192 protein-coding genes and 9 pseudogenes (2 of these 201 cut by a window edge) are annotated in these 230,686 nt (G+C 70.8%); 84 read left to right on the plus strand and 117 right to left on the minus strand.

What is annotated here, in order from left to right; all coding sequences use genetic code 11:
• Positions 1 to 1,570, minus strand: partial view of an ATP-dependent DNA helicase gene (locus KQY30_RS11700; protein WP_217306769.1) — the start only. The gene continues 2,084 nt to the left of window position 1, outside the view; the window shows 1,570 of its 3,654 coding nt (coding positions 1-1,570); its start codon is at positions 1,568 to 1,570; the stop codon falls past the left edge of the window.
• A 470-nt stretch (positions 1,571 to 2,040) separates the two neighbouring features.
• Complete coding sequence (locus tag KQY30_RS11705; protein ID WP_302185311.1) at positions 2,041 to 2,499, minus strand: MGMT family protein; 459 nt, start codon at positions 2,497 to 2,499, stop codon at positions 2,041 to 2,043.
• Positions 2,500 to 2,729: 230 nt separating this feature from the next.
• On the opposite strand from KQY30_RS11705, the gene KQY30_RS11710 reads away from it, so the two are divergent.
• The 3 genes from KQY30_RS11710 to KQY30_RS11720 all read left to right on the plus strand — a co-directional run bounded on the left by KQY30_RS11710 (position 2,730) and on the right by KQY30_RS11720 (position 9,094).
• A complete protein-coding gene (locus KQY30_RS11710; protein WP_254407081.1) occupies positions 2,730 to 5,672 on the plus strand; it encodes a YbhN family protein in 2,943 nt (980 codons plus the stop codon).
• Positions 5,673 to 5,807: 135 nt separating this feature from the next.
• Entirely contained in the window at positions 5,808 to 7,403 is a 1,596-nt protein-coding gene (locus KQY30_RS11715; protein WP_217306771.1) for an alpha/beta hydrolase, read from the plus strand.
• Between the two features lie 86 nt (positions 7,404 to 7,489).
• Positions 7,490 to 9,094 carry an alpha/beta hydrolase gene (locus KQY30_RS11720; RefSeq protein ID WP_217306772.1) on the plus strand — a complete coding sequence of 535 codons (1,605 nt, stop codon included), beginning with the start codon at positions 7,490 to 7,492 and terminating at the stop codon, positions 9,092 to 9,094.
• 121 nt (positions 9,095 to 9,215) lie between these two features.
• Here KQY30_RS11720 and moeZ read toward each other — a convergent pair whose 3' ends face one another.
• The 11 genes and pseudogenes from moeZ to KQY30_RS11775 form a co-directional block, all read right to left on the minus strand.
• Complete coding sequence (gene moeZ / locus KQY30_RS11725) at positions 9,216 to 10,394, minus strand: adenylyltransferase/sulfurtransferase MoeZ (RefSeq protein ID WP_046497174.1); 1,179 nt, start codon at positions 10,392 to 10,394, stop codon at positions 9,216 to 9,218.
• A gap of 144 nt (positions 10,395 to 10,538) precedes the next feature.
• Entirely contained in the window at positions 10,539 to 11,513 is a 975-nt protein-coding gene (locus KQY30_RS11730) for an NAD(P)-dependent oxidoreductase (protein ID WP_217306773.1), read from the minus strand.
• A gap of 265 nt (positions 11,514 to 11,778) precedes the next feature.
• Positions 11,779 to 12,912: a hypothetical protein gene (locus KQY30_RS11735; protein WP_217306774.1), complete on the minus strand. Its 1,134-nt coding sequence runs from the start codon at positions 12,910 to 12,912 to the stop codon at positions 11,779 to 11,781.
• Complete coding sequence (locus KQY30_RS36350) at positions 12,905 to 14,791, minus strand: glycosyltransferase (RefSeq protein WP_254407573.1); 1,887 nt, start codon at positions 14,789 to 14,791, stop codon at positions 12,905 to 12,907. Before KQY30_RS36350 ends, KQY30_RS11735 begins: the two co-directional genes overlap by 8 nt.
• Before the next feature lie 189 nt (positions 14,792 to 14,980).
• Entirely contained in the window at positions 14,981 to 16,675 is a 1,695-nt protein-coding gene (locus tag KQY30_RS11750) for an ABC transporter ATP-binding protein (protein ID WP_217306775.1), read from the minus strand.
• 92 nt (positions 16,676 to 16,767) lie between these two features.
• Positions 16,768 to 17,757, minus strand: a complete 990-nt coding sequence (locus KQY30_RS11755; RefSeq protein ID WP_217306776.1) for an ABC transporter permease — start codon at positions 17,755 to 17,757, stop codon at positions 16,768 to 16,770.
• On the minus strand, positions 17,754 to 18,773 hold the full coding sequence (locus KQY30_RS11760) for an ABC transporter permease (RefSeq protein WP_254407574.1): 1,020 nt from the start codon (positions 18,771 to 18,773) through the stop codon (positions 17,754 to 17,756). The genes KQY30_RS11755 and KQY30_RS11760 overlap by 4 nt, the downstream gene beginning before the upstream one ends.
• Positions 18,774 to 18,823: 50 nt before the next feature.
• Positions 18,824 to 20,548: an ABC transporter substrate-binding protein gene (locus KQY30_RS11765; protein WP_217306777.1), complete on the minus strand. Its 1,725-nt coding sequence runs from the start codon at positions 20,546 to 20,548 to the stop codon at positions 18,824 to 18,826.
• A 218-nt stretch (positions 20,549 to 20,766) separates the two neighbouring features.
• Positions 20,767 to 20,868, minus strand: a complete 102-nt coding sequence (locus tag KQY30_RS37410; protein WP_367997414.1) for an Ms4533A family Cys-rich leader peptide — start codon at positions 20,866 to 20,868, stop codon at positions 20,767 to 20,769.
• Between the two features lie 56 nt (positions 20,869 to 20,924).
• Positions 20,925 to 22,283 carry a DUF3152 domain-containing protein gene (locus KQY30_RS11770; RefSeq protein ID WP_254407575.1) on the minus strand — a complete coding sequence of 453 codons (1,359 nt, stop codon included), beginning with the start codon at positions 22,281 to 22,283 and terminating at the stop codon, positions 20,925 to 20,927.
• Positions 22,284 to 22,468: 185 nt separating this feature from the next.
• Positions 22,469 to 23,472: pseudogene (locus KQY30_RS11775) on the minus strand (alpha/beta fold hydrolase).
• Positions 23,473 to 23,603: 131 nt separating this feature from the next.
• Here KQY30_RS11775 and KQY30_RS11780 point away from each other — a divergent pair.
• From KQY30_RS11780 to KQY30_RS11795, 4 genes are all read left to right on the plus strand, one after another.
• Positions 23,604 to 23,834 (plus strand): hypothetical protein, encoded by a 231-nt coding sequence (locus KQY30_RS11780; protein ID WP_217306779.1) that lies wholly within the window; start codon positions 23,604 to 23,606, stop codon positions 23,832 to 23,834.
• A 160-nt stretch (positions 23,835 to 23,994) separates the two neighbouring features.
• A complete protein-coding gene (locus KQY30_RS11785) occupies positions 23,995 to 24,636 on the plus strand; it encodes a TetR/AcrR family transcriptional regulator (protein WP_046500386.1) in 642 nt (213 codons plus the stop codon).
• Positions 24,637 to 24,793: 157 nt separating this feature from the next.
• Entirely contained in the window at positions 24,794 to 25,021 is a 228-nt protein-coding gene (locus tag KQY30_RS11790; RefSeq protein ID WP_046500385.1) for a DUF3107 domain-containing protein, read from the plus strand.
• A 240-nt stretch (positions 25,022 to 25,261) separates the two neighbouring features.
• A complete protein-coding gene (locus tag KQY30_RS11795) occupies positions 25,262 to 25,531 on the plus strand; it encodes a hypothetical protein (protein ID WP_217306780.1) in 270 nt (89 codons plus the stop codon).
• 33 nt (positions 25,532 to 25,564) lie between these two features.
• On the opposite strand, the gene KQY30_RS11800 is transcribed toward KQY30_RS11795, so the two are convergent.
• Positions 25,565 to 26,293 carry a ferritin-like fold-containing protein gene (locus tag KQY30_RS11800; RefSeq protein WP_046500383.1) on the minus strand — a complete coding sequence of 243 codons (729 nt, stop codon included), beginning with the start codon at positions 26,291 to 26,293 and terminating at the stop codon, positions 25,565 to 25,567.
• A 651-nt stretch (positions 26,294 to 26,944) separates the two neighbouring features.
• Here KQY30_RS11800 and KQY30_RS11805 point away from each other — a divergent pair.
• Complete coding sequence (locus tag KQY30_RS11805) at positions 26,945 to 28,858, plus strand: DEAD/DEAH box helicase (RefSeq protein WP_254407082.1); 1,914 nt, start codon at positions 26,945 to 26,947, stop codon at positions 28,856 to 28,858.
• 194 nt (positions 28,859 to 29,052) lie between these two features.
• Positions 29,053 to 29,904 (plus strand): alpha/beta fold hydrolase, encoded by an 852-nt coding sequence (locus KQY30_RS11810; protein WP_217306782.1) that lies wholly within the window; start codon positions 29,053 to 29,055, stop codon positions 29,902 to 29,904.
• Between the two features lie 45 nt (positions 29,905 to 29,949).
• On the opposite strand, the gene KQY30_RS11815 is transcribed toward KQY30_RS11810, so the two are convergent.
• The gene (locus KQY30_RS11815; RefSeq protein WP_217306783.1) at positions 29,950 to 30,885 is read right to left on the minus strand and encodes an NYN domain-containing protein; all 936 of its coding nucleotides are present in this window, start codon (positions 30,883 to 30,885) and stop codon (positions 29,950 to 29,952) included.
• Between the two features lie 191 nt (positions 30,886 to 31,076).
• Here KQY30_RS11815 and KQY30_RS11820 point away from each other — a divergent pair, with 191 nt between their 5' ends.
• Positions 31,077 to 31,229: a hypothetical protein gene (locus KQY30_RS11820; RefSeq protein ID WP_198533811.1), complete on the plus strand. Its 153-nt coding sequence runs from the start codon at positions 31,077 to 31,079 to the stop codon at positions 31,227 to 31,229.
• A 133-nt stretch (positions 31,230 to 31,362) separates the two neighbouring features.
• Here the strand turns inward: KQY30_RS11820 and KQY30_RS11825 are convergent, their stop codons facing one another.
• The 3 genes and pseudogenes from KQY30_RS11825 to KQY30_RS11835 all read right to left on the minus strand — a co-directional run bounded on the left by KQY30_RS11825 (position 31,363) and on the right by KQY30_RS11835 (position 33,882).
• Positions 31,363 to 32,232, minus strand: a complete 870-nt coding sequence (locus KQY30_RS11825; RefSeq protein ID WP_217306784.1) for a PHP domain-containing protein — start codon at positions 32,230 to 32,232, stop codon at positions 31,363 to 31,365.
• A gap of 255 nt (positions 32,233 to 32,487) precedes the next feature.
• Positions 32,488 to 33,125, minus strand: a pseudogene (locus tag KQY30_RS11830) (DUF6758 family protein).
• Between the two features lie 142 nt (positions 33,126 to 33,267).
• Entirely contained in the window at positions 33,268 to 33,882 is a 615-nt protein-coding gene (locus KQY30_RS11835; RefSeq protein WP_217306785.1) for a suppressor of fused domain protein, read from the minus strand.
• 451 nt (positions 33,883 to 34,333) lie between these two features.
• On the opposite strand from KQY30_RS11835, the gene KQY30_RS11840 reads away from it, so the two are divergent.
• Both KQY30_RS11840 and KQY30_RS11845 read left to right on the plus strand, forming a co-directional pair.
• Positions 34,334 to 35,458 carry a magnesium and cobalt transport protein CorA gene (locus tag KQY30_RS11840; RefSeq protein WP_217306786.1) on the plus strand — a complete coding sequence of 375 codons (1,125 nt, stop codon included), beginning with the start codon at positions 34,334 to 34,336 and terminating at the stop codon, positions 35,456 to 35,458.
• Between the two features lie 72 nt (positions 35,459 to 35,530).
• Entirely contained in the window at positions 35,531 to 36,034 is a 504-nt protein-coding gene (locus tag KQY30_RS11845) for a hypothetical protein (RefSeq protein WP_217306787.1), read from the plus strand.
• A 50-nt stretch (positions 36,035 to 36,084) separates the two neighbouring features.
• Here KQY30_RS11845 and KQY30_RS11850 read toward each other — a convergent pair whose 3' ends face one another.
• Positions 36,085 to 36,870: a hypothetical protein gene (locus KQY30_RS11850; protein ID WP_254407083.1), complete on the minus strand. Its 786-nt coding sequence runs from the start codon at positions 36,868 to 36,870 to the stop codon at positions 36,085 to 36,087.
• Between the two features lie 203 nt (positions 36,871 to 37,073).
• On the opposite strand from KQY30_RS11850, the gene KQY30_RS11855 reads away from it, so the two are divergent.
• The 3 genes from KQY30_RS11855 (at position 37,074) to KQY30_RS11865 (ending at position 40,198) form a co-directional block, all read left to right on the plus strand.
• A complete protein-coding gene (locus KQY30_RS11855; RefSeq protein ID WP_217306789.1) occupies positions 37,074 to 38,354 on the plus strand; it encodes a CBS domain-containing protein in 1,281 nt (426 codons plus the stop codon).
• Positions 38,344 to 38,937 carry a DUF1003 domain-containing protein gene (locus KQY30_RS11860; protein WP_217306790.1) on the plus strand — a complete coding sequence of 198 codons (594 nt, stop codon included), beginning with the start codon at positions 38,344 to 38,346 and terminating at the stop codon, positions 38,935 to 38,937. Before KQY30_RS11855 ends, KQY30_RS11860 begins: the two co-directional genes overlap by 11 nt.
• 100 nt (positions 38,938 to 39,037) lie before the next feature.
• Entirely contained in the window at positions 39,038 to 40,198 is a 1,161-nt protein-coding gene (locus tag KQY30_RS11865; protein WP_217306791.1) for an Mrp/NBP35 family ATP-binding protein, read from the plus strand.
• Positions 40,199 to 40,309: 111 nt separating this feature from the next.
• Here the strand turns inward: KQY30_RS11865 and KQY30_RS11870 are convergent, their stop codons facing one another.
• From KQY30_RS11870 to sigE, 5 genes are all read right to left on the minus strand, one after another.
• Positions 40,310 to 40,969, minus strand: coding sequence for a hypothetical protein (locus KQY30_RS11870; protein WP_217306792.1), 660 nt, complete (start codon positions 40,967 to 40,969; stop codon positions 40,310 to 40,312).
• 116 nt (positions 40,970 to 41,085) lie between these two features.
• Complete coding sequence (locus tag KQY30_RS11875; protein WP_217306793.1) at positions 41,086 to 41,547, minus strand: sec-independent translocase; 462 nt, start codon at positions 41,545 to 41,547, stop codon at positions 41,086 to 41,088.
• 168 nt (positions 41,548 to 41,715) lie between these two features.
• Positions 41,716 to 43,485 carry a S1C family serine protease gene (locus KQY30_RS11880; protein ID WP_217306794.1) on the minus strand — a complete coding sequence of 590 codons (1,770 nt, stop codon included), beginning with the start codon at positions 43,483 to 43,485 and terminating at the stop codon, positions 41,716 to 41,718.
• An 89-nt stretch (positions 43,486 to 43,574) separates the two neighbouring features.
• On the minus strand, positions 43,575 to 44,435 hold the full coding sequence (locus KQY30_RS11885) for a zf-HC2 domain-containing protein (protein ID WP_217306795.1): 861 nt from the start codon (positions 44,433 to 44,435) through the stop codon (positions 43,575 to 43,577).
• Entirely contained in the window at positions 44,432 to 45,190 is a 759-nt protein-coding gene (sigE, locus tag KQY30_RS11890; RefSeq protein ID WP_217306796.1) for an RNA polymerase sigma factor SigE, read from the minus strand. The genes KQY30_RS11885 and sigE overlap by 4 nt, the downstream gene beginning before the upstream one ends.
• A gap of 117 nt (positions 45,191 to 45,307) precedes the next feature.
• On the opposite strand from sigE, the gene KQY30_RS11895 reads away from it, so the two are divergent.
• Complete coding sequence (locus KQY30_RS11895; protein ID WP_079023303.1) at positions 45,308 to 46,009, plus strand: O-methyltransferase; 702 nt, start codon at positions 45,308 to 45,310, stop codon at positions 46,007 to 46,009.
• A gap of 156 nt (positions 46,010 to 46,165) precedes the next feature.
• On the opposite strand, the gene KQY30_RS11900 is transcribed toward KQY30_RS11895, so the two are convergent.
• Complete coding sequence (locus KQY30_RS11900) at positions 46,166 to 46,333, minus strand: DUF3117 domain-containing protein (protein ID WP_003966491.1); 168 nt, start codon at positions 46,331 to 46,333, stop codon at positions 46,166 to 46,168.
• 312 nt (positions 46,334 to 46,645) lie between these two features.
• On the opposite strand from KQY30_RS11900, the gene KQY30_RS11905 reads away from it, so the two are divergent.
• A complete protein-coding gene (locus KQY30_RS11905; protein WP_217306797.1) occupies positions 46,646 to 47,449 on the plus strand; it encodes an enoyl-CoA hydratase/isomerase family protein in 804 nt (267 codons plus the stop codon).
• 108 nt (positions 47,450 to 47,557) lie between these two features.
• Here KQY30_RS11905 and KQY30_RS11910 read toward each other — a convergent pair whose 3' ends face one another.
• Together KQY30_RS11910 and KQY30_RS11915 are read right to left on the minus strand one after the other, a co-directional pair.
• The gene (locus KQY30_RS11910; protein WP_217306798.1) at positions 47,558 to 48,136 is read right to left on the minus strand and encodes a DNA-3-methyladenine glycosylase I; all 579 of its coding nucleotides are present in this window, start codon (positions 48,134 to 48,136) and stop codon (positions 47,558 to 47,560) included.
• Positions 48,133 to 48,486, minus strand: coding sequence for a hypothetical protein (locus KQY30_RS11915; protein WP_046500846.1), 354 nt, complete (start codon positions 48,484 to 48,486; stop codon positions 48,133 to 48,135). Before KQY30_RS11915 ends, KQY30_RS11910 begins: the two co-directional genes overlap by 4 nt.
• Positions 48,487 to 48,653: 167 nt before the next feature.
• On the opposite strand from KQY30_RS11915, the gene folP reads away from it, so the two are divergent.
• Positions 48,654 to 49,526, plus strand: a complete 873-nt coding sequence (gene folP, locus KQY30_RS11920) for a dihydropteroate synthase (RefSeq protein ID WP_217306799.1) — start codon at positions 48,654 to 48,656, stop codon at positions 49,524 to 49,526.
• A gap of 38 nt (positions 49,527 to 49,564) precedes the next feature.
• Here folP and KQY30_RS11925 read toward each other — a convergent pair whose 3' ends face one another.
• Positions 49,565 to 50,314 (minus strand): TIGR00730 family Rossman fold protein, encoded by a 750-nt coding sequence (locus KQY30_RS11925; RefSeq protein ID WP_217306800.1) that lies wholly within the window; start codon positions 50,312 to 50,314, stop codon positions 49,565 to 49,567.
• 108 nt (positions 50,315 to 50,422) lie between these two features.
• The gene (gene dapE / locus KQY30_RS11930) at positions 50,423 to 51,502 is read right to left on the minus strand and encodes a succinyl-diaminopimelate desuccinylase (protein ID WP_217306801.1); all 1,080 of its coding nucleotides are present in this window, start codon (positions 51,500 to 51,502) and stop codon (positions 50,423 to 50,425) included.
• A 180-nt stretch (positions 51,503 to 51,682) separates the two neighbouring features.
• Between dapE and KQY30_RS11935 the strand changes: the two genes are divergently transcribed.
• Positions 51,683 to 52,642, plus strand: a complete 960-nt coding sequence (locus KQY30_RS11935; protein ID WP_217306802.1) for a hypothetical protein — start codon at positions 51,683 to 51,685, stop codon at positions 52,640 to 52,642.
• A gap of 362 nt (positions 52,643 to 53,004) precedes the next feature.
• Positions 53,005 to 53,445: an ATP-binding protein gene (locus KQY30_RS11940; protein WP_217306803.1), complete on the plus strand. Its 441-nt coding sequence runs from the start codon at positions 53,005 to 53,007 to the stop codon at positions 53,443 to 53,445.
• A gap of 105 nt (positions 53,446 to 53,550) precedes the next feature.
• On the opposite strand, the gene dapC is transcribed toward KQY30_RS11940, so the two are convergent.
• Both dapC and fdxA read right to left on the minus strand, forming a co-directional pair.
• Positions 53,551 to 54,663, minus strand: coding sequence for a succinyldiaminopimelate transaminase (gene dapC, locus KQY30_RS11945; RefSeq protein ID WP_217306804.1), 1,113 nt, complete (start codon positions 54,661 to 54,663; stop codon positions 53,551 to 53,553).
• A gap of 162 nt (positions 54,664 to 54,825) precedes the next feature.
• Positions 54,826 to 55,146: a ferredoxin gene (gene fdxA, locus KQY30_RS11950; RefSeq protein ID WP_003985062.1), complete on the minus strand. Its 321-nt coding sequence runs from the start codon at positions 55,144 to 55,146 to the stop codon at positions 54,826 to 54,828.
• Positions 55,147 to 55,286: 140 nt separating this feature from the next.
• Between fdxA and KQY30_RS36360 the strand changes: the two genes are divergently transcribed.
• Together KQY30_RS36360 and KQY30_RS11965 are read left to right on the plus strand one after the other, a co-directional pair.
• Positions 55,287 to 56,447 (plus strand): GNAT family N-acetyltransferase, encoded by a 1,161-nt coding sequence (locus KQY30_RS36360; protein ID WP_254407084.1) that lies wholly within the window; start codon positions 55,287 to 55,289, stop codon positions 56,445 to 56,447.
• 17 nt (positions 56,448 to 56,464) lie between these two features.
• Complete coding sequence (locus tag KQY30_RS11965) at positions 56,465 to 57,295, plus strand: transglutaminase-like domain-containing protein (RefSeq protein WP_217306805.1); 831 nt, start codon at positions 56,465 to 56,467, stop codon at positions 57,293 to 57,295.
• Positions 57,296 to 57,355: 60 nt separating this feature from the next.
• Here KQY30_RS11965 and KQY30_RS11970 read toward each other — a convergent pair whose 3' ends face one another.
• From KQY30_RS11970 to KQY30_RS11985, 4 genes are all read right to left on the minus strand, one after another.
• A complete protein-coding gene (locus tag KQY30_RS11970; RefSeq protein ID WP_217306806.1) occupies positions 57,356 to 59,473 on the minus strand; it encodes a hypothetical protein in 2,118 nt (705 codons plus the stop codon).
• A 196-nt stretch (positions 59,474 to 59,669) separates the two neighbouring features.
• Entirely contained in the window at positions 59,670 to 60,095 is a 426-nt protein-coding gene (locus KQY30_RS11975) for a DUF6113 family protein (protein WP_254407085.1), read from the minus strand.
• Positions 60,092 to 61,033 carry an N-acetyl-1-D-myo-inositol-2-amino-2-deoxy-alpha-D-glucopyranoside deacetylase gene (gene mshB / locus KQY30_RS11980; protein ID WP_217306807.1) on the minus strand — a complete coding sequence of 314 codons (942 nt, stop codon included), beginning with the start codon at positions 61,031 to 61,033 and terminating at the stop codon, positions 60,092 to 60,094. Before mshB ends, KQY30_RS11975 begins: the two co-directional genes overlap by 4 nt.
• 227 nt (positions 61,034 to 61,260) lie before the next feature.
• Positions 61,261 to 61,455 carry a hypothetical protein gene (locus KQY30_RS11985; RefSeq protein ID WP_046497980.1) on the minus strand — a complete coding sequence of 65 codons (195 nt, stop codon included), beginning with the start codon at positions 61,453 to 61,455 and terminating at the stop codon, positions 61,261 to 61,263.
• A 157-nt stretch (positions 61,456 to 61,612) separates the two neighbouring features.
• On the opposite strand from KQY30_RS11985, the gene KQY30_RS11990 reads away from it, so the two are divergent.
• Positions 61,613 to 63,793, plus strand: coding sequence for a prolyl oligopeptidase family serine peptidase (locus KQY30_RS11990; protein WP_217306808.1), 2,181 nt, complete (start codon positions 61,613 to 61,615; stop codon positions 63,791 to 63,793).
• Between the two features lie 156 nt (positions 63,794 to 63,949).
• Here the strand turns inward: KQY30_RS11990 and KQY30_RS11995 are convergent, their stop codons facing one another.
• The 6 genes from KQY30_RS11995 to KQY30_RS12020 all read right to left on the minus strand — a co-directional run bounded on the left by KQY30_RS11995 (position 63,950) and on the right by KQY30_RS12020 (position 70,568).
• Positions 63,950 to 64,996: an ABC transporter ATP-binding protein gene (locus tag KQY30_RS11995; protein WP_217306809.1), complete on the minus strand. Its 1,047-nt coding sequence runs from the start codon at positions 64,994 to 64,996 to the stop codon at positions 63,950 to 63,952.
• Positions 64,989 to 65,963: an ABC transporter ATP-binding protein gene (locus tag KQY30_RS12000; RefSeq protein WP_217306810.1), complete on the minus strand. Its 975-nt coding sequence runs from the start codon at positions 65,961 to 65,963 to the stop codon at positions 64,989 to 64,991. Before KQY30_RS12000 ends, KQY30_RS11995 begins: the two co-directional genes overlap by 8 nt.
• A gap of 66 nt (positions 65,964 to 66,029) precedes the next feature.
• Entirely contained in the window at positions 66,030 to 66,971 is a 942-nt protein-coding gene (locus KQY30_RS12005) for an ABC transporter permease (protein WP_217306811.1), read from the minus strand.
• On the minus strand, positions 66,964 to 67,887 hold the full coding sequence (locus KQY30_RS12010; RefSeq protein WP_217306812.1) for an ABC transporter permease: 924 nt from the start codon (positions 67,885 to 67,887) through the stop codon (positions 66,964 to 66,966). The genes KQY30_RS12005 and KQY30_RS12010 overlap by 8 nt, the downstream gene beginning before the upstream one ends.
• Before the next feature lie 4 nt (positions 67,888 to 67,891).
• Positions 67,892 to 69,541, minus strand: a complete 1,650-nt coding sequence (locus tag KQY30_RS12015) for an ABC transporter substrate-binding protein (protein ID WP_217306813.1) — start codon at positions 69,539 to 69,541, stop codon at positions 67,892 to 67,894.
• A 97-nt stretch (positions 69,542 to 69,638) separates the two neighbouring features.
• Positions 69,639 to 70,568 (minus strand): GNAT family N-acetyltransferase, encoded by a 930-nt coding sequence (locus KQY30_RS12020; protein WP_217306814.1) that lies wholly within the window; start codon positions 70,566 to 70,568, stop codon positions 69,639 to 69,641.
• A gap of 136 nt (positions 70,569 to 70,704) precedes the next feature.
• On the opposite strand from KQY30_RS12020, the gene KQY30_RS12025 reads away from it, so the two are divergent.
• The gene (locus KQY30_RS12025; protein WP_217306815.1) at positions 70,705 to 71,463 is read left to right on the plus strand and encodes a nucleotidyltransferase domain-containing protein; all 759 of its coding nucleotides are present in this window, start codon (positions 70,705 to 70,707) and stop codon (positions 71,461 to 71,463) included.
• A gap of 86 nt (positions 71,464 to 71,549) precedes the next feature.
• On the opposite strand, the gene KQY30_RS12030 is transcribed toward KQY30_RS12025, so the two are convergent.
• From KQY30_RS12030 to KQY30_RS12060, 7 genes are all read right to left on the minus strand, one after another.
• The gene (locus tag KQY30_RS12030; RefSeq protein WP_217306816.1) at positions 71,550 to 72,683 is read right to left on the minus strand and encodes an ABC transporter ATP-binding protein; all 1,134 of its coding nucleotides are present in this window, start codon (positions 72,681 to 72,683) and stop codon (positions 71,550 to 71,552) included.
• A 25-nt stretch (positions 72,684 to 72,708) separates the two neighbouring features.
• Positions 72,709 to 73,770, minus strand: a complete 1,062-nt coding sequence (locus KQY30_RS12035; protein WP_217306817.1) for an ABC transporter ATP-binding protein — start codon at positions 73,768 to 73,770, stop codon at positions 72,709 to 72,711.
• A gap of 10 nt (positions 73,771 to 73,780) precedes the next feature.
• Entirely contained in the window at positions 73,781 to 74,758 is a 978-nt protein-coding gene (locus KQY30_RS12040) for an ABC transporter permease (protein WP_217306818.1), read from the minus strand.
• Between the two features lie 113 nt (positions 74,759 to 74,871).
• The gene (locus KQY30_RS12045) at positions 74,872 to 76,671 is read right to left on the minus strand and encodes an ABC transporter substrate-binding protein (protein ID WP_217306819.1); all 1,800 of its coding nucleotides are present in this window, start codon (positions 76,669 to 76,671) and stop codon (positions 74,872 to 74,874) included.
• 98 nt (positions 76,672 to 76,769) lie between these two features.
• Positions 76,770 to 77,801: an ABC transporter permease gene (locus tag KQY30_RS12050; protein ID WP_217306820.1), complete on the minus strand. Its 1,032-nt coding sequence runs from the start codon at positions 77,799 to 77,801 to the stop codon at positions 76,770 to 76,772.
• Between the two features lie 583 nt (positions 77,802 to 78,384).
• Positions 78,385 to 80,259, minus strand: coding sequence for a translational GTPase TypA (gene typA / locus KQY30_RS12055; RefSeq protein WP_217306821.1), 1,875 nt, complete (start codon positions 80,257 to 80,259; stop codon positions 78,385 to 78,387).
• A gap of 307 nt (positions 80,260 to 80,566) precedes the next feature.
• Positions 80,567 to 83,095, minus strand: coding sequence for an ABC transporter family substrate-binding protein (locus KQY30_RS12060; protein WP_217306822.1), 2,529 nt, complete (start codon positions 83,093 to 83,095; stop codon positions 80,567 to 80,569).
• A 283-nt stretch (positions 83,096 to 83,378) separates the two neighbouring features.
• Here KQY30_RS12060 and KQY30_RS12065 point away from each other — a divergent pair, with 283 nt between their 5' ends.
• The 10 genes from KQY30_RS12065 to KQY30_RS12110 all read left to right on the plus strand — a co-directional run bounded on the left by KQY30_RS12065 (position 83,379) and on the right by KQY30_RS12110 (position 95,645).
• Positions 83,379 to 83,609 carry a hypothetical protein gene (locus KQY30_RS12065; RefSeq protein WP_217306823.1) on the plus strand — a complete coding sequence of 77 codons (231 nt, stop codon included), beginning with the start codon at positions 83,379 to 83,381 and terminating at the stop codon, positions 83,607 to 83,609.
• A gap of 34 nt (positions 83,610 to 83,643) precedes the next feature.
• Positions 83,644 to 84,465 carry a hypothetical protein gene (locus tag KQY30_RS12070; protein ID WP_217306824.1) on the plus strand — a complete coding sequence of 274 codons (822 nt, stop codon included), beginning with the start codon at positions 83,644 to 83,646 and terminating at the stop codon, positions 84,463 to 84,465.
• Positions 84,466 to 84,486: 21 nt separating this feature from the next.
• Complete coding sequence (locus KQY30_RS12075; protein ID WP_217306825.1) at positions 84,487 to 86,445, plus strand: fumarate reductase/succinate dehydrogenase flavoprotein subunit; 1,959 nt, start codon at positions 84,487 to 84,489, stop codon at positions 86,443 to 86,445.
• Complete coding sequence (locus KQY30_RS12080) at positions 86,442 to 87,305, plus strand: succinate dehydrogenase/fumarate reductase iron-sulfur subunit (RefSeq protein WP_217306826.1); 864 nt, start codon at positions 86,442 to 86,444, stop codon at positions 87,303 to 87,305. Before KQY30_RS12075 ends, KQY30_RS12080 begins: the two co-directional genes overlap by 4 nt.
• Positions 87,306 to 87,530: 225 nt before the next feature.
• Positions 87,531 to 88,595, plus strand: a complete 1,065-nt coding sequence (locus tag KQY30_RS12085) for a LacI family DNA-binding transcriptional regulator (RefSeq protein WP_217306827.1) — start codon at positions 87,531 to 87,533, stop codon at positions 88,593 to 88,595.
• A 282-nt stretch (positions 88,596 to 88,877) separates the two neighbouring features.
• Positions 88,878 to 90,131 carry a sugar ABC transporter substrate-binding protein gene (locus KQY30_RS12090; RefSeq protein ID WP_217306828.1) on the plus strand — a complete coding sequence of 418 codons (1,254 nt, stop codon included), beginning with the start codon at positions 88,878 to 88,880 and terminating at the stop codon, positions 90,129 to 90,131.
• Positions 90,128 to 91,117, plus strand: coding sequence for a carbohydrate ABC transporter permease (locus tag KQY30_RS12095; RefSeq protein ID WP_217306829.1), 990 nt, complete (start codon positions 90,128 to 90,130; stop codon positions 91,115 to 91,117). The genes KQY30_RS12090 and KQY30_RS12095 overlap by 4 nt, the downstream gene beginning before the upstream one ends.
• The gene (locus KQY30_RS12100) at positions 91,114 to 92,055 is read left to right on the plus strand and encodes a carbohydrate ABC transporter permease (RefSeq protein WP_217306830.1); all 942 of its coding nucleotides are present in this window, start codon (positions 91,114 to 91,116) and stop codon (positions 92,053 to 92,055) included. Before KQY30_RS12095 ends, KQY30_RS12100 begins: the two co-directional genes overlap by 4 nt.
• Positions 92,056 to 92,166: 111 nt before the next feature.
• Complete coding sequence (locus KQY30_RS12105; protein ID WP_217306831.1) at positions 92,167 to 94,014, plus strand: glycoside hydrolase; 1,848 nt, start codon at positions 92,167 to 92,169, stop codon at positions 94,012 to 94,014.
• Between the two features lie 131 nt (positions 94,015 to 94,145).
• Positions 94,146 to 95,645: a glucoamylase family protein gene (locus KQY30_RS12110; protein WP_217306832.1), complete on the plus strand. Its 1,500-nt coding sequence runs from the start codon at positions 94,146 to 94,148 to the stop codon at positions 95,643 to 95,645.
• Here the strand turns inward: KQY30_RS12110 and KQY30_RS12115 are convergent.
• The gene (locus tag KQY30_RS12115) at positions 95,629 to 96,669 is read right to left on the minus strand and encodes a glycosyl hydrolase family 18 protein (protein WP_254407086.1); all 1,041 of its coding nucleotides are present in this window, start codon (positions 96,667 to 96,669) and stop codon (positions 95,629 to 95,631) included. The genes KQY30_RS12110 and KQY30_RS12115 overlap by 17 nt on opposite strands.
• Before the next feature lie 295 nt (positions 96,670 to 96,964).
• Between KQY30_RS12115 and KQY30_RS12120 the strand changes: the two genes are divergently transcribed.
• Complete coding sequence (locus KQY30_RS12120; RefSeq protein WP_217310998.1) at positions 96,965 to 99,010, plus strand: TPM domain-containing protein; 2,046 nt, start codon at positions 96,965 to 96,967, stop codon at positions 99,008 to 99,010.
• Between the two features lie 103 nt (positions 99,011 to 99,113).
• Complete coding sequence (locus tag KQY30_RS12125; RefSeq protein ID WP_217306833.1) at positions 99,114 to 99,824, plus strand: PspA/IM30 family protein; 711 nt, start codon at positions 99,114 to 99,116, stop codon at positions 99,822 to 99,824.
• 267 nt (positions 99,825 to 100,091) lie between these two features.
• On the opposite strand, the gene KQY30_RS12130 is transcribed toward KQY30_RS12125, so the two are convergent.
• From KQY30_RS12130 to KQY30_RS12150, 5 genes are all read right to left on the minus strand, one after another.
• Positions 100,092 to 102,650 carry a SpoIIE family protein phosphatase gene (locus KQY30_RS12130; RefSeq protein ID WP_217306834.1) on the minus strand — a complete coding sequence of 853 codons (2,559 nt, stop codon included), beginning with the start codon at positions 102,648 to 102,650 and terminating at the stop codon, positions 100,092 to 100,094.
• 146 nt (positions 102,651 to 102,796) lie between these two features.
• Entirely contained in the window at positions 102,797 to 103,318 is a 522-nt protein-coding gene (locus KQY30_RS12135; RefSeq protein ID WP_217306835.1) for an ATP-binding protein, read from the minus strand.
• Positions 103,319 to 103,442: 124 nt separating this feature from the next.
• The gene (locus KQY30_RS12140) at positions 103,443 to 103,856 is read right to left on the minus strand and encodes a (deoxy)nucleoside triphosphate pyrophosphohydrolase (protein WP_217306836.1); all 414 of its coding nucleotides are present in this window, start codon (positions 103,854 to 103,856) and stop codon (positions 103,443 to 103,445) included.
• Between the two features lie 174 nt (positions 103,857 to 104,030).
• A complete protein-coding gene (locus KQY30_RS12145) occupies positions 104,031 to 104,222 on the minus strand; it encodes an SPOR domain-containing protein (RefSeq protein WP_217306837.1) in 192 nt (63 codons plus the stop codon).
• A 371-nt stretch (positions 104,223 to 104,593) separates the two neighbouring features.
• Positions 104,594 to 105,346, minus strand: coding sequence for a GntR family transcriptional regulator (locus tag KQY30_RS12150; protein ID WP_217310999.1), 753 nt, complete (start codon positions 105,344 to 105,346; stop codon positions 104,594 to 104,596).
• A 153-nt stretch (positions 105,347 to 105,499) separates the two neighbouring features.
• Here KQY30_RS12150 and KQY30_RS12155 point away from each other — a divergent pair, with 153 nt between their 5' ends.
• Positions 105,500 to 106,603, plus strand: a complete 1,104-nt coding sequence (locus KQY30_RS12155; RefSeq protein ID WP_367997415.1) for a threonine synthase — start codon at positions 105,500 to 105,502, stop codon at positions 106,601 to 106,603.
• Positions 106,604 to 106,614: 11 nt separating this feature from the next.
• Here the strand turns inward: KQY30_RS12155 and KQY30_RS12160 are convergent, their stop codons facing one another.
• Positions 106,615 to 109,596 carry an ABC transporter substrate-binding protein gene (locus KQY30_RS12160; RefSeq protein WP_217306838.1) on the minus strand — a complete coding sequence of 994 codons (2,982 nt, stop codon included), beginning with the start codon at positions 109,594 to 109,596 and terminating at the stop codon, positions 106,615 to 106,617.
• Between the two features lie 296 nt (positions 109,597 to 109,892).
• On the opposite strand from KQY30_RS12160, the gene KQY30_RS12165 reads away from it, so the two are divergent.
• Together KQY30_RS12165 and KQY30_RS12170 are read left to right on the plus strand one after the other, a co-directional pair.
• Positions 109,893 to 110,474, plus strand: a complete 582-nt coding sequence (locus KQY30_RS12165) for a Uma2 family endonuclease (RefSeq protein ID WP_217306839.1) — start codon at positions 109,893 to 109,895, stop codon at positions 110,472 to 110,474.
• A 70-nt stretch (positions 110,475 to 110,544) separates the two neighbouring features.
• Entirely contained in the window at positions 110,545 to 111,714 is a 1,170-nt protein-coding gene (locus KQY30_RS12170; RefSeq protein WP_217306840.1) for a hypothetical protein, read from the plus strand.
• A gap of 167 nt (positions 111,715 to 111,881) precedes the next feature.
• Here the strand turns inward: KQY30_RS12170 and KQY30_RS12175 are convergent, their stop codons facing one another.
• Complete coding sequence (locus KQY30_RS12175; protein WP_217306841.1) at positions 111,882 to 112,298, minus strand: PIN domain nuclease; 417 nt, start codon at positions 112,296 to 112,298, stop codon at positions 111,882 to 111,884.
• The gene (locus tag KQY30_RS12180) at positions 112,295 to 112,546 is read right to left on the minus strand and encodes a type II toxin-antitoxin system VapB family antitoxin (protein WP_217306842.1); all 252 of its coding nucleotides are present in this window, start codon (positions 112,544 to 112,546) and stop codon (positions 112,295 to 112,297) included. The genes KQY30_RS12175 and KQY30_RS12180 overlap by 4 nt, the downstream gene beginning before the upstream one ends.
• 368 nt (positions 112,547 to 112,914) lie before the next feature.
• On the opposite strand from KQY30_RS12180, the gene KQY30_RS12185 reads away from it, so the two are divergent.
• The 6 genes and pseudogenes from KQY30_RS12185 (at position 112,915) to KQY30_RS36375 (ending at position 116,309) form a co-directional block, all read left to right on the plus strand.
• Entirely contained in the window at positions 112,915 to 113,301 is a 387-nt protein-coding gene (locus tag KQY30_RS12185) for a CPCC family cysteine-rich protein (protein WP_217306843.1), read from the plus strand.
• Positions 113,302 to 113,539: 238 nt separating this feature from the next.
• Complete coding sequence (locus KQY30_RS12190) at positions 113,540 to 114,028, plus strand: hypothetical protein (RefSeq protein ID WP_254407087.1); 489 nt, start codon at positions 113,540 to 113,542, stop codon at positions 114,026 to 114,028.
• 3 nt (positions 114,029 to 114,031) lie between these two features.
• Positions 114,032 to 114,364, plus strand: a pseudogene (locus KQY30_RS36365) (DUF6000 family protein); the annotation flags it as partial.
• A complete protein-coding gene (locus KQY30_RS36370) occupies positions 114,361 to 114,681 on the plus strand; it encodes a DUF6000 family protein (RefSeq protein WP_254407578.1) in 321 nt (106 codons plus the stop codon). The pseudogene KQY30_RS36365 and the gene KQY30_RS36370, both read left to right, overlap by 4 nt.
• Positions 114,682 to 114,909: 228 nt before the next feature.
• Positions 114,910 to 115,125, plus strand: a pseudogene (locus tag KQY30_RS12195) (hypothetical protein); the annotation flags it as partial.
• A gap of 179 nt (positions 115,126 to 115,304) precedes the next feature.
• Positions 115,305 to 116,309, plus strand: coding sequence for a hypothetical protein (locus KQY30_RS36375; RefSeq protein ID WP_254407088.1), 1,005 nt, complete (start codon positions 115,305 to 115,307; stop codon positions 116,307 to 116,309).
• 408 nt (positions 116,310 to 116,717) lie between these two features.
• Here the strand turns inward: KQY30_RS36375 and ychF are convergent, their stop codons facing one another.
• Positions 116,718 to 117,806 carry a redox-regulated ATPase YchF gene (gene ychF / locus KQY30_RS12205; protein ID WP_046503869.1) on the minus strand — a complete coding sequence of 363 codons (1,089 nt, stop codon included), beginning with the start codon at positions 117,804 to 117,806 and terminating at the stop codon, positions 116,718 to 116,720.
• Between the two features lie 551 nt (positions 117,807 to 118,357).
• Here ychF and KQY30_RS12210 point away from each other — a divergent pair.
• Entirely contained in the window at positions 118,358 to 118,930 is a 573-nt protein-coding gene (locus KQY30_RS12210; protein WP_254407089.1) for a DUF6542 domain-containing protein, read from the plus strand.
• 95 nt (positions 118,931 to 119,025) lie between these two features.
• Here KQY30_RS12210 and ppgK read toward each other — a convergent pair whose 3' ends face one another.
• On the minus strand, positions 119,026 to 119,763 hold the full coding sequence (ppgK, locus tag KQY30_RS12215) for a polyphosphate--glucose phosphotransferase (protein ID WP_302185312.1): 738 nt from the start codon (positions 119,761 to 119,763) through the stop codon (positions 119,026 to 119,028).
• A 120-nt stretch (positions 119,764 to 119,883) separates the two neighbouring features.
• Positions 119,884 to 120,930 carry a 4-hydroxy-3-methylbut-2-enyl diphosphate reductase gene (locus tag KQY30_RS12220; RefSeq protein WP_217306845.1) on the minus strand — a complete coding sequence of 349 codons (1,047 nt, stop codon included), beginning with the start codon at positions 120,928 to 120,930 and terminating at the stop codon, positions 119,884 to 119,886.
• A gap of 271 nt (positions 120,931 to 121,201) precedes the next feature.
• Between KQY30_RS12220 and xseA the strand changes: the two are divergent.
• Positions 121,202 to 122,411: pseudogene (xseA, locus tag KQY30_RS12225) on the plus strand (exodeoxyribonuclease VII large subunit).
• 75 nt (positions 122,412 to 122,486) lie between these two features.
• Entirely contained in the window at positions 122,487 to 122,729 is a 243-nt protein-coding gene (locus KQY30_RS12230; RefSeq protein WP_217306846.1) for an exodeoxyribonuclease VII small subunit, read from the plus strand.
• A gap of 491 nt (positions 122,730 to 123,220) precedes the next feature.
• On the opposite strand, the gene KQY30_RS12235 is transcribed toward KQY30_RS12230, so the two are convergent.
• Positions 123,221 to 123,805, minus strand: coding sequence for a DUF4245 domain-containing protein (locus tag KQY30_RS12235; protein ID WP_254407090.1), 585 nt, complete (start codon positions 123,803 to 123,805; stop codon positions 123,221 to 123,223).
• 123 nt (positions 123,806 to 123,928) lie between these two features.
• On the opposite strand from KQY30_RS12235, the gene glpX reads away from it, so the two are divergent.
• Positions 123,929 to 124,960: a class II fructose-bisphosphatase gene (gene glpX, locus KQY30_RS12240; protein ID WP_217306847.1), complete on the plus strand. Its 1,032-nt coding sequence runs from the start codon at positions 123,929 to 123,931 to the stop codon at positions 124,958 to 124,960.
• Between the two features lie 294 nt (positions 124,961 to 125,254).
• On the opposite strand, the gene KQY30_RS12245 is transcribed toward glpX, so the two are convergent.
• Positions 125,255 to 125,623: a WhiB family transcriptional regulator gene (locus KQY30_RS12245; RefSeq protein ID WP_046507567.1), complete on the minus strand. Its 369-nt coding sequence runs from the start codon at positions 125,621 to 125,623 to the stop codon at positions 125,255 to 125,257.
• 185 nt (positions 125,624 to 125,808) lie between these two features.
• Positions 125,809 to 126,492 carry a DUF1707 domain-containing protein gene (locus KQY30_RS12250; protein WP_217306848.1) on the minus strand — a complete coding sequence of 228 codons (684 nt, stop codon included), beginning with the start codon at positions 126,490 to 126,492 and terminating at the stop codon, positions 125,809 to 125,811.
• 226 nt (positions 126,493 to 126,718) lie between these two features.
• Here KQY30_RS12250 and KQY30_RS12255 point away from each other — a divergent pair, with 226 nt between their 5' ends.
• The 5 genes from KQY30_RS12255 to KQY30_RS12275 all read left to right on the plus strand — a co-directional run bounded on the left by KQY30_RS12255 (position 126,719) and on the right by KQY30_RS12275 (position 134,852).
• The gene (locus KQY30_RS12255) at positions 126,719 to 128,413 is read left to right on the plus strand and encodes a fumarate hydratase (protein ID WP_217306849.1); all 1,695 of its coding nucleotides are present in this window, start codon (positions 126,719 to 126,721) and stop codon (positions 128,411 to 128,413) included.
• A 144-nt stretch (positions 128,414 to 128,557) separates the two neighbouring features.
• A complete protein-coding gene (locus tag KQY30_RS12260) occupies positions 128,558 to 129,961 on the plus strand; it encodes an aspartate ammonia-lyase (protein WP_217306850.1) in 1,404 nt (467 codons plus the stop codon).
• A 72-nt stretch (positions 129,962 to 130,033) separates the two neighbouring features.
• Positions 130,034 to 130,708, plus strand: coding sequence for a DUF402 domain-containing protein (locus KQY30_RS12265; RefSeq protein ID WP_217306851.1), 675 nt, complete (start codon positions 130,034 to 130,036; stop codon positions 130,706 to 130,708).
• A 547-nt stretch (positions 130,709 to 131,255) separates the two neighbouring features.
• Positions 131,256 to 133,130, plus strand: coding sequence for an ATP-binding SpoIIE family protein phosphatase (locus KQY30_RS12270; RefSeq protein ID WP_217306852.1), 1,875 nt, complete (start codon positions 131,256 to 131,258; stop codon positions 133,128 to 133,130).
• 258 nt (positions 133,131 to 133,388) lie between these two features.
• Positions 133,389 to 134,852 (plus strand): catalase, encoded by a 1,464-nt coding sequence (locus KQY30_RS12275; protein WP_254407091.1) that lies wholly within the window; start codon positions 133,389 to 133,391, stop codon positions 134,850 to 134,852.
• Between the two features lie 48 nt (positions 134,853 to 134,900).
• Here KQY30_RS12275 and KQY30_RS12280 read toward each other — a convergent pair whose 3' ends face one another.
• On the minus strand, positions 134,901 to 137,144 hold the full coding sequence (locus KQY30_RS12280) for a transglycosylase domain-containing protein (protein WP_217306854.1): 2,244 nt from the start codon (positions 137,142 to 137,144) through the stop codon (positions 134,901 to 134,903).
• A 273-nt stretch (positions 137,145 to 137,417) separates the two neighbouring features.
• On the opposite strand from KQY30_RS12280, the gene KQY30_RS12285 reads away from it, so the two are divergent.
• Positions 137,418 to 137,951, plus strand: a complete 534-nt coding sequence (locus KQY30_RS12285) for an alkyl hydroperoxide reductase (RefSeq protein WP_217306855.1) — start codon at positions 137,418 to 137,420, stop codon at positions 137,949 to 137,951.
• 26 nt (positions 137,952 to 137,977) lie between these two features.
• On the opposite strand, the gene KQY30_RS12290 is transcribed toward KQY30_RS12285, so the two are convergent.
• The 5 genes from KQY30_RS12290 to KQY30_RS12310 all read right to left on the minus strand — a co-directional run bounded on the left by KQY30_RS12290 (position 137,978) and on the right by KQY30_RS12310 (position 144,079).
• Positions 137,978 to 138,934: a hypothetical protein gene (locus KQY30_RS12290; RefSeq protein ID WP_217306856.1), complete on the minus strand. Its 957-nt coding sequence runs from the start codon at positions 138,932 to 138,934 to the stop codon at positions 137,978 to 137,980.
• Entirely contained in the window at positions 138,931 to 140,331 is a 1,401-nt protein-coding gene (locus tag KQY30_RS12295; protein WP_217306857.1) for an AI-2E family transporter, read from the minus strand. Before KQY30_RS12295 ends, KQY30_RS12290 begins: the two co-directional genes overlap by 4 nt.
• Positions 140,332 to 140,511: 180 nt before the next feature.
• Positions 140,512 to 141,210 carry a transglycosylase SLT domain-containing protein gene (locus tag KQY30_RS12300; protein WP_217306858.1) on the minus strand — a complete coding sequence of 233 codons (699 nt, stop codon included), beginning with the start codon at positions 141,208 to 141,210 and terminating at the stop codon, positions 140,512 to 140,514.
• 384 nt (positions 141,211 to 141,594) lie between these two features.
• The gene (locus tag KQY30_RS12305) at positions 141,595 to 142,920 is read right to left on the minus strand and encodes a PhoH family protein (RefSeq protein WP_079023754.1); all 1,326 of its coding nucleotides are present in this window, start codon (positions 142,918 to 142,920) and stop codon (positions 141,595 to 141,597) included.
• A gap of 397 nt (positions 142,921 to 143,317) precedes the next feature.
• The gene (locus tag KQY30_RS12310; protein ID WP_046508289.1) at positions 143,318 to 144,079 is read right to left on the minus strand and encodes an isoprenyl transferase; all 762 of its coding nucleotides are present in this window, start codon (positions 144,077 to 144,079) and stop codon (positions 143,318 to 143,320) included.
• A 185-nt stretch (positions 144,080 to 144,264) separates the two neighbouring features.
• On the opposite strand from KQY30_RS12310, the gene mgrA reads away from it, so the two are divergent.
• The gene (gene mgrA / locus KQY30_RS12315) at positions 144,265 to 145,302 is read left to right on the plus strand and encodes an L-glyceraldehyde 3-phosphate reductase (protein WP_217306859.1); all 1,038 of its coding nucleotides are present in this window, start codon (positions 144,265 to 144,267) and stop codon (positions 145,300 to 145,302) included.
• A gap of 422 nt (positions 145,303 to 145,724) precedes the next feature.
• Here mgrA and KQY30_RS12320 read toward each other — a convergent pair whose 3' ends face one another.
• Positions 145,725 to 146,621, minus strand: a complete 897-nt coding sequence (locus KQY30_RS12320) for an A24 family peptidase (RefSeq protein WP_217306860.1) — start codon at positions 146,619 to 146,621, stop codon at positions 145,725 to 145,727.
• Between the two features lie 147 nt (positions 146,622 to 146,768).
• On the opposite strand from KQY30_RS12320, the gene KQY30_RS12325 reads away from it, so the two are divergent.
• Positions 146,769 to 147,197, plus strand: a complete 429-nt coding sequence (locus KQY30_RS12325; protein WP_217306861.1) for a DUF192 domain-containing protein — start codon at positions 146,769 to 146,771, stop codon at positions 147,195 to 147,197.
• On the opposite strand, the gene KQY30_RS12330 is transcribed toward KQY30_RS12325, so the two are convergent.
• From KQY30_RS12330 to KQY30_RS12420, 19 genes are all read right to left on the minus strand, one after another.
• Positions 147,190 to 147,612 (minus strand): hypothetical protein, encoded by a 423-nt coding sequence (locus KQY30_RS12330; RefSeq protein ID WP_217306862.1) that lies wholly within the window; start codon positions 147,610 to 147,612, stop codon positions 147,190 to 147,192. The genes KQY30_RS12325 and KQY30_RS12330 overlap by 8 nt on opposite strands.
• Entirely contained in the window at positions 147,609 to 147,992 is a 384-nt protein-coding gene (locus KQY30_RS12335; RefSeq protein ID WP_217306863.1) for a hypothetical protein, read from the minus strand. The genes KQY30_RS12330 and KQY30_RS12335 overlap by 4 nt, the downstream gene beginning before the upstream one ends.
• 24 nt (positions 147,993 to 148,016) lie before the next feature.
• Positions 148,017 to 148,454, minus strand: coding sequence for a hypothetical protein (locus KQY30_RS12340; protein ID WP_217306864.1), 438 nt, complete (start codon positions 148,452 to 148,454; stop codon positions 148,017 to 148,019).
• Between the two features lie 249 nt (positions 148,455 to 148,703).
• On the minus strand, positions 148,704 to 149,312 hold the full coding sequence (locus tag KQY30_RS12345) for a hypothetical protein (protein WP_217306865.1): 609 nt from the start codon (positions 149,310 to 149,312) through the stop codon (positions 148,704 to 148,706).
• A 43-nt stretch (positions 149,313 to 149,355) separates the two neighbouring features.
• Positions 149,356 to 150,963 (minus strand): Hint domain-containing protein, encoded by a 1,608-nt coding sequence (locus KQY30_RS12350; RefSeq protein WP_217306866.1) that lies wholly within the window; start codon positions 150,961 to 150,963, stop codon positions 149,356 to 149,358.
• A 210-nt stretch (positions 150,964 to 151,173) separates the two neighbouring features.
• Complete coding sequence (locus tag KQY30_RS12355) at positions 151,174 to 151,740, minus strand: OmpA family protein (protein ID WP_254407579.1); 567 nt, start codon at positions 151,738 to 151,740, stop codon at positions 151,174 to 151,176.
• A 95-nt stretch (positions 151,741 to 151,835) separates the two neighbouring features.
• Positions 151,836 to 152,426, minus strand: coding sequence for a hypothetical protein (locus tag KQY30_RS12360; RefSeq protein ID WP_217306868.1), 591 nt, complete (start codon positions 152,424 to 152,426; stop codon positions 151,836 to 151,838).
• Positions 152,427 to 152,456: 30 nt separating this feature from the next.
• On the minus strand, positions 152,457 to 153,134 hold the full coding sequence (locus KQY30_RS12365) for a pilus assembly protein TadG-related protein (protein WP_217306869.1): 678 nt from the start codon (positions 153,132 to 153,134) through the stop codon (positions 152,457 to 152,459).
• A 2-nt stretch (positions 153,135 to 153,136) separates the two neighbouring features.
• Positions 153,137 to 153,373, minus strand: a complete 237-nt coding sequence (locus KQY30_RS12370) for a hypothetical protein (protein ID WP_217306870.1) — start codon at positions 153,371 to 153,373, stop codon at positions 153,137 to 153,139.
• A 194-nt stretch (positions 153,374 to 153,567) separates the two neighbouring features.
• Complete coding sequence (locus KQY30_RS12375) at positions 153,568 to 154,668, minus strand: response regulator transcription factor (RefSeq protein WP_217306871.1); 1,101 nt, start codon at positions 154,666 to 154,668, stop codon at positions 153,568 to 153,570.
• Between the two features lie 101 nt (positions 154,669 to 154,769).
• Positions 154,770 to 156,110: a sensor histidine kinase gene (locus tag KQY30_RS12380; RefSeq protein WP_217306872.1), complete on the minus strand. Its 1,341-nt coding sequence runs from the start codon at positions 156,108 to 156,110 to the stop codon at positions 154,770 to 154,772.
• Between the two features lie 71 nt (positions 156,111 to 156,181).
• On the minus strand, positions 156,182 to 157,069 hold the full coding sequence (locus KQY30_RS12385) for a DUF5936 domain-containing protein (RefSeq protein ID WP_217306873.1): 888 nt from the start codon (positions 157,067 to 157,069) through the stop codon (positions 156,182 to 156,184).
• Positions 157,070 to 157,084: 15 nt separating this feature from the next.
• A complete protein-coding gene (locus KQY30_RS12390; RefSeq protein WP_217306874.1) occupies positions 157,085 to 158,026 on the minus strand; it encodes a type II secretion system F family protein in 942 nt (313 codons plus the stop codon).
• An 81-nt stretch (positions 158,027 to 158,107) separates the two neighbouring features.
• Positions 158,108 to 159,448 carry a CpaF family protein gene (locus KQY30_RS12395; RefSeq protein ID WP_217306875.1) on the minus strand — a complete coding sequence of 447 codons (1,341 nt, stop codon included), beginning with the start codon at positions 159,446 to 159,448 and terminating at the stop codon, positions 158,108 to 158,110.
• Positions 159,449 to 159,536: 88 nt separating this feature from the next.
• Positions 159,537 to 159,965, minus strand: coding sequence for a TadE family protein (locus KQY30_RS12400; RefSeq protein ID WP_254407092.1), 429 nt, complete (start codon positions 159,963 to 159,965; stop codon positions 159,537 to 159,539).
• 2 nt (positions 159,966 to 159,967) lie between these two features.
• Positions 159,968 to 160,351 carry a TadE/TadG family type IV pilus assembly protein gene (locus tag KQY30_RS12405; protein ID WP_217306876.1) on the minus strand — a complete coding sequence of 128 codons (384 nt, stop codon included), beginning with the start codon at positions 160,349 to 160,351 and terminating at the stop codon, positions 159,968 to 159,970.
• A gap of 74 nt (positions 160,352 to 160,425) precedes the next feature.
• Entirely contained in the window at positions 160,426 to 161,682 is a 1,257-nt protein-coding gene (locus tag KQY30_RS12410; RefSeq protein ID WP_217306877.1) for an AAA family ATPase, read from the minus strand.
• A 38-nt stretch (positions 161,683 to 161,720) separates the two neighbouring features.
• Positions 161,721 to 162,431 carry a Flp pilus assembly protein CpaB gene (cpaB, locus tag KQY30_RS12415; RefSeq protein WP_217306878.1) on the minus strand — a complete coding sequence of 237 codons (711 nt, stop codon included), beginning with the start codon at positions 162,429 to 162,431 and terminating at the stop codon, positions 161,721 to 161,723.
• Positions 162,432 to 162,623: 192 nt separating this feature from the next.
• Positions 162,624 to 163,502: a hypothetical protein gene (locus tag KQY30_RS12420; protein ID WP_217306879.1), complete on the minus strand. Its 879-nt coding sequence runs from the start codon at positions 163,500 to 163,502 to the stop codon at positions 162,624 to 162,626.
• A 347-nt stretch (positions 163,503 to 163,849) separates the two neighbouring features.
• On the opposite strand from KQY30_RS12420, the gene KQY30_RS12425 reads away from it, so the two are divergent.
• The 5 genes from KQY30_RS12425 to KQY30_RS12445 all read left to right on the plus strand — a co-directional run bounded on the left by KQY30_RS12425 (position 163,850) and on the right by KQY30_RS12445 (position 168,927).
• The gene (locus KQY30_RS12425; protein WP_254407093.1) at positions 163,850 to 165,448 is read left to right on the plus strand and encodes a hypothetical protein; all 1,599 of its coding nucleotides are present in this window, start codon (positions 163,850 to 163,852) and stop codon (positions 165,446 to 165,448) included.
• 28 nt (positions 165,449 to 165,476) lie between these two features.
• Positions 165,477 to 166,019, plus strand: coding sequence for a hypothetical protein (locus tag KQY30_RS12430; protein ID WP_217306880.1), 543 nt, complete (start codon positions 165,477 to 165,479; stop codon positions 166,017 to 166,019).
• A gap of 13 nt (positions 166,020 to 166,032) precedes the next feature.
• Entirely contained in the window at positions 166,033 to 166,455 is a 423-nt protein-coding gene (locus KQY30_RS12435; protein WP_217306881.1) for a DUF3592 domain-containing protein, read from the plus strand.
• A gap of 118 nt (positions 166,456 to 166,573) precedes the next feature.
• Positions 166,574 to 167,017 carry a hypothetical protein gene (locus KQY30_RS12440; RefSeq protein ID WP_217306882.1) on the plus strand — a complete coding sequence of 148 codons (444 nt, stop codon included), beginning with the start codon at positions 166,574 to 166,576 and terminating at the stop codon, positions 167,015 to 167,017.
• Positions 167,018 to 167,211: 194 nt separating this feature from the next.
• Entirely contained in the window at positions 167,212 to 168,927 is a 1,716-nt protein-coding gene (locus KQY30_RS12445; RefSeq protein ID WP_367997416.1) for a chitinase, read from the plus strand.
• Between the two features lie 124 nt (positions 168,928 to 169,051).
• Here the strand turns inward: KQY30_RS12445 and KQY30_RS12450 are convergent, their stop codons facing one another.
• Entirely contained in the window at positions 169,052 to 170,440 is a 1,389-nt protein-coding gene (locus tag KQY30_RS12450; RefSeq protein ID WP_217306883.1) for an Nramp family divalent metal transporter, read from the minus strand.
• A 267-nt stretch (positions 170,441 to 170,707) separates the two neighbouring features.
• On the opposite strand from KQY30_RS12450, the gene KQY30_RS12455 reads away from it, so the two are divergent.
• Positions 170,708 to 172,807: a serine/threonine-protein kinase gene (locus tag KQY30_RS12455; protein ID WP_217306884.1), complete on the plus strand. Its 2,100-nt coding sequence runs from the start codon at positions 170,708 to 170,710 to the stop codon at positions 172,805 to 172,807.
• A 57-nt stretch (positions 172,808 to 172,864) separates the two neighbouring features.
• On the opposite strand, the gene KQY30_RS12460 is transcribed toward KQY30_RS12455, so the two are convergent.
• From KQY30_RS12460 to KQY30_RS12475, 4 genes are all read right to left on the minus strand, one after another.
• A complete protein-coding gene (locus tag KQY30_RS12460) occupies positions 172,865 to 174,376 on the minus strand; it encodes a GntP family permease (RefSeq protein ID WP_217306885.1) in 1,512 nt (503 codons plus the stop codon).
• A gap of 220 nt (positions 174,377 to 174,596) precedes the next feature.
• Positions 174,597 to 175,022, minus strand: coding sequence for a RidA family protein (locus KQY30_RS12465; protein WP_217306886.1), 426 nt, complete (start codon positions 175,020 to 175,022; stop codon positions 174,597 to 174,599).
• A gap of 7 nt (positions 175,023 to 175,029) precedes the next feature.
• Positions 175,030 to 175,839: an IclR family transcriptional regulator gene (locus KQY30_RS12470; RefSeq protein WP_254407094.1), complete on the minus strand. Its 810-nt coding sequence runs from the start codon at positions 175,837 to 175,839 to the stop codon at positions 175,030 to 175,032.
• Positions 175,836 to 176,909 carry a sugar kinase gene (locus KQY30_RS12475; RefSeq protein ID WP_302185313.1) on the minus strand — a complete coding sequence of 358 codons (1,074 nt, stop codon included), beginning with the start codon at positions 176,907 to 176,909 and terminating at the stop codon, positions 175,836 to 175,838. Before KQY30_RS12475 ends, KQY30_RS12470 begins: the two co-directional genes overlap by 4 nt.
• 376 nt (positions 176,910 to 177,285) lie before the next feature.
• Between KQY30_RS12475 and KQY30_RS12480 the strand changes: the two are divergent.
• A pseudogene (locus KQY30_RS12480) lies at positions 177,286 to 178,607 on the plus strand (alanine racemase).
• Positions 178,608 to 178,617: 10 nt separating this feature from the next.
• Positions 178,618 to 180,245, plus strand: a pseudogene (locus KQY30_RS12485) (amidohydrolase family protein).
• Between the two features lie 103 nt (positions 180,246 to 180,348).
• Here the strand turns inward: KQY30_RS12485 and KQY30_RS12490 are convergent.
• From KQY30_RS12490 to KQY30_RS12500, 3 genes are all read right to left on the minus strand, one after another.
• Entirely contained in the window at positions 180,349 to 180,774 is a 426-nt protein-coding gene (locus tag KQY30_RS12490) for a PIN domain-containing protein (protein ID WP_217306887.1), read from the minus strand.
• Entirely contained in the window at positions 180,762 to 181,013 is a 252-nt protein-coding gene (locus KQY30_RS12495; protein WP_217306888.1) for a type II toxin-antitoxin system Phd/YefM family antitoxin, read from the minus strand. Before KQY30_RS12495 ends, KQY30_RS12490 begins: the two co-directional genes overlap by 13 nt.
• Positions 181,014 to 181,110: 97 nt before the next feature.
• The gene (locus KQY30_RS12500; RefSeq protein ID WP_217306889.1) at positions 181,111 to 181,458 is read right to left on the minus strand and encodes a DoxX family protein; all 348 of its coding nucleotides are present in this window, start codon (positions 181,456 to 181,458) and stop codon (positions 181,111 to 181,113) included.
• Positions 181,459 to 181,652: 194 nt separating this feature from the next.
• On the opposite strand from KQY30_RS12500, the gene KQY30_RS12505 reads away from it, so the two are divergent.
• The 8 genes and pseudogenes from KQY30_RS12505 to KQY30_RS12540 all read left to right on the plus strand — a co-directional run bounded on the left by KQY30_RS12505 (position 181,653) and on the right by KQY30_RS12540 (position 191,187).
• Positions 181,653 to 182,510 (plus strand): helix-turn-helix domain-containing protein, encoded by an 858-nt coding sequence (locus KQY30_RS12505; RefSeq protein WP_217306890.1) that lies wholly within the window; start codon positions 181,653 to 181,655, stop codon positions 182,508 to 182,510.
• 152 nt (positions 182,511 to 182,662) lie between these two features.
• A complete protein-coding gene (locus KQY30_RS12510; protein ID WP_217306891.1) occupies positions 182,663 to 183,874 on the plus strand; it encodes a pyridoxal phosphate-dependent aminotransferase in 1,212 nt (403 codons plus the stop codon).
• A 147-nt stretch (positions 183,875 to 184,021) separates the two neighbouring features.
• Positions 184,022 to 184,447 (plus strand): hypothetical protein, encoded by a 426-nt coding sequence (locus KQY30_RS12515; RefSeq protein WP_217306892.1) that lies wholly within the window; start codon positions 184,022 to 184,024, stop codon positions 184,445 to 184,447.
• 172 nt (positions 184,448 to 184,619) lie between these two features.
• A complete protein-coding gene (locus tag KQY30_RS12520) occupies positions 184,620 to 185,699 on the plus strand; it encodes a hypothetical protein (RefSeq protein ID WP_254407095.1) in 1,080 nt (359 codons plus the stop codon).
• Between the two features lie 88 nt (positions 185,700 to 185,787).
• Positions 185,788 to 186,981 carry a toxic anion resistance protein gene (locus tag KQY30_RS12525; RefSeq protein ID WP_217306893.1) on the plus strand — a complete coding sequence of 398 codons (1,194 nt, stop codon included), beginning with the start codon at positions 185,788 to 185,790 and terminating at the stop codon, positions 186,979 to 186,981.
• On the plus strand, positions 186,978 to 188,591 hold the full coding sequence (locus tag KQY30_RS12530) for a VWA domain-containing protein (protein ID WP_254407096.1): 1,614 nt from the start codon (positions 186,978 to 186,980) through the stop codon (positions 188,589 to 188,591). The genes KQY30_RS12525 and KQY30_RS12530 overlap by 4 nt, the downstream gene beginning before the upstream one ends.
• Positions 188,578 to 189,217 (plus strand): annotated as a pseudogene (locus KQY30_RS12535) (hypothetical protein). Before KQY30_RS12530 ends, KQY30_RS12535 begins: the two are co-directional and overlap by 14 nt.
• 392 nt (positions 189,218 to 189,609) lie before the next feature.
• Positions 189,610 to 191,187, plus strand: coding sequence for a hypothetical protein (locus KQY30_RS12540; protein WP_217306894.1), 1,578 nt, complete (start codon positions 189,610 to 189,612; stop codon positions 191,185 to 191,187).
• Positions 191,188 to 191,242: 55 nt separating this feature from the next.
• Here KQY30_RS12540 and KQY30_RS12545 read toward each other — a convergent pair whose 3' ends face one another.
• Entirely contained in the window at positions 191,243 to 191,815 is a 573-nt protein-coding gene (locus KQY30_RS12545; RefSeq protein ID WP_217306895.1) for a TetR/AcrR family transcriptional regulator, read from the minus strand.
• A gap of 61 nt (positions 191,816 to 191,876) precedes the next feature.
• Between KQY30_RS12545 and KQY30_RS12550 the strand changes: the two genes are divergently transcribed.
• The 3 genes from KQY30_RS12550 (at position 191,877) to KQY30_RS12560 (ending at position 195,681) form a co-directional block, all read left to right on the plus strand.
• The gene (locus KQY30_RS12550) at positions 191,877 to 192,380 is read left to right on the plus strand and encodes an FBP domain-containing protein (RefSeq protein WP_217306896.1); all 504 of its coding nucleotides are present in this window, start codon (positions 191,877 to 191,879) and stop codon (positions 192,378 to 192,380) included.
• Between the two features lie 116 nt (positions 192,381 to 192,496).
• Positions 192,497 to 195,358, plus strand: coding sequence for an exo-alpha-sialidase (locus tag KQY30_RS12555; protein WP_217306897.1), 2,862 nt, complete (start codon positions 192,497 to 192,499; stop codon positions 195,356 to 195,358).
• 29 nt (positions 195,359 to 195,387) lie between these two features.
• Entirely contained in the window at positions 195,388 to 195,681 is a 294-nt protein-coding gene (locus KQY30_RS12560) for a hypothetical protein (protein ID WP_217306898.1), read from the plus strand.
• A gap of 31 nt (positions 195,682 to 195,712) precedes the next feature.
• Here the strand turns inward: KQY30_RS12560 and KQY30_RS12565 are convergent, their stop codons facing one another.
• Both KQY30_RS12565 and KQY30_RS12570 read right to left on the minus strand, forming a co-directional pair.
• Positions 195,713 to 195,970, minus strand: a complete 258-nt coding sequence (locus KQY30_RS12565; RefSeq protein WP_217306899.1) for a hypothetical protein — start codon at positions 195,968 to 195,970, stop codon at positions 195,713 to 195,715.
• 142 nt (positions 195,971 to 196,112) lie between these two features.
• Entirely contained in the window at positions 196,113 to 197,975 is a 1,863-nt protein-coding gene (locus KQY30_RS12570; RefSeq protein WP_217306900.1) for a phosphoenolpyruvate carboxykinase (GTP), read from the minus strand.
• Positions 197,976 to 198,258: 283 nt separating this feature from the next.
• Here KQY30_RS12570 and KQY30_RS12575 point away from each other — a divergent pair, with 283 nt between their 5' ends.
• The 3 genes from KQY30_RS12575 (at position 198,259) to KQY30_RS12585 (ending at position 201,351) form a co-directional block, all read left to right on the plus strand.
• Positions 198,259 to 199,053, plus strand: coding sequence for a hemolysin III family protein (locus KQY30_RS12575; protein WP_217306901.1), 795 nt, complete (start codon positions 198,259 to 198,261; stop codon positions 199,051 to 199,053).
• A gap of 107 nt (positions 199,054 to 199,160) precedes the next feature.
• Positions 199,161 to 200,723 carry a DHA2 family efflux MFS transporter permease subunit gene (locus tag KQY30_RS12580; RefSeq protein ID WP_217306902.1) on the plus strand — a complete coding sequence of 521 codons (1,563 nt, stop codon included), beginning with the start codon at positions 199,161 to 199,163 and terminating at the stop codon, positions 200,721 to 200,723.
• Positions 200,710 to 201,351, plus strand: a complete 642-nt coding sequence (locus KQY30_RS12585; protein ID WP_217306903.1) for a TetR/AcrR family transcriptional regulator — start codon at positions 200,710 to 200,712, stop codon at positions 201,349 to 201,351. Before KQY30_RS12580 ends, KQY30_RS12585 begins: the two co-directional genes overlap by 14 nt.
• Positions 201,352 to 201,429: 78 nt before the next feature.
• Here KQY30_RS12585 and KQY30_RS12590 read toward each other — a convergent pair.
• The 8 genes and pseudogenes from KQY30_RS12590 to KQY30_RS12625 form a co-directional block, all read right to left on the minus strand.
• Positions 201,430 to 202,808: pseudogene (locus KQY30_RS12590) on the minus strand (aldehyde dehydrogenase family protein).
• Positions 202,809 to 202,818: 10 nt separating this feature from the next.
• Positions 202,819 to 204,588 (minus strand): asparagine synthetase B, encoded by a 1,770-nt coding sequence (locus KQY30_RS12595; RefSeq protein ID WP_217306904.1) that lies wholly within the window; start codon positions 204,586 to 204,588, stop codon positions 202,819 to 202,821.
• 122 nt (positions 204,589 to 204,710) lie between these two features.
• Complete coding sequence (locus tag KQY30_RS12600) at positions 204,711 to 205,259, minus strand: hypothetical protein (RefSeq protein ID WP_217306905.1); 549 nt, start codon at positions 205,257 to 205,259, stop codon at positions 204,711 to 204,713.
• Positions 205,256 to 206,200, minus strand: coding sequence for a hypothetical protein (locus tag KQY30_RS12605; protein ID WP_254407099.1), 945 nt, complete (start codon positions 206,198 to 206,200; stop codon positions 205,256 to 205,258). The genes KQY30_RS12600 and KQY30_RS12605 overlap by 4 nt, the downstream gene beginning before the upstream one ends.
• Complete coding sequence (locus KQY30_RS12610) at positions 206,197 to 207,225, minus strand: hypothetical protein (RefSeq protein ID WP_217306906.1); 1,029 nt, start codon at positions 207,223 to 207,225, stop codon at positions 206,197 to 206,199. Before KQY30_RS12610 ends, KQY30_RS12605 begins: the two co-directional genes overlap by 4 nt.
• Complete coding sequence (locus KQY30_RS12615; protein WP_232788892.1) at positions 207,222 to 207,959, minus strand: cupin domain-containing protein; 738 nt, start codon at positions 207,957 to 207,959, stop codon at positions 207,222 to 207,224. Before KQY30_RS12615 ends, KQY30_RS12610 begins: the two co-directional genes overlap by 4 nt.
• A 90-nt stretch (positions 207,960 to 208,049) precedes the next feature.
• A complete protein-coding gene (locus KQY30_RS12620; protein WP_254407100.1) occupies positions 208,050 to 208,892 on the minus strand; it encodes a hypothetical protein in 843 nt (280 codons plus the stop codon).
• Positions 208,893 to 209,172: 280 nt separating this feature from the next.
• The gene (locus KQY30_RS12625) at positions 209,173 to 212,214 is read right to left on the minus strand and encodes an ADP-ribosyltransferase (protein ID WP_217306907.1); all 3,042 of its coding nucleotides are present in this window, start codon (positions 212,212 to 212,214) and stop codon (positions 209,173 to 209,175) included.
• Between the two features lie 167 nt (positions 212,215 to 212,381).
• On the opposite strand from KQY30_RS12625, the gene KQY30_RS12630 reads away from it, so the two are divergent.
• A complete protein-coding gene (locus KQY30_RS12630; RefSeq protein WP_217306908.1) occupies positions 212,382 to 212,696 on the plus strand; it encodes a hypothetical protein in 315 nt (104 codons plus the stop codon).
• A 98-nt stretch (positions 212,697 to 212,794) separates the two neighbouring features.
• Here KQY30_RS12630 and KQY30_RS12635 read toward each other — a convergent pair whose 3' ends face one another.
• From KQY30_RS12635 to KQY30_RS12655, 5 genes are all read right to left on the minus strand, one after another.
• Positions 212,795 to 215,296: a galactose oxidase early set domain-containing protein gene (locus KQY30_RS12635; protein ID WP_217306909.1), complete on the minus strand. Its 2,502-nt coding sequence runs from the start codon at positions 215,294 to 215,296 to the stop codon at positions 212,795 to 212,797.
• 283 nt (positions 215,297 to 215,579) lie between these two features.
• A complete protein-coding gene (locus tag KQY30_RS12640; protein WP_217306910.1) occupies positions 215,580 to 216,890 on the minus strand; it encodes a glycosyltransferase family 2 protein in 1,311 nt (436 codons plus the stop codon).
• Positions 216,887 to 218,557, minus strand: coding sequence for a glycosyltransferase family 39 protein (locus KQY30_RS12645; RefSeq protein WP_217311012.1), 1,671 nt, complete (start codon positions 218,555 to 218,557; stop codon positions 216,887 to 216,889). Before KQY30_RS12645 ends, KQY30_RS12640 begins: the two co-directional genes overlap by 4 nt.
• Before the next feature lie 83 nt (positions 218,558 to 218,640).
• Positions 218,641 to 220,014, minus strand: coding sequence for a glycosyltransferase (locus KQY30_RS12650; protein WP_217311013.1), 1,374 nt, complete (start codon positions 220,012 to 220,014; stop codon positions 218,641 to 218,643).
• Positions 220,015 to 220,218: 204 nt separating this feature from the next.
• Positions 220,219 to 222,249 (minus strand): thioredoxin domain-containing protein, encoded by a 2,031-nt coding sequence (locus KQY30_RS12655; protein WP_217306911.1) that lies wholly within the window; start codon positions 222,247 to 222,249, stop codon positions 220,219 to 220,221.
• 210 nt (positions 222,250 to 222,459) lie between these two features.
• Between KQY30_RS12655 and KQY30_RS12660 the strand changes: the two genes are divergently transcribed.
• Complete coding sequence (locus tag KQY30_RS12660; RefSeq protein WP_217306912.1) at positions 222,460 to 223,026, plus strand: Uma2 family endonuclease; 567 nt, start codon at positions 222,460 to 222,462, stop codon at positions 223,024 to 223,026.
• Between the two features lie 58 nt (positions 223,027 to 223,084).
• Here KQY30_RS12660 and KQY30_RS12665 read toward each other — a convergent pair whose 3' ends face one another.
• Positions 223,085 to 223,504: a CoA-binding protein gene (locus KQY30_RS12665; protein ID WP_217306913.1), complete on the minus strand. Its 420-nt coding sequence runs from the start codon at positions 223,502 to 223,504 to the stop codon at positions 223,085 to 223,087.
• Between the two features lie 257 nt (positions 223,505 to 223,761).
• On the opposite strand from KQY30_RS12665, the gene KQY30_RS12670 reads away from it, so the two are divergent.
• Complete coding sequence (locus KQY30_RS12670) at positions 223,762 to 226,989, plus strand: tetratricopeptide repeat protein (protein WP_217306914.1); 3,228 nt, start codon at positions 223,762 to 223,764, stop codon at positions 226,987 to 226,989.
• A gap of 407 nt (positions 226,990 to 227,396) precedes the next feature.
• Here the strand turns inward: KQY30_RS12670 and KQY30_RS12675 are convergent, their stop codons facing one another.
• Positions 227,397 to 227,669, minus strand: a complete 273-nt coding sequence (locus tag KQY30_RS12675) for a hypothetical protein (RefSeq protein WP_217306915.1) — start codon at positions 227,667 to 227,669, stop codon at positions 227,397 to 227,399.
• 1 nt (position 227,670) lies between these two features.
• Positions 227,671 to 228,552: a mycothiol conjugate amidase Mca gene (mca, locus tag KQY30_RS12680; protein WP_217306916.1), complete on the minus strand. Its 882-nt coding sequence runs from the start codon at positions 228,550 to 228,552 to the stop codon at positions 227,671 to 227,673.
• A 107-nt stretch (positions 228,553 to 228,659) separates the two neighbouring features.
• Between mca and KQY30_RS12685 the strand changes: the two genes are divergently transcribed.
• Together KQY30_RS12685 and greA are read left to right on the plus strand one after the other, a co-directional pair.
• Positions 228,660 to 229,058, plus strand: coding sequence for a DUF4307 domain-containing protein (locus tag KQY30_RS12685; RefSeq protein ID WP_046499805.1), 399 nt, complete (start codon positions 228,660 to 228,662; stop codon positions 229,056 to 229,058).
• A 289-nt stretch (positions 229,059 to 229,347) separates the two neighbouring features.
• Positions 229,348 to 229,845, plus strand: a complete 498-nt coding sequence (gene greA / locus KQY30_RS12690) for a transcription elongation factor GreA (protein WP_046499808.1) — start codon at positions 229,348 to 229,350, stop codon at positions 229,843 to 229,845.
• Between the two features lie 57 nt (positions 229,846 to 229,902).
• Here greA and KQY30_RS12695 read toward each other — a convergent pair whose 3' ends face one another.
• Positions 229,903 to 230,686, minus strand: the 3' portion of a protein-coding gene (locus KQY30_RS12695; RefSeq protein WP_217306917.1) for an ABC transporter permease. Its footprint extends 68 nt past the window's final position; 784 of the gene's 852 nt are visible here — the last part of the coding sequence; its start codon lies beyond the right edge, outside the window; its stop codon occupies positions 229,903 to 229,905.

The raw sequence follows: 230,686 nt of genomic DNA on the forward strand, positions 1-230,686 counted from the left end.
CGCCGACCGCCGTGTCCCGGGGGACATCGGGTGCCGAAGCCGGGTCGCTCTGGACCCCGTCCGCCGAGCCGGCCACCACGGCGCCAGCCACCGCCCCGTCGGGCGCCGCGCCGTCCGGCAGCTCCCCCGGGACGTCTGCCCCCGGCGCTGATTCGTCCGGGCCCGGTGACCTGTCCAGGGCCGCGACTGCCACTGCCCTCAGTGCCGTCAGTAGTGGGGACACCGCTGGTTCGTGGCGGAGGGGGGCCGCGTCGCCCGTCACTTCCAGGGGGACGCCGGCCGAGGTGAGGGCTCGGCGGATGGCGGGGATGGTGCGGCCGCCGGCGCGGACCAGAACTGCCATGTCGGTCCAGGGGACGCCGTCCTCCAAGTGGGCGCGGCGGAGGATGTCGGCGATGTTGTCCAGTTCCGTGGACGGGGTCGGGAAGGTGTACGTCTCGACCCGGCCGCCCTCCCGTACCGGCGACGGCTCCCGGTGCACCCGTACCTTCTCCGCGGGCAGCCTGGTGAGCGGCATACGGCGCGTCAGCAGCCGGGTCGCCGCCAGCAGCGCCGCGCCCGAGCGGCGGGACGTGGTGAGGACCGCCACCGGCGCCGGGCGGCCGTCAGCGCGTGGGAAGGCGGACGGGAAGTCCAGGATGCCGTTCACATCCGCGCCCCGGAACGCGTAGATCGACTGGTCCGGGTCGCCGAACGCGACCAGCGTGCGCCCCCCGCCCGCCAGCGCGCGCAGCAGCCGTACCTGCGCCGGGTCGGTGTCCTGGTACTCGTCCACGAACACCGCGTCGTACTGGGCGGTCAGCCGTTCCGCGACCTCGGGCCGCCGGGCCAGCAGCACCGCCCGGTGGACCAGCTCCGCGTAGTCGAGCACGCCCTGCATGTCCAGGACGTCCAGATACTCCGCCAGGAACGACGCCGCGGCCGACCAGTCGGGACGCCCGGTGCGCCGCGCGAACGCCGCCAGCGCGTCCGGGCCCAGGCCCAGCTCACGGCTGCGTGCCAGCACCGCCCGCACCTCGTCGGCGAACCCGCGCGTCGTCAGACAGGCGCGCAGCTCGTCCGGCCACCCCGCCCGCCCCAGCCCCTCGCGCTCCAGGTCGATCTGGCCCGCGAGCAGGTCCCGTACCGCGACGTCCTGCTCGGGGCCGGAGAGCAGCCGCAGCGGTTCGGTGAAGAGATCCGCGTCCTGGTGCGCGCGGATCAGGGCGTAGCAGAACGAGTGGAACGTCGTCGCCTGCGGGCCGCGTCTGCCGCCGAGCCGGACCGCCATCCGGTCGCGCAGTTCCACCGCCGCCTTGCGGCTGAAGGTGAGCACCAGGATCCGTTCCGGATCCGCGCCCCGCCCGACCCGCGCCGCGACCGACTCGACGAGCGTGGTGGTCTTGCCCGTACCGGGGCCCGCGAGCACCAGCAGCGGCCCCGCCTCGTGGTCAACCACCCCGCGCTGGGCTGCGTCCAGCTCAGGGGGATCCACCGGGACCGGCGGCGTGCGCACCAGCCGGTACGCGCCCGGGGTCCGCTGCCGTACCCGACGGTGCGGGGTACGCCCGGTGGAGGAGGAGGAACTCACGTGGATCGCCGGTCCTGGAGAGGGTGCTGGTGGTGACGGGGGTGCCTGGGGCACGCGTGACGCGCGCCGACGACGCTACGCCGTCGGGCGGCCGGAACGCAGGGAGTCCCGCTTCCGCCGGAACCGCCGGGGGGACGGCGCGGAGCACGCGCGGAACGGCCCCGGACGCCTGTACAGCCGATACGACGGGCCGTCGGCGGCTCCGCACGCTTCAGGAACCCCGTACGCTTCACCAACCCCGCACACTTCACGAACCCCGCACGCTTCACGAACCCGCCACGCGTCGCGAACCGGCCCGCCGGGTCCGCCGTACGCCCCGTACCGCCGCCGCACGCCGTACACCCGGCCGTCCGGTCCGTACGATCCCGCGTGCGCCCGTCCGCGCGCCCCGGCGTACGCCTTCGTCCGGGACGTACGGCCTTCCGCGCCCGCTCCGGGCTCCCCGGTCCGCCGTCGTATGGCTGAAGCTGTCATATGTGAGCCGAACCGTCCGCGCCCGGGTCCGCGCCGTCCCAGCGTGCCCTTTTCATGTCAAGCCGCGGCAGATGCCCCTCCGCGCTCCGCGCCGCCTCGCGCAGCGGGGTGCCCTCCTCGCGATAGTGGGCCAGGGCCGACAGCTCGTGTCCCGGGAGCAGCATGCCGTCCGAGCGGACGACCCGCCACCAGGGCACGGCACCGCCGTACAGGGCCATGGCCCGGCCGACCTGGCGCGGGCCGCCCTCGCCGAGCCACTCCGCGACATCGCCGTACGTCATCACACGCCCGGCCGGGATCAGCTCCGCGACATCCAGCACCCGCTCCGCGTAGTCGGGCAGCTCGGACGGCTCTCCGGACCCTTCACCCGGCGGCTCCTCCGACAGCTCCCCGAGCCCCTCCCCCGGTGGCTCCCGGGTCGGTTCGGCCCTCGGCCCACGCTTCTCGTTCCTCATCCGGCCCATCCTGCCGCACCCCACCGACAGCCCCTCCAGTTGTCCACATCGGAGTGCATCCGACCGGTCACCCTGTGTACGTACAGTCGCAAAGGGGCGCATCTCACCCGCCCCGAGCCCCCGCAATGCACCCTGATGCCCCCGTCTGTCGTCGGCTCGTGCCACCATCGTCCCGGCGGTGACTGGTGATACGAGATCAAGAAGAGACGGATTCGGCGGAGGAGCGTGCCGTGCAGCCATCTGCGACGGCGGACACCTCCGGCGCTGAACCGCGCCCGGAAGCGGTCCGGGAGGCAGTCCGGAAGCCGGTGAGGAGAGCCCGGGCCGGTGCGGTCGAGCCCTCCGCCGACCCCGGCGCCGGCCCTGCCGTCGGCCCCCCGGCCGACCCGGCGGACCCGCGCCCCACCGGTCCCACGGGCCCCTCCGGCAACGGCGTCGGCACGGGCATCACCGGCAACGGCGTCGGCACCGACACCGACACCGCGAACCCCCCGCCGGGCGCACCCCCGCCCGCACCCGCCCAAGACGCCCAGCACGCCCAGGGAGCCCCAGCGGCCCGGAACACCTGCGACGAGACCGGCGCCACCCCCGCCGACCGGCTCTCCGGTGACGAGCCCCTGCTCGCCGCCCGCGTCCACCGCCCCTCCGACCTCCTGCGCCTGCTCGTCGGCATCCTCGCCATCGTCCTCCTCCTCGGTCTCTCCGCCTTCGCCCACGGCACCACCACCGGGCTGGAGCAGGACATCTCCAAGGGCACAGGACAGGCCCCCGACCTGCTGGCCAAGGTCGCGGGACTGGTCTCCAGCATCGCCGTGCTGCTCGTCCCCGTCGCCTTCGCGATCGAGCGGCTGATCAAGCGCGACGGGCTGCGGATCGCGGACGGCGTCCTCGCCGCCGTACTGGCCCACGGCGTGACCCTCGCCACCGACCTCTGGGTCGCCAGATCCGCCCCCGACTCGATCCAGGACGCGCTGACCCGCCCCCAGCTCGGCGCCGGGCTCACCGATCCCGTACACGGCTATCTCGCCCCCGTCATCGCCTATATGACGGCCGTGGGAATGGCCCGCAGGCCGCGGTGGCGGGTCGTGCTCTGGGTGGTGCTGCTGCTGGACGCCTTCGCGATGCTGGTCGCGGGGTACACCACACCGTTCTCGATCATCCTGACCGTGCTGATCGGCTGGACCGTCGCGTACGGCACGCTCTACACGGTCGGCTCCCCGAACGTACGGCCCACCGGACAGACCCTGATGGCGGGTCTGCGCCATGTCGGTTTCCGCCCGGTCAACGCGATGCGCGCCGAGGACATCGCCGACTCCGCCGACCAGGGCGACCGGGGCCGCCGCTATCTGGTCTCCCTGGAGGACGGCCCGCCGCTCGATGTGACCGTCGTCGACCGGGAGCAGCAGGCGCAGGGCTTCTTCTACCGGGTCTGGCGGCGCATGGCGCTGCGTTCCATCACCACCGGCAGCTCCATCCCCTCCCTGCGCCAGGCGCTCGAACAGGAGGCGCTCCTCGCGTACGCGGCGATCGCCGCCGGGGCCAACGCCCCGAAGCTGATCGCCACCTCCGAGCTGGGTCCCGACGCCGTCATGCTGGTGTACGAGCACCTCGGCGCCCGGTCCCTGGACTCGCTGCCGGACTCGGAGGTCACCGACGAGCTGGTGCGGAACGCCTGGCACCAGGTGAAGGCGCTCCAGTCACGCCGTATCGCGCACCGCAGGCTGACCGGCGACGCGCTGGTCGTGGACCGCTCGGGGAAGGTGATCCTCACCGAGCTGCGCGGCGGCGAGATCGCGGCGGGCGATCTGGTGCTGCGGATGGACACCGCCCAGCTCCTGACCACCATGGGGCTGCGGGTGGGCGCGGAGCGCTCCGTCGCCGCCGCGGTGGAGGTGATCGGCCCGGACGCCGTCGCCGACTGTCTGCCGCTGCTCCAGCCGATCGCGCTGAGCCGCTCCACACGCGCGACCCTGCGCCGTCTCGCCCGCGAGCGGTCGCAGCGCGAGCGTGAGGCGGTCCTCGCGGCGTCCGAGATGAACAAGCGCGCCAGAGCGGCGGAGAGCGCGGCCGAGGACGGTGACCGCAAGGCCGTACGGAAGTCCCTGCGCGCCGAGAAACAGGCCGAGAAGCGGGCGATAGACGACGCGCTCGACGAGGCACGCGAGGAGGACCTGCTCTCCCAGATGCGGCAGCAGGTGCTGCTCATCAGGCCGCAGGCGCCCGTCGAACCGGTCAGGCTCGAACGGATCAAGCCCCGGACGCTGATCAGTTTCATCGCCGGGGCGATCGCCGGGTACTTCCTGCTCACGCAGTTGACGCAGCTCGACTTCAACACGGTCGTCAGCCAGGCGCACTGGGGCTGGGTGGCCGCCGCGGCGGCCTTCTCGACACTCAGCTACATCGCCGCGTCGATGAGCCTGCTGGGCTTTGTGCCGGAGCGGGTGCCGTTCCGCAAGACGGTCGCCGCGCAGGTCGCGGGCTCCTTCGTCAAGATCGTCGCACCGGCGGCGGTGGGCGGGGTGGCGCTGAACACCCGGTTCCTCCAGCGCTCGGGCGTACGCCCGGGGCTCGCGGTGGCAAGTGTCGGCGCGTCGCAGCTCTTCGGGCTCGGGTCGCACATCCTGCTGCTGCTGTCCTTCGGTTATCTGACCGGTACGGAGAAGTCGGCCTCCCTCACCCCTTCGAGGACGGTGATCGCGGGGCTGTTGACGGTCGCGGTGCTGGTACTGGTGGTGACCGCCATCCCGTTCCTGCGGAAGTTCGTGGTGACCCGGCTGCGGTCGCTGTTCGCCGGGGTGGTGCCGCGCATGCTGGATGTGCTCCAGCGGCCGGTGAAGCTGGTCACGGGCATCGGCGGGATGCTGCTGCTGACCTGTGTGTTCGTGATGTGTCTGGACGCGTCGATCCGGGCGTTCGACAACGGCAACCAGCAGCTCAGCTACGCGAGCATCGCGGTGGTCTTCCTGGCGGGCAGCGCGCTCGGCTCGGCGGCGCCGACCCCGGGCGGAGTGGGCGCGATCGAGGGCGCGCTGACGCTGGGGCTGATCGCGGTGGGCCTGCCGAAGGAGATCGCCGCGCCCGCGGTGCTGCTGTACCGGCTGCTGACGCTGTGGCTGCCGGTGCTGCCCGGCTGGGTCTGCTTCAACCACCTGACGCGCAGGGGGGCGCTGTAGGCCCTGTCCGGCGGAGGCCGGTGCGAAGGCCGGTGCGGAGGCCGGGGGCGCTGTAGGACCTCTCGTCCCTGTCCGAGGCCACTCGCATGGCCGTCGCCCCGCGCGGCCCACGCCCCCGCGGCGCACGATGGGACCATGCCGACCCATTGCACCCGGCGCGGTACGGCGACGCTCGCCGCCCTGACCGCCGTCGCCCTGCTGGCCGCCTCGGGATGCTCCGACAGCGCCGGCCGCGCCGAGGGCGCGAGTTCCAACGGTCGAGCGAACGCCCTGGCCACGCCGCAGGACCTGGCGGCCCAGCGGCTGTCCTGGAAGGCATGCCCGGCCCCCTCGGCCACCGAGGGCGGCGGTACGGCACCGTCCCCGCTGCCCGGCGGCATCCCGTGGGAGTGCGCCTCGATGAAGGTCCCGCTCGACTACGGCAAGCCGGCCGGCGAGAAGATCGAACTGGCCCTCATCCGCGGCAGGGCCGGCGACCGGGCCCACCGGATCGGCTCGCTCCTCTTCAACTTCGGCGGCCCCGGCGGCTCCGGCGTCACCGCGCTGCCGTCCTTCGCGCCGGACTACGAGAAGCTGCGTTCCCGGTACGACCTGGTCAGCTTCGACCCGCGCGGGGTGGGCCGCAGCGACCCGGTGAAGTGCAAGACCGACCAGCAGCTCGACGCGTACTACGCCCAGGACGCGACGCCCGACACCGCCGCCGAGGAGAAGACCTTCACCGAGGGCCTCGCCTCCTACGCGGCGGCCTGCGAAAAGCGCTCCGGCCCGTCGCTCCCGTACGTCGGTACGGTCAACGCGGCCCGCGACATGGACCTGATGCGGCAGGTCCTCGGCGACAAGAAGCTGCACTACTTCGGGATCTCGTACGGTACGGAACTGGGCGGCGTCTACGCCCACTTGTATCCGAAGTCCGTGGGCCGCGCGGTGCTGGACGCCGTCGTCGACCCCAAGCAGAACGCGGAACAGGGCTCCCTCGGCCAGACCAAGGGCTTCCAGCTCGCCCTCACCAACTTCGAGAAGGACTGCATCGCCCGCGGCCCCGCCTGCAAACTGCCCGGCACCACCCCGAAGCAGATCGAGGGGTTCATCACCGGACTGCTCGCCCGGCTCGACAAAAAGCCGATCGCGGGCCTCGGCACCCGGAAACTGACCCAGACCCAGGCGACCAACGGCATTGCGCAGTCGCTCTATTCGAAGGAGTTCTGGCCGTATCTGGAACAGGGGCTCGACGAGGCCGACGGCGGCAACGGCGCACTGCTGCTCGCGCTGTCCGACGCGATGAACGGGCGCGACGAGAACGGCAACTACAGCAATCTCCAGGCGGCCAACACGGCCATCAACTGTGTGGACTCCAAGGAGCGTTACACCGTGGCGCAGACCAGGGCGAAGCTCCCCGAGTTCCGCAAGGCCTCGCCCGTCTTCGGGGACTTCCTGGGCTGGGGGCTGATGAGCTGCTCCAAGTGGCCGGTGCCGGGGCAGTGGACGCACCCGGACGTCAGCGCGCCCGGCGCGCCCCCGATCCTGGTCATCGGCAACACCGGTGACCCCGCCACACCGTACGCGGGTGCCAGGGCGATGGCGGACGCGCTGGGCAAGGGCGTGGGGGTGGAGATCACGTACCACGGCCAGGGCCATGGCTCGTACGACAGCGGAAACCCCTGTGTGCAGGGGGCCGTCAACGGCTATCTGCTGAACGGCAAGGTGCCTGCGGCGGGCACGGTCTGCCGCTGAGGCCACCGCGGCTCCGGGGCGAAGGGCGAAGGGCCAAGTGCCCGACCTCAGTTGTTCTCACCTCACGGACGGGCTTGAATTGACGGATGCCCAGACGTACCCGAATAGCCGCCCTGACCATGGCGTCGCTGCTTCTCACCGGCGCCCTCGCCGCATGCGGCGGCGGTACGGACGACCCCCCGCCGGACCCCGGAGCGGCCACCCCCGTCGCCGCCACCACCGCTCCCGCGACAGCGGATCAGAAAGCGGGCCCGGGACCGGCACTGCCCCCGCTCCCCGCCGCGCTCACCGGGCAGAAGCTCGACTGGTACCGCTGCCCGGCCCCCGAGAAGGCCCGCGGCAGCGACGCGAAGCCCCCCGGCTCCGGCTGGCAGTGCGCCACCCTGCGGGCGCCCCTCGACTACACCGCACCGGCCGGCGAGACCATCGGGATCGCCCTCATCCGCTCGAAAGCCGAAGGACCGGCCGACCGGATCGGCTCGCTCCTCTTCAACTTCGGCGGCCCCGGCGGCTCCGGCGTCGCCACCCTGCCCGGCGCCGCCGATCTGTTCGAAGCGCTCCACGAGCGGTACGACCTGGTCGGCTTCGACCCGCGCGGAGTCGCCGAGAGCGCCGGTGTGGTCTGCCGGGACAGCAAGCAGACGGAACAGTCCCTCCGTATCGACTCCACCCCGGACACCCCGGCCGAGGAGAAGATCTTCCTCGACGACTCCCGGGCCTTCGGGGCGGGCTGCCTCAAACGCTCGGGCCGGGTGCTGCCGTACGTCGGGACCACCAGCGCCGCCCGGGACCTGGATCTGATGCGCCAGGTCCTCGGCGACCGCGAACTGCACTACTTCGGCTTCTCGTACGGCACCGAACTGGGCGGTGTGTACGCCCACTTGTTCCCGTCGAAGGTGGGGCGGCTCGTCCTGGACGCGGTGGTCGACCCGACGGCCGGCTACACCGCCCACTCCCGCAACCAGGCGCTCGGCTTCCAGCGCGCCCTCGACAACTACTTCAAGAGCCGTGGCATCGGCGCGCGGAGCGGCACCGCGCGGGTGGTGAAGCTGCTCGACCGGCTGGACCAGGAACCGCTGCCGACCTCCATGGGCCGCACCCTCACCCAGGGCCTCGCGCTCACCGGCATCATCGCCCCGCTGTACGGCGAGGACACCTGGCCGCTGCTGACGGACGCCCTGGAGGCCGCCGAGAACGGGGACGGCAGCGCGCTGCTGCGGCTGGCCGACTCGTACAACGACCGTGACGGGCAGGGCAGTTACAGCACCGCGCACCATGCCCAACGGGCCATATCCTGTGCCGACGCCAAGGGCCGGGTCGGCGCGGACGAGGTACGGTCCCGGCTGCTGGCGGACTTCCGGAAGGTGTCGCCGGTCTTCGGTCCCTACCTGGCCTGGGACCTGGCGGGCTGGTGCGCGGACTGGCCGGTCCCGGGCGCGTACGAGACACCGGAGGTGGCGGCGCCGGGAGCGGCCCCGGTCCTGGTGGTCGGCGGCAAGGGCGACCCGGCGACACCGTACGAGGGTGCCGAGCGGATGGTCGGGGAGCTGGGCGAGGGGGTCGGCGTGCTGCTCACCTTCGAGGGCGAGGGCCATGGCGCGTACACCACCGGGAACCGCTGCATCACACGGGTGGTGGACGCCTACTTCCTGCGGGGAACGGTGCCGGAGTCCGGGAAGAGCTGCTCCTGAGCGGCCGTACGTACCCGTACACACCGCATCCAGGCATCCGGTACGTACCGCACGCATACGAAGGGGCCGGTCCACATCGCGTGGACCGGCCCCTTCACATGACCCGCGGGATCTGCGAGGTCTAGTAGATCGGCTTCTCCGGCTCGATCTGGTTGACCCAGCCGATCACTCCGCCGCCGACATGCACAGCGTCCGCGAACCCGGCGGACTTCAGCACCGCGAGCACCTCCGCGCTGCGGACACCCGTCTTGCAGTGCAGGACGATCTTCTTGTCCTGCGGCAGGGTCTCCAGGGCGGTGCCCATCAGGAACTCGTTCTTCGGGATCAGCCGGGCGCCGGGGATCGAGACGATCTCGTACTCGTTCGGCTCACGGACATCGATGATCTCGATGTTCTCGCCGTCGTCGATCCACTCCTTGAGCTGCTTGGGAGTGATCGTCGAACCGGCCGCCGCCTCCTGCGCCTCCTCGGACACGACACCGCAGAAGGCTTCGTAGTCGATGAGTTCCGTGACGGTGGGGTTCTCGCCGCAGACCGCGCACTCGGGGTCCTTGCGGACCTTGACCTGGCGGTACTGCATCTCCAGGGCGTCGTAGATCATCAGCCGGCCGACCAGCGGCTCGCCGACGCCCGTGAGCACCTTGATCGCCTCGGTCACCTGGATCGAGCCGATGGACGCGCAGAGCACGCCCAGCACGCCGCCCTCGGCGCAGGAGGGCACCATGCCCGGCGGCGGGGGCTCCGGGTACAGGCAGCGGTAGCACGGGCCGTGCTCGGACCAGAAGACGCTGGCCTGCCCGTCGAAGCGGTAGATCGAGCCCCAGACGTACGGCTTGTTCAGCAGCACGCAGGCGTCGTTGACCAGATAGCGGGTGGCGAAGTTGTCCGTGCCGTCCACAATCAGGTCGTACTGCGAGAAGATCTCCATCACGTTCTCGGCTTCGAGCCGCTCCTCGTGAAGGATCACGTTCACATAGGGGTTGATGCCGAGAACGGAATCCCGCGCGGACGCGGCCTTCGACCGGCCGATGTCGGCCTGGCTGTGGATGATCTGGCGCTGCAGGTTCGACTCGTCGACCTCGTCGAACTCCACGATGCCGAGCGTGCCGACACCGGCCGCGGCCAGGTACATCAGAGCCGGGGAACCGAGACCTCCGGCACCCACACACAGCACCTTCGCGTTCTTCAGCCGCTTCTGTCCGTCCATCCCGACGTCCGGGATGATGAGATGGCGGGAGTACCTGCGGACCTCGTCGACGGTCAGCTCGGCGGCGGGCTCGACCAGGGGTGGCAGCGACACAGGGACCTCAACAGGGGGTTGGCCGATGGTTCGAATGGAGTTGCTCTTCGTGCAACACTGCCACGGCCCTTCTCATTCCGAGACACCCGGTCCGGCCCGCGAGACGCTTTCGTCCCACTAACCGGTCAGCCGGTAACCGGCCGGTCAGATACGGCATGCCGCCTCCATCCAGATGTCGGCGAGGGACTCCTCCAGATTGATCCGGGGACGCCAGCCGAGCCGGTCGCGGGCGGTACGTACGTCCGCCTGCTGCCAGGCGCCGCAGCCGTCGGGGTACGGGAAGGGGCCCGCGCCGATGTGCTCGGGCGCCGGCTCGCTGCGGGGGGCGCCGATGGTGGCGTGGCCGGGGCGCACCGGGCCAGGGGGCAGGTCCAGTTCGTGCAGGGCTCCGGCATAGCCCGCGACTCTCGCCAGGACGGCGGCGGCGTCCCGGAGCTTGACCGCCCGGCCGGTGCCGATGTTGACGATGCCCTGGGCGGCGGAGAGCGAGGCGGCGTGCACGGCGCGCGCCACGTCCCGTACGTCGACGAAGTCGCGCTGCACGCCCAGCCCGCCGAGCTTCAGCTCGCCGTCGCCTGCCTGCATGGCTCGGCGCATGGCCTCCGCGAGCCGGCCGAGCGGGGAGCCCGCGGGGGTGCCGGGGCCGACGGGCGAGAAGACCCGGAGCACGATGGCGTCGAGCCCGGCGCCGAGGACCAGCTCGGACGCGGCGAGCTTGCTCACACCGTACGGGCCGCCGGGGCGCGGTACGGCGTCCTCGGCGGTGGACGAGCCGTGCGGGGAGGGGCCGTACTCGGAGGCGCAGCCGAGCTGGACGAGTCTGGCGCCGCAGCCGCTGCGGCGCAGGGCCTCGCAGACGGTGGCGACGGCGACGGTGTTGTGCCGGGTGAGTTCGCGGGCGCCGCCGCGGGTGGCTCCGGCGCAGTTGATCACGACTCCGGGGTGCACGGCGTCCAGGAAGCGGGTGAGGGCTCCCGGGCTGCCGCCCGCGAGATCGAACCGTACGTCGGCGTCGTCGCCGCGGCCGAGCGCGGTGAGGTGCACGGCGGGGTCGGCGAGCAGCCGGTCGGCCACGAAGCGGCCGAGGAAACCGTTGGCACCGAGCAGCAGGACCCTCATCGCGCCGCCCTTCCGTGCCGACGGGCCGTGGTGTGGGCCTGCGCTGGGGATTGCGGGGTCATGTCTGGTGTCTCCTTCGTGGTGGTGCCGGGGGTGATGCCGGGTGGGTCTTGGGGTGCGGGGGTGTCTCGGGGTGCCGGGGTCTTCTCCGCGGGCTTTCTTCGGGCGTTCTCTGGGTGCGATCTCTGAGTGTTGGTGCGATCTCTGAGTGCGATCTCTCAGTCGTTCCGTCAGTGCTTGCCGCGTGCTTTCTTCGGGTGCCGGGTCAGGTGTGCGCCGAGGCCCGGGAGAGGGCGACGGCGGCGTGTACGAGCAGGCCGAGCGCGGCGGCTCCGCAGGCCAGGGCCGGTACGGACGCCGGACCCCAGGCCTGGACCGCGTGGGTGACCGGGACGGCGAGCTGATCGCAGCCGGGGAAGCGGCCCGCGAGCACGGACGCGCAGGCGAGCACCTCCACGGCGGAGGCGGCGGCGAGTCCGGTGGCCGCGGCGTGCGGGAAACCGTGGACCGTGAGCAGCCGGGCCAGCAGGAAGAGCGTGCCGAGGGCGACGATGGCCGCGGGCGCGCCGTCCTCGTCGAAGACCAGGTTGGCGGCCGTAGCGAGCGCGGTGAGCGCGCCCGCGTACAGCGCCACCAGAGCGAGCAGCAGGGGCCGCGCCCCGGCCGTGAAGTCGGCCAGCCCGTGGCTCTCGGCGAGCCGGCGCCGGGACCGTACGGAGAAGAGGTGGGCGCACCAGGCGGCGGGCGCGACAGCGCACGCCAGCGCGGTCAGCGGGGTGGTGGTGGCCGGCCAGGGGCCGTCGGGGCCACCGGTGACCAGGGCGTCCAGCAGTCCGTCGCCGCAGACGAGATAGGCCAGCAGCCAGTGGACCCAGAGGCCCGCGGCGGGGACGGTACGGCCTTCCGCGCGCAGCGGCCCGCGGCGGAGGCAGGCGGCGAGGGTCCCGGTGAGGGCGAGGGATCCCGCGAGGCCCACGGCGAGATGGCCCTGGCCGGCGGTGTGCTCAAGTCCGGCGAGGGTGAGGGAGGCCACGGCTCCGGGCAGCAGAGTGAGGACCATCCAGTCGGCCAGGCGGCGCGTTCCGGTTCTGTGCGCCGGGCGCGCGGATTGCGCCGGGCTCGCGGATTCCGGAGCGAACGCCTCGCCCGCTGCTCCTGCCGCCGCTTCCCCGCCGTGCGGGACGCGTGCGTACAGCTCTTCGGCGAGCGAGAAGACATCGCGGTGCCGGAAGCGGGCGGCCGTACGGTCGGTGATCCCGTGGGCCTCCAGCCCGGCCGCGATCTCCAGCGGGTCGACGGCCCGCTCGCACAGCGTCCTGTGCCGGTGCAGCAGCCCCTTGACGGGGTCGGCGGTACCGCGTGTCCCGGGCCGGACGGCGGGCTTCGCCTCCTCAAACATCGCCCCGCCCCGCCTTCACTCCCGCACCGGCGCGCGCGCCGGTGCGCGCGCGCCTCGGCGGCACCGGACGGCCGGCGGTCCAGCGGACCGGGGCGTACATCTCGGCCGGGTGCGCGAAGGGCGCCCCGTCCGCCGCGCGCCGTACGGGATCGTGCGAGATCAACCTCAGATAGATCTCATGGAACGCCGCGAGGTTCTGCTCGACGGTGAACAGTTCCAGGGCGCGGGCGCGCGCCGCCGCCCCCAGCCGGGCACGGCGCTCGGGGTCGCGCAGCAGCGCGACGCAGGCGTCCGCGAGCGCCCGTGGATTGCGCGGGGGCACGACCAGCCCCGTACCGCCGATGACTTCGACGACCGCGCCGACATCCGTGGAGACCGTCGCGCGCCCGCAGAACATCGCCTCGACCAGGCTGATCGGGAAGCCCTCGACCACGCTGGAGAGCACGACCACCTCGCCCGCCGCATAGGCGTCGGGCAGTTCGGGCGCCTCCGGTCCGCCGATCTCCTCGAAGGAGACGGGGTTGTCACCGACCGAGTGGGCGTCGGCGGCCTCGTCGGGGAAGAGCTGCGCGGCGAGGGCCCGGCAGTGCGCCAGATACGCGGCGGCTCCCGGCCCCTGCGCGGGGCCGCCCACGATCCTGAGCCGCGCGCCCGGCTCGGCCGCGCGGACCGTGGCGAAGGCATGGAGCAGGGAGACCAGATCCTTGGCGGGCTCGATCCTGCCGACCCAGACAAGAGTCCCCGGATCCCCGCTGATCCCCCCGCCGGTCGGCTCCGTGCCGGTCGGCTCCGTGCCGCCCAGCTTCCCGCCTGTCACCGGGCCGGCACCGGCACCGGTCCCGCCCCGACCCGCCGCGCGGCCACCGGCCGCGCCGCCACCCGTCGTGCCGCCACCCGCCGCACCCTCGCCCACCGCAGAGAAACGCTCCGCCTCCATACCGGGGTAGACCGTGCGCAGCGTGGCCCGGTCGGCGCCGCAGCGCTCCTGCCACCGCCTCGCATGCGTGTTGCCGGGGGTGATGACACCCGCCTGCCGGTACACCTCGGCGGCCAGCAGCCGCTGGAAGGCCGCGAGCAGCGCGCGCACCGGCGCACTCAGCAGGGCCGTGTCCGCGGGAGCGCCGCCCAGGCCCGCGCTCGCGAGATAGTGCGCCCGGAGCTGTACGCCGTACTCCGTGACCAGCAGCGGCACCCCGAAGAAGCGTTTGGCCAACAGCCCGGGGAGGGCCGCGGAGCCGCCCGATGTGGCATGGCAGAGATCGGCCGCGCCCAGCGTCTCGTCGTCGTACCAGTCCAGCGAGAGGGGGCGCAGGGCGCGCTCCAGCCGCTCGGTGAAGGCGAGGAAGTCGGGCACGGTCGCGGACTGCACACTCCGGCGTGCGCCGGGTGCGCGGCAGGCGGACTCCAGCAGCCGGGCCGCGCCTTCCGAACGCAGCGCGCCGCAGAGCCCGCCCCGCTCCCTCGCCAGATCGGCCAGCCCGTACAGCCCCGCCGCGAACCCCCCGGCACCCGCCGCGAACGCCGGTCCGCCCGGCACGCCGCCCCCGCCGCCCGCGTCCCCAACCGTTTCGGCACCCGTACGCCCCGGCTCCGAGCAGACAGCCGTGACCAGCCGGCCGAAGTGGTCCGCGAAGCGCCGCCGGTCGCGCCGCCCGTACCCCCGCCCGACGTCCGCCGGCGCCCAGAGCGGCGCCGTGCGCACCCGCTGGATCCGGCGTGGCAGCTCTATCCAGCCGCGTGCCTCCTGGCGCGCGCTGCGGCTCAGCGCGTAGATGTCGAACTCGTGCTGTACGAGCCCGCGCACAAGCCGGTCGCACCAGAGCCTGGATTCACCCGTCGCATACGGATACCCACCGTCCGTAAGCAGTCCGATCCGCACGAGCACACCCCCGATCTCCCTTGTGGGCAGCCGCCGTTGGCCGGCGACTCGCAGCGGGACGACCGTAAGCGGATATGCCGGTGGCGCGACGGACGGTTGTCCGTCGCGCCACCGGAAGGGGTGAATGCACGTAACTTTCCCGGACCGGTAGCGTTTTGTTGCGCTATGGAGCGGTCCGGCTACACAGGGTCAGACGGCGGTGACCTTCTCAGCCACCGGAGGCAGCGTCTTCCTCGCCGCACGGCGCTCGGCGGCGAGCACCGGATCGAGTGCGGGCACGGCGGCGAGCAGTTGCCGTGTGTACGGGTCGGAGGGCGCCCCGTACACCTCCTCGACCGTCCCCTGCTCCACGATCCTGCCGTGCCGCATCACCGCGACCCGGTCGCTGACCTGCCGTACGACCGCGAGGTCATGGGCGATGAAGACCAGCGCCAGGCCGAGTTCCCGCTGGAGTTCCGCGAGGAGCGCGGTGACCTGCGCCTGGGTGGTGACATCCAGTGCCGACACGGGTTCGTCGCAGACGATCAGCCGGGGCTCGGCGGCCAGCGCCCGGGCGATACCGACCCGCTGGCGCTGTCCCCCGCTGAACTCGTGCGGATAGCGGTCGTACCGGTCGGGATCGAGCCCGACCCGTTCCAGCAGCTCCCGTACGCGCCCGACGATGCGGTCCTCGTCCAGCACGCCGGCGGCCCGCAGCGGATCGGCCACCGACTCCCCCACCGACCGGCGGGGATTGAGCGAGGAGACCGGGTCCTGGAAGATCATCTGCAACTCGCGGCGGAAGGGCCGCAGTTGCTTCTCCGGCGCCGCCCCGATCTCCGTACCCCGGTAGCGCAGCCGCCCCTCGGTCGGATCGAGGAGCCGTACGAGCATCCGGCCCAGGGTGGTCTTGCCGCTGCCGCTCTCGCCGACGATGCCGAGGGTCTCGCCGGCGCCGACGGTGAGCGAGACCCCGTCGACGGCGTTGACGTTCCGCCGCCCCCGCCGGAACTCCCGCCGCAGATCCACCGCTTCGATCAGCACATCCCCCACGGCGGACGCCCCGCCCGAGGCCCGGCCCGGAGCCCCGGACGCCTCGGCCGTCCCGCCGGAGCCCCGCACCACCGGCCCGTCCACCCGTGGCACCGCCGACAGCAGCGCCCGCGTGTACGTCTCCCGCGGCGCGCCCAGCACCTCCGCGACCGGACCGCGCTCCACCTCGCGCCCGTGCCGCATCACCAGCACCTCGTCCACGCTCTCCGCCGCGACCCCCACGTCATGGGTGACCAGCAGCAGCCCCATCCCGGTCTCGTGCCGCAGATCGTGCAGCAGATCGAGGATCTGGGCCTGGACGGTCACGTCCAGGGCCGTGGTCGGCTCGTCGGCGATCAGCAGGCGCGGCTCGCAGGCCAGCGCCATCGCGATGAGCGCGCGCTGGCGCATACCGCCGCTGAACTCGTGCGGTCTGGCGTCCGCCCGGCGCGCCGCGTCGGGGATGCCCACACGGTCCAGCACCTCGACGGCCCGCGCGCGGGCGGCCCGCCGGGTGGCGGCGGTATGGACCCGGTAGACCTCGGCGATCTGGTCGCCGACGGCGTAGTACGGGTCGAGGGAGGAGAGCGGGTCCTGGAAGACCATCGCGGCCACCGCCCCGCGCAGGGCGCGCAGTTCACGGTCGGACGCGGTGCCCACGTCCGTACCGTTCACGCGCACCGTCCCGCCGACGCGCGCGCCGGTGCCGCGGTGCAGTCCGAGGAGCGCGCCCGCGACGGTGCTCTTGCCGCTGCCGGACTCGCCGACCAGGCCGATCGCCCGTCCCGCGGCCAGCGAGAAGGACAGCCCGTCGACGGCCCGTACGGTCTCCTCCCCCGGCGCGAAGTCCACCGTGAGGCCGTCGACCTCCACCAGGCTCGCCGTCGCGGGAGCCCCGGAAGCCGCAGGAGTCCCAGAAGCCGCGGGAGTCTCCGGAGTCCCGGAAGCCGCGGGAGTTACGCGAGTCAATGCAGCACCACCCTCCGGTCGGCGGCCGCGTACAGCAGATCGGCCACCACGTTCGCCAGCACGACGGCCGCGCCGATCACCAGCACCACCCCGACCACCACCGGCAGATCGATCTCGCGCACGCCGTCGATCAGTGTCTTGCCGATCCCGGGAATGTTGAAGAGGGACTCGGTGAGCACCGCCCCGCCCATCACCGTGCCGAAGTCCAGCGCGCTGAGCGCGATGACCGGCGGTACGGCCCCGCGCAGCGCGTGCCGCCCGACGACCGCCCGCTCCCCCACGCCATAGGCGCGGAAGGTGCGGATATGGTCCTCGGCCAGCGTCTCCAGCGTCGAACTGCGGGTGAGCCTGGCGTATTTGGCGCTCTCGAAGAAGCCCAGGGTGAGCCAGGGCAGCAGCATGTTCCACGCCCACTGCTCGGGGTCCTCGGTGAGCGGTACGTACGTCGGGAACGGCAGCCACTGCAAGTACGCGCAGACCACCATCAGGAGCAGCAGCCCGAGGATGAACACCGGCGTGCCCGTGCCCGCCAGCGTGAGCAGCGTCAGCGCACGCTCGGTGATCCCGCCGCGCCGCAGCGCGGACAGCAGTCCCGTGCCGACTCCGACGGCCAGCCAGATCACCATCGCGCCCACCGCGAGGGAGGCGGTCGCGGGCAGCCGGTCCAGGATCAGCGCGGTGACCTGCTGGTCGGTCTGGTACGAGAAGCCGAGGCAGGGTGCGTCGCAGTGCAGCACGGCCGTGCCGGTGGAGTAGTCGCGCCCGGCGACGATGCCCTGGAGGAAGTGCGCGTACTGCGCGTAGACCGACTCGTCGAGACCGAGCTGCTGACGCACCTGCTCGACCTGCTGGGTGCTGCACCGGTCGCCGCAGGCGAGCCGCGCGGGGTCGCCCGGCGCCAGGTAGAAGAGCGCGTAGATCGCGACGGAGAGCACGAGCAGGACCAGCACCGCGCCGCCGAGCCGTTTGAGCAGATAGCGCGTCATGAGGAGGCGTCCTTGCGGAGATCGGCTGCCGTGGCGGCCCCGGGGGCCGCGGCGCGTGCGGTACGAGTGGTCCGGCCACGGGACGACGCCCGCGTCCCGACCCGCAGCCGCGCCGCCTCACGCGGGTCGAGTGCCGCCCGTACCGCGTCACCCAGGGCGGTGAAGGCGAGCACGGTCACGAACAGCATCCCGGCCGGCAGCAGTACGTACATCGGATCCGCGCGGAACCAGGTCTGCGCGCTCGACAGCATCTGTCCCCACGACGGCGTCGGCGGTTTGACGCCGACGCCCAGGAAGGACAGGGACGCCTCGATCACCATGTTGATGGGCAGCAGGATCGCCGCGTAGGTGATGACGGGCGCGGCCAGCGAGGGCAGCAGCTCGCGCCGCGCCACCCGCCAGCGCCCGGATCCCGCGAGCCGGGCCGCGGCGACGAAGTCGAGCTGTTTCAGGGTGAGCGTCTGCGCCCGTACGATCCGGGACGTAGCGCCCCAGTTGAGCAGTCCGATCACCAGGATCAGCAGCAGCGGGCGCGGGAAGTCGGCCGGTACGACGGCGGTCAGGGCGATGGCGAGCACCAGCATGGGCAGCGCGACCATCACATCCGTGAACCGGCTGAGCACGGTGTCGAGGAGCCGGTTGCCCAGCCCCGCGGCGAGACCGACCGTGATCCCGATCAGCACCTGCACGACGGTGGCGCCCACGGCGACCAGCAGCGAGACCCGGGCCCCGTACAGCAGCCGTACGAACAGATCGCGCCCGGTGCCCGGTTCGACCCCGAGCCAGTGGTCGCCGCTCACCCCGCCGAACGAGCCGATCGGCACCCCGCCGCGCGCCGAGTCCACCAGCGCGTCGTGGTAGGTGTTCGCGTCCTGGCCCTCGGCGGCGGCGAGCAGCGGCGCCGCGACCGCCAGCACCACGAGCAGTCCGAGGACGCTCGCGGCGATGACGGCCGAGGGGCGCCGGCGCAGCCGCCGCCAGGCCTGACGGGCGTCCGAGGCGGCGGCGGGCACCACCGTGGCGGCACCCGCCTTCGCCCCGGACGCCGGCAGATCGGGAACCGTACTCACTTGACCGCGACCTGCGAGACGTCGAGGACACCGGTCCAGTCGCTGATCACGATGTTCTTGACGTCCTTGCCGTACAGCCGCTTGTAGACCGGGTGGAACAGCGGTACGTCGAGGGCCTGCTCGCCGATCTTCTTGTCCAGCGCGCCCCACCGCTTGGCGGCGGCGGCCAGGTCCGTCAGCTTGTTGATCTCGTCGATCTCCTTGTTGACGGCGGGGTCGTCGAGCTGGGCGTGGTTGAAGTTGGAGCCGTCCTTGACGATCTGCCGGCCGTCGAAGATCGGCGCCAGGAAGGGGCCGCCGGACGGCCAGTCGGCGCCCCAGCGGGAGAGGAAGAAGCCGGGCGACTTGGTGACGCTCCAGCGCGCCTCGTTGAAGGCGTTGGCTTCGAGGCCGACCAGCTTGACCGTGATCCCGGCCTGCTTGAGCGACTCCTGCACGGCAGTGGCGACTTCGGGGCTGGTCTCCCGGTTCTGCACGGTGGAGTGGGTGAGGGAGATGGTCAGCCCGTTCGGGTAACCGGCCTCCTTCAGCAGCTCCTTGGCCTTGGCCGGGTTCCCCGTCTTGCCCGCCGGGAAGTGGTCGTACGGCGTGTAGCCGAAGGCGGCCTGGTCGGGCAGGAAGGTCGTCGCGGGCTCGGCGAGGGCGGAGCCGCCGGCCGCGTTGATCACACTGGTGCGGTTGATGGCGTACGAAATCGCCTGGCGCACCTTGGGGTTGTCGAACGGCTTCACCTTCGGGTTGAAGGCGAGGTAGTTGGTGTAGCCGAAGTGGCCGGTGCCGACGCGCGCGGCGAGGGCCTTGTCACTGCCGATCTGGGCGAGTTCGGCCGGGCCCAGGTTGGTGTCGGTGGTGATGGCGGCGGCGTCGGGGCCCGAACTGGTGGACAGCCGCTGGTTGATGACGGCCGAGTCGAGACCGGACTGCACATCGATGGTGTCCGGGTAGGCGTGCCGCTGGTCGTCGGTCTTCTCCGACCAGTTGGGGTTGCGCTCCAGGAGGAGGCGCCGCCCGTCGTCCTCGTTCTTGACGACCTTGTACGGGCCGGACGAGACCGGGTGCTCCTCGTACTTGGCCCCGTCGTCCTTGGCCTTCGGCACCGGAGCGAACTGGGTGGCGGTGGCCAGGAAGGGGAAGTCGCCCTCGGGCTTGCGGAGTTTGAAGACGATGGTCTTGTCGTCGGGCGTCTCGATCGAGGCGAGGCCCTTGGGGTCCTTGTACGGGCCCTGGTAGTCGGCGCCGCCCACCAGCCAGTCGCGCAGATAGGGCGCGCCGCCGGAGAGTTCGGCGGCGAAGGAACGCTCGACGCCGTATTTGATGTCGGCGCTGGTGATCGGCGTGCCGTCCTCGTACTTCAGCCCCTCCTTGAGGGTGTACGTCCACTCTGTGGCGTCCGCGTTGGGGCGCCCGGTGTCGGTGGCGAGGTCGGGGACGACCTTGGTGCCCGCGGCGCCGTTCGCGCGGTTGCGGGTGGTGAGCGTACGGAAGACCAGCGAGGGGACGTTGCCGCCGCCGGAGGTGTAGAGGCGCGCCGGGTCGAAGTCGGACTGCGGCTCGGTGTTCAGCACCGTGAGCTTGCCGCCCTTCTGGGGCGTGCCCTTGCTCGCGCCGTCGGCCTTGGCATCGTTGTCCTGGGGGCCCGAGCAGGCGGCGGCGCCCATGGCCAGGGCCAGGCTGATGGCTGCCGCTGCCAGGCGGCGGGATCTTGCGGACGGTTGACGCATGGGAAGAAAGCCTCTCGATTGCTGCGCGGGCGGAATCGTGCGGGGACGTGCGGGACGGGTACGGGGGCGGGAATCGCCCGGTGTCCGCGCAGGCGGCAGCGGTGGAGAGCGGAAAAGGTGGAGCCGGTTCATGCCGCGCCTGGGTACGGACGGAGTGGTACGCCCAGGCGCGGACTCGCACGGCCTTCAGGAACGGCCGGCGCGCGCTCGGGCAGGCGTCAGCGACAGTGGATGTCTGCCACGCACAGCGCGGTCACGCCGATGAGCGTCAGCTCTATCGCGGCGTGCCCGACGGCGGTGGCGTGGTGGTGGGGGGACATGCCGAGAAATATGAACGACCCCGCCCGTGATGTCAACGCACTTTGAGACGCGCGTCTCAAGTGTTGGGAAACACCCAGGGGTTGGGCCTGCACTTTATGCCGTCGATGTCCAGGGACTTGGTCTGCTGCTGCATCACCGGGGCGAGTGAACCGGGCGTGCGGCAGATCACATGGTTGTGCCCGAGCCGGTGGCCGACCTCATGGTTGATCAGCATCTGGCGGTAGGCGAGCATCGCCTTCGCGCCGAAGGTCTTCGAGCCCTGCGCCCACCGGAAGGCGTTGATCATGACGCGGTCGGTGGAGGCGGAGTCGCACGACACATTGTCAACCGTGGTGTCCAGACCGGACTTTGCGCACCAGACGCCGGTGGTGCCGGGGCTCGCCAGGGTGATCACGAAGTCGGGCTTGCCGCTGGAGATCCGTTCGAAGGTCATGGCGCCGTCGTGCGCCCAGCTCCGCTCGTCGTTGAGGGTCTTCTGCACGGCGTCGGCGAAGAGCGCGCCGTCCAGCCCGAGGCCGTTCTCGATGTCCACGCGGTAGCGGAACTTCTGGCCCTTGCCGGGCGCCCGGTCGAGGCCGGGTACGGCGGTGAAGCGGCCGGAGGCGGTGAGCTGGGGGTCGAGCGGGAACTGACGGGTCATCAACTCCGCGTAGGTGGGCGGCGGGGCGGGTACGTCCGGCCGCACGGCGGAGGGGGTGGCCCGGCCGTCGGAGCGGGAGGCGATGTCGTCCTCGGCGCGGTCGAGTCCGTCGGCGGCCCGGGCGCCGGACGGCTCGCCGCCGGTGACCTGCCCGGCGACGACGACCGCGAGCACGGTGGTGACCGCGGCGGCGGCGATCCCGGTGAGCGCCCGCCCCTTGCTCCCCTTCGCGGGCTGCTCGGCCTCGGGCTGCTCCGGGGTGTCCGGACCCGCATCGGGCCCGTCACCGTCCCGCCCGGGCGGAGCCGCTTCCCGTACGCCGGTCCGCGCACCCGGAGCGTCGAAGGCGTCGGCGTCGAACGCGTCGATGAACTCCCGCCGGGGCCCGGGAATCAACGGCGTCCCGGCGGCGGGCGTGGCGTCCAGGGAGACCCGGGCCCCGGGGCGCGCGCCCTTGAGGGTCCCGGCTCCGGGCCCTCCGGATCCGGGTCCTCGCGCGCCCGGCACGCCGCCTCCCGGCATACCGCCCGCGGGGGCTCCCGGTCCCGGCGCCCCGGCCTCACGGACCGTGCCGCCGGGCGTGCCCGCACCGGGCGTCCGGGGCCCGGGCGCCGTGCCCGGCGTGCCGGTTCCGTGCGGGCCGGGCCGGCGCGGAGCCGTGCCCTGCCAGTCGCCGTAGCGCTGGCCGGTGCCCCAGCCGCCGCCCGCTTCGCGCTGTTCGGGGTGGCCGCCCCGTACCCTCGGCACGCCGTGCGCGGGGGTGCCGCCGTACACCGGGGTGCCGTGCGCCGGAGTGCCGTACGCGGCCTCGTCCCCGGCTGCCGCCGCGCGCCTGCGCCTGCCTCTGCCGGGGCCCTCCGGATCAGGGTCCGGGCCGGCCTCTGTAGGCACGACACCGGCCGGGCTCGGCGAGCCCTGAGGTGCGGGGCCTCTGCGGCTGTGTCGTCCCACGCCCCGGATCAGCTCCTGTCGGTCTTGTCGGCGTTGCCGGCGTTCTTGGCGTTGTCAGCGATGTCGGCGTTGTCGATCAGTTCCCGGGCGGCCTGCGCGACCTCCCGCGGGTACTCCATCATGGCGACATGCCCGGCGTCAGGGAGCGTAAGGAGCCGTGAATCACGGAAAGCGAGGGACGCCTTCCGTGCCATACGGTACGAAACGAGCTGATCCCGCCCGCCGTAGACGAGCAGCGTCGGGGCCAGCACCCGCTCGGCCTGCCGCCACAGTGCGTGCTGACCGCCCAAGGTGTACGCGTTGACGATACCGCGCGCGGAACGGGTCATCGCGTCCCAGAAATACGGCAGTTGAAGCCGGCGCTCCATCTCCCGCACCGCGTCCCGCAGTTCCTGGTCGGTGATCGACGAGGGATTTCCGTAACAGAGCGCGAGCACCCCCGGGTCCGCTGCTCCGCCGACCACTCGCGCGTCATCCTGCCGAACAGCGCGGCGGCCCCGGGCAGCGCCAGCAGCGCGGTGGGCACCGCGGAGCGCTGGACGCGGATCTCCGGCAGCGCCGGCGAGACCAGCGTCAGGGTCCGCACCAGATCCGGCCGGGCCGCCGCGACCACGGTGGCGACCGAGCCGCCCATCGAGTTCCCGAAGAGATGCACGGGCCCGCGCCGCTCCGCGTCCAGCATCCGGATCACCGCGCGGGCATGCCCGGTGACCGAGTAGTTGCCGTCGTCCGGCGGCGGCGAGTCCCCGAAGCCGGGCAGATCGACCGCCTCGCCGTCGAGCAGGTCCGCCAGCAGGGGCATGATCCCCGACCAGTTCTGCGAGGAGCCGCCCAGCCCGTGCACATACAGCGCGGGCGGCGCTCCCGGCCGGGTCGCGGGCCGGGCCCGTAGCGTCAGGGTGAGTCCGGGCAGCGCCACGGTACGGAGCGTCTCCCCCTCCGCGACCCGTACGGGGCTCACCTTCGGAGCCACGGCGGCGGCAATGGATTCCGGCAGCTCGGTCGAAGACATGCGGCAATGTTACGAGACGATCACGCCCGCCATTGTGTGTTCGCCGTCACAGGCCGCATGGCGTCCGGCATCCCGGGCTTCTAGGCTGCATGAAGAGGGTTGTACTAAGAAAGGTCAGCGAAAGGTCACTCATGCCGGTCGACCCCACGGATCCCGACACCTTCGAGACCGACGACCAGGACGAGAACGCCGAACTGCCCGAGGAGACCCCCGAGGCCGACGCCGCGGAGCAGCACGCCGACGTGCGCCGCCACGGCGACGAACCGCTGACACATGTCGATCCGGACACGGTGAGTGAGGGCGACGCCGCCGAGCAGGCCCGGGCGGTCGACCTGGACGAGGACGAGGAGGGCTACCGCTGACCCCGGCCAGGTGCTCTGAAGTGCGTCGGCTCGGCCGCCCCGCTACCGCGGCCGTCCCGGTCCGTGAAATTCTGCGTTCCGCCCGCGCACAGCCCCGTTACCCAAAAGTACGATGGCGGGGCGGCGCACAGCGCGTTCGGCACGATTTCTGGGAGGCGGCGTGACAGCCATAGAGCAGACCGAGGCGGCGCGCCCGCGAGGGACGCGCCTGCCCCGCCGCGCCCGACGCAATCAGCTTCTGGGCGCGGCACAGGAAGTCTTCGTCGCGCAGGGGTACCACGCCGCGGCGATGGACGACATCGCCGAGCGGGCCGGAGTCAGCAAGCCCGTCCTGTACCAGCACTTCCCCGGCAAGCTGGAGCTGTATCTCGCGCTGCTCGACCAGCACTGCGAAGCCCTTCTCCAGGCGGTCCGTACCGCGCTCGCCTCGACCACCGACAACAAGCTGCGCGTCGAGGCGACCATGGACGCGTACTTCGCCTATGTCGAGGACGAGGGCGGCGCGTTCCGGCTGGTCTTCGAGTCGGACCTGACGAACGAACCGGCGGTGCGCGAGCGCGTCGACCGGGTCGCCCTCCAGTGCGCCGAGGCCATCTCCGAGGTGATCGCCGAGGACACCGGGCTCTCCAAGGAGGAGTCCATGCTGCTGGCCGTGGGCCTCGGCGGGGTCTCCCAAGTGGTCGCCCGCTACTGGCTCTCCAGCGAATCCGCCATCCCCCGCGACCAGGCGGTCCGGCTGCTCACGTCGCTGGCCTGGCGGGGCATCGCGGGCTTCCCGCTGCACGGCGGTGAACAGCACTGAGCGCCCGGTGTCGAGCAGCACTGAGCGCCCCGTGTTCGCTGCGGGCGTTCATCACGGTGTCTTCCCAGTGGATTCCCGGTGGTTTTCGCGGGCTAGTGTGTGCTGAGTACAGCGCGGCTGGCCGCGCAACGCACTGACCGTTCGGAGGGACATAGCCGTGGAGGTCAAGATCGGCGTGCAGCACGCGCCCCGGGAGATCGTTCTGGAGAGCGGGCAGTCCGCCGAGGAGGTCGAGCGCGCCGTGGCCGACGCGCTGGCCGGCAAGGCACAGTTGCTCAGCCTCACCGACGACAAGGGGCGCAAGGTGCTCGTACCGGCCGAGCGGGTCGCGTACGTGGAGATCGGTGAGCCGACGACCCGGCGGGTCGGATTCGGCGCGCTGTAGCGCTCCGTGCATCGCTTCGTGATGGCCCGGCGGGAGTGTCCCGCCGGGCCATCACGCTGTGCGGACCGTACGGGCCGGGCTTTGCGCTGTACGGACGGCCGCTCCGCACCCGACTGACCGTCCCGTTGATCGTGTCCGGGGGATCTCAGGAGGGTTGCGTTCCGCGCACCACGGGTAGTGACGTGCTGGGCCAACAGGTCCGGACCACCATGTGCTTCTGGTGTCGTGAGGTGATCAGCAGTGCTCTGGGTAGCTCTCGTGTCGGCCCTGCTCGGACTCGGTCTCTCCTGGGTCGCGTCCCACCTGCTGTCGGACCGCCTCCCCGCATACCGGACGGTGTTCACCACCGGTCCGCTCGGTGCCCTCTTCGGTGCCTATCTGACGCACATGGCGCTCGGCCCCGGCCACACCCTGCTGACACTCGGCGGCGCGCTGCTGGTGGGGGCGGTGCTGCTGTCGCTGCTGATCCGCCCCGCGGGCCGCCCGCTGCACCGGGCCATGCCGTCCTGACGCACGGCCCGGGGAGTCCGGTCGGTCCAGGACTCAGGCGGCCAGTCCCAGCGCGGCCATCCGCTTGGTGTGCGCCTCGGTGATCCGGGAGAACATCCGGCCGACCTCCGCGAGATCGAATCCGTCGGCCACCCCGCCGACCAGCATCGTGGAGAGCGCGTCCCGGTCGGCCACCACCCGCTGCGCCTGCGACAGCGCCTCGCCCATCAGCCGCCGCGCCCACAGCGCCAGCCGCCCGCCGACCCGGGGCTCGGCCTCGATCGCGGCCCGTACCTTCTCCACGGCGAAGTTGCCGTGCCCGGTGTCGTCCAGCACCGCGAGCACCAGCGAGCGGGTGTCGATGTCGAGCCGCGCGGCCACCTCGCGGTAGAAGTCGCTGGCGATCGAGTCCCCCACGTACGCCTTGACCAGGCCCTCCAGCCAGTCCGACGGCGCGGTCTGGCGGTGGAAGTCGTCCAGGGCCTTGGCGAACGGCTCCATCGCGTCGGTCGGCTCAGCGTCGATGGCCTTCAGCCGGTCGCTGAGCCGCTCGAAGTGGTGGAACTCGGCCGAGGCCATCTTCGCCAGCGCGGCCTTGTCGGCGAGGGTGGGCGCCAGCTTGGCGTCCTCGGCGAGCCGCTCGAAGGCCGCCAGCTCGCCATAGGCGAGCGCCCCGAGGAGATCCACGACCGCGGCGCGGTACTGCGGCTCCGTGGAGGCCGTGTCCCAGTTCTGGGCGGCGATCCCCGTGTTCGCGCTGTCTCGGTTCTCGCTGTCTGCCACGGCAACCTTCCAGTTCGTCTGTCTTACATCACATGTGGCGATAGACTAACCACTGCGCGTCACTGCGCCGGGCAGGGCTCGTCCGTCATCAGACCGCTGTGCGGCCAGGTGAGAAGCCCCTGTGGGGGAGGAGTCACGGACGGCACAATAGTCCGCCGTGCGCATGGAGGAAGGGCCTGTCCAGCGCCGGTGGACGGGCCCTCCATGAACTTTCCCCGACACACATGCGCGATTCCGGGGTACAGTGATAAAGAGCCTGCTGATCGTTCGGCAGGCCCTTGCAGTGTGGAAGTGTTTTGACCGAGGGTCCATTCCTCGGACAGGCCCCATGAGGATGCCCGGTCGGTGGCCCGATCGGCTCCGACCCGACCGCCCTCCGCGCGGATCGTACGCGTCAGAAGCGTATGACCGCAGATGAGGGGCCCCCTCAGCGGCACGAGCGCTCGAGCGACGGCAGTGGTCCCGCGCCACCGGCCAACCCACGGCCGGCCGAGTACCCAGGTGCGGTACGACCCCCAGCGTTCGCCTCGCGCCGCGTCTCACAGAAGAGGCAGCACCCTGACTACGACTTTCCGAGAACTCGGAATCCTCCCCGAGACGGCCGAGGCGCTTGAAGCCGTCGGCATTCTGTCTCCGTTCCCCATCCAAGAGATGACGCTCCCCGTCGCACTGTCCGGCAAGGATGTCATCGGACAGGCCAAGACCGGCACGGGCAAGACGCTCGGCTTCGGTCTGCCGCTGCTGGAGCGCGTCACCGTCCCCGCGGACGTCGAGTCCGGCCGGGCCGTGCCGGAACTGCTCACCAACGCGCCCCAGGCGCTTGTCGTCGTCCCCACCCGCGAGCTGTGCACGCAGGTCACCAATGACCTCCTCACGGCCGGCAAGGTGCGGAACGTACGCGTGCTGGCCATCTACGGCGGCCGGGCGTACGAACCTCAGGTCGAGGCCCTCAAGAAGGGCGTCGATGTGATTGTCGGCACTCCGGGCCGGCTCCTCGATCTGGCGGGCCAGAAGAAGCTCGACCTCTCGCATGTGCGCGCGCTCGTCCTGGACGAGGCCGACGAGATGCTCGACCTGGGCTTCCTGCCCGATGTCGAGAAGATCATCCAGCTTCTGCCGCCCAAGCGCCAAACCATGCTCTTCTCGGCGACCATGCCGGGCGCGGTCATCGGGCTCGCCCGGCGGTACATGTCGCAGCCCACGCACATCAGCGCCACCTCGCCCGACGACGAGGGCGCGACGGTCGCCAACACGACCCAGCGGGTCTACCGCGCACACTCCATGGACAAGCCGGAGATGGTGGCGCGCATCCTCCAGGCCGAGGGCCGCGGACTCGCGATGATCTTCTGCCGCACCAAGCGTACGGCAGCCGACATCGCCGATCAGCTCGCCCAGCGCGGCTTCGCCTCCGGCGCGGTCCACGGCGACCTCGGCCAGGGCGCCCGCGAGCAGGCGCTGCGCGCGTTCCGCAACGGCAAGGTGGATGTCCTGGTCTGTACGGACGTCGCCGCGCGCGGAATCGATGTCGAGGGTGTGACACATGTCATCAACTACCAGTCGCCGGAGGAGGAGAAGACCTACCTCCACCGCATCGGCCGCACGGGCCGCGCGGGCGCGTCCGGTACGGCGGTGACGCTGGTCGACTGGGACGACATCCCGCGCTGGCAGCTCATCAACAAGGCGCTCGACCTCGGTTTCCCGGACCCGCCGGAGACGTACTCGACGTCGCCGCACCTGTTCGAGGAGCTGAACATCCCGGCCGGGACCAAGGGCGTGCTGCCGCGCGCCGAGCGCACCCGCGCCGGTCTCTCGGCCGAGCGGGTCGAGGACCTGGGCGAGACGGGCGGCCGGGGCCGCAAGCCGGCGGCCTCTTCGGCGGTACGGGAAGAGCGCCCGGCCCGTACGCGCACGCCGCGCCAGCGGCGGCGTACCCGGGGCGGGGCCGCGCTGGACGGAGCCGTCACGGAACCGCAGTTCCAGACGGCGGAGCCGCAGTTCCAGACAGCCGTGCCGATGGACGTGCCGCAGGGTGTGACCGCGGAGCAGCCGGCCGAGCCGCGCACTCCGCGCCGCCGCCGTCGCACCCGGGGCGGCGCCCTGACGGCGACCGAGGCCGTGGCACCGGTCCTGGAGGCTCCGGTCCTGGAGACCGTCCCGGCGGGCCCGGACGCGGGCGTTCTCGCCCCGGCGGAGCCGGAGGCCGAGGCGGCGCCCAAGCCGCGCCGCCGCCGCACCCGGGCCGCGAAGCCGGTGGCGGAAGCGGGCGAGGCGGCCGAGGCGGCTGTGGCCGTGGTGACCGCCGAGGCGCCCGTGGCCGAGGCCAAGCCGCGCAGACGCACCCGGGCCGCCAAGCCCGTGGCCGAGACGGTGGAGACGGTGGAGACGGCGGAGACGGTGGCCGACCCCGCCGAGGCTCCCGTGGCGGAGGCCAGGCCCCGTCGCCGTACCCGCGCCGCCAAGGCCGTCGAGCCCGCCGCCGAGGGGCCCGAGGCACCGGAGGCGGAGGCGGTGCCCAAGCCGCGCCGCCGCCGTACGCGTACGACCGCGGCCAAGACCGAAAGCTGATCCGGCCGCAGCGGTCATCCGATGGCCCGGCGTCCCCCACCAGGGGCGCCGGGCCATCGGCGTACGGCCCGCGCCGCCGCCGTCGTTCTCCCGTCGGCCATGGACCTGATCGGCGACGGACCTGATCGGCCACGGAATTGATCGGTCACGGACCTGATCGCACCCGGCTTGCGCCGCGCGGTTAGCCTCGTCGCATGAGTCGGCCGTCCAGCTTTGTCCCGCCCTCCTGCGCCCGAGCCCGCACCCTGTCGACCCGGCGTGGCCGGTTCGCCGTGCTCGACAGCCGCCCGGCCGGAGAGCCACAAGGAACCGTGCTCCTGCTGCCCGGGTACACCGGCAGCAAGGAGGACTTCAACGCGATGCTCGAACCGTTCGCCGAGGCCGGTTACCGCGCCCTCGCCGTCGATGGCCGCGGACAGTACGAGACCGAGGGCCCGGACACCCAAGAGGCGTACACCCAGGGCGAGTTGGCAGCCGATGTGCTGGCACAGGCGGAGGCCGTCGGCACCCCGGTCCATCTGCTCGGGCACTCGCTCGGCGGCCAGATCGCCCGCGCCGCGGTGCTGCTGGACCGGAGCCCGTTCCGCACCCTGACGCTGATGTCCTCCGGGCCCGCGCAGGTCGCCCCGGCCCAGCGGGAGCGGGTGAAGCTGCTCAGCGACGCGCTTGCCACGATGTCCATGGCGCAGGTCTGGGAGGCGATGCGCGCGATGGATCCGCTCGCCGACAACGGCGTGACCCCCGTCGACGGCGAGGATCTGCGCAGGCGCTGGCTGCGGACCAGTCCGGCGCAGCTCATCGCCACCGGCCGCCAGCTCTCGGTGGAGCCCGACCGGGTGGCCGAACTCGCCGCTGTACAGCCGCTGCCCAAGCATGTGCTGTCCGGCGAGCGCGACGACACCTGGCCACTGCCGCTGCTCGACGCGATGGCGGAGCGGCTCAAGGCCCGCAGGACGGTGATCGCGGGGGCGCAGCACTCCCCCAACACCGACCGGCCGCTGGAGACCGCCGCCGCGCTGACGGACTTCTGGGACGGCCACTACTGACCCGGCCGGGCACCTAAGTCGGCTGGAAATTCAGTACCACGCCCGTCAGTACTGCGACTGGAGGTGCTGCCAGAAGCCGTCCCGCAGCGCCCGGCGCAGCATCGCGTGCCCCCTCAGCGACCGCTGGAGCAGTCTCTCCGCCTCGATCAGCAGGTCCTGGTCCACCGGCCCCGGCAGATACGGATGGCCCGGCAGCAGTTCGACCATCGACTCCCGGCCGCGCTCCGCCAGCCAGGTCGCCGCGATCTGCGCGCCGATGAAGCGGACCTGGTCGCGGGAGGGCGGCGGCTCGCCCTCGTGCTCGTACGTGGTGACCGGGCGCCGGGTGACATACGGCTTGCAGAACTCCAGGTCGAAGGTGCGCTGGCTGTCGACCTCCCAGAGCAGCGGCTCGGCCTGGTTGCGCCCCTCGCCGGCCTCCATGCCCCAGAGATGGACCCGTGCCCCGTACCCCTGCGCCGCCTCGACCGCGGACACCAGGTCCTCGTCCCCGCCGACCAGGGCCGCGTCACTGATGGCGCGGTGCCGGGCGAGCGATTCGAGATCCGTGCGGATCAGTGAATCGACGCCCTTCTGCTGGTTGTTGGCGTTGAGATTGCCGAGCCTGACCTTGACATCGGGCAGCTCCGCGATCGACTGCTGCTCGGGGGTGTGGATCCGCCGCCTGGCGCCGTCGTACCAGTAGACCCGCAGCAGCCTGCTGTCCGCGAAGATGATCCTGGCCTTGTCGATGAAGGCCTCGATGAGCCCCTCGGCGTCGAGATCAAAGGCGCGCCGGTCTTCCGTGCCCGCTACAAGCAACCCGGCCGCAGCATAGACGTAACCGGCGTCGACGAAGATGGCATGTGTGGACGGGGTCTTGGCGACCTCCACGAGCATGCGCTGGAGCAGCTCGTTCGTCCGCTCCAGACGGGCGGCGATCTCGGTGATCCCGGGGCCGGTATCCGGGTTGCTCTCTGGGTTGGCCTCTGCCTGGTTCATACGCGCTTCATTCTCTGTGGACGACACCGTACCCGCCAGTAGTTAGCCTCCCAAAGAATTTCCTTAGCCTAGGGAATATTTGCAGTGGGCAACCCGTTGAAGCTACACGTAACCGTTCACGTACGACCGATCGACGGACATCACGTCACCCACAGTTCTCCAGCCGGAGGATCAGACGAAGGGAGAAGCCCGTGCGCTTCGAAGTCATGCGCCTCGACGATGTCGACGGCACCGCTGTCGACAGCACTGTCGTGGACGCCGCCTCCGTCAACCGCATCGTGCAGCAGGCCGCCGCCGAGGGCCAGCGCATCTATATCCGCCCCGCCGAATCCACGGCCTCGTAATCCCCCGCACCTACTCACTTCAGTGCCGGTCACAGCACCGCACACCGCCGGTACCGCCGCCCCTGTACGGATCACCCGTACGGGGGCGCCGGCCGTTGTACGGGCACGCTTACGGAGGCCTGTGCGCGGCCTCTTACGCCCGGCCGTCGGCGGCCCGGACCGGGCGGGCGCCGGACGCGCGCCGGGTGAGTTCGGCGTAGACCTCCGGAGCGGTGGTGTACGCCCCGAGCGGTACGGGCTTCCTGCTGCCGTGGTAGTCGCTGGAGCCGGTGACCAGCAGCCCGAGATCGGCGGCCTGGGCACGCAGCCGGGCCCGGGTCGGGGCGTCGTGGTCCACGTGATCGGCCTCGATGCCGTCGAGACCGGCGGCGGCGAACCGCTCGACGGCCGCATCGGGCACGACCTCACCGCGCTTGACCGCCTGCGGATGCGCGAAGACCGTGACCCCGCCCGCGGCCTTGACCAGCCGGATCGCCTCGAACGGGTCCAGCTCGTGCTTCTCGGCGTACGCGCGCCCGCCGTTGGCGAGCCACTCGGGGGTGAAGGCGTCGGAGACGGTCTCGACCACACCGAGCTGGACGAGCGCGGTGGCGATGTGCGGGCGGCCGAGCGAGGCGTCGCCCGCGATCCCGGCGACCTGTTCCCAGGTGATCGGGACGCCCAGCTCCTGGAGCTTGCCGACCATGGTGCGCGCCCGGGGTATGCGGTCGTCCCGTACCAGCTCGCGTTCGCGCAGCAGCTCGGGCTCGTACGGGTCGAAGAGATACGCGAGCAGGTGCAGGCTGATGCCGTCGAGCCGACAGGACAGCTCGGCGCCGGTCACCAGAGTGAGGTCCCGGTCGAGGTCCGCGAGCGCGGCGATCGCCTCGGCATGGCCCCGGGTGGAGTCGTGGTCGGTGAGCGCGACGACATCGAGCCCCGCGCCGGCCGCGTTACGGACCAGCTCGGCCGGGGTGTCCGTGCCGTCCGAGGCGGTGGAGTGGGTGTGCAGATCGATGCGCACGGGACGCGACTCCGGAGGCTCGGACGGACATTCCCGGGCGGGCGCTCACAACGGGCACTCACATCGGGCGTTCAAGGACCTCAAGGATAACGGGGGGCTCGGACATCCCCGGTCGGCGCCGGTCGCGCTGCCGCCCGCGGCACACAGGCGGTACGGGCGGTACGGGCGGTACAGGCGGTACGGGCGGTACGGCGGGTACGGCGGCACGAAGGGCTGGAGGTACGGGACGTACCGGGGAACCGGAGGACGCGGCGGTCAGGACAGCAGCCGGGGCGACAGCGCCCCGCACGGCAGCAGTTCCACTTCGGCGCCCGCGTCCCGCAGGTCGGTCAGCACCAGTTCGTCGTAGAGCAGCAGCCCCGACTGCTCCGGCCAGACGATCGCCCACAGCCACAGCCCGAGCGCCTCGCCCGCGAACACCGCCCGGTCGTCGGGGGCCTGGGCGACATGCCAGAGGGGGTGGGCCGGCCCGCGGCGAGCAGCTTGGCCTGCGGGGGTTTGTCGACTCCGATGTGCGGTCCGGGATCGGGGCCGTCCATCCCGGCGTACCGCGCCCCCAGCCCCACCCCCAGTTCCTCCGCGACGAGCAGCAGCTCCCCCATGCCGCCGAGCGGGGCAGGACCCGAGCAGGCGACGGCGGTGGCCCGGCCCCCGCTGCGGTCGTCCCCCGCGTACGCCACTCCGGTGAAGAGCCAGCCGACGGGCAGCGGCCAGGGCATCCACACCGGGACCCGCGCACGGTGCACCACCACACCGAGGGCCTCGACGCTGGGCGGTATCACGGGCTGGAGCGGATGCACGGTGCCGTGCACATCACACTGCCAGGAGTCGGCGAAAAGACCGGGCGCCCTGACCCGGCCACCGCACTTCGGGCAACTGGGTTCGCCCCTCATAGCGCCCCACGGTCCTCCCCGGCCGACGTCGCGTCAAGGACGATCACCCGTCCGGACCGAGTCCGTCCCGGTGGAACGATTCAAAGCCCGCCGCGCGCCATGAACCGGGCCATCGGTCGCACGATCGGTCCTCGAACCGCCCTCAGTCCAACGGTACGGAACGGCGCAGCGGATCGCGGAGGTCCGTACCGTGCGCCAGCCAGCGCTCCTGAAGCTCCCGCGCGCCCCGTGCCCGCTTGTACGCCGCCTCGTTGGGTGTCATCGGCAGCAGCGGCAGAAACCGTACCGGCTCCCGGGGCGCGTCCAGCTCCAGATCCGGCACCAGTCCGCCGGACTCACCGATCAGTACGGAGTGGAAGGGCGCCCCCGGCCAGAGCGGGCCGCCGAGGTCCAAGGAGCCGCCCGAGGCCATGACCACGCCCTCGACCTGCGGTGACGCGGCGAGTACGGCGAGCGGGCGCAGCACCTGATCGGTGTCGGCGAGCCCGGTCCGCACGGTCAGGAGCAGCTCGGCCCGCGGGCCCTTCACCTGGTCGGCCAGCACGGCGGAGGGGTCGGTCATGGGCTGCGCCGACATCCCGAGTGTGACGTACCGCGTCACTCCGGCACCGTCGCCGTCCTGGGAGCCGCTCCCGGAGTCCTGGAAGCGGAGCACCTCGATACGGTCAGTTCCCAGGAAGGTGACCGCGGCCCGTGCGTCCGGTTCGCCCAGCGCTGTACGCAGCCTGGCCTCGACCAGAGCGAGAATTTCTGCCATACGCGGAGCATAGATCGCTACGGAATCGGGCAGAGGAAGAGATTGACGTCTGTCGGCTGATAGTCTTGGCCGCTGGTCGGGACAGTGTGCGCCGAGCGCCGCTCTCCGAGTCCCGATGACACGTCGTCCCCCACGGGGGACCGGCCGGAGGAGGTGGGGCTGCGGTGGATCGAAGTCACCCGGCCAGTACCAACCGCTCTTCCGCCCCGCTCTCGTCCCGGTGATCCGGGTCACGGGGATCTGAGGCCCCGGCAGTCCAGGCACGGCCTCCCGCACGACGGAAGAGCGCTCTTTTCTCACGCTCTCGCCCTCTTGCCTGTGTTTTCAGCCTGTCTGTAGCGAACGCCGTCACCGCGACCCCGCAGTGCCGCCCGCTTTGCGGACGTATGCACCACGTCCCCATTCCGGGCTGTGCCACCTCGCCGACGGCCTCTCCGTGAAGGAGCCCGCCATGTCGATGATCCGAGACCTGCGCGCAGCGGTCCGTCCGGCCCTGCGCCGCACCGCCGCCGCCTACACCAAGTACGACTCGTACGACCCCACCCGCGACCCGTCCGCCTCCAGCGCCGTCGTCGACTGCGCGGTGTACCGCAAGGGCCGCCGGGTGGTGGAGGACCCGTGTGTCACCCCGCACGAGGCGATGCTGCGGGTACGGGAGGGCGGCGGCTTCGCCTGGATCGGCCTGCATGAGCCGACCGAGGAGGAATTCGCCGGTATCGCGGCCGAGTTCGGGCTGCACCCGCTCGCGGTGGAGGACGCGGTGCAGGCGCATCAGCGGCCCAAGCTGGAGCGGTACGACGACACCCTGTTCACCGTCTTCAAGACCATCCACTATGTCGAGCACACCGAACTGACCGCGACCAGCGAGGTCGTGGACACCGGTGAGGTGATGTGCTTCACGGGACGGGACTTCGTGATCACCGTCCGGCACGGCGGCAAGGGCTCGCTGCGCGCCCTGCGCCACCGGCTGGAGGAGGACACCGAACTGCTGGCCAAAGGGCCCTCGGCGGTGCTGCACTCCATCGCGGACCATGTCGTCGACGGGTACATCGCGGTCGCGGCGGCCGTCCAGGACGATATCGACGAGGTCGAGATCGATGTGTTCTCGGCGCCCGCGAAGGGCAGTCCGCGCGGCTCCGACGCCGGGCGGATCTACCAGCTCAAGCGTGAGGTGCTGGAGTTCAAGCGGGCCGTGTCACCGCTGCTGCGGCCGATGCAGCTCCTGAGCGAGCGGCCGATGCGGCTGGTCGACCCCGACATCCAGAAGTACTTCCGCGATGTCGCCGACCATCTCGCGCAGGTGCACGAGCAGGTGATCGGCTTCGACGAACTGCTGAACTCGATCCTCCAGGCCAATCTCGCGCAGGCGACCGTCGCGCAGAACGAGGACATGCGCAAGATCACATCCTGGGCGGCCATCATCGCCGTACCGACGGCCATCTGCGGGGTGTACGGCATGAACTTCGATCACATGCCGGAGCTGCACTGGAAGTTCGGCTACCCGATGGTGCTGGGCGCGATCGCGGTCGTCTGTGTGACGATCCATCGCACCCTCAAGCGCAACGGCTGGCTGTAGACAGCGGCGGTGGGCCGCGGCTGTGGACGGCGGCTGTGGAGCGGGTTCCCCGCGCCTGGCTAAGCTGCGGGCATGACAGATCCGCGGCTCGGCCAGGCGCTTGTCGAGGAGGCCACCAAGAAGTCCGGCCTCATCTGGGTACGGGGTCCGGGTCCCGGCCGCGCGCTCTGGCACATCTGGTACGAGGGCGCCGCCTATCTGGTCGGGGACGGCCCCGGCGAGCAGCCGCTGCCCGGCCTCGCCGACGGCTCCACGGCCGAGGTGACCGTACGCAGCAAGGACAAGGGCGGCCGGCTGGTGGCCTGGACGGCGGACATCACGGAGCTGGCGCCGCGCTCGGAGGCCTGGGAGGCGGCCGTCGCCGAACTCAAGGGCAAGCGGCTCAATGCCCCGGACGCCGAGGACATGCCGGAGCGGTGGGCGCGTGAGTGCCGGGTGCTGCGGCTGACACCCCGCGAGGTGATCACCGAGCTGCCGTCGGGGTCGCTGGCCGCGGTGCCCCTGCCGACAATGGCGACCACTCGCCAATCCGCTCCCGCCGGAAACCGGTCCGCCCGGCGCTCGAAGACGGTCTAGCAGCCGGGCGGGCGCCTGTCCTAGCGCTGCCCGATCCGGTCCCGCCCGATCTAGTCCTGCTGGTCCTGCTCGTCGTCGGTCTTCGGCAGGCGGCTGCCGTAGTCGACGGTCTCCTCCTTCGGGGGCGCCTCCAGTACGAAGTCCTTGCCCCAGTCGGACAGCGTGACCGTACCGGCGCCGCCCGCGCGTACCAGTTGCAGCGGGTACGGCACGCCCTCCAGCGAGACGTCCAGCGTCCCGCCGTCGCCCTCGCCGCCATTGACCTTGATCGTCCGCTGGCCGCCGATCCTGGCGCGGTCGCCCTTGGTCAGCTTGCCGTGCAGCGCGAGTATCCCGTCGAGCAGCACCCGCTTGTCCGTGAAGCCGCTGAGCTGCTCGTACGAGGAGTCGCCCTCCGGGACCTTCACATACTTGTCGCTCAGCTTCTCGGCCGCCGAGACGTCATCCTTGGTCGGCTCCTCGCCCTCGGCGCCGCCGTCCGCGTGGCTCCAGAAGCCGGCGTCGGCCTTCAGATACAGCTCGTCGTCGATGCGCAGGAGCTGGAAGGTGCTGTCCTTCGAGGTGACGGTCCCGATCCCGCCGCTCTTCTTGAGCTGCATATTGAGCTTGTAGGTCTCACCGCCGGTCACCAGTGAGCCGGAGAGCCGGACCGCGGTCGCGGTGGCCGCCGCGGACTGGGCCTTTCTCTCGATCTCGGTGGCGGAGAGCTTCCCCAGGCCGTTGGTTCCCTTGTCCGGATCCTCACCGCACGCCGTGAGTACCGCGGCCAGCCCGACGCAGAGCGCGACGGGTAGAGCGGCCCGGCGCGAACGGCCGGACGACAGGAGAAGGGACACAGACGCACTGCCTCTCATGCGCGGTGGCGGGTGGCAGACCGCAGCGTACCCGGGCGGTCCCGGCCGCTCGACAGAGAGCCGTACGCACGCCGGACGGACTGTTCCGCCAAGGCGCGGCGCACTGGTACGGGCTAGCCTGAACCCGTAATCGCGCTGGATAGAAGGACATTCAGGGACCGTTCAGGAACAAGGAGGCGCGTGCGATGGCGCCCGGCGCCCCTCGGATCTTCGTCTCGCATCTCGCCGGTGTGCCGGTCTTCGACCCCAACGGCGACCAGGTGGGGCGCGTCCGCGATCTGGTGGCGATGCTGCGGGTCGGCCGCCGGCCGCCGCGGCTGCTCGGTCTGGTCGTCGAGGTGCTCAGCCGGCGCCGGATCTTCCTGCCCATGACCCGGGTCACCGGGATCGAGTCGGGCCAGGTGATCACCACGGGCGTGCTGAACGTACGGCGCTTCGAGCAGCGCCCCACCGAGCGCCTGGTCCTCGGGGAGCTGCTCGACCGGCGGGTGCGGCTCGCGGACAGCGGCGAGGAGGTGACGGTCCTCGATGTCGCGATCCGGCAGCTCCCGGCCCGCCGCGACTGGGAGATCGACAAGGTCTATGTACGGCGGGGCAGGAAGGGCGGCGCGCTGCGGCGGCGCGGGGAGGCGCTGACCGTCGAGTGGTCGGCGGTCACCGGTTTCTCGCTGGAGGAGGAGGGGCAGGGCGCGGAGAGCCTGGTCGCCACCTTCGAGCGGCTGCGCCCCGCGGACCTCGCCAACGCGCTGCACCATCTCACCCCGAAGCGGCGGGTGGAGGTGGCCGCGGCCCTCGACGACGACCGGCTCGCGGATGTCATGGAGGAGCTGCCCGGGGACGACCAGGTGGAGATCCTCGGCAAGCTGGAGGAGGAGCGCGCGGCCGATGTCCTGGAGGCGATGGACCCGGACGATGCGGCGGATCTGCTCTCCGAGCTGCCGGAAGGCGACAAGGAGCGGCTGCTGACACTGATGCGGCCGGACGACGCGGCGGACGTACGGCGGCTGATGGCGTACGAGGAGCGGACCGCGGGCGGGCTGATGACGACCGACCCGATCGTGCTGCGCCCGGACGCGACGGTCGCGGACGCGCTGGCCCGGGTGCGGCAGCAGGACCTTTCCCCCTCGCTCGCCGCGCAGGTCTATGTGTGCCGCCCGCCGGACGAGACGCCGACGGGCCGGTATCTGGGGACGGTCCACTTCCAGCGGCTGCTGCGGGATCCGCCGTACACCCTGGTCAGCTCGATCGTGGACAGCGATCTGCCGCCGCTCGACCCGGAGACCCCGCTCTCGGCGATCACCAGCTTCCTCGCCGCGTACAACATGGTCTCGGCGCCGGTGGTGGACGACAGCGGGTCGCTGCTGGGCGCGGTGACCGTCGACGACGTGCTCGATCACCTGCTGCCGGAGGACTGGCGCGAGACGGACTACCGCGGGACGGAAGAGGCGGTGGCCGGTGGCGAGTGAGCGTACGGAGAAGGAGGGCGTCCGGGAGCGGGCGAGGACCGTCGGCGGCTCGACGGCGCTGTCGCGGGGCGGCCGGAGCCGGCTCGACCAGCCGCTGGCGCCCCGGCGCAGACTGCTGCCCGAGTACGATCCCGAGGCCTTCGGGGTGCTGTCGGAGCGGATCGCGCGGTTCCTGGGGACGGGCCGTTTCATCGTCTGGATGACCCTGGTCATCGCCGTCTGGCTGGTCTGGAACATCACCGCGCCGAGCTGGCTGCGCTGGGACCCGTACCCGTTCATCTTCCTGACCCTGATGCTGTCGCTCCAGGCCTCGTACGCCGCGCCGCTGATCCTGCTGGCGCAGAACCGCCAGGGCGACCGGGACCGGGTCACCCAGGAGCAGGAACGCAAGCAGAACGAGCGCTCGATCGCGGACACGGAGTATCTGACCCGGGAGATCGCGGCGCTGCGGATGGGCCTGGGCGAGGTCGCCACCCGGGACTGGATCCGCTCCGAACTCCAGGATCTGGTACGGGACATGGTGGAGCACCGGGTGGTGTTCCCGCCCGAGACGGTGCGCGGCCGCGAGGACTCCGATCACTGACGCAGGCGACCGGCGTCCATGACGGCCTTCCCTGCGTGCCCGGCGCGGGCCGCACGGGCGGCCTTTCCCGTGGCCGCGCCCAGCGCCGTACCATCTCGGTATGGCTACCGACACGTACGGAACCTCCGTCCCCGCCGAAGAGGCGGTGCTCGCGGCGCTCGCGACGGTGAACGACCCCGAGATCCACCGGCCGATCACCGATCTCGGCATGGTCAAATCGGTGGAGATCGGCGAGGACGGCACGGTGGCCGTCACGGTCTATCTGACGGTGGCCGGCTGCCCGATGCGGGACACCATCACCCGGAGCGTGACCGAGGCGGTCGCCCGGGTCGAGGGCGTCACCCGGGTCGCCGTGACGCTGGACGTGATGAGCGACGAGCAGCGGCGCGAGCTGACGTCGTCGCTGCGCGGGGGCACCGCGGAGCGCGAGGTGCCCTTCGCGAAGCCGGGCTCGCTGACCCGGGTGTACGCGGTGGCGTCGGGCAAGGGCGGGGTCGGCAAGTCCTCGGTGACGGTCAATCTGGCCGCGGCGATGGCGGCCGACGGGCTGAAGGTCGGTGTCGTCGACGCGGACATCTACGGCCACAGCGTGCCCAGGATGCTCGGCGCGGACGGCCGGCCCACCCAGGTCGAGAACATGATCATGCCGCCGTCGGCGAACGGTGTGAAGGTGATCTCGATCGGGATGTTCACCCCGGGCAACTCGCCGGTGGTGTGGCGCGGGCCGATGCTGCACCGCGCGCTCCAGCAGTTCCTCTCGGACGTGTTCTGGGGCGATCTGGATGTCCTGCTGCTCGATCTGCCGCCGGGGACGGGCGATATCGCGATCTCGGTGGCGCAGCTCGTGCCGAACGCGGAGATCCTGGTGGTCACGACCCCGCAGCAGGCCGCGGCCGAGGTGGCGGAGCGGGCCGGGTCCATCGCCGTGCAGACCCATCAGAAGATCGTCGGCGTGGTCGAGAACATGTCGGGTCTGCCCTGTCCGCACTGTGACGAGATCATCGATGTCTTCGGCACGGGCGGCGGCCGGCTGGTCGCCGAGGGGCTGACGAAGACGACGGGTGCGACAGTGCCGGTGCTGGGCGCCATCCCCATCGACGTACGGCTGCGGGAGGGCGGCGACGAGGGCAAGCCGATCGTGCTCTCGGATCCGGACTCGCCCGCGGCGGCGGCGCTGCGGGAGGTCGCGGCGACGCTGGGCGGGCGGCAGCGCGGGCTCGCGGGCATGTCGCTGGGGATCACCCCGCGCAACAAGTTCTGAGGCTCCACACGCGTACGCGTGACACAGGTAAGGGGCGGCCCGCCATCGCGGCCGCCCCTTACACCTGCGCGTATGCGTGACACATGCGCGTGTGCGTGCTCGTGCGCGGTGCTACTCGTCGTACGCGCGGATGTCCTCGATCACCGAGAAGCCGAGGCCGTACGCGCTCATCCCGCGACCGTAGGCCCCCAGATACACCTGGCTGTCCGTCGCCCCCGCCAGCACCCAGCCGAACTCGGACTCGCGGTAGTGGAAGGGCGTCGGCACCCCGTCGACCGGCAGCGCCAGCGACGACCAGGCGGGCCCTTCCAGATCGTCGGCCAGCTCGAAAGCGATCTCCGTCTGCTGGTTCAGCCAGTCGTCGCGCAGGGCGTGGTCGAGCTGCGGGGGCCAGGTCGAGGACAGCAGCCCCGAGCCGGCCAGCCAGGCGGCCGAGGAGGTCGTGGTGGCTTCCAGATGGCCGCCGTCACCGCTGCGGCGCTCGGGGCTGGTGGCGACCGTGATCACCACCGCGAAGCGGTCCGTGTCCACCGCGGGGTCCGGCCTTATCGACGGCTCCTCCCCATGGCCGGTGGCGCCGTGGCGAACCGTTCCGTCGGCCGTGGCTCCGACCTGCATCAGCCAGCGGGGCCCGGTGAACGCCTCATCCAGTCCGTACCACGGGAACGGCGCGCGCAGATACTCCGCGACCGTGCGGCGGGCGACCGCCGCCACTCCCCCGACGGTGGATGAGCTGGCGCTCCACGCCCCAGCCCGGCTCGTCGTCTCCATCTGGCCGGCGCCTCCTCGATCTCGTGCGTCCGGAGCGGCCCGCCCCCTACGGGCGCCTCACTGCCGGACAGATGGAGGATAGCCACCCCATGGCGGCACGCTGGGATTGAAGGCGCTCAGGTGGCGTCTGCGTCGAAGGGCGGACGGTCGTCGCGTACGGGCGTCTCGCGCTTCTTGAGCAGGTCGGGAGTGCCGGAGGAACCATTCGCCGACCCGACGGGGGCCACCGGGGCGTCCTTCACCGCGCCACTCTCATGGCCGTTCACCGCGTCGGCCACATCCGTCATCTCCTTGCGGAGGTCGAAGCTGCTGCGGATCTCCTTCAGCCCGAGATCGTCGTTGTCCATGAGCTGCTTGCGGACGAACGTCTTGGGGTTGAGGTCCTCGAAGTCGAAGTCCTTGAACTCCGGGCCCAGCTCGGAGCGGATGTCCTCCTTGGCGCTCTCGGAGAACTCGCGGATCTTCCGGATGAAGCGGGAGGCGTCCTGGATGACCTTGGGCAGCTTCTCAGGACCGAACACGAGCACGGCGAGGACCACGATCGTGACCAGCTCAAGTGCGCCGATGTCATTGAACACCTTGCTGCTCCTTGTTGTTCTCCATGTCCGCGGACGGAAGCGGGGGCCGTCCTGGCCTGAAGTGGTCGAGGTCCGGGCCGCTCCACGGTACCTGGCGCACCTGTCCGGGCGGTACCTTCGGGTGACCGGCAGGTGCCAACCGCACGTCACCCCTCGGCCGCACCACCGTCAGCTCCCGTCCGCCGAGCCAAGAGCCACCGTCAGGGTCCGCTCCCTGCCGCCGCGCAGCAGGGTCAGCTCCAGCCGGTCGCCGGGGCGGTGCGCGCGGATCTTGACGATCAGCTCCTCGCCGCTGTGCACCCGCTGGCCGTCGACCTGGGTGATCACATCGCCCGGCTTGATACCGGCCTTGGCGCCGGGGCCGCCGGCGGTCACCGCGGGGCCGCCGTCGGCGGCCTCGGTGCCGACCCGGGCGCCGTCGCCCGCGTACTCCATGTCCAGGCTGACCCCGATCACGGGGTGGGTGGCCCTGCCGGTGTTGATCAGCTCCTCGGCGACGCGTTTGCCCTGGTTGATGGGTATCGCGAAGCCGAGGCCGATGGATCCCGACTGGCCGCCGCCGAGGCCGGTGCCGCTGTCGGCCGCACGGATGGCGCTGTTGATACCGATGACCCGGGCCCTGGCGTCGACCAGCGGTCCGCCCGAATTGCCCGGGTTGATGGGAGCGTCGGTCTGGAGGGCGTCGACATAGCTCACATCGCTGCCGTCGCCGCTCTCGCCGCCCGCGGTGATCGGACGCTCCTTGGCACTGATGATCCCGGAGGTCACGGTGTTGGACAGATCGAACGGGGCGCCGATGGCCACGACCGGATCGCCGACCCGGACATTGTCGGAGTTGCCCAGCGGGAGCGGCTTGAGCCCGGAGACTCCGGTGACCTTGACGACGGCCAGGTCGTAACCGCTGTCCTTGCCGACCAGTTCGGCCCTGGCGGTCTGGCCGCCGCTGAACGTGACCGATATCTCGCCGGAGGATCCCGCGGGCTGGACGACATGGTTGTTCGTCAGGATGTGGCCCTGCCGGTCGAGGACAAAGCCGGTGCCGGTGCCCTGTTCGTCGCTGCCGCTGACATGCAGGGTGACGACGCTGGGCAGGGCGCTGGCGGCGATGCCCGCGACACTGTCGGGGGCGCGGCCGCCGGACTCCTGGTCCGCCTGCGGGAGTTCGACGGTGGTGAAGCCGCCGTTGCGCTCGATGTACGCGCCGACCGCGCCGCCCAGGACACAGCCGCAGAGCAGAAGCAGCACCGCGCCTGCGGCACCGGCCCGGCGGCGGCGGGTCCTGCGCGGCTCGCCGGAGTAGGTGGTGAGGGGCTGGACGGGGCCGGCCGAGTTCCACGGGTCGTACTGGAGCCACTGCGTTGAATGAGCGGACTGAGCGGGCTGCCCGGGCTGAGGGAGCGGCTGGGCGGGGGCAGGGTGCTGCCCCTGGTGCGGCGGCTGCGGCGGCGGGTAGTTGAGCCCGTTCCGCGCGCTCTGCCGGCCCTGGTGGCTCTGCTGGCCCTGCTGGCTTGCGTACGGGGGTGGCAGCGGGGTGCCGTGCGCCGGGGTCGGAAGCTGTACGGGCGGCGCGGGCGCCCAGGGGCCGGGCCCGCCGTAGGGCGGTGTGCTGTACTCGTCGGGCTCGTGCAGCGGCTGCGGGCGCTCCTGCCCCTGCGGTTCGGAAGCCGGAGCCGCGTCGGCGGGTGCCGGGGTCTGCTCGGCGGGCATCGGCGGGTGGTCTGCGGGCGTCGGCGCGCGCTCGGCCGGGAGCGGGGCGTGCCCGCCGGACGCTGACGCCTCATCGGTTACGGGAGGCAACTGGGCCGTGACCTCGCCGACCCCGGCCGCCGCCTCGCCGCTCCGGGCCGGTGGCACCTCCGCCCCCTGCGGCACCGCGCGCCCCGCTGGGGGACGGCTCCACCACTTCGCCTTGGGTCCGGTGGGCTTCCCGTCGTCCATGCTCTCCCCGCAACTGCCGTTCCGCGCCCCGCGAGAGGCACCCCTGCATGGATTCAACCAGGTTTACGAAGGTCCGCGCAGGGGGCCGCTCAGCGCCGGGCCGACAGCGCGCTCGCGGGCAGTGTGGGTGCCGCGAGCTGGGTGGGGTTGGGGGTGGCCGTGGGGCTGATCCCGGAGGCCGCGTCGATCTGGACGGCCGGGTCCGCGGGCCGTATCAGTGGTGACTGCGCGCCGCCTCCCAGAAAGCCCGTCGGGAAGGCGTGCTCGGCGAGGGTCTGGGTCTGGAAGACGCCGGGAGGAGCCGCTCCGGTCGGGCGGTCCAGCGAATACGGCAGGACTCCGCCGCCCTGGCGCCGGCCGGGCTCATTGCCCACCGGGGTGGAGCCGGGGGCCCGCATCGGCGTCACACTGTTCCCCGTACCCCTGGGCAGGGCGTCGGCAGCCGTACCGAGCGGCATCGTGCCGCCGAGGGCCATCGCCGCGAAGGACACCGCGCTGGCGGCTGCGAAGGCGAAGCGCCGTCCGCGCCAGGGCGAGCGCTCGGCCTCCTGACGGGCGACCTCATGGATACGGAAACCGGAGCCGCCGGACAGCGCGCCCGCGTGGGCACCCGCCGGGACATAACCGAAGCCGTCCGTCCGCACACCGAAGACGCCCTCACCAAAGCGCCCCCCGTCGAACAGCCCCTTTCCGCTGTCATCATCTCCCGGAGCCCCGCCGGGCAGTCCTTGAAGGCGGGCGAGAAGTCCCGCGGAAGGAGCGGGCGGTGCGGTCTCGGCGAAAACACTCTTGAGCCGTCGCTGCGCGTCGGCCTCCGTCTTGCACTTGGCACAGGTCGCGAGATGGGCCAGCACCCGCTCGCGGGCGTCATGGTCCAGCTCTCCGTCCACCAGGGCGGCGAGCCGGTCGCCCAGGTGCTGTTCGGCGGGGGTCGGACTTGTGCCACTCACGCCGCTCCGCCCTCCCCGGCCACGCCCACAAAGGCGCGCTGGTCGGCTCGGGCCTCGGGCGAACGGTGCTGGAGCGCCTTGCGCAGATGCGAGCGGCCCCGGTGGATCCTGCTCCGTACCGTGCCGAGCTTCACACCGAGCGTGGCCGCGATCTCCTCGTACGACAGGCCCTCGATGTCGCAGAGCACCACGGCGGCGCGGAACTCGGGCGCGAGGGTGTCCAGCGCCTGCTGCACATCCGCGTCGAAGTGGGTGTCGTGGAAGGCCTGCTGGGGCGAGGGCTCACGGCTGGGCAGCCGCTCCGCGGCATCGTCCCCGAGTGCGTCGAACCTGATCCGCTGCTTGCGGCGGACCATGTCGAGAAAGAGATTGGTGGTGATCCGGTGCAGCCAGCCCTCGAATGTGCCGGGGGTGTACGTCGACAGCGAGCGGAATACCCGGACGAAGACTTCCTGGGTCAGGTCCTCGGCATCGTGCTGATTGCCCGTGAGGCGATAGGCGAGGCGATAGACGCGTCCGCTGTGCGTGCTGACGATCTCCTCCCAGGTGGGAGGCGTCCACGCCAGCGATTCCGCATCCGATGCGAAGGTCGCGGTAACTGCGGAGTCGGTAGAGCGAGAACGGTCAGCGATGTTGGTCACGGATTTCGGCTTGCCGGCCGACCTGAGACAGCGCGTGAGCACTCCTCCCCGATCCACAGGCTCAGCCGCACCTCCCCTATCGGCTCTGGTGGTGTCCAGTGGAGCCCCTACCATAGCCACTCCGCCCGTTAGCTCCGGATAAGAATCTTTACGCGAAATTCCGACCCGCTCCCCCTGCGGAACCGCGCTGATCACGAGGGGGCCACACCCCTGCATAACGCCCGGTCCCATCTGCGGGTTCCCGGGCGCAGCGGATACAGTCACCGTTGCGCCGCCAACGGGGACAAGGAGAGGGACATTACCGCCAACCGGCAGACGAGCTGGGCGTTCGCCGACGCCTTTGTCGCCGAGGACGAAGCATTGCGCTGGGCCCGTGACCGGGCCCGCGAGACAGGGCTTCGCTCGGTGTCACCAGGCACCGGAGCCGCGCTGCGTCTGCTGGCCGCCACTCTGGACGCGAAGGCGGTGGCGGAGATCGGCACCGGCACCGGGGTCTCGGGGACGTATCTGCTGCTGGGCATGCGTCCCGACGGAGTCCTCACCACGGTCGACACGGAGCCCGAGCGGCAGCAGTTCGCCCGGCAGACCTTCCGGGCGGCCGGTTTCGCCGGGAATCGCGCGCGGTTCATCCCCGGCCGGGCCCTGGACGTACTGCCGAGGCTGGCCGACGGCGGATACGACCTGGTCTTCTGCGACGGCGACCGGCTGGAGTGCCTCGACTATCTCGCTGAATCGTTGCGGCTGCTCCGGCCCGGCGGGCTCGTCTGTTTCGAGGGGGTCTTCGCGGACGGCAGGACGGTCGACTCGGCGGCCCAGCCGGCGGAGGTGCTGCGGCTGCGGGAGCTGCTGAGGACGGTACGGGAGAGCCAGGAACTGCTGCCCTCGCTGCTGCCGGTGGGCGACGGGCTGCTGTGCGCGGTACGGCGGGGCTGATCCGGGTCGCCGTACGGAACCCGGGTCACCGTACAGATTGAGACACCGGTACACCGGGACATGACGCTGCCCCGGTACGGAGTCCCTTCCGTGCCGGGGCAGAGCCGGTGCCGGTCCGCGGGTGGCCGTGCACCCCGAAGACTGTGAGCGTCTCGCTCAGCCGACGACCTTCTTCAGCGCGTCGCCCAGCGCATCCGCCTCGTCCGGAGTCAGCTCGACGACAAGCCGACCGCCGCCTTCGAGCGGAACGCGCATGACGATGCCCCGCCCCTCCTTGGTCACCTCGAGCGGGCCGTCGCCCGTTCGCGGCTTCATGGCCGCCATGCTCGTTCCCCTTCCTGAAACCAGCTCATCGCAGCCGGCGGCCCCATCACAGGCGCTGTGTCACCGGCATCGAACACATTGCTTCCAGCCCATTATCCCGCATGGCGGGACCCGATGACCAACATCGGGCGGCATCGCTTGTGCAACGCGCTCCCGCAAAACGGCTCAATTCGGCGATCCGCCTGCGATACTTCGCCACCGTCCGCCCGGCGGCGGCCCGGCATTCTTAGACGCAGGTCACATGCCCGGCGCCGACGATCTCCGCCATGCTGGGCCGGACAGGACTGCCGGAGCCGCGAAGGGAACCCGATCATGGCCGACACCGTGCTGCACGATGTGACCGACGGACTCGCAACGATCACGCTCAACCGGCCCGAGGCCATGAACGCGCTGAACATCGAGGCCAAGGCCGCTCTCCGGGACGCGCTGGCGGCCGCCGCCGACGACACCTCCGTACGGGCCGTGCTGCTGACCGCCGCGGGCGACCGGGCGTTCTGTGTGGGGCAGGACCTGAAGGAGCACACCGCCCTGCTCGAAGCGGACCGGGCCGCGGGCACCGGCACCACGATGACGACCGTACGGGAGCACTACAACCCGATCCTGCGGGCGATCACCGGGATGCCCAAGCCGGTGGTGGCGGGGGTCAACGGGGTCGCGGCGGGCGCGGGACTGGGCTTCGTCCTGGCGGCGGACTACCGGGTGGTGGCGGACACGGCCTCGTTCAACACCGCCTTCGCCGGGGTCGCGCTGACCGCGGACTCGGGCGTCTCGTGGACCCTGCCGCGGCTGGTCGGGCGGAGCCGGGCGACGGATCTGCTGCTGTTCCCGCGCTCGGTCGCGGCGGCGGAGGCGTACGAGTGGGGCATGGTCAACAAGCTGGTCCCGGCGGCCGATCTGGCGGCCGAGGCCGCCGCCGTCGCCCGCGCGCTCGCCTCGGGCCCGACCTTCGCGTACGCGGCGCTCAAGGAGTCGCTGGCGTACGGGGCGGCGCACTCGCTGGCCGAGACGCTGGAGAAGGAGGACGAGCTCCAGTCGCGGGCGGGTGCCTCGGACGACCACGCGACCGCGGTGCGGGCGTTCCTGGCGAAGCAGAAGCCGGTGTACGTGGGCCACTGACGGCTCCGGCCCTGTTCGGTTCGCCGGGTCCGTCCGGCCGCGTCGGTTCGTGGGGTCCGTCCGGCTGCCGGTTCGTCCTCAATCGCCGGACGGGCTCGAACCCTGGCCTCAGCGCTTACGGAACGCGCAGTCGGCCAGGTGGTCGTTGACCAGGCCGCAGGCCTGCATCAGGGCATAGGCCGTGGTGGGGCCGACAAAGCGGATGCCCCGCTTCTTGAGGTCCTTCGCCAGCGCCACCGACTCGTCCGTGACCGCCGGGACGTCGGCCGACGTCCTGGGTGCCGGGCGCGGCGGGTCGGGGGCGTGGGACCAGATCAGGGTGGTCAGCTCACCGGCCGGCCAGTCGGCCAGCGCCCGGGCGTTGGCGAGGGTCGCGTCGATCTTGGCGCGGTTGCGGATGATGCCCGGGTCGGCGAGCAGCCGCTCGCGGTCCGCGTCGGTGAACTCCGCCACGGACGCGATCTTGAACGAGGCGAACGCGGCGCGGAAGCCCTCGCGCCGCCGCAGGATCGTGATCCAGGACAGCCCCGACTGGAAGGCCTCCAGGCTCAGCCGCTCGAACAGCGCGTCGTCGCCGCGGACCGGCCGGCCCCACTCGGAGTCGTGGTACGCGACGTAGTCCTCCGTGGACATGCCCCAGGGACAGCGCCGACGCCCGTCGGGTCCCTCCACGGCACCGCCGGTCATCGGCCGCTGTCCTCTCCCGGCTTCTTGAAGAGGTCGGGGGAGGAGACCGCGGTCGCCTGGGCCCCGGCCAGCGCCGCTTCCAGCTCCGCGATCCGGGCGTCCCGTTCGGCCAGTTCCGCGCCGAGCCGGCCGAGGACGTCGTCCACGTCCGCCATCCGGTAGCCGCGCAGGCCGAGGGGGAGCCGGAGTGCCTCGACATCGGCGCGGCCGACCGGACGGGTCACGGGCAGCGGGTCCACCAGCCGCTCGGGAGCGGCCTCCGGCAGGACCGCGTGCTCGCCGCCGCCGATGACCGCGAGGGTGACCGCGGCGACGACCACGACCATCGCGATGAGCAAGAACAAGAACACGAGCTTCTCCCCGGGCAGAAAACGTCCGGTGCCGATCGTGCCATGCCGGGCCGGTCGGGTCAGGTCCGGGCGGCAGGACCTCGTCAGGGCCTGAGCCCCGTCCGACCCGGACAGGGCCGGACAGGGCCTAAGGTCGCAGACGGGCGAGTGCGAGGAGGAGACAGCGGATGAGCGGCGGGACTCTGCGGCTGGGGCGGCGTGAATTCGGACCGTACGAGCCGGTGATCATGGCGATCGTCAACCGGACCCCGGATTCCTTCTACGACCGGGGCGCGACCTTCGACGACGCGCCCGCCCTCGACCGCGTCGAACGGGCGGTGTCCGAGGGTGCCGCCATCATCGACATCGGCGGGGTGAAGGCGGGGCCCGGGGCGGAGGTCACGGCCGAGGAGGAGGCGCGTCGTACGGTCGGCTTCGTGGCCGAGGTGCGCCGCCGCTGCCCGGACGTGGTGATCAGCGTGGACACCTGGCGGCACGAGGTGGGCGAGGCGGTCTGCGAGGCGGGCGCGGATCTGCTCAACGACGCGTGGGGCGGGGTGGACCCGAAGCTGGCCGAGGTGGCGGCACGGTACGGAGTGGGGCTGGTCTGTACGCACGCGGGCGGGGCGGAGCCGAGGACCCGGCCGCACCGGATCGCGTACGACGACGTGATGGCGGACATCCTGCGGACGACGCTGGGGCTGGCCGAGCGCGCCCTGGAGCTGGGGGTGCGCGGGGACGGGATCGTCATCGACCCGGGGCACGACTTCGGCAAGAACACCCGGCACTCGCTGGAGGCGACCCGGCGGCTGGGCGAGATGACGGAGACCGGCTGGCCGGTGCTGGTCTCGCTGTCGAACAAGGACTTCGTCGGCGAGACGCTCGACCGGCCGGTCAAGGAGCGGCTGATCGGCACGCTGGCGACGACGGCGGTCTCGGCATGGCTGGGGGCACGGATCTACCGCGTCCACGAGGTCGCGGAGACCCGGCAGGTGCTGGACATGGTGGCGTCCATCGCGGGCCACCGGCCCCCGGCGGTGGCCCGCCGGGGCCTGGCCTGACCGGCCGCCGGGGACCGCGCGCGGTCCGCGTCCGCCGGCTACTTTCCCGTTTCCTTGGTGACCAGCGCGACCGCCTCGTCCACGTCGTCCGTGACATGGAACAGCAGCAGGTCCTTCTCGGAGGCCTTGCCCTGTGCGACGACCGTGGTCCGCAGCCACTCGATGAGACCGCCCCAGTAGGCGGTGCCGAAGAGGACGATCGGGAAGCGGGTGACCTTGCGGGTCTGGACCAGGGTGAGCGCCTCGAACAGCTCGTCGAGCGTGCCGAGCCCGCCCGGCAGGACCACGAAGCCCTGCGCGTACTTCACGAACATCGTCTTGCGGACGAAGAAGTAACGGAAGTTGACGCCGATGTCGACATGCGGGTTGAGGCCCTGCTCGAAGGGCAGCTCGATGCCCAGGCCCACCGAGATCCCCTCGGCCTCCCGCGCCCCCCTGTTGGCGGCCTCCATGGCGCCGGGCCCACCGCCCGTGATCACCGCGAACCCGGCGTCGACGAGCGCCGCTCCGATCCGGACACCCGCGTCGTACTCCGGCGAGCCCACCGGGGTCCGTGCCGAGCCGAACACGCTGATGGCGCTGGGCAGTTCGGCGAGGGCGCCGAAGCCCTCGACGAACTCCGACTGGATGCGCATCACCCGCCAGGGATCGGTGTGCACCCACTCCGAGTCGCCCTCGGTGTCCAGCAGCCGCTGGTCGGTCGTCCCGGGCTGCACCTGCTCCCGGCGGCGGATCACCGGTCCGAGCCGCTGTTCCTCAGGCCTGCGCGCTCCGTCAGGCATGCCCATGACCCGCTCCCTCCGCTACTGTGCGTTGTTCTGCGCCAGGGTAGGTCCCCGCGCGTGACAATCGGCGAAATTCCGGCAGACGATCAGACCGTCACTTGGTGAGACGGTTCATTTGGTCAGCCAGTTGCGAAGGCGCTCCTCGCAGTGGGGGATCCGCTCGACGGCCACTCGCTCGTCGCGCTTGTGCGCGAGCAGCGCGTCACCGGGGCCGTAATTGACCGCGGGCACCCCGAGCCCGCCGAACCGCGACACATCCGTCCAGCCGAACTTGGGCTGTGCCGTGCCGCCGACGGCCGTCATGAAAGCGGCAGCGGCAGGGTGCGAGAGTCCCGGCAGGGCCGCGCCGGAGTGGTCGTCCACGACGAACTCCTCGATCCCGCAGTCCGCGAAGACCTCGTGGACATGGGCGAGGGCCTCGTCAGGACCGCGGTCGGGGGCGTAGCGGTAATTGACGGTGACGGTGCACGCGTCGGGGATGACGTTGTCGGCGACACCGCCCTCGATCCGTACGGCGTTGAGGCCCTCGCGGTACTCCAGCCCGTCGATCACCGGGCGCCTCGGCTCGTACGCGGCGAGGCGGGCCAGGATCGGTGCCGCGGAGTGAATGGCGTTGGACCCCATCCAGCTCCGCGCGGAGTGTGCGCGCTCCCCACTGGTACGGAGCAGCACCCGGAGCGTGCCCTGGCAGCCGCCCTCGACCTGCCCGTCGGACGGCTCCAGCAGGACGGCGAAATCGCCTTCGAGCCAGTCGGGGTGGGCGTCCGCCACATGTCCCAGCCCATTGAGATGTGCGGAGACCTCTTCGTTGTCGTAGAAGACGAAGGTCAGATCGCGATTGGGCGCGGGGACCGTGGCCGCGATCCTGAGCTGTACGGCGACCCCGGACTTCATGTCGCTGGTGCCACAGCCCCACAGCACTCCGTCACCGTCCAGCCGGGAGGGCACATTGCCGGCGATCGGCACGGTGTCGATATGGCCGGCCAGGATGATCCGCTCGTCGCGCCCCAGGTGCGTTCTGGCCACGACATTGTTGCCGTGCCGGTCGACGGTGAGATGGGGCAGGGTACGGAGCGCCTCTTCAATGGCGTCGGCGAGCGGCTTCTCTTCGCCGCTGACCGACGGGAAGTCGACCAGCCGGGCGGTGAGCGCCGGGCCGTCCAGGGTGAGGTCGAGCACATTCTCGGACATGGTCCGACCCTAGGCCCTGTCCGGCGGATCTTCGCCGGACAGGACCTAGTCCCCCTCCCGGGAACGCCCGCCCCGTCGCGGCACCGGCACTCGGTCCCCGGCGCCCCGGTCTCCGGTGTCCCGTGCCCGGCGGTCCGCCCCTGGTACCTCGTACCGTCCGCGCATGAGTACGGTGGGCGCGTGTCCGAGACCGCTTCCCCGTCCCGTCGCGGCCGCCTACTGCGTATCGCCGCCGCCCTTGTCGTCCTGCTCGCTCTGGCCGGGTATGTGGTGGCGCAATACCTGTCCGGCGGCGGTGGCGCTCCGCGGTGTGTGGTGCGGGCACAGGACGCGAGCGGCGACAGTGGTTCCGGGGACAGTCCCTCGTACGAGATGAGCCCGGAGCAGGCCGCGAACGCCGCGACGATCTCCGCGGTCGGCACCTCGCGCGGGCTGCCCGAGCGCGCGGTCACCATCGCGCTCGCCACGGCTCTCCAGGAGTCCGCGCTGCGCAATCTCAACCACGGCGACCGGGACTCGCTCGGGCTCTTCCAGCAGCGCCCCTCGAAGGGATGGGGCACGGCGGCCCAGATCCAGGACCCGGTCTACTCGGCGGGGCAGTTCTACGACCATCTCGCCCAGGTCCCCGGCTACTCCCGGCTGCCGCTCACCGAGGCCGCGCAGCGCGTCCAGCGCAGCGGCTTCCCGCAGGCGTACGCGAAGCACGAGCCGGACGCGGCGCTGCTGGCCGCCGCGCTCACCGGCCGGTCGGCCGCCTCGCTGACCTGCTCGTCGCCGAACAGCGCCCGGCCGGGCGATCCGGCGAAGGTACGGGCGGCCCTGGAGCGCTCCTTCGGCCCCGGGCTGCGGGCCGCCGGCTCGGGCGCCGAGGTGTCCGTACCCGTGTCCGCCACCACGGGCGCGGAGGCGGAGGCCGGCTCGCCCGGAGACCCGGCACCCGGCGAGGACGGCGAGGACTCGGCGTCCCGGCGCGGCTGGGAGCTGGCGCACTGGGCGGTGGCCCAGGCCGCGGTCCTGCGGATCGAGGAGGTCTCGTACGGGGACCGGGTGTGGAGCGCGGAGGAGGCGGACAAGGGCTGGCGTCACGCCGAACCCTCCAAAGCGGCCACGGAGGAAGTCCGCCTGCGCACCGCACGCTAGTGTCCGGCGGCTCATCACGGTCGGCCCAGCCGTCCATAACGGCCCATAGCAGGCACCGCTCAGCCGTGCGGCCCATCACCCGTACGGGCGAGTCCCCTGCTCGTCCGACCGCCATTCCTTTCGATGGCCCGGAAGTCCCTTCCCGGTCCGCCCGATGGGCCAAATCCGCTGGCCGGCAAGGGAAGTGACGGTTCGCCGGCCATTTCGGAACGCTGGCGTTTGCCCGTTTTCGTTCCCCGGCGACAATACGACGCATTGCCAACTCTTTACCCTTGCCCGCCGCAACTTCCGCCGCCCTCAAAGCGGTTGTCACACCGTCCGACCGACGGACAAGCACGTTTCCCTCCCGCCAAAGGAGCATCATGTCCCTCCCCGTGACCCGCCGGATCGCCCGTGCCGCGCTGCTCGTCGCCGTCGGCGCGGCCCCCGTGGTCGGCGCGGCCGGTTCCGCGAGCGCGGCGGCGCTGCCGCAGCCCACCGGCCTGGGCTCGCTGAGCACGCTCGACGGCGCCGCCGTGGGCAGCACCCTGGACAGCGGGGCGCGGCAGACCACCGAGGTGGCGGGCGACCTCGGCGGCAAGGCCGTCAAGAAGGGCGTCCCCGCCGCGGGCAAGACCGCCGGCACGGTCGGCAGGACGGCGACCCCCGCCGTCCAGAAGCTGGCCGGTGACGCCGCGGGAACCGCCGGTGAGGTGGTGGGCGACACCACCTCCACCGCCACGAAGACCGCCGGTTCCGCTCCGGCCGGTTCCGCCGGGTCGCTCGTGGGCGGTCTGCCCGTCGGAATGCCGATCGGCGCCTGATCCGCGCCCACATAGGCGCGCACCACAGAGACACGCAGAGGTGTATGTGGGGAGGGCCCGGGGAGCAGCAGCTCCCCGGGCCCTCCCCACATCGGTCGGCGTCCGTCAGCCCAGCCGCTTGACCGCCGACTCGATCCGCTCGTCCGTGGCCGTCAGCGCCACCCGTACATGCCGGTCCCCCGTGGGGCCGTAGAAGTCGCCGGGCGCCACCAGAATGCCCAGCTCCGCGAGGTGCGCCACGGTGTCCCAGCACGGCTCGTCGCGCGTCGACCAGAGGTAGAGGCTCGCCTCGCTGTGGTCGATACGGAAGCCGTGCGCCTCCAGCGCGGCACGCAGGGCCGCCCGCCGGGCCGCGTACCGCCCGCGCTGCTCCCGTACATGCGCGTCGTCACCGAGCGCCGCGACCGTCGCCGCCTGTACCGGCGCCGGGGTCATCATCCCGCCGTGCTTGCGGACCCGGAGCAGCTCGCCGAGGACGGCCGCGTCGCCCGCCAGGAACGCCGCGCGGTATCCGGCGAGGTTGGAGCGCTTGGAGAGCGAGTGGACGGCGACGATCCCGTCGTACGTACCGCCGCTCACCTCCGGGTGCAGTACGGACACGGGCTCGGCCTCCCAGCCCAGCTCCAGATAGCACTCGTCGCTGAAGACCAGCACACCGTGCTCCCGCGCCCAGGCCACGATCCGGGTCAGCGCGTCCTTCGGCAGGACCGCCCCGGTCGGGTTCGACGGCGAGTTCAGCCAGAGGAGCTTCACCCCGTCGAGGCCCGCGGCCGCGGGGTCGGCGGCGAAGGTCTCCGCGTCGTACGGCACGGGCTCGGTGCCCGCCAGCCGCGCCCCCACCTCGTACGTCGGGTACGCGAGCCGCGGGTACGCGACCCGGTCGCCCGCACCCAGGCCGAGCTGGGTGGGCAGCCAGGCCACCAGTTCCTTGGAGCCAAGCACCGGCAGTACGTTCTCGTGCTCGGCCCCGCGCGCGCCGAGCCGCCGCTCCACCCAGCCGGTCAGCGCGTCGCGCAGCGCGGCCGTGCCCCACACCGTCGGATACCCGGGCGAGTCCGCCGCCGCGATCAGCGCCCGCCGGATCACTTCGGGGACCGGGTCGACGGGCGTGCCGATGGACAGGTCCACGATCCCGTCCGGATGGGCCTTGGCCTGCGCCTTGAAGGGGTCCAGCCGGTCCCAGGGGAAGACGGGGAGGCTCGAAGAGACAGCGGACACGTGCTCACTCTTTCTCGTACGCGCCCGCACCGGGCGCGCACTCCACTCGTACCTGCGAAAACACCGTCGTACCTGCGAAAACACCCGCCGCCCGCGAATGCCGCCCGCGAAACACCTCGGTCCCGTACGGCGGCGGGCCGTACGGGACCGGGGGGCGCGCTGTCAGCCGTTCTGGGGCGGCAGCGCGGCGATGAAGGGGTGGTCCCGCTCGATCAGACCGAGCTTGGAAGCACCACCGGGCGAGCCCAGCTCGTCGAAGAACTCGACATTCGCCTTGTAGTAGTCCTTCCACTCCTCCGGGGTGTCGTCCTCGTAGAAGATGGCCTCGACCGGGCAGACCGGCTCACAGGCTCCACAGTCGACGCATTCGTCCGGATGGATGTACAAGGACCTGGAGCCCTCGTAGATGCAGTCGACCGGGCACTCCTCGATGCACGCCTTGTCCTTGACGTCGACACAAGGCTGCGCGATGACGTAGGTCACGCTGTCGTTCCTCCTCGATAGGGCGCGGCGGGCCGATCTGCGGCTCCGTCCACGGGCGCGCGGGAGCGCGGCGTCGTCGATGCCCGCATCTAGTATCTCCGTTCTTGAGCACGATCCGAACAGGAGGGGCGGACTGAGCTGTGGAATTCACTGCGGGCGGACGGCTCCGGGTCCGGGTGACCCCGGCTGACGTGGGCAAACGTGTATCAGTCAGACAGTTGACAGGGAGCGGAGCAGGGACGGAGAAGTTCACCGACACGGTTGGCGTTCTCACATCGTGGGACAATGGTGTGCTGCTCATCACACGCCGTACCGGGGAGAGCGTCCGGGTGCCCGAGGCGGCCCTGGTGGCGGGAAAGGTCGTACCGGCCGCCCCGGCCAGGCGCCGGGGTCCCGCGGCGGACTTCGAGGAGCTTGCGCGGGCCGGTGCCCGGGCCTGGCAGCCGGTGGAGAGCGAGCCGCTGGGCGGGTGGCTGCTGCGGGCCTCGTCCGGTTTCACCCGGCGGGCCAACTCCGCACTGCCGCTCGGCGACCCCGGGATCCCGCTGGACGAGGCGCTGGCGCGGGTACGGGAGTGGTACGGGGAGCGGGGGCTGCCCGCGTACATCCAGGCCGCGACCGGCGCCGAGGGCACGCAGGAGCGGCTCTGCGCGGAGCTGGAGGGGCACGGCTGGCGTCCGGAGGTGGCGGCGGAGGTACGGATCGCCGCGCTGGCGCCGGTCGCGGTCCAGGACGCCGACGTCTCCGGGGTACGGCTGGAGCGAACGGCGAGCGCGGGCTGGATCCGGCGCTACCAGCGATTCGGTGTGGCGGGCCCCGATGTGCCGGGCCCCCATGGGTCCGACACACATGTGCCGGAACCCCACGTGCCGGAAGCACATGGACCGGAACCCGACGTGGCGGAAGCACATGTGGCGGAAGCACATGGGCCTGAGCCCCGTGTGGCGGGTCCCCATGTGCCGGGGCACCATGTGGCCGGGCCCCATGTGCTTCACGTACTGGGCAGCGGGCCTTCTGTGTGGTTCGCCTCCGTGGCCGGGGCCGGGGAAGTCCCCGCCGCCATCGGACGGTGTGTGGTCGACGGACGGTGGGCCGGGTTCATGGCGGTGGAGGTCGGTCCGGAGCACCGCCGTCAGGGGCTGGCCACGGCCGTGATGACCGCGCTCGCCCGGCGCGCGCTGGAGGAGGGCGCGTCCGCCGCCTGGCTCCAGGTCGAGACGGACAACGAGGCGGCGCGGGCGCTGTACGAGGGCATGGGCTTCGCCGTGCACCACCGCTATCACCACTTCCGAGCCCCCTGAGCGGGTACGAGGCCGATATGCGACCGGATTCCCACGACCTGCGCCGGCGCTTCGCCGAGGAGGCCCGCGCTCCCCGCCCCGACCTGGCGACGCTCTGCCTGCTGGTGGGCGCGGAGGCCGACCCCGAGCTGGGCGAGACCGCGCTCGACGCGGCCCAGGCCGAGCTGGACCGGCTGGCGGGGCTGCTGCCCTTCGGGGTGCTGGGGGCGCGTGCCTGGGCGGTCGCGCTCGCGGAACTGCTGGGCGAGCGGTGCGGTTTCGAGGGCTCCCCCGCCGAGTACCAGCGGCTCGACGCCTCACTGCTGCCGGTGGTGCTGCGCCGGCGGCGCGGGCTGCCCATCCTGCTCTCGGTGGTGTGGATGGAGGTCGCGCGACGGGCCGGGGCGCCGGTGTACGGAGTGGCCCTGCCCGGCCATTTCGTGGTCGGCTTCGGCGATCCCCGCGACCGGATCCTGGCCGACCCCTTCGCCGGTGGACGTCTGCTGACCAGCGCCGACACCGCGCGGCTGGTGGGCGGCGCGACGGGCGGGCCACCGGACGACGCGCTGTTCGTACCGGCCGATCCGCTCGACATCGTGCTGCGCGTCCTGAACAACATCCGTGTCTGGGCGGCGACCCGCCCCGAGCGCACCGATGTGGCGCTGTGGGCGGTCGAACTCTCCCTGCTGCTCCCCGCGCACCCGGCCCGGCTGCGCTACGAGCACGCCCAACTCCTCGTACAGCGCGGGGAGTTCCTCCAGGGCGCGACGGAGATGGAGGAGTACGCGCGGGTCGTGGCCACGGTCGAGCCGTCCACGGCGGAGGCGATCCGCCGCAGGGCCCGCGCGGCACGGGCGATGCTCAACTGAAACCCGGAGCGCCGGACGGGCTTTCCAGCCCGTCCGGCGCTTGAGGACAACACACAGCGACTAGCTCGGGTTGAGCTCGATCACCTGGGTGCGCTCCGCGGGCGTCTTGCCCAGCAGCGCCTTCTGCATCGCCTGCGCGACATCGTCCGCGGAGACCGGGTGCTCCTTCCCGTCCCCCTTGGTGATCGTGATGCCGTCGAAGACGCCGTCCAGCAGCTCTTCGATCGCCTTCTTGTCGTAGACCTCCACCAGCCGCCCGTCGATCGCCTTCATCGAGAGGATCTTCGGCAGCGACTTGGCCGGACCGAACTGGATCTCCTTGCCCCCGGCCTTGATCGTGATCAGATCGGACATCGCGGGCTTGGCGAACTCGTTCATCGCCCGGTCCAGCTCCGCCTGGCTGATCGTGGGGTCGCGGGGCGCGATGGGCAGCTCGACGGTGTTCGTGCTGCCCGTCTGGACCTGGGCGCGGTAGGCGTCCCGTACCGAGATGATCGAGTGGCTGACGTCCAGGGACTCGCCGGACTTGCCCGGTACGGCGACGGCGCGGCCCGGCTCGAACCGGATCGTTCCCTCGGTGGCCGAGCCCGAGACACCCGCCAGATCGGTCAGCGCCGAGCTGAGCTTCTCCTCGTCGACCGGGATGACCGGCTGCGCGATCCGCTGGCCGCCGAAGAGCGAGCCGATCACCGAGACCGGGTTGTAGTCGCTGCCGGCCGCGGCGCGGACGGTCGCCTGGCTGTCCAGGCTGAGGCCCGCCTTGTCCGGCGCCAGCTCCTCGGTCTTGCCGCCGACGCTGAGCCGCAACGGCTGGGAGGCCCGCTCGCCGAGGGCGGTGTCGAGCTTGATGACCGCCGCGTCGCGGGTGCCGCCGCCGATGTCCACACCGAGGACGGTGGTGCCCTTCGGTACGTCGGAGTGGTTCATGAGCAGGCCCGCGCCGTAGACACCGCCCGCGCCCACCAGCAGGACGCCGACCAGCAGCGTCAGCTTGGAGCGGCCCTTCTTGCGCGCGGGTGCGGCGGCGGGGGCGGCGGCAGCCGGGGGCGCGGTACGTGCGGGAGCGGGGCCACCGCCCTGGGAGGAGCCGACCGCGCCCGGGAAGTCCGGCGCGGAGAAGCCCTGGTCCTGGCCGTGGGTGGCCGGTCCGCCCGGCCGCTGCATCTGGTCGGTCCCCGGACCGGAGCCCGGGAACGGCGACCGGGACTCCGCCGGAACCACCGGGATTCCGCTGGTCAGGGTGTCGCCGGAGACATGCCCGCCGGGTCCGGGACCAGGCGCGTGCTGCTGCGGGGTCAGCTCCGCGGTGTCGTCGGACATCCGCGGCGGACCGCCCTGGCCGGCTCCGGACGGGGCGCCGAGGGCCGGGGGCTGGGTGCCCAGCGGGGTGCTGCCGGTGACGGGTCCCGCGGTCGGGCCGCTGGGCCCGCCGGCCGGTCCCGGCGGCCGGATGCCGAGCGCCGGGGTGGTGGGACCGCCGCCGGGGGCGAACGCGCCGGCGCCCTGGCCGGACGGCAGACCGGCTCCGGCGGCGAGTTCGCTGAGCGAGCCGCCTCCGGTGGGCGGGTGCTGGCGCGGGGCCTCGGAGTAGTCGCCGTAGTACGGGCTGTCCGTGCGCCGGTCGGCTCCCGGGCCGGTCTGGGCCGGTACGGAGCTACCCGCGACGGCGGCCGCCCCGGCACCCATGCCCGCGGCCATGCCCGCACCGCCCGTACCCGTACCGCTTCCCGGTCCGCCGGGCGTGCCCGCGGCGGGCTTGCGTGGCGCGAACCAGTCGCTCGCGGGCTTGTCCCCGGACGGCTTCTCGTCCGCGGCCTCGGGCACCGGGGCGTCGACGACGTCCTTGCCCTCGTCCTGCGCGGGAACTCCGCCGGTCTGTTCCGAGGCCTTGACGCCCCGGCCGCCCGCGGTGTCGGCGTCGCCCACGGGCGTACGCATCACCACCGGCGGGATCGGCCGCGAGCCCGGGATATTGATCCGGATGCGGGTGGTCAGAGTGGTTTCGGTCTTGGGCTCGTCCGGCTGAGCGGCGGCCGCTATGCCGGTCTCCTCCGGAGGGTCCTGCTGGGGATGCAGCGACGGATACTGGCGGGATCCGTACGGCGGTGTCCCCGAGGGGTACGCGGCTCCGCCGCGCCCCTGGGGCCCGGAGGACGAACTGTCAGTTTCACGACTCAAAGCAGGTTCTCCCGGTTGGCTCCGCCGCCCGTTCTTACTGGTACTCAACTGTTCAGGTCCCCCATGCCGAAGGCGAGGGGAAGGCCCGGAGCGCGCACCACCATACTGGCCTCCGCCGACGGACACCCGGCGACCGTGTGAAGCTATGGTTCGCGGGCGGTGCGGACGGGGGGCATTTCAGTGGATGGCGGGCGCGTCACTTCCCAAGTCGGCCGGACTTCGTGCCCGGTTGCGGCAACCGCGACATGGTGGCACACATCACAGCCAGCGCCATCCCGCCCAGCAGATAGATGAGCGGACCGACGCCCGCGGAGAAGGCCGCGTCGCCCTCCGGGCGGCCCGTGCTCAGCAGAACGGCCGCGATCAGCCAGCCCGCGGCGGGTGCCCCGACGCCCATCTGCGTACCGGTGGCGCGCAGTCCACCGAGGAAGACCGCGACGGTGGCGAGCAGCGCCAGCACCAAACCGCCGGGGAACCAGCCGCCTTGGACGAGCGAGCCCGCGAGCGCGACCAGCGCGCCGAGCACGGCAAGGCCGACATATGCGGCGATCCTGCCAGGCCCCGGCAGGGTCATGTGCGGGCCCAGGGGCGGCTGCTGAGGCTCCTTGCCGCCGCCGCTCATGCGCCGGCCCCCGCTTCGGCCCCGGTTTCCGCGACTCCCCCGGCCCCGGCGGCCGCACCGGTCCCCGCGAAGAGGTCGCTCTCGCGTTCGCCGACGGAGACTCCGGGCACGCCCTGCACCAACTGGTAGTACTCGGCGGCGAAGATCGGCTGGCCGAGGTCGTTGGAGAGTGCGAAGAAGGGCCCGTCCACGGCGATCTGGCTGGCGTGGGCGCGCATCGCGGCGGCCTTGCGCTCCCGGTGGGACGCGCCGTCGATCGCCGCGGTGATCTCCGAGTCGTCCACCACGCCCGGGATGTCGCCGACCTCGGCGATGCCGGGAAAGTCCGTACCGTTCGCGCGCAGTCGGGCGAAGCCCGCCTCGGCCACCGAGCGCGGCACCCGGTTCCAGTAGATCTTGCCGACCGTGTGCGGGGCGCCGAGATCCGGGCGGTACGAGGGGTCGGCAGCCAGGGCGGCGCCGCGCATGGCGACGCGGTGGGCCTGGATGTGGTCGGGATGGCCGTAGCCGCCGTTGGGGTCGTACGTCACCAGCACCTGGGGACGGACCTCGCGGATCACCTCGACGAGATGCGGGGCGGCCTCGTCGACCTCGGTGTGCCAGAAGGCGTCCTCACGGTCGTTCTGCGGCAGGCCCATCATCCCGGAGTCGCGGAATCTGCCGGGGCCGCCCAGGAAGCGATGGTCGGAGACACCCAACTCCCGCATGGCCGCCGCGAGTTCACCGATACGGTGCTCGCCGAGGCGGTCCTCGCGGTCGGCCGCGAGATGGGCCAGCTCCGGCGGGATGATCTCGCCTTCCTCGCCGAGGGTGCAGGTCACCAGGGTGACCAGGGCGCCCTCGGCCGCGTACTTGGCCATGGTGGCGCCGTTGTTGATCGACTCGTCGTCGGGGTGGGCGTGCACCAGCAGCAGACGGCGGGCGGGTAGATCGGTCATGGGCACAGCCTACGAGGCCGACCGACGAAACCTCCCGGCCTGTGGACAACGGCCGGGAGGCGGCGGTCGAGCGGCCCGCGGGGCCGTCGGTTGCCGGTGGTCAGCGGTCGGTGATCAGAAGACGGAGGCGGCAGTCGTGGGGCGGCGGCCGCAGGGGCCGGCCGCGGCAGGCGAGCGACACCCTCAGGGGAGCCTCAGAGGAGCGCCGGAGAGCCTTCAGAGGGCCGTCAGAACTTGATCCCGCCGATCATCCCCGCCACATTCGTGGTGAGTTCGCTGATGGTGGGCGCGATGGACGAACTGGCGATGTAGAAGCCGAGCAGCATGCAGACCACCGCGTGACCGGCCTTGAGCCCGGATTTCCGGACCAGCAGGAAGACGATGATCGCCAGCAGCACCACCGCCGAAATCGAGAGTGCCACGGCGGTTCACCTCCATAAATATTCAGTCGGGAAATCGCAGCATGCATGTGCCAGCGGATTCCTACCCACCTTGCGCTACGGATCATAACTATCCGTGCGTACGCATCGATCGGTGCACGGCAGCACAGGGGGGCGCACAAGCACTAGTTTCGGTCGTATGACCTTGAGCCAAGAGCACTCGTTCCCACGCCAGTACGCCAGGACCCAGCGGTTCACGCTCGGCGCTCCCCGGGCCTTCACGGTCTCCCCCGACGGCGCCCGGGTCGTCTTCCTGCGGTCCGCCTCGGGGGCGGACCGCGCCAACGCCCTCTGGGTGCTCGATCTCGAAGGCCCCGGCCCCACGGGCCACGAGCGGGTCGCCGCGGACCCCACGGCCCTCCTGGCGGGCGCGGAGGAGCAACTCTCCGCGGAGGAAAGGGCCCGGCGCGAGCGGAGCCGCGAAGGGGCGGGCGGAATCGTCGGTTACGCGGTGGACAGCGCGGTCGAACTGGCCGCGTTCGCGCTCTCCGGGCGGCTGTACGCGGCCGAGCTGCGGGCCGGTACGGCGCGCCAACTGCCCGTACGGGGACCGGTGATCGACCCGCGGCCCTCGCCCGACGGGCGGCACATCGCCTATGCGGCCCGGGGAGCGCTGCGGGTGACCGGAGCGGACGGGGAGGGCGACCGCGAACTCGCCGGGCCCGGGCCCGGCGAGGGCGAGGATGTCACGTACGGGCTCGCCGAGTTCATCGCCGCCGAGGAGATGAGCCGTACGCGCGGCTTCTGGTGGTCGCCCGAGTCGGACCGGCTGCTGGTCGCCCGGGTGGACACCTCTCCGGTGCAGCGGTGGTGGATCTCGGATCCGGCGCACCCCGACCGGGAGCCGGCCCGGGTCGCCTATCCCGCCACGGGCACGCCCAATGCCGACGTACGGCTCTTCCTGATCGACCTGGAAGCGGCGGACGGCCCCGACGGCGCCGACGGCACGGACACGGAGCGTACGGAGGTGGTCTGGGACCGCGCGCGCTATCCGTATCTGGCCCGGGTCCACTGGTCGTCCGCGGGCGCTCCGCTGCTGCTGGTGCAGAGCCGTGACCAGCGCGGACAGCTCCATCTCGCGGTGGACACGGAGACCGGCGCGACCAGGACCGTACACCAGGACGAGGACCCGGCGTGGCTCGAACTGTCACCCGGAGTGCCGGCCTGGGCGCCGGACGGGCGGCTGGTGCGGCTCGCCGACGAGGGGGGCGCGCGGGTCCTGGTGGTGGGTGACCGGGCCCTGACCGGTCCACAACTCCATCCGCGTGCCGTTCTGGACATCGGTGAGCATGATGTCCTGGTTTCGGCGTCCTCCGGGGAGGAGGCGGGTGATCCAGAAATTGGCCAGATTCATGTGTACCGGGTCAACGAGCTGGGCGTCGAACGCGTCTCTTCGGAAACGGGCGTGCACTCGGCCGTGCGCGCCGGCGGGGTGACCGTGCTGGTCTCGTCCGTCCCGGACACGGCGGGCTCGTCCGTACAGGTCCTCCGGGAGGGCAGGCCGCCCGTCGCCGTCGCCTCGTACGCCGAGAAGCCGGTGCTGACGGCCCGGGCGCGGCTCACCGAGGCGGGGACGCACCGGATTCCGAGCGCGGTGCTGCTGCCCACCGGGTACGAGGAGTCGGCGGGGAAGCTGCCGGTTCTGCTGGATCCCTACGGCGGCCCGCACGGTCAGCGGGTGGTCGCCTCGCAGAACGCGTATCTCACCTCGCAGTGGTTCGCGGACCAGGGGTTCGCGGTGATCGTCGCGGACGGCCGCGGCACCCCGGGCCGTTCCCCGGCCTGGGAGAAGTCGGTCAGCCGGAATCTGCTGCTGAGCCTGGACGACCAGGTCGAGGCGCTGCATGCCCTCGCGGAGCGGTTCCCGCTGGATCTGGGGCGGGTGGCGATCCGCGGCTGGTCCTTCGGCGGCTATCTCGCCGCGCTCGGGGTGCTGCGCCGCCCGGATGTGTTCCACGCGGCGGTCGCGGGCGCTCCGGTCTCCGATCTACGGCTCTACGACACCCACTACCAGGAGAGGTATCTCGGGACCCCACAGGAGGAGCCCGAGGTGTATGCCCGGCACTCACTGGTGACGGACGAGGGGCTGTCGGCGCCGGAGGAGCCGGCCCGGCCCATGATGATCATCCATGGGCTGGCGGACGACAATGTGGTGGTGGCACATACGCTCAAGCTCTCCGCGGCCCTGCTCGCCGCCGGCCGGCCCCATGAGGTGCTGCCGCTCACGGGTGTGACGCATATGACACCGCAGGAGCAGATCGCGGAGAACCTGCTGCTGCTCCAGGTCGACTTCCTGAAGCGGTCGCTCGGGATGAACTGACCGGCCGGGCACGGAATACGGCGACCGGCCGGGGCTCCCGGAGTCCCGGCCGGTCTACGGCACCCGCACGGCCGTACGCTGTTCAGCCTGACGCGTTCGTATATCGGTGCCGGGTCCGTCAAGTTGCCTGCGTGTTAACGAAATTGATGCGCTTTATTACCTTTCGCTCCCCATCGCCGGTACGGTCCGCCGCTCCTCCGCGAAGTGACAGGCCGACGGATGCGCGGCGGGCCCCCGCGTGGCCAGCGCCACCGGAACCGCCAGCACCGGTTCCTCCACCGCGCACCGCTCCCGCGCCTTCCAGCAGCGCGTACGGAACCGGCAGCCGGACGGCGGAGCCGCCGGGGACGGCACCTCGCCCGCCAGGATGATCCGCTCCCGCCGCTCGCGCGCCCCCGGATCGGGCACCGGTACGGCGGACAGCAGCGCCTGGGTGTAGGGGTGCGTGGGGTGGTCGTAGATCTCGGTGTCGGTACCGGTCTCGGCCAACCGCCCCAGATACATCACCCCGACCCGGTCCGAGATGTGCCGTACGACCGACAGGTCATGGGCGATGAACACATAGGACAGCCCGAACTCGCTCTGCAGCCGCTCCAGCAGATTGACGACCTGCGCCTGCACCGAGACATCGAGGGCGGAGACCGGTTCGTCGGCGACGATCACCTCCGGCCGCAGGGCGAGCCCCCGGGCGATCCCGATGCGCTGGCGCTGCCCGCCGGAGAACTGGTGCGGATAGCGGTTGATGTGCTCGGGACTGAGCCCGACCACGTCGAGCAGTTCCCGCACCCGGCGGCGCCGGTCTCCTCTCGGCGCCGCCTCGGGATGGATCTCGTACGGTTCCCCGACGATGTCGCCGACGGTCATCCGCGGGTCGAGCGAGGTGTACGGGTCCTGGAACACCATCTGGATGTTCCGGCGCACCGCCTTCAGCGCGCGCCCGGACAGCCGGGTGATGTCCTCGCCCCGGTAGCGGATCCGGCCCGCGGTGGGCCGCTCCAGGCCGACCAGCAGTTTCGCCACGGTCGACTTGCCGCAGCCGGACTCCCCCACGATGCCGAGGGTCTCGCCGCGGGCCAGCGAGAAGGAGACACCGTCGACGGCCCGTACCGCCCCGGTCCGCTTTCTGAAGACGATCCCCCGGGTCAGCGGATAGTGCTTCACCAGGCCGGTGACCTCCAGCACGGGTTCGGCGGACTCAGCCATCGAGGGTCTCCCTCCAGAAGTGGCAGGCACTCCGCCGCCCCTCTCCCGCGTCAAGGAGGGGCGGCTCGTCCGTACGGCAGATGTCCCGGGCGACCGGGCAGCGGGGATGGAAGGCGCAGCCGGACGGGACACGGAGCAGATTCGGCGGCAGGCCCTTGATCGCGTACAGCTCCCGGCCCTTGCGGTCCAGCCGCGGGACCGAGTCGAGCAGACCGCGGGTGTACGGGTGGGCCGGCGCCTTGTACAGGGCGTGCACCGGCGCGGTCTCCACGATCCGGCCCGCGTACATCACCGCGATCCGGTCGGCCGCGTCCGCGACCACGCCCAGATCGTGGGTGATCAGGATCAGGGCGGTGTCCAGCTCGCGGCGCAGCTCGGCGAGCAGATCCATGATCTGGGCCTGGACGGTCACATCGAGCGCGGTCGTCGGCTCGTCGGCGATGATCAGCGCGGGTTCCAGGGCGAGGGCCATCGCGATCATGACGCGCTGGCGCATACCGCCGGAGAACTGATGTGGAAAGTCGCCCGCCCGGTCCTTTGCCGCCGGGATCCCGACCCGGTCCATCAGCTCGACCGCCTTGGCGCGCGCCCGCTTGCGGGACATGCCCCGGTGCACGATGAACATCTCGCCGAGCTGGGCACCCACGCTGAGCACCGGGTTGAGCGCGGACAGCGCGTCCTGGAAGATCATCGCCATCTCGGCGCCCCGGATCCCGCGCCGCCGCTCCTCGGGGAGCGTGAGCAGATCGCGGCCCCGGAAGAGGACTTCGCCGGCGGAGATCCGGGCGGGCGGGGTGTCCAGGATGCCCATGACCGCCTGGGCGGTGACGGACTTGCCCGAGCCGGACTCGCCGAGCACGGCGAGCGTCTCACCGGCGTCCACTCCGAAGCCGACGCCGTTGACGGCCCGGGCGATCCCGTCGCGGGTGCGGAACTCCACGGACAGATCGCGTACTTCGAGCAGCACGGCGGTAACTCCCTTGCTTCGAGGCGTGCGTCGGGGCGTGTGTGGGGGGCGTGCGTCGGGCCGGATCTAGCGCAGCTTGGGGTCGAGGGCGTCGCGCACCGCGTCGCCGAGCATGATGAACGCGAGCACGGTGACCGCCAGCGCACCGGCCGGCCAGAGCAGCATGTGCGGGGAGTTGCGGATGTACGGCGAGGCGTCCGAGATGTCGATCCCCCAGGACACGGTCGGCGGTTTCAGCCCCACGCCGAGATACGAGAGGGTCGCCTCCAGCGCGATGAACGTACCCAGCGCGATGGTCGCCACGACGATCACCGGCGCGACGGCGTTGGGCAGGATGTGCCGGAGAAGGATGCGGGCGGGGGACGCGCCGAGCGCCCGCGCCGCCTGGACGTAGTCGTTCTGTCCGACGGTGATGACGGAGCCGCGGGCGATCCGGGAGATCTGCGGCCAGCCCAGCAGCACCATGAAGCCGATCACCGGCCAGACGGTCGAACTGCTCACCACGGACAGCAGCACCAGACCGCCGAGCACCACCGGGATCCCGAAGAACACATCGGTGATCCGGGAGAGCACCGCGTCCCAGGCCCCGCCGAAGAAGCCCGCCAGGGCGCCCAGCACGGAACCGGTGACCGCGACCCCGAGGGTGGCGAGCACGCCGACGACGACCGAGGTCCTGGCGCCGTGGACGGTACGCGTATAGACGTCGCAGCCCTGCCCGTTGAAGCCGAAGGGATGGCCGGGCCTGGCCCCCTCCTGGGCCAGCGCGAGATCGCAGGAGAGCGGGTTGCGGCTCGCGATCAGGGACGGCCAGACGGCGATGGCCACCAGGAAGAGGATCACCAGCGCCGAGACGACGAAGACGGGGTTCCGGCGCAGATCGTGCCAGGCGTCGGACCAGAGGCCGCGCGGCTTCCGGACGGTGGAGGCACCGCCGCCGGGGTGCGGCAGTGGTGCCTCCAGGGTGGCGACTACGGCTCCGGCCGGGCAGGCGCGCTGGGGCTCAGGCATACCGGATCCTCGGGTCGAGTACGGCGTACAGGAGGTCGACCAGCAGATTCGCCAGCAGGAAGACAATGATCAGGACGGTGACGAAGCCGACGACGGTCTGGGTGTTCTGCCGGAGAATGCCTTGGTAGAGCTGGAATCCGACCCCGTGGATATTGAAGATCCGCTCGGTGACGATGGCGCCGCCCATCAGCGCGCCGATGTCCGTACCGATGAAGGTGACCACCGGGATCAGCGAGTTGCGCAGCAGATGCCGGGTGATCACGCGGTGCCGGGGCAGGCCCTTGGCGACGGCCGTACGGACATAGTCGGCGCGGGCGTTCTCGGCGATCGAGGTCCGGGTCAGCCGGGTGACGTAGGCCAGCGAGACCGAGGCCAGCACCAGCCCCGGCAGCAGCAGTTCGTCCAGTGGCGCTGTGAAGGAGACCGACGGCTGGACGAGCTTCCACGTCACACCGAACACGAGCTGCGCCAGCAGACCGGTCACAAAGGTCGGTACGGCGATGACGACCAGGGTCAGCAGCAGTACGGAGGTGTCGACCGGGCGGCCCCTGCGCAGCCCCATGACCACACCGAGCGCGACCCCGATGACGACTTCGAAGACGACGGCCACGAGGGTGAGCCGAATGGTGACCGGGAAGGCCGACGCCATCAGGTCGATGACCTTCTGCCCGTTGAAGGCGGTCCCGAAGTCCCCCGTGAACACATGCGCCATGTACGTCGCGTACTGCTGCCACACCGGCTTGTCGAGGCCGAACTCCTGGCGCAGCCGGCCCTCGGTCGCCGGGTCGCACTGCCGCTCGCCGCACAGCCCCGCGACCGGGTCGCCCATCACATGGACCATCAGGAAGACCAGCAGGGTGGCACCGGCGAAGACCGGGATCATCTGGAGCAGGCGGCGGACCGCGTAACGTCCCATGGGGTCAGGCGACCTCGATCCGGTCGTAGACCGGGACGCTGAAGGGGTTCAGCTCCACGTGCGAGAGCCGGGCCGTGTATCCCGCGCTGCCGTTCTGGTACCAGAGCGGGATGGCCGCCATCTGGTCCCGTACGACCGCTTCGGCCCGCTGGAACGTACGGACCGCCGTCGCCATGTCCGTATCGGCGTTGGCCTCGTTGACCAGCCGATCGAACCGGGCGTCGCTCCATTTGCCGTCGTTGGACGAGGCGTTGGTGTAGTAGAGCGGCTGGAGGAAGTTCTGGATCAGCGGATAGTCCATCTGCCAGCCCGCCCGGAAGGGGCCGGTCAGCTTCTTCCTGCCGATCCGGTCGCGGAAGTCGGCGAAGGTGCCGACCGGGCTGCCGGCACACGACTTGTCGTTGCCCAGGGTGTTGTTGACGCTGTTGCAGACCGCGTCGACCCACTGCTTGTGGGAGCCGGTGTCGGCGTTGTACGTGATGGTGAGCCGGCCGCCGGGGATGCCGCCGCCCTCCGCGACCAGCTTCTTCGCCGCGGCCGGGTCGAAGTGGCAGGCTTTGCCGCAGAGTCCGGCCTTGTGGCCGCCGTCCGTGCCGAGGACCGGGGAGGTCCAGTCGGTGGCGGGGGTGCGGGTGCCGCGGAAGATCGTCTCGGTGATCTGACGGCGGTTGATGGCCATGGAGAGTCCGGTGCGGACCTTGACGGCGCCCGGGGTGTTCCAGGCCGGGTCGTAGTAGGGGAAGGCGAGGGTCTGGAGGATGCCGGCGGGGCTGTTGATGTAGCGGCCTTCGAGGTCGGCCTTCGCGTTCTTGAGCTGCGCGGCGGGGACGTCGTCGAGGAGGTCGAGATTGCCGGAGACCAGATCGGTGTAGGCGGTGTTGTTGTCCGTGTAGACCCGGAGGTCCACACCGCCGTTGCGGGCCTTGTCGCTGCCCGGATAGCCCTTCCAGGTGCGCAGCGACATCTGGGCGCCACGGGTGTAGTCCAGGACGGCGTACGGGCCGTTGCCGACCGGCTTGGCGAGCCAGTCGGCGTGGTGGTCGAAGAAGGCCCGGGGCAGGGGTGCGAAGGCGGCGTAGCCGAGGGTGTCGGGCCAGGTGGAGAAGCGCTGGGAGAGGGTGACGGTGAAGGTGCGCGGTCCGGTGACCCGGAGACCGGACAGGGTGTCGGCGGTGGGGCTGCCCGAGACGGGGTGGACCTGGTCGTACCCCTCGATGTACTCGAAGAAGTAGGCGTTCTTCTGGTTGTTCTTGAGGTGCGCGCCGTAGTTCCAGGCGTCCACGAACGACTTCGCGGTGACCTTCTCGCCGTTGCTGAAGGTCCAGCCGTCCCGGACGGTGACGGTGAAGTGCGTCGAGTCGGTGGTGTCGATGCGCTCGGCGAGGACATCGCGCGCCTCGCCGGTCTTCGGGTCGTACCGCTTGAGGCCCCGGAAGATCATGTCGAGGACCTTGCCGCCCTGGACCTCATTGGTGTTGGCCGGTTCGAGGGGGTTCTGCGGGTCGCCCCAGGAGGAGGAGAGGACTCCGTCGGGGCCGCCGGCGGGGACGGCGCCTCCGCCGCAGGCCGTCGCGGTGGGGACGACGGCGAGGGCGACGGCGAGGGGGACGGTCACCGCGCGGGCGGTGCGCTTGGCGTGTGCGGCGGGGCGCATCCCAGGGTGCCTCCTCGTCGGGCGGGTCCTCCGTGCCCCCCAATACACCCCAGGTGTTGATCTTCCGCACGCCGTGACGGCTGTACGGGCGTGCCCGTCAGACCGGGAGTGTGACCTCCCAGGTGTCGACCGAGTAATGCAGGGTCATGCCATGGGCCTCGTACAGCCGCAGCGCGCCCGTGGCGTTCCGGGTGTCCACCCCGAGACCGACCTCGTCGCGGCCGAGACCGGCGAAGACCGCGAAGGCGTGGCGGAGCAGATACCCCCCGAGCCCCCGGCCACGGGCCTCCTTGACCACCCCGACATTGCCGATCCAGCCCTGTGCCTCGCGGTCGTTGCGGCTGACCAGCAGACCGGCGTCGCCCAGCCCCTCGACGGCGGCGATCCAGACCAGCGACCAGTCGAACCGCTCGGGGTCCAGATCGGCCAGCCACTTCTCGTACGTCCGCGGCTGGTGGTCGAAGTGCTCGGCGAAGGTGCGCTCCATCAGCTCGTGCGCCCGCCTGCGGTCGTCCTCGGCGGTGCACGCCCGCAGGGTCACGCCCTGTGGCGGTACGGGCGGCGGGCAGGTGGCCTCGGAGACCTCGCGGGCCATCACCTGGTAGCGGCGTACGCGCTGCCAGCCGCGGTCCAGGATGACCGCGGTGTCCAGGGTGGGGTCGATATTGAGATGGAGATGCACGACGGCCCGCCCGGCGCCGTTGCCGCGGGCGCGCTCGGCGGCACGCGCCTCCATCAGCTCGAACATCCGGACCGCGGCGGTGTCCCGGCCCGGCAGCACATAGTGGTCGATGTCGACGCGCTCGGCGCCGGAGTCGTCCCAGAGCAGTCCGTACCCCACCAGTTCGCCGTCCTCGTGGGCGAGCCAGGAGTCACGCGCGAGGTCCGCCTCGGGGTGCCTGAGGTCGGCCGTCACCTGGTGCAGTTCGGTCTCGGGCCGGCCGATCTCGATGGTGTCGATGACATTGAGGAGATCGCGGATGGCGGGGGCGTCGTCGAGGGCGGCGGGGCGTATGGAAAGGGGCATACGGCCACTGTCGGCCGGGCCCGGACCGCCGTGCAACGGCTTTTCCGCGGTGCCGGTACGGCGCCGGACCGGAGGCGGTACGGAATCGGGGGCGTACGGGGACGGCGGTACGGGGCGGTGTGCGAGGGTGAGCGGCATGGAGGACACCGAGGTGACGCGCCTGCTGACCCGCTTCGCCGACGGAATGAGCGCCGTGGCGCCCCCGGCGGCGCTCTGGGCGCATGGCTCACTGGCGCTGGGGGATTTCCGGCCCGGCAGGAGCGATCTGGATCTGGTGGCGCTGACGGACGCCCCGCTCACTCCCGTACAGGAGGAGCGGCTGCGCGATCTGCACCGGCGGATCGTCGCCGAGGAGCCGTTGGGCGGCTCGCTGCACTGCACCTATCTGCCGCTGCCCGCGGTGGCGGACACCACGCGGCCGCATCCGACCTGGGCGCTGGGCGAGTGGTTCGAACGGCCGGTGACTCCGGTGGCCCGGCGCGAACTGGAGCTGGGAGCCCGCGTGTTGAGCGGTCCGCCGCCGGCCGGGCTGGTCCCGCCGGTGAGCGACACGGAGCTGGTGGAGTTCATCCGGGACGAGCTGCGCGGTTACTGGCTTCCCGTCACCGCCAAGCGCGAGCTGTGGGGCCGTGACATCTGGGTCGACGCGGGCATGCTGACCTTCGCGCGGGCGTCGGTGACCCTGCGGGAGGGGCGGCTCGTCACCAAGCGCGAGGCCCTCGACGAGCTGCGCGCGCAGGGCGCGCCGGCCGGGGTCACCGAGGACATCCACCGCCGCAGATACGGTCCGCCGCGGGAAATGCCCATCGCCGACGACTGGCTCGTGCAACGCGGCGAACTGGCACGGGAGTTCGTCAGGCAGGGCATCGAAAGAGCGCTCGGCCCGGCCGGCTGAGCCGACCGATCCGAAAGGCAGAGGCCCGCGCCGAGGAAGTCCTCGTACGCGGGCCTCACACCGTCTCAGCGAGATGCCGCGGAAGCTCACGCCTCGTCGGACAGCTCCTTCTCCATCGCCACCAGCGCCGGGTCCAGTACGACGTCCTCGTCCCGCGCCTCGGTCGTCGGCTCCTCCGGGAAGTGGCACGCCGTCAGATGTCCCTCGCGGTTGCCGGCGATCTGGAGCAGCGGCGGCTCCTCCGTCGCGCACTTGTCCTGCGCCTTCCAGCAGCGCGTACGGAACCGGCAGCCGGACGGCGGCATGATCGGCGAGGGCACGTCACCGGCGAGCCGGATCCGCTCCTTGCGGTCCACGTCGAGATCCGCCTCGGGCACCGCCGAGAGCAGGGCGTGGGTGTACGGGTGGCGGGGCCGCTCGTACAGCGAGTCGCGGTCCGCGACCTCCACCACCTTGCCCAGGTACATCACCGCGACCCGCTGCGAGAAGTGCCGCACGATCGCCAGGTCGTGGGCGATGAAGACAAAGGCGATACCGAGATCGCGCTGGAGGTCCTGGAGCAGATTGACGACCTGCGCCTGGATGGAGACGTCCAGCGCGGAGACCGGCTCGTCCGCGATGATCAGCTTGGGCTGCAGCGCGAGCGCGCGCGCCACACCGATGCGCTGGCGCTGGCCGCCGGAGAACTCGTGCGGGAAGCGGTTGAAGTGCTCCGGGTTGAGACCGACGGTCTCCAGCAGCTCCCGCACCCGGGCCTCACGGCCGCCGGGCGGGTTGATGCCGTTGATCTCCATCGGGCTGGAGATGATCGTGCCGACCGTCTGCCGCGGGTTGAGCGAGGCGTACGGGTCCTGGAAGATCATCTGGATCTCGGACCTGATCGGCGCGAGCTGCTTGCGGTTGGCGCGGGTGATGTCCCGGCCGTTGTACGTGATGGTGCCGCCGGTCGGCTCCATCAGCCGGGTGAGCAGCCGGCCCGTGGTCGACTTGCCGCAGCCCGACTCGCCGACGAGGCCGAGGCTCTCGCCGGGGTAGACGCTCAGGTCCACACCGTCGACGGCCTGGACCGCGCCGACCTTCCGCTTGATGGGGAAGCCGCCGTAGATCGGGAAGTGTTTGGTCAGGCCCTTCGCTTCGAGCAGCGGCTCGCCCGACGGGACGGGGTCACGGCGCGGGGTCGCCGCGTCCGTGACGGGGGTGGTCGTGTTGTTCTCACTCATGGTCATAGCCCCAGTTGCCGGTACATCAGCCCAGCCGGGGCTGAATCTTCTCGATGAAAACCTGCTGCTTGCGGTCCGCCGGAAGGTGGCAGGCCGCGCCGCGCCCGTCCGGGAGCAGCGGGCGCTCGTGGGTGCACAGGCCGCCGTCCACCAGCTCGGCGTAGGCACAGCGCGGGTGGAACGCACAGCCGGACGGCGGGTTCAGCAGGCTGGGCGGGCTGCCGGGAATCGGCTGGAGCTGCTCGCCCACATTGGACGAGAGACGCGGCATCGAGCTGAGCAGGCCCCAGGTGTAGGGGTGCTGCGGCTGCTTGAGCACCTCGCGCACGGAGCCGCGCTCGACGGCGCGCCCCGCGTACATCACCAGCAGATCGTCCACGAAATTGGCGACGACGCCCAGGTCATGGGTGATCAGGATGATCGCGGAGCCGAACTCCTGCTGGAGGTCCTTGAGCAGATCGAGGATCTGCGCCTGGACGGTGACGTCCAGGGCGGTGGTCGGCTCGTCGGCGATCAGCAGTTCCGGGTTGCACACCAGCGACATGGCGATCATCGCGCGCTGGCGCATACCGCCGGAGAACTGGTGGGGGTAGTCGTCCACGCGGTTCTTCGGGTCCGGGATGCCGACCTTGCCCAGCATCTCGATCGCCCGTGCGCGGGCCTCCTTCTTGGAGGCGCCGGTGTGCTTCATGTACGGCTCGGAGATCTGCCGGCCGACGGTGTAGTACGGCGAGAGGGCGGTCAGCGCGTCCTGGAAGATCATCGCCATCTTGTTGCCGCGGAGCGCTTCGAGCTGCCTGCCCGAGACATCCGTGAGGTCCTGCCCGTCCAGCAGGATCTCGCCCGAGACGGTCGTCGACTGCGGGTTGTGCAGCCCCAGGATGGACAGGTTGGTCACCGACTTGCCGGAGCCCGACTCGCCGACGATACCGAGCGTCTTGCCGCGCTCCAGGTCGAAGGAGAGTCCGTTCACGGCCTTGACGACGCCGTCCTCGGTGGAGAAGTGGACACGCAGATCGCGCACCGAAAGGAACGGGTCCGCCGCGTTCGGGGCCGGGGTTTCCTCGGTCTTGGTGAGTGTGGTCACGGTCGTTCTCCTAGGACAGGCGTACGCGCGGGTCGATAAGGGCGTACATGGCGTCCACGATGACATTGAACAGAAGGATGAAGGCGGCGCTGAAGACCATGACGCCCATGGTCAGCGGCAGGTCCTTGTCCCGTACGGAGTCGACGGCGAGCCTGCCGATACCGGGCAGTCCGAAGGTGAACTCGGTGACGATGGCGCCTCCGAAGAGGGCGCCGAGGTCCATGCCGAGGATGGTGACGATGGGGATGAGCGAACCGCGCCAGGCGTAGCGGAAGAAGACATAGCTGCGGCTCATGCCCTTGGCACGGGCCGCTCTGACATGTTCTTCCTGAAGCTGTTCGATCATGGTCGACCGGGACATACGCGTGTAGTTGGCCGTGAAGATCACCGAGATCACCAGCCAGGGGATCAGCAGCCCCATGAACCAGCCGGTGACGCTCTCGCTGATCGGGACCCACTTGGGCTTGTCCAGCCAGCCGGTGCTGTAGACGAACAGGCCGAGCACGACCGGGCCGAGGAAGTAGATCTGGAGGGAGCTGAGCACCAGTGAGGCCGAGCTGAACACCTTGTCGGTCGCGGTGCCCTTCTTCGCCGCGGCGATCATGCCCGCGCCCAGGCCCACGATCAGGAAGACGATGAGTCCGCCGACCGAGAGGGAGAGCGTCAGCGGGAACCGGTCGAGGATGGTGTCCCACACGTTCTGCTGGTTGGCGAACGAGATACCGAAGCAGGGAGCCGGGCAGTGGCCGACGGCGAAGTCCCGGCCGGCGAAGATGCCGACCATGAAGTCCCAGAACTGTACGGGCACCGGCTTGTCGAGGCCGAGGTTCTGATGGATGACCGCCAGGGCGTCCGGAGTGCAGTTCTTGCCACACGCGAGCAGGGCGGGGTCCTGCGGGATCGCGAAGAACATGAAGAACGTGACGGCACTGATCAGGAAAAGGGTCAGGACTGCGCCGAACGCCCGGCGAATGAGGAATTGAAGCATGGCAGGTCGCTGCTCTCAGGACGGCGGCTGTGAGGGGGCCGAGAGATGGAATCGGCGGACCGGAGGTGCGCACTCCGCCGGGTGCGCACCTCCGGGTCCGGCCTTCACACTGATTACTTCTTCAGGAAGATGCGCGTCACGTCGACGTAGCTGGAGTCCGTGGAGTACCGGATACCGCCGACGTTGGAGCCGAAGATCTGGAACACCTTGGTGAAGTAGATCGGCGCCGCGGGGTTGATCCGCTCCACGATGTCGTGGTGCAGCGCGGTCCACGCCTTCTGGGCCTCGGCCGGGTCCGAGATCTTCAGGATGCGCTGGATCTCGGAGTTGACCTTGGGGTCGTTGATGTGCGAGTAGACCGAGGAGCCGTCCTGGATCTGCTTGCCGTCGTAGAGCGGCGGGATGACCGTGGAGGCGGACGGCCAGTCCTGGCCCCAGCCGGTCATGTAGAGGTCCAGGCCGTTGTCGACCTTGCCGACCTGCTCGTACCAGGTGGCGGAGTCGATCTCCTTCTTGACGACGTCAAGACCGATCGCCTTCAGACGGTCGGCGATGACGACGGCCTGCTGCTGGCGGACGGGGGTGTTGCCGTACGCGTAGACGACCTTCTGGCCCTCGGCGCCGGCTTCCTTGATGAGCGCCTTGGCCTTCTCGACGTCACCGTTCGGCTTCTTGAGCTTGCCGAAGGGGTCGTAGTTCTTCTCGTAGCCCGGGGTGGTCGGGGAGATCAGACCGGTCGCGGTCTCACCGCCGTACGCACCGCCGTCGAGCTTGTATATCTGGGCGCTCGGCAGGGCGTAGGTGATGGCGTCCCGGACCTTCTTGTCCTTCATCCGGTCCAGGTTGAAGTTGAGCTGCCACACGTACGGGGCGTAGCCCTGGATCGTGCGCTTCATCGCCTCGGCGTCGTTGACGACGTTGCGGACCTGGTTGGTGGAGACCTGGCCGGTGAACATCACGGCGTTCTTGGCCTCGCCGCGGTCGGCCAGGATGGTCTTGGTCTGGTCGTCGTCGTCGTGGTTGTACTGGATGTTGAAGCCGTCGACGTACTGGTGACGGACCGAGTCGGTCTTCGGGTCCCAGTTCTCGTTCTTGACGAGCGTCATCGACTTGCCCGGCTTGAAGTCCGCGATCTTGTACGGGCCGGTCGCGACCGGAGCCGTGTCGTACTTCTCCTTGGTGTCCGTCTTGGCGGGCACCAGGGAGTAGCCGGGCATCGCGAGCGCCTGCGGCAGGTCGGGGTGGGCTTCCTTGAACTTGAAGACGACCGTCTTGGCGTCCGGGGTCGCCAGGACCGAGTCGGGCAGGTGCTTGCCCTTGTACGGTCCGTCCGGCAGCGCCTTGCGGTAGGTGGTGCCCGCGCCGGAGAGCCACGCCTGAACGTAGGTCGGGCCGTCCGTGATGAACGGGGCGTAGAGACGCTCGATGCTGTGGCGGACGTCGGCCGAGGTGATGGCGTTGCCGTTCTGGTCCTTCAGCCCGTCCTTGAGGGTGAAGGTCCAGCTCTTGCCGCCGTCGGTCGTCTTGCCGGAGTCGGTGGCCAGGTCGCCGACGAGGGTCAGCCGGCCGTTGTCGTCCTCCGCGTACTGCGTCAGACCGCGCTGGATCAGACGGTCCAGCAGCTTCCCGTCCGAGACATAGGTCTGACCCGGGTCCAGGTGGGAGAAGTCGGAGTCCTGGTAGACCGTCGCCGTGCCGCCGGCCCTGGCACCGGGGACCTCGGGCGCCGGGCCCGTGGAGGCCGCCGCGTCACCGAAGATGACCGCCTGCGACTGCTTGGCGGCATCCTCCTGGGTCTTGCTCTTGTCCTTGGTCCCGCTGTCGCTGTTGCCGCCGCAGGCGGTCAGCGCCAGTGAGCCGGCCGCCAGGGCGACGACGACAGCGCGTGTCTTGCGCGTGCCAAAGATGCTCATGGTGATGAGTACCTATCTGTCAGTAGTGATCCAACTGTGCTGCCTGGCGCATCCGGTCTGGACCGGCGCCCGGGTGGCAGCAGCCCCTCGGCTGAACGTCAGCGTCCGGACTTCGGGTCGAAGGCGTCTCGAACCGAGTCGCCGAGAAGGTTGAACGCCACGACGAAGATGACCATGGCGACACCCGGGAAGATCATGTAGGCCGGGTCCTGCTCGTAGATGCCCGCACCGGTCGCGAACATCCGGCCCCAGTCGGGGGTGGGTTCGACGAAGCCGACACCCACATAGGAGAGGAAGGCCACCGAGAGGATCGTGGACGGGAGCTGCAGGGTGGCCTGCACCAGGATCGGTGTGACCAGGTTGGGCAGCAGTTCCTTGCGGATGATGCGCCAGGGCGAAGCACCCGCGATCTTGGCGGCCTCCACGAACTCCCGCTCACGCAGGGAGAGGGTGGCGGCGCGGATCAGCCGGGAGAGCCCCATCCAGCCGAGGAACGACAGCACCGCGACGATGGCACCGGCGCGAAGAGCGGTGGGGGTCTCCTCGTCCGGACGGACAAAGGCCGCCACCACCACCGGCATGGAGGCGATGAAGAAGAGCTGGCTGGGGAAGCCCAGCAGGAAGTCGGTCAGCCGGCCGAGCCAGTAGTCGACCTTCCCGCCGAAGTAGCCGCCGACGAGCCCGATCAGCACACCCACGATGACGATCAGGACGGTCGCGGCCAGCGCGGTGTAGATCGACGTGCGCATGCCGTAGATGAGCTGCATGAACACATCGCGGCCGAGGTTGGGCTCGATACCGAACCAGTGGTCGGCCGACATACCGCCGAAGGTGCCGGTCGGCATGTTGAACTCGTCGAGCAGGTCAAGGCTGTCCTGCCCGTAGAGGGTGTAAGGGTCCTTGCCGTACAGCATCTTGATCACGGGCGCGAGCAGCGCGATCGCGAAGAAGAAGATGACGATGACGGCGGAGACGACCCCGGTACGGTCACGCTTGAAGCGGCGCCACATCAACTGGCCGGGCGACAGCCCGGCGAGCGTCTTGGCCTCCTGGGTCCCGTCCTTCGACACGTCGGGCGTGCCGGGGGCGGTGGACGACGAGGCGTCCTCGGTCTGTACTGGACTTGTCACGATCGCTCTTCCCCCGTGGGGATCACAACCGCGCGCCCGACCCATTCGGTGCTTATGGCACCACGCATGGGGTCCTCCTCATGAGTCCACTTGTCACTACAAGAAGGGCACTGTCTACGCGCGCTGACACCCCTGACAGCACGCGTTGGTAGTACCCCGAGTGTGCTCGTGAGTCGACGCTCCCCATAGCGCTTGACCCATTGACCCGAGCTCAATGGCCAACTATTAAGTACGACCGGGCCGTAAACCACACTTAAAGGGTCTCGTTTTGGCAACATCGACACCCCCCGTCCGCCCGAAATCCGGACAAAGTTATCCCAGGCAGACACCCGCGAAACGGACCGTTAACACACCATCCGGTGAGCACCCACCGATAATCGGACGCGATCCGCAAAAACGGACTTGACGTCAAGGCGGCCGGACATGGTGAAGGCGGCCGGATGTGTCCGCGGCCGTGACCTGCCAGAACCGGACAAAGGCCCCTCCGTCCCGGCGGGGTGACGAAGGCCGCACAGCCCAACGGCCCGGCCCCCGCGATGATCCGCGGGGGCCGGGCCGTTCATGCGCTGTGCTCGGCGGGGCGTCAGCCGTGCTTGGCGCGGGAGGCGGCGCGACCGCGCTCCTTCTGGTCCAGGACGACCTTGCGGATGCGTACCGTCTCCGGGGTCACCTCGATGCACTCGTCGTCCCGGCAGAATTCCAGGGACTGCTCCAGCGAGAGTTTCCGCGGCGGCACCACATTCTCGGTGGAGTCCGCGGAGGCGGCCCGCATATTGGTGAGTTTCTTCTCCTTGGTGATATTCACGTCCATGTCGTCGGAGCGCGAGTTCTCACCGATGATCATGCCTTCGTAGACCTCGGTGCCGGCCTCGGTGAAGATGACCCCGCGCTCCTGGAGGTTGATCATCGCGAAGGGCGTGACCGTACCGGCGCGGTCCGCGACGAGCGAGCCGTTGTTACGGGTGCGCAGCTCGCCGAACCACGGCTCGTGGCCCTCGAAGATCGAGTGGGCGATACCAGTGCCGCGGGTCTGGGTCAGGAACTCCGTACGGAAGCCGATCAGGCCGCGGGAAGGAACGATCCACTCCATGCGGATCCAGCCCGAGCCATGGTTGGTCATGGTCTCCATACGGCCCTTGCGGGTGGCCATGAGCTGGGTGATGGCGCCGAGGTGCTCCTCGGGGGAGTCGATCGTCATGCGCTCGATCGGCTCGTGCGTCTTGCCGTCGACCTGCTTGGTGACCACCTCGGGCTTGCCGACGGTCAGCTCGAAGCCCTCCCGGCGCATCTGCTCGACCAGGATGGCCAGCGCCAGCTCACCGCGGCCCTGCACCTCCCAGGCGTCGGGGCGCTCGGTGTCCAGGACCCGCAGCGAGACATTGCCGATCAGCTCGCGGTCGAGGCGGTCCTTGACCTGGCGGGCGGTGACCTTGTGGCCCTTGCCGCCCTTGCCGACCAGCGGCGAGGTGTTCGTACCGATGGTCATCGAGATCGCCGGCTCGTCGACCGTGATCAGCGGCAGCGCGATGGGGTTCTCGGTGTCGGCGAGGGTCTCGCCGATCATGATGTCCGGGATACCGGCGATGGCGCAGATGTCGCCGGGGCCCGCCTTCTCGGCCGGCTTGCGGGTGAGCGCCTCGGTCATCAGCAGCTCGGTGATCCGGACATTGGACTTGGAGCCGTCACGCTTGATCCAGGTGACGGTCTGGCCCTTCTTCAGCTCGCCCTGCTCGACCCGGCACAGGGCGATACGGCCGAGGAAGTTGTCGGCGTCCAGGTTGGTGACATGCGCCTGGAGCGGCGCGGACTCGTCGTACTCCGGAGCCGGGACATGCGACAGGATCGTGTGGAAGAACGGCTCCAGATTGGTGCTGTCGGCCGGCACCGTGCCGTCCTCGGGCTTGGTCAGCGAGGCGACCCCGTCCCGCGCGCAGGCGTAGACGATCGGGAACTCGATCTGCTCCTCGGTGGCGTCCAGGTCGAGGAAGAGGTCGTACGTCTCGTCGACGACCTCGGCGATCCGGGAGTCGGGGCGGTCCGTCTTGTTGATGCAGAGGATGACCGGCATCTTCGCCTGGAGCGCCTTGCGGAGCACGAAGCGGGTCTGCGGGAGCGGGCCCTCGGAGGCGTCGACGAGCAGCACGACCGCGTCGACCATGGAGAGACCGCGCTCGACCTCGCCGCCGAAGTCGGCGTGGCCGGGGGTGTCGATGATGTTGATGGTGATCGGGTCGCCGCCGGTCTTGGGGTGGTACTTCACGGCGGTGTTCTTGGCCAGGATCGTGATGCCCTTCTCACGCTCCAGGTCGTTCGAGTCCATCATCCGGTCGTCGAGTTGCTCGGCGGCGTGCGCGGCGAAGGCGCCGGCCTGCTTCAGCATGGCGTCGACCAGAGTGGTCTTGCCATGGTCGACGTGGGCGACGATGGCGACGTTACGGATGTCGTGGCGCGTGGGCATGCTGGCTGGCGCTTCTCTCGATCGTGGGATGCGGCGTTCTTTCCTCGTACGCCCGCCGGGCTGACACGCCACGGCTCGTCCCATGGTACGGGGCGGAGCTGTCATGGGGTTCCCGGCCCGATCGAAGAGGCCGGTTCCCGGAGTCGCCGGTGGTGCTGGGGGTGTGGAGCTGCCCGGGTCAGGGACGGATACGAGCTTGCCCGCCGGGCAGGCCGGCGGGCAAGCGAATTGATCGGGCGGTGGGCTGCCGCGGACAGGCTCACATGGGGCTTTTCCGCTGCTTCATGCTTCGCTCACCGTACTTTCGCTACTTCTTCTTGTCGTTGCCGCCGGAGTCCTCGGCCGCGGTGCCGCTGAAGCCGATGTCCTGGAAGCGGGGGGCCGCGAGTCCGAAGGCGCCGGCGTTCACCACCTCCGGCTTGGCGGCGACCAGTTCCGGCCGCTGGTAGAGGGGGATGGAGCCGGCGGCGGCCCAGATCCGGGCGTCGGCCTGCTTCAGCAGCTTGCGGTTGGCCTTCTCGTCGAGCTCGGCGACGGCACGGTTGAAGAGCTGGTCGATGTGGTCCGTACCGACACGGGTGTAGTTCTGCTCCACCAGCAGGGTCCCGTCGCTGGCGGGCACGGGCTTGGCGTAGATGGGGCGGCCGTCGGTGGCGGGGAAGGCGCTGGAGGGCCAGGAGTAGAGGGCCAGGTCGTAGTCGCCGGCGGCGATGTGGTCCTTGAAGTAGTTCGCGTCCGGCACCTTGGTGATCTCCGTCTTGATGCCGATGCGGTCGAGCATCCGCGCGATCCGCTCACCGACGGAGCGCAGCGCCTCGGAGCCCTCGCCCGAGGGCAGGACGAAGCGGAGGTTCAGCGGCTTGCCGTCCTTGCCGAGCGGGCCGCTGGGGGGCGCGGGGGAACCGGAGGGGGAGGGCGCGGCGGCCGTACCGCGCGGGGCGTACGCCCCGGCGGACCCGGGCTTGTCCTGGTTGTCCCGGGCGGCCCTCGCCTCCGGCCGCGCCGAGTCGTCGAGGACGGCGGCCTGGCGGAGCACGGTGAAGCCCTGGAAGGCGGCGGCGGGGGCCGGCGCGAGGATATGGGTGGCGGACTCGGGGCGGGGGGCGCGCTGGCCCGGCTTGCTGTCGTCGCCGACGATGAACTCGCCCTCGTCGGACGGGACGTCCTCGGCCTCGGCGTCCTCGGCGGAGGGTCCGGCCGAAGCGGAGCCACGGGGGCGGGGGCGCTTGTTGTCGCCCTCGGAGCCCTCCGCCGCGTTCTCGCGGTTCTCCTGGGCCTCCTGCCGCCTGGCCTCCTCCTCTTCCTTCTTCTGGAGTTCGAGCTGCTGGGCGTCGTACTTCCGCTCGTAGATCGACTTCTTCCTGGGCTTCTCCTCCTCTTCCTCCTCGTTCTCCTCCTCTTCCTCCTCGTCCGTGTCCGGCTTGACGGGCTTGCTGCCCGCCTTGGCGCCGTCCTTCTTCAGCGCGCCGCCCGGCACCCAGCCCGCGTCGGCCAGCAGCGCCCGCGCCTCCTGCGTGTCCTGCTTGCCGAGCGCCGCGCTGCTGTCCGCGTACGCCTCCTGGCCGACCAGCGCGAGATGGCTGCCGAGCGGTCTGGCGGGCAGCCCCAGCGGCTTGAGGACCACATCGGCCAGTTCCTGGCGGTCGAGCGCCCGGGCGACGGCACGCCGTACCCGCTCGTCGGCGAGCGGCCCCGACTCCCCGTTGAGGGCGAGCTGCGTGTAGGCGGGCTCCAGGGACTTGCGCACGACGAAGCCGTCGAGCGTCTTCTGCTCCTTGGCGTACCGGGCGATGGACGCGACCGTCCGTTCGCGCGCCTCCTGCGCCTCCTCGGCCACGTCCTCGTCGGAGCCGTGGGCCAGCGCCCAGGAACGGAGCGCGGAGGCCGGGGTGATCTTGGTGCCGGGGCCATGGGTGAGCTTCTGCCCGGTCGTCCCGGCGTCGCGGTCGCGGACCGCCAGGGCGATACGGTCCGCCGCGCTCTTGTCGATCTCGGCGAGGTCGAGCTTGCCGTCGGCGAGGGCCGACGCGCGTTTGCTGCGCGGGACGGCGCGCAGGACCAGCGAGTCGAGCTTGGCGGGCTCCCCCCACCAGCGGGCGCTGCGGACGAGGGTGACCTCCTTGCCCTTGCGGTCGACCTTCTTGACGCTGAAGGGCCCGGCCGTGGTCTTGAGGCTGGCCCTGGCCCCGTCGTTGAAGGAGTTGGGCTTGCCCGTCACATCCTTCGGATACAGGGGGGTGAAGAGGGACCTCCAGTCCGCGTACGGCTTGTTGAAGGTGACCCTGACCTCCAGGTCGTTGGCCCCGCGCTCGATCTTCTCGATCCGTTCGTACCCGGCGTTGCGCGCGGTCCAGTACGCGGAGTCCTTGCCGCTGAGCGCGCGCCACTGGGCGACGAAATCGGCTGCCCCGATCTCCCGGCCGTCGCTCCAGACCGCCTCCTGGTTGAGCTTGTAGAGGACGACCTGTTTGGGTTCGCGCTCGACCACCTTCGCGGATTCCAGGTAGTCCGGGTTGCGCTGGGGCCGGCCCCGTTTGTCGAGGGTGAAGAGGGAGGGCAGCACGGCGGCGGCGATCCGGGCGGTGGAGCCGTCCGCGTCGGCCTGGAAGACATTGAGCGTGGCGGGCATGGTGTCGATCGCCCAGCGCATGGATCCGCCCGCGGTGACATGGTCGCGGCCGGCGGGGGCGATGTCCGGAGCGGCGTCCGCGCTCGTGTCGTCGTCCGAGGTGCACGCGGACAGGCCGGGCAGGGCGAGCACACCGGTGGTGAGGAGCGCGAGGGAGCGGAGCGTCCGGGAGCATGTCCTCCCGCGTGGGGCGCCGACGTGGGACATGGCTTGTACCTCTTCGTCCTGTTTGTGGAATTTATAGATGATCACACCTATTGCCCACTCACTGAAGTGGAAAGCCGCGGAACCGGCCCGTCGACACGTCAACCCGGTGGCCAAACCCCACCCGCTCGGGCCAACCACTCGGCCGCGCGGGCGACCTCGTACCCGGTCTTGTGAAAGACAGGTGTGACGCGCGACACTCTCAGGCGCGTACAGAGAGCAGCCGTCCGAGGGTGACCACACGCTCCCCGCATGCCACCCGCGACCGCGGAAATGAGGACAACTCATGTCCCTGCAGGACGATGTGGCAGCGGTCAAACGCTGCCTGGACGACCTGGTCCGCACGGTCGGACGGTTGGAGCAGAGTCTCGCGCAGCTACGCGAGAACGAATCCCGGCCCCAGCCGGCCGGCCGCGCCGACGACCTGGTGACCATCCCCGACACTCCGTACGACAGCACGCTGTGGACGGACTCGGACGACGAGGGCCTGGGTGTGCGCGACCGGCGAGCACCTTAGGCCACGCCCCCGTGCACCATGTCAGGAGATCTCGTTGGCCACCGGTACCCAGCCCCCACCAGCCAGTACGGGCGTACGCGGCCCCTCGCGTGCCGCCATCGCGCCCCGCCATCTGCGGACCGACCGCTGGTGGCTGGCGCCCGCCGCGACCGCCGCGGGACTGCTCGCCTTCATCGTCTACTCGACCTGGCGGGCCTTCGCGAACGACGACTACTACGCGGCGCCCTATGTCTCACCGTTCTACTCGCCCTGTCTGGCGGAGAACTGCGCCCCCATGCGCTCCGGCCCCAACTGGGAGATCTTCGGAAGCTGGTGGGGCCTCTCCCCCGCCCTGCTGATCCTGATCTTCCCGCTGGGCTTCCGGCTGACCTGCTACTACTACCGCAAGGCCTACTACCGCGGCTTCTGGGCCTCCCCGCCCGCCTGCGCCGTCGCCGAACCCCACACGAAGTACTCCGGTGAGACCCGCTTCCCGCTGATCCTGCAGAACATCCACCGGTACTTCTTCTACGCGGCCGTCCCGGTCGCCGGCATCCTCACGTACGACACCGTGCTGGCCTTCCGCGACGAGCACTACGCCTGGGGCCACATGGGGCTCGGCTCGCTGATCTTCCTGGTCAACATCGTGCTGATCTGGGCCTACACGCTCTCCTGCCACTCCTGCCGGCACATCATCGGCGGCCGGCTGCGGCACTTCTCCAAGCACCCGGTGCGCTACCGCCTCTGGGGCTGGGCGGGCAGGCTCAACGGCCGCCACATGCAGCTCGCCTGGGCCTCACTGATCAGCGTCGCCGTCTCCGACTTCTACGTCTATCTGCTCGCCTCCGGGGCCTTCGACGATCCGCGCTTCTTCTAGGAACAGGGAGACCGTTCAGATATGACGCAACTCGAACGCCGTCAGTGGGACGTGGTGGTCGTGGGCGCGGGCGGTGCGGGACTGCGGGCCGCCATCGAGGCGCGCGAGCGGGGCGCCCGTACGGCCGTGATCTGCAAGTCCCTCTTCGGCAAGGCCCATACGGTGATGGCCGAGGGCGGGATCGCCGCCTCGATGGGCAATGTGAACGCGGGCGACAACTGGCAGGTGCACTTCCGGGACACCCTGCGCGGCGGGAAGTTCCTCAACCAGTGGCGGATGGCGGAACTGCACGCGCGGGAGGCGCCGGACCGGGTGTGGGAGCTGGAGACCTGGGGCGCGCTCTTCGACCGTACGGCCGACGGCAGGATCTCCCAGCGCAACTTCGGCGGGCACGAGTACCCGCGGCTCGCGCATGTCGGCGACCGGACGGGCCTGGAGCTGATCCGTACCCTCCAGCAGAAGATCGTCTCGCTCCAGCAGGAGGACTACGAGGAGTACGGGGACTACGAGGCGCGCCTCAAGGTCTATCAGGAGTGCACGGTCACCCGGATTCTCAAGTCACCCGACGGGACCGACGGGACCGGTGACGGCGGGCCGGGGCAGGACGGGACCGGCGGGCGGGTCGCGGGGGTGTTCTGCTACGAGCGCGAGTCCGGGCGCTTCTTCGTCCTGGAGGCGCCCTCCGTCGTCCTCGCCACCGGCGGTATCGGCAAGTCCTTCAAGGTGACCTCCAACTCCTGGGAGTACACCGGCGACGGCCATGCCCTCGCGCTGCTCGCCGGCGCTCCCCTGCTGAACATGGAGTTCGTGCAGTTCCATCCGACCGGGATGGTCTGGCCGCCGTCGGTGAAGGGCATCCTCGTCACCGAATCGGTGCGCGGCGACGGCGGGGTGCTGCGCAACTCCGAGGGCAAGCGGTTCATGTTCGACTACATCCCCGACGTCTTCAAGGAGAAGTACGCGGAGTCGGAGGACGAGGGCGACCGCTGGTACAAGGACCCGGACCACAATCGGCGCCCGCCCGAGCTGCTGCCCCGCGACGAGGTGGCCCGCGCGATCAACTCCGAGGTCAAGGCGGGCCGCGGCTCCGAGCACGGCGGGGTCTATCTCGATGTCTCGACCCGGATGTCCCCCGAGGTCGTCCGGCGCAGGCTGCCCTCGATGTACCACCAGTTCAAGGAGCTGGCGGATGTCGACATCACGGCCGAGGCGATGGAGGTCGGGCCCACTTGCCACTATGTGATGGGCGGGATCGCGGTCGACTCGGACACCGCCGCCGCCCTGGGCGTGCCGGGCCTGTACGCCGCGGGCGAGGTCGCCGGGGGCATGCACGGCTCCAACCGTCTCGGCGGGAACTCGCTCTCGGACCTGCTGGTCTTCGGGCGGCGGGCCGGGCTGTACGCCGCCGAGCACGCGCGGGGCGCAAAGGTCAGGCCCGTACCGGAGGAGGCGCAGATCGAGGCGGCTGCGGCCGAGGCGCTGCGCCCGTTCGGTGCCGGGAGCCCGGAGGGCGGGCCGGCCGAGAATCCGTACACCCTCCATCAGGAACTCCAGCAGACCATGAACGACCTGGTCGGCATCATCCGGCGCGAGCACGAGATGGAACAGGCCCTGGAGAAGCTGGCCGAGCTGCGGGTACGGGCTTCGCGCGCGGTGGTCGAGGGACACCGGCAGTTCAACCCCGGCTGGCACCTCGCACTCGATCTGCGGAACATGCTGCTGGTCAGCGAGTGTGTGGCACGGGCCGCCCTGGAACGTACGGAAAGCCGCGGCGGCCACACCCGGGAGGACTGGCCGGGCATGGACCGCGACTGGCGCCGGGTCAATCTCCACTGCACGCTCAGCGGGGCCACCGGTCCCGCCGACGGCCGGATCGCGCTGACGCGCCGCGCGACCGAGCCCGTCCGTCCCGATCTGCTCGCCCTGTTCGACAAGGAAGAGCTGGTCAAGTACCTCGCCGAAGAGGAGCTTCACGAGTGAGTACGAGTACGGGTACAGATCCAGGTGCGGGCGCGGGCGCGGGTACGAGCGGCGCGGCCACGGGCGGCGGTACGGGTACGGGCGCCTCGGCTTCCGCGTACAAGGCGAAGTTCCGGGTCTGGCGCGGCGACGCCGACGGCGGAGAGCTGAAGGACTTCGCGGTCGAGGTGAACGACGGGGAGGTCGTCCTCGACATCATCCACCGGCTCCAGGCCACCCAGGCGGCCGATCTGGCGGTGCGCTGGAACTGCAAGGCGGGCAAGTGCGGTTCGTGCAGCGCGGAGATCAACGGCAGGCCGCGGCTGATGTGCATGACCCGGATGTCGGTCTTCTCCCGCGAGGAGACCATCACGGTCACCCCGCTGCGCGCCTTCCCGGTGATCCGGGACCTGGTCACGGACGTGTCGTTCAACTACACCAAGGCGCGGGAGGTGCCGTCCTTCGTACCGCCGCCGGGGGTGGCCGCCGGCGAGTACCGGATGCAGCAGGTCGATGTGGACCGCTCGCAGGAGTTCCGCAAGTGCATCGAGTGCTTCCTGTGCCAGGACACCTGTCATGTGGTGCGGGACCACGAGGAGAACAAGGCAGCCTTCGCGGGGCCGCGCTTTCTGATGCGGGTGGCGGAGCTGGACATGCATCCGCTGGACGCGGCCGCGGAGGCGGGGCTCGACCGCAAGAAGACGGCGCAGGACGAGCACGGTCTCGGGTACTGCAACATCACCAAGTGCTGTACGGAGGTGTGCCCCGAGCACATCAAGATCACCGACAACGCCCTGATCCCGCTGAAGGAACGGGCGGTGGACCGGAAGTACGACCCGCTGGTGTGGCTGGGCAACAAGATCCGGCGCCGGGGCGAGTAGACGGCGCACATACGCGCGACGAGCGGGAAGCAGGGCCCGCACCCGTCTGTCAGGACGGGTGCGGGCCCTGCTGTGTGTCCATGCCCTGACCTGTGCCCTCGCGTCCGCGGCCGTCCGCCACCCGGGGGGGGCCGCCTTGCTCCCCGGACAGCACGGCGCCTAGGGTGAATGCGCTTTCATTGACGGAACCGAACAGACAAGAACAAGAAGCGGACGGTCGGTCGGGTGAGTGTCCCCACGGTGTACGACGTCGCCGAGCGGTCCGGCGTGTCCATTGCGACGGTGTCACGGGTCTACCGGAACCCGGATTCCGTCCGCGCCCAGACCCGCGACCGGGTGCTCGCGGCGGCCCGTACGCTCGGCTACGTACCCAGCGGAAACGCGCGCGGTCTGGCCAGCAGGACCACCGGAGTGCTCGGGCTCTGCTTCCCGGACTACGCGGATCCGGACGCCGAGACCGATGCCGAGGCGGACGACACGTACGACGACTCGGCCGTGATGCTCTACTCCGACCAGATCATCCGGGGAATGGAGCGGGCCGCGCGGCGGCACGGGTACGCGCTGCTGATCGCCGCGTCCCTGAAGGGCGGGCCCGAGTCGCTGGTGGCGAAGGTCGCGGGCCGGGTCGACGGCTTCGCCGTACTGGCACGGACCGTTCCCACCGAGGACCTCGAGGTGATCTCACGGCGACTGCCCGTGGTGATGCTGGCCGGGCCGCGCGAGATCGACCATCTCGACCATATCGAGGTGGCCAACTCCGACGGCGAACGGGAACTGGCCCGCCATCTCATCCGCGACCACGGGCTGCGCGAGCTGGTCTTCATCGGCGGCGAGAAGGAGTCACCGGACGCCGAGGCACGGTTCCGCGGCTTCCGGGAGGCGTGCGCGGAAGCGGGACTGCCGGTTCCGGACGAGCCCGGACTGCGCGCCGGGATGATGACACAGGCAGAGGGCCGACGGGCGGCCGAGACGCTGCTGGAGCGCGGCGGCCCGCACGGCCGCCGGCCGCAGGCGATGCTCTTCGCCAACGACCAGATGGCGATCGGCGCCCTGCACGCCCTGGAGCGGCGCGGTGTGCGGGTGCCCGAGGACATCGCGGTGACCGGCTTCGACGGGATTCCGCTGAGCCGGATGGTGCGGCCGGCGCTGACGACCGTACGGCAGCCGATCCGGCGGCTGGGCGAGGAGGCCGTGGAGCTGCTCGTACAGCGGCTCGGCGACCGGGACCGCGAGCCGGTCTCACTGATGCTGCCGGTCTCGGTGGCCCGCCGCGCGAGCTGCGGCTGCTGACGGCTCCGTACCTCCACTCGGTCCGGGCACAGGCACAGGCACGGGCACGGGCGCCGGCCGCGTGGGCGATCGAATCGCAGGACTGGCCGGTTCGCCGCCGGGCACGCTCACCCATGGGCCGAGCACCCATGGTGGCCGCACCGGCCACCGCACTCCCAGATGTCACACATGTTGCACGAGCGTGACCGAAGGACCTCTTGCGGATTCCGGAAGGGCGGCAGCACAGTGATGTATGCGCTTACAGGTAGCGCATACATCGGGGAGCTCAAGGAGGAGCCGTCCATGCACCGCACCGCCAGAACAGCCTCTGCCGCCACCGCGCTCGCGCTGGCCTTCGGAATCACCGCGTGCGGCAGCTCCGGCGGTGAGGGAGCCGCCGCCGACAAGAAGCAGACGCTCACCGTCTGGGCCATGGGTGCCGAGGGCGAGAAGCTCGCGGAAGTGGCCTCGGTGTACGAGAAGGCCAACCCGCACATCACGGTCAAGGTCACTCCGGTCGGCTGGGACGTCGCCCATCAGAAGCTGGTCTCGGCCGCCGCCGCCGGCAATCTGCCCGATGTGGCCCAGATGGGCGGCAGTTACATGAGCGAGTTCGCCGCACTCGGTGTGCTGGAACCGGTGGACACCACGGTCTTCAAGAAGGACGCCTTCTTCCCTGCCGCCTGGCAGCAGGGCGAGATCGACGGCGAGGTGTACGGCGTCCCGTGGTACGTCGACACCCGTGTCCTGTACTACCGCACCGATCTGGCGAAGAAGGCCGGTGTCGGGAAGCCGCCCGCCACCTGGCCGGAGCTACGGCAGCTCGCCACCGCCTACCAGGACAAGGCCGGTACCAAGTGGGGCATCTTCATCCAGCCCAGCGGCCTGGACACCGTGCAGAGCTGGTATCCCTTCCTCTACTCGGCCGGCGGCGAGGTCGTCACCGACGACGGCAAGGCGGTCGTCAACAGCCCGGCCTCCGTCCGTGCCCTGGCGGAGTACGGCTCGTACTTCGACAAGGGCCTGGCCAAGAAGAGCGTCGCGCCCGGCTATGACGTACTGAAGGACTTCAACACCGGTGACGCGCCGATGTTCTTCTCCGGTCCCTGGATCATGACCCTGATCAATGACGGCTATCCCGATCTCAAGGACAAGTGGGGCGTCGCGAAGGTCCCGGCCGACCAGGGCTCCGTCTCCATGGCGGGCGGCTCCAGCCTCGTCGTTTCCAAGGACAGTGAGCACAAGGCCGCGGCCCAGGAGTTCATCACCTATCTCACCGGCGCCGAGGGCCAGCGGGACTGGTTCACACGCTCCAGCGACCTGCCCGCCAATACCGCTGCCTGGGACTCCGGCAGGCTCGCCGACGATCCGGCGCTCCAGGTCTTCCGTGAGCAGATGGAGTCCTCCAGGATCACGCCGGTCCAGCCCCGGTGGAGCGAGATCAGTTCCAAGGTCGATGACGCCATCGCCTCGGTGACTCAGGGCAAGTCCTCGCCGCAGGAGGCCGCCGGGAAGGCGCAGTCCGAGATCGAAGGGCTCGTGGAGCAAGCGCGATGAGCACCTCGACAGAGCCTGCCGCCCATGGGGCCCGCGCGGTCCCGGTGAAGTCCGGGCCGGAGACCCGTCCTCCGGCCGGCCGGGCGGCCGGTGGCCGGCACCGCCCGATGGGTGTGCAGAATCTGGCCGGGTGGCTCTTCTCCACTCCCTTTCTGGTGCTGTTCGCCGTCTTCATGGCCTTCCCGATCGTCGCCACGCTCGCCATGAGCTTCACCGACTTCGGGCTGCGCGACGTGACGGATCCGTTCTCCGCGGAGTTCATCGGTTTCCGGAACTACACCGAGCTGTTCGGTGACGAGAAGTTCCTCAAGTCCCTGTTCAACACGGCGTACTTCGTGGTCGTCGGCGTGCCGCTCACCATCGGCGCGGGGCTCGCCGCCGCCGTTCTGCTGAACGGCGGTATCGACCGGGCACGTACCGTCTTCCGGGTCGGCTTCTACGCACCGGTGGTGACCAGCATCGTCGCGGTCGCCGTCGTCTGGCGCTTCGTCCTCGACCCGTCCGACGGACTGATCGCGGGCCTGGCCTCCGAAGCCGGGCTCACCGGACCGGACTTCCTCGGCTCCGAGACGCTCGCCATGCCGTCGCTGATCCTCATGGCGGTCTGGCGCAATCTCGGTACGGTCATGGTGCTCTTCATCGCCGGTCTCCAGGCCGTCCCCACCGACGTACGGGAGGCGGCGCGGCTGGACGGCGCCGGTGCCTGGCAGGAGTTCCGCCGGATCACCCTCCCGATGCTGCGGCCCACCACGCTCTACGCAACGGTGATCACCACGATCGGCTATCTCAATGTCTTCGAGGAGCCGTTCGTGATGACGCAGGGCGGGCCCTCGGACAGCACGCTCACCGTCTCCCTGAACATGTACCGCCAGGGCTTCAACTTCTTCCACATGGGCTATGCGAGCGCCATGGCGTATGTGCTCTTCGTCGTGATCATGGCCATCACCGTGCTCCAGCTCCGTCTGCTGAAGGACAACACGAAATGAGCGCCGCACACACGCCGCCCCGGGCCCCGGCCCCGGACCCGGCCCCGCCGACGCCGACCCGCACGTCGGCTGTGACCAAGGCCTCCGCTCCGGCCGGACGCGGCGGCACGCGTACCGAGCGGCTCAAGAGGCCCGGTGCCTATGCGCTGCTGTCGCTCGGGCTGCTGGTCATGGCCACGCCGTTCCTCTGGATGGCGCTCTCCGCCTTCAAGACCGACCGTGAGCTGCGGGCCAGTCCCCCGGTCTGGATTCCCACGGAGTGGACTCTCGATCACTTCACCCGGCTGCTGGACCGGCTGGACCTTCCGCTCCACTTCTTCAACTCCGTGGTCGTCGCCGTGCTGGTGACCGTCTCCAATCTGGTGTTCTGCTCGATGCTCGGCTACGCCCTGGCCAAGCTGCGGTTCGCGGGCCGGAACAAGGTCTTCGCCCTGGTGCTCGGCGCGCTCATGGTGCCCGGCAATCTGATGCTGCTGCCGCTGTTCGTCCTGATGAGCACGTTGCGGCTCATCGATTCGTACGCGGGGCTCGTCCTGCCGTTCGCCGCCGGAGCCTTCGGTGTCTTCCTGATGCGCCAGTTCATGCTCTCGGTCCCGGACGAACTCCTCGAAGCGGCCCGGCTGGACGGCGCGGGCGAGTGGTACATCTTCTGGCGGATCGTGATGCCGCTGGTCAAGCCCGCGCTGGCGACGCTCGCGATCCTCACCTTCCTCAGTTCGTGGAACAACTTCGTCTGGCCGCTGATCGCCACCAACGATCCGGACAAATACACGCTTCCGGTGGCCCTCGCGACCTTCGCCACCGACCCGAACCAGTCCGCGGGTTCGAACGGGATGCTGATGGCCGGCTCCTTCCTGATCGTGCTGCCGGTGCTGCTCGTCTTCCTCGTACTCCAGCGGTACTTCACCCAGGGCATCGCCACGGCCGGTCTCAAGTAACGGCCCGCGTTCGCCGCGCCCGTACCTCCGGCGGCGCACGCTCGCCGCCGTACACACACGCATCTCCACACGCACCTCCGCACCCCCCTCTACCAGAAGGTTTGTACTTCCATGACCGAAAAGTCAGCCGCTCGCGCCGACTGGGAGTCGCGCATCGGGAAGCCCAGCGACGAACGGCTCACCGGCATCGGCCGGCTTCCGGCTCCGCTCGGTCTGTCCGCCGAGGACGGCACCGGCCATGTACTGCTGACCTGGCGGCCGGTGGCAGGGGCGCTCGGCTATCTGGTGCACCGCGCCGACTCCGCCGAAGGGCCCTTCGAGCCGCTCGACCATCTCGGCGGTGATGTGCTCGCCGTGCCGCATCCGCCGTACGCCGACACCCTCGGCGTGCCCGGCCGCGGCTATTTCTACAAGGTCGCCACCTGGTCCGACAGCGGAGCCGGTGAGCTGTCGGAGGCCGTGCCCGGCTCGCCCAGGGCAGCGGGCTCGCGCCCGGCCGAGGTCACCGTGGCGGTGGACGCCGCGGCGCCGGCCACCGAACTGCCGGGCGTCTGGAACCGGATGATCGGCGCCGAGCACTTCTCCCTGCTCACCTGGGAGAAGCCCGGCGCGGGCGGCTCCGATGTGGCGAAGGAGTACGGCGAGGCGCTCGCCATCGTCCGCGACGAGATCGGCGTACGGTCCGTGCGCGCGCACGGCACCTTTCTGCCGGAGACCGTGACCGTCCGGGACGACGGCTCCTTCGACTTCTCCGGCCTCGACGCGGTGTACGACCGCTTCCTGGCCACCGGCCTGCGGCCCGTCGTCGAACTCTCCTTCATGCCGAGGGAACTCGCCGCCGATCCCGGCTACACCGTCTTCGGCTACAAGGCGCTGGTCTCCACACCCGCGCGATGGGAGCGCTGGGGCGATCTCTGCCGCGAGCTGACCGTCCATCTCCAGGAGCGGTACGGCCGCGACACCGTCGCCGGCTGGGAGTTCGAGGTCTGGAACGAACCCAATCTGGAGGTGTTCTGGAACGGCAGCCAGGACGACTACCACCGGCTCTACGAGACCGCCGTACGCGCCGTGAAGGGCGTGGACGAGCGGATCCGGGTCGGCGGGCCCTCCTCCGCCGCGGCCGGCTGGGTCGGCGCGCTGCTGGAGTACTGCCGGGAGCGCGATGTCCCGGTCGACTTCGTCTCCACCCATACCTATGGCAACGCTCCGCTGGACTTCCGTCCGATGACCCGCGCCTTCGCCGCCGCGACCGGCAGGCCCGAGCCGGAGATCCTCTGGACCGAATGGGGCGTCACACCCACGCACTTCCACCGTGTCAGCGACTCCGTCTTCGCCGCGCCCTTCGTCCTGCGCGGGATGAAGAGCGCTCTGTCCTCCACGGACTGTCTCTCCTACTGGGTCGCCTCGGACCAGTTCGAGGAGCTGGGCTGGCCGCCCCGGCTCTTCCACGGCGGCTTCGGACTGCTGACCGTCGGCAATCTGCGCAAGCCGCGCTTCTGGGCGCTGTATCTCCTCTCCCGGCTGGCCGGCGGCCGGATTCCCGCGGCCGTCACCGGCGACGGCGCGGAAGGGCTCGTGGAGTCCCTCGCCACCCGGGCCGAGGACCGTTCGACCGTGGACGTCCTGCTCTGGAACGGGACCCTCGACCAGTCCAAGCTCGACGGCGCCACCGTGCTCGACCGCGCCGCGACCGTACGGATCGACGGGCTGGAACCGGGCGCCGTCCATACGGTCGAGTCGCATCGCGTCGATGAACGGCACGGCGACATCCGGGCCGTCTGGCAGGACCTGGACGGCGGCGACTGGCCCGACGAGCAGCAGTGGGCGAAGCTGCGCGCCGCCGACCGACTGCCCGCGGAGGAGCTCGCGCCCGTCACCGCGGACGCCGACGGCACCGCCCTGCTGACCGTCGACCTCCCCAATCCGGGCATCCGCTTCCTGCGTCTCACGCGCGTCTGATCCGCGCTTCGGCCGGTCCGTGGGCTGGCGGCATCCGACCGCCGTCGGCCCGCGCACCACCACGGCCACCGCACCGCCAACAGAACAGCCATGGCCACAACTCCACATCTGCCAAGAGGAGCTGGACTCTTATGGACCGTCGCACGTTTCTCACCGCCGCGGGGACCGGGGCCGCCGCCCTGTCCCTCGGAGCCGTATCCGCACCCGCACTCGCCGCGCCTGCCGTATTCACGCCGGGTGCCGGTGCCTCCCGCACCTCCGATACAGCGCTGCTGCGCCGCTGGTTCCGCGACACGTATCACTCGATCGAGGCAATGACGACCGATCTCGGTCTCGCCGCGGACAAGATCGACGTCAGCGGTCCCGGTACCCCCGTGCCGTCCCGCAACACCTCACCGACCAATATCGGCTGCGGGCTCTGGTCCACCGTCGCCGCGGCCGGCCTCGGAGTGATCGGCCAGGACACCATGCGCCGCCGGCTGGCCCGTACCGTCTCGGCCGTCGAGCGCCTCGAACGCCACCACGGCTTCTGGCTCAACTGGTACGACGCCCACGACGGTTCCGTCCTCACGAGCTGGCCGGACACCGGCGATCCGATCCGTCCCTTCCTCTCCTCCGTCGACAACGCCTGGCTCATCACCGGTCTGCGTATCGCCGCCGACGCGGATCCGTCGTTGCGCGCTCGGGTCGCCGCGCTGCTCGCCACCGCGGACTGGTCGTACTACTACACGCCGTACGACCCGGCGGACCCGGTGGCCCGGCCCGGCCAGCTCCGCGGCGGCTTCTGGACCGACACCGGCGAGCCCACCGGTCACCACTACGGAGCTCTCAACACCGAGCCGCGCATGGCCAGTTATCTGGGCATAGCCGGTGGCACCCTGCCCGGCGAGCACTACTGGCACATGCTGCGCACCCTGGTTCCCGAGAACGGGCAGGAACAGCCGCCGCAGGGAACGTACGACACCATCGACGGTGTCCGTGTCTGGCAGGGCCACTACACCCACCGGGGCCGCAAGCTCGTTCCCACCTGGGGCGGCTCGATGTTCGAGGCGCTGATGGTGCCTCTCTTCGTGCCCGAGACCGAGTGGTCGCCCGGCTCCTGGGGCATCAACCACAGCCGCTATGTCCGTTCCCAGATCGAACACGGCCTGGCGGAGGCCGGCTACGGCTACTGGGGCTTCTCGCCCTCCAATGTGCCCGAGGGCGGCTATCAGGAGTACGGGGTCGACGCGATCGGCATGCAGATCGACGGCTATGCCTCCAACACCGACCGTACTTTCGTCACGTACGGCGAGCCGCTGCCGCCCGCCTCCGCCTACACCAACGGCGTCGTCACGCCGCACGCCTCCTTCCTCGCGCTCCCGCAGGCCCGTGCGGAGGCCCTGGCCAATCTGAAGGCGCTCGCACGTGACTTCGGCGCATACGACGACCGCTACGGCTTCCGCGACTCCGTCAATGTGGGAACGGGCCGGGTCAGCGACTTCGTGCTCGCCCTCGATCAGGGAATGATCGCCGCCGCCCTCGCCCAGGAACTGCGTCCAGGCCTGCTCCAGCGGCCCTTCCGTACGGGCGGATTCGCCTCGCGGGTACGGCCGCTGCTGGCGAAGGAGCGGTTCAGCATCCAGCCGTGACGCAGCCCCAGTCCTTCCGGTACGAGGTCCAGTCGTGCTCCCGCGCGGCGAAGTCGACATAGATCGCGACCCCGAACCGCTCGCGGTCGCGGTCCGTGCGTCCCAGGCCCAGCCTGATGCCACGGACCGCCGCCGCGACGGTCTCGGCGTGGCCGTGGTGGCTCAGGTCGTCCTCGTAGTAGAAGGGCAGCCCCATCAGCAGATCGGTGCTCTCGGGCGTGACTTCGAGGGCGAGCGTGGTCTGCTGGGCGACATAGCCGCCGTACAGGCTCTCCAGCGGCATCGCCGTGTCGTACGACATGACCGCGATCTGGTCCACCCGCCGGGCCACCTGCGCGAAGAACGCCTGTGACCACCATTTGGGGTGCCCGGTCAGAGCGCCCGCGACGGCGTGCAGCGCGGGCAGCGGGTCTATCTGATGGGCGGCGATCGAGAGCGGCACCCGCCGGGCCCGGGTGAGCGCGCGCAGATCGTCCAGGAGCGAGAGATAGTCCTGGTCGCCGGAGTGCAGCGGCTCCAGATCGAAGTGGACGCCGTCGAAGCCCGCGTCCAGGACCTGTTCCGCCGAGCGCACCACCGCGGCGCGCGACGCGGCCAGTTCCAGGCGCAGCCCCTCGGGCCCCTCGGTGGCCAGTTCGTCACCGAGCCAGGCGTGCACCCGTACACCCGGCATCGTGCGGTGCACGGCGGCGATCAGCCACCGGGCCCGGGGGTAGCGGGCCTCGGGCAGGGTGCCGTTGTGCTCCAGCGGCCCGGCGTGGACATACAGGTCGCGTATCCCGGTGCCGCGGACGCGCTCCGCGAAGGCCGCGAGATCGGCGTCGTCCTTGCGGCCGTCCACCCAGGCGTGACCGAGCCAGATCGCGTCCCGGCCGCGGGTCCGCGTACCGTCCTCGATGTCGCCCGCGTAACCGATCCGCAGCGCCACAGCGGCGCTCACCGTCGGTACGACCAGCAGCAGGGCCAGCACCAGCACGATCCGCTTGGGCCATCTCGCGCGGCGGCTCCGCCAGGCCCGCGCCACTGGCACCACTGTCCGCCCGATTCCGCGCAGCCGTACCCGCAAAGCCGTACCCTCCCCGTGGTGCCGTGGCCGGCCGGCCACGAAGGGTCCAGGTTACGCAGCGGAATCCGGCACCGGACGCTCAGGACGCATTCCGTGAGTGATCGCACGAGGTCAGGCCCGGTCTCGAACGGTCAGATCCCGAACGGTCCAGTCGCGAACGGTTCAGCACGGACATAACCTCCCAATTGTGACGCCACTTGTGAGTTCGCCCCGGACCCACATAGCCGGCCGGGCCTTCCTGACCGTCCTGGTCATGGTCTGCTGCCTGGCCGTGTCCCCGGTGCGGGGCGCGCGGGCGGAGGCTCCGATCCCGCTGTCCCGGCAGGGACAGATCACCGATCAGGTGGGGGCGCTCGACGACCGCAAGCCGGCGGTGAGCGATTCACTCGAACGGCTCTATACCGACACCCGCGTCCAGCTCTTCGTCGCGTACGTACGCGACTTCTCCGGCCGCACCCCGCAGAGCTGGGCCGACACCACAGCCGTACGCAACGGCCTCGGCCGGGACGACATCCTGCTGGCGGTCGCCACCCACGCCCGGCAGTACGCCTACTCCGCCGACCCCGGTGCCCCGCTCTCCGCGACCCAGCTCGCCGAGGTCGCGAGCACCGCCGTCGAGCCCGCGCTGCGCCAGAACGACTGGGCGGGCGCGGCGATCGGCGCCGCCGACGGATACGGTGCGGTGCTGGCGGGACAGCCCGTACCCACCCCCGCCATCACTCCCGGTGAACCGGACCCCGGCGGCAGGGCGGCCAACGGAGGCGCCGCGACCAATCTGGTCCTGCCGATCGCCGTCATCGTCGCGGCGGCGCTCATCGCCGCGTACGTCTACTCCAAACGCAAACGGCGGCTGGCGGCCCGTACCTCCCAGCGCGCCGCCCAGCAGGGCTGGGGCTCACCGGGCACCGCGCCGCAGCCACCGCCGACCCCGCTGCCCGAGCTGGACGCCCGCGCGAAACAGACCCTGGTCGAGACGGACGACGCCCTGCGCACCAGCCAGGAGGAACTGGGCTTCGCCACCGCGCAGTTCGGCGAGGAGGCCGCCGCGCCCTTCACCGACGCCGTGCACTTCGCGAAGGGGCAGCTCACCCTGGCGTTCCGGCTGCGACAGCAACTGGACGACGCCATTCCGGAGGACGACGAGACCCGCCGCCGGATGCTGGACGAGATCCTCGCCCGCTGCCAGGAGGCCAGCGACCGGCTGGACGCCGAGTCCGAGGACTTCGACCGGCTGCGGGCCCTGGAGCGCACCGCGCCCCAGGCCCTGGAGTCGGCCGGGGAAGCCTTCCGCGAGCTGAGCGGACGCGTCACCGCGGCCCGCTCCACACTGGCCGCGCTGCGCGAACGGTACGCCGACTCCGCCTCGGCGCCCGTCGCGGACAACGCCCAGCAGGCCGAGGACCGGCTGGCCTTCGCCTCCGCCGGCCTCGACGAGGCGCGCGGCCTGATCGGCGCGGGCGACAACGGCCGGGCGGCCGTGCACGTACGGGCCGCCGAGGGCGCCGTGGGACAGGCCGCCACCCTTACCGAGGCCGTGGAACGGCGCGCGCGGGAACTGGCCGAGGCGGCCGGAAAGCTCCCCGGCGCGCTCACCGAGACCGAGACCGATCTCGCCGACGCCCGCGGCCTGCTGCGCGGCACCACTCCCGGGGTGTCGACGGGCGACCTCCAGGGGCGGATCAGCCGCGCGGAAGCGGTGGCCGCGGAGGTACGGCGCGAGGTCGGCGCCGGACGGTACGACCCGATCGACGCCCTGCGCCGGGTCGAGGAGGCGGACGCGGTCCTCGACGAGGCGCTGGCCGGGGCGCGCGAGCACGAACAGGGCATCCGCCGGGCCGGCACCCTCCTCGACCAGGCCATGCTCAGCGCACGCTCGGCCATCGGCGCGGCCACCGACTACATCACCACCCATCGCGGCGCCGTCGGCAGCCAGGCCCGCACCCGGCTGGTCGAGGCACAGCGGCGGCTGGAGCGCGGGCACGCGGCGGCGCCGGTCGACGCGCAGGCCGCACTCGCCGAGACCCGGCTCGCGGACGAGCTGGCACGGGAGGCCCAGTACCTCGCCGAGCAGGACGTCCAGTCGTACGAGAACCAGTACGCCGTCAGCGGCGCGCCGGGCGCGGGGGTCGGCGGCGCGATGCTCGGCGGGATCCTCCTCGGCGGTCTGTTCGGCGGCGGCTTCGGCGGGGGGTTCGGCACGATGGGCGGCTTCGGCGGGGGATACCGGGGCGACGGGCGTCCCGGCAGCTTCGGCGGCGGCGGTACCCGCGGCCGGATGGGCGGCGGCGGCCGCTTCTGACCCTGCTGACCCGGCGCTCCCGGTCCGGATCCCCGATCCCTCCCGGAGCCCCCAGATCCGTTTCAGACCTTTTCCCACAAGGATCCTCACAAGGAGAAGACCAATGACCAAGCAGACCATCCTCGGACGGGTCACCCAGCTCGCGAAGGCCAACATCAACGCGCTGCTGGACCAGGCGGAGGATCCGCAGAAGCTGCTCGACCAGCTCATCCGCGACTACATCAACAACATCAGCGAGGCGGAACAGGCGGTGGCCGGCACCATCGGCAATCTGCGTCTGCTGGAGCAGGACTACCGCGAGGACGTGGAAGCGGCCCGGGAGTGGGGCGTGAAGGCGCTCGCGGCGAGCAAGAAGGCGGACGAGCTGCGCTCGGCCGGCCAGGGCCACGAGGCCGACACCTTCGACAATCTGGCCAAGGTGGCGCTGGAGCGCCAGCTCCAGTCGGAGAAGGAGGCGAAGACGGCGGAGCCCGCCATCGCCACCCAGACGGAGGTCGTGGACAAGCTCAAGACCGGTCTCGACCGGATGAGGTTCAAGCTGACCCAGTTGCAGTCGAAGCGCGACGAGCTGGTGGCACGGGCCAAGACCGCCGAGGCGCAGAACCGGATGATGGACGCGGTCAAGAGCATCAATGTGCTCGACCCGACCAGCGACATCGGCCGGTTCGAGGACAAGGTGCGGCGCGAGGAGGCGAGAGCGATGGGCAAGCAGGAGCTGGCGGCCTCGTCGCTCGACGCGCAGTTCGAACGGCTGGACAGCGTCGGCGACAGCGCGGAGGTCGAGGCACGCCTCGCGGCCCTGAAGGCGGCCTGAACCCGCTGCCTCACCGCACGCGGATCCCGAGCGGGGCAGGGCTCCCCGGCGGGCATGGCCGACGGGCCGGGCGGGGTGGCGGGCATGGCCGACGGGCCGGGCGGAGCCTTGCCCGGAGGCGGTCCTGCTCGGAGGCGGCCGTGTCGGGAGGCGGCACTGCCCGGACGAGCCTTGCCCGGAGGCGGCCCCGGCCGGAGGGTCCCGCCCGGCCGAGCCTCGTCCGGAGGCGGTCCTGCTCGCAGGTGGCCGAGCAGATCTGACTGCTCGTCAGAACATGCTCATGAGCTGCTCGATCGTCGGCTCCGCCGCCGAGTCCCCGCCGGGCAGCGCCAGTTCGAACCAGACCGTCTTCCCCCGCGGGGTACGGCGCGACCCCCACGCCGCGCTCAGCAGGCCCACCAGTTGCAGCCCCCGGCCGCCCTCGTCGGTGTCGCGGGCCCGCCGGCGCCGGGGCTGGACCAGGCCCGCGTCCCACACCTCGCAGACGAGCGTACGGTCGCGGAGCAGCCGCAGTCTGATCTCGCCCTCGCCGTACCGCAGGGCGTTGGTGACCAGCTCGCTGACCAGCAGCTCGACCGTGTCCACCAGCGGTTCGAGGTCCCAGGCGAGAAGCTGCGCACGGGCGAGTTCACGGGCCCGGCCCACCGAGCGGGCCTCGCGCGGCAGCCGCCAGTCGCCGACCGCCTCGCCGGGCAGCCCCTGGATGCGCGCCATCAGCAGGGCGATGTCGTCCTCGCCGTGCCGGGTGTCGAGCGTGCTGAGGACATGGTCGCAGACGTCCTCCAGCGGGCGGCCGGGGTCGGCGAGGGCGGCCCTGAAGGCGGTCAGCCCCTCGTCGAGCGGATGGTCGCGGGACTCGACGAGCCCGTCCGTATAGAGCGCGAGCAGCGCGCCCTCCGCCAGGTCGACCTCGACCTGTTCGAAGGGTTCGCCGCCCACCCCGAGGGGCATCCCGGGCGGCACGTCGAGCATCAGCGCCTCTTCGCCCGGCTCGACCAGGACGGGCGGGAGATGCCCGGCGTTGGCGAAGGTGCAACGCCGGGTGACCGGGTCGTAGACCGCGTACACACACGTGGCGAGATAGACCTCGGACAGGTCCGCGTCCCGGGTCTTGTGGGCGACCCGCGATGTCTGCTGCGCACCGCTCGGGGTGCCGAGGCCCCGGGCGATCTCGTCGAGCGCGGACAGCACCTCCGCCGGCTCCAGGTCGAGCAGCGCCAGGGTGCGTACGGCCGTGCGCAGCTCTCCCATGGCGACGGCGGCCCGCAGACCGCGCCCCATGACATCGCCGACGACCAAAGCGGTCCGGTGGCCCGGCAGTTCGATGACGTCGAACCAGTCGCCGCCCACCTCGGTGGCCGTATTGCCCGGCAGATAGCGGCAGGCGATGTCCAGCCCGGCCGCCTCTGGGTCGCCGGGCGGGAGCAGGCTGCGCTGGAGGATCAGCGCGCGCTCGTGCTCCCTGCGGTAGAGGCGGGCGTTGTCGATACAGACCGCGGCGCGCGCGGCGAGTTCCACGGCGAGCGCCCGGTCCCGTTCGCCGAACGGCTCACTGCCCTTCGTACGGGAGAACTGGACAAGCCCGATGACCGTGTCGTGCGCGACCATCGGCACGGCCAGCGTGGACTGGATCAGACTGCCGACCCTGCCGGGGATGGACTGCACCCGGCCGGTACGCAGGGCGTTCGCGGTGAGGGAGGAGAACGGGAACCGGTGGACGGCGCCCAGGTCCGGCGGAAGGTCTCCCGCACCGCCGGCCCCGGTCAGCGGAACGTCGGACACGGCGCTCGCGGAGGCGACCCGGCGCAGCCGCGCGCTGCCGCCGCCCGCGTCCTCACCGGAGAGGCCCCACCGTCCGGGCGGGGCCTCGTCGCCGGTGAGCAGGCTCTGGTAGAGGTCGACGGACGCGAGATCGCAGAAACCGGGCACGGCGACATCGAGCAGTTCGCGGGCGGTGGTCTCCAGATCGAGGGAGTTGCCTATCCGGGCGCTCGCCTCGTTCAGCAGGGCCAGATTACGGCGGGCACTGGCCGCCTCGCGGGCGGCGATATGACGGCGGGTGACATCCGTGGCGACCCCGGCGACCCCGATGGGGCGGCCCGATCCGCTGTGCACCCGGTAGAGATTGACCGACCAGTGCCTGCGTTCCTTGCTGCCTGGCTGGGTGCCGACGATCTGGAGGTCGGCGACGGACTCCCCGGTCCTGAGGACCCGCTGAAGGGCGGCGGTCACCCGCTCGGCCTCGGGGCGGGACAGATAGTCATGGACCGTACGCCCGCGATGGTCGCCCGCCTCGCCACCGAATACGGTGACGAACCGCTCGTTGGCGCGCTGTACCTTGAGATCGGTGCCGAACAGCAGGAAGCCGAACGGAGATTGGCCGAAAATAGCCTGCGAGGATGCGATGTCGGTTTCGATCCGGCGCAGCGCCCGGACGTCGACGACGATACAGAGCGCACCCCGCTCGCCACTCTCCGTCTCGCTCGGCATCACATAGACCTCGGCGAGCCCGTGCTCCGCGCGGGCGCCGTGACCGCCGGGGGTACGGAACGGGACCAGACCGGTCCACTCCTTGCCGTCGAGGATCTCCCTCATCCTGCGGTGGCCGCGCGGGCGCAGATCGGCCGGTACGAACACCTCGACCGGGTCCTTGCCCCTGACCTGGTGCGGACCGACTCCGAACAGCTCGGCGGCCCGCTGGCTCCACTGGTCGACCAGCCCGTCCGGGCCGATCGAGAACGAAGCGACTCTGATGTAGTCATAGATCGAGCCGGGCGGACTGCTCTGCCATACGACGTCGCCCGCCGTCCCAGATATCTCGCTCACGCGACCGTCCCCTCCAGCTCACGCACCGGACCGGCCATGCCCGCAGTATTCAGCACTACGGCCCCGGCCGACACGCCGTTCACGATCACAGCACGGTCTCGTTCTTTTTGAGCCGACTCGGACGTGATCGTTGTCCCCTCACACTTCTAACCAGGCAGAGGCAGCTCGAACCACACCGTCTTGCCCGTCTTCCCGTGCCGGGTGCCCCAGCGCTGGGAGGAACGGGCGACGAGCTGGATCCCGCGGCCCCCTTCGTCGTCGGGCCCGGCGGGGCGCGCGGTCGGCGGGTCGGGCAGCGGATCGGACACCTCGGCGAGCAGCGCGACGGGGCGGCGGGCGGTGCCGGGGCTGTCGGGGTCGCCGGGATCAGGGCGTCCGGTGCGGCCGGGACCGGGGCCTCCGGCGGGGCCGGAACCGGAGCCGGAACCGGGGGCGGGATCCGCGGCGCGGAGGGTGAGTCGTACCCCCACGGGCCCTGAGGCATAGCGCAGCGAGTTGGTCACCAGCTCGCTGACCAGCAGAACCGCCACATCACAGACGGCAGGGGGCACCTTCCACGCGCGAAGCGTGTCGCGGGCGGCATGGCGGGCGGCACGCACGGAATCGAGTTCGGCGGAGAAGGTCCACTCGGCCTCTGCGCCGTCCTCTGTGTCGAGCAAGCCGATCACTTCCCAAGACCGACGGCGGGGCCGCATCCCTTCTGAAGGGGTTCAACACTGAAGGGCTCAATCAGCTCATACCCGATATTCAAGGCCGCTATCGCCACGGCACACGCACGGGCCACCCCCGCCGTCAGGGCCCTGACGCCCCGGATCCGGCACGGAGGCGGCGGGCGGCTTCGGCGACGGCGGGGCGGTCCTGGTCGAGCCAGTCCACCGTATGGATCTCGTCAGGGCCCAGCCAGCGCAGCTCGTCGTGGTCCTCAAGGGGCAGGGGCTCGCCGGAGAGCAGCCGGGCGGTCCACACCTGGAGCACATAGCCGGGCTTGAGCGGCCACTCACCGGGGATCCGCTCCACCGGCCGTGTCTCCACGCCCAGTTCTTCCCGCAACTCGCGGACCAGCGCCTCTTCGGGGGCCTCTCCCGGCTCCAGCTTGCCGCCGGGCAGCTCCCACCGGCCGGCCAGCTCGGGGGGTGCGCTGCGGCGGGCCGCCAGCAGCCGTCCCCGGTCGCACAGGACGCCCGCCACCACGACTCGATCGCTCATGCGCCGGAGCGTAACGCGGGCACGAGCGCTGCTCCGCCCGGGGCCCGGCGTGCGGTCCGGTACCAGCGGGCGTCCGGCACGGCAGACGGTCCGGCTCCGGCGGGCGTACGGCACCGGCACACGGTCCCGCTCCGGCTCTGGCTCCGGCAGGCCGCTCTCAACAGGCGGTGAGCCCTAGGGCGTGGTCTGGCCGACGTGCTCGACCCAGTAGAGCTGCTCGTGTCCGTGGTCACCGAGACTGTCGGCCATCTTCCGGGCCTCGCTCTGCGCCTCGTCCTCGGTGGCGTATCTCCCGACGCGGTAGCGGTTGCCGTTGTCGTCCTTGCGTATGACCAGCCATGGGAGCGCGACCGTGCTGTCGTTCATCGAGCTCCTCCCGCCGCCGGCCTGCATCTCTGTGAAGATCCCCAGGAAACCGCACTCCGCATATGCCCGAGCCTACGCCTGACCTTTACTCAGCGGATACGGGTTTTCACAAACAGGCACCTATCCGGCCACCAATGCGCCCGAAAACCAGGGGCACATACGGGCGTACGCCGTCGACCGGCCCGGTGCACAGGAAAATTGACGGCCAGACACCTGACAGAGCGTAACCCGGCTCATGCCAGACGACGGACGGGGGGCCGCTTGCCCGACTGGATCCGGAGCCGGAGCCGGAGCCGTGGCCGAAGCAGAAGCCGTGGCCGCCTGCCCGAGCGGGCGGCCCGCCGTGACCGGACGGCCCGCCGTGGCCTGGGCTACTTCACCGACATGCGGTACGCGATGCGGTACCGGTCGGCCGGGATCACCATCTCCGCCGTCTCCACCGCCCGCCCCGACGCGAAATACGTACGCTCCAGGACCATCACCAGATGCCCGGGCACCCCGCCCAGCGCCGACAGCTCCTCCGCCAGCCCCGGCCGCGCGCCGACCTCCTCCAGCACGTTGTCCACGACGATGTCGATGGCCGCCATCCGCTCGACCACCCCGCAGCCGCCGAGCGGCCCCTCCTCGGGCAGCATCACCGGCGTGCGCCCCGTGACCGCCAGGGGCTCCCACGAGGTGGAGAGCATCATCGGCTCGCCCGCGTCCCGGAAGACATAGCGCGTCCGCATCACCCGGTCGCCCGGCTGGATGCCCAGGCGGAGCGCGATCGCCGTCCCCGCCTCCGCCTGCTCGCTCGTGGACTCCCAGGTGCCCCGCGCGCCCGCCTCCGACTGCTCCTGGCGGAAGGGGCCGGCCCCGGACGGCGGCCGGTACCCGGACCGGGAGATCCGGCGCGGCACCGGCCGCTCCCGTACGTACGTACCCGACCCGGAGCGGCCCTCGACCAGCCCCTCCGCCATCAGCACCTTGCGCGCCTCCAGCGCCACCGTGTCCGAGACGCCGTACTCCTCGCGGATACGGGCCTGCGAGGGCAATCGGGTGTGCGGCGGCAGCGCTCCATTGACGATCTTGTCGCGCAGATCGCTCGCAACGCGCAGATAGGCGGGCTGCTCACCGAAGGCCACGGGCACTCCCATCAGGTTGACAGACAGCAACAGCCTGACAACCCTGGGTTGTTGGCCGCAAGCATGGGCCAAAGTTTCACCCGATGTGATGACCTGGGGTTTGGCAGAGCCCTGACACCCGTGCCGACCTGGGAAAGTGCCATGCTGAACGCCATGACGACGATGTACCTCTGCCCGGCCGACGGCACCCGCGCTCCCGTCGCGACGGCCGCTTGGTGCTGCCCCGTCTGCCGGGGACCCTGGGACCTGGACTTCGAGGCCGCGCCCGTATCCCTGAAGTCCCTTTCCGGGCGCGTCAATTCGCTCTGGCGGTACGAGGAGGCGCTGCCGCTCGCCGCGCCCGCCCTCAGCCTGGGCGAGGGCCGTACCCCGCTGGTCGCGCTCACGCCGTCCGTCTCCGCGAAGCTCGACTTCCTGATGCCGACGCTGTCCTTCAAGGACCGGGGCGCGGTGATGCTGGCCGAGCTGGCGCGGCGGCTCGGGCCCGAGCGCGTCGTCGCCGACAGCAGCGGCAACGCGGGCACGGCCGTCGCGGCCTACTGCGCGCGGGCCGGGCTGCCCTGCACGGTGTTCGTACCGGAGGCGACCTCACCGAAGAAGACCGAGCAGATCCGTGCCCATGGCGCGCGCCTCGAACGCGTCCCCGGCGACCGCGAGGCCACCGCCCTGGCCGCCCGCGCCGCCGCCGACCGCCCGGGCACCTTCTACGCCAGCCATGTGTACAACCCGTACTTCCCGCACGGCACCAAGACCTATGTCTACGAACTGTGGGAGGACCTCGGCGGACGCCTGCCCGAGGCGATCGCCGTACCGGTCGGCAACGGCACCCTGCTGCTCGGCGCCGCGCTCGCGATCGCCGAGCTGTACGGGCACGGGCTCATCGCCGAACGCCCCGCGCTGATCGCCGTCCAGGCCGAGGCCGTCTCCCCGCTGGCGGCCGCCTTCCACGCGGGCGCCGACGAGCTGCCCGCCGGCTCCGGATCCGCCGACGCCCCCACCCTCGCCGAGGGCATTGCCATCGCCGACCCGCCGCGCGCCCGGCAGATCCTGCGCGCCGTGCGCGAGTCCGGCGGCACGTTCCTCACCGTGACGGAGAACCAGCTCCGTGCGGCGCAGCTCGACCTCGCCGCCCGGGGACTCTTCGTGGAGTCGACCGGCGTCGCCTGCTGGGCCGCGGTGGGCGGCTGGACCGACCGCTCCGTCGTCGTACCGCTGTGCGGCGCGGGTGCGAAGACAGGCCTCGCACCCGCGGCGTAACCCGGCGGTATTCACTCCGGGGCGTCAGGTTGACGGATGTCGCAGACCTGCGGTGTGAGGGGAGCGGTGTCGCCCGCCTGCCTGCCGCACAGCCTCGTACGCAGGACATCGCCGTCGTCGCCCTGCCGGACACGGATCAGCGCGATGCCGTGGCCCGTGCGTTCGTCGTACACGGGCGCTCCGGTGAAGTCGACGGTGCCGGTCGCCATGCCCTTGAGGATGACCGTTCTGAGATTCGCCCAGGTGGTGGCGCGGTTCTGCGGTTCCCGTCGCGGGCCGCGGCTCGTGCCCTCGGCCGGGAACCGCAGCGACTCGTCACTGCGGCTCCGGCTCGCGGCCTCGTACAGGGCCTGGGCGGCGTCGTGCGACAGGGCGGTCTGACCGTTGCTGAGGAAGGAGCTCTTGTACGACACGTCCTTGCCCTGGAGACCGGGGAGGAAGTCCGCGGCGTTCGCGTAGAAAGGAGGGTCGGCCTCGGCGGCCGATTCGAGATCGGTCAGGGAGACGTGGTAGAGCGTCACCTTCTTGGTCACGTCCGCACCGCGACCGAAAGCCGCCTTGGACAGGTCGTCGCCCGTGATCACGGAGATCTCCTGCTCGCCGCACCTCGAACTGAGCTGGGTCATCAGCGGACCGACGTCCTCGGTCCTTCCCGCGAAGTAGATGACGGATGGCGGGGTGTCCTGTGCGCAGAGCTTCTCGACCTGGTTCTCCAGCGACGCCGTTTTGACGGTCACCTGGTAACGCTCCAGCGCCGTGGTGAAGCCGTTCTCCTCCAGCATCCTCTTGCCGTAGTACGCCTGCTCGTCGGTGTAGAGGTCGTCGCTGCCGCGGGTGTCCCGGGCGAGTACGACGGCGCGCTGCCTGCCCGGGGTACGGAGCTGGCCGACGAGGAGGCCGAGTTGCCCGGCCTGCCAGTTGTCGGGGGCGGCGAGGCTGAACCAGTTGGGCATCTGGACCGGGAGATAGGCGGCCGAGTTGGTGCCCGACACCACCGGCAGCCCTGCCTCGACCAGCCGGTCCGCGGTGGCCAGGCTGGTCCTCAGATCGCGTCCCAGCCCCACCACGCCCACCACGGTGGGGTCCTTCTCGGCGTACTCGGCGATCCGGTCGGCCATCTTCCGCTGCTGGCTCATGTCGAGGCCGCCGTTGGCCGGCAGGACACGGAGCTTGACCCTGTTCTCCTTGTTGATCGCCGCCTGGGCCAGATAGACCCCGGCCAGTTCCTCGGTCCCCTTCACGGGCGGGCGGCCGTCCTCCGGATCGCTGCTCAGCGGTCCGGCGTACACGACGGTGACGTAGGAGCCCCGGTAGTTCTGCTCGACCTTCGCGTTCTCGGCGTGGATGCGCTCCTCCACCTGCGCGAGGGTCCATGGGACGGCGCTGTCCTCGGTGCCGGGGGCGGTGGTGTCGCCGGGGCCGCTGCCGCCCGTGCCGGTGCTGGTGCCGCTGCCGTCGGCCTCGCCCGCGCCGGCGTTCACGCCGTCGCTCCCGCCGCCGCCTTCGCCGGCGAACCGTACACCGCCCGTGGCGATCCCGATGCACTCGTCGCGGCCGCTCACGCCCTCGACGAGTTCGGTGTCGTGGTTCGCGGTCAGGATCCCGGCGGAGCAGTAGTGGTCCCGGAGGCTCAGCCAGGAGTAGCCGAGCGAGCCCACGATCATCAGTCCGGCGAGGGAGAAGACGGGCAGCGACCAGACGATACGGGCGAGGGCGGGCCGCGACGGAGCGCGCGTGCACCAGCGCCGCTGCTCCTCGAGCTGCCGCAGTTCCCGAGTGGGCAGCGCGATCCGCAGTTCCCACGGCACCGCTCCGGACCTGCTGGGCGACTGGCCGGCCCGCAGCCCGTGCTCCCATGCCTGGTGGGCGTGTCTGATGCTGTCCCGCAGCCCGGCGGGGGCCGGGGCGGCCGGGTGGCTCGGGGCACCGGTGTGGCTCTCGTCGAGGAGACGCACATCGCTCCTGGCCACGGAGGCCACGACCAGGAGCGGGTCGAGTTCGCTGCGAACACTCCGTACGTCGCTGATCGCCTTGATCAGCGCGATACCGCCGCCGCGTTCGTCGGCGCCGGGCAGGAAGAGCACCGGTGGCCGGATGCGTTTGAGACCGCGCAGGTCCCAGGTACGGCGGCGGTGGTTGTCCCGTAGGTCTTCGAGCAGCGCCAGGACATGGAGCTGGAGCTGCGCCTGACCGCCCTCGCGCAGGCTCTCGGCGACATCGTTGGCGCGGGCCGCGATGGCCTTCCAGGAGCGGACCGGGTGCAGCATCCGCACCTCGGAGGGCTGCCGGCCGGCGACGGGCAGCAGAAAGGTCGTGGTCAGGAACCAGCGGCTCTCGCGGCGCAGCCACAGGAAGATCGGGGCGCGGCCGGGCAGCCAGTAGTTCAGGGCGGTGAGCAGCGCCAGGATGCCGAGGACCGCGGCGAGCGCCACCCAGAGCTCCACGCTGGCCAGCAGTACGGCGAGTCCGGCGACAACGCTGGCCGGAAGCACATGGGCGGTGTCGAAGAGGGAGGGCCCGATCCGCCAGGGCGACCCCGCCTTGGGCTTGGGCCGCCAGCGCTGCTTGGCGAGCTGGTCGAGCAGCCGCTGCTCCGGGTCGCGTTCGGCGTCGGGCGCGGTGGACGCGCCGCTCTCCACTTCCCGTACGGCGTCGTTGATGGCGCGCACGAGCCGCAGCCGGGGGAAGGCGTAGCGCCGGTACAGCGCTCCCGGCGAGTCCCAGCGCCGCGGCTCCCCCAGCTCCCGTACGAGCCGCGCGGCCGGCACGGTCTCGGCCGCGGCCCGCGACGACTGCCCGGGCACCTCGGCGACACGACTGCCGTGCTCCTCCTGCCCGAGGCGCAATTCCTTGACGAGCTTGCCGATCTGTTCGTCCTGAGCGGACTCCTCGGCATGCAGAACGATCACGGGCATCAAAGGATCACTGGTACGGAAATCATGGATCAGCGTCTCGATATGCGCCTGAACATCGATCCCCGCCTGCGACGACATCCGTAAATGCCCCTGCCGACACTCCCCGGGGACGCTCCGGCTCCGCTTTGTCAAGGTAACCCCCCTTTACCCGCTGGTAGTTGCGAGAATATCCGTTACGGGAAGGACGGGAGAGGCCCTGAGCGACGAGGTTTCCGCCAATCGGGAATCCGGACGGGGGCATTGGCCATTGCCATATGTCACCCGCGAATCCGCGAATACACTCCCGGAATTCGCCGATCGTGCCACCGGAAATCACCTCGCGGGGTGCGCCGCCCGCGACGACGAGGGTGACGACGCGGCGCTACCGTAAAGCCATGACCGCACTGCCCGACTGGATGCGCCCGCCGCGCGCGGAAGGCTGGTTCGCGGAGGACCTGGACCGCCTCCCCGAGGCACCCCGCCACACCGAGCTGATCGACGGAGCGCTCGTCTTCATGATGTCCCCGCAGAGGTGGTGGCACGGCCACCTCGTCACCATGCTCACCGTCGCTCTCATGGAGCAGGCACCTGTCGACGTCCGAGTCGGCCGCGAGATGACCATCAAGCTCGATCAGCGCAACCGGCCGGAGCCGGACCTCCTGGTGACGACAGCCGATTTCGATGGTGACCGGACCTGGTTCGCACCGGACGAAGTACGCCTCGTCATCGAGGTCGTCTCCCCCGAGTCCGCCCACCGGGACCGCACCGTGAAGCTCCGCAAGTACGCGGAAGCCGGCATCCCCCACTACTGGTGCATCGAGGAGGAGGACGGCTCACCCGTCGTACACGCCTACGAACTCGACGAGCCGACCCGCTGCTACGCCCCCGCCGGTATCTTCCGCGACTCGCTCCACCGCCCGGTGCCCTTCGAGATCACCCTCGACCTGACCGAACTCGCCCCTCCCCGGAGGGGCTGAACACCGCAGCACGGCACCGCTGTCCGGTCGGCCGCGCCCGGCTGTCAGTGGTGGCTGCTTCCATGGCGCCATGAGCACTGTGCACGAGACCGCGCGCCTTCTCCCCGACCCCGCCCGACTCCGGGCCCATCTGCATGCACTGGCTGTCCTGGACGCGACGATCGCCGGCGATCCGCAGTTCAGCCAGTACACCTTTGACACCGCCTGGGGCCCCGGTGGGGAGGCGGCCCTGATGGAGAACGGCGCGGGGGACGACTTCTCCGTCCACTTCACCCCGGCCGGCGCGCTCATACGCGGCTTCAGCCACGAGTCGGAGATGAGTCCGTACGGGACGGACGACGAGCAGGTCTGGCCCGGTGTCATCGATGACGTGCCCGCCACGCTGCGCCCGCTGCTGGACGAGCCCGCGTTCCGCGACGAGGGTATCGACGTTCCTCGGGTCACCGCCTGCCTGTGGTGGGAGACCGGTGACACGGCCTGGCGCACCGGCTCGGCCATCACCTTCCCCGCCGGCGGCGAGGACCCGGACGGCTCCGGATTCCTCTTCCGTCTCCTCACCGACTGCTCCGCCGAGGCCGTCCAGGCCCACTTCGAGGACGACTACGAGCGCCCCGTCCCCCTCGACGCCGTTCGCCACGTCCTCGCCGGCCACCCCCTCACCGCTGCGATCTCCAGGGCCCTCAACCCGGCGGCCCTCTCGGACGACGCGCTGCTCCACAGGATCACCTGGCACCCCGAGGTCGCCTCCTACCTGGCCTGCGACGGCGAGTTCGACCTTGCCCGCACCGACCCGATCGAATCGATCGTCCTGCCCAACGGCCTCCCGGTGGAGCCCGTCGCCGGCTGCAACGCCGGCGGCACCCACTACCTCTGCGGCCCGGCCGTCCCGGGCGGCCCGCGCCCCGTCCTCTACACGGACTCCGAGGGCCAGGCCTCCCTCATCGCCGAGTCCCTCGCCGAGGCACTGACCCTCGTCATCGCCCTCCCGTCCTGGCACGACGCCCTGGCCGGCTTCCGGCCCCCGGCCCTCAACTCCGACTACCTCGACGACCACCCGGACCACCCCGCCGTCCGCGACCGCCTCCTCGCCGCACTCCGCCTTCCCCCGGCCGACGACCGGGAAGTCCTGGACCGCCTGCTCACCACCGCCGCCCGCACCGTCCCCGACGGATTCCTCCCGCACGTTCGCGATGAGGAGGAGTCCACCTTCGAGCCGATGCTCGAACTGCCAGCCGAGTAGGCCCGGACCCGACGGTCGCTGACGGCGCATCGGAATATCCAGCACTCATCAGCACTGCGACGCCAAAAAGGCCGACTCCCCGAGGATTCGCGACGATCCGACGGACGACGCGCAAGCCCTGCCCTCACCGGTGAGGCACGCCCTGGCACGGCCTGCGCGTTCCCGGCTCAGTCGGCGGTGCCGGGCTCCACGACCCACTCGGCTTGCAGCCCGCTCACCGAAGCAATCATGTCGAAGTCGCCGTCGTAGTGCAGGACCGTGGCCCGATGGCGCTCGGCGGTTGCCGCGATGAGGATGTCGGCCAGCGACAACGCCCGATGAAAGCCGGCGTTCAGAGCCAAGGCTTGGATCTCGAGCGCCCGCTCGAACTCCTCGTCATTGCAGGGCAGGTAGTCAAATCCACGGAGCAGCGTACGCAGTCGCAACGCCTCAGGCTTTCCGCGCGCCGAATACAGAACCTCATACTCGGTCGGGGCGCACACCGCCAGGAGCCCGTCGCGGTCCAGCGCATCGAGCCGCGCCCGCACTCCCGGTCTGCCCCGGCGGGCCAACGCCGACTTGTCGATGAGGTAGCGCCCCTTCACGCCGCCGAGGCCCCGCCTTCACGCTTCAGCGAGCCGTCCGGATTCCGCGGTCCTGTCTGCGAGCGGATCTCCGCGAACGCGTCCTCGAACTCGCCATCGTCAATGGCATCGAACAGCTCCCGGCGCAACCTCAGCCTCACCCCCTCCTCCATGGCCGCCCGCACCGCGGCGGCCTTCGTCTTCACCCCGTACACCCGCATCGCCTGCTCGACGATCTCCTCGTCCAGATCGATCACAGTCCTGGCCATCAGCTATCCCTCCGCAGCACAACAACACAACAACGATATCAATCGGGACTCGAAAATGACATCGGAGTGCCGTGGTGCTCCGAGGGCACCTCGATCGGGGCGGGAGCACGGCCCCGGAGATCGAGGACCTGCCACGTCTGCCAGATCAGCGACGTGGCGACAGGTCAGCAGCTACACGTTGAAGCGGAATGCCTACGGCCTGATCCTGACCTGCGGCGGAGCCCCGCACAAGGCTCTGACCTGGGATTTCCTCGTTGGCATGCGTTGGCTCCCGACAGTCCTTTACGGGTGTCCTGCGGACTGGTCGAGGGGTCCCCGGGCAGAGAAATCCATGGCGCGCAGGCGGGACCTGCAACGAGACTGCGCAGGTGAGCAACGCTTACCCCTGTCCCTGCTGCGGGCACCGCGTGCTGGGCGCGATGCCCCGCTCGTACGAGATCTGCCCCGTCTGCTTCTGGGAGGACGACGGGGTCCAGTGCCGCTGGCCGACCATGGGCGGCGGCGCCAACAAGGTCTCCCTGATCGAGGCCCAGCGCAACTACCAGGACTTCGGCGCCTGCGACGAGCTCGGCCGGCGGTTCGTCCGCCCGCCTGCCGAGGACGAGCCGCTCGACCCCGCCTGGCGCCCCATCGATCTGACACGCGACTCCTTCGAGGGCTGGGCGGCCGAGGACTGCGCCCCGTGGCCCGAGGACCTCTCGGTGCTCTGCTGGTGGCTCCCCACTTTCTGGCGCCGGGACCACTCCGCGTCATGACCTCCCACATCGAGATACTCGTCCGGCAGCTCGACGGCAAGGTCGACGAGTCCTACGACGCCCGCGCGGAGCTGATCTGGATCGGCGCCGACGCCATACCCGCCGTCATCAACGGCCTGCCTTCCCTAGGCGGCTTCGGTCAGCTGACCGCCATCGAGGTCTTCGAGGAGGTGGGCGATCCCTGTTGCGGCCCCGCTCTCATCGGCCTGCTGGACAGCGACAACCCGACCGTCCGCGAATGCGGGCGATGGCCCTGGCGAGCCTGGAGATCGACGGCGCCATCGAGCCCCTGTGCCGCGCCTACCGCGCCTGCCTGGAACGGGCGACCCCACCGGACTGGACCGAGTCCGTCGGCATCCGCTGGGCGCTGACCGAACTCGGCGCCCGCACCCCTGTCGTCCCACCGCTCACCGCGCGCCTACGAGCCGCCACCGCGGCCAACGCCCCTGGCTGGCCCTCAACCCACTTCACCGAGATCATCAACGACCTGGCCGACCACGCCCAGGTGATCCTCTACTCCCAGTTCTGGCGCATGGACGCCGGCGGCAAGTACGGCTTCTCCGGCACTGGCCTGGACTGGGAACTCGACTGGACCGCGCCCTGGGAGCACCTGGTCGAAGAATCCCGCACCTGGTCCCTACTGGAAGCCTCCGAAGCCCCCGTCGGCGACAACATCTTCGTCGCCCCCGCCTGGATCGACCGTACCGACCTGTACCCGGAGAGGTGACCGATGCCGTTCCAGCACCCCGAGGAGATCGGCTACGGCTACGTCATCGAGCGCTACGTGGCAAGGAAAGACTCAGGCCACGCGCGCTACCTCGTCCTGAAAAGTGGTCGGTTCCTGCGGCCCGAGTGGCCTCACGCCGAATGTTTCACCCATCACCTCATCGACGACTCGGCCACGATCAACGATGCCGAGCTGGAAGCCCTCCTCGGCTACGAGTGGCGCTCACGCCTTACCGCCGCCTGGCTGGTCGGCGTAGGCCGACGCGCCACGTTCCGCGAACGCATCGGCGACCTGCTCCTGGCCAGCGAGTTCTGTTTCTCCGGCAGCGCCTACTGCTTCGCCCTGGCCCGCTTCGGCACCCACGCGGACGCCGAGATTCTCACTGCCTACCTCGACCATTACCTCCCCCGCGCCGATACCTCCCCCGCGCCGACCTCCGCTACGACCAGCCCGCAGCCCTCGGCGCCCTCCTCCGCCTCGACGCCCACATCGGCACTCACCACGCCGACCGCTTCACGGAGCCTGACGGCCTCTGGGACCAGTGGGTCAACGCCCTGCCACACCTCCGCGACCACCCCGCTTACACCCCTGCCGAGCAGCGCCGCTGGACAGACCTCCTGTGCGACTTCGCCGAGGGCTGGGCCCGTCCGTGACCGTGGCTCCGATACCCGTCGGCAGCCTCGGGTGGGGGACCTGTCTCACAGCGAGCGCAATGGGCGGGGACTCGACTTGCTACCTGCAGGGCCGAAGGCAAGGTCGTTGGTAACGGAATCAGTATCGCTATAGGCACGCCGTCGTTGCCCATCAAGACTGCACATGGAGGGGCGGCGCTGAAGGCCGCGGTGATCTGGCGTGCGACGTCCACGTCCTCCGCGCCGACCAGGGACGTGCCGGTGCGGGCGCGGCTGGCAGATGCCCCCGCCGTCTGGATCAACGACGACTTCACCTGCCTCGACCACGCCTGCGCGTCGGAGCGCACCGCCAGGGGAACGCCGACCCTCATCGTTCAGCCCGACCCACACCGCGGACTGCAGCCCGAGCACCTGACCGAGGTCACCACGTGGGCCTCGCGGCTACCCAGAGCCCCCGCCGCCTGACGTCTGACGCCTCCGCTGCCAGGAGCAGCGGAGGCATCGCGATGCGCCATCAGAGGCACATCCAGGCTGGCTGGCCGCGGCGTGCTGTCTGTGGCGACTGGCATGATCAGCTGCGTGATTCGACTCCTTCCTCCGGCATCGTGCCGTCGGGCCGTAGGAGCCGTCGTAAAGGTTGCTGGGTGAATTCGTGGGAAATCGACCCGGCGTACCAGGCGGTGGTGCGGGCGTTCGTGGACGGGGATCCGCTCGACCAAGTGGGTGGGCCTCTTGACGTTCGCGCGGTGGTGGCGGGCATCCGTCCGAGCGCCAAGGACGGGTTTCTGCTTGAGGAGGTGCCATGGGACCGCTTCCCGGAGGGGGCCAGGGTCCACGAGGCCATGGGGCGGTTGCGCTCGGGCGACGCCGCCGCCGTTGCCAGTGCGCTCGGCACGCTGTTCGGCCTGTGCGCGAACGACATGAGGGCCGCGGCCGCGCCGACGGTACCCTTCCTGATTCGAATGGGTACCGATCCGGAGGAACGCCACCATGCCGAGGCCCTGACCGTGGTGGGCGAGGTGGCGCGCATGCGGCACCAGGGCGTGTGCACCCGTGCCGACATGCTGCGGTTTCGCGGCGATGACGAATGGTCCTTCGAGGTCACCGGCTACCTGCAGAACTGGTCGGTGCAGGCCGCCCGCGAGGCGATCGCAGCGGACACCGATCTTCTCCTGCCCCTGCTCGACGACCCCGACCCCGCAGTGCGCACCGCCACCGCATACGCGCTGGCGGCCGCCTCCGACCGCGCGCAGGACATCCTCACCGCGTTCCACTCCCGCCTGCTCGCCGAGCACACCCCGGCCTCACGCGCGGGCTTGGTCCTGGCGATCGCGGAGCTGGCCCGGGCGCACCAGGACCAGGGGACGGTGGTGTGGATGCGGGCCCGCTGGGCCGACCCCGCACAACCGCCCGAGGTACGCGTGAGCGCGGCGCTGGGGTGGATGTGCCTCACCGACCGACCGGTCACGGACGAACTGCACGCCATGCTGAACAACCTCGCTACCGACCAGACAGCCCGGTTGATGGCGCCGTTGCCGTGGATGCGCGCGGTCGAGACCGCCAGAGGCAGCGGCCTTCACCGCTGCCTGCGCACCATGCTGCACCCCGGCATGCCTGACGTCGAAAACTGTGATGACCCGTGGTCCTGACAACGAGTCGGGCGTTCCCCGTCGGAACGCGTCGGCTGTTCCCGCGGGGAACATGTCGCACGGGGTGCGGCGGTCTCCGCATCACCGGCCCCTTCGTAAGGAGCCTGGCTGGGATCGATCGTCCACTGGTGTGGCCGGCGGGTTTGGCGTGGCGGACAAGGACGACGTGCCGCTGACCGTACTTGGCTTGCGAACCGCTTGCGTCCGCAGGTTCGGCTGAGCCGTGATGCGCCAGTTGAGGATCTCGGCGAGGTGCTCCGCGCTGTCGAACTCTCGCTGGGTGCCCACCTACAGCGGCCTGCTGGTAACCCGTCTGGGAGGTGGCGGAAGGCTTCCTCAGCCGCAGCGGCCTGTCGAAGGCCGCCCAACCCGCTCTGCCGCAGGTCAGACGGCCCACCACCCCCTCAACTACACGTTGAAGCGGAACTCGACCACGTCGCCGTCCTGCATCACGTACTCCTTGCCCTCCATGCGGGCCTTGCCGGCCGCTCGGGCTTCTGGGACCGAGCCTGTTTCCAGGAGGTCGGCGAAGGAGATGACCTCGGCCTTGATGAAGCCCTTCTGGAAATCGGTGTGGATCACGCCGGCGGCCTCGGGGGCTGTGGCGCCCTGTTTGATCGTCCAGGCGCGGGATTCCTTGGGGCCTGCCGTGAGGTACGTCTGGAGGCCCAGGGTGCGGAAGCCCACGTGGGCGAGGGTGGCGAGGCCCGGTTCTTCCTGGCCCACCGACTGGAGGAGTTCGAGGGCCTCCTCGTCGTCCAGTTCGGCGAGGTCGGACTCCAGCTTGGCGTTGAGGAAGATCGCTTCGGCGGGGGCGACCAGGGCGCGCTGCTCGTCCTTGAAGGTGTCGTCCGTCAGCTCCTCCTCGTCGACATTGAAGACGTAGAGGAACGGCTTGGTCGTGAGCAGGTGCAGTTCACGCAGCGGTTCCGCCTTCTCCGTGCCCTGGACGATGCCCGCGGAGAAGAGCGTCTCGCCGGTCTCCAGGATGGCCTGGGCCTCCTCGATCGCCTTGACCTGGCCCAGCACCTCCTTCTTGATCCGCGACTCGCGCTGGAGACGCGGGAGGACCTTCTCGATCGTCTGGAGGTCGGCGAGGATCAGCTCGGTGTTGATCGTCTCGATGTCGTCCTTGGGCGAGACCTTGCCGTCGACGTGGACGACGTTCTCGTCCTTGAAGGCCCGGATGACCTGGCAGATGGCGTCCGACTCACGGATGTTCGCCAGGAACTTGTTGCCCAGGCCCTCGCCCTCCGAGGCGCCGCGCACGATACCGGCGATGTCGACGAAGTCGACCGTGGCGGGAAGGATCCGCTGGGAGCCGAAGATCTCCGCGAGCTTGTTCAGCCGCGGGTCCGGCACCCCGACCACGCCGACGTTGGGCTCGATGGTGGCGAACGGGTAGTTGGCCGCCAGCACGTCGTTCTTGGTCAGGGCGTTGAACAGGGTCGACTTGCCGACATTCGGCAGGCCGACGATTCCGATCGTGAGCGACACGGTGGCGACTTCCTGGAGTGAGGAGGAGAGGAGTAGAGGAGTAGGGGACTGGCGAGGACTGAACGTGGACGGTGATGCGGATGGGCTGAGCTGGGCCGGAGGCCGGGCGCCGGGGCCTGTTCGGTCCCGCTGACGGCCTGTGGCCTCGTGGCCCGGTCCCGGCGGCCGGTCCTGCCTGTTCCGGCCCGGGGGCCGATTGCCCAGTTTACGGGCGGGCCGCGGCGGCCGATGACGGGTCCTGGGCACCACACGCCGTGCCCGGTGACGTCGAACGCAACGCCAAGGTCACCCAAAGAGCGTGTCCATCGCCTGATTCCTCCCCACGTGCCACCTACGTTGGAGCGGTGGAGCAGCACAGGACACGTCAGCCCGGGCGCCGGCCGCCGCAGCAGCGCCCGCACCCCCCGCAGGGCGCCGTAACCGAACGTGTCGGCGTGTACCGGCTGCCCACCGCGCCCCGGCGGCGCGTACGCCCCGTCGTGCACCAGTTGCGAAAGCTCCGGGAAGCCCGCGAAGCCCGGAAATCCCGGGACACGCGAAGGCCCCGGGGCTTGCGCAAGCCCCGGGGCCTGCCGAAATCCGGGAACCTGCGGAAGCTGCGCCGGCTTCCCAATCCACGGTTCACCGGGCTCGGCGCCGGGCTGTTCGCCGCCGCGACCATGCTGAGCATCGCCTTTCTGGACCGGCTTCTGCTCGATGGCGCACCTCTGGTGTATGGGGTGCTGTTCCTGCCGGTCAGCGCGGTGACGGCGCTCTGGGTCCGCACCGCCGATCTGGTGACCGCCCCCATCAGCGTGCCGATCGCCTTCGCGGTCGGCGTCTTCCCCCTCGCCGAGAGCCCCGGCGGTTTCGGCGGGCACGCGATGGCGCTGGTCACGGCGCTGGCCGTGCACGCGGGGTGGCTGTACGGCGGCACGCTCGTCGCCGGGCTGATCGCCACCGTACGGAAGGTACGGGAGATGGCGCACCGCCAGCGCGCCCGGGACGCGGCCGCGCTCCGGGACGCCGGGGCGCTGCGCGACGCCGGGCCGGCATCTCGTACGGCTCCTACGACTCGTGCGACTCGTACGGCCCGGACCCAGGCCAACGGAGCCACCGCGTACCGAGCCGTCCGCCGCGGCTAGCCACGCCACGTACCCACATCACGTAACCGCGTCCCGCCTCGCCTCGCCGCCTCAGGCCCGGCCCCGTGCCGCCCGCCCACCGGGGGCAGTCGCCCCTACCTCCCCGACGCCATCATCGCCGCGCCCACGATCCCCGCGTTGTTCTGCAGCTCCGCCGGGATGATCTCCGCCCTGACCCCCTTGATCAGCGGCAGGAACTTGTCCGCCTTGCGGCTCACGCCGCCGCCGATGATGAACAGCTCCGGCGAGAACAGCATCTCCACATGCTCCAGATACTTCTGCACGCGATGCGCCCAGTGGTGCCAGCTCAGCTCGGCGTCCTCCTTGGCCTTCGACGACGCGTGCTTCTCCGCCTCGTGGCCGTGCAGCTCCAGATGGCCCAGCTCGGTGTTGGGCACCAGCTTGCCGTCGACGAACAGGGCGCTGCCGATGCCCGTACCGAAGGTCAGCAGAAAGACCGTGCCCTTCCGGCCGCGCCCGGCGCCGAAGGCCATCTCGGCCACGCCCGCCGCGTCCGCGTCGTTCAGAATCGTGACCCGCAGGCCCAGCCTGTCGCTGAGAAGTTGGCCCGCGTCCGTATCGATCCACGACTTGTCGACATTCGCGGCCGTACGGACGACGGATCCCGTGACCACCCCGGGGAAGGTGATGCCGACCGGACCCGACCAGCCGAAGTGCTGTACGACCTCGACCACACCATCGGCGACACCCTCGGGCGTCGCCGGGTGCGGGGTCAGTACCTTGTGCCGCGGCTCGGCGAGATCGCCCCGCTCCAGATCCACGGGCGCGCCCTTGATGCCCGAGCCGCCGATGTCCACTCCGAAGACGTTCATGGACACAACGTTACGGCCAGACACCGACACCGACTTCCGGGGGAACGGCCCATGAACCCGCCGCGCCCCCTCTCCCCCGTACGTTCACACCGTACGTACCGCCGGTACGCTCACTTCTCCTCACTTCTCCGTGAGAGCCGCCGCCTCCGCGCGCAGGTCGCGCCGCAGCTCCTTGGGGAGCGAGAAGGTGATCGACTCCTCCGCCGCCTTGACGATCTCGACATCCTCGAAGCCGCGCTGTGCCAGCCACTCCAGAACACCTTCGACCAGTACCTCCGGGACCGACGCGCCCGAGGTGAGGCCGACCGTGGTGACGCCCTCCAGCCAGGCCTCGTCGATCTCCTCGGCGCCGTCGACCAGATGGGACGCGCCGGCACCGGCGCCGAGGGCGACCTCGACCAGCCGTACCGAGTTGGAGGAGTTCTTGGAGCCCACCACGATCACCAGATCGGCCGCCGCGCCCATCTGCTTGACCGCAGTCTGACGGTTCTGGGTGGCATAGCAGATGTCGTCGCTGGGCGGCGAGATGAGCTGGGGGAACTTCTCCTTCAGCGCGCCGACCGTCTCCATCGTCTCGTCGACGGAAAGGGTGGTCTGGGAGAGCCAGACAACCTTCGACTCGTCCCTCACCTGGACGTTCGCGACATCGTCCGGGCCGTCGACCAGGGTGATGTGGTCGGGGGCCTCGCCGGTGGTGCCGATGACCTCTTCATGGCCGTCGTGGCCGATCAGGAGGATGTCGTAGTCTTCCTGTGCGAACCGTACGGCTTCCTTGTGGACCTTGGTGACCAGCGGGCAGGTCGCGTCGATGGTCGCCAGCCGCCGCGTCGCCGCCTCCTCGTGGACGGTCGGCGCGACTCCGTGCGCCGAGAACATCACGATCGACCCCTCGGGCACCTCCGCCGTCTCCTCGACGAAGATCGCGCCCTTCTTCTCCAGGGTCCGCACGACGTACTTGTTGTGGACGATCTCATGACGGACGTAGACGGGCGCCCCGTACTGCTCAAGGGCCTTCTCCACGGCGATCACGGCGCGGTCGACACCCGCGCAGTAGCCCCGGGGAGCGGCGAGGAGGACGCGTTTGCCGGTGCGGCTCGCGGCGTCTCCACGGGGGGCAGCGTCTCCGCTGGGGGCGGGGGCGGGCGACGGACGGGACGTGGCAGTCATGTGTCCCATCGTAAGGCCGCCCTGAAGGCGCGGAAGTTCCCGCTTCCCCCGTGGACTGGACGTACCGCACAGAAGAGGTGCACGGCCGGAACTGGCCGCCGGGGGAAGGCAGTCCGGAAAGCAGTCGGGAAAGCCGTGCTCACAGCGTCCGCCGGGCCGCAGGCCCCGGACCCCCGGACCCGGGCCCCAGGTTTCCGGACCCTCGGCCCCCGCCCCCGGCCTCCGGCCCGATTCCGGAGTGATGTCGTAGGCGGCGGATACGCTCCTCGGTATGGCTCTCCACACATCCGCGGACGCTCCGCTGCCGGTCGGCGAGGTGTCGCGGCTCATCGGCGGCTGGATCGACCGGCTCGGCGCGGTCTGGGTCGAGGGGCAGATCACCCAGCTCTCGCGCCGCCCCGGCGCGGGGGTGGTCTTCCTGACGCTGCGCGACCCGTCGTACGACATCTCGGTGAGCGTCACCTGCTACCGGCAGGTGTTCGACGCGATCGCGGATGTGGTGTCCGAGGGCGCGCGCGTCGTGGTGCAGGCCAAGCCGGAGTGGTACGCGCCGAGGGGGCAGCTCTCGCTGCGGGCCACGGAGATACGGCCGGTCGGGATCGGTGAACTGCTCGTGCGGCTGGAGCGGTTGAGGAAGGCCCTGGGCGCGGAGGGGCTGTTCGACGCCGACCGCAAGAAGCCGCTGCCGTTTCTCCCGCAGCTCATCGGTCTGGTCTGCGGGCGGGCGTCGGCGGCCGAGCGCGATGTGCTGGAGAACGCGCGGCGGCGGTGGCCCGCGGTCCGCTTCGAGGTGCGCAACACGGCGGTGCAGGGGGTCAACGCGGTGGCGCAGGTCGTCCAGGCGGTGAAGGAGCTGGACGCGCTGCCCGAGGTGGATGTGATCGTCGTGGCGCGCGGCGGCGGCAGCGTGGAGGATCTGCTGCCGTTCTCGGACGAGCAGTTGGTACGGGCGGTGGCCGCGTGCCGTACGCCCGTGGTCTCCGCGATCGGGCACGAGCCGGACGCGCCGCTGCTGGATCTGGTGGCGGATCTCCGGGCGTCGACTCCGACGGACGCGGCGAAGAAGATCGTGCCGGACGTCGGGGGAGGAGCTGGACCGGGTCCAGGCGCTGCGCGACCGGGCGCTGCGGAGCGTACGGGGGCTGCTGGACCGGGAGGAGCGCGGGCTGGCGCACGCGCTGGCCCGGCCCGTGATGGAGCGGCCCCACCGGATGGTGGACGAGCGGTCGGCGGAGGTGGCGGCGCTGGCCGACCGGAGCCGGCGGGTGCTGCGGCATCTCCTGGACCGCGCGGACTCGGAGCTGTCGCACACCCTGGCGCGGGTGGTCGCGCTGTCGCCCGCGGCGACGCTGGAGCGGGGGTACGCGGTGCTTCAGCGGCCGGACGGGACGGTCGTACGGTCCCCGGAGGAGGTGGCCCCGGCGGAGGAGCTGCGGGCGCGGGTGGCGGAGGGCGAGTTCACGGTACGGGTCGCGCGGTGAGCGCGGCGCGGGCCGCGGGACCGCGGGCGGAGCGGGTCGGAGCGCGCACGGGCGCGGGTACGGAGAGTGAATGAGATGGCCGGTACGGACAACGCGGCCGTGCTCGGGTACGAGCAGGCGCGGGACGAACTGATCGAGGTCGTACGCAAGCTGGAGGCGGGCGGCACGTCCCTGGAGGACTCGCTGGCGCTCTGGGAGCGGGGCGAGGAGCTGGCGAAGATCTGCCGCCACTGGCTGGAGGGCGCGCGGGCGCGACTGGACGCGTCACTGGCCGACGAGAAGGGGGCCGAGGAACGGGCGGACGAGGACGAGGGCTGAGGGGGACGGCCCCAGGGGCGCGGACCGGGCCTAGTGGGGCCCGGGCCTGGCGGGGCCTGTCGGCGCGCGGCCCGGAAGCGGGGCCTGGGGGCGCGCGGCCTGTCGGAACGCGGCGGGGCCCAGCGGGGCAGGTCGCAGCGCAGGCCGGAAGCGGGACCCCGGGCGTGGCGACCGGTCGGCGTACAGGCCGGAAGCGGGACCCGGGCCGCACGCGGCCTGGCGGAGCCGGTCCGGAAACGGGGCCCCGGGCCATGCGCGGCCGGTCGGAGTGCGATCCGGAAGCTGGGCCGATCGGAGCCCGGCCCGGAAGCGGGACCCGGCCGCGCGGCCTGTAGCGGGCTCGGGCCGCGGTGGCGGCCTCGTCCAAGCCGAGCCGCAGGCCACTCGGGGACCACGCGTCCCCGTCGGCCCGCCCAATGTCCGCGGTGATCAGCGGCGTGTCGTCGGCGGCGCCATCCCCCAGGAGAACCGCGGCCCCCCAGTCGTACAGGTCAGGACGTCGGCTGAGGCTCCGCCGATGCCGATGCCGACCCCGGCCCGGCCCCCGGCTCCTGCTGCGGGCCCGGGTCCAGTGCCGCCGCCATCTGTGCCAGCCGCTCGTACGAGGCCGTGCCTGTCACCACTGTCGTGGCCCTGCCCTCCGTACGGACCAGGGCGTCGTACTTCGGCCCCTCCCAGCGCCGCCAGGCCTCGCCCGCCACCTGCTGGGACCTGCCCGTGTCGGCCGCCTGCTGGCTGACCTCCGGCACGTACTTCCGCGCGGGCTCCGTGGACTGCTCGACCGCGACGTACTCCCCGTCCGGGTCCAGGAAGCCCAGGTGCCAGGCGTCGCCGTCCTGGGCGCTGTACGAGACGGACGTCGGCTTCCACGCACCGGTCAGGCCCGCCGGCGCCAGCACCGGATACGGCGCGGCGCGGCGCGCGGTCAGCAGCTCGACGCGGTAGTCGACCGCCTTGACCGGGACCGCCTTGTCGTCATGCGGAATGAACACATAGATGCCCGCGACAACGACCCCGATGACCGCCATCGACAGGAACATGTCCCGCACCGTCTGCCTGCCTCGCATACCTGCCACCCCACCATCGTCGCATCAGGGCTGCCCGCTCATCCGTGGGCCCCTCTGCTCAATATGGCGGGGTGCGGATACAGTCGTATCACCCTCTTTTCCGGCCGTCGCCGTACAGAAAGGTGCGATCCGATGACCGAACATCACCTGCCTCCCCCGCTTGAGGTGTCTCCCGAGGCACCCGACCGCAATCTCGCCCTTGAGCTGGTCCGTGTCACCGAGGCGGCCGCGATGGCGGCCGGCCGGTGGGTCGGGCGCGGTGACAAGAACGGCGCGGACGGCGCCGCGGTGAACGCGATGCGCACCCTTGTCTCCACGGTGTCGATGAACGGCGTGGTCGTCATCGGCGAGGGCGAGAAGGACGAGGCCCCGATGCTGTACAACGGCGAACGGGTCGGGGACGGCACCGGCGCCGAGGTCGACATCGCGGTCGACCCGATCGACGGCACGACCCTCAACGCCAAGGGCATGCCCAACGCCATCGCGGTGCTGGCCGCCGCCGACCGCAACACCATGTTCGACCCGTCCGCGGTCTTCTACATGGACAAGCTGGTGACCGGGCCCGAGGCGGCGGACTTCGTCGACATCGACGCGCCCGTCGCCGTCAATATCCGCCGGGTCGCGAAGGCCAAGCGCTCCTCGCCCGAGGACGTCACCGTCGTCGTACTCGACCGGCCCCGCCATGAGGGCATCGTCAAGGAGATCCGGGAGACCGGGGCCCGGATCAAGTTCATCTCCGACGGCGACGTGGCCGGTTCGATCATGGCCGCGCGCGAGGGCACCGGGATCGATCTGCTGATGGGCGTGGGCGGTACGCCCGAGGGGATCATCTCGGCGTGCGCCATAAAGTGCCTCGGCGGCGTGATCCAGGGCAAGCTCTGGCCCAAGGACGAGGAGGAGCGGGAGCGCGCGATCGACGCGGGGCACGATCTGGACCGCGTGCTGTCCACCCACGACCTGGTCAGCGGCGACAACGTGTTCTTCGTCGCCACCGGCATCACGGACGGCGAGCTGCTGCGCGGGGTGCGCTACCGCTCGGAGACCGCGACCACCCAGTCACTGGTCATGCGCTCCAAGTCGGGCACGATCCGGCAGATCGACTCGACCCACCGGCTGTCGAAGCTCAGGGCCTACAGCACGATCGACTTCGACCGCGCCAAGTAGCCGCGCCGGCGCACGTCCGGGCACGCGCAAGCCGCCGGGCAAGCGCGAGCGGCCGGGAGGCGCCATCGGCCGGGTACGCGCAGGCCGCCGGGCAGGCGCGGGCCCCCGGGCGCGCAAGCCACCGGGCGGACGCGGACATCGGAGAGGGCGCCCCGTTGTGCGGCGGGGCGCCCTCTCCGTATCCGAATCCGCGTGCGCGCCAGGACCGCGGAAGTACAGACGTACGGGACTACAGACGTACGGGAGTACGGGACTGCGTGGTCACGAGGGGATACGAGACGGCCGTGCGGCCGGTCAGCCGGCGATCCGCTCGCCCGCCGCCGCGGCCTTCCGCAGCTCCACCTCACGCCGTCTCCGGCGGGCCAGCACCACCCGGCGCTCGGCCGCCGTCAGCCCGCCCCACACTCCGTACGGCTCGGGCTGGAGCAGCGCGTGCTCCCGGCAGTCCACCATGACCGGACAGCGGGCGCAGACCCGCTTCGCGGCCTCTTCCCGCGCCAGCCTCGCGGCTGTCGGCTCCTTCGATGGGGCGAAGAACAACGCGGCTTCGTCCCGACGGCACACCGCCTCCGAATGCCAGGGGCCGGCCTGATCCTCCCGAGCGGGACTCCGCTGGGACGGTACGGCGGCGACCTGCAGGGGCTGATGCGGCAGTTGCAGCACGGTCTACTCCTGACGACGGCTTCGCGAGCGAGAGACGATGCAGCTTTCCCTACCCGCTGTGCGCGCTCCTAAGCACTGCGTGGCACCGAGTTCGGAGTGCGGAACACCGCCCTGAATTCCGGACGTTCAATCACCGGCGGTCGCCTTTGGCCGGAAAAAACCAGTGCCCGGGCCGCTAACCGGGCTCAGTGGCCGAGGTGCTTACGGAGCCGGTCGCGGAGGTCCGCCACCCGCTTGCCGCGCTTCGGCTTGGCCTCCACATTGCCGAACACGGAGTATCCGTTCACGACGACGGCCGGGGCGTCCACGTCGGGGGCCTCCAGGGTGAGGACTTCGAAATTGCCGAAGATGCCCGTGCCGTTGCCGCGCAGCGAGATGTTCTCGGGGACGCGGACCTCGACATTGCCGAAAATGGACGTCGCGTTGATCACCGTGACGCGCTGTCCGAAGAGTGCTTCGGTCAGATCGATCTCGATATTGCCGAAGAGCGCGAAGGCGTTGGTCCTACGGCCGATGCGCCAGCGCCCCTTGCGGGTCGAACTGCTGAAGACCGCGACCAGATTCTCGGCGGGCGCGGTGGGGTCCTCCGGGCCGTATCCGTACGCCGCCGACGAGTGCGCGGCCGGGGCGGCCGGCCTGCCGCCGGGGCCGGCCGCGGGCAAGTCCCGTACGAGCGGCTCCAGTTCGCCCAGGGTCTTGGCCCGGTAGACGGCGTCGATCCGCTCTCCGTGCTCCTCGGCGTCCAGGCGGCCCTCCGCCAGGGCCTCCCGGAGGATGTCGGCGATCCGGTCCCGGTCGGCGTCGGAGGCCCGCATACCGGCGGGCTCCGCCGGCACAGCCGGCTTCTGGGGGTGCTTTTCGAGGTCCACGGAGCCAGGGTAGCGAAACGCGATAGATCGCGACTAGTAGGTGCGGGAGACAAGTCCGGGCGAACCGCACGGCCGCCCACGCGACCGGGCGAGCCGGTGGGCGCCGCCGACTGAGCGCTACCTCACACCTGACCTCACAGGTGCGCTGTCAGTGCGGCGCCCTACGCTGGAGGCCGCGCCGCCAATGGAGGCCGCGCCGCCGTCTGTCGAGTGAGGAATGGCCGCAATGCCAGAGTTCGCGTACTCCGATCTGCTTCCGCTGGGCGAGGACACCACGCCGTACCGGCTGGTGACCGCCGAGGGCGTCTCGACCTTCGAGGCCGACGGGCGTACGTTCCTCAAGGTCGAGCCCGAGGCGCTGCGCACCCTGGCCGCGGAGGCGATGCACGACATCTCGCACTATCTGCGCCCGGCCCATCTCGCCCAGCTCCGCAGGATCGTGGACGACCCCGAGGCGTCGTCGAACGACAAGTTCGTGGCGCTCGATCTCCTGAAGAACGCGAATATCGCGGCCGCGGGCGTTCTCCCCATGTGCCAGGACACCGGTACGGCCATCGTGATGGGCAAGCGCGGACAGAACGTACTCACGCGGGGCGGTGACGAGGAAGCCCTTTCGCGCGGCATCTATGACGCGTACACCAAGCTGAATCTGCGTTATTCGCAGATGGCTCCGCTCACCATGTGGGAGGAGAAGAACACCGGCTCGAACCTGCCCGCGCAGATCGAGCTGTACGCGACGGACGGCGGCGCGTACAAGTTCCTCTTCATGGCGAAGGGCGGCGGTTCCGCCAACAAGTCGTTCCTGTACCAGGAGACCAAGGCGGTTCTCAACGAAACCTCCATGATGAAGTTCCTGGAGGAGAAGATCCGCTCCCTCGGGACGGCCGCGTGCCCGCCCTACCATCTCGCGATCGTCGTCGGCGGCACGTCCGCCGAATTCGCGCTCAAGACCGCGAAGTACGCCTCCGCACACTATCTGGACGAATTGCCGTCCGAGGGCTCTCCGATGGGTCATGGCTTCCGTGACAAGGAGTTGGAGCAGAAGGTCTTCGAACTGACCCAGCGGATCGGTATCGGCGCGCAGTTCGGCGGCAAGTATTTCTGCCACGACGTACGGGTGGTGCGCCTGCCGCGCCATGGCGCCTCGTTGCCGGTCGCGATCGCCGTCTCCTGCTCGGCCGACCGCCAGGCCGTCGCGAAAATCACCGCGAAGGGCGTCTTCCTGGAGCAACTGGAGACCGACCCGGCGCGCTTCCTCCCCGACACCACGGACGAGCACCTGGACCAGGCGGGCGGTGCCCGCGGCGAAGCCGCTGATCGACGCAGCGTACGGATCGACCTCAACCGTCCGATGGACGAAGTACTCGCCGAGTTGACGAAGTACCCGGTCAAGACCCGGCTCTCGCTCACCGGACCGCTGGTCGTGGCCCGGGACATCGCGCACGCCAAGATCAAGGAGCGGCTGGACGCGGGCGAGGAGATGCCGCAGTACCTGAAGGACCACCCGGTGTACTACGCGGGCCCGGCGAAGACGCCCGAGGGGTACGCGTCGGGGTCGTTCGGCCCGACGACGGCGGGCCGGATGGACTCGTACGTGGAGCAGTTCCAGGCGGCCGGCGGCTCCAAGGTGATGCTCGCCAAGGGCAATCGCTCCAAGCAGGTCACCGACGCCTGCGCCGCGCACGGCGGCTTCTATCTCGGCTCGATCGGCGGCCCGGCGGCGCGGCTCGCGCAGGACTGCATCAAGAAGGTCGAGGTCGTCGAGTACGAGGAGCTGGGCATGGAGGCGGTCTGGCGGATCGAGGTGGAGGACTTCCCCGCGTTCGTCGTCGTGGACGACAAGGGGAACGACTTCTTCACCGAGCCGGCCCCGGCGCCCACGTTCACCTCCATCCCGGTGCGCGGCCCCGGCCTCGCCTGACACCGGACCCGGGCCTCGTCACCCGGTGCTCCGCACAACGTCCTCTTCGCCGTAACACTTTCGTGGGAACGAACACTTTCGTGGGAATGTCCCGGGAACACAGCGGGCCTGCCGGACGCTCTCCCAGCAGGAGGTACGACGACGATGACGACCGATGAGCACCAGTACCGCGTCGAGCACGACTCGATGGGCGAGGTCCGGGTCCCCGCGCACGCCAAGTGGCGTGCGCAGACACAGCGCGCCGTGGAGAACTTCCCGGTGTCGGGACAGCGGCTGGAGCGCGCCCATATCGAGGCGCTGGCCCGGATCAAGGCGGCCGCGGCCAAGGTCAACGCCGAACTCGGGGTGATCGGCAAGGACGTCGCGGACGCCATCCAGGACGCGGCGGCCGAGGTCGCGGAGGGCCGGTGGGACGAACACTTCCCGGTGGACGTCTTCCAGACGGGCTCAGGTACCTCCTCGAATATGAACACGAATGAGGTGCTGGCCACCCTTGCCACGGAGCGCCTCGGCCCCGGCCGCGAAGTCCATCCCAATGACCATGTGAACGCGTCGCAGAGCTCCAACGACGTGTTCCCTTCGAGCATTCACATCGCCGCGACGGCCGCGGTCACCGGCGAGCTGATCCCCGCGCTGGAGCATCTCGCGGCGGCCCTGGAGTGCAAGGCCGAGGAGTTCGGGTCCGTGGTCAAGTCGGGCCGTACGCATCTGATGGACGCCACGCCCGTCACGCTGGGCCAGGAGTTCGGCGGCTATGCCGCGCAGATCCGGTACGGAGTGGAGCGGCTCACCGCCTCACTGCCGCGCCTGGCCGAACTGCCCCTGGGCGGTACGGCGGTGGGCACCGGTATCAACACCCCGCCCGGCTTCTCCGCGGCCGTCATCGCCGAGGTCGCCCGTGCCACGGGGCTGCCCCTGACGGAGGCCCGTGACCACTTCGAGGCGCAGGGGGCGCGCGACGCGCTGGTGGAGACCTCGGGACAGCTCCGTACGGTCGCGGTCTCGCTCACCAAGATCTCCAACGACCTGCGCTGGATGGCCTCCGGGCCGCGCACCGGCCTCGCCGAGATCAGCCTCCCGGATCTCCAGCCCGGCTCCTCGATCATGCCCGGCAAGGTCAATCCGGTGATCCCGGAGGCCGTGCTGATGGTCGCGGCGCAGGTCACCGGCAATGACGCCACGGTCGCGGCAGCCGGAGCGGCGGGGAACTTCGAGCTGAATGTGATGCTCCCGGTGATGGCCAAGAACCTCCTGGAGTCCGTACGGCTGCTGACGAACGTGTCCCGGCTGCTGGCGGACCGTACGGTCGACGGCATCATCGCGAACGCCGAACGGGCCCGTGCGTACGCCGAGTCGTCGCCCTCCGTGGTCACCCCGCTGAACAAGTACATCGGGTACGAGGAAGCCGCGAAGGTCGCCAAGAAGTCCCTCGCCGACCATCGCACGATCCGCGAGACGGTCCTGGAGCTGGGCTATGTGGAGCGCGGCGAGCTGACCCTGGAGCAGCTCGACGAGGCGCTGGACGTCCTGCGGATGACACGCCCGTGAACGGGCACCACACACCACCGCGGCCCGGCAGGCGGACAGTATGCCTTCCCGAAGACAGCCTAGGATCTGCGCATGACAGAGACGGCGGCGGCCGGGCGTTGGGCGCCCGGCACACAGATTCTGTGGCGGTACCGGGAGAACGCCGGGGACCGGGTGCACATCTGCCGTCCCGTCACGGTCGTCGAGGACTCCGCCGAACTGCTCGCGGCCTGGCTGGCGCCGGACACTCCCTGTGTGAAGCCCGCGCTCGCCGACGGCTCCCCGATCCAGCAGGAGCCGCTGGCCACCCGCTACACCACACCGCGCACGGTGGTGCGCGACCGGTGGTACGGCATGGGCGTGCTCAAGCTGGCCCGGCCCGGTGAGCCGTGGTCGGTGTGGCTGTGGTGGGAGCGCGGCTGGCAGTTCCAGAACTGGTACGTGAACCTGGAGGAGCCGCACACCCGTTGGGCCGGCGGTGTCGACTCGGAGGACCACTTCCTCGACATCGACGTCTTTCCCGACCGGAGCTGGCGGTGGCGCGACGAGGACGAGTTCGCCCAGGCCCAGCAGGACGGGCTGATGACGTCCGCCCAGGCACACCGGGTCAGGGAGGCGGGGCTGGCGGCGGTCGAGGCCATCACCGCCTGGGGCGCGCCGTTCCGGGACGGCTGGGAGCACTGGCGGCCCGAACCGCACTGGCCGGTGCCGGAGTTGCCCGACGACTGGGACCGGGCGCCCGTACGCGCCGGGGCCGGGACCCGTTGAGCGGCCGGGGCCCGGCGCCGAGCCCGCGGCACAACCCCCGTCCACAACCGGCACGGTCCCGCGCACAACTCCCCGTACAGCCCTCCGTGGAGTCACCCGCACCGGCGAAGACATGGCCGGATGCGTCCCGAGTGGCCGGAACAGTGCTGACCAAGGCCCTGATCACACGGGCGCCGCCGCCGACGTCATGAGACCCTTGATGTGCCCCCAGGGTTCAAACGTAGGATCGTCCTCCGGAAGACTGCACCGGGGCAACGGGTGAGCACAGCAACAGACCTGACTGTTGGTCACACTGTAGTCACCTTGCATGTCACCAGACGTCACACCGTCAGCCGCTACGACCGCACGTCATGACGACCGAGTCACTACGAGGGGGTGGAGCCGTGCGTTGCGGGCCCAGCAGGAACCGTAAGACGCCCCCGGGCGTCCCGACCAGGTACCGGACACGGCCTGGACACAGACCCCGGCAGGGAACGGCGCGGCCGGGACCTGCCCCAGTAGAAGCGATCGCAGCGCACCACCGGCCCGGACGGACGGAACCCCACGCGTGACGGAGCATCCTCCTTCCCACGAAGGCCGGCAGCCCCTGGTTGCCCGGCCGCAGGAACGCACCCGGCCGCGGCAGGAGGCGGGCGCCGCCGGTCTGCCCGGGCCCGCCGTACCCGCGCCCACGCCCGACCCCGCCGCCACGGCGCGGCGCGAGGGCGACCGGCTGCGCTTCGTGGGCGCCGCGACCCGCCGTATCGCACGCGGGATAGACCTGGACGAGATCGTGCTCGGGCTCTGCCGGGCGACGGTCCCCACCTTCTCCGACGCCATACTCGTCTATCTGCGCGACCCGCTGCCCGTCGGCGACGAGCGGCCGGTGTCGCCGTTCGTGCTGCGGCTCCGGCGCACCGACCGGCTGCGGCTGACCGACGACGACACCGAGACCGGCGGTATCCCGCTCCAGGCCGGTGACGGTCTGCGGCTGCCGATCCTGGACCCGCAGTCGGATGTGATGCCGGCCGCCGAGCTGTGCGAGGTCGGTTCCGGCGGCGCGCTCTCCGAGGTGCTGCGCGGGGTGCGGCCGGTCTTCGGCGACTCCGCCGCGGCCCGTGCCGCGCTGCCCGAGCTGCTGGGCGCCGACCGTGCCGTACCGACCGGGCACCGGGCGATCCTGGCGCCGCTGCGCGGCCGGCGGCGGGTGATCGGCGCGGCCGTGTTCCTGCGCAGGCCGGACCGCGCCGCCTTCGAGCCGAACGATCTGCTGGTCGCGGCACAGCTCGCCACGCACACCGCGCTGGGCATCGACAAGGCGGTGCTGTACGGACGTGAGGCGTACATCGCCGACGAACTCCAGCGCACGATGCTGCCGGAGAACCTTCCGCAGCCCACCGGTGTCCGGCTGGCCTCGCGCTATCTCCCGGCCGCCGAGACCGCGCGGGTCGGCGGTGACTGGTACGACGCGATCCCGCTGCCCGGCAGCCGGGTCGCCCTGGTCGTCGGCGATGTCATGGGCCACTCCATGACCTCCGCGGCGATCATGGGCCAGCTCCGCACGACCGCGCAGACCCTCGCCGGTCTCGATCTGCCGCCGCAGGAGGTGCTGCATCATCTCGACGAGCAGGCGCAGCGGCTCGGCTCGGACCGGATGGCGACGTGTCTCTACGCGGTGTACGACCCGGTCTCGCACCGGATCACCATCGCCAACGCGGGCCATCCGCCGCCCATACTGCTGCATCTCGGCGGCCGTGCCGAGGTCCTCCGGGTGCCGCCCGGGGCGCCCATCGGGGTCGGCGGGGTGGACTTCGAGGCCGTCGAGCTGGACGCGCCCGCCGGGGCGACGCTGCTCCTCTATACGGACGGGCTCGTCGAGTCGCGGCTGCGTGATGTCTGGACGGGGATCGAGCAGCTCAGGGAGCGGCTGGCCGCCACCGCGCAGCTCACCGGTCCTGACCATTCGCCGCCGCTGGAGGCGCTCTGCGACGATGTCCTCGATGTGCTCGGTCCCGGCGACCGCGACGACGACATCGCGCTGCTCGCCGCCCGCTTCGACGGAATCGCGCCGAGTGATGTGGCGTACTGGTTCCTGGAACCGGAGGACGCGGCTCCGGGCCGGGCCCGGCGGCTGGCCCGGCGCGCGCTGGCGCGCTGGGACCTGGAGGATCTGAGCGATTCGGTCGAGCTGCTGATCAGCGAGGTCGTGACCAACGCCGTGCGGTACGCGGAGCGGCCGGTGACGCTGCGGCTGCTCCGTACGGACGTACTGCGCTGTGAGGTCGGGGACGATTCGCCGCAGCTTCCCCGGCAGCGGCGGGCCCGCGACACGGACGAGGGCGGCCGGGGACTGTTCCTGGTCAACCGGCTGGCGCGGCGCTGGGGCGCGACGCGGCTGTCCACCGGCAAGGTGGTCTGGTTCGAGCTGCCGGCCCGGATGTGAGCGCGGGAGGGCCCGGGAGGCACGGGACAGCCCGGGATGCGACCGCTCCGGGATGCGACTGCGGCTGAGGCCCTGGACCGGCGAAAACCCAGGAGAGACCCGGATCGGTAAAATCCGGCAAATAGAACGAATCCCTCGAATGTAGATGTTGCCGACATGGAGTGGGAGGGCTTGACTGGGGAAGGCGGCTCAATGACCGCTGCCATTCCCCGGGTCGCCCCCGGTTTCCCGGGCCTTCTATCGACGGGAGGACGTTTCGTGACCGGGTCATCCTCCAGGACGGCTTACACGACCAACAACGTCGGCATCCCGGTGGAGAGCGACGAGCACTCGCTCACCATCAGCCCCGACGGGCCGATCCTGCTGCAAGACCACTATCTGATCGAGAAAATGGCCCAGTTCAACCGCGAACGGGTCCCCGAGCGCGTCGTCCACGCCAAGGGCGCCGGCGCGTACGGCGTCTTCGAGGTGACGAACGACGTCAGCCAGTTCACCAAGGCCGTGGTGTTCCAGCCCGGTGCGCGTACGGACATGCTGGCCCGCTTCTCCACGGTCGCCGGAGAGCAGGGCTCGCCCGACACCTGGCGCGACCCCCGCGGCTTCGCGCTGAAGTTCTACACCGAGCTGGGCAACTACGACATGGTCGGCAACAACACGCCGGTCTTCTTCGTCCGTGATCCGCAGAAGTTCCAGGACTTCATCCGTTCGCAGAAGCGCCATCCGGCGACCGGGCTGCGCAGCAATGACATGCAGTGGGACTTCTGGACGCTCTCGCCCGAGTCCGCGCACATGGTCACCTGGCTGATGGGCGACCGCGGCATTCCGAAGACGTACCGGAACATGAACGGCTACAGCTCGCACACCTATATGTGGGTGAACGGCGCGGGCGAGCGGTTCTGGGTGAAATACCACTTCAAGACCGACCAGGGCATCGACTTCCTCCCCCAGGCCGATGCCGACGCGATGGCCGGTTCGGACGGGGACCACCACCGGCGTGATCTGTACGAGGCGATCGAGTCCGGCAACGCGCCGAGCTGGAGCCTGAAGGTCCAGATCATGCCGTTCGAGGACGCGGCCGACTACCGGTTCAATCCGTTCGATCTGACCAAGGTGTGGCCGCACGGCGACTATCCGCTGATCGACGTCGGCCGGATGACGCTCAACGAGAATCCCGAGGACTACTTCATCCATATCGAGCAGGCCGCTTTCGAGCCCTCGAATCTGATCCCGGGCGTCGGCCCGTCGCCGGACAAGATGCTGCTCGGGCGGCTGTTCTCGTACCCGGACACCCATCGGTACCGGATCGGCCCGAACTACGCCCAGCTCCCGCCGAACCGGGCGCGGACCACTGTGCGCTCGTACGCGAAGGACGGACCGATGCGGTACGAGCCGTCGGCGGCGGCCAGGCCGTACGCGCCGAACTCGTACGGCGGTCCCGCGGCCGACACCGAGCGCTTCGGCGACCCGGCGGGGTGGGCCGCAGCGGGCGAGATGGTGCGCGAGGCGTACAAGCTGCACCGCGAGGACGACGACTGGGGCCAGGCGGGCACGCAGGTGCGCGAGGTCCTGGACGACGCGGCACGCGACCGGCTGGTGTCGAACGTCAGCGGGCATCTGGCGCAGGGCGTGTCCCGGCCGGTGCTCGACCGGGCGCTCCAGTACTGGCGCAATATCGACAAGGTGATCGGCGACCGTATCGCCAAGAACATGAACGGCGGCTGATCATCAGCGCGTTTCTCAGGGCGGCCCCGGTGGGGCCGCCCTTCGCTGTCAGCGGGTAGGTGGGCCTCCCGGATGGCCGGCGCCCGCGGTGGGGAAACCGGTCTCCCCGCCGCCGGGGTCGCTGCTGCTGCTCTCCCCCGGGCCCGGGTCGGTGGCCGACGGGCTCTCCTCGGGCGTCCGGGAAGGGCTCTCGCTCGGGCTGTCCGTCGGCGAGGGCTCTTCCTGGGTGGGTGTGGGCGGAGGCGCCTCGGTGGTCGGTGTCTCCTCCGGCGCCGTCTCGGCGGGTGGCACCACCGGCTCCTCCCGTACCGGCTCGGGGATCTCCAGATCGAACCGGGCGTCGGAGCCGCCGTTCAGCGCGCCGAGCGTGTAGTCCGCCCAGATCCTGGCGGGGAAGCCGCCGCCGTTGGCACGGCCGCTGTTCGCGGTGCCGGTGAGGGAGACCTGTTTGCCGCCGTCCTTGGGGGACTCGCCGAAGAGCGCGACGACCGTGGTGAGCTGGGGAGTGTAGGCGGCGAACCAGGCGGACCTGTTCTCCTCCGAGGTGCCGGTCTTGCCCGCAGCGTCATAGGCGGAGCTGTCGGCCTCGAAACCGGATCCGTGGTCCACGACCCCCTGGAGCACACGAGTCACGGTGTCGGCGGTCTCACGGCTGATGACCTGCTTGCCGACCGGGTCGGGCAGCTCGGCCGTACGGTCCTTGTGCGAGGCCGCCTTCACGATGGTGGGCGTGATCTTCCTGCCGTGGTTGTCGAGTGTCGCGTACACGCCGGCCATGTCCCAGGTGGAGGCGTTCATCGTGCCGAGGGAGATGGCCGGGCGCGCGGGGAAGCCCTCGCCGTCCGGCATCCCGAGGTCCAGGGCGGTCCGTTTGGCCCTGGCCGGGGTGACATCGACCACCATCTGCGCGAAGACGGCGTTGATGGACTTGTTCATGGCGGTCTGGACGGTCACCCGGCCGTAGTCCTGGTCGTCCTCGTTCTCCGGGGCGAAGGGGATGTCGCTGCCCTCGACCGGCCGCTTGCTGGTGCCGTCGTACCGCGTGTTGACGCCGATCTTCTCGCCGTCCTGGGTCTCGGCACCGTTCTCCAGGGCGGAGGCGAGGACGACCGGCTTGAAGGTGGAGGCGGGCTGGTAGTCGTCGCGGGTGGCGTTGGAGATCCAGTGCTCGGTGGCGCCCCTGCCGCCGTACAGGGCGACGACCCGGCCGGTCTTCGGATCGACGGAGGTCGCGCCGGCCTGGACGGTCGCGTCGGTCGGGTTCTTCTTGCGGTTGAGCTTGCTCTCCAGCTCCTTGTCGACCGACTTCTCCAACTGGCGCTGGCGCTTCTTGTCGATGTTGAGCGTGATCGTCCAGCCGCCCGCGTCGATGTCCGCCTTGTCGACGCCCTCGCGGGCCAGTTCGTCATTGGCGGCCTCGACCAGATAGCCGGTCTGGCCCTCCATGCCGGGGGCGGCCTTGGGGGCGTGCGGTACGGGGAACTTCAGGCCGGAGCGGACCGAGGCGTCGAGCCACTTCATCTCGACCATGTTGTCCAGCACATAGTTCCAGCGCTCGGTGACCAGCCGCTTGCCGGTGTCACTGGCCACGGACCAGTCGTACTGGCTGGGCGCCTGGAGCAGCGCGGCGAGATAGGCGCCCTGGGAGACATTGAGCCGGGACGCGTCGATGCCGTAGTACGCCTGGGCCGCGGCCTGGATTCCGTACGCGCCGCGGCCGTAGTAGCTGGTGTTGATGTACCCGGCGAGGATCTCGCTCTTGTCCTTGTTGCGGTCCACCTTCAGTGAGATCACCAGCTCCTTGAGCTTGCGGGTGACCGTCTGGTCCTGGTTGAGGTAGTAGTTCTTGACGTACTGCTGGGTGATGGTCGAGCCGCCCTGCTTGCCCTTGCCGGAGAGGGTGTTGAACAGGCCGCGGGCCGTGCCTCTGATGTCGACGCCGGAGTCCTGGTAGAAGCTCTTGTTCTCGGCGGCGACGAAGGTGCGCTGGACGTCTTTGGGTATCTGTTCGAGGCCGACGATCTCGCGGTTGATCTCGCCGGTACGGGCGAGGATGGTGCCGTCGCTGTACTTGTAGACGTTGCTCTGCATCTCGGCCTGCGCGTTGGCGCTGGGGACGGGGACCAGCATGTAGATCACGAAGAACGCGCCCATGCCGAGGAGGCAGAGCCCGAAGAAGGCGCCGAGCAGCTTCTTGGGCGTGAAGAGGCGCCGCATGCCGCCGTGGCCGCCGTTCTTCCCGGCCCGGCGCACCCCGCGCTGCCGCGCTCGTCTGGCTTCAGCTCGGCCCATCGCCGTGTCGCTCCGCTCTCAGGTCCGGAATCAGCTCAGCAAACTAACACCGCTGGCTGTGACAAAGAGCTACCGATCCGGACTTTCCGGACGTGACAATCCGCACCTGTGTCACTGGAACTGACTCATGGGGGAGCAAAAGGGTTGCGAGGACCCGAGCCGGGGCGAGCGTGGCGTTGTGTCCTCAATCGCCGGACGGGCTTGATTGACGCCGGACGGGCTGGGTTTTCGGCCTGTGCCACCATGGGACGTCCGGCCCGAACCAGGAGAGCGATGGGACTCGACGAGCTGAAGTCGGCCATTCCGGACTACGCCAAGGATCTGCGGCTGAACCTCGCTTCGGTCGTCGGCAGCAGCAAGCTGTCCCAGCAGCAGCTCTGGGGCACCGTGCTGGTCTGTGCGATCGCCTCGCGCTCGCGGGCGGTGCTCGCCGCGCTGGCGCCGCAGGCCAGGGCGAACCTGAGCCCCGAGGCGTACACCGCCGCCAGGACGGCCGCGGCGGTCATGGCCATGAACAATGTCTTCTTCCGGACCCGGCATCTGCTGTCGGACCCCGAGTACGGGCGACTCCGCACGGGTCTGCGGATGAATGTCCTCGGCGACCCGGGCGTCGAGAGGACCGACTACGAGCTGTGGTCGCTCGCGGTCTCCGCGATCAACGGCTGCGGCGACTGTCTGGACTCGCACGAGCAGGTGCTGCGCGGGGCGGGCGTGGACCGGGAGACGATCCAGGAGGCGTTCAGGATCGCCTCGGTGATCCAGGCGGTCGGTACGACGCTGGACGCGGAGGCGGTCCTCGCCGAATAGCGGCGTACGCCACCCCTGAGCCCCGCTCAGCGCTTGAGCGCGGTCATCAGATCCCGCATGTCCTCGACCATCGCGGATTCGACACCGGAGAAGTCGAGCGGCGCGGACTCCTGGTACTCGCCGGTGGCGGGGTCCGCGGTGTACTGCGCCATGCGGCCCACCGAGATGCTGATCACGGCCCGGCCGTCGAGGACCTTCAACTGCGGGGAGTCGCCCGAGGGGTCCGTGACCAGGTAGGCGCGCTCGCCCAGATCCGGGATGCGCAGGACACGGCGTTCCAGCGAGCCCTCAGGGGCGAGATCGGTCACCGTGGCGTCGAACTCCGGGCCGGGGTCGGTCTGCTTGTGCAGGCTGTAGCGGATGTCGACAGCAGCGTACGCGCGGGGGCGGCTGTCGTTCTTGACCTCGTTCGGGCGGCCCGGCATCAGGCTGAGGGCGCAGTACGCGCGGTCGATCGCGAGTTGCTCGTCCGCCGCCGCCATCGGGGACTGCCGGTTACCGAGGAGGCCGGTCAGGGCGGGCAGTTCGGCGTCGAGGCAGAGGTTCGAGCTGACCCGGTAGCCGCCCAGATCCGGCCCTGTCCCGCCGTACGCGTACAGCCCGCCCGCCCATATCGCGGAGGCGACGACCGCCCCGCCGAGCGCCCACAGCCAGGGCCCGCGCCCGGTCGGCAGGCGGAGCGGCCTCGTACTCGTACCGGCGATGGTCTCGGATCCGGCGGCGGGCCCGTCATGGGCGGCGGGCCCGTACGCCCCGGCGACCGGACCGGAGGCGGCAGGAGCCTGGAAACCGGGGGCCTGACCGGAGGCGGCCGGTCCGGAGGCGGCGGGCGCTCGAAAACCGGGGGCAGGCCCGGAGGCGGCCGGACCGGGGTGCGCCGTTCTCTCCGCCTCGCCGCCGTCCCGGGGAGCCGGGATGCCGGGCACCCCCTTGGGCGGTCCCTCCCCCGTCCCCTCGCCCTCCAGTTCCGGCTCGGATATCACTCCCGGCCGTCCCCGCCCTCGGCGGCCGCCGGCGCGGTGGCCGGAGCCGCGGAAGCTGCGGGAGCGGAAGCGGGCGCCGGGACCGGCACGGGCTCCGGCGCCGGGGGCGCCGGGTTGCCCGCGCCCGGCGACGGCCGCGCATGCCTCAGTTCGTGTTCCCGGCTGTATGCGCGGAGGTAGCCGACAACCGTATTGGTGACCGCCGCCAGCGGCACCGCCACCACCGCTCCCGCGATCCCCGCCACCAGCCCCCCGGCGGCCACCGCCAGCACCACGGCCAGCGGATGCACCTGTACCGCGCGCCCCAGGATGAACGGCTGGAGGACATGCCCCTCGATCTGCTGCACACCGAGCACGATGATCAGGACCATCAGCGCGGTGAACACATCCTGCGTGACCAGCGCCACCACCACCGCCAGCGCGCCGGAGATCACCGCCCCCACCAGCGGGATGAACGCTCCGAGGAAGATGATCACGGCGAGCGGCACGGCCAGCGGGACTTCGAGGAAGTAGAGCCCGAGCCCGATGAACAGCGCGTCGATCAGCGCCACCAGCACCGTTCCGCGCACATAGGCGGTCAGGGTGTGCCAGGCGCGCGGCCCGGCCCCCGCGACCCCCTCACGCGCCTGCGCAGGGACCAGCTTGAGCGACCACTGCCAGACCTTCTTGCCGTCGTACAGCAGGAAGAGGGTCGAGAACATCGCGAGGAAGATCCCGGTCAGCAGCTCGACGATCACCGTCACGCCCTGGATCCCGGCCGAGGTGATCTCTTCCGTGTTGGAGCCGACCGCGTCGCTCAGGCTCTTCGCGAGATCGTTGATCTGGTCCTCGGTCACATGGAACGGGCTGTTGAGCAGCCAGCGCTTCAGCTCGTTGATGCCGTCGGTGACACGGTTGGAGAGATCGTCGATGTTCTCCACGACCTGCCACACCACGAACCAGCCGACGAGCCCCATCAGAACGAATCCGGAGATCGCGGTGAGGGCGGTGGCCACCGCGCGCGGCACACCCAGCCGTTTCAGCCAGGCGACGGTGGGTTCGAGCAGGGCCGTGATCAGCAGGGCGGCGACAAAGGCCATGACGACGAGCTGTACGGCGCTGATGACCCGCATCAGCACCCAGAGCATCCCGGCGAGGACGAGCAGCCGCCAGGCGGCCTCGCCCGCGACCCGCATCCCCCAGGGGATCGCGGAGACGGGGTCGGGCCTGCCGGAGACGGCGGGGGCGGATGAGGCGGGGGCGTACGAGGGGGGCGGTGGTACGGAATCGGGCGGGGCCACCGTCACGGGCACCGGAGGCTCGTCCGCCTCCGCCTGCGCCCTGCGCCGGTCCAGCCGCTCTCCCATCCGGGTCAGCCCCGTGCCCATCTGGCTGAGCCACGCCGGCACTCTCGACATGATGGTTCCTCTTTCCCCCGTCCTTCTCCGCACTCACTCCCCCGGAACTGTTCGAATCGACCGTACACGGGTGAAGCCCCCCACCGTAGGGACGGCGGGGGGCTTCGGAAGGTTGAGCGCCGGGAGCCTGCGTATCTCAGCGGCGACCGGGGGCGGGCACGTGCCGGTGCCCGGAAGGGACTAGTACCAGTTGTTGGCCTGCCAGAACGACCAGGCGCCACACGGGCTGTCGTAGCGGTCGTTCATGTAGTTCAGGCCCCACTTGATCTGGGTGGCCGGGTTGGTCTGCCAGTCGGCGCCCGCCGAGGACATCTTGGAACCGGGCAGCGCCTGGACCAGTCCGTACGCACCGGAAGACGGGTTCTGCGCCTGGTAGTTCCAGCCCGACTCGTGGTCCACGATGTTGCTGAAGCACTGGAACTGGTCGGCGGGGATCATCTGCCGTGCGATCGCCTGGACCTGGGACACGGTGTACGAACTCTGCGTCGCGAAGGACGAGGCGGACCGCACCTCGTCACGGCTGGCACGCTCGGCGGCCTCCTTGGCCTCCCGCTCGCGCTCGGCCTTCTCCTCGGCGGCTTCCTTCTTCGCCTTGGCGTCCTTGGCCGCCTGGATACGGGCGGCTTCCTCCGCGGACTTCTTGGCGCTCGCGTCGGCCTCCGCGGCCATCACATCGGCCTGCTGGGTCAGCGACGCGGTCTGCACCTGCGCCTGCTGGCCCGCGGGGATGTCCGCGAGGAGCGTCATGTCGGCTGCTGCTGTCTCGAAGTCGTTGTCCGAGACCTGGGGGTCGCCCGAGGCGACACCCACCACTGCGCCGACGGTGGTGACCGCGGTGGCCGAAGCCACGGCGAACCCCCGGACCGAGATCCGGCTCACACGGTGTCCTTCCAGCAACGCCCGCATCGGTGACCCCGCGGACGCGATCGTGCCCCTGGCACTGGCCTCCGCACTACTGGGTCACGGGAGACACGGGCCCGGTGGACAACCCCCTCACGGGGACTGCCGCATGGTGCACGGGCGGCATACGGCGGCAGTTGTTGAGTTGTGTGGTGCCGCACCACTGGGGGTGCGCGTGTGCCGCATGCGGGGCCTGACGGAAGCAAGACTCTGCCGGAAGGCAACGCCGTAGGGCAATTCTTCGTTGCGTGGGATAGCTCACACCCCGTTTGGCCCGGGAGAAATAGGAAAGAGCCGCGGCACACAAAGCCGCCCGGCTAAGCTGCTGTGCTCATGCCGGGCGGCCAAGTGCGGCGATTACCCCTAGATCTGACCGTCCTCCAACATTTCGGTCACCAGCGCGGCGATCTGCGAGCGCTCGGAGCGGGTCAGGGTGACATGCGCGAAAAGCGGATGACCCTTGAGTTTCTCCACGACGGCGACAATTCCGTCGTACCGCCCCACCCTCAAGTTGTCGCGCTGCGCGACATCATGAGTCAGCACCACCCGGGAGTTCGCCCCGATACGGGACAGAACGGTCAACAGGACATTCCGCTCCAGCGACTGCGCCTCGTCGACGATCACGAACGCGTCGTGCAGCGACCGCCCGCGGATATGGGTGAGCGGCAGCACTTCGAGCATGCCGCGCCCCAGCACCTCCTCGATCACCTCACGGCCCGCGACCGCGGAGAGCGTGTCGAAGACCGCCTGCGCCCAGGGGCTCATCTTCTCGGCCTCGGTGCCGGGCAGATAGCCCAGCTCCTGCCCGCCCACCGCGTACAGCGGCCGGAACACCATCACCTTCTGGTGCTGCCGGCGCTCCAGGACCGCCTCCAGCCCCGCGCACAGGGCCAGCGCCGACTTGCCGGTGCCGGCCCGGCCGCCCATCGACACGATGCCGATGTCGGGGTCGAGGAGGAGATCGAGGGCGATGCGCTGCTCGGCGCTGCGGCCGTGGATCCCGAACGCCTCCCGGTCGCCGCGTACGAGCCGTACGTTGCCCTCCGCGGTGACCCGCCCGAGCGCCTTGCCGCGTTCGGACTGGAGGACCAGCCCGGTGTGCACGGGCAGTTCGCTCGCCTCGGGAACATAGAGCGACTCCTCGGTGAAGAGGAGGTCGACCTGGTCCGCGCCGAGCGTCAGCTCACTCATCCCCGTCCAGCCCGAGGAGTCCGTGATGGCCAGCTCGGCGCGGTACTCCTCGGCGAGGAGACCGACCGACGACGCCTTGATCCGCAGCGGCAGGTCCTTGGAGACGACCGTCACGTCGTACCCCTCGGCCTGGAGGTTCCGTGCGACCGCGAGGATCCGCGAGTCGTTGTCACCCAGCCGGAAGCCGGCGGGCAGGATCCCGGGATCGGAGTGGTTGAGCTCGACACGCATCGTACCGCCCAGCTCGCCCAGTGGGATCGGGGCGTCGAGGCGGCCGTACCTGACCCGGAAGTCATCGAGCAGGCGCAGGACCTGCCGGGCGAAATAGCCCAGCTCCGGATGGTGCCTCTTGGCCTCCAACTCCGTGATCACCACAATCGGCAGCACAACCTCGTGCTCGTCGAAGCGGGACATGGCGTTCGGATCGGCCAGCAGGACGCTGGTGTCGAGAACGTAGGTGCGCCGGTCGGGCATGCGGCGCTTTGTGCTGGTCACCACGGAAGGACGTACCCCCTCGAATGAGGTCGGGGTGCGACGGCGTCGCGGGCGGGTGGGCCGGACTCGGACCCCATGCGCGGGCCGAGCTCCGGCCCTCCATGTCGCCCGTACGTTCAACCGCACGGTCGTCCTGGTGCAAAGGGCCTCCCGGGCGGACGGCCCCATGCCGTCCGCTGAGATGCGATGTCCGCTGACCTGGCTTTTGGACATCGACCTGGGGGAGGTATTCCCTCGAACACGCGCCGCCATGCCATGGCATATGACGGACGGTGGATGAACCACAGGTGAAGGGGGTACGGAGGGGCTGTACGGGGGTGTCACCGGGCGCTTGCGAAGCGCTCCCGGCGGGCACCCGGAGGTGTCCCGGCGGCCGTGCCCGGGCCGCTCGGAGCGGGGGTCAGGCTCCGTAGCGGCGGTGGCGCGCCGCGTAGTCACGCAGGGCGCGCAGGAAGTCGACCTTGCGGAAGGCGGGCCAGAAGACCTCGCAGAAGTAGTACTCCGAGTGGGCGCTCTGCCAGAGCATGAAACCGGACAGGCGCTGTTCGCCGCTGGTGCGGATGACCAGGTCGGGGTCGGGCTGGCCGCGGGTGTAGAGGTGGGACGAGATCAGATCGGTGTCGACGATGTCGGCCAGTTCCTCGAAGGTGGTGCCCTTGTTCGCGTGGTCCGTCAGCAGGGAGCGGACCGCGTCCGCGATCTCCTGCCGGCCGCCGTACCCCACGGCGACATTGACGAGTATGCCCTCGTTGCCGAGGGTGGCCTGTTCCGCTTCCTTGAGGACGGTCTGCGTACGGCCGGGCAGCAGGTCGAGCGTACCGACATGGTGGACCCGCCAGCGGCCGTCGGCGGCCAGATCGCGGACGGCGTCCTCGATGATGCCGACCAGCGGGATCAGCTCGTCCTCGGGGCGGTCGAGGTTGTCGGTGGACAGCAGCCAGAGCGTGACGACTTCGACATTGGTCTCGGAGCACCAGCCGAGCAGCTCCTGGATCTTGCCGGCTCCGGCCTTGTGCCCCTGCTCCGCCGTACCGCCGGAGGCCCTGGCCCAGCGGCGGTTGCCGTCGAGGATGACTCCGATGTGCTTGGGCACCTGGGAATGGTCGAGACGGCCTTCCACCCGGCGTGCGTAGAGCCTGTACACCAGGTCGCGCAAGTTCACTGAGTCCACCCTCTCGATTCCAAGGGGCTCGATTCCATGGGGACCGGCGCGTCCCCCGGCGGGACGGCACATCCGCCGGACGGGAACTGGGGGCCGGTCCAGGCACCCCGGAGCCGTCACACTACTGCGCGGGCCCCATGGTCACCCAACCCGGTATGTCACAAGTCCGTGATAAGGAATGAACCATGACTGATTTTCCCTCTTACCTCGCCGCCGACGGCCGGTACGACTCCATGGAGTACCGCCGCACCGGGCGCAGCGGCCTGAAACTGCCCGCCGTCTCGCTCGGTCTCTGGCACAACTTCGGCGACGACCGGACGCTCGATTCGCAGCGCGCGATCCTGCGCCGCGCCTTCGATCTCGGCGTCACGCACTTCGACCTGGCGAACAACTACGGCCCGCCGCCCGGGTCGGCGGAGCTGAATTTCGGCAAGATCTTCGCGCAGGACTTCTCGGCCTACCGGGACGAACTCATCATTTCCACCAAGGCCGGATATGACATGCATCCCGGACCTTACGGTGAATGGGGTTCGCGCAAGTACCTGCTGTCCTCGCTCGACGCGTCGCTGTCGCGCATGGGTCTCGATTACGTCGACATCTTCTACTCGCACCGCTTCGACCCGGACACCCCCCTTGAGGAGACGATGGGGGCGCTGGCCTCCGCCGTGCAGCAGGGCAAGGCGCTGTACGTGGGTGTGTCCTCGTACACCTCGGAGCAGACCGCCGAGGCGGCGCGGCTGCTGAAGGAGATGGGTGTCCCGGCGCTCATCCACCAGCCGTCCTACTCGATGATCAACCGCTGGGTCGAGGACGACGCGCTGCTGGACACGCTGGAGGCGGCCGGAATGGGCTGCATCTCCTTCGTGCCGCTGGCGCAGGGTCTGCTGACGAACAAATACCTGAAGGGCATTCCGGAGGGCTCCCGGGCCACGCAGGGCAAGTCCCTGGACCCGGATCTGCTGTCGGACGAGGTCGTACGGCGGCTGAACGGGCTGAACGACATCGCGCGCCGCAGGGACCAGTCGCTGGCGCAGCTCGCGCTGAACTGGGTGCTGCGCGATCCGCGGATGACGTCCGCGCTGATCGGGGCGTCGAGTGTGAAGCAGCTCGAGGAGAATGTCGCGGCGCTGGCCGCGGCGCCCCTCACGGCCGATGAGCTGAAGGAGATCGACGACTTCGCGGTGGACACCGCGGGGACGAACATCTGGGCCGGGCGGGGCTGACGGTCCGGGCCGGCTGTCCGGCCCGCTCGGCCGTTCCGGCGGCGCGCTCTGGAGCGCTCCGGCTGACGGCGCGGCTGTGCGTCTGGTGAACAGATGGGCCGTGTGTCTGGTGAACAGATGGAAAACGGGCCGGTCCGTGGGGGGGATACGGACCGGCCCGAGGGGGGGTTTCCACCATAACCCTTCGTAAGGGATGGTGCGCGCCACGACGGGCCGTGATGACGCTCCGAAAGCGGCGACAGCCCGTGTGGGGCCCGGGATCCCGGGCCCCACACGGGTTTCGGGGCCGGGCGTGGCGAGTAGTGGCCACGCCGCGTCGTAACCCTCAGGAGCTATCGGTGGGGCCGCGCCTTGACGCGGAGCAACGGGGTGCCGGGGCGCCGGGGGCCACGATGGTCGTACGGTATGAGGCGCCCGGGGCCTCACGCGGCGGCGAGGCCGCCGAGGAGGAGACCGATCAGGGCCCCGGTGATCATGAAGGGGCCGAACGGGATGGCCGACTTGCGGCTCGCCCGGCGCAGCAGGACCAGTCCGAGCCCGTACACCGCGCCCAGCAGGAATCCGGCGAAGGCCCCGACGAAGAGGACCGGCCAGCCGTACCAGCCGAGGGCGACCCCGAGCGAGAGCGCGAGCTTCACATCGCCGAAGCCCATGCCGTTCGGATTGATCAGGAACAGCAGGAAGTAGCAGGCGCCGAGGGCGAGTCCGCCGAGCAGCGCGTCCGTCCAGGAGCCACCCGCGCCGGGGAGCAGCGCGGCGGCGCCGAGCAGGACGGCCGCCGCGGCGGCGAGCGGAAGCGTCAACTGGTCGGGCAGACGGTGGACATGACGGTCCACCAGCGCGAGGACCATGGCGAAGGGCGTGAGCAGCAGCCAGACGGCCAGTTCGGGGCGCGGCCCGGTCGCGGCGGCGAGGGCCGCGCAGGCGAGGGCGGTGAGAAGCGGGAGAAGAACCGAGGGGGCATAGCGGACGGCGGATGCGGGCGCGCCGCCGGTCGCCGGTCCGGTGGTGTTCGTCACGATGTCGGCACTGGTGTCCGTACGCGCGGTTGCACCGCGGTCGTCGGCTCGGGCCTCGGCCTCGGTAGTGGATGCGGGTGCGGGTGCGGCGGCCGTACGGGCGGGGACGCCCGCCTCACAGCTCGCGCAGCGCGTACCGCCGAGCCATCCACGGGCCGGACCGGTGATCGGGTGCCCGGCCGGGCAGTCCGCGCGCCAGGACTCCTCCGGCGCGACCGAGAGCCGATACACGGCACGCGGCAGCAGCAGTCCGGTGGTTCCGCCCCAGAGAACGGCGACGACGATCAGCGTGGCGTACACAGCACCGACCCTAGGCCGCCCCGCACGGCCCGGTCATGGGTCCAGGGGCCCACTGCGGACGCTCCAGGACCCGTACGACGGGCCCTGGGGCCCAGAGAGGGCGGCCAGGGCTTGCGGGGCAGGCGGCGGGCGCTACGGTCTACGGCCATGGGCACTTGGCGGAACGGCAAGGGGCGGCTGACGGTCCCGGCGCAGGACGGATCGCAGGACGAGTCGCAGGACGGATCGCGGGGCGGATCGCAGGCCGGATCGGTGGATCTGGAGATCGCCGCCTCGTACGGGACACGGCGGCGCGGGCTGCTGGGGCGCGACGGGATCGACGGCGCGCTGCTGATCACCCCGTGCAACAGCGTGCACAGTTTCCGGATGCGCTTCACGATCGATGTGGCGTACCTGGACAAGGAGTTGACGGTCGTCGACGTCCATACGCTGCGGCCGGGGCGGCTCGCCATGCCGCGCTGGAAGGCCCGCCACGTACTGGAGGCGGAGGCGGGCGCGATGGCACGCTGGGGCCTGCGCCCGGGCACCCGGGTGAGCGTCTCGGTCCCTGACCAGGTGTCAGGGAGCGCTAGCTGAGCTTGGTGACCTGGGCGGTGAGCAGGGCCGGGGGCAGTTCCGGAGTCCTGCCGTCCTCGAAGTTGGCCGTATAGAACGTGGCCACGGTGCCGCCGACCCGTACGAGATGGAACACCAGCGGGACCGGTTCGCCCTCGAAGTCGCCCGTCACCTGGTAGGCGAGCGCGTCGTCACCGGCCTTCACCGGGGGCAGCGGCTTCACCCCGGTGTAGGTGGACGGGCCGTCGCCGCCGGTCGCGGTGAAGCCGTCGGCGCAGGCCGTGACGGCGGTACGGAGACGGCTCAGCAAGGCGGTCGCGCCCTGCTCACCATGGGCGGACAGAAACTCTGACACGGCCGGGCCGCGTTCGTCGGGGCCGACGAGCTGCCGGTACGCGACGGCCTTGGCGAGCGGCTCCGGCCTGCCGTTGATCACGGCGGTGAGGGGCCGGCACTCGGCCTTCCCGGCGCTCTCGCCCCCGGCGGCGGGCCGGCCATCGGTTCGGCGGTGAAGCCGGACACATCGCCGGTGGCGAGCACCGCCCGGTCCAGCTCGCCCTGGCCGAGCACCCTTCCGTCGCTCGCGCCGACACCGGTGAGACCGGGGCGGGGCGTCGGCTCCGGGGACGGCTTTCCGGCGGCGGGGGCGGGGTCCGTGGCCGTTGCCGGGGCCTTGGGGCCCTCGCCCTTCGCCGGGGCGTCCTCGCCGCCGCAGGCGCCGGTGAGGCCCAGGGCGAGCGCGGCCGCCGTCGCGGCCAGGACGACGCGCCGTGACATGCCCGGCGTACCCGCGGTGTGCGTGCGCGTGGTCGTCATGGCTTCTCCCCTTTCCCGAGGTCTTCAGGCACCGCACGGGCTGAGGAGCCCGTCCGGGTTCACGGTGTACGTCGTCGGCTCGTCGTCGGCGGCAAGGAGCCGGGCCCGGGTGACCGTGCCCGTCGGGGCCGTGAGCCAGTAGGTGTCCGGGTCGATACGGTCGTCCGGGTGGAGCACGGCGACCCCGGTGGCACCGGCGAAGGCGGCGGCCAGTTCCGGCTCGGTGGCGGGCGCGCCGTACACCGCCGTGGCGGGCTGGACCTGGATGTCCAGGCTCATCGCCACATCGCCGCGCGCCGGATGGTACGTACAGAGGACGAACGCGTCCCAGTCGCGCTCCCCGAGTGCGTCACGGCCGGCGCGGACGTCCACCTGGCGGTGGGGCACCCGTACGACGGCGGCGAGAACCTCGGCGAGCTCGGTCGGCTCCAGAGGTCTGGTGAGCAGGAAATTGCAGATCACGGTACGTTCCCCCGTCAACGGCTCCGGCGTTCGCGGAAGCGTGTGGATGAGTCACGGACGTACACAACAACCCCATCGGGAACGCGACGCTACGCCCCGCGCCCGACCCGGTCATGGGCCCCAGGACCCACCTCGGGGCTCACTCGTCGGGTGGGTCCGCCACGAGGTCCCCGCCACGGGGTGCGCCACGGGGTCCGCTGCCGGGGCGCGCGCGGGGTCCGCTCCCGGCGCGCGCCGCGGCCAGGAGGGTCAGGGGAGGGCGGCGAGGTCCATCTCGATGCCGACCGGCGAGGCGAGGCGGCCGGTGAAGCACTCGTGCCAGGCGCGCTCGACCAGTGAGAGGGCGGCCCGCTCGCGCTCCCCCAGGATGTTCGACCTGGCCTGCTCCAGATACCGCCGGGCCTGCGCCGTATCGCCGCGCCGCGCGTACAGGCGGCCGAGCCAGGAGGTGTTGGAGGTCAGCTCGGGGGCGCGCGCCACCGACTCCGCGATGAGCCGGAACGTCAGCTCCGGGTCGCTGCGGTCCACGCCGTTCCACTCGTTGACGGCGGCCAACTGGACGGCGGCCAGGGGCCAGTACGGCGAATCCTCCGCGATCCGCGACAGCAGTTCACCGCCGCGGCGGACGGCGTCCTCGTCGAGCTGGATGTGCAGGGCACTGTGCGAGAAGAGGAGGGCGGCGCGGGGTTCTTCGGGGTGCTCGGCGGCGACGCGGATGACGGTGGCGACCGCCGCGCTCTCCTCGTCGAACCACTCCAGGCCGAAGACGACCTGTACGTAGTCGAGCAGCCGGGTGGTCGAACCCTCCTCCTGGGCAAGCCTCTTGACCTCGGCGTACTCCTGACCCACCTGATCCATATCCACCTGATCCATATCCACATCCACTCGGTCCATGGACGTGTTACCTGTTTCCCGGGTGCTTGGCGGGGATGAACGCGGTGCTGATCCGGGCGATCCCGTTGACCATACGCCCGCGGATGGTGACGGTTTCGCCCTCGACGACCCGGCTGAGTTCGAATTCGCCCGGCTGGCCACCGGGCTTCTGGGTCATGGGGCCGTCGCCCAGACTGTCGATGATCTTCTTCAGTGCCTGCTCGCGGCCGCCCGACTTGCGGACCAGATCGTCGAAGCCGTGATCGGCCTTGTTGAAGACATGGTCGAGGACCTTCTGGGAGTTGTTGGCCTTGTACGCCTCGTCGAGCTGTTCGCGGGTCAGCGGCTCGCAGATGTCCTGGTTGTGCACCAGGGCGGGGACGGAGCCGGCGAAGACGTAGTACGAGTGGATGTCCGCGACCGTGAGGTCATGGGTGGTCCGGCGCTCGGTGAAGCGGCCGGTCGTCACGACCCGCATGGGCGCGCCCGAGGGCGTACGGAGGTCGTCGCCGGGACGGATGTCGGCGGCGTCCGTCCAGCGGCCGCGGCCGGTGAGCCAGAACGGGTGGGTGTCGGTGGCCGTGATGGCCGCGGGGCCCGAGGGGGTGGCGACGGTGAGGCGGGTGAAGTCCTTGTCGTCGTGGGTGGTGATGGTCCGTACGACGGGCCGCGCCGCGGTCACACCGGTCACCGGGTCGGTGGCGAGGACGCGGGCGCCCACGGGAACCCGGTCGATGGCCATCCGGCGGCCGTCGGCGAGGAGCACGGGGGTGCCGGGCAGGAAGCTGTGGCGGACGGGGCAGGCGGTGGGCTGCTTGTCCGGATCCTTCGGGTTGTCCGGGTCTTCGGGGTCCTTGGGTTTGTCGGCGTCGAGCTTGCGTTTCGCGTCGGCGAGTCTGTCCTCGGCCTCGCTGACGCGCTTGCGGTTCTTGATCAGGCCCTTGATGCCGTCGTACAGATCCCCGCCGTGCTTCTTGAGGGCCTTGATGAGTGCGACGGCCTTCTTCCACTTCCACGGGGCGCCGTACTTGGCGGCGAGCTTGCCGACGGCGCCGCCGACCAGGCTGAGCAGCACATTGACGAGGGTCTCGGTGCAGGCGCCCATGTCGCCCTTGGTGATGCAGTCGAGGGCGTCGGTGATGCCCAGCTCGTCGGCGAGGATCTTCGCGAGTTCCTTGGCGGCTTCCTTGGCCTTGTCGGAGTCGGCCTGTTCGGCGGCCTGGGCGTCCTGGAGTTCCTTGAGGGCGGCTTCGTAGTCGATCTGGGTCTGGGACTTCTCGCCGGGCTCGCCCGGGTCGTCGGAGACGGGGTCGGCCGGGTCGCCGGGGTCACCGGGGTCGCCAGGGTCTGAGGGATCTGCGGGGTCGCCCTGCTGGTCGTCGCCCTCTTGGTCCTCGTCGTCCGAGGCTTCGGTGCTGTCGCCGCCTCCGCCACCGCAGTTGCTCCCGCCGGTGATCCGGCACACCTGGGTGCTGAGACCCTCGGCGATGGTCGGTCCGGCCCCGGTGGCCACCAGTGTGCCGACGATCGCGGCCACGATCACCACAAGCCCGACGTACTCGATGGTCCCCTGGCCGCGCTGCGCTCTGCGCAGGCCCAGCAATCGCGTATCCGTACGCGGCACGACCCGCCGCACGCGACGACAAAAACGACGCACTACCCCCAGTGGCGACATGAAAGCGAGGTTATGCGCGCATTAACGGACAGTCGTGGGCCCTGGGACCCAATCCGGGACTCAAATACGCAAGGGGCCCGGTCCGCGGCTTTCGCCATGGACCGGGCCCCGGGCCCGGCTTGTGCTTCTCAGCCCGGCTCAGCTCAGCTCAGCAAGGAATCTGACGGAGCATCAATTCTGCGAGTTCTCACCGCGCGGGAAGGAGACCTCGACCCGCCGGTTCTTCTTGCGGCCTTCCTCGGTGCTGTTGTCGGCGATCGGGTACTGCTCGCCGTAACCGCGGATCTCGTATGTGATGCCGGCCGAGGCCAGCTCCTGGTCGAGAACCCCGTGGACGGCCTCGGCACGCTGCTTGGAGAGGACGTCTCCATGGGCGGCCGAGCCGAGATCGTCCGTGAAGCCGAAGACCCGGACCTTCGCGGCGCCCTGCTTCTTGATCTCGTCGGCGATGGCGGCGATACGGGAGTTCGCGGCGGGGGACAGCTTGGCGCTGTCCTTGCCGAAGAGGACTTCGGCCTGGAGCGCGAACTTCACGTTCTCATTGGTGTCCTCGCGCCGCTCCTCACCGCCCTCGGACTCGACGACCGAGATGATGTCGAGCACCTTGGCGGGGGCGAGTGTGGCACCGCCTCTGAGTTTGAGACCAGGGGCGTTCCCGTCCACCTCGGGTGGTGGCGAGGTCGACTCCGTACCTGGCGGGGTACTCGGAGTCTCGTCGGCGCGGGCGCCCGCGGCCATGGTGAACTGGACGCTGGTGAAGAGCACCACGGCGGCGATGGCGGTCGCCGCCGGGCGCTTGGAGACCCTGCGTACGCGGGCTGTGGTGGCGCCCATCAGGAGATCTCAATCGTGGCGGAGGTCGCACCGGGGATCTGGATGTCGACCTGCGAGGTGGCGTCGGGCGGCGCCGGGAACTGGGCGAAGAACGTGACGCTCTCGCCGTCGTCGAACGCGTCGATGCCCGTGGTGGTCAGCGGGTACCCCTCGGTGTCACGGAGGACGTAGTAGCGCTTCTTCTCCGCCCGGTCGACCAGCGTGATACCGGCCAGCGAACGCCCGGTCCGCTTGACCTGGGTCTCCTGGCCGCTCCAGTCGATCCGTGGCGCCTGCCGCTTGCCGCTCACGTTCTTGATGGTCCCGTTCACCGTCAGGAACCCGCCGCCGTCACGCTCGGCACTGTGGATGAGGAACTGGAATCCATTGGATCCGTCGATGGTCACCAGCGTCTTACTGGTGTCGGGGACGGTGGGGCCGTCCTCCTCCTTGGGCTTGTCATCGCCCGGAGCGGAGGACGACGCGCTGGTGCCTTCCTTCGTACCGCCGCCGTCGCCTCCCCCGCAGGCGCTCAGGGAGACGCTCAGCACCACCACAGCGAGAGCGGCCCCGGCCGCCCTACGGGCCTTCGCCCCATGCCACAGACTCATTAATCCAGTTTCCTTTGCGTTCGCTCGCGGTCAGTCCTGCGCCAGTCGGACGGAGAATAGATCGGCCATGTCCGGGAGGAGGTCCAGATTCTCCGGATCGATGAGCCAATTCGAGTCACTGTCGTCGCAGACGAGTTCGCCCGGTGAGGCCGGCCCCTCCTCTTCCGGGGCCTCCGGCTCGTCCCCGTCCTCGGGTGACTCGCCGTCACCCGGTGACTCCGACTCTTCCTCGGCGGGCTCGAAGCTGCACCGGGGCTCGACGACCGCCGTGGCACTGGCCTCGGCCTTCTCGTCGGCGGCGCCCGGCAGGATGCTCTCGCCCATCGGCTTCTGGGTGACGACACGGACCGTGAAGCCCCACCTGCCGCCCGACGCCCAGACACATCCGTTCGGCGGCTTCAGATCGGCGCCGTTCCGGTCGGCGAAGCGCCCAGCCGCCTGGCAGCCGTCGAATGTGCCGAGCGGATTGCCGTTGAAGATGTCGTCCAGGAAACCGGGGTCCAGCAGGCCGCCCAGCAGGTCCTCACGGAACTGGTCCCGGGACTCCTGGGCCGCCGCCAGAGCGGCGGCGTCCGCCGCCGACTGGGCACCGTTGTGGGTGGCGCCGGCCTGACCGACCGCGAAGAACGCGAGCGCGAGAAAGAGCAGGCCCGCCACCATCGTGATGTAGATGGGAGCGGCCTGCCCTGACTCACGAGCGATACGCATGGTCAGCTTGCGTCCAGGATCTCGGTCACCTTGTCCGTCAGACCCTGCGCGATGTCGTCGGCCACACCCGTGCCGACGATCGCCACGATGATCAGCGCGACCAGAACGATCACACCGACATACTCGACAGCGCCCTGACCCTTGTCCCGACGGGCCTTCATGGCCGTGACGGTCGTGTTCGCCCAGGTGCCGACGTAGACCTTGGCGGCGGTGGCGGCCTTCAGCGTGATGTTCGACATGGTGTTCTCCTCCGGTGTCGGCCGGCCGTCTGCCGGCCGACTCGTACGAGTCTGTGATGTCGTTCGCGTCCCCGGCTTCCTCCCGGCCGGTGTCGCTGTCGACATGAGAAACGTACGCCGGGGAGATACCCCTCGCCATGGGCCTCAGGGCCCAACTACGGGCCCAACGGGGGGATTGGGCCCCGCGTGTGTGCTCAGCCATGGCCGCCCGCACCCCCTCGGGCGAGTCCGTGCCACAGGGCTATCGCCTCGCCGCGGCTGCCCGCGTTGAGCTTGGCGAAGATGCGGTTGATGTGGTTCTTCACGGTCTTCTGGCTGATGAAGCAGGCGGCGGCGATCTGCTGATTGGTCATGCCCGACGCGATCAGGTCCATGATCTCCACCTCCCGCTGGCTCAGTTCGGAGTACAGGCCCTCCACAGGCCCGTTCTGCTGCCCCTGAAGAGAATGTCCCACATTCGCTTGCGAAAGCAAAGACTCTGAAGAGGATTGCTGCGTACCCGATCCTCGGTCAACCTGCCTCGCCTGCACATACGTTGGCGGAAGATGGGGCGGATGCCCCTGCGTCGGGGCATGTGCTTGTGCAGATGGCTGGTCCGGTACCGCGGGCAGATAGCCAGGGCCGGTGAAGGCTGTTCCCAGGCCCTCCGGCAGACGCGCGCCCCCTTCGCCGGAGCCCGCCCCGGAACCCGCGCCACCGCCCCGTACGGTCGCCAGCAGCGCGCTGGAGGCCGAGTAGGTGAAGTGGGCCCGGCCCTGCTTCACATCCCGTACCGCGTGCACCAGTTGGTCGGCCGTGAACTCGCCGTGCACGAGATAGCCACCGGCGCCCAGCCGCAGCGCCTCGTGGACGATCTCGCTCTCGCGGCTGTACGTCATCATCATGACCGGTGCCAGCCGTACGAGATGCGGCAGCGCGGAGATCCCGTCGACGCCCGGCATTCTGACGTCCAGCAGGATGACGTCGGGGCGGTGCTGGACGGCCTGTTCGTACGCCTGGCGGCCGTCCGAGGCCTCCGCGACCACTTCGATGTCGTCACGCCCGGAGAGCAGGACGGTGAGCCCCGCCCGTACCACAGGGTTGTCGTCGGCGACCACGACGCGCATCGGCGGCGCGGCGGGCGGTTTCAGGGGGAAGTCCTCGGGGAGTGCTCCGGATGCCGCCGGCGGCGCGGCGACGGGGACCCCGGCGGTGTGTTCCGAGCTGAGCGGTGTGGCGTGCGAGGACGTGTGCTGCGATACATGGGACTGCTGTGTCCAGTGCTGCCCGGAACTGCTGGAGATGTCGTCCGGCATGGCTGCGGCCTCCTCTCAAGTGTGGGGTCGGATGGGTGCGGTGCGGGAGTGCGGTCGTGCTGGTCCCTCGGGGCCCGGTCGGTGTCAAGTGAGCTTCGGTGTCAATTGAGCTGTGGTGCGGGCTGGCCGGCCCACTGGCCCTCATGAGTAGGTCGCAGGGCGGTGAGCGGCAGTTCCAGCCGTACTTCCGTGCCCTTGGCGGCACGGCCCCGGCCGATGCGGATACGGGCCCCGATGGACGCGGCCCGCTCGACCATGCCGACCAGGCCGAAGTGGCCGGCCCGGCGCAGGTCTTCGAGGGTCGTGCCCGGCGGCAGGCCCGTGCCGTCGTCGTACACGCTGATACGGAGCACATCGCCGACGGCCCCCGCCGAGACCGTCACAAAGCTGGGGCGGGCGTGGCGCTGGGCGTTCTCCATGGCCTCGCTGGCGATGGTCAGCGCGTGCCGGGCCACTGCGTGCGGGACGGGCGGTACGACGACGGGGCTGAGCCGTCCGAAGGTCGCCTCGACACCGTGGCGGCGGGCGAAGTCCTCGGTACGGGAACGAAGTTCGGTCAGTACGTCGACCCCGCCGTCCAGCCCCGACTCGCGCCGCAGATCGGAGAGCAGCTCCCGGGATTCGGCGGCGGCGCGGCGTGCCGAGCGGGCGACCAGCTCCGCCTGGTGCTTGACGGTGAGCGGGTCCATCCGGTCCGCCGAGCCGGCCAGTCCGTCCGCCGCCATGGCGAGCCCGTGCAGGGTCTTGGCCACGGAGTCGTGCATCTCCCGGGCGAGCCTGGCCCGTTCCTCCTCGACGGCGCCGTGCACCGCGAGCCGGGCGCGGGCCTCGGTCAGGGCCTGACTGGCGGTGCCGAAGCCCAGCATCAGATTGCGCAGGGTGCTGCCGATCGCGCCCGCGATGACACACAGGCCCGGCAGCAGCAGCGCGTTGAACCCGGCCTCGGCCTCGCTGTTGACGGCGTACGCCGCGGCCACGATCAGGGACTGGAGTACGGCGAAGAACGCGGCACCGCGCCAGCCGTACACCAGGCCTGCGAGCAGCGGCGTGCAGATGGTGACATAGGCGAGTGTCGAGTCGGGGGACGCCGTGGCCAGCAGCAGCGAGCCGAAGAGCATGTCGGCGGCGAGCAGCACCGGGTGGCGCAGCAGGAAGGGCCCGAACCGCTCCCAGTCGCGCAGCAGGACGTACGACACCATGAAGGTGACGACCACGGCCGAGCCGACCAGCCAGATCGCGAGCCCCGGTGCCGTCCGGTTGAGGGCGAAGGGCGCCGCGAGGGCGATCATCGCCAGCCTGAACGCGAACACCTGACGACAGAGCGCCTGGAGGGCGTTCACCTGGATCGCCAGAGTCGGCACACGGGTCGGAGTGGAGCTGTCGGACGGGCGCGGGACATCGTTGCCGAAGCTGCCGGTGAGCGTGGCGATCCGCTGGGCCATGGTGGGTCACCTCCTGTTCGGGTCGTACGGTCTGCCGGGGTCCTGCGGTCTGTGCGGGGCGTACGGGCCTGTCACTGGCCGAGAATGTCCCCGAAGTCGACGCCCGAGCCGTAGTAGAAGCTGAGCACGATCAGGATCATGGTCGCCGGGAGCATGACCATGGTGACGACGAGCGTGGTCTTCGGAACGGCCTGCGCCGCCCTGCGCCGGGCGTTCTGCGAGTCGGCACGCCGCATGTCGTTGGCGATCTGGATCAGGGTGTCGACGATGGGCGCGCCCAGCTCCTCGCCCTGCTGGAGCGCGGTGACGAACATCGACACCTGCTCCGAGGCATTGCGCTTGCGGAGCTGCTCGAAGGCGTCCCGGCGGCTGACGCCCATGTCCATCTGGCGCAGGGTGATGCGGAGTTCGTCGGACCACGGCCCCTTGTACTTCTCGGCGACGCGCTCCAGGGCCTGGCGGAAACCGAGTCCGGCGGAGACGACGACGGCGAGCACATCGAGGAAGTCGGGCAGGGTGCGCTCGATGTCGTCCTTGCGCTTGCGGATATGGGCGCGGAGGATGACATCGGTCCACACCAGTCCGTACGCCAGGGCGACGATGGCGATGACCGGCTGTCCCCGTAGCAGCAGGGCGAACCCGGCCAGCACGCCGAGGAATCCGTAGACGGCGCGGCGGGCGGCGTAGCGGTCGACGGTCATACCGCCGGGGTTGCCCGCCATGTCGAGTCGGCGGCGCAGCGCGTCGACCCGCTTCGGGCCCATCATCCGGAGGATGTCGGGGGCCCAGCGCATACCGAGCCGGTCGATGCCCGATCCCACCGCGGTGGTACGGGTCGCGCCGACCTCCAGGGCGATCGCCAGGTCTCCGGGGAGCTTGGCGTCGGCGCGGTAGAGACGGACGCCGTGGAAGACGCCGTAGACGGCCAGTCCGAAGACGAGCGAGAGCAGCAGGCTCATGATCTCTCCCCCTTCTCAGACCTGGACCCGGGACATGCGCCGGATCAGGAAGAAACCGACGGCGTACATGCCGAAGGCCACGACGACCCCGGCCTGGCCCAGTACCGAGCCCGTCATCTTGTCCAGCGCCCCGGGCGCCATACCGTTGATCATCAGCAGGAAGCCGAGACCGAGCAGGGGGACCGCCAGTGAGGTGACCTTGATCTGGGAGAGCATCGTGGTGACCTCGCGCCGGGTCTCCTTGCGCTCCTCCAGCGTCTCGGTGAGGTTGCGCAGGGAGCTGACGACCTGGCCGCCGGCCCGGCTGGAGAGCACCAGGGTGGTGACGAGGACGACCAGCTCGCGCGAGGGCAGCCGGTCGGCGAGTTCGCTGAGGGCGTCGTCCATGGTCTGGCCGATGGCGAGTTCGTCGGCGACCCGGCGCAGTTCCTCGCCCGCGGGGTTGTCGAGTTCGTCGGCGGCCATGGCGAGGGCCGTGCGCAGGGCGAGTCCCGCCTGGGTGGCGTTGGCGAGGACACGGGTCAGCTCGGGCAACTGGTTGATGAAGGCCTCGGTACGCTTCGTCCGCTGCCAGTTGAGGAAGGCGTTGCCGCCCCACACACCGATCAGCGCGGCCAGCACCCCGAAGAAGGGCGCGAATATCGCGCCGATGACGAAGTACAGCGCGAGCAGCCCGGCCACCACGTACACGACGTACTCGCCGGGGGTGAGATCGAGGCCGGTGGCGGCGATCTTGCGCTCGATGCGCTTGCCCAGAGCGGTCGTACGGAGCTGGCGGTCGATGCCGGTGAAGCGCTGGCGGCGGCCGGTCGCGCCGGACGTCTGGCCCGTGTGGGTCATACGGTGGACGAGCGCCTGCCGCTGGGCCTTGCCCGACGAGTAGACGTGCACGCCGATGACGGCGAGCACACAGGTGAGCAGTGTGACGCCCATCGTCAGGAGCGGGAGATTATCCATGTCGTGCGGGGACCTTCTCGGTGGACGGGGAGTGGTTCGGGAGCGTGTGGGTGCGGTGGCGTCCGGGGGACGGGGTCTGCGTCATGCCGCGGACCTCCGTACGGACAGGTCCGCCTCGGACTCGGCGACCCCGAAGGCCGGCGGGACGGCTTCGCTCTTCAGATAGAGGCGCTCGGCGACCCGGCGGGGCACGGGGTAGTACTCGAACTTCCCGTGGATACGGCCGTCCGCGGCCATCGGTTCGGCGAGAAAGCGGCAGACCGAGACGATCCGGTACTCCTCGCGGCCGTGCGAGTCGACGATGGCGATCTCGGTGACGCGGCGGGAGCCGTCGGCGTGCCGGGTGAGCTGCACGATGACATCGACGGCGCTGTTGATCTGGTCCTTGATCGCCACGAACGGGATCTCGACCTCCGACATGGAGGCCAGGGTCTGGAGTCGCATCAGCGCGTCCTCGGCGCTGTTGGCGTGGACGGTCGCGAGCGAGCCGTCGTGACCGGTGGACATCGCCTGGAGCATGTCGAGGGTCTCACCGCCGCGGACCTCACCGACGATGATGCGGTCGGGGCGCATACGCAGCGAGTTGCGGACCAGGTCGCGGATGGTGACCTGGCCCTTGCCCTCGACGTTCGCGGGCCGGCTCTCCAGGGTGATCACATGGGACTGCTGGAGCTGGAGCTCGGCGGAGTCCTCGATGGTGACGATGCGCTCGCCTTCGGGGATCAGCCCGGACAGTGAGTTGAGCAGGGTGGTCTTGCCGGTGCCGGTGGCGCCGGAGACGATCACATTGAACTTGGCGCGCACCAGACCGGCCAGCAGGACCATCATCTGCTCGTCCAGCGAGCCGAGGCCGATCATCTCCTGGAGGCTGAAGGCCCTGGGGAAGCGCCGGATGGTGAGGATCGGGCCGGTCAGCGAGAGCGGCGGGATGATCACGTTGACACGCTCGCCGGACGGGAGCCGGGCGTCGACCATCGGATTCGCCTCGTCCACACGGCGGTTGACCGTGGAGACGATGCGTTCGATGGTCTGCATGAGCTGCTCGTTGGAGGTGAACCGCATCGGCAGCATCTCCAGCCGGCCGCCGCGCTCGACGAAGACCTGCTCGGCGCCGTTGACCATGATCTCGCTGATGGAGGCGTCTTCGAGCAGCGGCTCCAGGATGCCGAGGCCGAGGGCCTCGTCGACGACCCGGCGGATGAGCTGGGAGCGTTCGACGGTGGAGAGGACGGGCCCCTCCCGGCTGATGATGTGGCTGAGGACCCGCTCCAGGCGGGCCCGGCGCTCCGCCGCGGCGAGCGCGGACATCTCGGCGAGGTCGATCTCCTCCAGGAGCTTGGCGCGATAGACCCCGACGAGGTGACTCTCCTCGCTGTGCCCGTTCGTCGGCTCGGGGCTGTTGATGCGCGCCCGCAGGCTCATGTCCTCAACTCCCAGGTTCTGCTGGTGTGCTGGAGTGCTGGTCCGGTGTGTGGTGCGTATGTACGGCCGAAGGACCGCGGGTCGGGGGTCAGTCGAGGGGCATGGTGGTTCTCCTCTTGGCCTCGCCGAAGTCGAAGACGGGCAGCAGGGCCGGGATCTTGACCTTCGCGGTGACCTCGACCTCGTCGCCCGCCTCGGTCTTGTCGAACTCGGACCCGTCGGCCAGCCAGTCGCTCATCGCGGCCCTGCCCGCCTGCTCGTAGTTGGTGGTCGCCTCGTTGTACGACGCGGCACGCGCCGCCGCGCGCGAGGCCGTACCCGCCTGCTGGATGGCGTACGCGGCGATCCCGAGCTGGATCGCGGCGAGGGCGATGAAGAGCAGCAGGGTGATCACGCCGACGTATTCGAGGGCGGCCTGGCCCTGTTCGCGTGCGCCGCGGGCACCCCGTACGCCACCACGTATGCGGTGCTGTCCATGCTGTGTGCGCTGTGTGCGCTTCCGCATGAGCTTCGGCATGGTCAGCTCTCCCTCACGGCCGAGGCGTGTCCGGTGACCTCGACCGGGATGTCGAAGCCGGGGAAGAGGACGGGGATGTTGACCTCGACGTCCGCCGTGACCAGATCCCCGTCGGAGGGGGTGCAGTCCACGCGGCCGAGGGTCCAGGACCCGGGCAGGTCCTCCTGCGCGGCTTCCCTGCACGCCTCGTTGCGGGTGCCGGGCTCGGCGACGGTGGCCGCCCGTACCGCCTCGTCCGCCGCGTTCCCCGCGAGCGAGAACGTGTAGCCGACGAGTGCGGCCTGCCAGAGCAGGATGACCGTGCCCAGGATGATCGGGACGAGTCCGATGAACTCCACGGCCGCCTGGCCCCGGTCGTCGTACGGCCGGTCGCGCAGGCCGTTCACGCGCTCACGCCATCCGGCGTTTCTTCCTTGGACGTTCATGGTTCAACGTGCCCCCTCCGACGTGTGCCGGCTCATCAGTCCTGTGGCTTCGATCGTCCGCGAAGGACGCCGACCGATCCGCGGTCTCCTCTGAACTTGCCCTGTTTCTCGCCGCCTTCCGGCACCTTCACCAGACCCAGTTCGCCGGCCAGGCCCCACATCGCCTGCTTGACCACGGACTTGGACTCCAGGTCCTGCATGCGGCCCGCGTCCACCGCCGACTGGAGTTCCTTGAAGTTGGCCGGGATGACCACCCGGGAGACCTGGGTGCTGGTGATCCGTTCGATGAGGGGCGGCTGGATCTCGGTGTTCCTGTTGTAGCGGTTGACGACCGTCACCGTCTCCTCCGCCTTGCGGATCTGGAGCCGGTCCCAGAGGCGGACCATGCGCTTGGCGGCGCGCACCGACACCACGTCGGGGGTGGTCACCAGGAGGGTGGTGTCGGCCATCTCGATGGCGGCCGCGTTCGCGCTGTTCATCTGGGTGCCGCAGTCGACGATGACGACTTCGTACCGGTTGCGCAGAGCGCTGACGATCTGGCGTACGGAGCGTTCGTTGACCTCTTCGCCGCGCTCGCCCTCCCCCGGCGCCAGCAGCAGGCCCATGCCGCTGGGGTGGATGAAGACCGCGTCCTGGAGCACTCGGGGTGATATGTCCTGGATGGTGGAGAGGTCCACGATCGACCGGCGGAACTGCACATCGAGGTACGAGGCGACGTCCCCGGACTGGAGGTCCAGATCCACGAGCGCGGTGTTCATGCCGGACGCCTTGGCGGCCAGGGCGAGCTGCACCGCGATCAGGGTCGTACCGACCCCGCCCTTGGCGCCGCTGACCGTGACGACCGTACCGCCGGGGCCGGTGAACACCTCGGCGCCCTGGCCGAGATGGCGCCGTACCCCGACCGACCAGCCGGCCGCGGCCTGGACACGCTGGGCGAGTTCCTCGTACGACAGCGGGAGCCCGACCAGTCCGCGGGCGCCCGCGTCCATCGCGGCCGAGAACAGGCCGGGGCCCGCGTCCTTGGTCACCAGGATGACCCCGACGGCGGGGAACCGGAGGGCCACCTCCCGAATCAGTTCGAGTGCCGGTACCGGGCCGATCCGTTCATGGACCAGCACGACCTCCGGCAGTTCGTCGATCGACTCGGCCGCCAGCCGTCCCAGGGTGTCGATCAGCGAGGTCGAGTCACCGACCGGCGCGGCCGGCTCCGCGTCGGGAAGCTGGCTGAGCAGGGTGGTGATGGACCGCGCGGCGTCGGCGTCACCGACGACCGGGAGGATTCGGGTGGTCATCAGTCCTCACTTGTCCCCTTCTTCGGTTCTTCGGTCCCTCACTTGTCCCCTTCGAGGGTGTAGGTGCTCTCCCCCGGACGCAGCGTCGTCGGGCTGCCGTCGGCGAGGAGCGCGAGCCGTACGTGCTGGGCGAAGGACTCGGCGTACGCGACGCGCTGCGCGTCTTTGGTCTTCAGCGCGAAGGTGATGGGCACGGCCTGCCTGACCGCGCTGCGGTTCCTGTCGCCCTGGTCGGGTTCCAGCGCGGTGAGCCGGCCCACGTCGATGACCTTGGCGTTGGAGACGATGATCCGGGACTGGGCGCGGGCGCCGTCGTTCTCACCGGCGAAGGTGGCGAAGATATTGACCAGGTCGCCGGGGGTGATCTTGCCTGCGACTCCGGTCGCGGCGTCGATCATGATGGCGATCTCCTGCTCGTCGTTGGCGAGCGCGGGCCGCTTGACGATCATGTCGTCCTGGAGCAGCGAGCCCTTCTTGAGCTGGGTGACGGCGATCTTGCCGCTCACGACGGCCAGGTCGGTCACCGCGTTGTCCGAGAGCCACCGCTTCGGCATGGTGATCTTCTCGAACTGATTGGCCTGGAGCGCGGTGTACGGTGCCACGTCCTCTTTCAGCCGGTACGCGGCGACCTCGGGGCCGACCTTCGAATTCACGTCGCTGATCACCGAGAGAACACCGGCGAAGGCGGCGAAGGCGCAGAGCACCGAGAGCAGAAGGAGTATGACGCCGCGGCGTTGCCGTGAATTCATGGGCGGAACAACCTCGTTCGGAGATGTATGAGTACGAGTGCGTGGGCAGGAGCAGGAGTACGGAGTCGGAAGCGTTCGGGAGATCAGCCGGGGCCGGTGAGGCGGGCGATGTGCGGGTGCCGGACCGACGGGGCCTGACCGGCGGCGCCGCCACCGGCCGGATCCGCGCGGGGCCGCTGCCCGCTCCCGGGGTTATGACCCGCGCCGGATAGGCGCTCCCTGGTTCTGGACGCCGGTCGCGCGCCCGTGGTTCTCGGGCGGGTTGACGGGCGCCGAGCAGAATCCGCAGCGGTCACCTATCAGTTCGATACCGCACCAGGAACAGACCTCTCGCCGTACGGAGGAAACCAACTGATAGAGAACGGAGATGTCCGGCAGGAAGGCCGCGAACTCGATCATCTTGGAAGTTCCCCACCACCGAGGCGAATCGGAGGGAAGGGCGCTCTCCTGAATTCCCTGGACCCGCCAGGCGGGCGCCAGTGTCGAGGTCACCCAGTCCGACTGCAATTGCCCCTTTCCGACCATCAGTTGTGTACCGAAGTCCGGACCGGTGAGCTCACCGTTTCCGATCTTGATCAATTGAGGTTCCGGGTTGGCGAGGACACCGAACTGCGACCCCGGCACCCAGGACTTGGCATGGGACTTGAGGCTCACCGGCACCCGGTCGAGCTTGGTGACGGAGTTGAGCAGCGCCCCGGAGTAGATGTAGTGCGAGAGCAGCCGGGCCGCGGAGGCGACGATTCCGGCACTGAAGTCGCAGATCGACAACTGCCGCAACTGGCGCACCAGCACGGCCACGCCCAGCGGCGGCAGATCGAGCTTGAGCAGGGCGATCCGGTCGCTCTCCAGCATCGACCTGACCGTGTGCAGCCGCCGTTCGTGGGCGGCCGGGATGGAGGCCGGGTAGAGGCCGATCACATAGCCGTGCTGCTCCACGAGCACTTGCATGTCGGCGAGCGCCGCGTCCAGGGGCTGGGCGTCGGGCGACTGTAGCAGCGCCGCGGTGGGCGTCTGATGGTCCGTCGGTGGCAGCACCAGATCAGGACTGGTGACAGCAATCGCGGTCGGCACGCTGGTTCCCCGTTCAGCACCGGCCGTCGGCGTTCCGGCGACCGCGGTTCTCTCCTGCTCCGGGCTTCTGCCCCCGCACTTTATCCAGGACTCCCCGCACGGAGAACACCTCTCAGATACCGGTGACCCAACTTTGAGGTGGCAAGCACCGGCAAACTCGGGCGAAGCAGTCACCTGTTCACTCATGTTTCAATGAATATTCGAATCGATGGAATTTCGCCTCCAAACCCGATGGTTTGGGCCCGGGTTGGGCCCAGGGACCCACGCCCCGGCTCTGCCCGCGCTCGTACGCTCCCATTCCGATTCCGCGCGCGAAAGGCGCGCGGTCACCGAGGGGGACGGTCGGGATGAGACGGGAAACGGAGCGGGCCCCGGGCCTCTTCGGGCATCGGCGCGGGCATACGGGCCCGGGCCTGGGTCTGCGTCAGGTCCGGGGCGGCAGGCGCGACCGCGGTGTCACGGCCACCGAGTATGTCGGTGTGATCGTGGTGGTGGCGGCGGTCGCCGGCGCGATGGTCGGTACGGGTGTCGACGAGACCCTCGCCACCAATCTGCGCTGTCTGGTGAGCTTCAGCGGCCCGTGCACCGCAGGCGGCGGCACCGCTGACCAGGCACAGCCCAAGACCGACGCCGACTACGAGCCGCCGCTCTGCCAGATCTCCTCGGTCACCGACAAGGCGGGCGCGAAGGCGAAGGTCCTCTTCATCGAGTGGGGCGAGGAGTACGGCTTCCAGCAGACGACCTTCCAGGCCAACACCGATGTCAACAAGGACGGTACGGTCGACGCCAACGACCTGCAGGTGATGATGACCTTCACCGACGCCGCTTCCATAGCGGCCAAGAAGGACTGGAAACCGGGCGCGAAAATCGGCAAGTTCGGAGCCGACAAGGTCGAACTCGGCGCGGGGATCAAGGTCACCAACGGCGACACCTGGGTCTTCAACAGCGAGGCGGAGGCCGCCGCCTTCCGCGACGACATCGAATCGCTGAAGACGTACGAGCTGGCCAACCGCAACGCCAACGCGCGCGGCGGCGGTCTCGGCAACAGCATCCTCTATCTCTTCGGCAAGGGTCCGATGGCCGAGGAGGAGAAGCTCCGCAAGCGCATCGACGAGAAGCTCGGCAAGCGCCACATCAGCTACGGCAAGGTCGGCCTGGAGGCCAGCGCGGCCGGCGGGCTCAAGCTGTCGGCGGGCGACGAGAAGAAGCTGAGCGGCACCCTCGGCGGCAACTTCAAGTTCTCCCCCGAAGTGACCTGGACGGACAACGACTTCAAGGGCACCAAGGCGTACACGTACAGCGCGGCCATCGAGTACGGCGGCAAGGTCGGGTACGAGGCCGGGCCCCTCAGCGGCGAGTCCTCCGGCTCGGTCACCCGGACCGGCACGATCACCGTCACGCACGACAAGAAGACCGGCGAGCTGCTGCGGATCGACATGACCCGTACGGTCGAGAAGGGCGCCACCAAGGACGGCGCGAAGCTCGGCGGCGACAACGGCAAGAGCGGCGACGACAAGCGCGGCGGCAGCGGCGGTGCGAAGGGCGGCGACCAGAGCACCGGGATCGAGGTCGTCACCAACTCCGTCGTCATCCCGCCGGGCAGCGACGGCGACAAGCAGCGCCGTATCGCCCAGGAGTGGCTGGACGGCCACGGCGACAACGCCGCGCCCTTCACCTACATGTTCGACGACCACGCGCCGACGAAGCGGCCGGGCGCGGACGACCCGTTCGGACAGCTCCTGTTCGACGAGGGCCTGTCCAGCCGGACGACCTACACCGGCCAGACGAACGCGGCGGAGTACGGCTTCGAACTGAACCTGGGGCTGAGCCTGGGCTTCTCCGTCTCCACCGAGAAGAAGGAAGAGACCCTTGACCAGGCGGAGTTCCTCGGTGCGCCCCACGGGGACAGCCGCAGCTACCTCCCGTACAGCTACTGTGCGAACTGACCCCGGCGGCGACAGGAGCACACTCGTGATGATCAATGGAAAGACACCCCGGTGGCCTGCTCTGGCCGCCGCCGTCCTGCTGACGGCCGGGTGCGGTACGGGCACGGGCGCCGGGACCGTACCCGACGGCTGGAAGACACTGACGACCCCCACGGTCACGGTCGCGTACCCGCCCGCCTTCACCCCGCAGACCGACTCCGAGCGCAGCAAGTACAACGCGGCGGCCGCCACCCTCGCCGAAGGCGGCAGGTCCGTCGCGATCATCACCGTCCAGCTCGACTTCACCAACGCCGACTCGGTCGAGGAAGCGGCGATCGGCGCCGAGGCGGGCATCGCCCTCGGCTCGACCCTCGGCAAGCAGGAGGAGATCACGGTCGCCGGACCCGACGGCGACCAGGAGGCCCGGCGCGTCAACTTCGCCTTTACGGAGAAGGGCACCCGGTACCAGGGAGTGATCATCGCGGGACTCGACTCCGCCGAGAAGTCCTACGCGGTACGCATCGACGCGGCCAGAGGGAAGCTCGCCGACGGCGAGCTGAAGCGGATCATCGAGTCCATCACGGTCGAGTAGACGGGGTCCTGCGATGGAGATTCCCGGTGGTGACCTGCTCTTTCCGCTCGCCATGGCGCTGCTGTTCAGCTGGCTCGCGGTGCACTGCGTACGCCGGCTGGCGGCGATGGCACATGCGCTGCGGGCGGGCGGCCGGGCGCCAGGTGTCTGTATCCGGATCGAGACCGAACCGTACAACCGCTCCGACGCGGAGCGGCATGTCTTCTCCTTCCGCACCCCGGACGGGCGGACGGTCGAGTTCGAGGACCTGGCGGGCCGCGGGGTGAGGGTCGGCGACGAGGTGACGGTGGCGTACGACCCGGCCGGCCCGGAGCGGACCGCGACGGTCGCGGGTCCCGGCGGCTGGTCGCCGGTGCTGCGGTACGGACTGCTGGCGACGGGCTGCGGTCTGGCGGCGGCCGGGTTTACGGCGGTGTTCCTGTTCACGGCGATCTGAGCCGGGGCGGCCGGCATGACCGGCCGGCGCCGCCCCCTTCGCACCGCACATGTCCCAGGCAAGGCGATTCGAGGCACGGAGTTCTGATGCACGGCGATCTGTTCGGAGGCGAGGGGCGATGACGCGGTACGACTACCCGGGGGCGCGCGCCCAGCGGGACGAGGGGCGTGGGGCGCCGGTCTTCGCGCTCGTACGCGCCTGGGCGGCCGGCATCGTCGTCCTGGTCTCCGCGGAGTACCTCCAGGCCACGGTGGTCTACGGCCATCTCGCCTCGGACAGCAATCTGGAGACCTTCGGCGGCCGGCTGATGCTGATCCATGTCCCCAACGCCGTCTGCATAGCCCTGGCCGCCTGGGCGGCCGGCCGGGTCCACCGCGACCCCTTCCGCGACTCCTGGTTCCGGCACCTCCTGGCGACGTTCACCGTCCCGGTCGCGGCCCAGGGTCTGAACATGTCCCTCCAGTGGCAGGACCTGGCCGCCGAGGGCCTGTTGATGTCCAACGCGGTCCTGGCGGTGGGGTGCGTGACGGGGTACGCGGTGGACCGCCTCCAGGAGGACTGACCCGGGCTCTCCGTACGGCGCGGGGCCCGACGGCACAACGGGTCACGGCCGCCGCCCTGGTGAGGGCTCCGTCGTATACGACCTTCTGCCAGAGGTCTTGACAAGTCGATTGGTCTGGACCACCTTTACGCCCGACGGTGGCCACCGTTCCCCCTCTCGGTACCTCCATCCCCGAACCCCCACGGAGGCAGCAAGTGGAACGTGCACCAGGCGGCAGAGGTCGCATACGTACCTGGATCGGCGGCGTGGTGGCCGTGCTGGCCGCCGGGGCACTGAGTGTGACCGGGCTCTCCGGGAGCGCGCAGGCCGCCGACATCAATGTGGCCAGGAACGCGGGCTTCGAGTCCGGGCTCGCCAATTGGACCTGCTCCGCGGGCAGCGGGGCCACGGTCGGCTCCCCCGTCCACGCCGGCTCCGCCGCGCTGCGCGGCACGCCCGCCGGGCAGGACAACGCCAAGTGCGGGCAGGCCGTCGCCGTACAGCCCAACTCGACGTACACACTGAGCGCGTGGGTGCAGGGCGGGTACGTGTATCTCGGGGCCGAGGGGACCGGTACGACCGATGTGTCGACCTGGACCCCGGACAGCTCCGGCTGGAAGCAGCTCAGCACCACCTTCAGGACCGGCGCCGCCACCCGGTCCGTGACCGTCTACACCCACGGCTGGTACGGCCAGGCCCCCTACTACGCGGACGACTTCTCGGTCTTCGGCCCGGACGGCGGCGGGGGCACCGACCCCGGCCCGCAGATCCCCGGGGCGCCCGGCGGTCTCGCCGTCGGCTCCGTGACCTCGTCCTCGGTGACGCTCAACTGGAACGCGGTGTCCGGCGCGACCGGCTACAACGTCTACCGCTCCGGTACGAAGGTCCAGTCGGCCACCGGTACGTCGGCGACCGTGACGGGGCTGGCCGCGAACACCTCGTACGACTTCCAGGTCACCGCGACCAACGCGGCCGGCGAGTCGACGCGCTCCGCCACGGTCACCGGCAGGACCTCGCAGGGCGGCGGCAACCCGCCGCCGGGCCCCGCCGTGCCGAGGCACGCCCTGACCGGCTACTGGCAGAACTTCAACAACGGCGCCACGGTCCAGAAGCTCCGGGACGTCCAGTCGCAGTACGACATCATCGCGGTGTCGTTCGCCGACGCGACGGCCACGCCCGGCCAGATCACCTTCAACCTCGACCCGGCCGTCGGCTACGGATCGGTGGCCGACTTCAAGGCGGACATCGCCGCCAAGAAGGCCGCGGGCAAGTCGGTGATCATCTCGGTCGGCGGTGAGAAGGGCAATGTCACCATCAACAGTGACGCCTCCGCGACCGCCTTCGCCGACAGCACCTACGCGCTGATGCAGGAGTACGGCTTCAGCGGCGTCGACATCGACCTCGAACACGGCATCAACTCGACGTACCTGACCAAGGCCCTGCGGCAGCTCTCCGCGAAGGCCGGCAGCGGTCTGGTGCTGACGATGGCGCCGCAGACGATCGACATGCAGTCGACGGCGGGCGAGTACTTCAAGACGGCGCTCAACGTGAAGGACATCCTCACCGTCGTCAATATGCAGTACTACAACAGCGGTTCGATGCTCGGCTGCGACGGCAAGGTCTACTCGCAGGGCTCGGTGGACTTCCTCACCGCGCTGGCCTGCATCCAGCTCGAAGGCGGCCTCGACCCGTCGCAGGTCGGTCTCGGGGTGCCCGCCTCGACCCGGGGCGCGGGCAGCGGCTATGTCGACCCGTCCATCGTGAAGAACGCGCTGGACTGCCTGGCCCGCGGCACCAACTGCGGTTCCTTCAAGCCCTCCAGGACCTACCCGGGCATCCGTGGCGCCATGACCTGGTCCACCAACTGGGACGCGACGGCGGGCAACGCCTGGTCCAACGCGGTCGGCCCGCACGTCCACGCCCTGCCGTAGCGCCTCCGTACCACCCCGTACCACCCCCGACCCCCCACAGGGCCGGCAGCGCCGTCGAACCCCACCCGACGGCGCTGCCGTGTGTCCGGCCCCGGTACCGGCGGAAACGCCGAGCCGGCCACCGCTACCAGGGAAGGTCCCGTACCTGCTGCACGCACAGCACGACGAACAGCAGCCCGGCCGCCGCGAGCATCACATTGCTCAGCACACCGTTGCGCCACTGCGCCGGGGTACGGGACGAGTTGAGCAGCCAGATCAGGGTGAGCGCCAGGAACGGCATGAAGAACGCGCCCAGCACCCCGTACACCACCACCAGTCCGAACGGCTGGTCCAGGAACAGCAGCGAGATCGGCGGAAAGGTCAGCCAGAGCAGATACGCGCGGAACGGCACCGAGCGCTCCCGCTCCCCGGCCGCGACCTCCGCCGCCGCCCCTTCGCCCGCCGCTCCGTCCACGGCAACCCCCACCCGCTCCTTGCGCAGCCGCTCCACGAAGTCGGCGAACATCAGGCTCACTCCGTGCCAGACGCCGATCAGCGAGGAGAAGGACGTGGCGAAGAAGCCGACCAGGAAGAGCTTGGCGGTGGCGGAGCCGAAGCGGTCCTCCAGGATCTCGCCGAGATCGATCAGGCCCCGGTCGCCCGAGGTGAGGGCGATCTGTGAGGAGTGCAGCAGCTCGGCGCCGATGATCAGCATGGCGATGACGAAGAGGCCGGTGGTGATGTAGGCGACGCGGTTGTCGAGGCGCATCACCTTCATCCAGCCGGAGTCGGTCCAGCCCTTGGCGTTGACCCAGTAGCCGTACGCGGCCATGGTGATCGTGCCGCCCACGCCGCCGATCAGCCCCAGGGTGTAGAGGAGCGATCCGTCCGGCAGGACCGGGGCGAGACCCGCGAAGGCGGCGCCGAGGTCGGGCGCGACGCGGATCGCCACGTACATCACCACGACGAACATCACGCCGATCAGGACCGTCATGGCCTTCTCGAAGACGGCGTACTGGTTGAACCAGACGAAGACCAGGCCGATCAGGCCGGTGATGACCGCCCAGGTCCGCAGCCCCGGGCCGTCCGGGAAGAGCGCGACGATGGGCAGGGCGCTGGAGGACATGGCCGTGGCGCCGTAGACGAAGCCCCAGACGAGTACGTATACGGCGAAGTAGACGGTCGTCCAGCGGCCGAGGCTGCGCCAGCCCTCGAAGAGGGTGCGACCGGTGGCGAGATGCCAGCGGCCCGCGGCCTCGGCGAGGGAGATCTTCACGACGCAGCCGATGACCGCCGCCCAGAGCAGGGTGTAGCCGAACTTGCTGCCCGCGATGAGGGTGGCGACCAGATCGCCCGCGCCGACGCCGGTCGCCGCGACGACGATCCCCGGGCCGATGTACTTCCAACTCGACTTACGGGGACGGGAGACGGCCCCGCTGGAGCCTGTGCCAGGGCCTGTGTCCGAGCCTGTGCCGGGGCCTGTGTCACGGCCGCCCGCCGTGCCCGCGCCTGTTGTGTCCGCTGTGTCCGCCATGCGTATCGTCGCCTCTCGCTCGGCCCCCCGCACGTGACGCACATCACCAAAGCGGGACGGCGGTGATCGCGCAAGAGCGCGTGCGCCCGATCACGGCAACAGGCCTGGCCGCGCCGGAGGTTGACGCCTGTGCGAGGGCGGACGAGCATGCGTGGTGTATTCCGGACCGGGTGTTCGGCCCGGCCGCCGCGGGAACGGTGCGGCGGCGCCACGCGTGTTATGCAGCGCACCCGGAATCAACGGGGGATCTGCGGGGGGAGCTTTGGCATGTCCGGGGTGAAGATCGAGCGGCTGGGCACGGACGATCCGGCGGCCCTGGGCCCGTACCGGATCATCGGCAGACTCGGCTCGGGCGGGATGGGCCGGATCTATCTCGCGCGCTCCGGCCGGCAGTTGGTGGCGGTCAAGACCCTGCTCGCCGAGGGGACCGTCAGCGCGGTCGACCGGCGCAGGTTCGCCCGCGAAGTGGCGCTGGCCCAGCGGGTCGACAACACGTACACGGCCCGGGTGCTGGACGCCGACGCCGGCGCGGAGCGGCCCTGGATGGCCATCGAGTACATCGCCGCGCCGTCCCTCGCCGAGCTGGTACGGCGGGTCGGGCAGCCGCCGGCCTCCGCGGTGCGATGGGTGGGGGCGGGAGTGGCCGCCGCGCTGGTCGCGCTGCACGGCGAGGGCATCGTCCACCGTGACATCAAGCCGCCGAACGTCCTGCTGCCGCTGGACGGGCCGCGCGTCATCGACTTCGGGATCTCCCATGCCAGCGACATCACCAGGACCAGCCTGACGCTGGGCACGATCGCGTTCACCTCGCCCGAGCAGGCCAGGGGCGAGAAGTCCACGGCGGCCTCGGACGTCTACTCGCTGGGCGCGACGCTCTTCCATCTCGCGGTCGGCAGGCCTCCGTACGCCAGTGACGGCGACACACTGGGGCTGCTGGCGCGGGTGGCCAGGGGCGAGCTGGACCTGAACGGGCTGCCGCGCGAACTGCACCAGCTCATCAGGCCCTGTCTGGCGGCGGACCCGGCGGCCAGGCCCCGGCCGGACGATGTGCTGGCGCAGTTCAAGGCGGCGCTGGTGGGACTGCCGGTGTCGGACAGCGGGAGCCGGTGGCTGCCGCCGCGCTGGACGGCGCTGATCCAGGAGTACGACCAGCAGGCGCGGGCACTGCGGGAGGGCCCGGCGGCGTCGGGGCCCGGTGTGGACCCGGAGGCGCCGACGGCCGACCAGCGTACGAAGGGGGTACAGGCCCCGAACCCGACCCGCGAGTACACCGACGCCCGCCCGGCGGAACCCGATCAGGCGGCACGGGCGGCACAGGCAGCGCAAGCCGCACAGGCAGCACAAGCCGCGCGCGCCGAGCAGGCGGCACGGGCCGAGCGCGAGAACGCCGACCGGGCGCGGGCCGCGCGCGAGCGCGCGCAGCGGGAACAGGGCGGGCGCAGCGCCGAAGAAGACCGTATCGAGGCCAGGCTGGCCGAGCTGAAGGCCGAACTGGACGGCTCCGCGAAGAAAAAGAAGGACAAGCCCGGACAGGCGGAGGCACCGAAGGCGCCCAAGGCCGACGGCCGGGCCCGGGCATCGGGGGCCGGACAGCGTCCAGCAGGTGGAAGGCACCCGGCGGGCGGGCAGGGCGGTGGAGCCGCGCCGCGCGCCTCCGCCGGAGCAGCGGCCCGGCCGACGCCCCCCGCCACGACCCCCTCGAAAGCCAAGAAGTCCTCCGGCGCCGGGGTGCTCTTCCTTGTCGTCGCCCTGGTCGTCGTCTTCGTCTGGCGTCCCTGGGACGGCGACTCGTCGAGCTCGTCGTCCGGCGGCTCGTCGAGCGGCGGAAATTCGTACAGGGGAAGTTCCTCGTACCCCACCGACGCCGCGTCCACGCCCACCCCCAGCGGTACCGACCTCGCCTTCCGTGCCGTACGGACGGGGGACTGCGTCAGCTCGCACGACGACGGCTTCGACCGCTGGAGCGACGCCGTGCCGAAGCGGGTGGCCTGCTCGGCGCCCGAGGCGTACAACAGGGTCGATCTGGCCGTCTCCGGCTCGACGCCTTCGAGCTGCGACGGCGGTGACGAGCAGCAGGTCTGGGCCAACCGGGGCGACGACGGGGTGACCACCACCCTCTGTCTGTCCCGCAAATACGCGCCGGGCCAGTGCTTCGTCGCCAAGAAGGACGGCGACCGTGTCGGCGCCGGCCGCCTCCAGACCGTCTGGAACTGCGGCGCCGGCACGGTGCCCAAGGGCTACGCGTACATCATGCAGATCACGGGCTATTACTCGATGCCGTCGGACGGCAGCGACCCCAACTGCCCGGACTACTGGTGGGAAGTGGACGACGAAGAGAACTACGTCTGCGCGAAGGTCACGTCCTGACCGCCACCGGCATCCGTAACAGCGGCACCCGTAGGACCGCGCCAGCCATGAAGCCTGCTAGATCACCAGGCTCAGCAGCGCCGCCACCACGAAGCCCGCCACCGACAGGACCGTCTCCAGCACCGTCCAGGACTTCAGGGTGTCGCGCTCCGAGATGCCGAAGTACTTCGCGACCATCCAGAACCCGCCGTCGTTGACATGCGAGGCGAAGATCGAGCCCGCCGAGATCGCCATGATGACCAGGGCGAGATGCGCCTGCGAGTAGCCGTGCCCCTCGACCAGCGGTACGACGATGCCCGCGGTGGTGACGATCGCGACGGTCGCGGAGCCCTGGGCCACCCGCAGCACCACGGAGATCAGCCAGGCCAGCAGGATCACCGGCAGACCCACGTCGTTGAAGGTGTCGGCGAGGGCGTCCGCGATACCGCTGCCCTTGAGGACCGCGCCGAAGACCCCGCCCGCGCCGACGACCAGCAGGATGTTGCCGACCGGCTTGAGGGAGGCGGTGGAGACCCGCTCCAGCGAGCCGCGCGACCAGCCCCGGCGCAGCCCCAGCAGGTAGTACGCGAGGAGCAGCGCGATCGTCAGCGCCACGAACGGGTGCCCGAAGAACTCGATCAACGAGCGGACGGAGTGGGGTATCCCCTGCTCGGAGCCTGTCGGAGAGCTTGAGGAAGGGTCGAACGCCACGGACGAGAAGGTCGCGAGCAGGATCAGCACCAGCGGGGTACCGATGATGGCGAGGACCGTCCCCAGTGACACGGGCCGCTCGGGCGGGGTGACTCCGGAGGCCGACTGCTCGGCGGCGACGGCGGCCTTGGCCTCGGCCGCGGCCTCGACCATGTCCCGCGGCACCTCGACGAACAGCCGCCTGCCGATCCACGCGGCGTACACCCACGCGGCGAGTACGGCCGGAACACCGACGACGATGCCCATCAGGATGACCCAGCCCAGATCCACCCCGAACAGCCCGGCCGCGGCGACCGGTCCCGGGTGCGGGGGCAGGAAGGCATGGGTCATGGAGAGCCCGGCCAGCAGCGGCATCGCGTACAGCACGACCGACTTGCCCGAGCGCTTGGCCGCCGCGTACACGATCGGCGCGAGTACGAAGATGCCGACGTCGAAGAAGACCGGGACACCGAAGACGACACCGGTCACGCCCATGGCGAGCGGGGCGCGCTTCTCGCCGAAGAGGTTCAGCAGCCGGGTGCTCAACACCTCGGCGCCGCCCGACACTTCGAGGATCGCGCCGAGCATGGTGCCGAGCCCGATGATGATCGCGACATGGCCGAGGATGCCGCCCATGCCTGTCTCGATCATGGAGACGGCGGCGGACTTCTGAACCGTGCCGAAGAGTTCGGTGACCGAGAGCCCGGCGCCGAGGCCGACGGCTATGGAGACAGCGAGGAGGGCCACGAAGGGCTGGAGCCTGACCTTGATGATCAGGAAGAGCAGCAGGGCGATACCGAGGGCAGCGATGGTCAGCAGCCCGGCGGTGCCGTCGATGAGGAGCAGGAGACCACCGGTGTGGGGAGGCGTCTCGGGTGGCGCGTCGGCGGCAAGGTACATGGGGGGACCTCTGTTCGGACGGTTCGGCGCATGACGGTTCAGCAGTCGGCGGTTCGGCGGATGGCTGTTCAGCGGATGTAAGGGCATGCGGCGGGGGTGTGCGGGGGCATGGGGTATCGCGGTACGGCGCCGCGGGGGCGATCGCCGTACCGGCTTCGGACGGGTTTCAGCGGGGGGGTGAGCGTGCTCACTCGGGGGGCACTCGGCCCCGGGGCGGCTCTCAGCCGAGGACGGCGAGCGCGTCGATCTCGATCAGCAGCCCCTTGGGCAGGCCGACATAGACCGTCGTACGCGCGGCGGGGGCCTCCTTGAGCCCCTGCTCCTCGAAGTACGCGTTGTAGATCGCGTTCATCTCGGCGAAGTGGTCCACGTCCGTGAGGTAGACGCGCATCATCATCACGTCGTCCCAGCTCGCGCCGCCCTCCTCCAGGATCGCCCGGACATTGGCGAAGGTCTGGAGGGTCTGCTCGCGCAGGGTCGGCCCGGCGACCGTGGGCGGCTGCCCCTCGACGGCCGGCAGAAAGCCGACCTGGCCCGCGACCTGGAGGATGTTCCCCTTGCGGACGCCGTGCGAGAACTTGGCGGGCGGAGCGGTGTGGGTCGCGGGTGTGAGGGCGGTCTTCTCGGTACCGGTCTTCTCGGTCATACGGCACTCATCCTTCGGAGGCGTCCTTGACGGGGACGGGGACGGGGACAGGGGCGGAAGCAGGGACAGGGGCGGGTGCACTGCCGGAGTACTCCCGGCTGATGGCGTCCGCGGTACGGCGTACCAACGGAAGCAGGGTGAGGAGTTCCTCGGCGGTGACCACGACATTCGGCGCGGACACCGACATGGCCGCGACAACCCGGCCGTCCGTCCCGCGGATGGGCGCGCCGACGCAGTTGATGGACTCCTCGTGGCCACCGAGATCGGTGGCCCAGCCCTGTTCGCGCACGGCCGCCAGTTCCTTCAGGAAGGCGCCGGCGTTGGGCGTCGAACGGGACGTGTACGCGGGATAGTCGAGCTTCTCCGCGACGGCACGGCGCTCGGGTTCGGGCAGATCGGCGAGCAGCAGCTTGGCCACCGCGGCGACGGTGATCGCGACGGGCTTGCCGATCCGTGAGTACATACGGACCGGGTAGCGGCTCTCGACCTTGTCGATGTAGAGGACCTCGTTCTCCTCGTACACGGCGAGGTGGACGGTGTGCCCGATCTGCTCGTTGAGCGCGGTGAGATGCGGGTGCGCGATCTCCCGTACGTCCAGGTTCTCGACGGCTTCCTGCGCGAGCGCGAACAGGCGCGCGCCGAGACGGTAGCGCTGGTCCTGCTGGCGGTGGACGAGCCCGTGCTCATGGAGCGTACGGAGCAGCCGCAGCGCGGTGGACTTGTGCACGCCGAGCCGGTCGGCGACCTGCCCGAGATCGGCGGGCCCCTGGGCGAGCAGCGGAAGGATGCTCAGCGCGCGGTCGACGGTCTGGCTCATGGGGTGCGTACCTCCTGCTCCGTGGCCTCCGTCCAGCCGGGGCCGAGACGAAGTCTCCCCCACGCGCCGTCGTCGAGGTCCGCGAGCCGGTCGGCGTACGCGCGGGACGGCGGCGCACCGAGATCGCCGGGGACGGTGAGGGCGGCGGCGGCCATGAGATGCCCGTGCCGCAGCCGGGCGACGGGGGGCAGACCGCGCAGGGTGGCGGACAGGAACCCGGCGGCGAAGGCGTCGCCGGCGCCGACGTGCGCGACGACATCGACATGGAGGGAGGGTACGGAGACGACAAGGTCGGGTGCGGTGGCGGTACGGTCCGGCTCACGGGAGCCGTCCGGCTCGCGGGTGTACAGCGTCGCGCCCGCGCCGCCGTGTTTGACGACCAGGGCGCGCGGTTCCGGGAGCGCGGCGCGGATCGCGGCCGGGCCGTGCAGGTCCCATGCCTCGGCCGCCTCGTCCTCGCCGACGAACACCAGATCGGCACCGCGCGCCAGGTCCAGCAGAACGCGGGCGCCCGAGGAACCCGCGGAGGAGCCACGCCACAGGCCCGGACGGTGGTTGACGTCGAAGGAGACCAGCGGCCGGCCGGGGGCACGGGTGGTCAGCTCGCGCATCAGCGCCAGACAGCCGTCCGAGAGCGCGGCGGTGATCCCGGACAGATGCAGAACGGCGCCCGACCACAGATCCCCGGGCACCATGTTCCCCGGCGACATCGCGGAGGCGGCGGAACCGGCCCGGTAGTAGACGACCTCGTGCGCGTCGGTGGCACGGTCCGTGGCCGTGCGGAAGTAGATACCGGTCGGGCGGTCCGGGTCCCGGCGGACACGCGAGGTGTCGACGCCGTACGCGGCGACCGTGTCCACGAGGTGGTCGCCGAAGCCGTCGGCGCCGACCCGGCTGACCCAGCGCACCCGGTGCCCGGCCGCCGCGAGCGCGCAGGCGACATTGGACTCGGCGCCGCCGATCGTACGGTCGAAGGAGGGCACGTCCCCGAGCGGTCCCGGCCGGGTGGGCAGGAAGGTGACCATGGACTCACCGAGGCAGACGACGTCCGTGTCCACGGCTCCGGTCACGGTGGGACTCCTCGTCGCTCGTCCCGCCGCCGGGGCTGACGGGTGATGTTGACGGGGTCACCATTGACCCGCTGACGCTCGGATGTTAGACAGCGGGGAGCGAAATGCGCAATGGCCGTTGCAAGCATCGCAATGCCTGCCCGGACCGCGCTGTCTGCACCAACCGCACGGCCCGCACCGACCGCACCAACCGCACTGCCCCGCACCGACCGCCCGGACACTGCCGGACCCAGCACACCGGACCCAGCACAAGGGGAGGCCCCCGATGCCCGCCGACCGCGCCACGGAACAGCAAGGCCGAGGAACGGACCCGCTCCCGCAGCCCGGGGCGCGCGCCCTCGGCCCCCGGCCCGTCGACCCCAGGCTCGCGAACGAACTGGTCGACCATCGCTTCAAGGGGCTTCCCCGGACGCCGAAGGGCTCACCGTCGCCGCGCTCGCCGGTCAGCGGCGGTCGCTGTTCACCGGGGGGTTCACCACCCCCGTTCTCGCGCTCTCGGCCGAGTCCGTCGAGCACAATCTCGCTCTCCTGGAGTCGTACTCCGCCCGGCACGGGCTCGCCTTCGCGCCGCACGGCAAGACCTCCATGTCCCCGCAGCTCTTCGCGCGCCAGCTCGACCACGGCGCCTGGGGCATCACCGCCGCGGTCCCCCACCAGGTGCGGGTCTACCGGGCGTTCGGGATCCAGCGGATCTTCCTCGCCAACGAGCTGGTCGACGCGGCCGCCCTGCGCTGGCTCGCCGGCGAGCTGGACCGGGACCCGGGCTTCCGCCTCATCTGCTACGCCGACTCCGTACGCGGTGTCGAGCTGATGGACGAGGCGCTGTGCGCGGCCGGCGCGGCCCGCCCGGTGGAGGTCGTGGTCGAACTGGGCGCGGGCGAGGGTGCCCGTACCGGAGCCCGTACGGAGGCCGAGTGCGCCGCCGTCGCCGACGCCGTCGCCGCCGCGCCCACCCTGCGGCTGGTCGGAGTCGCCGGGTACGAGGGCGAGGTGCCCGCGGCCGACGGCGACACCGTCCGTGCCTGGCTGCGCCGACTGGTCGCGCTGGCGGCCGACTTCGACAAGGCGGGCCGGTTCGCCGAAGCCCCCGCCGACACGAACGCCACCGGCACCGCCACGGCCACCGGCACCGGCACCGAAGCCACCACGCCCGAGGCGCCCTCACCCTCCGACATCGTCATCAGCGCCGGCGGCAGCGCCTGGTTCGACGCCGTCGCCGATGTCTTCGCCGAGATCCCGCCGCTCTCCCGCCCCGTACTGAAACTCCTCCGCTCCGGCGCGTACATCTCCCACGACGACGGCCACTACCGCCACCTCACCCCCTTCAACCGCGTCCCCGAAGAGGGCGCCCTCCAGCCCGCGTTCCGGCTCTGGGCCCAGGTCGTCTCGCGCCCCTCCCCCGCCCAGGCCTTCGTCAACGCGGGCAAGCGGGACGCGGCGTACGACCTCGATCTGCCCGAGGCACAGGTCGTACGGGACGGCCGCACCGGCGAGATCCGCCCGGCCACCGGTATCGCCGTCACCGGTCTGTCCGACCAGCACGGCTGGCTGACCACCACGCCGGACGCGGACCTCGAAGTCGGGGACTGGGTCGGGATGGGGCTCTCGCACCCGTGCACGTCGTTCGACAAGTGGCAGCTCATCCCGCTGGTGGAGGCAGACGGCACGGTCACGGACCTCGTCCGCACCTTCTTCTGAGAGGCCGGTCATGGATCTCGTCATCCGGGACGCGCGGGTCGTCGACGGCACGGGCGGCCCGTCGTACCGCGCCGACGTCGGTATCACCGACGGGCGTGTCGGCGCCATCCGCAAGGAGTCCGACAGGGACGGCCGGCTCAGCGGCGCGCGGGTCCTCGACGCCGACGGCCTCGCCCTCTCCCCCGGCTTCATCGACATGCACGCGCACAGCGATCTCGCGCTGCTGCGCGACCCCGACCACTCGGCGAAGGCCGCGCAGGGCGTGACCCTCGAAGTCATCGGCCAGGATGGGCTCTCGTACGCGCCGGTCGACGACAGAACCCTCGCGCAGATTCGGCGGACCATCGCCGGCTGGAACGGCGGAGCGCCCGGCGACACGGGCGTCGACTTCGACTGGCGTACGGTCGGCGAGTATCTGGACCGGCTCGACCACGGCTTCGACGGCCGGGGCATCGCGGTCAACGCCGCGTACCTGGTCCCGCAGGGCACCGTCCGTATGCACGCGGTCGGCTGGGACGACCGGCCCGCGACCGACGCCGAACTCGCCGAAATGAAGCGGCTGGTGGCCGAGTCACTGGAGCAGGGCGCGGTCGGCATGTCCTCCGGGCTGACCTACACGCCCGGGATGTACGCGGACGATTCCGAACTCACCGAGCTGTGCCGGGTGGTGGCGGAGTACGGCGGCTACTACTGCCCGCACCACCGCTCGTACGGCGCCGGGGCGCTCCAGGCGTACGAGGAGATGGTGGCGGTCGCGCGCCGGGCGGGCTGCGCCCTCCATCTCGCCCACGCCACCATGAACTTCGGGGTGAACAAGGGCCGTGCGCCGGAGCTGCTGGCGCTGCTGGACCGGGCGCTGGAGGCGGGCGCGGACATCTCGCTCGACACATATCCGTACACCCCCGGCTGCACCACGCTCGTGGCGATGCTGCCGAGCTGGGCGAGCGAGGGCGGCCCGGACACGGTCCTGGAGCGGCTGCGGGACGAGGAGACGGCCGAGCGGATCCGCCACCACCTGGAGGTCGTCGGCTCGGACGGGTGCCACGGTGTGCCCATCGAGTGGGACACGATCGAGATCTCCGGTGTCTCGGCGCCGGGGCTCGCGGACCATGTGGGCCGTACGGTCGCGGAGTCGGGCCGCGCGCGCGGCGAGGCACCGTGGGCGACGGCCCGCAGGCTGCTGGTCGAGGACCGGCTGGGCCCGACGATCCTCCAGCACGTCGGCCATGAGGAGAACGTCCGCGCGATCATGCGCCACCGGGTGCACACCGGCGGCAGCGACGGCATCCTCCAGGGCGCGAAGCCGCACCCGCGCGCGTACGGCACGTTCCCGCACTATCTGGGCCGGTACGTCCGTGAGCTGGGCGTCCTCTCCCTGGAGGAGTGCGTTTCCCACCTCACGGCCCGCCCCGCAGCCCGCCTCCGTCTGCCCGACCGGGGCCTGGTGGCCGAGGGCCACCACGCCGACCTGGTCCTCTTCGACCCCTCGACGGTGTCGTCCCCGGCCACCTTCGACTCCCCCGGGCCCGCCCGGAAGGCATCCCGTACGTCCTGATATCCGGCCGGTTCGTCATCGAGGACGGCCACCGCACGGACGTACTGGCGGGAAGGTCGGTACGAAGATCACCTCACCGCTGACCACCGGACGGGCCGGCCTGCCGCGCTCCCGGACGCCGGACGGGCTGACGTGACCCGTCCGGCGCTCGGAGGACACATCACAGCGTCCGACGCCGAGCAGGCGTCAGAAAGTCGGGGACGCGCTCCCGTCCAGGTCGCGCGCCTGCACGCCGGGCAGGTCGCCGAACCTGGCTTTGGCGTCCAAGGTCACCACTGTGCGGGCGGTCGCCGCCGCCGTGGCGGCGATGATGAGGTCGTGTGCCCCACGCGGCCTGCCCTCGCGCCGTACATGGGCGAGCAGACGGGCATGGGCGTGCGCCACATGGAGCGTGTATTCCTCCACCGGCACCAGCGCCAGGACGCCCTCGATGAACGCCTGCCGCCTCTCGCGGTGCTTTCCGTCGGCGAGTTCGACGCCCAACAGGAGTTCGGCGGCGGTCACCGCGGAGACGCAGACGTCGTCGTCGGACCGACGCAGCTCCGCCGCGAGGCTGACCTTGCCGCGTTCGGCAGCGATCAGGACGCCCGTGTCCAGGATCACTCGCTCCACGGATCCTCCGTGGTCAGCAGAGAACGGGTGCCCATGACGTCGCCCTCGAAGTCGTCGTCCAGCGTGCCCGCGAAACGGTCGAGGAGATCGGCGAGATCCGCGCCGTTGCCCGCCGGGGCCTGCGAGATCATCGCCAGGCGTCTGCCGCCGCGCGTGACTATCACGGTCTCGCCGTGCTCAGCCATGTCCAGAACGGCGGCGAAGTTCCGGGAGGCTTCGGTCGCGGTCATTACCTTCATGGAACCAAGGTATCTGATTCTCTGATTTCCAGCGGGTACGGGCTGGGCCGGGGCGCTGGCCAGCACCGGCCCGGCCGGCGCCCGCGACACAACGCGGTCAGGCCGAGGCCAGGCGCAGTGCCAGTGACGCGACCGCGAGGAGGAAGATCACCACCACCGGGGCGACCGCGTAGTCCTTCGCCCGGAGGTGGTAGACCGCCGCGCCGATGAAGTAGAGGATCACTCCGATCGCCGCCGCCACTCCGAGCGGGGCCAGCCAGAGGCCGATCAGCAGGCCCGCCGCGCCCGCTGCCTTGAGGGTGGCGAGGCGCGGGAACCAGGAGTCCGGGACGCCCAGTTTGGACATCGAGCCGACGATCGCCTCCTGCCGGGTGAACGTGGCGAAGGCGGAGCCCGTCAGGACGGCGGCGAGCAGGATGCCGACAACGGCGTAGGCGATGAACACGGATGACCCCTCGGACGGTGTGCGTGACAGCCCGCTGAAGGACCAGCAAGGCCACAGAGGGGGCCGCCGGTCGCGGGCCCCCGGCCCAACGTGCCGCAATCCGCCGCCCCGAGGAACGCCCGGCCGAGGCTAGTAGTGACAGGGCCACGCTCCGCCATGCCGTGGTCCCGGGCCCGCCCGGTACATTGCCTGGCGTGAGCGACAACGAGCTGGGCCTGTTCCTGCGCGCCCGCCGCGAGTCCGTCACTCCCGCCGAGGTCGGGCTCCCGGACGGCAGCCGGCGCCGTACCCCGGGGCTGCGCCGTTCCGAGCTGGCCACGCTCGCCGGGATCAGCGTCGAGTACCTCGCGCGGCTCGAACAGGGCCGGGACCACAATCCCTCCCCGCAGGTCATCACCGCCCTCGCCGACGCCCTCCGCCTCACCGCCGACGAGCGCTTCGCCCTGATGCACGCCGTCAAGTCGCTCAGCGGCACCCGCAAGCTCTGCCCCGGCGCGGGCCTGCCGCCGAACCGGACCGTACGCCCGACCCTGCGCGCCCTGCTCGACCGGCTGGAGCCCACCCCCGCCGTCCTGCTGAACCGGCTGACCGATGTGATCGCCTTCACCAGCGGGTACGAGCAGCTCGCCCGTCCGCTCGGGCTGCTGGACCCGGCCGCGCCCAACCTCGTACGGTTCCTGTTCACGGACCCCCGGGCCCGTACCGCCCACCCCGACTGGGCACGTGACGCGGACGACCTCGTCGCCCGGCTCAAGACCGGCTCCGTCTCCGACGACCATCTCGACGATCTCGTCGCGGAGCTGACCCTCACCGCGGGCGCCCCCTTCGCCGAGCGCTGGGCCGCCACCCTGCGGATGCCCGCGAGCCCCGCCGCCCGGCGGCTGCTGCACCCCGGCGCGGGCGAACTGCGGCTGCTCGACGAGACCCTGGAACTGCCCGGGGCCGAGGACCAGCGGCTGGTCGTCCACCTCCCGGCCGACGAGGCGACCGCCGCCGCGCTCGACAAGCTGACCGGCCGCCGCCCGGGCGCCCTCCGCGCCGTGGCGGGCTGATTCACGGGCTGATTCGCGGGCTGATTTCCGGCCGCACGCCTCGCCCTTTTCCGCCTCCCGGACTCCGCCGCCCGCCCCAGGGAATCCCCCGCACGGCTGACGTGTCCCAAAACACCACGCGGGCTCCGTTACGCGGCCGTAAGCTCGCGTACATGCAGGTCATCCAGTCGACGAAGCTCGCAAACGTCTGTTACGAGATCCGGGGCCCCGTCCTCGACGAGGCGACGCGGATGGAGGCGGCGGGCCAGCGCATCCTCAAGCTCAACACGGGCAATCCGGCCGCCTTCGGCTTCGAGTGCCCGCCCGAGATCCTCGAAGACGTCCTGCGCAACCTCGGCGACGCACACGGCTACGGCGACGCGAAGGGGCTGCTCTCCGCCCGGCGCGCGGTGATGCAGCACTACCAGACCAAGGGCATCGAGCTGGACGTCGAGGACATCTACCTCGGCAACGGTGTCTCCGAGCTGATCCAGATGTCGATGCAGGCGCTGCTCGACGACGGCGACGAGGTGCTCGTACCGGCCCCCGACTACCCCCTCTGGACCGCCTCCGTCTCCCTCGCCGGGGGCACGGCCGTGCACTACCGCTGCGACGAGCAGGCCGACTGGATGCCGGACCTCGCCGACATCGAGCGGAAGATCACCGACCGCACCAAGGCGCTCGTGATCATCAATCCGAACAACCCTACCGGCGCGGTGTACAGCGACGAGATGCTCACCGCCCTCACCGAGATCGCCCGCCGCCACCATCTCGTCGTCTGCTCCGACGAGATCTACGACCGGATCCTGTACGACGGCGCCACCCACACCCCCACCGCCGCCGTCGCCCCCGATCTGCTCACCCTCACCTTCAACGGGCTCTCGAAAAACTACCGGGTGGCCGGTTTCCGCTCCGGCTGGCTGGCGGTCTGCGGCCCCAAGGCGCATGCCGCCTCGTACATCGAGGGGCTGACGATCCTGGCGAACATGCGGCTGTGCGCCAATATGCCGTCCCAGCACGCGGTCGCCACCGCGCTCGGCGGCCGGCAGTCGATCCAGGAGCTGGTGCTGCCCGGGGGCCGGATCCTGGAGCAGCGGAACACCGCGTACGAGCTGCTCACCCGGATCCCCGGCGTGACCTGTGTGAAGCCCAAGGGCGCGCTGTATCTCTTCCCGCGGCTCGATCCGAAGGTCTTCAAGATCAAGGACGACCGGCAGATGGTGCTCGATCTGCTGCGGGCCGAGCGGATCATGGTGGTGCACGGTACGGGGTTCAACTGGCCGGAGCCGGACCACTTCCGGATCGTCACCCTGCCCGCCGTCCAGGACCTCACGGACGCGGTGACCCGGATCGGGAACTTCCTGGACGGGTACGCGCAGCCGTAGAGCCGGCGCGGACGGACGTACACCACCGGCGCGAACGGCGCGTACGGACGTACCCCTGTCCATATACCGGAAGCTCCCGGACCGTACTCAACTTTAGACTGAATCCAAGGTAGGATGGTCTCCTGACGATGCCAGGAGGCCATCCTCATGTACGAGCCGATCCGCGCGAAGTCGGTCCACACGATGGCCGACCGCGCCGACTTCCCCCACCGCAGCCGCGAGGAAGAGCTGAACATCCAGCTCGCGGGACATCTCTCCGCGCTGCTCACCGTCACGGACGAGCTGGGCCTCGAAGAGCCCGCCGAGTGCATCGCCCGGCAGATCGTACGGCTGCGCGGCACCCCGCCGACCCGCCATGCCGCGCTCACCGACGCCGACCCGGTCGCCCTGCACCGCCGCGCCCTCGCCCTCGCGGGCCGTGCGCTGGTGGTGGCCGCCTCGCGCGCCGACACCGCGGCGGCGATCCTCTCGGCCGAGCGCATGGACGCGCACACGGCCGCGCTGAACGAAACACCGCCCGCCACCGAACCCCCGGCCGCCGCCCAGGACCAGCGCCTGCTCGCCACCCGCTGACGGCGGCGCCCCTGCGATCGGCCGGGGCGCGAGGGGCGCCCACGGGACCGACACGAACCCCGCTCGTCCGCGTCATGAACGGTTGCCTCCGGTTCCTTTCCGGGATGGGCACTTCACCCTCCGTACACGCAACTCACCCCGGAATGTGGGTCTCCGCGAGCACCCTTTGGGCGTGAAACGCATCGTGGGAATCATCCTGGCGGTGCTGCTGATCGGCGGCGTGATAACAGCCGTCGTGGCAGGCCGAGAGAGCCAGGTATCAGACACGGCAACGAAGACCGTGCGGGGAGTCATCGGTTCGGAGAAGGCGGAGTTCTTCGCCGACCCGGATGTGGTCAAGGCGCTGGACGAGCACGGTTTCACCGTGAAGACGGAGACCTCCGGCTCCTGGGCCATGGAGGAACAGCTCACGCTCGAAGGAACCGACTTCGCCTTCCCCTCCTCCACGGCCCCGGCCGACGAGCTGGCCAAGAAGTTCAAGGTCCCGGGCACGCCTCTGCGGCCCTTCTACTCGCCGCTGGTGGTCGTCGCCCATCGCGCCGCCGCCCAGGTCCTGGCCGACAACGGCCTCGCCACCCTGGACGGCGAGTCCCGCGGCACCCTGCGGATGGGCCCGTATCTCGACGCCGCCGCCGAGCAGCGCACCTGGCAGCAGCTCAAGGGCACGGCCGGCCACGCCGAGCTGACCGGGACGGTCTTCATCACCAGCACCGACCCCAAGACCTCCAACTCGGGCGCGCTCTATCTCGCCGCCGCGTCCTTCGTCGCCAACGGCGGCAAGGTCGTCAGTGACGAGAAGGCGGTCGACCAGACGGCTCCGCTGCTCAAGCAGCTCACCGTGGTGCAGGGGTCCCAGCAGCCCAGCTCCGACGCGCCGTTCCGCGATTTCATCAGCGGGGTCGGGAATCCGCTCGTGCTGGTCTACGAGTCGCAGGTCGCCTCGGTGCTGCTGCAGAAGCAGGAGGTCGGGGACCTGGTGGTGCTCTACCCGGACACCACCGTCAACAGCGACCACACGCTCGTACCGTTCACCGACAACGGGCGGGCGCTCGGCGATCTGCTCACCACCGACAAGCGGCTGCGCGAGCTGGCGGTACGGCACGGCTTCCGCCCGCAGGGAGCCGCGGCCGAGTTCACCGCGGCCACCGCGCCGTACCAGGACTTCCTCAACCAGAAGCTGACCGGGGTCCGTCAGGCGCCCGTGCCCACCACGAGGTGGCTGCACTCGATGGCGCAACGGGCCCGGTCCTAGGGGGCGTCTTGGGCGTGTCCGCACGCCCCAGCGGCCGGCCGGCCCGGTCACAGCAGTTGATCTTGTCAAAGCCCCAGGGGGAAACCGAATGTCCACAGAGCAGAGCCCCGGCCCGGCCGGGTCGGAGCTGATCCTCACCCCGCCCGAACCCGTCGCCCCGGTCCGTACCGAGCAGGCCGCCGGACTGGTGCCGCTGGACGACTCCGTACGCGAGGAGATGACGCGGCGCGCCACGGAGTACGTCGGCTCGCTCGCCGCGATCGACTCCCGTTCACCCGAATTCACCACCCGTATCGGCGAGATCGCCAACCTGGGATCCGGTGAGATCCGCAACGCGGCCCAGCAGTCCAACCGGATGCTGGACCGTACGATCCACTCGCTGTCCTCCGGCGGCGAGGACGCCCAGTCCCGGGTCTCGAACTCGCTGGTCGAGCTGCGCCGTACGGTCGAGGACCTGGACCCGCGCGACATGCCGGGCAAGGGGGCCCGCCGGTTCCTGTCGAAGCTGCCCGGCGGCAACAAGCTGCGCGATCACGCCGCCAAGTACGCCTCCTCGCAGGGCACCCTGAACAAGATCGTGAGTTCGCTCAGGGGCGGGCAGGACGAACTCCGGCGCGACAACGCCGCGCTGCACACCGAGCGGACGCGCCTGTGGGAGACCATGGGCAAGCTCCAGGAGTACACGGTGCTGACCTCGGCACTGGACACGGCGGTCGAGGAGCGCATCACCTCGCTCGGACTCACCGACCCCGCGCAGGCGGACGCGCTGCGCGCCGATGTGCTCTTCCCGGTCCGGCAGAAGCACCAGGACCTGCTCACCCAGCTCGCGGTGTGCGCACAGGGCTATCTCGCGATGGATGTCGTACGGCGCAACAACGAAGAGCTGATCAAGGGCGTCGACCGGGCCGCGACCACCACGGTCTCGGCACTGCGGATCGCGGTGATGCTCTCCTCGGCGCTGGAGAACCAGCGCAAGGTGACCGAGCAGGTGAATGTGCTGCGCTCGACGACCGAGGACCTGATCCGCGGCAACGCGGAGATGCTCGCCACCCAGAGCGGCGAGATCCAGCGCATCGCGGCGGATCCGGCGGTGGGGGCGGAGACGCTGCGGTCGGCGTTCCAGCAGATCTACCGGACGCTGGACGCGATCGACACGTACAAGATCCAGGCGACGGAGTCGATGGCGTCGACGGTGGAGTCGCTGACGGCGGAACTCCAGAGCGCCAGCACGTATTTGGAGCGGACCCGGTCGGCGGGCGCGCTGGAAGGGGGCCCGCGATGAGACGGAAGCTGACCGGGACGGCCATGGCGGTGGCGCTGCTGGCCGTCACGGCGTGCACAGGCGGGGCGGGGGGTGACGATGCCGCGAAGGACCCCGGTTCCGGTGCGGACACCTCGTACCACAAGGGCACCCTGCGTGTGCTCGCCTCCAGTGAACTCTCCGACATGCAGGGCGTGCTGGACCAGGCCGAGCAGAAGACCGGGGTGAAGGTACAGCCCACCTGGACGGGCACCCTGGACGCCGCCGAACTGATCGCCTCCGGCAAGGCCGACGGCAAGTACGACGCGGTGTGGCTGTCCTCGAACGACTATCTGCGGCTCGACCCCGGTGCCGGTGAGCGCATCACCAACGAGACCCCGATCATGTCCTCGCCCGTCGCGCTCGGGGTGAAGGCCGCGACCGTGCAGCGGCTCGGCTGGCAGCCGGACCAGGTCACCTGGTCGCAGGTGCACCAGGCGGTGGTGGCCGGGAAGCTGACGTACGGGATGACCGACCCCGTACGTTCCAACTCCGGTTTCTCTGCGCTGATCTCGGTCGCCTCGGGCCTCTCGGGCGCGCAGTCCGCGCTCACGGACGCCGATGTGAACCGGGCGAAGGGCAAGCTGAAGGAGTTCTTCACCGGGCAGAAGCTCACCTCCGGTTCGTCCGGGTGGCTGGCCACGGCGTACACCCGGCGCGGCAGCGTCGACGCGCTCGTGAACTACGAGTCGGTGCTGCTGTCCATGAACCGGGACAGCGACACCGGACTGACCGTGATCCGCCCCAAGGACGGGGTGGTGACCGCGGACTATCCGTTCACGCTGCTGACCTCGGCGCCGCAGGACGCGCGCGAGTCGGGCCAGGCGCTCACCTCGTATCTGCGCAGCCCGGAGGCGCAGCAGGCGCTCACCGAGCAGACGTTCCGGCGCCCTGTCGTCCCGTCGGTGCGGCCGGCCGCGGGTCTGGCCACGGACAAGCGGCGCGAACTGCCCTTCCCCGGCTCGCGGTCGGTCGCGGACGGGCTGCTCAACTCGTACGAGAACCAGCTCCGGCGTCCGTCCCGCACCGTGTACGTGCTCGACACCTCGGGCTCGATGCAGGGCGAGCGGCTGGCGCGGCTGAAGGACGCGCTGGCGGGGCTGACCGGTACGGACGAGTCGGCGACCGGGGAGCGCTTCCGGGACCGGGAGGAGGTGACGCTGATGCCGTTCGGCTCCGAGGTGAAGCAGGTCCGGACGCATACAGTGGATCCGGGGAACCGGGGGGCGGCGCTGGACGGGATACGGGCGGACGCGAAGGGGCTGTCGGCGTCGGGGAACACGGCGATCTACAGCAGCTTGCGGGAGGCGTACTCGCATCTCGGCGGGGGCGGCTCGGACGCGTTCACCTCCATCGTGCTGATGACGGACGGCGAGAACACGGCCGGCTCGAAGGCCGCCGAGTTCGACAGCTTCTACGCGGGGCTGCCCGAGGACGGGCGCGCGACCCCGGTCTTCCCCATCCTGTTCGGTGACTCGGACCGCGCGGAACTGGAACACATCGCGCAAATCACGGGCGGCCGGCTGTTCGACGCGACGAGCGGTGCGGAGTCGCTCGACGGGGCATTCGAGGAGATCCGTGGCTACCAGTAGGAGCGGCAGATCATTCGGCGCCAAGGCCCTCACGTACGTCGAGTCCCGCAAGAACCTGGTGGGCAGCGCGGCGGGCGTGGGCGGCCTGGCCCTCACCTTCACCGGGGTGGCGGGCCCGTACTGGCCGGTGGTGGTGGTCGGGCTGTACGGCGCGGGCGCGCTGATCGCCCCGCCGGAGCGCCCGGACGCCCCGGCCTTCACCAACCCCGCCGAGCAACTGGACGAGCTGCGCGGCGACTTCACCAAGCTCCGCGCCTATCTGGCCGAGGTCGACCTGCCTCCGGCCGCCGCCGGCCGGCTCACCGAGCTGACCGAGGTCCTGGACGCGCTGCTGGAGCCCGGCTGGGTCGCGGACGCGCTGGCGATGGACGCGGAGGGGGTGCACACCCTGTCCCGGGCGATCCGCCAGGATGTCCCGGAGTCGGTGGACACCTTCGTCCGCACCCGCTGGTGGACCCGCCTCCAGCCGGGCACGGAGCCCCCCGGAGCGCCACCTCGAACGCCAGCTCACGGTGCTGTACGACGAGGCGCGTGCGCTGGCGACGGCGCTGCGGGAGGCGGAGTCGCGGAGGCAGGAGACGCACACGAGGTACCTGGAGGACCGGCACCGCCCGCAGGGGTCGTGACGGACAGGGGGCCCGGGGAGTCGCGGAGACTTCCCGGGCCCGCGTGCGTGGCCGGCGGAAACACCCTCTCGTCCCCGGACCGCCCCGCGGGGTTCATGTGCCCGTCGGACCGATGCCACTTCCGGCACCTATAGAGCGGCTCTGACCTGCGGAAACCATCCGGAAACTGGGCCCTCGACTGGGCCCAGGGACCCTGCGGGTGGGCCCGCCACCGTACCTAGGCTGCTATCGCTCGGGGGATCGTGGCGCGTGGGCGAGGAGGAGCGATGAGGGGTGCCGACCGGTTTGCCGTGTGGCATGGGCATGCTCAGCGATATGCCCGGAGGCGCGGCGGCCTTCGACGGAGCGACCGGGGACAGAGCGGGGCCGAGTACGCCGCGATGGTCGGGGTCGTGTCGCTGGTCGTGGCCGCGATCGTCGGCCTGAGCGTACCCAGCGACACCGCGACCGGGTTGAAGACCCAGGTGTGCCGAATACTCCACCCGCTCAGCGGCGCGGACGCCTGTGCCTCCGGCGACTACGCGGGCGGCGGGGACGGAGACGGCGGAGGCGGCGACGGGGGAGGCGGCGGGGACGACACCTTCACCCCCACCGGCGACGACCCGTTCGAGCCCGCGCGGTGTCTGCTGTCGCAGGATCAGACCAAGGACACGGTCGTCATCCAGATCGTCTTCATCAAGATCAGCAGCTCCGAGACCGTCAAGCTCCAGCAGTGGTCGGACGGTACGGTCACCCTGGAGCGGGTGCACGACAACGCGGGCGGGGTCTCCGCGAGCATCTCCGCGGGCATTCCGGGTCTGAAGGACTGGGGCGGCAGCGCCAAGCTGAGCGGCACGTATCTGGCGGGCAGCGGCAGCGGCGGTCAGTGGCTGTTCAACGGGAACAAGACCGGTAACCCCCAGGCGGACCTGGAGGCCAACCTCAGGGACGCCCAGCAGTTCGCCGCGTACCTCAAACAGAACGAGGGCTGCCGCTACCAGGCCGGCTACAACCCCGGGGCGAACATGGGAGCCTGCCAGCAGGACGCGGCCTCCAAGAAGCCCGATCTCGAACCCGAGCTGGCGCCGGACGTCGACATCACCAAGACCACCGTCGAGGCGTCCGGCAGCGCCAGCTTCGGCGGGAAGTTCAAGGGCAACGGCAAGAGCGGCAAGGACTCCGGCAAGAGCGACGGCCCCAAGGACCTCGGCAAGATCTCCGGCGAGGTCGTCTCCGGCACCATGACCGAGGATGTCGTGGTCATGCGCCACAACTCCGGGATGAACGCCGGGAAGATCACCTTCATCTACACCTTCACCGTCAAGGGCACCGCGGGCATCGGCGGACAGTCCACCGGCGAGAGGATGCAGCAGGTGGCGGTGACGTACGACGCGGCCGCCTACGACCAGGAAGAGGCGGACGGCGCCGACCACCACCCGGAGAAGCTCGTCATCACCACCAGCCAGGAATCCGGGGGCGGCGGCGGCTTCAAGGGCGAGGTGGGCGCCAACGCCGGGCCCGTGACCATCGATGTCGGTGGCGGTGGCGGTAGCTACGACACGGAGATACACACCGAGAGCGCCGAGCTGATCCTCGACAACGACGCCGACAGCACCACCGTCGAGGACTGGCTGCGCGGCAGGGGCGGCGATCCCGCGAAAAACCCGCTGCCCTCGCCGTCCGACGCCGCCGAGGCACCGGACGACGACGCCAGCCCCCTGGAACGTCTCCTGCACGACAAGGGAAAGCTCAGCAGGCTCGACTACAAGGCCAACACCGACTGGTGGAACGCCTCACTCGGCATCGGCTACGGCGTCTCCGCCGGACAGTTCTCCCTCGGTTTCAAGCTCTTCGGCATCGAGATCACCCACGAGAGCAAGAACCAGACCATCACCGGCGACCCCACCTACGCCACCGGCCCCACCAGCGGCGGCACCCGGCCCTGGGTCGAATGGAAGAACTGCACCCAGACCAAGCCCATCCCCACCTGACCGGCGCCAGGGGGTGCCTTGCCGATCTTGCCGGGCTCGATCGACAAGGCACCCCCTAGCCGGTCCGCGGGCGGGTTCTCAGAGCGTGGTCGAGGGTTTCCAGGGTCCAGGCCCAGGAAGCCTCGGCCTCGCGCGGAGTGTGGCTGAAGCCGCCCGCGGTCTCCAGGCTCACATAGCCGTGGAAAGTGCTGTGCAGGAAGCGGACCGCGTCCGTCTCGTCGGGCTCCGGCAGGTCGTAGCCGCGCAGGATCGCGCGGGTCATCCGGGAGTGTCTGGGAGCGGCGCTGTTGACGGCCGCCTCGGCGTCCAGTTCGAACTGGCCCGCCGCGTAGCGCCCGGGGTGCTTCTTCGCGTAGTCCCGGTACGCGTTGGCGAACGCCACCAGGGCGTCCTTGCCCGAGCGGCCGGCCAGGGCGGTGGCCGCCGCGTCGGCCAGCTCCTCCAGGGCCAGCAGGGCCACCCGTACCTTCAGCTCCCGCGCGTTGCGGATGTGCGCGTACAGGCTCGGGTCCTTGACGCCGAGCCTGCGCGCGACCGCGGACACCGTCAGGTTGTCGAAGCCGATCTCGTCGGCCAGCTCCGCCGCGGTCCGGGTGAGCAGTTCCGGGGTGATGCCCGTGCGCGCCATATCCTGCCTAATTGAATAAGTTGTTTGCCTAAATATATTAGCCTAGCTAGCCTCGGAAGGCATGAGACACCTTACTGAGACCGATATCCGCAGCTCGTTCGTCAACTGCTCCAAGGGCGAGGCCAACCGGCTGGGCCTGCCCAGGGACCTGGCGGAGTGCCCATGGGACGACCTCGACTTCCTGGGCTGGCGGGATCCGGGGGCTCCGGAGCGCGCCTATCTGGTCGCCGAGCACGACGGCCACCTGCTGGGCCTCGCGCTGCGGGCGGCGAGCGGGGCCGCGCGCGGCTTCACCGCGCGCAGCATGTGTTCGGTGTGCGTGACGACCCACACAGGCGGCGGGGTGGCGCTCATGACCGCCCGCCGTACCGGCGAGGCGGGCCGCCAGGGCAACACCATCGGCCAGTACCTCTGCGCCGACCTGGCCTGCTCCCTCTATGTACGGGGCAAGCAGCGGACGTCCGCCGGAAGGGGCTTCGACGAGACCCTGACCCTGGACGACAAGATCGCCCGCACCCGCAGAAACCTGACGGCCTTCATCACCATGGTCACCAGCTCGAACTAGGTTGAGGCGGGGACGCCGATGCCGGCGGGCACGAGCGCGTGGGTGACGGGCGTCATGTCGCGAGGGGGTTGGGGATGAAGCGCCGGTTCCGAAGAACGATGCTTCGAATCATCGGGATGAGTCTGTTCGTTTCCATGGGCCTGGCGGCCCCGGTGGCGGCGGCGGAGAGCGGAGCGGCCGGCCGCGCGGTACGGGGAGTGAGCGCGGTCGCGGACGCGGACGCGGCCGGCGCGGTCGCCGAAACGGGCTCGTTCGCAGAGTCCGAGCTGTGGGATTCGACCGATGCCGACGCGTACGCCGGCTTCCATGTGCAGGGGCTGACGGTCGTCCCCGCCGGACTCGTGCCGCCCGCGGGGAACGGCCGGGCGCTGCCCGACGACGTGGTGCTCACGTTCACCGAGGGCCGGTTCGTCGTGGGCGACGGCGGGGAGAAGGATCTCCTGGTCCGGCGCAGTGCGGACGGCGGGCGCACCTGGTCGGCAGGTGTGCCCGTGGTTCCGAGGCAGACGGGCCAGAGCTGGGGCAACCCGACGCCGGTGGTGGATGAGCGGACGGGCCGGGTCTGTCTGTTCTACAAGGGATCCAACGGAACCGTCTTCGTCAGACGGAGCGACGACGCCGGGGCCAGTTGGTCGGCCCCCGAGGATCTGACCCCGCTGTTCGCCTCCAACCCGCACGGCTGGACGCTCAACAGCCCGGTCCCCGGGCATGGAATACAGCTACGGAACGGCCGGCTGCTGATGCCCGTCCAGCACCGCGCCCCCGACCCGGACCGCAATTACGGGGTCGACATGCTGTACAGCGACGCCCATGGCGATCCCGGTTCCTGGCGGCGAAGTGCCGGGATACCGATGTCCGTCGCGTACCCGGTCAATGAGAGCCGCGTCTTCGAACGCGGGGACGGGGCGGTGGTCCTCAGTGGCCGGTGGGGCTCGGGCGGCACCCGCTACCGCATCACCGCGACCAGTACGGACGGTGGCACGAGCTGGTCCGCGCCCGCGGTCGACGGCTCGACCGGACAGTTCGTCTCGGTGGACGCGGGCGTGCTCCAGTACAGTCGCGGCCCGGTCGACCGGGTGCTGTTCAGCGGGCCGGACGCCTCGGCCCGGGAGAACATGACGGTCTCGGTCTCGTACGACGGAGGGGCGAGCTACCGGTACAGCCGGGTGGTCAACCCGGGCACGTCCTACTACTCCGACCTCGCCCGGTTGTCCGACGGCACGATCCTGTTGGTCTACGGCCGTGACGGCGACGACGCCGGCTTTCCCGAGCGCGTCTCGATCGCCCGGTTCGACCTGGAGTGGCTGACCCAGGGGCGGGACAGCCTCGCCACCGGTCCCGGGCTCTCCCTTCAGACGTACGAACTGGCCACCGCGGACGCCCGTACCGGGACGGGCGCGGCGGCGCCGGTCGTGTCCGACGCCAACGCGCGGGGCGGCAGGACAATGCGCTACCCGGCTCCGGCGGTGGGCGGCCATGTCGACGTCCCGTTCGACGTGGCGGCAGCGGGCACCTATGAGGTGGCCGTCCGGCTGCACCGCGGGTCCGACCGGGGACTGATTCGCGTGAGTGTCGACGGCACAGCACTCGATCAGGGGCTGGTCGATCCGACGATGACGGTCGGCGAGGGCTATCAGCTCTACCGGCTGGGAACGGTCCCGCTGGCGGCCGGACGGCACTCGATCCGGTTCACCCTGGCCGGCCAGGGGCGCGGCGGCGGCAGCGTCATCAGCGCCGACCAGCTCTTCCTGACCTCGGGCGGGAGTCCCTCGGACGCCCCGAAGGCGGTCGCGGACAATGACTTCGCCGCCGGTTTCGAGGTGGTGTCGGGGAGCTGGACCCGAGTGGAGAAGGCCGCCGGGGAGTACGGGCAGAGCCACCGCACGCATGCCGCGGGGACCGGCACCGCCACGGCGCGGTTCCGGCCGGATGTGCCGATGAGCGGCGTGTACGAGGTCTCCGCCTGGTATCCGCCCGGGACGGGCCTGGCGTCCAACGCCTCCTATGTGATCCGCCACGCGGAGGGCCAGGAGACCGTCGAGGTGGATCAGCGGTCCGGCGGGGGACGATGGGTACGGCTCGGTGATTTCGCGTTCACCGCAGGTGGCGGGGGCACGATCGAGCTATCGGACGCCGCCGACGGGCCGGTCGCCGCTGACGCGGTCCGCCTCGCGTACCGGGGCGCCGTCGCGGACAACGACTCGGCCGCGTACGAAACCGTGTCCGAGGAGTGGAACAACGCGAGCGGGACCGCCGGGTACTACGGCTCGAACTACCGCACCCGTCCCACGGGTACCGGAAGCGCGGTCGTGCGCTGGCGGCTGGACGTACCCGCCGACGGAACGTACGACGTGGCCGTCTGGTACACGGCGCACTCCAACCGCGCCTCCGACGCGCCCTACGTCGTCAACCACGCCCGGGGCTCCACCACCGTGCGCGTCGACCAGCGTGAACGCGGCGGCCAGTGGGTCTCGCTGGGCAGCTACCCGTTCATCGCCGGCCGGCCGGCCACCGTCGAACTCTCCGACGCGGCCGACGGATACGTCGTCGCCGACGCCGTACGCACGACGTACCACGGTCTCGTCGCCGACAACGACGACGCCTCGCGCTACGAAGTGCTGTCGGGCACATGGAACAACGCGACGGGTAGCGCCGGGTACTACGGCTCGAACTACCGCACCCACCCCGCGGGGACCGGAAGCGCGGTCGTGCGCTGGCGGCTGGATGTGCCGGTGAGCGGGAGATACGACGTGGCCGTCTGGTACACGGCCCATACCAACCGCGCCTCGAACGCGGCCTACGTCATCGACCACGCCGCCGGGGACCCCACCACCGTGCGCGTCGACCAGCGTCAGCGCGGCGGGCAGTGGGTGTCGTTGGGCACCTTCTCGTTCACGGCGGGCCGGCAGGCCACCGTGGAACTCTCCGACGCCGCCGACGGATACGTCGTCGCCGACGCCGTACGGCTCATCGGATAGCGGACCGGCGAAAAGACGCGGGCATCGTGATGGCCTTCTCGCTCCTGGGCGAGCCGGGAGACTCCGAGCACTGGATCGAAGCGGGCAACGCACGCGGCCTGCCCGGCACCCCCGGCGCGTCGCAGCGTGTGGGCAACTACCTGAACGCCACCGGCACGCACCTGTGGATCGGCATGCCGCACGGCCCCGCCGAGCGCGGCGCCGTCCACGGGCTGCCGTGGTCGAACGCCATGGGCGGCACGGGCGGGACGGTGACGACCCATCAGCCCGGGCTCAACGGCCTGGCCCTCACCGGCAAGGCCTTCGGCATGTCGATCCGCTGACGCGCCGGTCCGCCGGCGGGAGGCCGGGACGTCAGGTGTCCTCGGGCTCCAGCTCGAACGTGAAGTAGATGCTCAGCGTGCAGGGCTGGTCCTCGTCGTGTGCGAAGTCCCAGGACACGTCCACCAGGAAGACCTGGTGTTCCGCCACCCACTCATAGGCCTTCTTGAAGGCCTCCGCGGCGGTGGTGGCGGGGAACAGCTTCCTGGCCATGGGGTGCACGGCCGTCTCGGCATCCGCGTCGTCGAAACCCTCCGGCACGTCCAGACAGCGGCGGGAATCAAACACCATGGTCTACGCCCTTTTCGGTCGGCCCGCTGAGCATGACACCCGGTAGGACCGCCGCACATGCGGAAGGGTTGCTTCTGCCAGTCCGAAGCCCCCGCCGACCGTCCCGAGTGGACGGCCCGCGGGGGCTTCCGGCTTTCACACGCTAGACCTCCAGCCGCTCCACCAGCGCCTCGTACTCCTCCCACAGCCCCTTCGGCGCGTGCTCCCCGAAGGTGTTCAGGTGCGCGGGGATCAGCGAAGCCTCCTCGCGCCACACCTCCCGGTCCACCGACAGCAGCAACTCCAGCTCCTCGTCGGACAGTTTCAGGCCCGCCGTGTCCAGGGACTCCTTCGTCGGCAGCACACCGATCGGTGTCCGTTCACCGTCCGCCGTGCCCTCCAGCCGCTCCACGATCCACTTCAGCACCCGGCTGTTCTCGCCGAAGCCCGGCCATACGAAGTGCCCCGCGTCGTCCTTGCGGAACCAGTTCACGTAGTAGATCTTCGGCAGCTTCGACTCGTCACCCCTGGCCGCCGCCTTCGCGCCGATCTCCAGCCAGTGGCCCATGTAGTCGCCCATGTTGTAGCCGCAGAACGGCAGCATGGCGAACGGGTCGCGGCGCAGTTCGCCGACCTTGCCCTCGGCGGCCGCCGTCTTCTCGGAGGCGACGTTGGCTCCGAGGAACACTCCGTGCTGCCAGTCGAACGACTCGGTGACCAGCGGTACGGCGGTGGCGCGGCGGCCGCCGAAGAGGATGGCCGAGATCGGGACCCCCCTGGGGTCCTCCCACTCGGGCGCGATGATCGGGCACTGCCCGGCCGGGACGGTGAAGCGGGCGTTGGGGTGTGCGGCGGGCGTACCGGACTCCGGTGTCCAGTCGTTGCCCTTCCAGTCGGTGAGATGGGCGGGCGGCGCCTCCGTCATGCCCTCCCACCAGACATCGCCGTCGTCCGTCAACGCCACATTGGTGAAGACCGAGTTGCCCCACATGGTCTTCATCGCGTTGGCGTTGGTGTGCTCGCCGGTGCCGGGCGCGACACCGAAGAAGCCCGCCTCGGGATTGATCGCGTACAACTGGCCGTCCTCGCCGAACCGCATCCACGCGATGTCGTCACCGATGGTCTCCACCGTCCAGCCGGAGATGGTGGGTTCCAGCATGGCGAGGTTCGTCTTCCCGCACGCCGACGGGAAGGCCGCGGCCACGTACCTCGACTTCCCACGCGGCGGGGTGAGTTTGAGGATCAGCATGTGCTCGGCGAGCCAGCCCTCGTCACGCGCCATGACGGACGCGATACGCAGCGCGTAACACTTCTTGCCCAGCAGCGCGTTGCCGCCGTACCCGGAGCCGTACGACCAGATCTCGCGGGTCTCGGGGAAGTGCGAGATGTACTTGGTGCTGTTGCACGGCCACGGTACGTCGGTCTCGCCCTCGGCCAGCGGCGCGCCCAGCGTGTGGACGGCCTTCACGAAGAAGCCGTCCGGGCCGAGTTCGTCGAGGACCGCCTGTCCCATCCGGGTCATGGTGCGCATGGAGGCCGCGACATACGCGGAGTCGGTGATCTCGACACCGATCGCGGAGAGCGGGGAGCCCAGCGGGCCCATGCAGAACGGCACCACGTACATCGTCCTGCCGCGCATCGCACCGCGGAAGACGCCCTTGTCGCCGGTGAAGATGTCCCGCATCTCGGCGGGCGCCTTCCAGTGGTTGGTCGGGCCCGCGTCCTCCTCCTTCTCGGAGCAGATGAACGTACGGTCCTCGACGCGCGCCACGTCGGACGGGTCGGAGGCCGCGTAGTACGAGTTCGGCCGCTTGACCGGGTCGAGCTTGATGAAGGTCCCCTTGGCGACGAGCTCCCCGCACAGGCGCTCGTACTCGCTCTCGGACCCGTCGCACCAGACCACCCTGTCCGGCTGTGTGATTGCTGCGATCTCGTCGACCCAGGAGATCAGTTCCCCGTGTTGCGTGGGGAGAGCGCTGGGGAGGGTGCTGGGGACGGCGCTGGGAGCCGCGATATCGCGCGCCACGATTGCTCCTTGATGAGGGTTTTTGAGTTTGTGCCCCTTGGGGGCCGCGGCCCGGACGCTTCGTAGCGTTCGCGGCCCACTGGCCGCTCATCCGGTACCGACCGCACTCATTTGATCATCCGATTCTAGCGCCCATCTGTCCAGGGGGCCGCACACGTGAGCATGGCCACTCTTCGCGCGGGCATCGCGACCCCGGCGAGACGGCATCACCACCCCGCCAGGATGGCCGTAGGGTGAATTTGTACTGAAACGTAACCTACGCTCCCGTAGGTAGCATGTGCCTATGACTCCTGCAGCGCCCGAGCCCCTCGCCAATCCCCGGTCACAGGAAGCGCACAGAGCACGGGAAGGGGGTTCCGAACCGCTCGGCGCGGTCAAGACGGCCGACGCGGCCGACACCGCCGCCCCGAGCGCTCCGAACGCCCCGAGCGGCCCGGCCAGCGCGGTCAAGCCACGGCTGCGGGGCTGGCTGCACGCGGGCATGTTCCCGGCCGTACTGGTCGCGGGAATGGTCCTGGTCATCTTCACCGGCTCGACCCGCGCCCGGGTCGCCTGCGGAATCTACGTCCTGACCGCCTGCCTGCTCTTCGGCGTGAGCGCGATATACCACCGGGGCACCTGGGGCCCGCGCGGCGAAGCCGTACTCCGGCGGCTCGACCACGCCAATATCTTCCTGATCATCGCGGGCACCTACACCCCGCTGACCATGCTCCTGCTGCCCGACTCCAGCGGCCGGACCCTGCTCTGGGCGGTATGGGCCGCCGCCGCGGCCGGCATCGCCTTCCGGGTGCTCTGGGTCGGGGCGCCGCGCTGGCTCTACACGCCGTGCTACATCGCGATGGGCTGGGCCGCGGTCTTCTACCTGCCCGACTTCCTGCGTACGGGCGGGATCGCCGTGCTGGTCCTGGTGATCGTCGGCGGGCTGCTCTACAGCGTCGGCGGGGTGGTCTACGGGCTGAAGCGCCCCAACCCGTCACCGCGCTGGTTCGGCTTCCACGAGGTGTTCCACTCCTTCACCCTGGCCGCGTTCGTCGTGCACTTCGTCGGCATCTCCCTGGTGGCCTACCAGCACCCCTGAGCCGCCCGCGCGAGCCACCGCAGCGCCCCGCCACAACTCCAGACTTGACGCTCACCATCTTTTGGGAGTTACTGTCACTTGACACTAACTCCCGAAGGAGGGCTGCCATGGGCCGCCGATGGTGGGCGCTCGGCGCCCTCGTCGCGAGCATGCTCGTGCTCGGTTTCGATCTGACGATCCTCAATGTGGCGCTGCCGACAATGGCCGCGGAGCTGGGCGCCACCACCAATCAGCAGCAGTGGATGGCCGACGCCTATGTCGTCGTCTTCGCCGCCCTGATGCTCCCCGCCGGACTGCTCGGCGACCGCTTCGGCCGCCGCCGGATGCTCATCGCCGGTCTCGGCGTCTTCCTGGCCGGTTCGCTGATGGGCGCGCTGGTCGGCAGCGTCGAGTGGGTCATCGCCGCCCGCGCGGTGATGGGAGTCGGCGGGGCGCTGGTCATGCCGCTGGCCCTCTCCGTACTGCCCTCGCTGTTCCCGGACGCCGAGGACCGCACCAAGGCCGTCGGCATCATCTCCGCCGCCTCCGCGCTGGGCATCCCGCTCGGCCCGATCATCGGCGGCTGGCTGCTGGAACACTTCTGGTGGGGATCGATCTTCGTGATCAACGTCCCGATGGCCGCCCTCGGGATCGCCGCCTGCGTCCTGCTGCTGCCCGAGACCAGCGACCCGGCGGCGCCCCGGGTCGACGCCCTGTCCACCGTCCTCACGGCCGGCGGCCTCGGCGGGCTGGTGTACGGGATCATCGAGGCACCCGGCCGCGGCTGGGGCAGCCCCCTCGTCGTCGGCGCGCTGACCGCGGGTGCCGTGCTGCTGGCCGCGCTCGTCCTGCGCGAGCGCCGCATGGCCCGGCCCATGCTCGACCTCGTCCTCCTGCGCCACCGCGGCTTCCTGCTCAACACCCTGGCCGCGACCCTGGTGATGTTCGTGATGTCCGGGCTGCTGTTCCTGCTGCCCGTGCACCTCCAGGCCGTCCTCGGCAACAGCGCCCTCGGCACCGGCGTGCGGATGCTGCCGATGATGGGCGGGCTCATGCTCGCCGCCAAGGGCAGCGGGCCGCTGATCCAGCGGGCCGGACCGCGCGCCGTGATCGGCGGCGGCCTGGTCGTGCTCGCCTTCGCGGCGGTGCTCGGCAGCCGTACGACCGTGGACAGCGGGTACGGGTTCACCGCGCTGTGGCTGTCCATCGCCGGGGTGGGCTTCGGCTTCGCCGTCGTACCGGCCATGGACGGGGCCGTCGCGACCCTGCCCGCCGACCGGGCCGGCAGCGGCTCCGGGCTGCTGATGACCGTACGGCAGATGGGCAGCGCGGTCGGGATCGCCCTGCTGGGCTCGCTGCTCGCCGCCGCCTACGCGTCCCGGCTGGACACCTCGGGCCTGCCCGCCGCCGCCGCGGACACCGCCGGGGACTCGGTGGTCGCCGCGCATGTCGTCGCCGAGAGGCTGGGCTCGTCCGCGCTCGCGGCCTCGGCGGACGCCGCGTACGTCCATGGCATGAATCTCGCCCTGCTGGTCTGCGGCGCCGCCGCGCTGGCCTCGGCGCTGCTGGTCGCCACGCTGCTGCCGGATCCCGGGCGGGCGGCGCGGCGCGCCGGTGACGGCGCGGACAAGAACGGGGATCCCGGCGGTGACGCGGGCGTGGCCCCGGCGCCCGCCGATGCCCGACAATAGGAACCATGGCCGCCACTTCCCGTACCCCCTCGCGGAGCACGAGCCCCCGATGGGCCTGCGCGAGCGCAAGAAGCTCAAGACCCGGATCGCGATCCGGCGGGCGACCTACGGACTGATCGCCGAGCAGGGGTACGAGGCGACCACCATCGAGCAGATCGCGGAGGCGGCCGAGGTGTCCCCCTCGACCGTCTTCCGCTACTTCCCGACCAAGGAAGACATCGTCCTCACCGACGAGTTCGACCCGGTCATGGCGTCCGTGCTGCGCGCCAGGCCGGCCGGCGAACCGCCGCTGGAGTCCATCCGGTTCCTCATGGACGAGACGATGCGGGCCGTCATGGCGACGGACCTCGACGAGATGATCCAGCGCACCAAGCTGATGGTCGAGGTCCCGGCCGTACGCGCCAGGATGACCGAGACCATGTCGTCGACGGCGAAGCTGTTCGCGGAGGTCCTGGCGGAGCGTACCGGCCGGGAGCCGGACGACATCGAGGTACGGATCTTTGTCGCGACGGTACTGGGCGCGCTGCGCGAGGTCACCCTGTACTGGGGCGAGCGCGGCTGCCGGGACGATCTCCTCGGCCTGATCCACCGCGCCCTGGACAGCCTGTCGGCCGGCCTGCGGCTGTAGACAGTCCCGCCGGCCCGCGCCGACAGGGCCCGCCCACAAGGCCCCTGCCGCAACGCCGGTCGGCTCAGCCCAGCCCGGTCAGCCCAGTCCGGTCAGCCGGGCCGTGATCGTCTTCGGGCGCTGGTACTCGTGCAGTGCCAGCGTGCTGAGGTCCGTGCCGTGGCCCGAGGCGCCCCGGCCGCCGTGCGGCAGCTCCGCGGTCTGGACGAGATGGCAGTTCACCCACGCCTCGCCCGCGTTCAGCCGCCCCGCCAGGTCCAGCCCCGCCGCCAGGTCGCGGGTCCAGACACTCGCGGCGAGGGCCTGCGGCACGCCGTTCGCCAGGGCGAGCGCGTCCTCGACGGTGTCCGCCGACTGGACCGTCAGCAGCGGGCCGAAGACCTCCTCGACCACCGCCGGATCGTCGTCCGGCAGACCGGCGAGGACGCGGGCCGGGCGCCAGTAGCCGTCCTCCTCGCCCTCCCCCGGGGCGAGTTGACCGGTCGTCTGCTCCTTCGCGGCGGACGCGCCGACGATACGGTCGTAACGCGCCGCCTGGTCCGCGTTGTTGAGCGGCCCGAAGTCCTGGCCCGCGCGCCGCTCGCGCATCGCGTCACCGAGCAGTGCCACGGCCGACTCGTAGTTCTCGCGCAGCGTGATCACCCGCGCGGGGACGGCGCAGCTCTGGCCCGCGTTGTACGTCGCCGCCGCGGCCAGTTCCGTCCAGGTGTCGGCGGGGGCGTCGGGCAGGACGACGACCGGGCTGTTGCCGCCCAGTTCCAGGCTGACCCGCCGCGTGCCGGCCCGCGCCGCCACATCGGCCCCGGCGAGCGCGCTGCCGGTGAACGCGACCATGTCGACCCCGGACCCCACCAGCAGCCGCCCGGTCTCCCGGTCACCGGGCAGCGTCTGGAGCACGGACTCCCCCAGCGCCTCGCGCGCGTGCTCGGCGAGCCGGACCAGCGAGTCGGGGGTGGTCTCGGCGGGCTTGGCGACGACCGTGTTCCCGGCGGCGAGGGCGGGCGCGCAGCGCCAAGCCGCCATCAGCAGCGGGTAGTTCCAGGGGACACCACCCCGACGACCCCGATCGGCTCCCAGCGGACCCAGCTCTCATGGCCCGCGACCAGGCTCCCGGCGGCCGGGGCGGACCGGGTGCGCGCCGCCCAGGCGTAGAAGCGGAAGAGGTCGGCCGCCTGCTCCAGCTCGCCGGCCGTCTCGGACGCGGGCTTGCCCGTACCGGCCCGCTCCAGCGCGCCGTACTCCTCGGCGTGCTCCTCGATCAGCGCGGCGAGCCGCTCCAGCCGCCGCGACCGCTCCCTCGGCGTCAGCGCCCGCCAGCCGCCGAGGGCCCGGCGGCCCTCGGCGGTCACCAGGGCGACCTGCTCCTCCCGGGCGACCGCGAGGTCCCCGCGCACGCGGCCGGTACGGGGGTCGGTGAGGGCGAGCGTGTGCAAAGGAGCCTCCGTCGGCGATTCCATGGGCGCGCGATCAGCGGATGTCGTAGGCGCGCAGCCACAGTTCCAGGGTGAGTACGAGCCACAGCTTGCCGCCCTGCCTCGGCAGCAGCGCGCCCTCGCCGCGCATCCAGGCGCGCACGGTGTCCGGCCGGAAGAGTCCGCGGGCGCGGGCCTCCCGGCCCAGCAGCAGATCGCCCGCCAGTTCACGCAGCGGCCCGCCGAGCCACTGCTGGACCGGTACGCGCATGCCGCTCTTGGGCCGGTCGACGACCGTGCCGGGCAGCAGGTCCCGTACCGCCTCCTTCAGCACCCACTTCTCCACCGCGCCGTTCAGTTTCCAGCGGGGCGGGGTGGCGAAGGCGTGGTCGACGACCCGGCGGTCGAAGAGCGGGGCGCGGCCCTGGAGTCCCTGCGAGGCGGTGAGCCGTTCGACCTTGGTGAGGATGTGGTGGGCGCCCTTGGTGCGCAGATTGCAGTGCAGGAGCTGGTTGAGCAGATGGTCCATCCGGCCTTCGCGGGCCGCGGGCGTCAGATAGGGGGCGACGAAGCGTTCGGGCGCGGGCGCGCCGGCGAGGGCGTCGAGCGCGTCGGCGGTGAGCAGGTCGGGCAGATCGGTGTAGCACTTGCGGTACGAGCGGAGGTACGTGGTCGTACGCGATGCCCGGCCCGGGTCGCCGGTCGCCCCGGCCACATCGCCGCGGTGCATCTCGTGGACCAGCATGGGCAGGTTCTTCGGGCCGCCGAACACCGGGTCGCCGCCCTCCCCGTTCAGGACGACCTCCAGCCCGTCGCCGGCCACCGCCTCGGCGAGCATCAGGTTCGGTACGGTCAGCGGATCGCCGACGGGGCTGTCGAGCAGCGCGGCGGCCTCCGCGAGGCGTGCGGCCACGGCGGTCCCGGAGACCGTGAGCACCCGGTGGCGGGTGTGGCAGTGGGCGGCGACCAGGCCCGAGTAGCCCAGTTCGTTGGGGAGTTCGTCGCCGAAGCTGATGGAGTAGGTGTGCACGGGGTGGGCGTGCAGCTTGGCGGCGAGGGCGGTGACCAGCGAACTGTCGACGCCGCCGGAGAGCAGGACACCCACGGCCGCCGCCTCGGGGAGCCGCCGCGCGGTCGCCTCCTCCAGGAGTTCGCGCAGCCGCAGGGCGTATCGCTCCGGCGGTGCGCCGTCGTCCTCGATCAGCTCCCGCGGCTCCCAGTAGTGCTCCTCGGTGAGGGTGCCGTCCGCCGCGAGCCGCAGACAGCGTCCGGGCAGCACCTCGCGCACTCCGCGCAGCAGGGTCTCCTCGCCGGGGAGGTAGGCGAAGGTCAGGAAGGAGCGTACGGCGGCGAGTTCGAGGCCGGTGTCCAGCGCGGGCCAGCGCCGCAGGGCCCGCAGCGAGGTGGACGCGGCCCAGCAGTCCGCGGCGCGTGCGTAGAAGAGGGTGCGGGCGCCGACGTGGTCGCGGATCAGCACCAGACCGGCGTCCTCGTGCACGGCGAGCGCGAACATGCCCTCGGCCGCGCGGATCCCGTCCGTACCGAGCCGTGCCCAGCAACGCAGCAGCAGTTCGCCGTCCGGGCAGTCGGGCGGGGCGGGCGCGCCGGCTGCGGCGAGGGCGGCGAGCAGCTCGGGCCGGTTGTGCAGGGTGACCTCGCCGACCGCCGTACGGCCGTACGCGGTGAACGGGCCCGTGGCATGGCCCGGTTCGTCCTCGACCAGCGCCAGCGCGGGCCCTTCGGGGTGTACGGAGGCGCCGGTCGCCCTCAGTTGGTCCCTGGCGTGCCGGGGGTCCGCCGCCAGGAAGGCGCTGAACCGCGCCATGTCACGCTCCTCGTGCTGTCACGCCTGCTGCCCAGCCTGCTCGGCCGCCCGCTGTACGGCTGGTCCGCCGGGGCTGTACGGTCCGTCCGCCGCGGCTCGTCCGAAGCCGTCCGGCCGGCGGCTCATCCGAAGTCGTCGTCGCTCCAGCCGCCGTCGCCGTCGGAGTCCCAGCCGGCGTCGGAGTCGAAGCCACCGCTGTCATCACCGGTGTCGCCGTCGTCGCTCCACTCGCCGCCGACGGGACCGCCGTCGCCGCCCGAGCTGCTCTGGGCCTGCTGCCGCAGCTCTTCCTCCTCCTCGGGGCTGAGGGCCGCCGGCGGGAACTGCGCGGCGGTCACCGCGAGCGTCGCCAGGCCGAGTCCGCCGAGCAGCACGCCCATGCGCCCGCCGAACGAGGTCCGGTTGACCATGACCGTCTCGCCTTGGCCCCAGACCGTACGGCCGTAACCGAGGTCGCGGCCGTAGGTGACGGTGCCGTCCGCGTACGTCCGTTTGATGATCCGCTGCCCGAGCAGCTCGTCGGTGCCGGACATCCCCCGGTTGTCGTGCCAGCGCACCACGGTGGAGCTTTGGCGCCGCCGCCACTCCTCGCGCCCGTCCTCGTACCGCCGGTGGACGGTACGGTCGGCGAGCAGCTCGTCTCTGTACGGTGTTTCGCGGGGCCGGTTCATCGCCTTGTGTCCTCGTATCGCCTGGTCTCGCCGGGTCGGTTCGTCGGCCATGTCATGAACCCGGCCGCACGCAGCTCCCGCAGGCCCGTCCATATCGAGTGGCTGGGGATCCTCGGCCCGCGCACCTGCCGCAGGACCGTACGCAGCAGACGCGCCGGGGGTACGGCCTCCACCTCCGCGAAGCGCCCTTCGGCGAGCCAGTCGCGCTCACGGGGTCTCAGGGCCACGTGCTCCGTCGGTAGTCCCGGCCCTTCCGGGTCCGGGGCGGGGCCGCGCGGGGAGGTGAGGTGCAGGGCGGCGGCGTGCCGGGGTACGAGACCCATGGAGGCGACGCGTACGGCGCGGGCGCCCGGGGCGCTCGCGACGCTTTCGCGTACGCGCGCGACAAGGGCGAGACCGGCGGTGCTCGCGTCGTGCAGGACATGCACGGTGGCGCCGTCGACCCGGCCGAGCCCGGCGACCAGCCGGGGGTCGAGGGGCAGGCCGTCGGGGGTGAGGACCGGGCAGGCGGCCTCCAGATGGACATCGTTCGCGAGGAGCATCCGGGCGACGGAACGGCTCTGGCAGACGAGCAGCCGGGGCAGACCGTAGTCGTAGAGGTCGGGCTCGGCGGGCTCCCGCGGCGGCGCCTGTACGGTACGGTCCTCCGCCTCCGCTACGGGTACGGGTACGGGCTCCAGCAGGCCGGGCACCTCCCCGTACCGCCGCAGCGCCTCCTCGAACCGTTCGTACCGCACGGGCGCCGCCGGAGTCACCGGCACCCGTCGTGGCACGGCCCCCAGCGGCCGCAGCACCCGGCACATCTCGTAGTAGAGCTGCCGCTCGGTGAACCGGATCCGTCCGGGCGCCCCGACCCGGGAGACGGCGGTGGCCAGGGCACGGTCGAGAAGCCGCGCGCGTATTCCGTCTCCGCCGGGAGTGCTCGTCGTCGGCGATGTCATCGGGGCGGCTCTCCCGGCCAGGTGAGGAAGCCCAGCGCCGCCGCCCTGCGCTGGACGGGGTCGCCGGAGGCGGTGACGCGTTCGGCGACCCGGGTGACCGCCGCCAGGAGCTTGGCCGGCGGGACGGCGATGAGGGAGGTCGACCAGCCCTTTGCCAGCCAGTCCAGTTCGGCCTCGGTGAGCGTGCCGCTCCCGCGCAGGAACCGCATGAGCTCGGGCACCGGCTTCCGGCCGCGTACCCCCGCGTCCTTCACCCGCATCACCACCCGCGGCGGCAGCCCCGCGTCGACGACCCTGCGGCCGGGCAGCTCCCGCCGGGCCCGCAGAAGCAACTCACAGCCTGCCGCGCTCGCGTCGTGCAGAACGATCACAGGTATCCCGTCCGGCACCTCCCGCACCATGCCGGCCACGGTCATCCCGTACCGCTCCAGGACCTGATTGGCCGCCAGAAAGGTGGCGACGGCATCGTCCGGGCAGAGCAGCACAACTCGCGCGCCCTCCCGCTGCTGCCGGGCGCCCCGGAACGCGTGGCGGTCCACGATCCCGGCCGGGACCGAACCGTAGACCCTGGGCCACTCGGTCAGCAGGGCGTACCGCACCTCGTCCATCGTGCGGTCGCGCGCGACCTTGGGGTTCTTGAAGCCGGAGTACAAGGCGATGAGGACACCGATCAGGATCACCGCGCCGAAGAAGGTGAAGACCCCGCCGCCGCTGACCTGGTCGCCGATCACGACCAGGACGCAGGCGACCGGCACGCCGATCAGCGCACAGCCGATGGCCCCGGCGTAACCGGTGCCGCTGGAGTTCTTCTGGATCTTGCGCGCGGCGGCGGCCCAGAACTGCTCGACGGTCACCGCCACCGTCCCGCCCACGGTGAGCCTGTCGGTCAGCCGTCCGATCCGCGCGTCACCGAGCCGCAGGGAATTGGTCTTGGGATCCATGACGTACGTGCGGTGGCACTTGGAACAGGTCTTGTTCGGCCGCTCCTTGAACAGCAGATCCTGGTTGCAGTGCGGGCAGATCATCGCCGCCCCTCCAGTGCGGACGCGATCCTGCGCAGCCCGGCGGCGAACCGCTCCCGTGCGGTGAGCGCGCCGACGCCGCGGATCCGCTGGACCCGCTCGATGTCGCGCAGCGCGGCGGCGAGCAGTCCGAAGTCGGTGCCGATCCGGGCGACGGTGCCGACGCTGCGGCGGCTGCTCCGTACGACATCGTCCGTGGCGCGGCGCTCGGCCTCGTCCGCGGTGATGGCGTAGTCCTCGTGGTCGATGCCGAAGCCGGTGTTGGCGGCGAGGATGTTGAGCGGTTTCGTGCCCCGGTTGGCGAAGGAGTGGGGCATCATCTCGGGGATACGGATCATCCCCCCGGGCGCGAGCGGGATCTCGGTGACCCGGCCGCGCGGCGCGTCCCAGAGGCCGCAGGAGGCATGGCCGAGACTGAGGACGAAGTGCTCGCCGCCGTGCGCGTGCGGGGTGAAGGCGCTGCGCGGTCCTACGACACCGATCTTGACCGTGGCGTTGGAGGGGCGCTCGGGCGAGGTGCGCGCGTCACCGACGAGATAGTGGGCGAACTGCCCGTCGTCGATGAAGGGCAGGAACTCCTCGCGCGGCCCGAGCTCCCGCGCTCCGTCGCGGTCCGCGAACAGCACGCTGCCGTCGGGGCCGATATGGAACAGCTCGACGCCGTACGGCAGTTCACGCGCCAGCCGTCCCATACCCCGAAGCCCCGGACTGCCGGAACCGGTATCCACGTCGGACATCGACGCCCCCCATCACGCTGTGGACCACCACCGCATGGTAGGCCCACCCTCGGGAACAAGCGGCACGGACGGCACAAATGCCAGACGAGATCAGGATGAACGGAGCGCGTCCGTGACCAGATTCCGTACGCGGTCGTCGCCGACGGACATCATGTACTCGCCCAACTGCCGTACGTCCGGGGCCTTCGAGCGGTGCAGCACGGTGACAGCGTGCACCAGCGCGCGGGGCGACGCCTCGGCTTCGAGGACGGTCATGGCGAGTTTCGCGGCGAGCGGGCCGTCGACCAGGGCGGCCGCGCCGGCCAGATCTACGAGCTGGGTCGCGAGGTCGAAGGCCGGGGGCTTCCGGTCCGAGTCCGAGTCCGGGTGCGGGTGCGCGTGCGGGTGCGCGTGCGGGGCTGGGTGCGTATGCGCCTGCGGGACAAGGAAGTTGACGCCGCGCTCGACCGTCTCGGCGAGGTCGGGCAGCACCAGGGCCACCATGGCCTCGGGCATGAGATCGCCGAGCTGGTCCTCGAAGTACTCGGTGTCCGCGATGCGTACGAGCGCGCGGAAGGCCGCTTCCCGCTGTCCGGCGGTACGTTTCTCCTCCGCGAGATCCGCGCTGTCGCCGACAGCTATCGCGAGCTGGGCGAAGGTGCTGTCGACCGCGAACTTCCGGTTGACCAGGACCTCGTACCAGGGGGTGGCCGCGGGCGAACCGGCCGCGCGGATCAGCGTCTCGTACCCCGCGGGCTCGCCCCAGGTGGTGAGGGCGAGGCAGGCGAGGAAGCGCTCCCGGGCGGGGGCCGCCGGGTCGGACATCATCTCGGTCAGTCCTGGGACCCGGGCGCGGTGGCGGGAGTCGTCGAGGCCGCCGTAGATGACTTCGTCGGTGTCGGCCACCGGCCGATCGTCGAAATCGGTGCCGAGGAGCTGGTCGAACCGGCTCATGGCGGGCCTCCTTTCTGGTGCGTGTGCTGCGGATCCGGTGCGGACCGAGTACTGGTGACGGATCGGTACGGGTTGAACGGGGCGGTACGGGTTGAACGGGGGCGGTACGAGTTGAACGGGGGCGGTACGGGTGAACGCGCCGGCGGCTGCCGGGTGATGAAGCCGTGCGGCGCGGATGTTACGGCGTCGGCCCTGTGCGGTGTGCGGCGGGGCACCGCACAGGGCCTGTGTCACGCGGGGGTCACACCGCGGTCGCGCCGGGTCACACCGGCGTCGTGGCTCATCCCGTCTGCGTCAGGACGATGACCTTGTACTCCTTGCCGTCGACGATGGTCGTCTCCGTACCGGTCTGCTTGAACGTGCCGCCGCGCGGGATGAGCACCTCCGACTCCCTGCCCCGGTAGCGGGACAGCGGGTCGATGTTGCGGCCGTTGTCCGTCTCGATGCGGACGAGCACCGACTCGCCCTGCCGGCCGTTGCTCTTCGCGTTGGAGGCGGCGCGCTGGGCCTTGTTGATGTCGGTGGTCGTGCTGAGGTACTCCGGCATGGTGATCTCCTCACCCGCCGCGTACTTGTCGAGGATGTCCTGCGGCATGAACGTACCCCGGTAGAAGCTCCCGCTGACCGGCGGCAGGTGCTCCAGCGCACGGTCCATCTTCTCGATGAACTCCGGGACCTTGGCGGCCCGGCTGCCGGAGACCGGCTGGCCGCGCAGGTACATGTTCGCGTCATTGGCCCAGGGGCCGGTGTAGTCGGCGATGATGAGCGCGTCCTCCGCGGTGAAGTCCTTGGTCAGCGGGTTCTCCTTGGCGATGCGCTCCACCTCCTCCGACCATTCCTTGCGTCCGTCCTTGCCCGGGCGGTAGTCCGGGATCTCGTCCAGCGCGTGGAACGGGTCCATCGGCTGGTTGGCGTCGGGGGTGGAGCATTCTCCGCCGACGTTGGGGTCGCCCGGGTTGTCCTCGTCGACGGTGGGGTCCGCCTGGCCCTCGCTGGAGCCAAGGGCTTCCTGGACCGCGTCCTCTGCCTCCTGGTACGTACCGAAACCGGCCATGGAGGCCGCGGACAGCGCCTGCATCGCGGCCTGGGCGGCAGCGGCGTCGGGCTCGTCGGCGGCGAGGGTGAAGGGGGTGCGGGTGCCGACGGTTGTGCGGGGGGCCGTGGACGTACCGACCTCGGCGGAGGCGAGTGCGAAGGTGACGGTGCTCGTGCCGGTGCCGGTCGCGCCCGTGGTCAGGGTGCCGGAGTACGAGACGGGTGAGCCGAGGGGAGCAGCGCCGCCGAGGGGTGCGAGGGCGCCGTCATCGCACTTGTCCTTCTCGTCCTCGCTCTCGTCCTCGTCCTTGTCGTCCTCGTCCTTGTCTTCGTCGTCCTTGTCCTTGTCGTCGTCCTTGCCGCCGTCGCTGCCGCCGCTGTCACTGCCACCGGTCGTGGGCTTCTCGGTGCAGACCTGGGTGTAGCCCCAAGGCGCCATGACCGGATTGCACTCGGTGACGGTCTCGGTTTCGTCCTCGTCCTTGTCGTCGTCCTCGTCCTTGTCGTCCTCGTCCTGATCCTTGTCCTTGTCGTCGTCCTTGCCGCCGTCGCTGCCGCCGCTGTTACTGCCGCCGGTCGTGGCGGGCTTCTCCGTGCACACCTGGGTGTAGCCCCAGGGGGCCATGACCGGGTTGCACTCGGTCACGGTCTCGGTACCGCCGTCCGAACCACCGCTGTCCGAACCACCGCTGCTGGAGCCGCCGCCGTTCGAGCCACCACCGGAGCTGCTGCCACCGCTCGAACCACCACTGCTGGACCCACCGCTGGAGCTGCCGCCACCACTGGCCCCGCCGCTGCTGGACCCACCACCGGAGCTGCCGCCACTGCTGGAACCACCGCCGCTGGAACCCCCTCCGTTGGTCCCACCGCCGCTCGAACCACCACTGCTGGAGCCACCACTGCTGGACCCGCCACTGCTGGAGCCGCCACCGCTGGAGCTCCCGCCGTTCGAGCCACCGCCGGAGCTGCTGCCGCCGCTCGAACCTCCGCTGCTGGACCCGCCGCTGCTCGAACCGCCGTTGGACCCACCGCCGTTCGAACCGCCGCCACTGCTGCTGCCGCCGTTAGAACCGCCACCGGAGCTGCCGCCGCCGATGACGGCTCCGCCTACAGCGCCGTCGTCGTCATCGTCGTCGTCATCCGACCCGCCGTTGGACCCACCGTTGCTGGACCCACCGCCGTTGGAGCCGCCACCATCGGAGCCGCCTCCGTTCGAACCGCCCCCATCGTCGCCACCCCCCGAGTCTCCGCCGCCGTTGCTGCCACCACCGTTGTCGCCGCCACCGTCGTTGCCGCCCGTACCGCCGTTGTCACCACCGCCGTCGGAACCGCCGCCATCGGCGCCACCGTCGGAGCCTCCGCTGTCCGAACCGCCGTTGCTCGAACCACCGTTGTCCGAACCGCCCGAGTCGCCGCCACCGTCGCTACCGCCACCGTTGCTGCCCCCGTTGTCGCCACCACCCGTGGTGCTGCCGCCGCCGTCCGAGCCGCCGCCATCGGCGCCACCGCCGTTGTCGCCCCCGCCGTCGCCGCCACCCGTGGTCGTACTGCCGCCGTTGTCGCCGCCACCACCGGAGCCGCCCGTACCGCCCGTACCACCGCCCGCGCCGCCACCGCCGCCGCCCACGACCTGCGTGCCGCAGGAGTCGCCGCCGAGGACCCGGCAGACCGCGGACTGGAGGCCGTCGGCGATCTGGGTCTGTACGCCACCGAGAACCAGCGCACCGATGACGAGGGCGACCAGGCTGACCATGCCGACGTACTCGACCGTCGACTGGCCACGGTTCCGGCGCCACCTGATCAAGTGCGGAAGCGAGGGGACAGCGACCCGGCGGAGCCGCTCGGGCGTGAGGCGCGGCCTCACGGCCCGCAGTTCCGCGGGAAGTTCGAACCACACGCGGCTGCTGCCCAGGCTGATCAGCAACAGCAGAGCGCCGGGCAGCACCATCTGGCTGAACCCGAGTTCCGAACCGCGGTACAGATTGATGACACCGCCGATCAGCAGCCACGCCTGAAGACCGATCAGCCCGAACCAGACCACTTTCCCGCCGGTCCACAGGCGCCGCGCCAGAACCAGCCCGGCGATCCCCGGCGCGACCGCGTACAGCGCCAGCAGGCTGAGCGCCGGTGTGACATGGCGGCCGAGGTCCAGCAGCGAGCTCAGCACACTGATGCCGCCCAGCAGTGTGAGGGCGAACATCAGATGCAGCAGGGTCCGCGCCAGGATCAGGGGCCGGGGCAAATCTCTGCGCCCGTCGGGCGGTGCCGCGGCACGCTGGATCGTCAAGGCCCCTGGGTCTGACATGGGAAACCCTTCCACCACACTGCTCCAGACGTCCCGCCGAGGCATCTCATCCGCGGCACCTGCGTCGCGTCAGCCTAGGCACGCCCAAGGCCCAACCCGTAGGGCCCACAGACCCACTCCGGGGCCCAACGGCCCCGCGCCCAGCCGCGGTGGGCATCTTCGGCGCAGCGGCCCCGGATCTCATCAACGACCTGTGGTGCCGCTCGGCTCTTGCCCGCGGCTGGCATCTGCTGCCGCCGCGTGTCCGCGCGATCCGTGACCCCGAACTCCACGCGATCGACCAGCGGTTTCGCCGTGCGACGGTGGGCCGGCCCGGTCGCGACGACCGAGCCGGCGAGTGGTGGTTGGGGCGTGTGCCACGACGGCTGGAAGCGGAGACGAGCGATCGCACCGCCGACGGGTGGCCGATGGGCTGGGACATGCTCTCGTTCCCGAGGCCGGAATCCGTGCAGATCATCGACTGACACGCGCCCGCCACCCGGCCCCGCTCAGCCTGAGCAGCGCGCACCAGCCCACGGTCGTATGCGCGCCGCAGTCGGCAACCCGTCCGGACCCCCGGCTGTCAGTCCCTCACCCGGCCCAGGTCTCCCCTTCCGCACGCCACACCGTCCCCGTTCGGGTCCAGTCTCAGCGGGTCCTGCTTGCCGTTGACCTTCAACCGGCCGTACTCGTTCTCCGTCAGCCAGGCGCAGCGCGCCTTCGTCGTCGGCTTCACCGGCTCGGGGAACGCCGTCGGTACGCAGACGTCCGCCGAGCCGTAGTGCCGGTCGCAGCCCGCGATCTGCGGGCTCACCTGCGCCGAAGTCCGCTTCTTCTGCGGCTTCTTCGCCTGGCCCGCCAGGTCGCCCGCGAAGTCGTGGACATGCGCGGACGCCTCGGTGGACGCACCGGCGGACGCGCCATGTGCCGACTCCGCCGCCCCCTTCGCCCGCGCCCCCGCGCCGCCGCCCAGGTGCACCCACTTCGCCACCGACGGAATCCCATTCGCGTCCACCGCGAACAGCATGTACCAGCCCGGCGGCGCCAGATTCGGGTTGCTCGTCACAATCAGGTCGACCGTGTTGCCGTCGTTTCCGTCCACCGTGAGCGGCAGGTCCACGAACCGCTGGTTCGGGTCCGACGAGTGTGTCACCGCGGCCGGCCGGATCAGCTCCGCCTTGGTGATGGGCCGGTCGACCGTGATCCGCTGCGTGTCCCCGTACAGCCACTGGTCGTCGATCAGCGAAGTGATCCGCGGCCGGGGCCCCTTGAGGAGGTACGGCGGTGTGTACAGGGACACCTGGTGGTTCCAGGTGCCGTTGCCCGGGTTGTCGCCGGTCGTCATGACCCGGCCGTCCGGCAGCAGGAACGCCGACGAGTGGTAGCCGCGCGCCTCCGGATCGGCCGCCACCGGATCGAAGGTGTCCGTCTGCGGATCGAAGAGGGACGACTCGTACACCGGGTTGGCACGGTTGTGCAGCGCGCCGCCCGTCTCCAGGACCTTGCCGTCCGGCAGCAGCACCGCCGAGCCGTACATCTTGCCCTGCGCCCCGGTCTGCGGCTGCGGCCCGGCGCCCAGGTCGACCGTGCCCTGCGGCAGCGGCGGGCCCGGGGTGTACTGCGGGCTGGGCTGCTTGAGGTCGATCAGATCGGTGAGCCGGTTCGCCTCCGGGTTGGAGTCGATGTTGCCGCCGCCGATGGTCAGCACCCGCTGGTCCTGGGCCGGAGGCAGCAGCACGCTCGCCGACTGGTCGCGCTCGTCCTTGTTCCGGAGCCCGGGCACATCGGTGACCGTGTTGGCGTCGTAGTCGTAGACCGACGAGCCGGTGCCCGGGGTGCCGTTGCCGAAGACGTGGCTGCCCGAGTAGAAGAGCCGGCCGTCCTGCATCAGGATCATCGACGGGTACAGGCCCCAGTACGACCAGGTCTGGTTGACCTGCCAGAGCGGCAGCCACTTGTCCTCGGCGGCCGACCAGCGCTCGGCGGTCACGGACCCGCTGGAGTCCTCGCGCAGCCCGCCGAAGGACAGCACATCGCCATTGCCCATGATCGTGGCCGACGGATACCAGTGCCCGTCGTTCATGTCATTGGTCCTGCTGTACGTCTCGCTGACCGGGTCGAAGACGTACGAGTCCTTGTACCCCTGGTAGCCGACCGTGCCGTCCGCCGACGGATAGCCCTTGTTGCCGCTCATCACCAGGACCCGCCCGTCGGAGAGCTGGACATGGCCGGCGCAGAACATGTCGTCGGGGGTCGGGACCGTACGGTACGAGCCGTCCTCCGGGTCGTACACCGCCGAGGTGAACGTACCCGCCTCGAACATGTCGGTGTTGTTGCCGGATCCGGCGATCAGCAGCACCTTGCCGTTGTGGAGGACGACCGAGTGCATGGAACGTACGGGGTTCTCGGTCGGCAGGACCTCCCAGCGGCCGTCCACGCACTCCTGGGCGGTGCCGGTGCACGCGGGCTCGACGGGCGGCGGGGCGACCTCCTCCATGGCGTAGTCGTCGGTGGTGACACTGCCCGTGCCGTACACGGAGACACCCCAGGTGATCCGGTCGGTGCCGGGCGGTACGACGGGGGTACGGACCTCCGCGCGCTGGTAACCGGCGCTCGGCTCAAGGGTCTTGAGGTCGGTCCAGTACTGCCAGCCGGCCGTGGTGTCGTGCCGGAAGAGCGTGATCGCCGCGTCCGGCGTCGTGGACTTGTACCAGAGGGAGACGTCGTACTGCCGCTCCGGCACCACATCGGGCGCGCACTCGGCGGACTCGGTGATCAGCGCCTTGCGGTCGCCGTCGACGCGGCGGGTCAGCTCGACCTTGACGGCCTTGGTGCCGGAGTGGGCGTCGGCGACGATGGCGAAGGTGAAGTCGTTGTCGCCCCAGCCGGACTGCTCCCAGCAGTACGGCATGGCTCCGGGGCCGCCGCCCGGGTCCGCGGTCTCGAAGCCGGGGTTCTTGACGAGGTTGACCCCGGCGGCCGCGGGCTGCTGCGCGCTGAGCAGCAGCCCTCCGGTGAGCGCGGCGACGGCGAGCAGGGCGGTACGGCGGCTCCGCCGCGCGGGCGGCCGACGGAAGGGGAACACGGCCCTCGGTGCCCGCGCCGGTCCCGCCGGACCGGCCCGGACCGCCGACACCGGCCACGCCACTCGGCCGGGCCGCCAGGAGCGGCCCGCCTGAGCCGTCTCACCGGCGCGGCCGGCGCGGCCGGCCCGAACCGCGCCACCCGACCGGGCCGCCGATCCCTCGGATCCCACCGGACCGGCCGATCCCTCCGCCCCCGCCCGGCCGGCCGGGCCCTGCCCGGTCCGCCGGTCCGTCTGCCTCGTCCCGTCCGTCTGTTTCCCGCCTCTGAACAGCCTCACTGGATCACGCCCCCTCAACACGGTCGGCCGCGGGCCTCTCATGCCCCTCGGCCGCGGCTCCTCGTTCCGTACCGTCCGAAGCGCGGCCGGCGCCCCGCCGCTTCTTCCGCTTCCGCTTCGGCAGATAGACCAGCGCCTCCGTCCCCACGAACCGCAGGACGAAGGTGGCCAGCAGCGCCAGCGCCGTCGCGGGCAGCACCTCCGCGCCCAGCCTGGAGACGAACAGCGCGATCAGCGGGATGCGCAGCAGCAGATCGGCGTTGGCGAGCACGGCGAACCGGCCGACCCGGTCCGCCCAGTGCCGGTGCCCGCGCCTGCTGCGGAAGAGCAGCGCCTCGATCAGGACGAAGTTCCAGGCCACCCCGAACTGGTTGGCCAGCACCTCGGCCGGCAGATAGTGCAGCCCCGCCGCCGTCAGCCCGTACAGCGCCAGCAGGTTCGGTACGAAGCCGCTCAGCCCGATCAGTCCGAAGGCGGCCATCCTGGCGAGCGGCGAGGCGGTCCGCAGCTCCACCAGATGGCGCAGGAACCGCAGTCCTTCCTTCGCCGACGACTTGGACTCGCCCGCGAACCGGTCCCGGAAGACGAACGGCACCTCGGCCGGCTGCTCGGGCCGGCAGCGCACCGCCAGCTCCAGCAGGATCTTGTAGCCGAGCGGACGCAGCGCCTCCGCGGTGACCGCCGAGCGGCGGATCGCGAAGAACCCGCTCATCGGGTCGCTGATACCGCGCAGCCTGACCGGGAAGATCCCCTTGGCCAGCCAGGTCGCCGCGCGGGACACCGCGACCCGGTAGCCGCCCGCCAGGCCCGCCCGGCTGCCGCCGCTGATGTAGCGGCTGGCGACGACGAGATCGGCGCGCTGCCGCTCGCCGGCCGCGACCAGGTCGGGGACGAGGGCGGGCGGATGCTGGAGGTCGGCGTCCATGACGACGATCCACTCGGAGCCCGCGGACCTGAGGCCTTCGACAACGGCCCCGCCGAGACCGCCGACCGGGGCCTCGCGGTGGATGACCTCGACCGGGAACGGGCAGTCCTGCGCGGCGGACGCGATCACCTGGGGGGTGTCGTCGGTCGAGTCGTCGACGAAGAGCACCTCGCAGGGCAGCCGCGCGGGCACGGCGTCGGTGAGCTGCCGCAGCAACTCCCTTACGTTCCCTGCCTCGTTGAAGGTCGGGATGATGACGGTGACCGCGCCGGGCTCGGCCACCACGGTCGCTTCGAGCTCCGGGTCACCGAGTTCGTGCCGTACCGGTCCTGGCTCGCCGGCGCCCGAACCGGCTCCGGCGCCCGCTCCGGCCGGGGGAAGGATGCTCATCGTCCGCCTCCAACGATTCGTCCGGCTCCAACCGATCGCCCGCCCTCGACGGATCGCCCGTCTCCGGCCGATCGCCCGTCTCCGATCGATCGTCCGCCTCCGACGATCTGCCGGATCTCGATCCGGTCCTCGCCCTCGCCGAAGACGGCGACGGGGTCCGAATGGTCCAGTGCGGCCCGTACGTTGGGCAGGTCGCGCGCGTCGCGCCGTACGGTCGGGGAGGCGACCACATAGTCCAGGTCGCGCCAGCCACCGGGCATGGTCCTGGTGACGGCCGGGTCGAGATCGGCCTTGTAGAACCAGATCGCGCCGAGGCCCGGCTCGTATCCGGCGTGCACGAGGTCGAGCCAGAGCGCGTCGTCGACCAGCACCCGGGTCCGGGAGGGGTCGGGGACCCGCTCGGCCATCCAGGAGGCCGCGGCCCGGTAAGGGGCGTTGGCGTCGGCGGTCAGGGCCGTACGGTTGCCGTCGTACCACCGCGGCGCCACATACACGGCGGCGGTCACGGCCAGCGCGGCGAGCGCCGTCCACCGCACGGCGGTCAGCTTCCGGCTCTCCCGCGCCGCTCGCCGTCTGCGCAGGACCGCGTGCGTGACGCTCGCCGCGCCGCCCGCCAGTACCAGCGCGAGGAACGGCAGCCCCTGGATCACGTACATCGCGGGCAGATAGCCGGAGGGGCGCATCGCGACGGCGGTGAGGATCACCACGGCCAGCGCGGGCCCGGCCAGCGCCCGCGCGGTGACCGACCAGCGCAGGGTCACCATCAGCAGGACGGCGCCCGCGAGCCCGCCCAGCGGCAGCACCCGGTCGTAGTAGAGCCAGGACTGGAGCACTCCGTACGAGCCGCTGCCCGGGTCGAGGACGAAGCCGGAGCCGGGCCTGCTCATCTGGTACGTGATGCCGTCCCAGAGCGAGACATGTCCGCCGCCCGGCAGCAGCTCGCCCTTGAGCAGGGCGAACAGCGGGTACGAGAGGCCGATCAGGGCACAGGCGGTGACGGCGCCGGTGAGGGCGAACTTGCGGGTGTCGCGATGGCTGAACCGCCACATCGTGACCAGCAGCGCGGGCAGCACCACCAGCATGGTCTCCTTGGTGAGCACCGCGACGGCCGCGGCGATCCCGGCCGCGAAGTGGTGCCAGAGATCGCGGTGGGGCGAGGCCGCGAGGCAGAACGCCAGCAGCAGCCACATCACGGCGATGTTGTCGAGGAAGATCTCCCGCTGGAGCACCACGGAGAGCGGCGAGAGTCCGAAAAGGACCATCGCGAGCCCGGCGGCCCAGCGCGGCAGCCACAGCCGCCTGGCCAGGACGTACAGGAACACCGCGCCGGCGGCGGAGACCAGCAGCATCGCGAACCGCATCGGGGCGACCGTCATCGCGTCGGGTACGAAGAGCGAGGGCAGCCAGGTCAGAGCGGCGATCTGCATCCAGCCGAGCGGCGGATGGTCGTACCAGTAGGTGTAGTGGGCGAGGCCCTTGCCCTCCTGGACGGCCCAGGCCTGGGCGAGATAGGTGCCCTCGTCGTCGCTGAGCGTCGGGTAGTGCTGGATGTTCCAGCCCTGGACCAGCAGGATCGTGAGAAGGAGCGCGCCGCAGAGCAGCAGGTCGGCGCGGGAGCTGCGGAAGCGGACCACCGGGCGGACGGTGAGCCGGCGCCTGTCGGACATCTGCGCCTCGGCCGTGTTCCGGGCATGGTTCGGCTGCGCGGTGACGGCTTTCTGATCCGTCGTCACCGCGGGAAGGGTGGAGGTCACGCGTGGACGTCCTCTCGGATGTCGCGGATGCCGCGGATGTCCCCGGTCTCTCCAGCGCCTCCAGCGCCGCCGGAGCCCCCGGAGCTTCCAGCGCCTCCGGAGCTTCCAGCACCTTCGGAGCCTCCGGCGGCCGGCGCCAGATGCGCGCCGACATGGCTGGTCAGCTCCCAGTCGCTGCGCCCGCGCTGCTCGCGCCAGACGGCACGGATCGCCGCCCCGGCCAGGAGCACCTGGTAGAAGGGCCCGCCGACGATCAGCTTGAGATAGTGCGTGAGGCGCACGCGGAGCCCGTACTGCTTGCCGAAGTCATGCAGCCCGACGACCTCGAACACAAAGGTGACCATGGCGGTGACCAGCGGCAGGAAGGTGATGAAGGCGATCGCGACCGGTACGTCGAGGAACAGCGCGACCGCCGCGTTGAGCGGGATGATCAGCCCGGTGAACGCCTGGAGGAACGGCGTCATCAGGGTGTAGCGGGCGAGCATCCGCTGTCCTGACGTGGGCAGTTGTTTCCAGTCCTTCTTGCGGTAGACCTGTAGGAAGCCCTGGTTCCACCGGGTGCGCTGCTTGAGCAGGGACATCAGTGAGCCGGGGGTCTCCTCGCGGGTCACCATGTCGGAGTCGTACGCGACGACGACCTTCTTGCCCACGCTGGAGAGCCGTACGCCCAGATCGCAGTCCTCGGCCAGGCAGTCGGGGTCCCAGCCGCCGGCCGCGCGCAGCACTTCGGTGCGTACGAAGACGGTGTTGCCGCCGAGCGGGATGAAGCCCTTCTGGGCGTGGAGGTGGAGCCTGCTGCGGAACCAGAAGAAGTACTCCAGGCAGTTGCGCAGGCTGTACCAGCTCGAATGGAAGTTGATGAGCTGGACCCCGCCCTGGACGACATCGGCGCCGGTGGAGCGGAAGGCGTGGTCGACATGGGTCAGCAGCTCGGGATGGACCTGGTCCTCGGCGTCGAAGACCCCGACGACATCGCCGGCGCAGTGCGGCAGCGCGGTGTTCAGCGCCTTCGGCTTGTTCTTGGTCTCGTGGGTGTCGATGACGACTCTGACCCGGTCCGGGGCGCGGGCCGCGGCCCGCTCGGCGACCTCCGCGGTCTCCGGGTCGTCGTGTCCGACGATGACGATGATCTCGAACTTCGTGTGGCTGGACTGGAGCAGCCGCTCGACGGTGTGCTCCAGTACGGCCTGCTCGTGCCGGGCGGGCAGGAGCAGCGAGAACGAGCCCTCCCGGCCGCCGTCCGGCGGATCGAATCTGGTGGCGGCCAGCGTCTCCGGCGTACGCCAGGCATGCATCTGCCACCAGAGTGTGAACGCGGCCATCCAGAACAGCGCCAGTGAAATGGCAGCAACGAACACGGATGTGAACAACACGGCCCCCCTCGGCCCGGGTGGCCGGGGCAGGCCCCCCTGGCCGCCGGCTCACCCGTAATCCCCCTCGCACAACAGGCCACTCATGCGCACCAGTTGTGCCTCTTGTGAAGAGAATAGGGCCGATCTGTGACGACCGGCGGGCCGATTGGGTGAATACCGCGTTTCAGTCCGATTCGGCATACATCATAAATCGGCCACAGTTCACTCGAACGCGCCCAATTCGCGCCGGAGTGCGCCTACTTCGGTTGTGGGAGCCGCGCAAACGAACCGCCGGCAGACATATGCGGCGGAATGCCCGCCGACGAGCGGCCGGCCGGCGAGCAGCGGGAACTCGCCACTGTCCGGGGCGCCCGTGGCGACGACCGCGCCGGGGGCCGTCGCGAGGAGCGCCGTACGGTGCAGCTCCCGGGCGGCGGGGTCGCCCTCGGGGCCGACGACGGCGATCTCGCGGGGGCCGTCGAGCAGGGCCTCGGCGGTCGCGAGACCCCAGCCGATGAAACGCGGGACCCTCGGCCCGAGGGCCTTCACCACGCCCAACGCCCGTTCGGCGGCGGTGCGATGGGCTTCGGAGCCGGTGTGGGCGGCGTACGAGAGGAGCGCGCCCGCGGCGGCCGTCCAGCCGGAGGGGGCCGCGTTGTCGGTCGGGTCCTGGGGGCGGCGGATCAACTGTTCGGCGTCGTCGGCGGTATCGAACAGCGCGCCGTCCTCGGCGGTGAAACGGTCGAGCACAATGTCCAGCAGGAATCCGGCGAATTCCAGCCAGGCGCCGTCGCCGGTGACGGCCGCGAGCGCCAGGAATCCCTCGGCGACGTCCCCGTAGTCCTCCAGGACCGCGGCGTGCGCGCCGGACCGGCCGTCCTTGGAGGTACGGGCGAGGCGCGCGGTGTCGTCGAGGTGGACCCGTACGAGCAAGTCGGCGGCCTCGGTGGCGCGTTCCACCAGATCCGGCCGGTCGAAGTACGCTCCGGTCTCGGCCAGCGCGGCGATCGCGAGACCGTTCCAGGCGGCCACGATCTTGTCGTCGCGGCCCGGACGGGGCCGCTGCTCGCGCGCCGCGAGGAGCCGTGCGCGTACGGACTCGGTGCGGGCGGCGTCCACCATCCCGCCGTTCCGCGGAAGCTGGAGCACCGAGGCGCCCTCCTCGAAGGTGCCCTCCTCGGTCACCCCGAAGTACCGCGCGGCGAATTCGGCGTCGGCCTCGCCGAGGACCTCGCGGAGCTGCGCGGGCGTCCAGACGTAGTACGCGCCCTCGGCGTGGCGGCCGGTGCCGTCGTCGCTGTCGGCGTCCAGCGCGGAGGCGAAGCCGCCCTCCTCCGTGCGCAGTTCACGCACCAGGAAGTCCGCGGTCTCGACGGCGACCCGGCGGGCCAGCTCCGATCCGGTGGCCCGCCACAGATGCGCGTACACCCGGCACAGCAGGGCGTTGTCGTACAGCATCTTCTCGAAGTGCGGCACCACCCACTCGCGGTCGACCGAGTAGCGCGCGAACCCGCCGCCGAGCTGGTCGTAGATCCCGCCGCGCGCCATCGCCTCGCAGGTGTCGGCGGCCATCTGGAGCGCGCCCTCGGCTCCGGTACGGGCATGGTGGCGCAGCAGGAACTCGGTCACCATGGACGGCGGGAACTTGGGCGCCCCGCCGAACCCGCCGTGCCGCGCGTCGTACTCCCTGGTCAGCCCGAGCAGCGCCTGCGACAGCTCCGGCTCGCCCGGCACCCCGTCCCCGCCGTGCCCGAGCGACCGCCCGGCCAGCTCCCGCACGATCCGCCCGGCCACCTCCGCGACCTCCTCGCGCCGGTCGGTCCACGCGGCACTGACCCCCTCCAGGACCTGCGGGAAGGACGCCATGCCGGACCGGGGCTCGGGCGGGAAGTACGTACCGAAGTAGAAGGGCTCCGCATCGGCCGTCAGGAACACGGTCATCGGCCACCCACCCTGCCCGGTGGCCGCCTGCACGGCCTCCATGTACACGGCGTCCACATCGGGCCGCTCCTCGCGGTCGACCTTGATGTTCACGAAGTGCCGGTTCATGTACTTGGCGGTCGTCACGTCCTCGAAGCTCTCGGACGCCATGACATGACACCAGTGGCACGCGGAGTAGCCGACCGACAGCAGGACGGGCACATCGCGCCGTCGTGCTTCCTCGAACGCCTCCGGCCCCCAGGGCCACCAGTCGACCGGATTCTCAGCGTGCTGAAGCAGATAAGGCGAGGTCGTACCAGCCAACCGGTTCATATGGCCCAGCCTCTCACAGCGCCCGGCCACGTCGACGAAGCCCGTTCGGCCTCTGTGTCGCTCGGCCGAGCCACGATCGCCATGGCAACCGAACGGGTCGATGTCGAGCATCTCCTGGCGCTCTTCCGAGTCCGGCGCCCCGGCATCGCAGGACAGTAGGCTGAGCCCAGCAGCGCCGGCACTGCCGAGGCTCCTCGAAGGAGGTATGTCATGACCGCCGAGATGATGGCGCCCGCGTGGATGCATACGCAGATCAGCGCCGAGGAGTACGACACCTGGTCCGAGGAGCAGTGTGCCGGCATCGAGATCGTGGACGGGATGGTCGTGGTGAGCCCAAGCGCGTCCAAGCGGCACAACCGGCTGGCCCGGATCCTCGCCAATGCCCTGGACGCGGCCGCAGGCCCGGACTGGAACGCCGACACGGACTTCGACGTCCGCCTGCAGGACGTCCCGCTCACCAACCGCCGTCCGGACGTCGTCGTCTACCGGGCGGAGACCATCGACCTCACGCCCACGCGCCCCGAACACGTACTCCTGGTCGTCGAGGTCGTGTCGCCCGGCTCGGAGACCACCGACCGGATCGTGAAGGTGGACCAGTACGCCAAGGCCGGCATCCCCTTCTACTGGCGGGTCGAACAGGCCGCCACCGGTGTCCCGATCATCTACACCTACGTTCTCGACCCGGCCACCAAGGCGTACAGGGACGGCGAGATGTTCACCGGCGTGATCAAGGCTGCCGCGCCGTTCTCCGTCACTGTCGACCTGGGAGCCGTCTGACGCCCGGCCTCCGCCTGGGCGGCGTCATCACATCCCCTGGCCCGCCGGCCGGAGAGGGTCAGGCCAGCCCCAGACGGGTTATCTCCCGCCCCGCGGAGCGGTCCATCACCATCAGCAGGCCGGCCTCACGAGTCCTGGCGTAGGCGGCCTCGTCCATGACGTCCAGTTGGAACCAGACCGCCTTGGCGCCGATCGTCACAGCCTGGTCGGCGATGCCTCCGGCGAGGGCGGAGTTGACGAACACGTTCACCACGTCCACCGGGAACGGGATGTCCGCGAGGGACGCGTAGCCCTGCTCTCCGTGCACCGTCTCGGCCTTCGGGTGCACGGGCACCACCCTCTTGCCGATGCGCTGGAGCTTCGCGGCCACGCGGTAGGCGGCCCGTTCGGGGTTGTCGGACAGGCCCACCACGGCCCAGGTGTCTCCGGCGGTGGTGAGGATCTGCCGGATCTCCGCGTCATCGCCATAAGTCGTCATGTCCGGCACCGCCGTGCGCCGATGGGCTCCGCACCGGTTACCGCCGGCCGCATGACCATGGGGAGTGCCAGGTTTGTGGACTTCGTCAGCCGCATGAGCAGACGGTAGCCAGTTTGAATACTGTATGCAATAGCGCAGTCAGCGTCTTCCCGTGCCAATGCCGTCCCCGGCTGGGCCCTGAGGAATGTCACCCTCGCCTTACGCGGGCCCTGGCAGGACAATGTGTGTTCACTGAAAGCTTTCTGAGGGGGACGCACATGCGGGAAAGCCACCGGGCCGAGGCCGACAGGCTGTTGGTGCGGGCCGTGGAGGAGGAGGTGCGGCGGTCGGGCGGGCGGACCGACGGCGGGGCGCTGCTGGCGCGCGGGCGCGGTGCGCTGGAGTCGCTGGCCGCCGGGGCCGCCGAGGAGTACGCGGCGTACACGCACGCGCTGGAGGCGGCCGAGGCCGAGCGGCTGTCGGGGCGGTTCAGCCGTAAGTCCCTCGGAACTCCCGTGCTGGTCACGGCCGTTGCCACGGCCGCCGCCATCGGCGCGGACGTCGCGCTGGGCACCGCCACCGGGGTCGCGCTCGGCGCGGGCGCGGTGGTCGCCGTCGCCGGGGCCGCCACCACCGTCGCCAAGGTGACCGCGTCCCACTGGCCCGCAGCCCACCAGCGGGCGGGCGCGGCCGGCCGGCCCGGCGGCACCGAGCAGCTCAGGCTCCAGTGGCTGACGGCGCTGGAGGTACGGGGCATCCGCCCGTTCCTCGACCAGCAGCGCGTCCTCATCTCCGCGAACCGCCGCCCCGCCAAGAAGTCCGCGCCCCAGCTCAGGGGCGGCGACCGCAGCGCCGCCGCGCGCCGGCGCACCGTACTGGAGCAGTCCTTCGGCCATCTCCCGCAGCCCGACGGGCCGTTCGCGGGCCGCCGCGCCGAGATGGCGCAGATCGCACAGTGGGTCCATGCCGCCCGCGCCTCGACCGAGACCCGCCCCACGGTCGTGGTGATCCACGGCGACCCCGGCTCCGGGCGCACCGCGCTGGCGGTACGGGCGGCACACCGGCTCAAGGACCAGTTCCGCGGGGCGTGCGTCGTCGATCTGCGCGGCGGCGACGCGGGCGAGGCGCCACTGTCGACGCGGGACGCGCTGCTGCACCTGCTGAACCGGCTCGGCGCCCCGCGCGAGCAGCTCCTGTTCCGCGAGCGGACCTCCCCGGAGCAGCAGGTACGCCGGCTGAGCGAGCTGTACCACCGGCATCTCACCGATCTGCCGGTCACGGTCGTCCTGGACGACGCCTCCGATCCGGAGCAGGTCGCCACGCTCGTACCCGAACGCTCCGAGAGCCTGGTCCTGGTGACGGCCCGTCAGCCGCTGGAGCTGCCCGCCGCCACCCCGGCCTGGGTGCACCAGCTTCCACTGGAGGCGCTGGACGGAGCGGGCGCCGAGGAACTGCTGCGCGAGATCGCCCCGGCCGGGCCCGGCGCGGCCGGCGCGCCCTACGACGCCCAGTCGGCGGACCGGGTGCGGGAGCTGTGCGGCGGACTGCCGCTCGCCCTGCGGGTCGCGGGGTCCTCGCTCGGGGAGCGTACGGCCCAGCGTCTGGCCGCCGACCTCGCCGCGTACGGCCGGGGCGGCCCGGTCGAGCGCGCGCTGTGGCTGCGCTACACCGACCAGGGCGAGCAGGCCCGACGGCTGCTGCGCCGGCTCGCGCTGGCCGGCCGCGCGTCCCTGGGCGCCGCCGCCGCGGCGGCGCTGCTGGCGACGGACGAGCAGGAGGCCGGGCAGCTTCTGACGGCCCTGTCCGGGGCCGGACTGATCGACCATGTGCGCGCCAGCCGATACCGGCTGCACGACGCCGTGCGGACCTTCGCGCAGGCCCGCCTCCAGGACGAGGAGAAGGCGGCCGACCGTACCGCCGCGCAGGAGCGGCTCATCCGCAACTACGCCGAGCTGGCCGACTCCGTGATCCGGCTCGTCGACGGCAAGACCTCGACCCGCGCGGATCTCTTCAAGACCGCGGCCGGCGCCCATGGCTTCGCCTCGCTGGACGCGGCGCTGCGCTGGCTGGACGAGGAGTCGAGCTTCATCACGGCCACGCTGCGCCACGCGGAGGGCGTCGACCAGCAGGCCGTACTCGACCTGCTCGGCGCGCTCTGCGACTACTGCCTGCTGCGCGGCGACCTCTACCGGCTGGGCGAGATCAGCGAGCTGACACAGGCGGTGGACCAGGGCCTGCTCGTACGGTCGGTCCAGTGGCGTACGGGCATCGCGGCCCGCCAGCTCGGCGAGCTGGACAAGGCGCGCACCACCCTGACCTCGGTGGTCGACCTCTACCGCGAGGCCCAGCACGACGCCGGCGCGGCCCGCGCGCTCGGCTCGCTGGGCATCACCCTGCACCATCAGGGCAATCTCCCCGAGGCCTCGGCGAAGCTGCGCGAGGCGCTCGCCCTCCAGTCCGCCGACGGACTGGCCGGGGACCGCGCCTGGACCCTGCACGCCCTCGCCGCCGTCGAACGCGACCGGGGCGGTCTCGCGGAGGCCGTCTCGCTGCTCGCCACCGCGCTGGTGCTGCATCGCGAGAGCGAGTCCGTGCACGGCGAGGCCTGGACCCACTTCCAGCTCGGCCAGGTCTGCCTTCGGATGGGCGATGTGCCACGCGCGGAGGGCGAGCTGGCGGAGGCGCTGGAGCTGTACGGCAGGACCCGCGACGCCCGTGGCGAGGCCTGGGCGCTGACCCAGCTCGCCCGGGCGCGGCTGGTGGACGGCGAGGCGTCCTCCGCGGTCGGCGGGCTGCGCGACGCGCTGGCCCGCCACCGGGAGAACGAGGACGCGCGCGGCGAGGCCTGGACGCTCTACTACCTGGGCCAGGCGCTGGAGGAGAACGGCGACCGCGACCAGGCGGTACGGGAGCTGGAGCGGGCCCGCACGATGTTCTCGCGGATGCGCGACGTGTACGGGCTGGCCTGCGCCCGGCACCACTCGGGCCGGGTCACCCGTGACCAGCGCGCCGCCCAGACCGGCAATCTCCGCAATTCCGGCTTCGCCCGGCAGCTTCTGGCCGACGCCCGCGCGGACTTCCACCGGATCGGGCTCGCGCACGGCGAGGCCTGGACCTGTCTGGAGCTGGCGATCGTCGACGCGGGCAACAACCGCGCGGCCCAGGCGCTCCAGCTCTGCGACGAGGCGACGGCGCTCTTCGAGTCGTACGGGGATCTGCGCGGCGCCGACTGGGCGCGCTTCCTGCGCTGCACGCTGCTGCCGTACGCCTCGGCGGGCGGGACGGAGGTGGGCTCGGTGGTCGCGGAGCAGGAGCTCACGGAACTGTCGGCCGCGCGCCACGCGCTGCGCGACGGCAAACTGGAGGACTGCGCGGACGCCTACGCGGTGATGCTCGGCCGGGGCGTCAGCCTGGAGGACGGCTGGCAGGCCTGGCAACTCGGCATGGTCCCGACCCGCCACGCACGCGAGGTGATGGGCGTACCGGTGGAGACGACACCGGCGTAGGACGCGGGCGCCGAGCGGGAATGGGCTTCAAGCGGCGCGGGCGGTCGAGGGGCGCGGGCATCAAGAGGGCGCGCGCTTCAAGCAGCGCAAGCGCCGAGCGCACGCGGGCTCCAAGGGGGCGCGAGCTCCAAGCAGCGCGGGCGTCGAGCGGCGTGGGCCGTCGAGCTGACGCAGGTATCGAACGGCGCGGGCCTCAAGCAGACGCGGGCCCTGAGCGGGCACGGCGTGGGCCGAGCGAGCACGGGCTCAAACACGTGGGCCCCGAGCGGGCACAGCCTTCAAGCGGGCACGGGCTTCGAGCGGCAAGCACGCACACCCGTCAAGCGGTCGCCGGCCCTGAGGCCGCGCGTCCGCCCGTGCGTCCGGCCGCCCTGGCGGGGCGGCCGGTGTGGCAAGACGCTGGGCCGCTATTCGCCGGCCGGCCGCTGCGACTGCGACTGCTGCGACTTCGCCGGGGCGCCCGCCTCGGCCTTCTCCAGGTCGTCCCGCGCCTTCTCCGGCTCCGGGGTCTCCTCGAAGTTGACCATGTTCATATGGCGGTTCATCGACTTCATCAGCAGCCACACCCCGCCCGCCATCACCGCGAACACGATGAACCCGAGCACACCGGGCGTCACCTTGTTCTGGTCCAGCTCCTTGGCGAGCGGGATCATGTGCGTCATTGCCTGGGTCGCATACATATCAGGCATTGTCGCGGATGCCCGCGAAGAGGTCGCTCTCGGGGAGGGAGGTATCGACGAGGGACTTCACCAGCTCGTACTCCTCGGTCGGCCAGACCTCCCGCTGGATGTCCATCGGCACCCGGAACCAGCCGCCGTCCGGGTCGATCTGGGTCGCGTGCGCGATCAGCGCCTTGTCCCGGATCTCGAAGAAGTCCGCGCACGGAATGTGCGTGGTCAGCGTGCGCTCCTCGCGGCCGAACTCCTTCCACCGCTCCAGCCACTCCCCGTACGGGGACTCAAGCCCCCGCGCGAGCAGCGCCTCGTGCAGCGCGACCGTACGCGGTCGGTTGAAGCCCTGGTTGTAGTAGAGCTTCTGCGGCTGCCAGACCGGACCGAACTCGTCCTCCGGGTACTTCTCCTTGTCCGCCGCCGCCTCGAACGCCACCATCGAGATCTTGTGGGTCATGATGTGGTCGGGGTGCGGGTAGCCCCCGTTCTCGTCGTACGTCGTGATGACCTGCGGCCGGAACGAGCGGATCAGCCGGACCAGCCGGCCCGCCGCCTCGTCGGTGTCCTCCAGCGCGAAGCAGCCCTCGGGCAGCGGGGGCAGCGGGTCGCCCTCGGGCAGCCCCGAGTCCACATAGCCGAGCCATTCCTGCTCGACGCCGAGGATCCCGCGCGCCTCGTCCATCTCTTTTTTACGGACCTCGTGAATGTGCTCCTCGATATAGGCATCCCCCTGGAGCTTGGGGTTGAGGATGGAGCCGCGCTCGCCCCCGGTGCAGGTCACGACCAGCACGTCCACCCCCTCGGACACGTACTTGGCCATCGTGGCCGCGCCCTTGCTCGACTCGTCGTCGGGGTGGGCGTGAACGGCCATCAGCCGTAGCTGCTCTGTCAAGGCTCGATCCTCAGTGATTCGTCGCTTCGGGCGGCTTCTATAGTGACGGATACCGGGGGGCGGAAATTCCGGCCGCCCGTCGCCGCCCGTCGCAGAGAGGAACGATCATGGCCGTGGTGCGCGAGCGTCCAGTCGGCCGTTACGGCCGCTCCGCGGACGAGCGGGCGGACCACCGGCTGCGGACCGTCGGCGCCGTGCTCGGCGTCGCGCTGATCGCCCTGATCGGCTGGTTCGGCTATCACTATGTGGTCGATCGCAGTGTCTCCGGGGAGCTCATCAAGTTCAAGGTGGTTTCCGCCACGTCGGTCGAGGTCCATCTGGAGGTCCGCAAGGACCGGGACGCCACCGGTAGCTGTACGCTCCGCTCCCTCGCGGAGAACGGCGCCGAGGTGGGCCGTAAGGACGTCCGCTTCGGCCCGGGCGAGACCCGGATCGACCAGGTCGTGACCGTACGTACAACAGCGGCCGCGACCAGCGCCGAACTGCTGGACTGCACCTCCGACTGAGCCGCGTCAACGGCCTCCGGCCGAGCCGCGCCGTACGGCCCGCGGTGGGCCGGCGCCCGTGGCCCGCAGTGGCCCGGCATTCGGCCGGGACCCGGCCGGGACCCGCCGGGTCGGCGCCGCGCCGACACCCGGCTGAGCCGCGCTGACCTGCGTTGATGTGAATCTGATGGCTTTCGTCCTCCCCTCCGGGCCACGAAATTGTTAGGCTCGTGGTTTCGCCCGCCCGAGAAGACAACATTCTTCTGGGTAGGGCGTTGCTTTGTATTCCCGGTACCTACGAGGAGCACCTGTGACCCAGACCAGCGAGAACGTCACCTGGCTCACCCAGGAGGCGTACAACCAGCTCAAGGCCGAGCTGGAGTACCTGTCTGGTCCCGCCCGCACCGAGATCGCCATGAAGATCGCGGCGGCCCGTGAGGAGGGCGACCTCCGGGAGAACGGCGGGTACCACGCGGCCAAGGAGGAGCAGGGCAAGCAGGAGCTTCGCGTGCGCCAGCTCACCCAGCTCCTGCAGAACGCGAAGGTCGGCGAGGCGCCGGCGGACGACGGCGTCGTCGAGCCCGGCATGGTCGTGACGATCGCCTTCGACGGCGATCCCGACGACACGCTGGACTTTCTGCTGGCCTCGCGCGAGTACGCCAGCTCGGAGATCGAGACCTACTCGCCGCAGTCCCCGCTCGGCAGCGGTGTGAACGGCAAGAAGGTCGGCGACAACGCGGAGTACGAACTGCCCAACGGCAGGACGGCCTCGGTCAAGATCCTGGACGCCAAGCCGTACGGGGGCTGAGCGCGACAGCCCCCGGCACTGGACGCCGGGGGCTGTTCTCGTGTGCGCGGTACGGGGTTACGCCGTGGCCGAGCGGTATTTCCGCACCGCCAGCGTCCGGAACACCGCGATGATCACGACCGACCAGATCAGCGAGGCCAGCACCGGGTGCTCCATGGGCCAGGCGCTGGACTCCGAGACCCCCGGGTTCCCGAAGAGCACCCGGCACGCCTGCACGGTGGCGCTGAACGGATTCCACTCGGCGATGTGCCGCAGCCAGGCCGTCATCCCGCTGGTGTCCACGAAGGCGTTCGAGATGAACGTCACCGGGAACAGCCAGATCAGCCCGCCCGAGGTGGCGGCCTCCGGGGTACGGACGGACAGGCCGATCAGCGCGCCGATCCAGGAGAAGGCGTACCCGAGCAGAAGCAGCAGCGCGAACGCGCCGAGCGCCTTGAGAACGCCCTCGTGGATGCGCCAGCCGACGAGTACGGCGACGATCGCGAGCACCACCACGGTGAGCGCGGTCTGCACCAGGTCGGCGAGGGTACGGCCGGTGAGGACCGCCCCGCGTGCCATCGGCAGCGAGCGGAACCGGTCGATCAGGCCCTTGTGCATGTCGTCGGCGATCCCGGCACCCGCGCCCGCGGTGGCGAAGGTGACGGTCTGCGCGAAGATCCCGGCCATCAGGAAGTTGCGGTAGACGTCGGGGCTGACGGTGCCGCCCACCTGGAGCGAGCCGCCGAAGACATAGCTGAACATCACGACGAACATGATCGGCTGGATCAGGCCGAAGAGGACGACCTCGGGGATCCGGGTCATACGGATCAGATTCCGGCGGGCGACGACCAGTGAGTCGGTG

The sequence above is a fragment of the Streptomyces sp. GMY02 genome, from assembly GCF_019056675.1.
In the GTDB taxonomy this organism is placed as follows: domain Bacteria; phylum Actinomycetota; class Actinomycetes; order Streptomycetales; family Streptomycetaceae; genus Streptomyces; species Streptomyces odonnellii.

Bases quoted from the DNA above. Each gene is read 5' to 3' on its own strand.
- KQY30_RS11845 (WP_217306787.1), top strand. From the start codon at position 35,531: ATGACAGATCCGCGGCTCGGCCAGGCGCTTGTCGAGGAGGCCACCAAG.
- KQY30_RS12550 (WP_217306896.1), top strand. From the start codon at position 191,877: ATGAGACACCTTACTGAGACCGATATCCGCAGCTCGTTCGTCAACTGC.
- KQY30_RS12610 (WP_217306906.1), bottom strand. From the start codon at position 207,225: ATGATCTGCCCGCACTGCAACCAGGATCTGCTGTTCAAGGAGCGGCCG.
- KQY30_RS12640 (WP_217306910.1), bottom strand. From the start codon at position 216,890: ATGAGCATCCTTCCCCCGGCCGGAGCGGGCGCCGGAGCCGGTTCGGGC.
- KQY30_RS12605 (WP_254407099.1), bottom strand. From the start codon at position 206,200: ATGACATCGCCGACGACGAGCACTCCCGGCGGAGACGGAATACGCGCG.
- KQY30_RS11810 (WP_217306782.1), top strand. From the start codon at position 29,053: ATGAGTCGGCCGTCCAGCTTTGTCCCGCCCTCCTGCGCCCGAGCCCGC.
- KQY30_RS12670 (WP_217306914.1), top strand. From the start codon at position 223,762: ATGCGGGAAAGCCACCGGGCCGAGGCCGACAGGCTGTTGGTGCGGGCC.
- KQY30_RS12575 (WP_217306901.1), top strand. From the start codon at position 198,259: ATGACTCCTGCAGCGCCCGAGCCCCTCGCCAATCCCCGGTCACAGGAA.
- KQY30_RS12095 (WP_217306829.1), top strand. From the start codon at position 90,128: ATGAGCACCTCGACAGAGCCTGCCGCCCATGGGGCCCGCGCGGTCCCG.
- KQY30_RS12220 (WP_217306845.1), bottom strand. From the start codon at position 120,930: ATGACTGCCACGTCCCGTCCGTCGCCCGCCCCCGCCCCCAGCGGAGAC.
- KQY30_RS12170 (WP_217306840.1), top strand. From the start codon at position 110,545: ATGAGCACTGTGCACGAGACCGCGCGCCTTCTCCCCGACCCCGCCCGA.
- KQY30_RS12370 (WP_217306870.1), bottom strand. From the start codon at position 153,373: ATGTCGAACATCACGCTGAAGGCCGCCACCGCCGCCAAGGTCTACGTC.
- KQY30_RS12600 (WP_217306905.1), bottom strand. From the start codon at position 205,259: ATGAACCGGCCCCGCGAAACACCGTACAGAGACGAGCTGCTCGCCGAC.
- KQY30_RS12655 (WP_217306911.1), bottom strand. From the start codon at position 222,249: ATGAACCGGTTGGCTGGTACGACCTCGCCTTATCTGCTTCAGCACGCT.
- KQY30_RS12090 (WP_217306828.1), top strand. From the start codon at position 88,878: ATGCACCGCACCGCCAGAACAGCCTCTGCCGCCACCGCGCTCGCGCTG.
- folP (WP_217306799.1), top strand. From the start codon at position 48,654: ATGAGCGGCGGGACTCTGCGGCTGGGGCGGCGTGAATTCGGACCGTAC.
- KQY30_RS12360 (WP_217306868.1), bottom strand. From the start codon at position 152,426: ATGAGTCTGTGGCATGGGGCGAAGGCCCGTAGGGCGGCCGGGGCCGCT.
- KQY30_RS11965 (WP_217306805.1), top strand. From the start codon at position 56,465: ATGCGACCGGATTCCCACGACCTGCGCCGGCGCTTCGCCGAGGAGGCC.
- KQY30_RS12455 (WP_217306884.1), top strand. From the start codon at position 170,708: ATGTCCGGGGTGAAGATCGAGCGGCTGGGCACGGACGATCCGGCGGCC.
- KQY30_RS11730 (WP_217306773.1), bottom strand. From the start codon at position 11,513: ATGAGGGTCCTGCTGCTCGGTGCCAACGGTTTCCTCGGCCGCTTCGTG.
- KQY30_RS12675 (WP_217306915.1), bottom strand. From the start codon at position 227,669: ATGTATGCGACCCAGGCAATGACGCACATGATCCCGCTCGCCAAGGAG.
- KQY30_RS12060 (WP_217306822.1), bottom strand. From the start codon at position 83,095: ATGTCCCACGTCGGCGCCCCACGCGGGAGGACATGCTCCCGGACGCTC.
- KQY30_RS12470 (WP_254407094.1), bottom strand. From the start codon at position 175,839: ATGAGCCAGACCGTCGACCGCGCGCTGAGCATCCTTCCGCTGCTCGCC.
- KQY30_RS12495 (WP_217306888.1), bottom strand. From the start codon at position 181,013: ATGAAGGTAATGACCGCGACCGAAGCCTCCCGGAACTTCGCCGCCGTT.
- KQY30_RS12565 (WP_217306899.1), bottom strand. From the start codon at position 195,970: ATGGTGTTTGATTCCCGCCGCTGTCTGGACGTGCCGGAGGGTTTCGAC.
- KQY30_RS11990 (WP_217306808.1), top strand. From the start codon at position 61,613: ATGACCTTGAGCCAAGAGCACTCGTTCCCACGCCAGTACGCCAGGACC.
- KQY30_RS12365 (WP_217306869.1), bottom strand. From the start codon at position 153,134: ATGCGTATCGCTCGTGAGTCAGGGCAGGCCGCTCCCATCTACATCACG.
- dapE (WP_217306801.1), bottom strand. From the start codon at position 51,502: ATGTCCGAGAATGTGCTCGACCTCACCCTGGACGGCCCGGCGCTCACC.
- KQY30_RS12430 (WP_217306880.1), top strand. From the start codon at position 165,477: ATGATCAATGGAAAGACACCCCGGTGGCCTGCTCTGGCCGCCGCCGTC.
- KQY30_RS12525 (WP_217306893.1), top strand. From the start codon at position 185,788: ATGTCCACAGAGCAGAGCCCCGGCCCGGCCGGGTCGGAGCTGATCCTC.
- KQY30_RS12260 (WP_217306850.1), top strand. From the start codon at position 128,558: ATGACGACCGATGAGCACCAGTACCGCGTCGAGCACGACTCGATGGGC.
- KQY30_RS11995 (WP_217306809.1), bottom strand. From the start codon at position 64,996: ATGGCTGAGTCCGCCGAACCCGTGCTGGAGGTCACCGGCCTGGTGAAG.
- mshB (WP_217306807.1), bottom strand. From the start codon at position 61,033: ATGACCGATCTACCCGCCCGCCGTCTGCTGCTGGTGCACGCCCACCCC.
- KQY30_RS11765 (WP_217306777.1), bottom strand. From the start codon at position 20,548: ATGCGTCAACCGTCCGCAAGATCCCGCCGCCTGGCAGCGGCAGCCATC.
- KQY30_RS12125 (WP_217306833.1), top strand. From the start codon at position 99,114: ATGACCAAGCAGACCATCCTCGGACGGGTCACCCAGCTCGCGAAGGCC.
- KQY30_RS11805 (WP_254407082.1), top strand. From the start codon at position 26,945: ATGACGCTCCCCGTCGCACTGTCCGGCAAGGATGTCATCGGACAGGCC.
- KQY30_RS12460 (WP_217306885.1), bottom strand. From the start codon at position 174,376: ATGTACCTTGCCGCCGACGCGCCACCCGAGACGCCTCCCCACACCGGT.
- KQY30_RS11905 (WP_217306797.1), top strand. From the start codon at position 46,646: ATGGCCGACACCGTGCTGCACGATGTGACCGACGGACTCGCAACGATC.
- mgrA (WP_217306859.1), top strand. From the start codon at position 144,265: ATGACTGATTTTCCCTCTTACCTCGCCGCCGACGGCCGGTACGACTCC.
- KQY30_RS12665 (WP_217306913.1), bottom strand. From the start codon at position 223,504: ATGACGACTTATGGCGATGACGCGGAGATCCGGCAGATCCTCACCACC.
- KQY30_RS12585 (WP_217306903.1), top strand. From the start codon at position 200,710: ATGCCCGACAATAGGAACCATGGCCGCCACTTCCCGTACCCCCTCGCG.
- KQY30_RS12395 (WP_217306875.1), bottom strand. From the start codon at position 159,448: ATGAGCCTGCGGGCGCGCATCAACAGCCCCGAGCCGACGAACGGGCAC.
- KQY30_RS12020 (WP_217306814.1), bottom strand. From the start codon at position 70,568: ATGCCCCTTTCCATACGCCCCGCCGCCCTCGACGACGCCCCCGCCATC.
- KQY30_RS12410 (WP_217306877.1), bottom strand. From the start codon at position 161,682: ATGACCACCCGAATCCTCCCGGTCGTCGGTGACGCCGACGCCGCGCGG.
- KQY30_RS11815 (WP_217306783.1), bottom strand. From the start codon at position 30,885: ATGAACCAGGCAGAGGCCAACCCAGAGAGCAACCCGGATACCGGCCCC.
- KQY30_RS12385 (WP_217306873.1), bottom strand. From the start codon at position 157,069: ATGAGCCTGCTGCTCTCGCTCGTCTTCGGACTGGCCGTCTACGGCGTC.
- KQY30_RS12010 (WP_217306812.1), bottom strand. From the start codon at position 67,887: ATGGGACGTTACGCGGTCCGCCGCCTGCTCCAGATGATCCCGGTCTTC.
- KQY30_RS12155 (WP_367997415.1), top strand. From the start codon at position 105,500: ATGACGACGATGTACCTCTGCCCGGCCGACGGCACCCGCGCTCCCGTC.
- KQY30_RS12190 (WP_254407087.1), top strand. From the start codon at position 113,540: ATGCGGGCGATGGCCCTGGCGAGCCTGGAGATCGACGGCGCCATCGAG.
- KQY30_RS12145 (WP_217306837.1), bottom strand. From the start codon at position 104,222: ATGAACGACAGCACGGTCGCGCTCCCATGGCTGGTCATACGCAAGGAC.
- KQY30_RS12440 (WP_217306882.1), top strand. From the start codon at position 166,574: ATGACGCGGTACGACTACCCGGGGGCGCGCGCCCAGCGGGACGAGGGG.
- KQY30_RS12100 (WP_217306830.1), top strand. From the start codon at position 91,114: ATGAGCGCCGCACACACGCCGCCCCGGGCCCCGGCCCCGGACCCGGCC.
- KQY30_RS12110 (WP_217306832.1), top strand. From the start codon at position 94,146: ATGGACCGTCGCACGTTTCTCACCGCCGCGGGGACCGGGGCCGCCGCC.
- KQY30_RS12435 (WP_217306881.1), top strand. From the start codon at position 166,033: ATGGAGATTCCCGGTGGTGACCTGCTCTTTCCGCTCGCCATGGCGCTG.
- KQY30_RS11780 (WP_217306779.1), top strand. From the start codon at position 23,604: ATGCCGGTCGACCCCACGGATCCCGACACCTTCGAGACCGACGACCAG.
- KQY30_RS12015 (WP_217306813.1), bottom strand. From the start codon at position 69,541: ATGCGCCCCGCCGCACACGCCAAGCGCACCGCCCGCGCGGTGACCGTC.
- KQY30_RS12160 (WP_217306838.1), bottom strand. From the start codon at position 109,596: ATGTCGTCGCAGGCGGGGATCGATGTTCAGGCGCATATCGAGACGCTG.
- KQY30_RS11975 (WP_254407085.1), bottom strand. From the start codon at position 60,095: ATGAGCGGCGGCGGCAAGGAGCCTCAGCAGCCGCCCCTGGGCCCGCAC.
- KQY30_RS12040 (WP_217306818.1), bottom strand. From the start codon at position 74,758: ATGCTTCAATTCCTCATTCGCCGGGCGTTCGGCGCAGTCCTGACCCTT.
- KQY30_RS12685 (WP_046499805.1), top strand. From the start codon at position 228,660: ATGGCCGTGGTGCGCGAGCGTCCAGTCGGCCGTTACGGCCGCTCCGCG.
- KQY30_RS12595 (WP_217306904.1), bottom strand. From the start codon at position 204,588: ATGGCGCGGTTCAGCGCCTTCCTGGCGGCGGACCCCCGGCACGCCAGG.
- KQY30_RS12530 (WP_254407096.1), top strand. From the start codon at position 186,978: ATGAGACGGAAGCTGACCGGGACGGCCATGGCGGTGGCGCTGCTGGCC.
- sigE (WP_217306796.1), bottom strand. From the start codon at position 45,190: ATGGTAGGGGCTCCACTGGACACCACCAGAGCCGATAGGGGAGGTGCG.
- KQY30_RS12285 (WP_217306855.1), top strand. From the start codon at position 137,418: ATGGGACTCGACGAGCTGAAGTCGGCCATTCCGGACTACGCCAAGGAT.
- KQY30_RS12425 (WP_254407093.1), top strand. From the start codon at position 163,850: ATGAGACGGGAAACGGAGCGGGCCCCGGGCCTCTTCGGGCATCGGCGC.
- KQY30_RS12660 (WP_217306912.1), top strand. From the start codon at position 222,460: ATGACCGCCGAGATGATGGCGCCCGCGTGGATGCATACGCAGATCAGC.
- KQY30_RS12390 (WP_217306874.1), bottom strand. From the start codon at position 158,026: ATGGATAATCTCCCGCTCCTGACGATGGGCGTCACACTGCTCACCTGT.
- KQY30_RS12140 (WP_217306836.1), bottom strand. From the start codon at position 103,856: ATGAGCGATCGAGTCGTGGTGGCGGGCGTCCTGTGCGACCGGGGACGG.
- KQY30_RS12515 (WP_217306892.1), top strand. From the start codon at position 184,022: ATGTACGAGCCGATCCGCGCGAAGTCGGTCCACACGATGGCCGACCGC.
- KQY30_RS12335 (WP_217306863.1), bottom strand. From the start codon at position 147,992: ATGACGACCACGCGCACGCACACCGCGGGTACGCCGGGCATGTCACGG.
- cpaB (WP_217306878.1), bottom strand. From the start codon at position 162,431: ATGAATTCACGGCAACGCCGCGGCGTCATACTCCTTCTGCTCTCGGTG.
- KQY30_RS12510 (WP_217306891.1), top strand. From the start codon at position 182,663: ATGCAGGTCATCCAGTCGACGAAGCTCGCAAACGTCTGTTACGAGATC.
- KQY30_RS11925 (WP_217306800.1), bottom strand. From the start codon at position 50,314: ATGGGCATGCCTGACGGAGCGCGCAGGCCTGAGGAACAGCGGCTCGGA.
- KQY30_RS12075 (WP_217306825.1), top strand. From the start codon at position 84,487: ATGACGCAACTCGAACGCCGTCAGTGGGACGTGGTGGTCGTGGGCGCG.
- KQY30_RS12045 (WP_217306819.1), bottom strand. From the start codon at position 76,671: ATGAGCATCTTTGGCACGCGCAAGACACGCGCTGTCGTCGTCGCCCTG.
- KQY30_RS12120 (WP_217310998.1), top strand. From the start codon at position 96,965: ATGGTCTGCTGCCTGGCCGTGTCCCCGGTGCGGGGCGCGCGGGCGGAG.
- KQY30_RS12325 (WP_217306861.1), top strand. From the start codon at position 146,769: ATGGGCACTTGGCGGAACGGCAAGGGGCGGCTGACGGTCCCGGCGCAG.
- KQY30_RS12580 (WP_217306902.1), top strand. From the start codon at position 199,161: ATGGGCCGCCGATGGTGGGCGCTCGGCGCCCTCGTCGCGAGCATGCTC.
- KQY30_RS12065 (WP_217306823.1), top strand. From the start codon at position 83,379: ATGTCCCTGCAGGACGATGTGGCAGCGGTCAAACGCTGCCTGGACGAC.
- KQY30_RS11855 (WP_217306789.1), top strand. From the start codon at position 37,074: ATGGCGCCCGGCGCCCCTCGGATCTTCGTCTCGCATCTCGCCGGTGTG.
- KQY30_RS12265 (WP_217306851.1), top strand. From the start codon at position 130,034: ATGACAGAGACGGCGGCGGCCGGGCGTTGGGCGCCCGGCACACAGATT.
- KQY30_RS12105 (WP_217306831.1), top strand. From the start codon at position 92,167: ATGACCGAAAAGTCAGCCGCTCGCGCCGACTGGGAGTCGCGCATCGGG.
- KQY30_RS12180 (WP_217306842.1), bottom strand. From the start codon at position 112,546: ATGGCCAGGACTGTGATCGATCTGGACGAGGAGATCGTCGAGCAGGCG.
- KQY30_RS12620 (WP_254407100.1), bottom strand. From the start codon at position 208,892: ATGAGCCGGTTCGACCAGCTCCTCGGCACCGATTTCGACGATCGGCCG.
- KQY30_RS12255 (WP_217306849.1), top strand. From the start codon at position 126,719: ATGCCAGAGTTCGCGTACTCCGATCTGCTTCCGCTGGGCGAGGACACC.
- KQY30_RS12345 (WP_217306865.1), bottom strand. From the start codon at position 149,312: ATGGATCAGGTGGGTCAGGAGTACGCCGAGGTCAAGAGGCTTGCCCAG.
- KQY30_RS12355 (WP_254407579.1), bottom strand. From the start codon at position 151,740: ATGGCCGCGGGCGCCCGCGCCGACGAGACTCCGAGTACCCCGCCAGGT.
- KQY30_RS11910 (WP_217306798.1), bottom strand. From the start codon at position 48,136: ATGACCGGCGGTGCCGTGGAGGGACCCGACGGGCGTCGGCGCTGTCCC.
- KQY30_RS11715 (WP_217306771.1), top strand. From the start codon at position 5,808: ATGCCGACCCATTGCACCCGGCGCGGTACGGCGACGCTCGCCGCCCTG.
- typA (WP_217306821.1), bottom strand. From the start codon at position 80,259: ATGCCCACGCGCCACGACATCCGTAACGTCGCCATCGTCGCCCACGTC.
- KQY30_RS11865 (WP_217306791.1), top strand. From the start codon at position 39,038: ATGGCTACCGACACGTACGGAACCTCCGTCCCCGCCGAAGAGGCGGTG.
- KQY30_RS11735 (WP_217306774.1), bottom strand. From the start codon at position 12,912: ATGTTTGAGGAGGCGAAGCCCGCCGTCCGGCCCGGGACACGCGGTACC.
- KQY30_RS12645 (WP_217311012.1), bottom strand. From the start codon at position 218,557: ATGTCCGACAGGCGCCGGCTCACCGTCCGCCCGGTGGTCCGCTTCCGC.
- KQY30_RS12230 (WP_217306846.1), top strand. From the start codon at position 122,487: ATGGCCGGTACGGACAACGCGGCCGTGCTCGGGTACGAGCAGGCGCGG.
- KQY30_RS11835 (WP_217306785.1), bottom strand. From the start codon at position 33,882: ATGGCAGAAATTCTCGCTCTGGTCGAGGCCAGGCTGCGTACAGCGCTG.
- KQY30_RS12450 (WP_217306883.1), bottom strand. From the start codon at position 170,440: ATGGCGGACACAGCGGACACAACAGGCGCGGGCACGGCGGGCGGCCGT.
- KQY30_RS11755 (WP_217306776.1), bottom strand. From the start codon at position 17,757: ATGACGCGCTATCTGCTCAAACGGCTCGGCGGCGCGGTGCTGGTCCTG.
- KQY30_RS12400 (WP_254407092.1), bottom strand. From the start codon at position 159,965: ATGCCGAAGCTCATGCGGAAGCGCACACAGCGCACACAGCATGGACAG.
- KQY30_RS12375 (WP_217306871.1), bottom strand. From the start codon at position 154,668: ATGCCGGACGACATCTCCAGCAGTTCCGGGCAGCACTGGACACAGCAG.
- KQY30_RS12555 (WP_217306897.1), top strand. From the start codon at position 192,497: ATGAGTCTGTTCGTTTCCATGGGCCTGGCGGCCCCGGTGGCGGCGGCG.
- KQY30_RS12025 (WP_217306815.1), top strand. From the start codon at position 70,705: ATGGAGGACACCGAGGTGACGCGCCTGCTGACCCGCTTCGCCGACGGA.
- KQY30_RS11840 (WP_217306786.1), top strand. From the start codon at position 34,334: ATGTCGATGATCCGAGACCTGCGCGCAGCGGTCCGTCCGGCCCTGCGC.
- KQY30_RS12380 (WP_217306872.1), bottom strand. From the start codon at position 156,110: ATGGCCCAGCGGATCGCCACGCTCACCGGCAGCTTCGGCAACGATGTC.
- KQY30_RS12465 (WP_217306886.1), bottom strand. From the start codon at position 175,022: ATGACCGAGAAGACCGGTACCGAGAAGACCGCCCTCACACCCGCGACC.
- KQY30_RS12165 (WP_217306839.1), top strand. From the start codon at position 109,893: ATGACCGCACTGCCCGACTGGATGCGCCCGCCGCGCGCGGAAGGCTGG.
- ppgK (WP_302185312.1), bottom strand. From the start codon at position 119,763: ATGAACGTCTTCGGAGTGGACATCGGCGGCTCGGGCATCAAGGGCGCG.
- KQY30_RS11705 (WP_302185311.1), bottom strand. From the start codon at position 2,499: ATGAGGAACGAGAAGCGTGGGCCGAGGGCCGAACCGACCCGGGAGCCA.
- KQY30_RS11870 (WP_217306792.1), bottom strand. From the start codon at position 40,969: ATGGAGACGACGAGCCGGGCTGGGGCGTGGAGCGCCAGCTCATCCACC.
- KQY30_RS12615 (WP_232788892.1), bottom strand. From the start codon at position 207,959: ATGTCCGACGTGGATACCGGTTCCGGCAGTCCGGGGCTTCGGGGTATG.
- KQY30_RS37410 (WP_367997414.1), bottom strand. From the start codon at position 20,868: ATGTCCCCCCACCACCACGCCACCGCCGTCGGGCACGCCGCGATAGAG.
- glpX (WP_217306847.1), top strand. From the start codon at position 123,929: ATGACCGAACATCACCTGCCTCCCCCGCTTGAGGTGTCTCCCGAGGCA.
- KQY30_RS11880 (WP_217306794.1), bottom strand. From the start codon at position 43,485: ATGGACGACGGGAAGCCCACCGGACCCAAGGCGAAGTGGTGGAGCCGT.
- KQY30_RS12280 (WP_217306854.1), bottom strand. From the start codon at position 137,144: ATGGGCCGAGCTGAAGCCAGACGAGCGCGGCAGCGCGGGGTGCGCCGG.
- KQY30_RS12030 (WP_217306816.1), bottom strand. From the start codon at position 72,683: ATGAGTGAGAACAACACGACCACCCCCGTCACGGACGCGGCGACCCCG.
- KQY30_RS12005 (WP_217306811.1), bottom strand. From the start codon at position 66,971: ATGCCTGAGCCCCAGCGCGCCTGCCCGGCCGGAGCCGTAGTCGCCACC.
- KQY30_RS11940 (WP_217306803.1), top strand. From the start codon at position 53,005: ATGTCCCTCCCCGTGACCCGCCGGATCGCCCGTGCCGCGCTGCTCGTC.
- KQY30_RS12560 (WP_217306898.1), top strand. From the start codon at position 195,388: ATGGCCTTCTCGCTCCTGGGCGAGCCGGGAGACTCCGAGCACTGGATC.
- KQY30_RS11900 (WP_003966491.1), bottom strand. From the start codon at position 46,333: ATGGCGGCCATGAAGCCGCGAACGGGCGACGGCCCGCTCGAGGTGACC.
- KQY30_RS11720 (WP_217306772.1), top strand. From the start codon at position 7,490: ATGCCCAGACGTACCCGAATAGCCGCCCTGACCATGGCGTCGCTGCTT.
- KQY30_RS12295 (WP_217306857.1), bottom strand. From the start codon at position 140,331: ATGTCGAGAGTGCCGGCGTGGCTCAGCCAGATGGGCACGGGGCTGACC.
- KQY30_RS12545 (WP_217306895.1), bottom strand. From the start codon at position 191,815: ATGGCGCGCACGGGCATCACCCCGGAACTGCTCACCCGGACCGCGGCG.